Source organism: Tannerella serpentiformis (assembly GCF_003033925.1).
GTDB lineage: Bacteria > Bacteroidota > Bacteroidia > Bacteroidales > Tannerellaceae > Tannerella > Tannerella serpentiformis.
This window is the reverse complement of record NZ_CP028365.1, coordinates 1,211,101-1,441,786: the sequence shown is the minus strand read 5'-3', so window position 1 is coordinate 1,441,786 and position 230,686 is coordinate 1,211,101. Positions and strand designations below refer to the sequence as shown.

182 protein-coding genes, 2 tRNA genes and 2 pseudogenes (2 of these 186 running past the window's edge) are annotated in these 230,686 nt (G+C 56.1%); 85 read left to right on the top strand and 101 right to left on the bottom strand.

The window, feature by feature from the left end:
- A protein-coding gene (locus C7123_RS05870) for a YncE family protein (protein WP_069176443.1) crosses the window boundary here: on the top strand, nucleotides 1-1,210 show its 3' portion. It extends 89 nt beyond the left edge of the window; the window shows 1,210 of its 1,299 coding nt (coding positions 90-1,299); its start codon lies beyond the left edge, outside the window; the stop codon is at nucleotides 1,208-1,210.
- 143 nt (nucleotides 1,211-1,353) lie between these two features.
- On the opposite strand, the gene C7123_RS05865 is transcribed toward C7123_RS05870, so the two are convergent.
- From C7123_RS05865 to mutS, 5 genes are all read right to left on the bottom strand, one after another.
- Nucleotides 1,354-1,626, bottom strand: a complete 273-nt coding sequence (locus tag C7123_RS05865; RefSeq protein WP_069176118.1) for a Txe/YoeB family addiction module toxin — start codon at nucleotides 1,624-1,626, stop codon at nucleotides 1,354-1,356.
- Entirely contained in the window at nucleotides 1,626-1,898 is a 273-nt protein-coding gene (locus C7123_RS05860; protein WP_069176117.1) for a hypothetical protein, read from the bottom strand. Before C7123_RS05860 ends, C7123_RS05865 begins: the two co-directional genes overlap by 1 nt.
- A gap of 342 nt (nucleotides 1,899-2,240) precedes the next feature.
- A complete protein-coding gene (rnr, locus tag C7123_RS05855) occupies nucleotides 2,241-4,502 on the bottom strand; it encodes a ribonuclease R (protein ID WP_069176116.1) in 2,262 nt (753 codons plus the stop codon).
- A gap of 5 nt (nucleotides 4,503-4,507) precedes the next feature.
- Nucleotides 4,508-5,389, bottom strand: a complete 882-nt coding sequence (locus tag C7123_RS05850; protein ID WP_069176442.1) for an SMP-30/gluconolactonase/LRE family protein — start codon at nucleotides 5,387-5,389, stop codon at nucleotides 4,508-4,510.
- 188 nt (nucleotides 5,390-5,577) lie between these two features.
- Complete coding sequence (mutS, locus tag C7123_RS05845) at nucleotides 5,578-8,160, bottom strand: DNA mismatch repair protein MutS (protein ID WP_173897002.1); 2,583 nt, start codon at nucleotides 8,158-8,160, stop codon at nucleotides 5,578-5,580.
- A gap of 1,188 nt (nucleotides 8,161-9,348) precedes the next feature.
- Here mutS and C7123_RS05835 point away from each other — a divergent pair.
- From C7123_RS05835 to C7123_RS05830, 3 genes are all read left to right on the top strand, one after another.
- Nucleotides 9,349-9,486: a DUF4160 domain-containing protein gene (locus C7123_RS05835; protein ID WP_083206987.1), complete on the top strand. Its 138-nt coding sequence runs from the start codon at nucleotides 9,349-9,351 to the stop codon at nucleotides 9,484-9,486.
- A 132-nt stretch (nucleotides 9,487-9,618) separates the two neighbouring features.
- Nucleotides 9,619-9,795: a hypothetical protein gene (locus tag C7123_RS12890; RefSeq protein WP_159049851.1), complete on the top strand. Its 177-nt coding sequence runs from the start codon at nucleotides 9,619-9,621 to the stop codon at nucleotides 9,793-9,795.
- 15 nt (nucleotides 9,796-9,810) lie between these two features.
- Entirely contained in the window at nucleotides 9,811-10,218 is a 408-nt protein-coding gene (locus tag C7123_RS05830; RefSeq protein ID WP_038011264.1) for a DUF2442 domain-containing protein, read from the top strand.
- Between the two features lie 100 nt (nucleotides 10,219-10,318).
- Here the strand turns inward: C7123_RS05830 and C7123_RS05825 are convergent, their stop codons facing one another.
- From C7123_RS05825 to mce, 7 genes are all read right to left on the bottom strand, one after another.
- Nucleotides 10,319-10,861: a CDP-alcohol phosphatidyltransferase family protein gene (locus tag C7123_RS05825; protein WP_037982317.1), complete on the bottom strand. Its 543-nt coding sequence runs from the start codon at nucleotides 10,859-10,861 to the stop codon at nucleotides 10,319-10,321.
- 33 nt (nucleotides 10,862-10,894) lie between these two features.
- The gene (gene pfkA, locus C7123_RS05820; RefSeq protein WP_037998360.1) at nucleotides 10,895-11,878 is read right to left on the bottom strand and encodes a 6-phosphofructokinase; all 984 of its coding nucleotides are present in this window, start codon (nucleotides 11,876-11,878) and stop codon (nucleotides 10,895-10,897) included.
- A 157-nt stretch (nucleotides 11,879-12,035) separates the two neighbouring features.
- Nucleotides 12,036-13,202: a sodium ion-translocating decarboxylase subunit beta gene (locus C7123_RS05815; RefSeq protein WP_037982314.1), complete on the bottom strand. Its 1,167-nt coding sequence runs from the start codon at nucleotides 13,200-13,202 to the stop codon at nucleotides 12,036-12,038.
- Between the two features lie 12 nt (nucleotides 13,203-13,214).
- Nucleotides 13,215-13,646: an acetyl-CoA carboxylase biotin carboxyl carrier protein gene (locus C7123_RS05810; protein WP_038011259.1), complete on the bottom strand. Its 432-nt coding sequence runs from the start codon at nucleotides 13,644-13,646 to the stop codon at nucleotides 13,215-13,217.
- A gap of 58 nt (nucleotides 13,647-13,704) precedes the next feature.
- The gene (locus tag C7123_RS05805) at nucleotides 13,705-14,592 is read right to left on the bottom strand and encodes an OadG family transporter subunit (RefSeq protein ID WP_037982310.1); all 888 of its coding nucleotides are present in this window, start codon (nucleotides 14,590-14,592) and stop codon (nucleotides 13,705-13,707) included.
- A 33-nt stretch (nucleotides 14,593-14,625) separates the two neighbouring features.
- Nucleotides 14,626-16,179, bottom strand: a complete 1,554-nt coding sequence (locus tag C7123_RS05800; RefSeq protein WP_038001575.1) for an acyl-CoA carboxylase subunit beta — start codon at nucleotides 16,177-16,179, stop codon at nucleotides 14,626-14,628.
- Nucleotides 16,180-16,205: 26 nt separating this feature from the next.
- A complete protein-coding gene (gene mce, locus C7123_RS05795) occupies nucleotides 16,206-16,607 on the bottom strand; it encodes a methylmalonyl-CoA epimerase (protein ID WP_037982305.1) in 402 nt (133 codons plus the stop codon).
- A 1,001-nt stretch (nucleotides 16,608-17,608) separates the two neighbouring features.
- Between mce and C7123_RS05790 the strand changes: the two genes are divergently transcribed.
- From C7123_RS05790 to C7123_RS05745, 10 genes are all read left to right on the top strand, one after another.
- Complete coding sequence (locus C7123_RS05790; RefSeq protein WP_069176113.1) at nucleotides 17,609-18,619, top strand: AI-2E family transporter; 1,011 nt, start codon at nucleotides 17,609-17,611, stop codon at nucleotides 18,617-18,619.
- A gap of 20 nt (nucleotides 18,620-18,639) precedes the next feature.
- The gene (locus C7123_RS05785) at nucleotides 18,640-19,656 is read left to right on the top strand and encodes a DNA-binding protein (RefSeq protein WP_069176112.1); all 1,017 of its coding nucleotides are present in this window, start codon (nucleotides 18,640-18,642) and stop codon (nucleotides 19,654-19,656) included.
- Nucleotides 19,649-20,140 carry a Fic family protein gene (locus tag C7123_RS05780; RefSeq protein WP_069176111.1) on the top strand — a complete coding sequence of 164 codons (492 nt, stop codon included), beginning with the start codon at nucleotides 19,649-19,651 and terminating at the stop codon, nucleotides 20,138-20,140. Before C7123_RS05785 ends, C7123_RS05780 begins: the two co-directional genes overlap by 8 nt.
- A gap of 1,182 nt (nucleotides 20,141-21,322) precedes the next feature.
- A complete protein-coding gene (gene mnmG / locus C7123_RS05775; protein WP_069176110.1) occupies nucleotides 21,323-23,203 on the top strand; it encodes a tRNA uridine-5-carboxymethylaminomethyl(34) synthesis enzyme MnmG in 1,881 nt (626 codons plus the stop codon).
- A gap of 39 nt (nucleotides 23,204-23,242) precedes the next feature.
- Complete coding sequence (uvrC, locus tag C7123_RS05770) at nucleotides 23,243-25,054, top strand: excinuclease ABC subunit UvrC (protein ID WP_069176109.1); 1,812 nt, start codon at nucleotides 23,243-23,245, stop codon at nucleotides 25,052-25,054.
- A gap of 287 nt (nucleotides 25,055-25,341) precedes the next feature.
- Nucleotides 25,342-25,794: a D-aminoacyl-tRNA deacylase gene (dtd, locus tag C7123_RS05765; protein WP_069176108.1), complete on the top strand. Its 453-nt coding sequence runs from the start codon at nucleotides 25,342-25,344 to the stop codon at nucleotides 25,792-25,794.
- A gap of 5 nt (nucleotides 25,795-25,799) precedes the next feature.
- A complete protein-coding gene (locus C7123_RS05760; protein WP_173897019.1) occupies nucleotides 25,800-26,135 on the top strand; it encodes a nucleotide pyrophosphohydrolase in 336 nt (111 codons plus the stop codon).
- 1 nt (nucleotide 26,136) lies between these two features.
- On the top strand, nucleotides 26,137-27,066 hold the full coding sequence (deoC, locus tag C7123_RS05755) for a deoxyribose-phosphate aldolase (RefSeq protein WP_237269288.1): 930 nt from the start codon (nucleotides 26,137-26,139) through the stop codon (nucleotides 27,064-27,066).
- Nucleotides 27,067-27,108: 42 nt separating this feature from the next.
- The gene (locus C7123_RS05750) at nucleotides 27,109-28,260 is read left to right on the top strand and encodes a leucine-rich repeat domain-containing protein (protein WP_069176107.1); all 1,152 of its coding nucleotides are present in this window, start codon (nucleotides 27,109-27,111) and stop codon (nucleotides 28,258-28,260) included.
- A gap of 219 nt (nucleotides 28,261-28,479) precedes the next feature.
- Complete coding sequence (locus C7123_RS05745; RefSeq protein WP_069176106.1) at nucleotides 28,480-28,980, top strand: RNA polymerase sigma factor; 501 nt, start codon at nucleotides 28,480-28,482, stop codon at nucleotides 28,978-28,980.
- Between the two features lie 275 nt (nucleotides 28,981-29,255).
- Here C7123_RS05745 and C7123_RS05740 read toward each other — a convergent pair whose 3' ends face one another.
- Entirely contained in the window at nucleotides 29,256-31,019 is a 1,764-nt protein-coding gene (locus C7123_RS05740; protein WP_069176105.1) for a DNA topoisomerase 3, read from the bottom strand.
- Nucleotides 31,020-31,468: 449 nt separating this feature from the next.
- Complete coding sequence (locus C7123_RS05735; RefSeq protein ID WP_069176104.1) at nucleotides 31,469-31,942, bottom strand: cytidine deaminase; 474 nt, start codon at nucleotides 31,940-31,942, stop codon at nucleotides 31,469-31,471.
- Between the two features lie 110 nt (nucleotides 31,943-32,052).
- On the opposite strand from C7123_RS05735, the gene C7123_RS05730 reads away from it, so the two are divergent.
- The 8 genes from C7123_RS05730 to C7123_RS05690 all read left to right on the top strand — a co-directional run bounded on the left by C7123_RS05730 (nucleotide 32,053) and on the right by C7123_RS05690 (nucleotide 40,214).
- Nucleotides 32,053-33,117, top strand: coding sequence for a glucosaminidase domain-containing protein (locus C7123_RS05730; RefSeq protein WP_069176103.1), 1,065 nt, complete (start codon nucleotides 32,053-32,055; stop codon nucleotides 33,115-33,117).
- Nucleotides 33,118-33,131: 14 nt separating this feature from the next.
- The gene (locus C7123_RS13325) at nucleotides 33,132-33,461 is read left to right on the top strand and encodes a glucosaminidase domain-containing protein (RefSeq protein ID WP_244905566.1); all 330 of its coding nucleotides are present in this window, start codon (nucleotides 33,132-33,134) and stop codon (nucleotides 33,459-33,461) included.
- Nucleotides 33,454-34,911, top strand: a complete 1,458-nt coding sequence (locus C7123_RS13465; RefSeq protein ID WP_262509627.1) for a glucosaminidase domain-containing protein — start codon at nucleotides 33,454-33,456, stop codon at nucleotides 34,909-34,911. Before C7123_RS13325 ends, C7123_RS13465 begins: the two co-directional genes overlap by 8 nt.
- A complete protein-coding gene (locus tag C7123_RS05715) occupies nucleotides 34,853-36,022 on the top strand; it encodes an AIR synthase related protein (protein WP_107490610.1) in 1,170 nt (389 codons plus the stop codon). The genes C7123_RS13465 and C7123_RS05715 overlap by 59 nt, the downstream gene beginning before the upstream one ends.
- 363 nt (nucleotides 36,023-36,385) lie before the next feature.
- A complete protein-coding gene (locus tag C7123_RS05710) occupies nucleotides 36,386-37,462 on the top strand; it encodes a GIY-YIG nuclease family protein (protein ID WP_069176100.1) in 1,077 nt (358 codons plus the stop codon).
- Nucleotides 37,463-38,572, top strand: a complete 1,110-nt coding sequence (gene prfA / locus C7123_RS05705; protein WP_069176099.1) for a peptide chain release factor 1 — start codon at nucleotides 37,463-37,465, stop codon at nucleotides 38,570-38,572.
- A 256-nt stretch (nucleotides 38,573-38,828) separates the two neighbouring features.
- Complete coding sequence (gene pyrF, locus C7123_RS05700) at nucleotides 38,829-39,641, top strand: orotidine-5'-phosphate decarboxylase (protein ID WP_069176098.1); 813 nt, start codon at nucleotides 38,829-38,831, stop codon at nucleotides 39,639-39,641.
- Between the two features lie 246 nt (nucleotides 39,642-39,887).
- A complete protein-coding gene (locus C7123_RS05690) occupies nucleotides 39,888-40,214 on the top strand; it encodes a hypothetical protein (protein ID WP_069176440.1) in 327 nt (108 codons plus the stop codon).
- A 194-nt stretch (nucleotides 40,215-40,408) separates the two neighbouring features.
- Here the strand turns inward: C7123_RS05690 and polA are convergent, their stop codons facing one another.
- A complete protein-coding gene (gene polA, locus C7123_RS05685; RefSeq protein WP_069176096.1) occupies nucleotides 40,409-43,171 on the bottom strand; it encodes a DNA polymerase I in 2,763 nt (920 codons plus the stop codon).
- Between the two features lie 218 nt (nucleotides 43,172-43,389).
- On the opposite strand from polA, the gene C7123_RS05680 reads away from it, so the two are divergent.
- Nucleotides 43,390-44,364 carry a polyprenyl synthetase family protein gene (locus tag C7123_RS05680; protein WP_069176095.1) on the top strand — a complete coding sequence of 325 codons (975 nt, stop codon included), beginning with the start codon at nucleotides 43,390-43,392 and terminating at the stop codon, nucleotides 44,362-44,364.
- A gap of 827 nt (nucleotides 44,365-45,191) precedes the next feature.
- Here the strand turns inward: C7123_RS05680 and C7123_RS05670 are convergent.
- The 20 genes from C7123_RS05670 to C7123_RS13315 all read right to left on the bottom strand — a co-directional run bounded on the left by C7123_RS05670 (nucleotide 45,192) and on the right by C7123_RS13315 (nucleotide 68,511).
- A complete protein-coding gene (locus tag C7123_RS05670; RefSeq protein ID WP_069176093.1) occupies nucleotides 45,192-46,598 on the bottom strand; it encodes a hypothetical protein in 1,407 nt (468 codons plus the stop codon).
- Nucleotides 46,599-46,618: 20 nt separating this feature from the next.
- The gene (locus tag C7123_RS05665; protein ID WP_069176092.1) at nucleotides 46,619-47,599 is read right to left on the bottom strand and encodes a hypothetical protein; all 981 of its coding nucleotides are present in this window, start codon (nucleotides 47,597-47,599) and stop codon (nucleotides 46,619-46,621) included.
- Between the two features lie 52 nt (nucleotides 47,600-47,651).
- On the bottom strand, nucleotides 47,652-48,872 hold the full coding sequence (locus C7123_RS05660) for a hypothetical protein (RefSeq protein WP_069176091.1): 1,221 nt from the start codon (nucleotides 48,870-48,872) through the stop codon (nucleotides 47,652-47,654).
- Nucleotides 48,873-48,937: 65 nt separating this feature from the next.
- A complete protein-coding gene (locus C7123_RS05655) occupies nucleotides 48,938-50,074 on the bottom strand; it encodes a hypothetical protein (RefSeq protein ID WP_069176090.1) in 1,137 nt (378 codons plus the stop codon).
- Between the two features lie 28 nt (nucleotides 50,075-50,102).
- A complete protein-coding gene (locus C7123_RS05650; RefSeq protein ID WP_069176089.1) occupies nucleotides 50,103-51,284 on the bottom strand; it encodes a hypothetical protein in 1,182 nt (393 codons plus the stop codon).
- A 60-nt stretch (nucleotides 51,285-51,344) separates the two neighbouring features.
- Nucleotides 51,345-52,490 carry a hypothetical protein gene (locus C7123_RS05645; RefSeq protein ID WP_107490608.1) on the bottom strand — a complete coding sequence of 382 codons (1,146 nt, stop codon included), beginning with the start codon at nucleotides 52,488-52,490 and terminating at the stop codon, nucleotides 51,345-51,347.
- A gap of 127 nt (nucleotides 52,491-52,617) precedes the next feature.
- On the bottom strand, nucleotides 52,618-53,646 hold the full coding sequence (locus tag C7123_RS05640; RefSeq protein ID WP_069176087.1) for a YARHG domain-containing protein: 1,029 nt from the start codon (nucleotides 53,644-53,646) through the stop codon (nucleotides 52,618-52,620).
- A gap of 69 nt (nucleotides 53,647-53,715) precedes the next feature.
- Complete coding sequence (locus C7123_RS05635; RefSeq protein WP_069176086.1) at nucleotides 53,716-54,336, bottom strand: hypothetical protein; 621 nt, start codon at nucleotides 54,334-54,336, stop codon at nucleotides 53,716-53,718.
- Between the two features lie 92 nt (nucleotides 54,337-54,428).
- On the bottom strand, nucleotides 54,429-55,076 hold the full coding sequence (locus tag C7123_RS05630) for a DUF2059 domain-containing protein (RefSeq protein ID WP_069176085.1): 648 nt from the start codon (nucleotides 55,074-55,076) through the stop codon (nucleotides 54,429-54,431).
- 99 nt (nucleotides 55,077-55,175) lie between these two features.
- Nucleotides 55,176-55,589, bottom strand: coding sequence for a 5-fold beta-flower protein (locus C7123_RS05625; RefSeq protein ID WP_037983389.1), 414 nt, complete (start codon nucleotides 55,587-55,589; stop codon nucleotides 55,176-55,178).
- Between the two features lie 607 nt (nucleotides 55,590-56,196).
- A complete protein-coding gene (locus tag C7123_RS05620) occupies nucleotides 56,197-59,532 on the bottom strand; it encodes a BACON domain-containing protein (protein ID WP_083206984.1) in 3,336 nt (1,111 codons plus the stop codon).
- A 400-nt stretch (nucleotides 59,533-59,932) separates the two neighbouring features.
- The gene (locus C7123_RS05615) at nucleotides 59,933-60,895 is read right to left on the bottom strand and encodes a DUF6261 family protein (protein WP_069176083.1); all 963 of its coding nucleotides are present in this window, start codon (nucleotides 60,893-60,895) and stop codon (nucleotides 59,933-59,935) included.
- Nucleotides 60,896-61,336: 441 nt separating this feature from the next.
- A complete protein-coding gene (locus C7123_RS05610; protein ID WP_038000509.1) occupies nucleotides 61,337-61,795 on the bottom strand; it encodes a transposase in 459 nt (152 codons plus the stop codon).
- A 280-nt stretch (nucleotides 61,796-62,075) separates the two neighbouring features.
- Nucleotides 62,076-62,537 carry an HU family DNA-binding protein gene (locus C7123_RS05605; RefSeq protein WP_069176082.1) on the bottom strand — a complete coding sequence of 154 codons (462 nt, stop codon included), beginning with the start codon at nucleotides 62,535-62,537 and terminating at the stop codon, nucleotides 62,076-62,078.
- A gap of 395 nt (nucleotides 62,538-62,932) precedes the next feature.
- Nucleotides 62,933-64,018 carry a nucleoside hydrolase gene (locus tag C7123_RS05600; protein ID WP_069176081.1) on the bottom strand — a complete coding sequence of 362 codons (1,086 nt, stop codon included), beginning with the start codon at nucleotides 64,016-64,018 and terminating at the stop codon, nucleotides 62,933-62,935.
- 171 nt (nucleotides 64,019-64,189) lie between these two features.
- Nucleotides 64,190-64,696, bottom strand: coding sequence for a hypothetical protein (locus C7123_RS05595; protein WP_069176080.1), 507 nt, complete (start codon nucleotides 64,694-64,696; stop codon nucleotides 64,190-64,192).
- 24 nt (nucleotides 64,697-64,720) lie between these two features.
- The gene (locus C7123_RS05590; protein WP_159049850.1) at nucleotides 64,721-65,257 is read right to left on the bottom strand and encodes a hypothetical protein; all 537 of its coding nucleotides are present in this window, start codon (nucleotides 65,255-65,257) and stop codon (nucleotides 64,721-64,723) included.
- A gap of 138 nt (nucleotides 65,258-65,395) precedes the next feature.
- The gene (locus C7123_RS05585) at nucleotides 65,396-66,460 is read right to left on the bottom strand and encodes an Ig-like domain-containing protein (protein ID WP_159049849.1); all 1,065 of its coding nucleotides are present in this window, start codon (nucleotides 66,458-66,460) and stop codon (nucleotides 65,396-65,398) included.
- A gap of 153 nt (nucleotides 66,461-66,613) precedes the next feature.
- A complete protein-coding gene (locus C7123_RS12885; RefSeq protein ID WP_159049848.1) occupies nucleotides 66,614-66,793 on the bottom strand; it encodes a hypothetical protein in 180 nt (59 codons plus the stop codon).
- 92 nt (nucleotides 66,794-66,885) lie between these two features.
- Entirely contained in the window at nucleotides 66,886-68,511 is a 1,626-nt protein-coding gene (locus C7123_RS13315) for a BACON domain-containing protein (RefSeq protein ID WP_069176077.1), read from the bottom strand.
- 541 nt (nucleotides 68,512-69,052) lie between these two features.
- On the opposite strand from C7123_RS13315, the gene C7123_RS05575 reads away from it, so the two are divergent.
- The 10 genes and pseudogenes from C7123_RS05575 to C7123_RS05530 all read left to right on the top strand — a co-directional run bounded on the left by C7123_RS05575 (nucleotide 69,053) and on the right by C7123_RS05530 (nucleotide 81,587).
- Nucleotides 69,053-71,026, top strand: coding sequence for a tetratricopeptide repeat protein (locus tag C7123_RS05575; RefSeq protein WP_069176076.1), 1,974 nt, complete (start codon nucleotides 69,053-69,055; stop codon nucleotides 71,024-71,026).
- A gap of 60 nt (nucleotides 71,027-71,086) precedes the next feature.
- Nucleotides 71,087-73,156, top strand: coding sequence for a methionine--tRNA ligase (gene metG, locus C7123_RS05570; RefSeq protein WP_069176075.1), 2,070 nt, complete (start codon nucleotides 71,087-71,089; stop codon nucleotides 73,154-73,156).
- 48 nt (nucleotides 73,157-73,204) lie between these two features.
- Nucleotides 73,205-74,335 carry a DegT/DnrJ/EryC1/StrS family aminotransferase gene (locus C7123_RS05565; protein ID WP_237269287.1) on the top strand — a complete coding sequence of 377 codons (1,131 nt, stop codon included), beginning with the start codon at nucleotides 73,205-73,207 and terminating at the stop codon, nucleotides 74,333-74,335.
- Between the two features lie 874 nt (nucleotides 74,336-75,209).
- Nucleotides 75,210-76,187 (top strand): transcription antitermination factor NusB, encoded by a 978-nt coding sequence (gene nusB, locus C7123_RS05560; protein ID WP_069176073.1) that lies wholly within the window; start codon nucleotides 75,210-75,212, stop codon nucleotides 76,185-76,187.
- A gap of 106 nt (nucleotides 76,188-76,293) precedes the next feature.
- On the top strand, nucleotides 76,294-76,623 hold the full coding sequence (gene yajC, locus C7123_RS05555) for a preprotein translocase subunit YajC (RefSeq protein WP_037982110.1): 330 nt from the start codon (nucleotides 76,294-76,296) through the stop codon (nucleotides 76,621-76,623).
- Between the two features lie 29 nt (nucleotides 76,624-76,652).
- Complete coding sequence (locus C7123_RS05550; protein WP_069176072.1) at nucleotides 76,653-77,660, top strand: CdaR family protein; 1,008 nt, start codon at nucleotides 76,653-76,655, stop codon at nucleotides 77,658-77,660.
- A gap of 48 nt (nucleotides 77,661-77,708) precedes the next feature.
- Entirely contained in the window at nucleotides 77,709-78,287 is a 579-nt protein-coding gene (gene coaE, locus C7123_RS05545; protein ID WP_069176071.1) for a dephospho-CoA kinase, read from the top strand.
- Between the two features lie 218 nt (nucleotides 78,288-78,505).
- A pseudogene (locus tag C7123_RS05540) lies at nucleotides 78,506-78,940 on the top strand (DUF5606 family protein); the annotation flags it as partial.
- 137 nt (nucleotides 78,941-79,077) lie between these two features.
- Entirely contained in the window at nucleotides 79,078-79,635 is a 558-nt protein-coding gene (locus tag C7123_RS05535) for a helix-turn-helix domain-containing protein (RefSeq protein ID WP_069176069.1), read from the top strand.
- A 290-nt stretch (nucleotides 79,636-79,925) separates the two neighbouring features.
- Nucleotides 79,926-81,587 carry an AMP-binding protein gene (locus tag C7123_RS05530; protein WP_069176068.1) on the top strand — a complete coding sequence of 554 codons (1,662 nt, stop codon included), beginning with the start codon at nucleotides 79,926-79,928 and terminating at the stop codon, nucleotides 81,585-81,587.
- A 631-nt stretch (nucleotides 81,588-82,218) separates the two neighbouring features.
- Here the strand turns inward: C7123_RS05530 and gcvT are convergent.
- Both gcvT and pepT read right to left on the bottom strand, forming a co-directional pair.
- A complete protein-coding gene (gene gcvT / locus C7123_RS05525) occupies nucleotides 82,219-83,307 on the bottom strand; it encodes a glycine cleavage system aminomethyltransferase GcvT (RefSeq protein ID WP_069176067.1) in 1,089 nt (362 codons plus the stop codon).
- Nucleotides 83,308-83,318: 11 nt separating this feature from the next.
- A complete protein-coding gene (gene pepT, locus C7123_RS05520; protein WP_069176066.1) occupies nucleotides 83,319-84,536 on the bottom strand; it encodes a peptidase T in 1,218 nt (405 codons plus the stop codon).
- Between the two features lie 215 nt (nucleotides 84,537-84,751).
- Between pepT and C7123_RS05515 the strand changes: the two genes are divergently transcribed.
- Together C7123_RS05515 and C7123_RS05510 are read left to right on the top strand one after the other, a co-directional pair.
- Nucleotides 84,752-84,825 (top strand) — tRNA-Thr (locus tag C7123_RS05515).
- 79 nt (nucleotides 84,826-84,904) lie between these two features.
- The gene (locus tag C7123_RS05510) at nucleotides 84,905-85,264 is read left to right on the top strand and encodes a DUF1304 domain-containing protein (RefSeq protein ID WP_069176065.1); all 360 of its coding nucleotides are present in this window, start codon (nucleotides 84,905-84,907) and stop codon (nucleotides 85,262-85,264) included.
- A gap of 855 nt (nucleotides 85,265-86,119) precedes the next feature.
- Here C7123_RS05510 and C7123_RS05500 read toward each other — a convergent pair.
- The gene (locus C7123_RS05500; protein ID WP_069176063.1) at nucleotides 86,120-88,645 is read right to left on the bottom strand and encodes a M1 family metallopeptidase; all 2,526 of its coding nucleotides are present in this window, start codon (nucleotides 88,643-88,645) and stop codon (nucleotides 86,120-86,122) included.
- Nucleotides 88,646-88,886: 241 nt separating this feature from the next.
- Between C7123_RS05500 and C7123_RS05495 the strand changes: the two genes are divergently transcribed.
- The 24 genes and pseudogenes from C7123_RS05495 (at nucleotide 88,887) to C7123_RS05380 (ending at nucleotide 113,786) form a co-directional block, all read left to right on the top strand.
- Nucleotides 88,887-89,897 carry a Gfo/Idh/MocA family protein gene (locus tag C7123_RS05495; RefSeq protein ID WP_069176439.1) on the top strand — a complete coding sequence of 337 codons (1,011 nt, stop codon included), beginning with the start codon at nucleotides 88,887-88,889 and terminating at the stop codon, nucleotides 89,895-89,897.
- A 132-nt stretch (nucleotides 89,898-90,029) separates the two neighbouring features.
- Nucleotides 90,030-90,842: a DUF268 domain-containing protein gene (locus C7123_RS05490; protein ID WP_237269286.1), complete on the top strand. Its 813-nt coding sequence runs from the start codon at nucleotides 90,030-90,032 to the stop codon at nucleotides 90,840-90,842.
- A 33-nt stretch (nucleotides 90,843-90,875) separates the two neighbouring features.
- Entirely contained in the window at nucleotides 90,876-92,321 is a 1,446-nt protein-coding gene (locus C7123_RS05485) for a lipopolysaccharide biosynthesis protein (protein ID WP_069176062.1), read from the top strand.
- Complete coding sequence (locus tag C7123_RS05480) at nucleotides 92,318-93,274, top strand: FkbM family methyltransferase (RefSeq protein ID WP_083206982.1); 957 nt, start codon at nucleotides 92,318-92,320, stop codon at nucleotides 93,272-93,274. Before C7123_RS05485 ends, C7123_RS05480 begins: the two co-directional genes overlap by 4 nt.
- 27 nt (nucleotides 93,275-93,301) lie before the next feature.
- Entirely contained in the window at nucleotides 93,302-94,153 is an 852-nt protein-coding gene (locus tag C7123_RS05475; protein ID WP_107490606.1) for an alpha-1,2-fucosyltransferase, read from the top strand.
- A 12-nt stretch (nucleotides 94,154-94,165) separates the two neighbouring features.
- A complete protein-coding gene (locus C7123_RS05470; RefSeq protein WP_069176060.1) occupies nucleotides 94,166-94,447 on the top strand; it encodes an FkbM family methyltransferase in 282 nt (93 codons plus the stop codon).
- Nucleotides 94,448-94,544: 97 nt separating this feature from the next.
- The gene (locus tag C7123_RS05465; RefSeq protein ID WP_083206980.1) at nucleotides 94,545-94,853 is read left to right on the top strand and encodes an FkbM family methyltransferase; all 309 of its coding nucleotides are present in this window, start codon (nucleotides 94,545-94,547) and stop codon (nucleotides 94,851-94,853) included.
- A 173-nt stretch (nucleotides 94,854-95,026) separates the two neighbouring features.
- Nucleotides 95,027-95,593 (top strand): FkbM family methyltransferase, encoded by a 567-nt coding sequence (locus C7123_RS05460; RefSeq protein WP_083206979.1) that lies wholly within the window; start codon nucleotides 95,027-95,029, stop codon nucleotides 95,591-95,593.
- 27 nt (nucleotides 95,594-95,620) lie between these two features.
- Complete coding sequence (locus C7123_RS05455) at nucleotides 95,621-96,556, top strand: glycosyltransferase family 10 domain-containing protein (protein WP_159049845.1); 936 nt, start codon at nucleotides 95,621-95,623, stop codon at nucleotides 96,554-96,556.
- On the top strand, nucleotides 96,553-97,719 hold the full coding sequence (locus C7123_RS05450; RefSeq protein ID WP_083206978.1) for a glycosyltransferase: 1,167 nt from the start codon (nucleotides 96,553-96,555) through the stop codon (nucleotides 97,717-97,719). The genes C7123_RS05455 and C7123_RS05450 overlap by 4 nt, the downstream gene beginning before the upstream one ends.
- A 188-nt stretch (nucleotides 97,720-97,907) precedes the next feature.
- Complete coding sequence (locus C7123_RS05445) at nucleotides 97,908-98,735, top strand: DUF6261 family protein (protein ID WP_107490605.1); 828 nt, start codon at nucleotides 97,908-97,910, stop codon at nucleotides 98,733-98,735.
- A gap of 27 nt (nucleotides 98,736-98,762) precedes the next feature.
- A complete protein-coding gene (locus C7123_RS05440) occupies nucleotides 98,763-100,034 on the top strand; it encodes a nucleotide sugar dehydrogenase (protein WP_037987139.1) in 1,272 nt (423 codons plus the stop codon).
- Between the two features lie 18 nt (nucleotides 100,035-100,052).
- Nucleotides 100,053-100,958 carry a glycosyltransferase gene (locus C7123_RS05435; protein WP_317046608.1) on the top strand — a complete coding sequence of 302 codons (906 nt, stop codon included), beginning with the start codon at nucleotides 100,053-100,055 and terminating at the stop codon, nucleotides 100,956-100,958.
- A gap of 5 nt (nucleotides 100,959-100,963) precedes the next feature.
- A pseudogene (gene wecB / locus C7123_RS05430) lies at nucleotides 100,964-102,129 on the top strand (non-hydrolyzing UDP-N-acetylglucosamine 2-epimerase).
- Nucleotides 102,130-102,261: 132 nt separating this feature from the next.
- The gene (locus C7123_RS05425) at nucleotides 102,262-103,149 is read left to right on the top strand and encodes a class I SAM-dependent methyltransferase (protein WP_159049844.1); all 888 of its coding nucleotides are present in this window, start codon (nucleotides 102,262-102,264) and stop codon (nucleotides 103,147-103,149) included.
- Nucleotides 103,150-103,297: 148 nt separating this feature from the next.
- Entirely contained in the window at nucleotides 103,298-104,113 is an 816-nt protein-coding gene (locus C7123_RS05420; protein ID WP_237269282.1) for a glycosyl transferase, read from the top strand.
- A gap of 1 nt (nucleotide 104,114) precedes the next feature.
- Nucleotides 104,115-104,480 (top strand): sugar 3,4-ketoisomerase, encoded by a 366-nt coding sequence (locus C7123_RS05415; RefSeq protein ID WP_037987150.1) that lies wholly within the window; start codon nucleotides 104,115-104,117, stop codon nucleotides 104,478-104,480.
- Nucleotides 104,477-105,229 carry a class I SAM-dependent methyltransferase gene (locus tag C7123_RS05410; protein WP_083206977.1) on the top strand — a complete coding sequence of 251 codons (753 nt, stop codon included), beginning with the start codon at nucleotides 104,477-104,479 and terminating at the stop codon, nucleotides 105,227-105,229. The genes C7123_RS05415 and C7123_RS05410 overlap by 4 nt, the downstream gene beginning before the upstream one ends.
- Complete coding sequence (locus C7123_RS05405; protein WP_069176052.1) at nucleotides 105,230-106,021, top strand: glycosyltransferase family 2 protein; 792 nt, start codon at nucleotides 105,230-105,232, stop codon at nucleotides 106,019-106,021.
- Nucleotides 106,022-106,116: 95 nt separating this feature from the next.
- Nucleotides 106,117-107,406: a ComEC/Rec2 family competence protein gene (locus C7123_RS05400; protein WP_069176051.1), complete on the top strand. Its 1,290-nt coding sequence runs from the start codon at nucleotides 106,117-106,119 to the stop codon at nucleotides 107,404-107,406.
- 652 nt (nucleotides 107,407-108,058) lie between these two features.
- The gene (locus C7123_RS05395) at nucleotides 108,059-109,660 is read left to right on the top strand and encodes a CTP synthase (RefSeq protein WP_069176436.1); all 1,602 of its coding nucleotides are present in this window, start codon (nucleotides 108,059-108,061) and stop codon (nucleotides 109,658-109,660) included.
- 120 nt (nucleotides 109,661-109,780) lie between these two features.
- Complete coding sequence (yidC, locus tag C7123_RS05390) at nucleotides 109,781-111,739, top strand: membrane protein insertase YidC (protein ID WP_069176050.1); 1,959 nt, start codon at nucleotides 109,781-109,783, stop codon at nucleotides 111,737-111,739.
- Nucleotides 111,740-111,985: 246 nt separating this feature from the next.
- Nucleotides 111,986-112,732: a 3-deoxy-manno-octulosonate cytidylyltransferase gene (kdsB, locus tag C7123_RS05385; protein WP_069176049.1), complete on the top strand. Its 747-nt coding sequence runs from the start codon at nucleotides 111,986-111,988 to the stop codon at nucleotides 112,730-112,732.
- Between the two features lie 412 nt (nucleotides 112,733-113,144).
- Complete coding sequence (locus C7123_RS05380; protein ID WP_237269281.1) at nucleotides 113,145-113,786, top strand: AlbA family DNA-binding domain-containing protein; 642 nt, start codon at nucleotides 113,145-113,147, stop codon at nucleotides 113,784-113,786.
- A gap of 2 nt (nucleotides 113,787-113,788) precedes the next feature.
- On the opposite strand, the gene C7123_RS05375 is transcribed toward C7123_RS05380, so the two are convergent.
- From C7123_RS05375 to C7123_RS05300, 15 genes are all read right to left on the bottom strand, one after another.
- Nucleotides 113,789-114,472, bottom strand: a complete 684-nt coding sequence (locus C7123_RS05375; RefSeq protein ID WP_069176047.1) for a 2-C-methyl-D-erythritol 4-phosphate cytidylyltransferase — start codon at nucleotides 114,470-114,472, stop codon at nucleotides 113,789-113,791.
- Complete coding sequence (gene xseB / locus C7123_RS05370; RefSeq protein ID WP_037981668.1) at nucleotides 114,456-114,656, bottom strand: exodeoxyribonuclease VII small subunit; 201 nt, start codon at nucleotides 114,654-114,656, stop codon at nucleotides 114,456-114,458. Before xseB ends, C7123_RS05375 begins: the two co-directional genes overlap by 17 nt.
- 30 nt (nucleotides 114,657-114,686) lie before the next feature.
- Complete coding sequence (gene xseA / locus C7123_RS05365; protein WP_069176046.1) at nucleotides 114,687-116,075, bottom strand: exodeoxyribonuclease VII large subunit; 1,389 nt, start codon at nucleotides 116,073-116,075, stop codon at nucleotides 114,687-114,689.
- A complete protein-coding gene (locus C7123_RS05360; protein WP_069176045.1) occupies nucleotides 116,072-116,800 on the bottom strand; it encodes a DNA alkylation repair protein in 729 nt (242 codons plus the stop codon). Before C7123_RS05360 ends, xseA begins: the two co-directional genes overlap by 4 nt.
- Nucleotides 116,797-117,375 carry a nitroreductase family protein gene (locus C7123_RS05355; RefSeq protein WP_069176044.1) on the bottom strand — a complete coding sequence of 193 codons (579 nt, stop codon included), beginning with the start codon at nucleotides 117,373-117,375 and terminating at the stop codon, nucleotides 116,797-116,799. Before C7123_RS05355 ends, C7123_RS05360 begins: the two co-directional genes overlap by 4 nt.
- A gap of 685 nt (nucleotides 117,376-118,060) precedes the next feature.
- On the bottom strand, nucleotides 118,061-118,711 hold the full coding sequence (locus tag C7123_RS05345) for a hypothetical protein (RefSeq protein WP_159049843.1): 651 nt from the start codon (nucleotides 118,709-118,711) through the stop codon (nucleotides 118,061-118,063).
- 61 nt (nucleotides 118,712-118,772) lie between these two features.
- Nucleotides 118,773-119,396 (bottom strand): invasion associated locus B family protein, encoded by a 624-nt coding sequence (locus tag C7123_RS05340; RefSeq protein WP_159049842.1) that lies wholly within the window; start codon nucleotides 119,394-119,396, stop codon nucleotides 118,773-118,775.
- A 120-nt stretch (nucleotides 119,397-119,516) separates the two neighbouring features.
- On the bottom strand, nucleotides 119,517-120,788 hold the full coding sequence (serS, locus tag C7123_RS05335; protein ID WP_069176041.1) for a serine--tRNA ligase: 1,272 nt from the start codon (nucleotides 120,786-120,788) through the stop codon (nucleotides 119,517-119,519).
- Nucleotides 120,789-120,931: 143 nt separating this feature from the next.
- Complete coding sequence (locus tag C7123_RS05330) at nucleotides 120,932-121,477, bottom strand: C40 family peptidase (RefSeq protein WP_069176040.1); 546 nt, start codon at nucleotides 121,475-121,477, stop codon at nucleotides 120,932-120,934.
- Between the two features lie 99 nt (nucleotides 121,478-121,576).
- Nucleotides 121,577-121,873, bottom strand: a complete 297-nt coding sequence (rpmA, locus tag C7123_RS05325) for a 50S ribosomal protein L27 (RefSeq protein ID WP_069176039.1) — start codon at nucleotides 121,871-121,873, stop codon at nucleotides 121,577-121,579.
- Between the two features lie 26 nt (nucleotides 121,874-121,899).
- Nucleotides 121,900-122,217, bottom strand: a complete 318-nt coding sequence (gene rplU, locus C7123_RS05320) for a 50S ribosomal protein L21 (RefSeq protein WP_037981687.1) — start codon at nucleotides 122,215-122,217, stop codon at nucleotides 121,900-121,902.
- Nucleotides 122,218-122,398: 181 nt separating this feature from the next.
- A complete protein-coding gene (locus C7123_RS05315) occupies nucleotides 122,399-123,169 on the bottom strand; it encodes a TIGR03915 family putative DNA repair protein (RefSeq protein ID WP_069176038.1) in 771 nt (256 codons plus the stop codon).
- A gap of 346 nt (nucleotides 123,170-123,515) precedes the next feature.
- The gene (locus C7123_RS05310; RefSeq protein ID WP_069176037.1) at nucleotides 123,516-124,787 is read right to left on the bottom strand and encodes a putative DNA modification/repair radical SAM protein; all 1,272 of its coding nucleotides are present in this window, start codon (nucleotides 124,785-124,787) and stop codon (nucleotides 123,516-123,518) included.
- Nucleotides 124,788-125,037: 250 nt separating this feature from the next.
- Nucleotides 125,038-126,525 carry an IMP dehydrogenase gene (locus C7123_RS05305; RefSeq protein ID WP_037981695.1) on the bottom strand — a complete coding sequence of 496 codons (1,488 nt, stop codon included), beginning with the start codon at nucleotides 126,523-126,525 and terminating at the stop codon, nucleotides 125,038-125,040.
- A 167-nt stretch (nucleotides 126,526-126,692) separates the two neighbouring features.
- Nucleotides 126,693-127,622, bottom strand: a complete 930-nt coding sequence (locus C7123_RS05300; protein ID WP_069176036.1) for a ketopantoate reductase family protein — start codon at nucleotides 127,620-127,622, stop codon at nucleotides 126,693-126,695.
- Nucleotides 127,623-128,309: 687 nt separating this feature from the next.
- Between C7123_RS05300 and C7123_RS05295 the strand changes: the two genes are divergently transcribed.
- Complete coding sequence (locus C7123_RS05295; RefSeq protein WP_069176034.1) at nucleotides 128,310-129,128, top strand: DUF6261 family protein; 819 nt, start codon at nucleotides 128,310-128,312, stop codon at nucleotides 129,126-129,128.
- Nucleotides 129,129-129,307: 179 nt separating this feature from the next.
- Here C7123_RS05295 and C7123_RS05290 read toward each other — a convergent pair whose 3' ends face one another.
- The 4 genes from C7123_RS05290 to C7123_RS05275 form a co-directional block, all read right to left on the bottom strand.
- Nucleotides 129,308-131,611, bottom strand: coding sequence for a TonB-dependent receptor (locus C7123_RS05290; RefSeq protein WP_083206976.1), 2,304 nt, complete (start codon nucleotides 131,609-131,611; stop codon nucleotides 129,308-129,310).
- A gap of 97 nt (nucleotides 131,612-131,708) precedes the next feature.
- Complete coding sequence (locus C7123_RS05285; RefSeq protein ID WP_069176032.1) at nucleotides 131,709-132,356, bottom strand: response regulator; 648 nt, start codon at nucleotides 132,354-132,356, stop codon at nucleotides 131,709-131,711.
- Between the two features lie 217 nt (nucleotides 132,357-132,573).
- A complete protein-coding gene (gene ahcY, locus C7123_RS05280) occupies nucleotides 132,574-133,992 on the bottom strand; it encodes an adenosylhomocysteinase (protein ID WP_037982076.1) in 1,419 nt (472 codons plus the stop codon).
- Between the two features lie 82 nt (nucleotides 133,993-134,074).
- Entirely contained in the window at nucleotides 134,075-134,686 is a 612-nt protein-coding gene (locus tag C7123_RS05275) for a uracil-DNA glycosylase family protein (RefSeq protein WP_069176031.1), read from the bottom strand.
- A 404-nt stretch (nucleotides 134,687-135,090) separates the two neighbouring features.
- On the opposite strand from C7123_RS05275, the gene C7123_RS05270 reads away from it, so the two are divergent.
- From C7123_RS05270 to C7123_RS05260, 3 genes are all read left to right on the top strand, one after another.
- Nucleotides 135,091-135,885, top strand: a complete 795-nt coding sequence (locus C7123_RS05270) for a thymidylate synthase (protein WP_069176030.1) — start codon at nucleotides 135,091-135,093, stop codon at nucleotides 135,883-135,885.
- Nucleotides 135,886-135,957: 72 nt separating this feature from the next.
- Nucleotides 135,958-136,446: a dihydrofolate reductase gene (locus tag C7123_RS05265; protein ID WP_069176029.1), complete on the top strand. Its 489-nt coding sequence runs from the start codon at nucleotides 135,958-135,960 to the stop codon at nucleotides 136,444-136,446.
- Nucleotides 136,447-136,791: 345 nt separating this feature from the next.
- The gene (locus tag C7123_RS05260) at nucleotides 136,792-140,037 is read left to right on the top strand and encodes a S41 family peptidase (RefSeq protein WP_069176028.1); all 3,246 of its coding nucleotides are present in this window, start codon (nucleotides 136,792-136,794) and stop codon (nucleotides 140,035-140,037) included.
- Nucleotides 140,038-140,302: 265 nt separating this feature from the next.
- On the opposite strand, the gene C7123_RS13460 is transcribed toward C7123_RS05260, so the two are convergent.
- Both C7123_RS13460 and C7123_RS05255 read right to left on the bottom strand, forming a co-directional pair.
- Complete coding sequence (locus C7123_RS13460) at nucleotides 140,303-140,425, bottom strand: hypothetical protein (RefSeq protein WP_257791031.1); 123 nt, start codon at nucleotides 140,423-140,425, stop codon at nucleotides 140,303-140,305.
- Nucleotides 140,418-141,449, bottom strand: a complete 1,032-nt coding sequence (locus C7123_RS05255) for a glycosyltransferase family 2 protein (protein WP_069176027.1) — start codon at nucleotides 141,447-141,449, stop codon at nucleotides 140,418-140,420. Before C7123_RS05255 ends, C7123_RS13460 begins: the two co-directional genes overlap by 8 nt.
- Before the next feature lie 549 nt (nucleotides 141,450-141,998).
- Between C7123_RS05255 and ychF the strand changes: the two genes are divergently transcribed.
- The 6 genes from ychF (at nucleotide 141,999) to C7123_RS05225 (ending at nucleotide 147,334) form a co-directional block, all read left to right on the top strand.
- Nucleotides 141,999-143,102, top strand: coding sequence for a redox-regulated ATPase YchF (gene ychF, locus C7123_RS05250; protein WP_069176026.1), 1,104 nt, complete (start codon nucleotides 141,999-142,001; stop codon nucleotides 143,100-143,102).
- Between the two features lie 171 nt (nucleotides 143,103-143,273).
- Nucleotides 143,274-144,149: a KPN_02809 family neutral zinc metallopeptidase gene (gene ypfJ / locus C7123_RS05245; protein WP_069176025.1), complete on the top strand. Its 876-nt coding sequence runs from the start codon at nucleotides 143,274-143,276 to the stop codon at nucleotides 144,147-144,149.
- Between the two features lie 17 nt (nucleotides 144,150-144,166).
- Nucleotides 144,167-144,805 (top strand): hypothetical protein, encoded by a 639-nt coding sequence (locus C7123_RS05240; RefSeq protein WP_069176024.1) that lies wholly within the window; start codon nucleotides 144,167-144,169, stop codon nucleotides 144,803-144,805.
- Nucleotides 144,806-144,964: 159 nt separating this feature from the next.
- Nucleotides 144,965-145,690: a nitroreductase family protein gene (locus C7123_RS05235; protein WP_069176023.1), complete on the top strand. Its 726-nt coding sequence runs from the start codon at nucleotides 144,965-144,967 to the stop codon at nucleotides 145,688-145,690.
- A gap of 97 nt (nucleotides 145,691-145,787) precedes the next feature.
- On the top strand, nucleotides 145,788-146,534 hold the full coding sequence (locus C7123_RS05230) for an MlaE family ABC transporter permease (RefSeq protein WP_037997866.1): 747 nt from the start codon (nucleotides 145,788-145,790) through the stop codon (nucleotides 146,532-146,534).
- Nucleotides 146,531-147,334: an ABC transporter ATP-binding protein gene (locus tag C7123_RS05225; protein ID WP_037997869.1), complete on the top strand. Its 804-nt coding sequence runs from the start codon at nucleotides 146,531-146,533 to the stop codon at nucleotides 147,332-147,334. Before C7123_RS05230 ends, C7123_RS05225 begins: the two co-directional genes overlap by 4 nt.
- Before the next feature lie 448 nt (nucleotides 147,335-147,782).
- On the opposite strand, the gene trmD is transcribed toward C7123_RS05225, so the two are convergent.
- From trmD to pta, 3 genes are all read right to left on the bottom strand, one after another.
- Nucleotides 147,783-148,463: a tRNA (guanosine(37)-N1)-methyltransferase TrmD gene (trmD, locus tag C7123_RS05220; RefSeq protein ID WP_037980973.1), complete on the bottom strand. Its 681-nt coding sequence runs from the start codon at nucleotides 148,461-148,463 to the stop codon at nucleotides 147,783-147,785.
- 300 nt (nucleotides 148,464-148,763) lie between these two features.
- On the bottom strand, nucleotides 148,764-149,966 hold the full coding sequence (locus tag C7123_RS05215) for an acetate kinase (protein WP_069176022.1): 1,203 nt from the start codon (nucleotides 149,964-149,966) through the stop codon (nucleotides 148,764-148,766).
- A 19-nt stretch (nucleotides 149,967-149,985) separates the two neighbouring features.
- Entirely contained in the window at nucleotides 149,986-150,999 is a 1,014-nt protein-coding gene (pta, locus tag C7123_RS05210; RefSeq protein ID WP_069176021.1) for a phosphate acetyltransferase, read from the bottom strand.
- A 259-nt stretch (nucleotides 151,000-151,258) separates the two neighbouring features.
- Between pta and C7123_RS05205 the strand changes: the two genes are divergently transcribed.
- Complete coding sequence (locus C7123_RS05205) at nucleotides 151,259-153,502, top strand: nitric-oxide reductase large subunit (RefSeq protein ID WP_069176020.1); 2,244 nt, start codon at nucleotides 151,259-151,261, stop codon at nucleotides 153,500-153,502.
- A gap of 102 nt (nucleotides 153,503-153,604) precedes the next feature.
- On the opposite strand, the gene C7123_RS05200 is transcribed toward C7123_RS05205, so the two are convergent.
- The 5 genes from C7123_RS05200 to C7123_RS05180 form a co-directional block, all read right to left on the bottom strand.
- Nucleotides 153,605-154,177: a hypothetical protein gene (locus tag C7123_RS05200; protein ID WP_069176019.1), complete on the bottom strand. Its 573-nt coding sequence runs from the start codon at nucleotides 154,175-154,177 to the stop codon at nucleotides 153,605-153,607.
- A gap of 483 nt (nucleotides 154,178-154,660) precedes the next feature.
- Nucleotides 154,661-154,734, bottom strand: a tRNA-His gene (locus C7123_RS05195).
- A gap of 76 nt (nucleotides 154,735-154,810) precedes the next feature.
- Complete coding sequence (gene folD, locus C7123_RS05190) at nucleotides 154,811-155,716, bottom strand: bifunctional methylenetetrahydrofolate dehydrogenase/methenyltetrahydrofolate cyclohydrolase FolD (protein ID WP_037998846.1); 906 nt, start codon at nucleotides 155,714-155,716, stop codon at nucleotides 154,811-154,813.
- A gap of 29 nt (nucleotides 155,717-155,745) precedes the next feature.
- On the bottom strand, nucleotides 155,746-157,074 hold the full coding sequence (ffh, locus tag C7123_RS05185; RefSeq protein WP_037980962.1) for a signal recognition particle protein: 1,329 nt from the start codon (nucleotides 157,072-157,074) through the stop codon (nucleotides 155,746-155,748).
- Nucleotides 157,067-157,330 carry a hypothetical protein gene (locus C7123_RS05180; protein WP_159049841.1) on the bottom strand — a complete coding sequence of 88 codons (264 nt, stop codon included), beginning with the start codon at nucleotides 157,328-157,330 and terminating at the stop codon, nucleotides 157,067-157,069. The genes ffh and C7123_RS05180 overlap by 8 nt, the downstream gene beginning before the upstream one ends.
- Nucleotides 157,331-157,932: 602 nt before the next feature.
- On the opposite strand from C7123_RS05180, the gene C7123_RS05175 reads away from it, so the two are divergent.
- From C7123_RS05175 to C7123_RS12880, 9 genes are all read left to right on the top strand, one after another.
- Nucleotides 157,933-158,199: a hypothetical protein gene (locus tag C7123_RS05175; protein WP_038010704.1), complete on the top strand. Its 267-nt coding sequence runs from the start codon at nucleotides 157,933-157,935 to the stop codon at nucleotides 158,197-158,199.
- Nucleotides 158,200-158,336: 137 nt separating this feature from the next.
- Nucleotides 158,337-159,323, top strand: coding sequence for an ROK family protein (locus C7123_RS05170; RefSeq protein WP_107490602.1), 987 nt, complete (start codon nucleotides 158,337-158,339; stop codon nucleotides 159,321-159,323).
- A 150-nt stretch (nucleotides 159,324-159,473) separates the two neighbouring features.
- Nucleotides 159,474-161,528: a dipeptidyl-peptidase 3 family protein gene (locus C7123_RS05165; RefSeq protein WP_037980956.1), complete on the top strand. Its 2,055-nt coding sequence runs from the start codon at nucleotides 159,474-159,476 to the stop codon at nucleotides 161,526-161,528.
- A 35-nt stretch (nucleotides 161,529-161,563) separates the two neighbouring features.
- Nucleotides 161,564-162,067, top strand: a complete 504-nt coding sequence (locus C7123_RS05160) for a Fur family transcriptional regulator (RefSeq protein WP_037980954.1) — start codon at nucleotides 161,564-161,566, stop codon at nucleotides 162,065-162,067.
- Between the two features lie 332 nt (nucleotides 162,068-162,399).
- Nucleotides 162,400-163,665: an adenylosuccinate synthase gene (locus C7123_RS05155; protein ID WP_038000949.1), complete on the top strand. Its 1,266-nt coding sequence runs from the start codon at nucleotides 162,400-162,402 to the stop codon at nucleotides 163,663-163,665.
- A 165-nt stretch (nucleotides 163,666-163,830) separates the two neighbouring features.
- Nucleotides 163,831-164,532 (top strand): zinc metallopeptidase, encoded by a 702-nt coding sequence (locus tag C7123_RS05150; protein WP_069176017.1) that lies wholly within the window; start codon nucleotides 163,831-163,833, stop codon nucleotides 164,530-164,532.
- 1 nt (nucleotide 164,533) lies between these two features.
- Entirely contained in the window at nucleotides 164,534-165,907 is a 1,374-nt protein-coding gene (gene hisS, locus C7123_RS05145; protein ID WP_069176016.1) for a histidine--tRNA ligase, read from the top strand.
- A 413-nt stretch (nucleotides 165,908-166,320) separates the two neighbouring features.
- The gene (locus C7123_RS13455) at nucleotides 166,321-166,443 is read left to right on the top strand and encodes a hypothetical protein (RefSeq protein WP_257791030.1); all 123 of its coding nucleotides are present in this window, start codon (nucleotides 166,321-166,323) and stop codon (nucleotides 166,441-166,443) included.
- A 49-nt stretch (nucleotides 166,444-166,492) separates the two neighbouring features.
- A complete protein-coding gene (locus C7123_RS12880) occupies nucleotides 166,493-166,843 on the top strand; it encodes a hypothetical protein (protein WP_159049840.1) in 351 nt (116 codons plus the stop codon).
- 905 nt (nucleotides 166,844-167,748) lie between these two features.
- On the opposite strand, the gene carB is transcribed toward C7123_RS12880, so the two are convergent.
- The 4 genes from carB to C7123_RS12875 form a co-directional block, all read right to left on the bottom strand.
- A complete protein-coding gene (gene carB, locus C7123_RS05135) occupies nucleotides 167,749-170,994 on the bottom strand; it encodes a carbamoyl-phosphate synthase (glutamine-hydrolyzing) large subunit (protein ID WP_069176014.1) in 3,246 nt (1,081 codons plus the stop codon).
- Between the two features lie 21 nt (nucleotides 170,995-171,015).
- On the bottom strand, nucleotides 171,016-172,074 hold the full coding sequence (locus C7123_RS05130) for a coiled-coil domain-containing protein (RefSeq protein WP_069176013.1): 1,059 nt from the start codon (nucleotides 172,072-172,074) through the stop codon (nucleotides 171,016-171,018).
- Nucleotides 172,075-175,677 (bottom strand): DEAD/DEAH box helicase family protein, encoded by a 3,603-nt coding sequence (locus C7123_RS05125; protein WP_159049839.1) that lies wholly within the window; start codon nucleotides 175,675-175,677, stop codon nucleotides 172,075-172,077. It abuts the gene before it with no gap.
- Nucleotides 175,678-177,622: 1,945 nt separating this feature from the next.
- Nucleotides 177,623-178,174: a hypothetical protein gene (locus tag C7123_RS12875; RefSeq protein ID WP_159049838.1), complete on the bottom strand. Its 552-nt coding sequence runs from the start codon at nucleotides 178,172-178,174 to the stop codon at nucleotides 177,623-177,625.
- 1,614 nt (nucleotides 178,175-179,788) lie between these two features.
- On the opposite strand from C7123_RS12875, the gene C7123_RS13450 reads away from it, so the two are divergent.
- On the top strand, nucleotides 179,789-180,817 hold the full coding sequence (locus C7123_RS13450; protein ID WP_069176010.1) for a DUF6261 family protein: 1,029 nt from the start codon (nucleotides 179,789-179,791) through the stop codon (nucleotides 180,815-180,817).
- A gap of 507 nt (nucleotides 180,818-181,324) precedes the next feature.
- Here the strand turns inward: C7123_RS13450 and C7123_RS05105 are convergent.
- The 7 genes from C7123_RS05105 to C7123_RS05070 all read right to left on the bottom strand — a co-directional run bounded on the left by C7123_RS05105 (nucleotide 181,325) and on the right by C7123_RS05070 (nucleotide 194,520).
- The gene (locus tag C7123_RS05105; RefSeq protein WP_069176008.1) at nucleotides 181,325-181,909 is read right to left on the bottom strand and encodes a DUF3109 family protein; all 585 of its coding nucleotides are present in this window, start codon (nucleotides 181,907-181,909) and stop codon (nucleotides 181,325-181,327) included.
- Nucleotides 181,910-182,492: 583 nt separating this feature from the next.
- Entirely contained in the window at nucleotides 182,493-184,934 is a 2,442-nt protein-coding gene (gene thrA, locus C7123_RS05095) for a bifunctional aspartate kinase/homoserine dehydrogenase I (protein ID WP_069176006.1), read from the bottom strand.
- A gap of 1,195 nt (nucleotides 184,935-186,129) precedes the next feature.
- On the bottom strand, nucleotides 186,130-187,299 hold the full coding sequence (locus C7123_RS05090; RefSeq protein ID WP_069176005.1) for an acyltransferase family protein: 1,170 nt from the start codon (nucleotides 187,297-187,299) through the stop codon (nucleotides 186,130-186,132).
- 15 nt (nucleotides 187,300-187,314) lie between these two features.
- Nucleotides 187,315-188,553 (bottom strand): exo-beta-N-acetylmuramidase NamZ family protein, encoded by a 1,239-nt coding sequence (locus C7123_RS05085; RefSeq protein WP_069176004.1) that lies wholly within the window; start codon nucleotides 188,551-188,553, stop codon nucleotides 187,315-187,317.
- Nucleotides 188,550-189,848 (bottom strand): MFS transporter, encoded by a 1,299-nt coding sequence (locus tag C7123_RS05080; RefSeq protein WP_069176003.1) that lies wholly within the window; start codon nucleotides 189,846-189,848, stop codon nucleotides 188,550-188,552. Before C7123_RS05080 ends, C7123_RS05085 begins: the two co-directional genes overlap by 4 nt.
- Nucleotides 189,842-191,320: a glycosyltransferase family 2 protein gene (locus C7123_RS05075; RefSeq protein ID WP_069176002.1), complete on the bottom strand. Its 1,479-nt coding sequence runs from the start codon at nucleotides 191,318-191,320 to the stop codon at nucleotides 189,842-189,844. Before C7123_RS05075 ends, C7123_RS05080 begins: the two co-directional genes overlap by 7 nt.
- Nucleotides 191,321-191,457: 137 nt before the next feature.
- Nucleotides 191,458-194,520, bottom strand: a complete 3,063-nt coding sequence (locus tag C7123_RS05070) for a golvesin C-terminal-like domain-containing protein (RefSeq protein ID WP_159049837.1) — start codon at nucleotides 194,518-194,520, stop codon at nucleotides 191,458-191,460.
- Between the two features lie 1,019 nt (nucleotides 194,521-195,539).
- Here C7123_RS05070 and C7123_RS05065 point away from each other — a divergent pair.
- Nucleotides 195,540-196,511, top strand: a complete 972-nt coding sequence (locus C7123_RS05065; RefSeq protein WP_069176001.1) for a DUF6261 family protein — start codon at nucleotides 195,540-195,542, stop codon at nucleotides 196,509-196,511.
- A gap of 1,278 nt (nucleotides 196,512-197,789) precedes the next feature.
- Here the strand turns inward: C7123_RS05065 and C7123_RS05060 are convergent.
- The 13 genes from C7123_RS05060 to C7123_RS05000 all read right to left on the bottom strand — a co-directional run bounded on the left by C7123_RS05060 (nucleotide 197,790) and on the right by C7123_RS05000 (nucleotide 215,000).
- Nucleotides 197,790-199,313 (bottom strand): DUF4301 family protein, encoded by a 1,524-nt coding sequence (locus C7123_RS05060; RefSeq protein WP_069176000.1) that lies wholly within the window; start codon nucleotides 199,311-199,313, stop codon nucleotides 197,790-197,792.
- A gap of 287 nt (nucleotides 199,314-199,600) precedes the next feature.
- Nucleotides 199,601-200,551 (bottom strand): DNA-processing protein DprA, encoded by a 951-nt coding sequence (gene dprA / locus C7123_RS05055; RefSeq protein WP_069175999.1) that lies wholly within the window; start codon nucleotides 200,549-200,551, stop codon nucleotides 199,601-199,603.
- Between the two features lie 143 nt (nucleotides 200,552-200,694).
- On the bottom strand, nucleotides 200,695-201,450 hold the full coding sequence (locus tag C7123_RS05050; protein ID WP_037977774.1) for a succinate dehydrogenase/fumarate reductase iron-sulfur subunit: 756 nt from the start codon (nucleotides 201,448-201,450) through the stop codon (nucleotides 200,695-200,697).
- Between the two features lie 26 nt (nucleotides 201,451-201,476).
- Entirely contained in the window at nucleotides 201,477-203,420 is a 1,944-nt protein-coding gene (locus C7123_RS05045; RefSeq protein WP_069175998.1) for a fumarate reductase/succinate dehydrogenase flavoprotein subunit, read from the bottom strand.
- A 78-nt stretch (nucleotides 203,421-203,498) separates the two neighbouring features.
- Nucleotides 203,499-204,188, bottom strand: coding sequence for a succinate dehydrogenase cytochrome b subunit (locus tag C7123_RS05040; protein WP_069175997.1), 690 nt, complete (start codon nucleotides 204,186-204,188; stop codon nucleotides 203,499-203,501).
- Between the two features lie 680 nt (nucleotides 204,189-204,868).
- Complete coding sequence (locus C7123_RS05035; RefSeq protein WP_069175996.1) at nucleotides 204,869-205,519, bottom strand: polysaccharide deacetylase family protein; 651 nt, start codon at nucleotides 205,517-205,519, stop codon at nucleotides 204,869-204,871.
- Nucleotides 205,520-205,574: 55 nt separating this feature from the next.
- On the bottom strand, nucleotides 205,575-208,832 hold the full coding sequence (locus tag C7123_RS05030) for a glycosyltransferase family 117 protein (protein WP_069175995.1): 3,258 nt from the start codon (nucleotides 208,830-208,832) through the stop codon (nucleotides 205,575-205,577).
- 111 nt (nucleotides 208,833-208,943) lie between these two features.
- Nucleotides 208,944-209,252 carry a HigA family addiction module antitoxin gene (locus C7123_RS05025; protein WP_107490694.1) on the bottom strand — a complete coding sequence of 103 codons (309 nt, stop codon included), beginning with the start codon at nucleotides 209,250-209,252 and terminating at the stop codon, nucleotides 208,944-208,946.
- A gap of 114 nt (nucleotides 209,253-209,366) precedes the next feature.
- Nucleotides 209,367-210,470, bottom strand: coding sequence for a peptide-methionine (R)-S-oxide reductase MsrB (gene msrB / locus C7123_RS05020; protein WP_069175993.1), 1,104 nt, complete (start codon nucleotides 210,468-210,470; stop codon nucleotides 209,367-209,369).
- 521 nt (nucleotides 210,471-210,991) lie between these two features.
- Nucleotides 210,992-211,765, bottom strand: coding sequence for a prephenate dehydrogenase (locus C7123_RS05015; RefSeq protein WP_069175992.1), 774 nt, complete (start codon nucleotides 211,763-211,765; stop codon nucleotides 210,992-210,994).
- Complete coding sequence (locus tag C7123_RS05010; protein WP_069175991.1) at nucleotides 211,762-212,865, bottom strand: bifunctional 3-deoxy-7-phosphoheptulonate synthase/chorismate mutase type II; 1,104 nt, start codon at nucleotides 212,863-212,865, stop codon at nucleotides 211,762-211,764. Before C7123_RS05010 ends, C7123_RS05015 begins: the two co-directional genes overlap by 4 nt.
- 112 nt (nucleotides 212,866-212,977) lie before the next feature.
- On the bottom strand, nucleotides 212,978-214,186 hold the full coding sequence (locus C7123_RS05005) for a pyridoxal phosphate-dependent aminotransferase (RefSeq protein WP_069175990.1): 1,209 nt from the start codon (nucleotides 214,184-214,186) through the stop codon (nucleotides 212,978-212,980).
- Nucleotides 214,161-215,000 carry a prephenate dehydratase gene (locus tag C7123_RS05000; protein WP_069175989.1) on the bottom strand — a complete coding sequence of 280 codons (840 nt, stop codon included), beginning with the start codon at nucleotides 214,998-215,000 and terminating at the stop codon, nucleotides 214,161-214,163. The genes C7123_RS05005 and C7123_RS05000 overlap by 26 nt, the downstream gene beginning before the upstream one ends.
- Nucleotides 215,001-215,359: 359 nt before the next feature.
- On the opposite strand from C7123_RS05000, the gene C7123_RS04995 reads away from it, so the two are divergent.
- Together C7123_RS04995 and C7123_RS04990 are read left to right on the top strand one after the other, a co-directional pair.
- On the top strand, nucleotides 215,360-216,979 hold the full coding sequence (locus C7123_RS04995; protein ID WP_069175988.1) for an ABC-F family ATP-binding cassette domain-containing protein: 1,620 nt from the start codon (nucleotides 215,360-215,362) through the stop codon (nucleotides 216,977-216,979).
- Between the two features lie 372 nt (nucleotides 216,980-217,351).
- Nucleotides 217,352-218,245 carry an alpha/beta fold hydrolase gene (locus C7123_RS04990; RefSeq protein ID WP_037983887.1) on the top strand — a complete coding sequence of 298 codons (894 nt, stop codon included), beginning with the start codon at nucleotides 217,352-217,354 and terminating at the stop codon, nucleotides 218,243-218,245.
- Nucleotides 218,246-218,379: 134 nt separating this feature from the next.
- On the opposite strand, the gene rpsA is transcribed toward C7123_RS04990, so the two are convergent.
- Entirely contained in the window at nucleotides 218,380-220,203 is a 1,824-nt protein-coding gene (gene rpsA, locus C7123_RS04985; protein WP_069175987.1) for a 30S ribosomal protein S1, read from the bottom strand.
- Between the two features lie 832 nt (nucleotides 220,204-221,035).
- Between rpsA and C7123_RS04980 the strand changes: the two genes are divergently transcribed.
- The gene (locus C7123_RS04980; protein WP_069175986.1) at nucleotides 221,036-222,523 is read left to right on the top strand and encodes a cobyric acid synthase; all 1,488 of its coding nucleotides are present in this window, start codon (nucleotides 221,036-221,038) and stop codon (nucleotides 222,521-222,523) included.
- Here the strand turns inward: C7123_RS04980 and cbiB are convergent.
- The 6 genes from cbiB to C7123_RS04950 all read right to left on the bottom strand — a co-directional run bounded on the left by cbiB (nucleotide 222,499) and on the right by C7123_RS04950 (nucleotide 227,622).
- A complete protein-coding gene (gene cbiB / locus C7123_RS04975) occupies nucleotides 222,499-223,449 on the bottom strand; it encodes an adenosylcobinamide-phosphate synthase CbiB (RefSeq protein ID WP_069175985.1) in 951 nt (316 codons plus the stop codon). The genes C7123_RS04980 and cbiB overlap by 25 nt on opposite strands.
- Nucleotides 223,425-224,447: an aminotransferase class I/II-fold pyridoxal phosphate-dependent enzyme gene (locus C7123_RS04970; RefSeq protein WP_069175984.1), complete on the bottom strand. Its 1,023-nt coding sequence runs from the start codon at nucleotides 224,445-224,447 to the stop codon at nucleotides 223,425-223,427. Before C7123_RS04970 ends, cbiB begins: the two co-directional genes overlap by 25 nt.
- Before the next feature lie 20 nt (nucleotides 224,448-224,467).
- Nucleotides 224,468-224,755, bottom strand: a complete 288-nt coding sequence (locus C7123_RS04965) for a helix-turn-helix domain-containing protein (RefSeq protein WP_037983901.1) — start codon at nucleotides 224,753-224,755, stop codon at nucleotides 224,468-224,470.
- Complete coding sequence (locus C7123_RS04960) at nucleotides 224,752-225,096, bottom strand: type II toxin-antitoxin system RelE/ParE family toxin (protein WP_069175983.1); 345 nt, start codon at nucleotides 225,094-225,096, stop codon at nucleotides 224,752-224,754. Before C7123_RS04960 ends, C7123_RS04965 begins: the two co-directional genes overlap by 4 nt.
- A gap of 295 nt (nucleotides 225,097-225,391) precedes the next feature.
- Nucleotides 225,392-226,513: an ABC transporter permease gene (locus C7123_RS04955; RefSeq protein ID WP_069175982.1), complete on the bottom strand. Its 1,122-nt coding sequence runs from the start codon at nucleotides 226,511-226,513 to the stop codon at nucleotides 225,392-225,394.
- Nucleotides 226,510-227,622 carry an ABC transporter permease gene (locus C7123_RS04950; RefSeq protein WP_069175981.1) on the bottom strand — a complete coding sequence of 371 codons (1,113 nt, stop codon included), beginning with the start codon at nucleotides 227,620-227,622 and terminating at the stop codon, nucleotides 226,510-226,512. Before C7123_RS04950 ends, C7123_RS04955 begins: the two co-directional genes overlap by 4 nt.
- A gap of 6 nt (nucleotides 227,623-227,628) precedes the next feature.
- On the opposite strand from C7123_RS04950, the gene C7123_RS04945 reads away from it, so the two are divergent.
- Nucleotides 227,629-227,823, top strand: coding sequence for a hypothetical protein (locus tag C7123_RS04945; RefSeq protein WP_069175980.1), 195 nt, complete (start codon nucleotides 227,629-227,631; stop codon nucleotides 227,821-227,823).
- A 787-nt stretch (nucleotides 227,824-228,610) separates the two neighbouring features.
- Here C7123_RS04945 and C7123_RS04940 read toward each other — a convergent pair.
- The 3 genes from C7123_RS04940 to C7123_RS04930 all read right to left on the bottom strand — a co-directional run.
- On the bottom strand, nucleotides 228,611-229,357 hold the full coding sequence (locus C7123_RS04940; protein ID WP_083206975.1) for an ABC transporter ATP-binding protein: 747 nt from the start codon (nucleotides 229,355-229,357) through the stop codon (nucleotides 228,611-228,613).
- A gap of 346 nt (nucleotides 229,358-229,703) precedes the next feature.
- The gene (locus C7123_RS04935) at nucleotides 229,704-230,612 is read right to left on the bottom strand and encodes an ABC transporter ATP-binding protein (RefSeq protein WP_069175979.1); all 909 of its coding nucleotides are present in this window, start codon (nucleotides 230,610-230,612) and stop codon (nucleotides 229,704-229,706) included.
- Nucleotides 230,613-230,621: 9 nt separating this feature from the next.
- On the bottom strand, nucleotides 230,622-230,686 hold the 3' end of the coding sequence (locus tag C7123_RS04930; protein WP_069175978.1) for an HlyD family secretion protein. Its footprint extends 844 nt past the window's final position; only the last 65 of its 909 coding nucleotides appear in the window; its start codon lies off the right edge, out of view; its stop codon occupies nucleotides 230,622-230,624.

Here is a 230,686-nt window from a genome sequence, read left to right as displayed (position 1 = left end):
CCAACCCGGACCAGACACGACAAAGACCGTGACACCTGATCCGGAGCCTGCTCCTCAGATTGGAGAGAAGATTGTGCTGAACAGCGGGCAAATGTGTCTCATAGAGACGACCGTGAAGAATCCCGACGGTATGAGCGGCTCGTCTTATTTGCAGCTGACGAACAACCCGAACGGCTCCATCGACAATTCGAAGGGCATTCAGATTGCTTTTGCTGGCATGATCTCCGTGATTGACAACTACATCTTTGTCCTGCCCACCGGTATGGGAAAAGATGCAGAGTTTAAGGTCCGCCGCTACACGTATGACCCGAAAACACAGACGATGGGAAACCTCAAGACCATCGATGTGCCCGCTGGAGCTACGCCGTACAATGTCCAGAAGGTCTCTGCCGACAAAATGTATATGCCGAACTATTCCTTGGGTAACGTTTGGGTGATGAATCCGACCACGCTACAGAAAACAGGCGAGATCGACCTGAAGCAGTATGCGTACAAAGATGCAAGCCCCGAGCCCAGTCTGGGCATCCTTCGTGGCGATCGGTATTTCCTCACTCTGGACCAAATCGGCAGTAATTACATGCCGTATGAAGAGCGTAGGCAGGTGGAAGTGGCTGTGATCGACCCGAAGACCGACAAAGTGCTGAAAGTGATCACCGAGAACAGCAAAAAGATCGCCTTTCCGACCAGACCGTTGTATAAAGACATGATCTTTACCGACGAACAGGGCGATATTTATATCGCGTGCGCTGGATACTTCGGTTATAACCCGAAATATCGGGAGAATGGGTTTGTCTGCATCCCTGCTGGCAAGGATGAATTTGACGCGTCGCGTACGTGGGAGATTTCTGGCGTAACGATTGAAGGCTCGCAATACAAATCATCCGCGATCCTGAACTGTAAATACCTGGGCAATGGTAAAGTGGTGGCTTTCGTGGCCATTCTGGAGCTGAACGGAACGAATCCATACACGTCTAAGAGCGCAATGGCCGTAATCATGGATCTCAAGGCCAAAACAATCAAAAGAATTGAGGGAGTCCCCATGACGGATGGCCATAGTACAGCGATTGAGACCCAAGGCAATTTGGTACTCCTCGGTGCCTTCGGCGAAAAACAGGCGGGCCTCTTTACCTATAACCCGGCTACGGGCAAGGCAGGCCTCTCACTGAGCACAGTAGGCAATCTCTCCTTCATACACATCTTCGGCAAATAAGCATCAGCCGTTTTTTGATCATAGAAAAGCCCCGGTCCCTTCGCAAGCAAGGAATCGGGGCTTGGTTTTTTCCGAAAAGAGTCAGCGGGGAACGTTTTTGACCGTTTGTTTTTATGGGGAAGGCTGGATCTATAGGATACCTTTCATTTATCATCATAGTGCCCATATGCTTGAAGGACAAGAACAAGCACTATTTCTTCTCGTATCTCGTAAACAAGCCTATGCTTCTTGTTTATTCTACGAGACCATTGTCCGGGTCTATCTCTTTTTAAGAGTTCTGGATGCCCCGTTCCTGTTTGGGGATGTTCTACAAGCTCATCCAACAGTTGCAAAGCCTTTTTGAACGCTTGTGGCTCACTCTTTTTCAGCCGTGATAAGTCATGATCGGCTTCTTCTGAAATTTGAAGTCTGTACATCACAAACTGTCTAAGTATTGATGAAGTTCTTCTTTGTTGCGAACTTCCACAAACCGTCCCTCCTCAATACTTTTCTTCGCGGCATCTATCCGATCGAAATATTCTTTTTCGGTCATCAAGCTGTCATCCTCTGCATCATCAAATTCATACAGGAGAGCCTCAACAAGATTGCTAAACGTGCGATTGCCAGCCTTAGCCTTGGCTCTCATTCTCTCCAATAAGGATTTATTGATACGGATAGAGGTCGTCTCTTTTAATTCTATGGTGTCCATGATTTTTTCGCATTCATTTCATCTGCAAATATATGCCCCTTCATTCTAGATCAGCAGCTTCACTTTGTAAGTGAATAAAATAAACCCTGTGCTCAGGCTCTGCCAATGTGCACAGGGCTTATCTGTTACAAATAAGGATCTATGCAGATCCGCAGGACACGTTTTTACCTCAATAAAAAGCCCCGGTCCCTTCGCAAGCAAGGAATCGGGGCTTGGTTTTTTGTTATGCAGAAGTGCATATCCCCCGTATGTATCTCAGAATGATTCGGGGAATCACGTATTTATTCGGTACGTATCGAAAAATGTTCCGCGTAGGTTGGCGGAACCTGTTTTTTCTGGCGGTTACGCCAGCCGGAAATCGAGCTGCTTACGTTCCAGGTTGGCATGCTCTACTGTGATTGTGATCGGGTCTCCTAAACGATAAGTACGGTGTCGACGACGACCGACCAAGGCATAATTGGCTTCATCAAAGTCGTAAAAATCATCGTCCAAGTCTCGCATGGGCACGAGACCTTCGCATTTATTGTCGTTCAACTCCACATACAGTCCCCATTCGGTGACGCCAGATATCACGCCATCAAAAACTTGCCCGATTTTGTCGCTCATAAACTCCACCTGCTTGTATTTGATCGAAGCACGTTCCGCGTTAGCCGCCAACTGTTCCATTTGCGAGCAATGATCGCACTCTTCTTCGCACGCGTCCTTAGGAACGCTCCGACCGCCGTTCGCGTAACGCACCAAGAGCCTGTGCGCCATCATATCGGGATAGCGGCGGATGGGCGAGGTGAAATGCGAATAGTAGGCAAAGGCCAAGCCATAGTGCCCGATGTTTTCCGTCGAGTAGCGGGCCTTCTGCATGGATCGTACGGCCAATGTTTCGATCAGATTTTCCTCCGGCCGACCCTTCGCATCGTCTAACAGGCGATTGATACTGCGGGTGATTTCGTTTTTACTGCCGTCCGTCTTCAGTTTATATCCAAACCGTCGGACAAACGTGGCGAACGTCTCCATTTTTTCTGCGTCGGGTTGCTCATGAATGCGGTAGACGAACGTTTTTTTCGCCCCTCGACTGTCCGAACGTTTCCCGACAGATTCCGCCACCGTGCGATTGGCGATGAGCATAAACTCCTCGATCAATTTGTTGGCGTCCTTCGACTCCTTGAAATACACGCTCAAGGGACGACCCTTGTCGTCGATCTCGAACTTCACCTCGTAACGATCAAAGTCGATGGCACCCTGCGCAAACCGTCGCTCGCGGAGTTTTTTAGCCAAACGGTTCAGCGTGTTGATCTCTTCGCAAAAATCTCCGTGGCCGGTCTCTATCGCCTCCTGTGCCTCGTCGTAAGTGAAACGGCGGTCACTACGGATCACCGTCCGCACGATGCGTGAGGCGAGGATGTCGGCATCCTCGTTCATCTCAAAGACGACGGAAAAGGTCAGCTTCTCCTCATCCGGCCTTAACGAGCAGAGGTCGTTTGACAAACATTCCGGCAGCATAGGAATCGTTCGGTCGACAAGATAGACGGAGGTTGCGCGCTCGTAGGCTTCCTTGTCGATGATGCTGCCCGGCTTCACATAGTGCGTTACGTCGGCAATATGGACGCCCACCTCCCAGCGGCCGTCCGTCAGGCGACGGATCGAGAGTGCATCGTCAAAGTCTTTGGCGTCTTTGGGGTCGATCGTGAAGGTTGTCACCTCGCGGAAGTCCTCACGCTCGACCAAATCCTCCGCCGTAATCTCACGTGGGATGCGCCGCGCAGCTTTCTCGACATTTTCCGGATAACGCGTCGGTAAACCGTACTCGGCCAAGATGGCGTGCATTTCCGTGTCGTTATCCCCCGCACGACCGAGCACCTCGACGACTTCGCCCGTCGGATTCGACGCGTGTTCGGGCCACTCGACGATACGCACGATGGCTTTATCGCCCGTGCGACCGCCCTGAAGCGCTGCTTTGGGGATAAAGATGTCGTTGGAGAGCGTGCGATCTTCGGTAACAAGGAAGGCGTAATTCTTGGAAACCTCCAGCCGACCCACATAGGTGTGTGGCGCACGCTCCAAGACCTCCATCACCTCCGCCTCAGGCTCGCCCCGACGACGTTTGAAGAGCTGCACACGCACACGATCGCCATCCAGCGCGTGGGCCGTGTTGCGATCGTCCACATTGATGGGTTCTGGCGTCGGTGCGTCACCGTCCGCATTGTTCGTAGCGGGAGTGTCCGGAATAAAGGCATGTCGGCCGTTGCTACGGCGCCGAAAGATTCCGGTAACGGACTCGCCGATGCGATTCAAGCGATAACGCCCAGGTTCGGTCTCCGTGAGCACATCGTCGTCCGCCAAACTGCGCAGTATTTCGGCCGTTTGGAGCTTCTGCACCTGTGCCTCGACGCCGATAGCCTTAGCGATCTGCTTGTAGTTATAAATCGTGCGAGGATTGAGCTGGAACGTATCCAAGATGGCCCGTGTGAGAGCGTCTTTTTTGAGGATGCGCTTGCCGTGATGGGCGGACTGGGTGGCTTTTTTCTTCTTGTTGCCTCGCGTGTCCCTGTCGTTTCGTCGACTTTGCTTGCCCGCCGACGTGGGCTTCTTTTTACGTGTAATCTTCATTCTGCTTACTTATTCTCTTGCCCGAAATAGTTCGGGGATACGCCTATGGCTCCCGGTTTACACGAGAAAATGCAGCCACTCAAGGGGTAGGCTGCCAGCTCGTCCGGTGTGAGGCCCTCGCGGGCCGTGGTGATGTAGAGGATGTCCATGTTTTTGCCACCAAAAGCACACGAGGTGACGTTCGGGGCAGGCACTTCCACCTTGGCGATCAGCTCGCCGGTGTAGGCATTGTAGCAATAGACGCCAAAGCCGCCCCACTGGGCCACCCAGAGGTTGTCGTTGCGGTCGATGGTCATACCGTCGGGCAGTCCGGTACCCTCGGATATATCGACAGCGATACCGTTCTTGATGATGTCACCCGAATGCTGGTGGTAGCGATAGCGGCGGATCTTACCCGTAGGCGTATCGTTATAATAGATGTACTTGTTGTTGCGCGACCAGACGATGCCGTTGGAGATCGTCACGCCGCGGATCATGGCGTCGATGCGCCCACTGGGACGGACGCAATAGAGCGTTGCGTCGTTCGACTTTTCGTCGATGCTCATCGTGCCCACCCACAGCCAACCGTTAGGCGAGCATTTGCCGTCGTTGCAGCGCAGCCGACCGCCTTTGGTGTCGACGGGGGTGATCTCTTGCTTCTGCTGAGTGTTTAGATCGAAGCGGACGATGCTGTTCTCAAGCGCCACGATGACGGTGTGATCCGTCTCGGGAACGACGGTCGTCACCTTCCGATCGAACTGCCACGAGCGGCATTTCTTCTTCTCCGGCATAAACTCATAGAGCGTGCGCTTCTCGATGTCTACCCAAAAGAGGGAGCCACGATCGGGGTGCCAGATGGCGCCTTCGCCCAGCTGGGCTTCTGTCCGGTAAGCCACCTCGGCGCTCATGTGCCTCACCTCCGAACAGGAGTTGGCGAGGGTGAGCAGCACCGCACTGGCCGCCACAAGGAGCAGCAGCCCGCGGGTGGACTTGATGATCGACTTCATGCCACGTATCATACTTAGAAGCTGTTTTGATTCAGTAGGGAGTAGCAGTAAGAACCGCATCGGTAGCATCATTCTTTCCTCTCCGCCCTCTATTTGACTTGAATAATTCGTTTGATCTCACTCAGCTTATTCAACGCTTCGAGCGGCGTGAGATTGTTTAGGTCGAGGTTGCAGATCTCGTCGCGCACCTGACTGAGCACCGGATCGTCTAACTGGAAAAAGCTCAGCTGATAGGCCTGGCCCTTCGCTGATTTGGGCACATCGACCACTACGGGCTTGGCTTGCGCCCCGCCTCGCTCCAGACGAGCGAGGATCTCGCCCGACCGCTCGATGATGCTCCGCGGCATGCCCGCCATACGCGCCACGTGGATACCGAAGCTGTGCTCACTGCCCCCGGATACGAGCTTGCGGAGGAAGATGACCCGATTGCCCGACTCGCGCACCGAGACGTTGAAGTTGCGGATACGCGGAAAGCTGCGGGCCATCTCGTTCAGCTCGTGGTAATGGGTGGCAAAGAGCGTGCGGGCCGACGCCGTCGGGTGCTCATGGATATACTCGACGATGGCCCAGGCAATGGAGATGCCGTCATAGGTGCTCGTGCCGCGTCCTAACTCATCGAAGAGCACAAGACTGCGCGCAGAGAGGTTGTTGAGGATGTTCGCCGCCTCGTTCATCTCGACCATGAAGGTGGATTCGCCTGCGGAGATGTTGTCCGACGCTCCGACACGCGTGAAGATCTTGTCCACCCAACCGATACGCGCGCTCTCGGCGGGCACGAAGCTGCCCACCTGGGCCAGCAGGGCGATGAGGGCTGTCTGGCGAAGCAGCGCCGACTTACCGGCCATGTTTGGCCCAGTGATAATGAGGATCTGCTGTTCACGACGATCGAGATAGACGTCGTTGGCTACATAAGGCTCGTCCGAGGGCAGTTGTCGCTCGATGACGGGGTGGCGCCCACCTCGAATGTCGATCACATCGGAGTCGTCTACCACCGGCCGCACATAACGCTGGCTGGAGGCCGTGCGGGCGAAGGAGACGACGCAGTCCAGCTGGGCCACGATTTGCGCGTCACGCTGGATGGGGCGGACGAGGTGCGTCAGATCGGCCGTCAGTCGGTTGAACAGCTCCGCCTCCAAGGCCACGATACGCTCTTCGGCGCCGAGGATCTTCTCCTCGTATTCCTTCAGCTCCTCCGTGATGTATCGCTCGGCATTGACCAGGGTCTGCTTGCGGATCCACTCCGTGGGCACCTTGTCTTTGTGCGCATTGCGGACCTCGATATAGTATCCGAACACGTTGTTGAAGGCGATCTTGAGGCTCGGAATGCCCGTCCGCTCACTTTCGCGCTGCTGCACCTTCGTCAGGTAGTCCTTGCCCGAATAGGCCAGCTGGCGCAGCTCGTCAAGCTCCTGGTTTACCCCCTCGGCGATAAGCCCTCCTTTGGCTATCGTGACGGGTGGCTCACTGACCAACTCGCGTCCGATGCGTTCGCTCATCTCCGAACAGGGATCGAGTGCCTCACCCCAAGCCCGGAGCACCGCGTTATCCGACGCCATCGAGCGCGTGCGTATCCGTCCGATGGCTTCCAGGGCACGCTTGAGCTGCACCACCTCGCGCGGCGATACCCGCCCCACGGCCACCTTAGAAATGATCCGCTCCACGTCGCCCACTTCGGCCAGCTGCCCGATCAGTGCCTCACGCAGTAAGGCGTCGTCCGCAAGCAAGGCCACGGCGTCCTGTCGGCGACTGATCTCGGCCTCGTCGCGGAGTGGGAAGAGCAGCCAGCGCTTCAGCAGTCGTGCGCCCATGGGCGAGGTGGTCTCGTCGATCGTTTCCAGAAGGGAGCGGCCGCCTTCGCTCATCGATCGCACAAGCTCAAGGCTGTGGACGGTGAATTTGTCGAGCCTGACGTAACCCTCCTCCTCGATGCGCAGGAGCGACGTGATGTGTCCCACCTGCGTATGCTTCGTGCGATCCAAATAAACGAGGATGGCGCCTGCGGCCACGATGCCGTCCTCCAGATCCTCGACGCCGAAGCCTTTCAGCCCAACCGTCTCAAAGTGGCGCTGGAGCCGATCGCGAGCCGTGTCGGGCATGAAGACCCAATCCTCCATCTCGAACACACTGCCCACAGGCCCGAAGGTGCATCCGAAGCGGTCGCGCAGACCGTGGCAGACCAGCACCTCCTTAGGCGCAAAGTCCGCCAGCCACTTGTCCACCGTCTCCACCGTGCCCTCAGCCGTGAGGAACTCGCCCGTCGAAATATCCAGAAAAGCCACCCCGCATTTGGACCGCCCAAAATGCACCGCAGCCAGAAAGTTATTCTCCCTCCGTTCCAGCACATTGTCATCCATCGAAACGCCGGGGGTGACCAGCTCCGTGATCCCTCGCTTGACCAGTTTCTTGGCCATTTTCGGATCCTCCAGCTGGTCGCATACCGCCACCCGCCAGCCCGATTTCACCAGCTTCGGCAGGTAGGCATCGAGCGCGTGATAAGGGAAGCCCGCCATTGGCACATCCTGCGCCGCACCGTTAGAGCGCTTCGTCAGCACAATGCCGAGCGTCTCAGCCCCATCGACAGCGTCCTGCCCATACATTTCATAGAAGTCGCCCACGCGAAAGAGCAGAATGGCCTCTGGATGCTTGGCCTTAATGCCAAAATACTGCTTCATCAAGGGGGTTTCGACGGATTTTGCCACAGTGGTTTCTTCCTTTCTTTTAAGTGAGACAAAAGTATGGCTAATCAGAAAGCCCCGCAAAATCAGCGCTTCCCGCCCCCTGCCACGCCTCTCGTTCCCCGCCCCTCGGCCCATCCGAAACGCCCCCCGTCCATCCTTCCTCCACCCTCGATCACTTCCAAACGCTCCCCGTCCGCCATTCCCCCACCCTCGATCACCTCCAAACACATCCCGTCAGGCATTCCCTCACCCCGTCCGACTCCCAAACAGTCCGCCTCTGCCATTCCTCCGGCCCGTCTGACTCCCAAACGGGGCTCGTCAGGCATTCCCCCGGGCCGTCGGGCAGTCATTCCGCGTGCAAATCGGCTTCTCTTAGACTGAAAGCCTTCCTTATGCACTGCATAACGCTATCTCTTACTATAGAAGCCATTCCTATGCGATGCGGATAGTATGTTCCTCATGTAGAAGCCTACCTCATGCGTCGCATAAGGCATATTCCTACATTAAAAGCCTACCTCATGCACTGCATAAGGTATGCTTTCGACTCAGGAAGATTCTATCTGCGCCACATAAGCGATTCTTTTAACTCGGAAAGATCCTATCTGCGCTGCACTTCTTAGGTTTTTATACTGGGAATATATCTCATGCGACGCATGAAATAGGCTTTTAGAGTAGAAGAATCCTATCTGCAACGCATACAGTAGGTTTCTAATGCGTGAGAATCACATATGCACTGCACATCATAGGCTTTCAGTACGAAAGAATCCGATTTGCACGCGAAATAACTACCCGACGGCCCGGGGGAATGGGATACGTGGCCTGTTTGGGAGTCCGACGGGCTGGGGGAATGAGATACGTGGCCTGTTTGGGGGCGGAGCGGGGTGGGGGAATGGTGGAGGCGGGCTGTTTGGGAGTCGGACGGGGTGGGGGAATGGTGGAGGCGGGCTGTTTGGGAGTCGGACGGGCTGGGGGAATGGCAGAGGCGGGGCGTTTGAGGCTGGGACGGGGTGGAGGAATGGAAAAGGCGGGGCGTTTGAGGGTGAGACGGGGTAGAGGAATGGCAGACGTGGCCTGTTTGGGAGTCGGACGGGCTAGGGGAATGGCAGAGGCGGGGCGTTTGAGGGTGATCCTGTCGATAGGAAGGGAATCCTACCTTTGTGAAGCCATAACAATGAGAATGATATGCCTACGATATTCGAGATTTTCGGGCTGCGATTCTTCTTCTTCGCCGATGATCATAAGCCTATCCATGTACATGTGACAAAGGGTGGCGATGACATCAAAATCGCCATAGAGCCGAAAATTGAGAAGCTATTTTGAATTTATTTCGGAGGCTATCGGGAGTATGTTTCTGATGATTTTGTTTCATCATTAGACGAGCATAGCAAGCTATGTGAGGATTAATGATGGAACAAAAGGGCAGAAACAGGCCTCGATAGACCCGAAATAGAAATGAGAAAGATCCGCCCAAACAACTCCATAAAACAAGCATCCAATAAATTCAAAACAGCTTCTCAGTTGGTTTACAATCATGGGATGAAGGTGAAGGACGTGAAGCGCGCCCTGAAACTGGCCGAGATGTATAAGAAGGAGATCGTAGAGGTCTGGTATAAGTATCACGATGAATGAAGGGAGAGATAAATCATGGAGAAAATCAAGGAAGTTTGGTTTGCAGATGGGCGCATCTTCGTGCGCACGGATCAGGGAAGGGTGCACAGTAGGCCGTTAGAGGCGTTCCCGAGGCTGAAAAGGGCTACGGAAGAGCAACGCAAGGCCTACACCATCGAAATGCGGGGCCAGGCGCTCAGATGGAAGGAGATGGATGAGGATATTCACATCTCGAGCTTCTATGAGGTGGCGGAACCGGAGCCTAACAATGAGGTGGCGATGCTGTTTATGCGATTCCCCGGGCTGAAGGTGCAAGACGTGGCCCAGCATATGGGCGTAGATGAGAGTCTACTGGAGAAGTATCTCTACGGGATCAGGAAGCCGAGCCCGAAGCGCATGGAGCAACTGAGATCGGCGCTGCGTGTGCCGGAAAAGGCGATGTGAAGCACAAAAGCAGAAGGCGAAAAAGGCGAAGTCCTGCTGGTGGGAGGGGTGCACGATGCATCTCCTGCCGGCGGGGCTTCGCCTTTTTTGCGTCTTGTCTTTAGCGTCTCCCGAAGAGGCTGCGCTGATTGGGGTCGGGGGTGCGACTGCGGACGATGATGAGTAGCTCTTCGAGGGCGGTCAGGGCGGCGAAGAGGAGTGCAATGCGCAGGGCTGTCGCCGATACGGGGCCGCACCAGACGATGCGCACGAGTAGGACGAAGGCGATCACGGCGCTGATCTTATTGCCCAGGGTGTGGACGGAGAGCAGTCGGCGGAAGCGCAGCCACCCGACGACGATCGCAGCCAGTCGCAGGGCAAGAACCACGACGAGCTCCGTCAGGCAGGAGCGCACCACGGACTCGTAGCGCGTGCAGAAGACCCACCCCAGGGCGAGGAAGAACGTCCAGTCGGCCACCGAGTCGAGGCGGGCGCCAAGCCGCGTCTGACAGTCGAAGCGACGCGCAATGATCCCGTCGACGGCGTCGGTAGCTCCGGCCAGCAGCATCAGGGCGGCCAGTAGCGGGGGCCGATCGGCTGTGGCTATGAGGACGGGCGAGAGAAGAATGCGCAGGGCGGAAAGGAGGTTCGGGACGTGCTTCATTGTTCGGTCGTCGATGGGGTGGGGCGGGACGCGCTATCGGGAGACGATGCGGAGGACGTCGAGCAGGTGGCGGTCGATGGGCTTATCCTTCTTGATGGCCTTGGCGAAGGGCACGAGGACAAGCTCGTCGTTCTGAAGGCCGACCATGACGTTGCGCTGCCCCTCGAGTAGGGCCTCGATGGCGGCTTCGCCCATGCGGGTGGCCAGGATACGGTCTTGCGCCGAAGGGGAGCCACCGCGTTGCAGGTGGCCAAGGATGGAGACGCGGACGTCGAACTGCGGATACTCCTTCTTGACGCGTTCGGCCACGCCCATGGCGCCACCCGTTACCTCGCTTTCGGCCACGAGCACGATGCTGCTGTTCTTCGACTTGCGGAAACCCTGCTCAATCATCTCGGCCAGCTGGTCTTTCTCGAGCGAGATCTCGGGGATGATGGCGGCTTCGGAGCCGGTGGCCAGGGCACCGTTGAGGGCGAGGAAGCCGGCGTCGCGTCCCATGACCTCGACGAAGAAGAGTCGCTCGTGCGAGGAGGCCGTGTCACGGATCTTGTCGACGCACTCCATGATGGTGTTCAGAGCCGTATCGTAACCGATGGTGACGTCGGTGCCGGAGAGGTCGTTGTCGATCGTACCGGGCAGGCCGATGATGGGGAAGTTGTGCTCCTGAGCGAAATCGCGAGCGCCATGCAGGCTGCCGTCGCCACCGATGACGACGAGGGCTTCGATGCCGTGTTCGACGATCACGTCGTGGGCCTGACGTCGGCCCTCGGGGGTACGGAACTCGTCGCAGCGGGCGGTCTTGAGGATGGTGCCACCACGCTGGATGATGTTGCTGACGCTTTGGGTTTCGAGCGAGGTGATCTCGTTCGTGATCAGTCCGCGATAGCCGCGGTAGATGCCTTTTACGATGATGCCGTTGGCGATAGCCGTACGGGTGACGGCCCGGATGGCGGCGTTCATGCCCGGAGCGTCACCGCCAGAGGTCAAGACGCCGATGCATTGGATGTTTGTTGCCATTTGTGTGAAATGATTAGGGGTAAGATGATAAATGGGCTATGAAAAGAGCCGGGCGTTTGTCAACGTCCGGCTCCCAAGGAGTTTAATTCAAAACAGCTTCTTAGCCCAAGATGCTATGAACAAAGACTGGTTATGATCGCGTAGAAACGGCCTCCTTTCAACTCGCACCGAGGAAGCCTAACAGTACGCCTGCGGCCACGGCCGATCCGATCACTCCGGCTACGTTCGGACCCATGGCGTGCATGAGCAGATAGTTGCCCGGATCGTATTCCAGACCGAGGTTTTGCGAGATGCGTGCAGAGTCAGGCACGGCCGACACGCCAGCGTTACCGATCAGGGGGTTGATCTTGTTGCCTTCCTTGAGGAAGAGGTTGAAGAACTTCACGAAGAGTACACCGGCGCTGGTGGCTACCATAAACGAGAAGGCGCCCAGGATGAAGATCTGCACCGACTGGAAGCGGAGGAACTCCGTAGCCTGCGTGGAGGCTCCGACGGTGACACCGAGCAGGATGGTGACGATGTCGATGATCGGTCCACGAGCCGCCTCAGCCAAGCGGCGGGTGACGCCACTTTCCTTCAGCAGGTTGCCGAAGAAGAGCATACCGAGCAGGGGTAGCCCCGAGGGTACAAGGAATGCCGTCAGCAAGAGGCCGATGATGGGGAAGACGATCTTTTCCGTTTGCGACACCACGCGGGGCGGCTTCATACGGATCACGCGCTCCTTCTTCGTGGTGAAGAGGCGCATGAAGGGAGGCTGGATAATGGGCACGAGGGCCATATAGGAGTAAGCCGAAACGGCGATGGCGCCCATGAGGTTAGGGGCGAGCTTAGAGGAGAGGAAGATGGCCGTGGGGCCGTCTGCTCCGCCGATGATACCGATGGCACCGGCCTGGCTGGGATCAAAACCGAACTGTAGGGCGACAATATAGGCGCCGAAGATGCCGAACTGTGCGGCGGCCCCGATGAGGATCAGCTTGGGGTTGGAGATCAGCGCCGAGAAGTCGGTCATGGCCCCGATACCGAGGAAGATGAGCGGCGGATACCAGCCCTGCTTGACACCCTGGTAGAGGATGTTGAGCACGGAGCCTTCCTCATAGATACCGATCTGCAATCCGGCGTCTTTGAAGGGGATATTGCCGATCAAAATGCCGAATCCGATGGGGATAAGTAGCATCGGCTCGAACTCGTACTTGATGGCCAGAAAGATGAAGACCAAGCCAACGAGGAGCATGATGATATGGCCCCAGGTGGCGTTGGCGAATCCGGTGAAGGAGAGGAACGTCTGCATGTTCTCTCCCAAGAATGTCAAGAAATTCTCATGCATTGTGCCGCTGTATTATTTGATGATTACCAGATCGGCGCCCTCCAGGACGGAGTCGCCCTTGCCAACCTTGATCTCTACGATTTGGCCGTCACGATCGGAGGGGATGATGTTTTCCATCTTCATAGCTTCGAGCACGAAGAGCTTTTGCCCACGCTTGACGGTGTCGCCCACCTTACAGTCGACGGTCAGGATAACGCCCGGTAGTGGCGACTTGAGGGCGGCGGCCGAGGTTTCGGCAGCGTGTCGGTTGACTACGGGTGCGCCTGTGGTTGTGGTGGGTGCTTGTGCAGGACGCTTGATGGTGACAAATTCTTTCTTGGCTGGCTTATCCATCTTCACCTTGTAGGGAGTGCCGTTCACTTCGACCTCGGCCGTGGTGTCCTCCACTTGGTTGACGGAGACGTTGTAGATGTTGCCATTGATGATATACTTGAATTGTTTCATTTGAGAGGATGATAAAAGTGGTGTATGTGTACCGCAGATGCGATGACTAACCTGTGAGTTATCGCCTCGCGGGGAGGTTCCTTAATCCATAGATTTTAGAGTTCCACGGAGAGTATCGACGCGCCACCTTACTCATGGTAAGCACCGTGCTCTCAATATCGTGGGTATCCTCAGACACTTCGTAGAGTGCCAATGCAATAGCGGCAAAAATTTCGCCCGACTCCTGTCCGCTGCTCTTGACGGCGACACCGGTCATACCGGCCTTCTCGGAGCGTCGACGACTGGCATGGATAGCGATGCGTCCGACTTGTTTGAAGAGGAAGTAGAGTACGATCAGCCCCGCAAAGACGACGGCCATTGCCGTTAAGGTCATGCCTATGCCCCAGGGGTCGTTCGTCTGAAAGTTCTCGATCTTTTCATTTGAGTCCAACACTTTGTTGTTCGTGTCCGGGGTTACTTTTTCGAGTGTTGCCCAGGTGTCACCCCCGTCGAGTGTCAGGCCATAACTCACGTCGGGCTTTTGTCCAACGGGGACGGTGACTTTATCGATCAGCGTTTTCCCGTCAGAATCGAAGATGAAAATCGTGTTTTCACGCTCGGGATCCAACGTAAAGTTCAAATGAAATGTTCCGCGTGAGGCCTTGTTGTCGGCCCAGAATAGTGCATGCTGGCGAGGTGGGATCTTGGTCTTGACGTCGCCTTTGGGGATCATGTATTTACGGGGGTTGTTGACGTCGTTTGTCAGGTAACACCCTTTCAGGTCGATCGTTCCGGGCGAGTTGTTGAAGAGTTCGATCCATCCGCTCCTTGATCCATAATCATCGACGAAGTTGTCGACGTTGATGACCAGCACCTCGTTCAGGCGGATAGAAGAAGCGGACTGCCCGCTTGCAGCGAGGCTGCAAACGAGCAGTACCATGGCCAAAAACATTCCCTTTGTTTTCATAAGACCAAACGGTTGCTTTGGTTCTACAAGAGGTTACAAGGGGATATTTCCGTGCTTCTTAGCCGGGTTAGTCAGCTTCTTGGTCTGAAGCTGTTGCAGGGCGCGGATGATGCGGAAGCGCGTGTTACGCGGCTCGATCACATCGTCGATGTAGCCATAACGTGCGGCGTTGTAGGGGTTAGCGAAGAGCTTGTTGTACTCGTTCACCTTCTCAGCCATCAGCGCAGCAGGATCGGCAGCCTCCTTCAGTTCCTTGGCGTAGAGCACCTCGGCTGCGCCCGATCCGCCCATTACGGCGATCTCGGCCGTCGGCCAAGCGTAGTTCAAGTCGCCACGGAGCTGCTTACAGCTCATGACGATGTGCGATCCACCGTACGACTTACGCAGCGTAACCGTGATCTTGGGCACTGTAGCCTCGCCGTAAGCGTAGAGCAGCTTGGCTCCGTGCAGGATAACGGCGTTGTACTCCTGACCCGTTCCGGGGAGGAAGCCCGGCACGTCAACGAGCGTGATGATGGGGATGTTGAAGGCGTCGCAGAAGCGAACGAAGCGGGCACCCTTACGCGAAGCATTGCAGTCGAGCACTCCGGCCATGAACTTCGGCTGGTTGGCCACTACACCGACGGACTGGCCGTTGAAGCGGGCGAAACCGATGATGATGTTCTTGGCGTAGTTGGGCTGAATCTCGAAGAACTCGTGATCGTCGACGATGGTATTGATCACCTCGTACATGTTGTAGGCCCGGTTGGGGTTGTCGGGAACAATCTCGTTCAGGTTGTCGTCCAGACGGTCGATCGGGTCGTTGCATTCCTTCAGCGGAGCCTCCTCGAGGTTGTTCTGCGGAATGTAGCTGAGCAGCTGGCGGATGGTGGCCAGACCTTCTTCTTCGGTCTTAGCTGTGAAGTGAGTCACGCCAGACTTGGTGGAGTGTACGCTGGCACCGCCGAGGTCTTCCTGCGTCACGTCTTCGCCCGTCACGGTCTTAACCACCTTGGGGCCGGTGAGGAACATGTAGGATGTGCCCTCGGTCATAAGCGTGAAGTCGGTCAGGGCCGGAGAGTACACAGCGCCACCTGCGCAGGGGCCGAAGATGCCCGAGATCTGCGGGATGACACCCGACGCCAGGATGTTACGCTGGAAGATTTCCGAGTATCCGGCCAGGGCGTTGACGCCTTCCTGAATACGTGCGCCACCCGAGTCGTTAATGCCGATGCAGGGTGCACCCATCATCATGGCCTTGTCCATGACCTTGCAGATCTTCTGCGCCATGGTCTCGGAGAGCGAACCGCCGAAGACGGTGAAGTCTTGCGCAAAGACGTACACCAAGCGTCCGTCGATCGTACCGCTACCGGTCACTACGCCGTCGCCAAGGATCTTCTTCTTGTCCTGTCCGAAGTTCGTGCAGCGGTGCTCTACGAACATGTCCATCTCTTCGAAGCTGCCTTCGTCGAGCAACATGTTGATGCGCTCACGGGCGGTGTATTTACCGCGCTCGTGCTGCTTAGCGATGGCCTTTTCGCCGCCACCCAGGCGGGCTTTCTCACGCTGGGCGATGAGTTCTTTTACCTTTTCAAGTTGATTGCTCATTTCCTTCTTATCTGTTTAAAGGGTTCTCATTTCATACAGAGTTCGGTGAGGACTCCGTGTGTGGATTTGGGATGCAGGAAGGCGATGTGGAGGCCTTCAGCGCCTGGGCGCGGCTTCTTGTCGATCAGCTGCACACCTTTCGATGCGGCTTCGTCAAGGGCGGCCTGTACGTCGGGCGTAGCAAAGGCGATGTGATGGATGCCTTCGCCGCGCTTCTCGATGAACTTGGCGATGGTGCTCTCAGGGCTGGTAGGCTCCAGAAGCTCGATCTTCGTCTGGCCAAACTTGAAGAAGGCGGTCTTAACCTTCTGGTCTTCCACAACCTCGATGTTGTAACACTTAGCGCCCAATACTTCCTCGTAGTAAGGCAGCTGTTCCTCGATGCTCTTCACGGCGATGCCGAGATGTTCGATGTGGGTAATTTCCATTGTGACTTTGCTTTATTAGTGAATAATGTTAATGTGCGGGCAAAGGTAAGCGGCGGATTCAATTTCCTATTCGGTTTATCTCAAGAACAAAGACCAGCGGGGTAATTCCGTCCTTTTATCCTGCTTCTATCCGGCAAAATCTTATCGAAACGGCATACTTATCCTAACTTTTGTAGCACCAAAGCCCTGAAACCGCCTCGTGACAGTACCTCTGGAGAAAAAGAAGACCAGCCAACACCTCGTGGCAGCACCTCTGGGAAAAAAGGAGATCCGTCAATGCCTCATGACAGTACCTCTGGAGAAAAAGGAGGCCCGCCAGCACCTCGCGACAATAGGTCTATAAAAAAAGGAACCTCGAAACCTTGTTCATATTGTTCTATATCTGGAAATATGGTGCAAAATGAAGCATAGATTGATTATTCATTTTGAGATACGTATCTATCCTATATTCCGCCAATAGCTCATCTCAAAATAAGATCTAATCCGATCATACGCTACTATCTCATTCCAAAATACGTATCAAATACGTGATTCATATTCTATCTCATAAAAAAATGCAGTTCAATTCGAACACCCATCTTATAGCGTATTTCAAAATGAAGTATCTACATACCCTCATACGGACATATATTTTGAGATACACTTCAAACCTGATTTCATACACCTATATATCCTAAGATGAAGTATAAAACAAGGTCTCAATCTCTACCATATCTCGAAATATGATAGGATCAGAACCAGAAGATCGGCTTCTTTTTTTCCAAGAACTCCTGTCTCAAGGCATCGACAGGCCTCCTTTTTTTCCAGAAGTATTGCCACGAGGCACGGGCAGACGTCCTTTTCGCCCAAAAGTCTTGTCGTCAAGCACAGATGGGGCTTTTGGACAAAAAGAAATGCAGCGGAGCCTCGGTTTGGGCTACTTTTGGGCTGCAAACAGGCGATTTTTATACGTTATATAATGTGCGGGCCATGTAGAATGGGCCTATCAAAAGGAAGAATCAATGTCAACGAAAGAGAAGTATTGGAAGTATTCGCTCGTCACGCTCATTTTGGGGCTGGGGGCGCTGATTGTGGGTGAACTGTGGGCGTTTGTCAGCGGACTGCTGGGAGCGTTCACGATTTTTGTGCTCGTACGTGGGCAGATGATCACGCTGACAGAGCGGTGGCACTGGCCGCGGGTCTTGGCCACGGTGGTGGTGCTTATTGAGGTAGCCGTGATGATCCTGGGGCCGCTGACGCTGATTGGCTGGATGACGGTCGAACGGGTGCAGCATATCAACATGGACATTTCGGGTCTGCAGCAGATGGTGGACGACATTGACCGGCAGATCAAGCGGCGCTTCGGCTACGACCTCTTCACGTTCGACAATCTGACGATGGCCACGGGATACATGAGTCGCGGCGTGCAGTACGTGATCGGGCAGGTGAGCAGCATGGCGGTGACACTCGTCGTGCTCGTCTTCTTCCTCTATTTCATTCTGGTGGACTTCCGTCGCATCGAGCGCTATGTCTACGAGCTGCTGCCGTTCAAGGAGGAGCACCGGCTGCGGGTGGTTAACGAGATCTACCGGATGGTGCGGTCGAATGCCGTGGGAATCCCATTGCTGGCCATCGTGCAGGGACTGGTGGCCTACGCGGCATACCTTTTCTTCGACCTGCCGAGTGCACTGCTCTTTGCCGTCCTGACGTGCTTTGCGACGATTATTCCGATCATCGGGACGAGCATCGTGTGGGTACCGCTCGTTGTCTACCTGCTGATCCTTGGCCGATGGGTCGATGCGGCGGGTCTGGCGGCCTACTGCTCCATCATACTGATCAACATCGACAACGTGGTGCGCTTCATCCTCCAGAAACGTCTGGCCGACACTCACCCACTGATCACCGTCTTCGGTGTCATCCTCGGCCTGTCCCTATTCGGCTTCTGGGGCATCATCTTCGGCCCACTGCTGATCTCGATGTTCTTCCTGCTGGTCAACATCTTCAAGGAGGAGTATTTGGATGAAGAGGAATAACTCAAATAAGAAAGTGAAATATGAAAGATCTGACTACATCAGACATTGAGCGCCAAAACGTGCTCAACAACCGTTTCGCTGTCGATGAAATGCAACGACAGCTTGGGATAGAGGGTATGCTCTTTGAAGGAGAATACCGATTCACGAAAAAGATGATCGCAGATTTCTACGGCGTGGACGTCTCGACAATAGACCGATACTTGACCGCGTACGGCGATGAGCTGAAGCGCAATGGATATGTTTTATGTCAAGGTAAATCGCTTGAAGCGTTCAAGTTACAATTTGATCACCTCACAAATGAGGCGATCAAAACCAGACGACTCGGACTCTTTAATTTCCGTGCCTTCCTGAACATGGGCATGCTGCTGGCCGAGAGCGAGAAGGCCAAAGCAGTTCGGAGCCTGATCTTGGATGTGGTCATCGCCACCATCAACGAAAGGACGGGAGGCGGGACGAAATACATCAACCGAAGGGATGTGAATTACCTGACCGCGGCCATTACGGAAGAGAATTATCGCAAGAACCTGACCTCGGCCATCAACCAATATGTGTTCGGGCATCCGACCTACAAGTATGCTCAGGTGACGGATCTCATCTATGAAGCCGTATTCAGAGAGAAGGCCAAGGAGTATCGTAAGATTCTTCGCTTAGCACCGAAAGACAATGTCCGGCAGACGTTGTATGCAGAGGTGCTGCTCGTCATTTCATCGTTTGAAAACGGACTGGCTGCATACATAGAAGCACGTTTTAAGAAGAATGGCAGCGTCCCACTTACCATCGAAGACGTGGCGGAGCTTATTGACGAACTGTCCGAGCACCCCATGCAAAAGCCCTATATCCATGACGCCAGAACGAAGATGGCCTCTCGCGATTATAGTTTCCGCGATGCCTATCACGGGAATATAGCAGACTATCTGCGGGCCGTCACACCGGAGGAGTTCGAGCGATTCATCGGCGATCAGTCGGTTGATTTCGATCGGATCCTGGCCGAGAATAAAGACGTACTCAAACGTTTGAAGCAGGCGGAGGATGAATGAGGCGATCCGGTATATCGATTATGACGAGACGTTGGTAGTCTATCGTAAGATGATCTCAGCCAGCGACGGCGGATTCTCCGGTGTGCGCGACGAGGGTGGAATTCGAGCCACGTTGGAGTTCGTACGGAATGATGACTATTACCCCACGTTCACGGATAAGCTGTCCTACCTTGTCTTCACCTTCTGTTCAAGGCATTACTTCACGGATGGCAACAAGCGTATCGCACTGACCTTGGGGGCCTACTTCCTGCATAAGAACGAACGTTATTGGAACGCATGTGTCTTCATGAAGCAGTTTGAATCGATCATTTATCACATCGCGGCCTCGCATATCAGTTCTGACTTGTTGCTTCGCATGATGTATGCTTTCATGGCCGGCGAAGACTATGACGAGGCGCTGAAGTTGGATATAGCCCGTGCGACGAGCTTAGGAGAGTTAGGCGTACAAGGCGAAGACTACGACCGAGAGGAATCCAAGGAATAGGCACAGGGGGGCACACACCTTTATACGTACAGTCACGGCGGCGATGGGGAGCAGTTCCTTGTCGCCGCCGTTGCTTTATACCCAGCCCATCGCTGAATAAGAGTCCAATTCTCCGGCCGACACCTTTTTCCACCGACGATCATTACCCATCGAACCTCACTCCATCTTATTCATCTCTTCTCTTTTGAAATCTCCTATGAAGGGAAATATAGGCGGTGGAAACCGTTGATTGTTTTTGGGTGCTTTTGTTTGGCGGTATGGCTTATGAGCGTCGGCCGAGAGCTTTTCAAATGGATATAAACGCCATAGAAATGCGATTGCAAGCGGGCTTATCGGGGTTATGAACAAGCGGCGGAAAACGCTCTTAGGGAATTAAAAATGGGGGTGGGAGAGGGGAGAGAGCGGTGGAACGACAGGTGGAGAATGTGCGGAAGATTCTTCCAAAGTTTGTTTGGCGTTATGAGAAGTCTGTGAGCTTATGCAAGGCACTGAATCTTCCAAATCTATTTATGAGCAGTTCTTAACGAGGCTATCCCAGGAGAATCCACGGGGTTATACACACCTGCGGAAGGGGTTCGGTTAGGAGCAAAGATGTTTCACTTCAACCGAGGCGGTTCATCTACGAAAGCGGAGCTCAACTCGATGTCTTTGGTGAGCACTCCTCCGCTCCCCTGGTAAAGACTTTTTCCACCGGCAATCATCATGCACAACTTCATTTTGTCATTTCTGTTTTTTTGATTCTCTATAGTGGGGATGATAACCAGTGGAAAGCGTTGATTCTTTTTTCATCGATTATTTGGGTATCCGGGTTATGAGCGCTTGAGCGTACATTTTCAAACAGATATGAACGGCCTAAATGTGCTCCGGAAGCGACTTCATCTAAGTTATAAACACCCTGCGAATAACTTTTTGAGGGGATTAAATCGGACTGTGGAAAACCTCTTTCTCGGTGGATTTTCACGTGGAGAGTATGGGTACGATTTGTTGGAAATTTCTTTGGCAAAACGGGAAACAGCTCCTCTTATAGCGCATCTTGATTTCTCCAAATATCCTTTTCAGTAGTTGTAAACGAAGTTATAAGCAGGTTTTCAACCGGATAGAGAGGCCGTTGAGGCGCTATTTTGCAGGGATTTGGCCGCGGGCGTACCTTTGTAATCGTTATAAGTAGGAGTTACAAGCAAGATGAAGTTTGATTACGACGTGATCGTGGTGGGTGCGGGTCATGCCGGCTGCGAAGCGGCAGCAGCGGCAGCTGGACTGGGTTCGAAGACACTGCTCATCACCCGCGACATGAATAACATGGCTCAGATGAGTTGCAACCCCGCTGTGGGGGGCATTGCCAAGGGGCAGATCGTTCGTGAGATCGATGCCTTGGGGGGATGGATGGGCCGTGTGACAGATCGCACGACGATTCAGTTCCGTATGCTGAATCGGAGCAAGGGACCAGCTATGTGGAGTCCGCGTGCGCAGTGTGATCGCGCTCAGTTCGTGCGTGTTTGGCGTGAAACAATCGAGGGAATCCCGAACCTCTATCTCTGGCAAGACACCGTGAACCAGCTTCTGCTCGATGGGCAAGAGGTTTGCGGTGTTCGGACGCAATTGGGCGTTGAATTTCACGCTCGTTGTGTCGTGCTGACTAACGGTACGTTCCTGAATGGTCTGATGCACGTAGGGAGTGTTCGGTTTTCGGGCGGTCGTATGGCTGAGCCAGCCGTTACAGATCTCACGGAGCAGCTTGTCTCGCTCGGCTTCACTGCCGACCGTATGAAGACGGGTACGCCGGTCCGAATTGATGGTCGAAGCGTTCATTTCGAGGAACTTACAGAGCAAGCAGGAGATCTTGATCCATCTCGATTCTCCTATTTGGACAATGTACGAAGCGATCTGAAGCAGTTGAGTTGCTGGACGCTCTACACCAATCCGGCCTGCCACGAAGTGTTGCGTAGCGGACTTTCCGAGTCACCACTTTACAACGGTAGTATCAAGAGTATTGGTCCCCGTTACTGTCCCAGCATCGAAACGAAAATCATGCTCTTTGCCGATAAAACGCAACACCAGCTCTTTCTCGAGCCCGAGGGCGAGCGGACGAACGAATACTACTTGAATGGCTTCTCCTCGTCGCTTCCGTTCGATGTGCAGCTTCGGGCGCTACAACAGCTCCCCGCCTTTCGCGATATTCATCTCTATCGCCCTGGTTACGCCATTGAATACGACTTCTTCGACCCGACGGAATTACTCCACACGCTTGAGACGAAACGTATCTCGCGTCTATTCTTTGCCGGACAGATCAACGGGACAACCGGCTATGAGGAGGCAGCAGGACAAGGGTTAATAGCGGGTATCAATGCGCACTTACGTTGCCATTCGGAGGAGGAGACGTTTGTCTTACGGCGTGACGAGGCTTATATCGGTGTACTGATCGACGACTTAGTAACGAAGGGTGTCGACGAGCCGTATCGCATGTTCACCTCCCGCGCGGAGTATCGCATCCTATTGCGTCAGGATAATGCAGATATGCGTCTGACCGAGCGTGCCTATCGTTTGGGTTTGGCAGACGACTATCGCTATCGATTATTCTTGAGTAAGAAGCAAGCGTGCGAGGATGTGACAAACTTCATTCGATCTTTTTCTGTCACGCCCGAACGGGTGAATGATTTACTGCTGCGTTTGGGCACATCGCCGCTGGAGCATGCATGCAAGTTGGTCGATGTATTGTCTCGTCCACAGGTCAAATTCACAGATGCAATGAATGGCATATTTGAGTTCAGAGAAATCATTGACGCCATTTCCGCGAATTATAGAAATGAAGTTTTGGAGGCTGTGGAGATCGATGTAAAGTATGGGGGCTACATCAAACGCGAGCGATTAGTGGCCGATAAAATCTCTCGACTGGAAAATATACGGATCAAGGGGCGTTTCGATTATGCGTCCATACAATCGCTCACCATTGAGGCACGACAGAAGCTCGCCCGGATCAATCCAGAAACACTCGCTCAGGCGGGGCGAATTCCAGGTGTTTCACCGAATGACATCAATGTGTTGCTTGTATTGCTCGGTCGGTGAAACCTTGATTTGTTTCACGTGAAACAGGAAACATGGACTATGAACGATCGATTGAATTACATCACATCCCTACTCTCCACCATACCCGAGAAGCCCGGATGCTATCAGTATTACGACGCGAAGGGTACGGTGATCTATGTGGGTAAGGCTAAGAATCTACGCAAGCGTATCTCCTCGTACTTCCAAAAGGAGCACGAGAACAGGAAGACGCGCGTGTTGGTGAAGCAGATCTACGACCTTCGATACATCGTTGTCGATTCGGAGGCGGATGCGTTACTGTTAGAGAATAACCTAATCAAGCAGTATCGTCCGCGATACAATGTATTATTGAAGGACGATAAGACGTATCCTTCGATCGTCATCAAGAACGAGCCCTTCCCGCGAATCTTCCAAACGCGCAATATTATTCGCGACGGCTCGCTGTATTACGGTCCCTATTCATCTGTGCATTTTATCCGCACGCTATTACACCTGATCAAAGAGCTTTACCCTATTCGTAATTGTAAACATGCACTGACGCCCGAGGCAATCCACGCAGGTAAGTATAAAGTCTGCTTGCAGTACCATATCAAGCGTTGTAAGGCGCCATGTGTGGGGATGCAGTTGGCGGAGGAATACAACAGGAACATCGCCGACATCAAGGAGATCCTGAAGGGAAACAGCTCCAAGGTGAGCGAACTGTTGCTCGAACGAATGAAGGTGCTTGCTGAAGAGATGCGTTTTGAAGAGGCGCAAGAGGTAAAGCGACAGTATGATTTGGTGGAAAGTTTCAGGCTGAAATCTACCGTTGTGCCGATGCTTCACAACGTGGACGTGTTCTCGTTGGACGAAAACGAGACGTCCTTTTTCATCAATTACATGCATGTTGGGAGCGGTGCAATCGTTCAGGTCTACACGATCGAGTATCAAAAGAAACTCGACGATGAACAGAAAGAATACGTCCTGGGGCTGGGTATTGTAGAGATGCGTGAGCGCTTTCGGAGCCATGCAAACGAGATTATTGTGCCGTTTATTCCTGAAGGCGTCTTCCCGGAAGGGATCAGCTTTACCGTTCCGCAAAGGGGGGATAAGCGGAAGTTGCTCGAGCTTTCACTTCAAAATGCGAAGCAGTATAAGGTGGATAAACTGAAGCGATCGGAGAAATTCAACCCGGAGCAACGTGCGACACGTCTGTTGACTACGATCCAAAAGGATTTGCATTTGCCCGTTTTACCGATGCAAATAGAGTGTTTCGACAACTCGAATATCCAGGGGACGAACCCCGTGGCTGCTTGTGTAGTGTTCAAGAAGGCGAAGCCGTCGAAGAAGGATTACCGCCATTTCCATATCAAAACCGTCGTGGGGCCTGACGACTTTGCTTCGATGCGAGAGATCGTCACACGGCGCTATACACGACTTCTGGAGGAGAAGGCACCGCTACCGCAGTTGATCATTATCGACGGGGGCAAGGGGCAGTTGAATGCGGCTACGGAGGTGCTTCGTGAGCTGAATCTGTTAGGCAAGATCACCATTGTTGGGTTGGCTAAGCGGCTTGAGGAAATCTTTTACCCCGGCGATCCGTTTCCGCTCGTGCTCGACAAGACGTCTGAAACGCTGAAAGTGATCCAGCATTTGCGCGACGAGGCGCACCGCTTTGGCATCACTTTTCACCGGCATATGCGCAGCAAGGGGCAGATCGTCTCCGAACTGGATACGATAAAAGGCATCGGGGAGAAGACGAAAGAGGCGCTGCTGAAGAAATACAAAAGCGTGAAGCGTATTCGAGAGGCACCGTCCGCGGAGCTCGAAGAGCTGATCGGAAAGAAAAAGGCCGCGTTGGTAGCCGAGGGATTAGGTATGGAAGTGCGTTGACGGTTGTCAATGGGTTGCTCCCCCGAGTTTTCTGCCCATTGACAGCAGTCAGAGGCATCTAAAATGCGTTTTTTATCCCATTGACAGCAGTCAGAGGCACCTAAAACGCATTTTTCACCCCATTGACAGCAGTCAGAGGCATCTAAAACGCGTTTTTTATCCCATTGACATTAGTCAGAGGCATCTAAAACGCGTTTTGCATGCCATTGACAACAGTCAATGAGTGATCTGTTAAGGATTTTAACGGGAAGAATGTATTAGACGATCATAATAATAGAAGAGAGAAGATGAGAACCATAGTGCAACGCGTACGAGAGGCCTCCGTGGTCGTAGACGCAAAGTGTGTGGCTGAGATAGGGCAGGGGATGCTGCTTTTGGTGGGTTTCGAGGATGCGGACACGCCGGACGACTTGGAGTGGACGGCCCAAAAGGTGGCCAACCTGCGCATTTTCGACGACGCAGAGGGCGTGATGAATCGCTCCGTGAAGGATGTGGAGGGCGAGCTGCTCGTCGTTAGTCAGTTCACGCTTTACGCCTCTGTAAAGAAGGGCAATCGGCCCTCGTATATCCGCGCCTCGAAGCCGGATATTGCCATTCCGCTCTATGAATCGTTTTGCGAAACGATGAGCCAATACTTGGGAAAACGGGTAAAGACGGGCATCTTCGGCGCCGATATGAAGGTGTCGCTTGTGAACGACGGCCCCGTGACGATTGTTATAGACACGAAGCATAAGGAATGAACGAGATGGAAAATCTGACGATAAGAGACGTGCAACGCCGCGTCGACGACTGGATCAAGACCTACGGCGTACGCTACTTCAGTGAGCTGACGAACATGGCCATCCTTACCGAAGAAGTGGGAGAGGTGGCGCGTATCATGGCCCGTCGATATGGCGAACAATCGTTTAAAGCCAGCGATGCGAAGCATGATTTGGCCGACGAGATGGCCGATGTGCTGTGGGTTTTGGTCTGTCTGGCTAACCAGACGGGCGTCGACCTGACCGAGGCTTTCGAGAGGAACCTGAAGAAGAAAACCGAACGTGACAACGAGAGGCATTTACACAATCAAAAACTACAATAGGATGAACAGAAACGAACACGAACATCACCACGACTGCGACTGCCATCATCACCACGATGAGGAGGAGATGGCGGATAAGTATCACGAATGCTTCAACCGCTTTCAGCCCGCTCTGACAGACGCGGAGGTGGCCGAAAAGACAGCCCAATTGCTGGCTGAAAAGGCGCCTAAGTACTTCACGGACGACACGCTGAAGCAGCTCCATGGCCTGATCGACCTCACCACGCTGACCACCTTGGATACGAAGGATTCCGTCTGGCAGATGGTCGATAGGGAGGTCAATCAGTGGGAGGGCACCCGCCCGGATGTACCCCATGTGGCGGCCGTGTGTACGTACCCCAATTTCACCGAAACCGTTCGGCAGGCCTTACAAGTCAAGGACGTTTCGATAGCTGCCGTAGCGGCCGGATTCCCCGCCTCGCAGACCTTCCCGGAGGTCAAGATTGCGGAGGTCGGTATGGCCGTCCTGGCCGGTGCAGACGAGATTGATGTGGTCATGAACCTGGGGCTTTTCAAGGAAGAAGCCTACGAGGAGCTGACCGACGAATTGCAGGAGATCAAAGAGAGCTGTCGCGGTGCACGGCTGAAGGTGATCCTTGAGACGGGCGCTTTGGCGTCGGCCGAGGAGATCCACCGAGCTACCATCTTGGCCCTCTATTCGGGCGCTGACTTCGTCAAGACGTCTACGGGCAAGGGCTATCCTGGTGCCACGCCTGAAGCCGTCTACACCATCTGCCGTGTGCTGAAGCAATACCAAAAGATCAGTGGGCGACGCGCTGGCCTGAAGGTCTCCGGAGGCGTACGCACGGCCGAGGACGCGGTGAAGTATTACACCCTCGTCCGGGAGTTGCTTGGAGCCGAATGGGTGCATAAAGACACCTTCCGCATCGGCGCCAGCAGCCTCGTACAAGACATTCGCAAGAGATTATAGATCACACAATAGATATATAACCATTAGACAAAAGAGAAGAAGATGAAAAAGTTGATTACATGCTTATGCATGGCCCTTGCGGCGACACTGGGAAGTGCCACCCTGAAGGCACAATATGGCCCCCTACCCGGCGGTGGTTATGGGAATAGCTCGATAAATTGGAAGTATGAGACCGCCACGCGCACCTTGACCCTCACGGGTTATGGCCGCATCCCGGACTATTCCAACCTTCAGCCCGCACCGTGGGCCAAGCACCGGGCCGAGATCAAATCGATCGTTATCGGGAGCGGTATCACAAGCATCGGCGAGTACGCTTTTGCAGGGAGTAGCACCCTGACCTCGGTGCAGATCCCCGCTGGCGTGACGCAAATCGAGGATTACGCCTTTGCGAATTGCTCTGCCCTGCCTGCCATTACGCTGCCGATTGGCGTGACTAAAATCGAAGAAGGAGTCTTCCTCAATTGCTCCTCGCTGCGTTCCGTTACGCTGCCGCAGGGTATGCAGAAGGTGGGCGACGGCGCCTTTGCGAACTGTACCTCCCTGCCCTCCATCACGCTGCCCCTCGGCCTGCGTGAGATTGAAAAGGGTGCTTTCTCGGGCTGTACCTCCTTGGCCTCCGTCTCTTTCCCCGCGGCTGGCCTCACGGACATTGACGAGGGCGCCTTCTACGGCTGTACGGCCCTGAAGGCCGCCACGCTCCCGCTCGGCCTGCGTGAGATCGATAAGAACGCCTTCTGGGGTTGCACATCCTTGACGAATGTCTCTATCCCCGCCAGTGTGACGGAGATTAAGAGTGGTGCCTTCGGTGGGTGTACAGGCCTGCGCAGCGTGACCGTAGGGTGGACCGTTCCGCCTATGCCGCGTTATCCGATCTTCCCGTCCGTACCCGTAGCCAACGTGCAGCTGAATGTTCCTCGGGGAACAGAGTCGACGTATCGCTCGATGCCCGTCTGGAACGAGTTCCTGAAGATCGGCACCGTGGCCAACGCCGAGGTGGACGGTCGCCAGATCTACACCACCGACAGAGTGCTTTACCTCACGCTTCCGCAGCCGGAGCTTGTCCGCATCTTCGACGTTAGCGGTCGACTGTTGCAGACGTTCAGCGCTCCCGCTGGCTCCTCCACCCTCCGCCTGAAGGCTGGCTACCACATCGTCCAAGTGGGCGACACGGCCGAGAAGGTGTACGCGGACTAAGAAGCAAAAAAGCAAAGAATGAAGCCGGGTACTGGTTCGGAGCGCTCCGTCCGGTACCCGGCTTTTCGTTTGGTAGGAATCTTCGATGGTTTTGGCTTCTAAACGGTTTTTGGAGTCCCAGACAGGCCACATGCGTCAAAAGATCTGGCCCCTAGGATGCTGCTTTGATCTTCGATTTTCTATGTTTGCGCCCGCAACGAGTAATACAACGATTTCAAGATGGATACCTCTTATTTCCGGAATAAGTTATTGGGTCTGCAGGACTACATGATGAACTTTGCGCTCACCCTCACGGCCGATCGCGAAGATGCGATGGATCTGACGCAGGAGACGTCGCTCCGTGTCTTGGACAACCTGGAGAAGTACACGGACAACCGCAACTTCAAGGGCTGGGTGTTGACCGTGATGCGGAACATCTTCATCAATAACTACCGCCGTGTGCTGCGCTCGCAGACGGTTGTGGAGCAGGACATCGACCTCTATCACCTCGAGGCCACTACCGAATCGAGCATCGAGACGCCCGAGAGTGCTTGTCGACTGCAGGAGATCACGAAGGCTATCGGCGAGCTGAACGACGAGCTGCGTGTGCCCTTCACCATGTACGTCAGTGGCTATCGCTATAACGAGATTGCCGATGCGCTGGGCATCCCCTTGGGGACGGTCAAGAGTCGCATCTTCTTTGCCCGTCAGGCGCTCAAGACGAAGATCGAAGAGAACTGAACCTTGTAATAACGAAAAGTGAGAACAGTCCTGCCGGACAGTGGGAGAGGGGGAATCAGATCCTTTTTTCTCGCGTCCGGCAGGACCTTTTTGTGTGGTGTCTCATTGTCTCACTGTCTCATTACCTTCTTTTCTTCCCTTGATAGAAGAAAAGAAGCAAAAGAAGATCAAGGCGTCAGGGACGCCAGCCAAGTTTTCTTGGTACTTCAAGACCTTAGGGACGCCAGCCAAGTTGGCCTGGTACTTCAGGACCTCAGGGATGCTGGCCAAGTTGACTACCGCACAATTCTTGCTACCATCTCCTTGAGCTCCGTGAGGAAGGCCGAGGCTTCGTAGCTGCCTTGCTCGATGCCGCGGAGCTTACGCTCCCATTGGCCCGTCAGCTCGGGGCTCTTCAGCAGCTCCTCGTGGATGGTGTCGATCAGGCTGACACCCGTCGGGGTGGCCACCAAATGCTTCCGCTCACGGCGGATATAATCGCGCTTGAGCAGTGTCTTGATGATGTTCGCACGCGTGGAGGGTCGGCCGATGCCATTCTCCTTCATTGCTTCACGGAGTGCCTCGTCGTCCACGAAACGGCCGGCCGTCTCCATGGCCCGGAGCAGCGTGGCCTCGGTGTAGGGCTTTGGCGGGGTGGTCTGTTTCTCTACGAGCGATGGCCGATGTGGCCCGCTCTCGCCTTTTCGGAAGGCTGGCAGCACGGATTCTTCCGCCTCTTCCTCCTCCGCCTTCTCTTCCTTCTTGCTGCCCTCCCGCTCGAAGACGGTGCGCCATCCTGGCTTCAGAATCTGCCGACCGGTGGCTCGGAAATCGACCTCGGCAGAGGCGCCCGTGACGGTCGTTGTTGCGACCTCACAGTCGGGATAAAAAGCGGCAATGAAACGTCGTGCCACAATGTCGTACACCCGTCGCTCATCGGCCGAAAGCCCTGCTGGTGCGGCCGTACCGGTGGGGATGATGGCGTGGTGATCCGTCACCTTCTTGTTGTCGAACACCCGCTTATTCTTCGCGATCGGTGCAGCGGTGAGTGGTGCGGTCAGGGCGGCGTAATCGGTCATCCCTTTCAATATTCCGGACACCTTCGGGTGAAGATCTTCGCTGAGGTACGTCGTGTCCACGCGCGGGTAGGTGGTCACCTTCTTCTCATAGAGAGATTGGATCAGGCGCAGTGTCTCCTCGGCTGAGAGCGAGAAACGGCGGTTGCACTCCACCTGCAGCGAGGTCAGGTCGAAGAGCTTCGGGGGCGCCTCACGGCCCTTCTTTTTCGTGACATCGGTCACGGTGAACGGCTGCCCCTCGATGGCACGCAGCAGCGCCTCGCCCTCCTCCTTCTTTGCGAACCGTCCGCGGGAGGCCGTGAAGGTGACATCGCGATAGACGGTCTTCAGCTCCCAAAACGGCTCCGGCCGGAATGCCTCGATCTCGCGCTGCCGACGGACGATCAGGGCCAGCGTGGGCGTCTGCACCCGTCCGATGGAGAGCACGCGTCCGGGCCCACCGAAGCGTAGGCTGTAGAGTCGTGTGGCATTCATGCCCAGGAGCCAGTCGCCGATGGCGCGCGCCAGACCCGCCTCGTAGAGTCGTTGGTAGGCCGAGGCGTCCTTGAGTCGGTGGAAGCCCTCGCGGATGGCCTCCTCCGTGAGCGATGAGATCCAGAGCCGTTTCACGGGGCACTGGCAACGCGCCTTCTGCATTACCCAACGCTGAATCAGTTCCCCCTCCTGACCCGCGTCGCCGCAGTTGATCACCTCGTCAGCCTTCGCGATGAGAGCCTCCAGCACGCGAAACTGCCGCATGCAATGCTCCTCCTCGATCAGCTTGATGCCGAATCGTGGCGGGATCATCGGTAGGCAGCGCATATCCCAGCGTTTCCACGCCGGCGTGTAGTCGCCCGGATCCTTCAGCGTGCAGAGGTGGCCGTAGGTCCATGAGACCACGTAGCCGTTGCCCTCATAAAACCCATCTCGCCGCGTGTTTGCCCCCAGCACACGCGCAATCTCCAGAGCCACGCTCGGCTTCTCCGCAATGCAAAGTCTCATTCTCTGTGTTATGATACGTGTTAGGCGTGCAAAGGTGCATCGATCGGGCGGCCTCACCGAGGCAGTCTCACCGAGCCAAGGAAATTGGTCAGGTATCCGGCCAACTTCCCCGACCTCGGTGAGGCCTTGATCTTCTTTTGCTGCTTTTCTTTCATCAAGGGAAGAAAAGCAGGTAGAGAAACGCCCCGTAATTCCCGATTTAGGCCCATTGCTAAGAAGAAACACGCCGTAATTCAGGATTACGGGCCTGTTTCTAGGAAGAAATACGCTGGAATTCCGGATTACAGGCCTATCTCATCCAAGCGACAAGCCCTTTTTGCACCGGGCAGCATACATTCCCAAGCGAGAGACACAGAAAAAAGGCTCCCCATCAGCCATACACGACCGACAAGAAGCCTCTGTTCTATCCTCCACCCTCTACCCTCTACCCTCTACCCTCTATCCTCTACTCACAGATCCTTACTCCCGAACGACAGCGGAAGCAGCGCCTCGGCCGACTCCACGCAGCAATACTCCGTCCGTCCGCAGAGGTAGATACGGATGGATTGCCCGTAGCGATGCTCCACCTCCGAGATCACCTGCCGACAGCCGCCACACGGACTGATCTTGTCCTGCACCACGCCATCCTTCATGGCCACCACATACAGCGCCCGCACCGCTACGTCCGGATACTGCGCCCCGGCCGTGAACAGGGCCGTCCGTTCGGCACACAATCCCGAGGGATAGGCTGCATTCTCTTGATTACTGCCCGGCACCAGTCGTCCGTCAGCCAGCTCCACGGCCGCCCCGACGTGAAATCCCGAGTACGGAGCGTACGCCCGCTCGGCCGCCGCAAGTGCCACATCCATGCCTCGACGTTCGTCCGCCGTGAGCTCCTTGATACGCCCCCTTTGGAGACGTATTTCAATCCTTTCTTCTCGCATATTTTAGGGTCTTTGGTTGGGCCAACGAAGGTAGCCCGATTTTCCTAACAGGTTAAGGGCGTTCTGGTTATTTTCTATCTTTGCGCCGATTCCTAAAAGAGACGGCCCCGATGATCCCTCGATGTATCCGATACTTTATTCTCATTTTCTATACAGGCTTCACGATCGTAGCGGCAGGCCATGCCGAGCGAAAGCGACACCCTGCTTATGAGAAATACATTACCCAATACGGCTATATTGCCGTACAACAGGGTGATCGATACAACATACCCCCCAGCATAACCCTCGCACAAGCGCTGCATGAATCTGGCGCAGGGCTTTCACGCCTCTCTTTAGAGTCCAACAACCATTTCGGAATCAAGTGCCACAAAGACTGGAAAGGCGCACGTACCTATTGGGACGACGATCTCAAGGACGAATGCTTTCGCAAATACAACAACGTGGCCGAATCCTATGAAGATCACTCCCGTTTCTTAGTCGACAAAAAGCGCTACAGCAAACTCTTCCTCCTCCGCAAGACAGACTATCGCGGATGGGCCAAAGGCTTGCAAGAATGCGGCTACGCCACCGATCGCGCCTATGCCAACAAGCTGATCAAAATGATCGAAGACTATGAACTCTATCTCTTTGACACCGGCAAAAGGATAGCGCGTGAAGTCCAGGAGAAAACGAGAAACGAACAGCCTCGAACAACGCCTACCACGCCCAGTCAGAAGCCCTCTACCCGACCCCTTACCGAGCCGGGGAAGAAAGAAGGCACCTTCTTCGAACGTCTATTCGGCAAAAAGAAGGCCGAGCAGCCTCAACCCTCATCACCAGACGAGAAGGGTCTGAAACCCCGTGACGTCTACAAGACGGGTGGCCTACTCTATACCATCGCACGCTACAACGACACCTTCGATCGGATCGCTCAGGATCTCGGCTTCACAGCACGCGAACTGGCACGATTCAACGAATCACCCGAGAACTTCTCCCTGCGACGGGGGGATATCGTTTACCTGGAGAAAAAGAAGAAACGGGCCGATATGCCCCATCTTTATCATCAGGTGCAGATCGGAGAATCTATGCACAGCATTTCTCAGTACTACGGCATACAGGTTAGTACGCTCTATGCCCTGAACGAGAAAAACCAAAGTTATGTGCCCCGAGAGGGAGAGACACTTAAACTCAGATAATAGAACTTTCATACATGATGCGCCCACGTACATTATCACTATATCGTCTTGCCGTTATTATAGGCTGTATTACGCTTGCCAGTAGCCCCGTGCTCGTCGAACGCATGGAGGCTGGCAAAACAGAAGTTCGAAATTTGGATGCTTGTGAAGAGTATATCCAGGCTTATCATCAGGCTGCTATCCATCAGCAGACCAGACATCGTATACCTGCCAGTATTACCTTGGCACAGGGTATCCTTGAATCGAGCGCAGGGAAAAGTTACCTGGCGATTCAGGGTAACAACCACTTCGGTATCAAATGCGGAAACTGGACGGGTGACTATCTCTATAAACAAGATGGATGATGGTCGCTTGGAACGCTTTCGTAAGTACACCTCCGTAGAACAATCCTACGAAGATCACTCGCACTTCATCGCTGACAGAGCGCACTACAAGTCGCTCTTTGAGCTCAAGCCAACAGACTATGTGGGTTGGGCGCATGGATTGAAACGATGTGGTTACGCCTCCGATCCCAAGTATGCCAGTAAGCTGATCGAGCTGATTGAGCGTTACGAGCTGCACGCCTATGACCTGGCCAGTGCCTCGTCCTCCGAACCCATCGCCTCGAGACCCGCAAGGAGCGTCTCCACACCATCGGCACCGGCCAAGCGTCCCGCCACCTCACCCGAGGTAAAGCCGGAGCGCAAGAAACCTGCGGAAACTAAACCCGCTGCCGCCACGCAACGTGAGCCGGGAACGAAGCCCACAGCCCACGGTATCAAGGTGCCCAAGAAATCGAAACCGGAAGCGGCCGCACCCAAAGCTCAAAAAGAGCCAGCTGCCCAACCTGCTCCGGCGAAACCTGCACCGAAAAAGGAAGCTGCTCCAGCTGCTAAACCAGCCCCTGCTCCCAAAGCAGATGCTCCTAAGCCTGCCGCGAAACCCGCAGCCGATCCGAAAGCTGCGGCCGCCAAGAAGCCAGCTCCGGCTGACGCTAAGAAACCGGCTCCTACCCCCAAAGCAGATGCTCCCAAGCCTGCTGCGAAACCCGTCGCCGATCCGAAAGCTGCGGCTGCCAAGAAGCCAGCTCCGGCTGACACTAAGAAACCGGCTTCTGCCCCGAAAGCGTGGACTCCCAAGCCTACTGCGAAACCAGCTGCCGATCCGAAAGCCGCTGCTGCGAAAAAGCCAGCTCCGGCTGACACTAAGAAACCGGCCTCTGCCCCGAAAGCGTGGACTCCCAAGCCTACTGCGAAACCCGCAGCCGATCCGAAGGCCGCTGCTGCTGTAAAAAAGCCTGCGACTGCCGTCAAGAAGTCAGCCATAGCCAGCGCCAAGAAACCGGTGGCGACGAAGAAAGCCGTCTCCCCACCCGCCGCGAAGAAGCCTGCCCCGACACCGAAGAAACAGTCAGGTAAGCTCGTGGCATCGTCGGAGAAGTCTAAAGCGACTCCAACGAAAAAGGTCACTCCTAAAGATCAGCGCGCGCCGCAGGCAAAGAAGCCTGCGGCTTCTGTCGTTAATAAGGCGAAGACTCCCGCTGCTAAGCCGGCCGCCAAACCGACTGCCGCTAAGCCCGCCGCTAAACCGGCCACAAAGTCTGCTGCCAAACCAGCAGCCAAAGCCACTGCCGCAAAGCCGACGGCTAAGCCTGCAGCCAAGACGGCTCTCGTCAAGAAGACTACCCCTCAGGCTTCTCAGAAAAAAGAACCCAAAACACCGCAGAAAACGTCTACCCTCAGAAGACAAAACAATAATGAGCGACCAACGGTACACACGGCGCGGCGTCAGCGCTTCGAAAGAAGACGTGCATAACGCCATCCGACGCATCGACAAGGGCCTTTTCCCGAAGGCCTTTTGCAAAATCATCCCTGACATACTGGGTGCTGATCCTGCTTACTGCAACATCATGCACGCTGATGGCGCCGGCACTAAGTCGGCGCTTTCTTATCTATACTGGCGCGAAACGGGCGACCTCAGCGTCTGGAAGGGCATTGCACAGGACGCGCTGATCATGAACATCGACGACCTGCTTTGCGTCGGCGCCACGGACAACATCCTTGTCTCAAGCACCATCGGGCGTAACAAACTGTTGATCCCCGGCGAGGTGATCTCAGCCATCATCAACGGCACAGACGAGCTGCTGTCCGAGCTGCGTGAGATGGGCATCGGCGTTTACGCCACGGGCGGTGAGACGGCCGACGTGGGCGATTTGGTACGCACGATCATTGTCGATAGCACCGTCACCTGCCGCATGCGCCGCGCCGATGTGATCGACAATGCGCGTATCCGCCCTGGCGACGTCATCGTCGGATTGGCCTCTTTCGGTCAAGCCTCCTATGAGCATGCCTACAACGGCGGCATGGGCAGCAACGGACTCACCAGCGCGCGCCATGATGTCTTCGCCCACTACTTGGCCGAGAAATACCCCGAGAGTTTTGACGCCGCCGTTCCTGACGATCTCGTTTACGCCGGTGGTCTCCGCCTCACGGACGCCATCGAAGGCCTCAACGTAGATGCCGGCCGCCTCGTCCTCTCTCCCACGCGCACCTACGCTCCCGTCGTCAAGGCCCTGCTCGACGCCATGCGCCCCGAGATCCACGGCATGGTGCACTGCTCTGGCGGTGCGCAGACGAAGATCCTCCACTTCATCGGCGACGACATGCGCGTCGTCAAAGACAACCTCTTCCCCCTACCGCCCCTCTTCCGCATCATCCGCGAGCAGAGCGGCACAGACTGGGCTGAGATGTACAAAGTCTTCAACATGGGCCACCGCATGGAGGTCTACTTAGACGCCCAGCGAGCAGAAGAAGTCATCGCCCTCAGTCGATCGTTCGGCATCGACGCCCGCATTGTGGGTCGCGTAGAGTCTGCTGAGCGAAAGGAATTGATCATCCGCAGTGAGTTTGGGGAGTTCCGGTATTGAAAGTGTTTGCAACACCGTTGCAAGTCCCGCGAAAAACTTTTTGACGTTTGCAACACCGTTGCAAGTCTCACGAAAAACTTTCTGGCGTTTGCAACACTGTTGCAAGTCCCGCGAAAAACTTTCTGGCGTTTGCAACACCGTTGCAAGTCCCGCGAAAAACTTTCTGGCGTTTGCAACACCGTTGCAAGTCTCACGAAAAACTTTCTGGCGTTTGCAACACTGTTGCAAGTCTCACGAAAAACTTTCTGGCGTTTGCAACACTGTTGCAACCACTTCCGGAAGATGGAAGAGGTAGAAATCAGAAGAAAGATGGACCTTTGGACCAGTTTATCAACATAGATATCAAACAATAGAAATAAGAATATGAGTAAACTGAACGTGATTATCCATACAGATAATCCACATGATCATCAAAAGGTAAGGAAGGGCAAGTTGGATTGTGTGATGACCGTGCTTTCGCGTCGCTTTTGCGAAATAGCCGACCTCTCCAAAATCGAAGAAATGAATCGCCCCTGTCTCTATTTGCTCGTGGATGAGGGAAGAAAAGCCTATATCGGGCAGACAGGTCATTTTAGAGACCGTGGAAAAACTCATGTAAGGAATAAGGAATGGTGGACGCGGGCATACGTCTTTGTTTCGGGTTCCAACCAATACGACCAAGCCAGCATTACATATTTAGAGTATCTGGCTATTCGCGAAGGATTGGCAACCGGGGCGTATGACTTGTCGGAAAACGGGCAAAGGCCGACGAAACCGATTTTGCAAGAGGGGGATAGCTCTGAGTACGACAAAATATTTGAGGAGATCAAGTTTTTTCTCGAATACGAGCGATGCTTTGTCTTTACAAAGATGAGCGCGCAAGCAGATGCTTCTTTGCAGGAAGAGATAACGTTTTCAATAGAGTCTACTGCTTCGAAATCAGTTACCGAAGCGGTTTCATCAGAGCCTATCGAACCGAAGCCGGCTGCTAAAACATTTTCAATAGAGGCTGTTGTACCGCGGTCAACCGATAAAACCGTTTTGCCTGCTCCCGTTACGCCGCAACCGGTCGTCAAAACGTTTTCACTAGACACCAGCGTGTCGCGGCCGGTTGCCAATCAGCCCCCATTGTTCTTCTTAAAACATACCAAGCAAACTTGTGTGGCACGAGGCTATCCGCTGAATGACGGGACGAAGTCTTTCGTCGTACTGAAAGGATCAGAGATCTCAGTAAAAGAGAGCAACACTAAAGGCGGCAGTGCACGAGTCGAGATGTTGAAGCATTGCACGCTGTGCGGTGATGAGAAATATGTACTCAATGAGGATCTTGTATTCAAAACTCCGAGCGGAGCCTCCGGCGCCTGCTTGGGGCAAAGCAGCAACGGCTATGATGTATGGAAAACTGAAGCAGGTGTGACGCTCAAATCGTATTTGGAAAACCTTCAACAAACAGACGCTTAAATGAACGCTAACCCCATCCTTCAAAAGCTCGACGGCCTTACGGCTCGTTTCGAGGAAGTGTCTACGCTGATCACTGACCCCGAGGTCATCGCTGATCGCAACCGCTTCGTGCGGCTGACCAAAGAATACAAAGGCCTCGAGGAATTGCTGTCCGCAAAACGCGACTACGAACAACTGTTGGCCAACCTCGACGAGGCGCGAAGCATCGTCATGAACGACGACGATCCAGACCTCAAGGAGATGGCCCGCGAAGAGATCGCGGCCGGTGAGGAGCGTCTGCCCGCTCTGGAAGAGCAGATCAAGCTCATGCTCGTTCCCGCCGATCCGGAGGACGCTAAGAACGCCATCGTCGAGATTCGCGGCGGCACGGGCGGCGACGAGGCCGCACTCTTTGCCGGCGACCTCTATCGGATGTACGCCAAATACTGCGAGGTAAAGGGCTGGGGGGTGGCCGTGTCGAGCGTCAGCGAGGGTACCTCGGGCGGATTTAAGGAGATCATCTTCACCGTCACGGGCGACAACGTGTACGGCACGCTCAAATACGAGTCGGGCGTGCACCGCGTGCAGCGTGTGCCGCAGACCGAGACGCAGGGACGCGTCCACACGTCGGCGGCTACCGTGGCCGTTTTGCCCGAGGCCGACGAGTTCGACGTAGAGATCAACGAGGGCGAGATCCGTTGGGACACCTTCCGCAGCAGTGGCGCGGGCGGACAGAACGTGAACAAGGTGGAGTCGGGCGTCAGGCTGAACTATACGTGGCGCAACCCCGTCACGGGCGAGTCGGAAGAGATCCGCATCGAGTGTACCGAGACGCGCGACCAGCCGAAGAACAAGGAGCGCGCTCTCTCGCGCCTCCGCTCCTTCATCTACGACCGCGAGCACAGCAAATACATGGACGACATTGCGTCGCGCCGCAAGACCATGGTCTCCACCGGCGACCGTTCGGCCAAGATCCGCACCTATAACTTTCCCCAAGGTCGCATCACTGACCACCGCATCAATTACACCATCTATAACCTCCCCGCCTTCATGAACGGCGACATTCAGGACTGTATCGACCGCCTCACGATCGCCGAAAATGCTGAACGCATCAAGGAGAGCGAGCTGTGATAGCTAAAAACGAAAAGGGAAAAACGAAAAACGACGAGTACCCGGCCGAGCTTCCCCGGCCTCGGCAAAGGCCTTGACTTTCTTTTCGTCTCCTTTTCTTGTGTCAAGACAAGAAAAGGAGAAATGAAGGGATCTTCTTTTCTTCTCTTAATGGAAGAAAAGAAGCAAAAGAAGATCAAGGCAGCAGGGCTGCCGGCCAATTATGCCGGAGCCCCGAAAGACTATCTCCCGAGAAAATTCAAAATGACATAGCCACATGAATAAGAACGAACTCATCCAGAATATCCGCCGCAAGAAATCCTTCCTCTGCGTCGGGCTTGACACGGATCTGAAGAAGATCCCGCCGCATTTGTTGAATGACGACGACCCGATCTTCGCTTTCAACCGCGCCATCATCGACGCCACGGCCGAATACACCATCGCGTATAAACCCAACCTCGCCTTCTACGAGTGCGCCGGCGCACGCGGCTGGTTGGCCTTCGAGAAGACCGTTCGCTACCTCCGCGAGCATCATCCGGACACGTTCCTCATCGCCGACGCCAAACGCGGCGACATCGGCAACACATCTGCCCTCTACGCCCGCACCTTCTTCGAGGAGACCGACGTGGACGCCCTCACCGTCGCGCCCTACATGGGCGAAGACAGCGTCACGCCTTTCCTCGGTTACGACGGTAAGTGGGTCGTGCTGCTCGCCCTGACGTCGAATAAAGGCTCGGCGGACTTCCAGCTCACAGCTTCGGCCGACGGCGAACGCCTCTTTGAGCGCGTCCTCAGGCAGTCGCAAGAGTGGGCCGACGACGAGCGGATGATGTACGTCGTCGGAGCCACGCAGGGACGCATGTTTGAGGACATCCGTCGCATCGTCCCGCGGCACTTCCTGCTTGTGCCCGGCGTTGGCGCACAAGGGGGATCGCTCGACGAGGTCTGTCGCTATGGTATGAATGCGGACTGCGGACTGATCGTCAACTCCTCGCGCGCCATCCTCTATGCCGACCGCACCGAGGCCTTCGCCGCGGCTGCCGCTCGCGAAGCTCGCGCCGTACAGCAGCAAATGGCAGCCTACCTGTGAGATACAGGTCAATGGTAATCATGACCCAACGGCAACAGGTATCCGGCTAAGTTGGCCGGCGTACTTGGCCGAACTTCCTAGCCCCGGCTGGGGCCTTTTCTTTCATCAAGGGAAGAGAAGAAGATTTCATCAAGGAGAACGAAAACGAAAAGTCCTGCCGAAAGGGGAGCAAAAGGCTCTCTGCGGGCAGGACTTTTTTCTGGGTGTGATACGCCATTTTCTCAGCCAATGGAGCCATTCGATGATATGAAAGTGATCTACAATCGCCTCGTGCCCTTTCGCGGCTTCACGGCCATCAATCTGATGGGCGTCGTGTTCGCGAGGGTGGAATATCGGCCACTCTCGACGGCCATCCTTAGGCACGAGGCCATCCACACGGCGCAGATGAAGGAGACAGCCTTCCTTGGCTTCTACCTGATCTATATCTCGGAATGGCTGTGGGGACTGTTGCGCAGGCAGAGCTCCCTCGCGGCCTATCGGGCTATCCGCTTCGAACGCGAGGCCTACCGCTACATGGCTGATCCGAGCTACCTCACCCGGCGGCACCCCTATGCGTGGGCTTCAATGAGCTAATGATGATGATCAGGGGATAGCCTCTCGGTCATCGTGCAAGCCACCTTGCACAACGGCTGCAAGCCTGCTTAAGAGCGTCTCTTAAGTCTGCGTTGTGAGAGACGCAACAAAAAGGGTCCGCACATGCATACGCTCCCATCCTGTAGCCATCCGTTTTTAGCTTTTCGTTTTTAGATGATCTGTTGATCCGTTGATCAATGCGCCTCGAGCCAGTTGCGGCCCGTGCCACAGTCGACGGTCAGTGGGACACTGAGCTTGGCGGCGCCTTCCATCTCTTCGCGGACAATCTGACGGACAACATCCAGCTCCTCCTTCCGGACGTTGAAGTTGAGTTCGTCGTGCACTTGTAGGATCATGCGGCTGCGGAGGTGCTCTTGGCGGAAACGGTGCCGGATGCCGATCATGGCGATCTTAATGATGTCTGCGGCTGTGCCCTGTATCGGGGCATTGATGGCGCCCCGCTCGGCGTAACCGCGGACGACGGCGTTGCGTGACCGGATGTCGGGCAGGAACATCCGGCGGCCGAAGAGCGTCTCCACGTAACCTTGCTCCGTGGCCGTTTGGATCGATGCGTCCATGTAGGCTTTGATGCGGGGGTAGGAGGCGAAGTAGCCGTCGATCAGCTCGCGGGCTTCGGCGCGGGGGATGGCGAGGCGCTCGGCCAGGCCAAAGGCGGAGATGCCGTAGATGATGCCAAAGTTGGCCGTCTTGGCGCGGCGGCGCATGTCGGAGGTGACCTCCTCGGGGGCGACGCCGAAGATCTTGGCGGCCGTGGCGGCGTGGATGTCGGTGCCGTGGCGGAAGGCGTCGGTCATGTGTTCGTCGCCGCTGAAGTGGGCCATGATGCGCAGCTCGATCTGCGAATAGTCGGCCGAAAAGAAGACGGATTCGGCGTCGTCGGCGGTGAAGGCTTTGCGGATCTCGCGGCCCAGTTCCTCGCGCACGGGGATGTTTTGCAGGTTAGGGTTTGACGAGCTCAATCGGCCGGTCGAGGTCACCGTCTGGTTGAACGAGGTGTGGATCTTACCCGTTGCCGGGTCTACGCGCTCGGGCAGGGCGTCGATGTAGGTGCTGAGCAGCTTCTTCACCCGCCGGTAGTCGAGCAACTTGTCCACGATTGGGTGTTTGCTGCGCAACTTCTCGAGCACCTCTTCGCCCGTGCTGTAGAGGCCTGTCTTTGTCTTTTTCACCTTCTCCTCCAGCCGTAAATGCTCAAAGAGCACCGTGCCGACCTGCCGCGACGAGTTGATGTTGAACTCCATGCCGGCCAACGTGTGGATCTCGTCCTCCAAGTTGCGGAGGGTCGTGTTTAGCTCGTCGGACGACTGCCGGAGCGCCTCCGTGTCAAGCGTGACGCCGGCCTCTTCCATCTCTGCAAGGACGGGCACGAGGGGCATCTCAATGTCGTGAAAGAGTTGCTCCACGCCGTGTTCCGCGAGCAGTGGGCGGAAATGCTCCATCAATTGCCACGTCACGTCGGCGTCCTCCGCGGCGTATTCGCAGACATCCTTGACGGGCACCTCGCGCATCGAGCGTTGCCCCTTGCCACGCGGCCCGATGAGCGACTCGATGGCGATGGGGCGATAGCGGAGGTAAGTCTCGGAGAGGTAATCCATGTTGTGACGCAGTTCGGGGTGGAGCAGGTAGTGGGCGATCATCGTGTCGAAGAGTGGGCCGTCGACTCGGATGCCGTATTTGATCAGCACCATGAGGTCGAACTTGATGTTCTGCCCCACCTTCCGGATCGCGGCGTTCTGAAGTGGCACGGCGAAGGGAGCGACCGTGGTGCGCGCCTCCTCCTCGTCGGCTGGCACGGGCACATACCACGCTTCGTGGGCACGGACAGCAAACGACATGCCGACTAACCGCGTGTGGAGTGCGTCGACGCCCTCCGTTTCCGTGTCGAAGGCGAAGGCTTCAGCGTGGTTCAACCGTTCGGCGAGGGCGCAACGCTCTTCGTCGGTATCGACCAGATGATACGTGTGCGGCGTCGTGGTGGCGTCGGTCGTATCGGCATCGTCGGGCGATGGCGGTGGGGCCGTCGGTTCGTTGGCGAAGAGCGAAAGCTGTTGACCCGGTGCGGGAGTATCGGTCGGCTCCGCGTCGAGCTTCGTGAGGAAGCTGCGGAACTCGAGTTCTGTGTAGAGCTCACGAAGGGCGTCGCGGTCGGGTTCGCTGATGGCACACGCGGCGGCGTCGAACCGAATAGGTGCGTCAGTGACGATCGTAGCGAGGAACTTAGAGAAGCGGATCTGCTCGGCGTGCGTCTCGATCTTCGTGCGGAGTGCGCCCTTGAGTTGGTCGGTAGACTCGAGCAGCCGTTCGATGCTGCCAAACTCGGTGAGCAGTTTCTGCGCCGTCTTCTCGCCGACACCTGGGCAGCCGGGGATATTGTCCGACGCGTCGCCCATCAGCCCGAGCAGGTCGATCACCTGGCTGACGGATGTTAGGCCATACTTAGCCAACACCTCGGCCGTCCCCATCGTCTCGTAATCGCCGCCGTGTCGCGGTCGAAACTGGAAGATGCGGTCGGTGACGAGTTGCCCGTAATCCTTGTCGGGCGTCATCATATAGACATCGAACTGCTCTTGCGCAGCCTGCGTGGCAATGGTGCCGATCACGTCGTCGGCCTCGTAGCGCGCGACCTCGAGTAGGGGGATGTGCCTGGCCGCGATGAATCGGCGGATGTAGGGTTCGGATGCGTGGATGTCCTCAGGCGTCTTCTCGCGTTGCGCCTTGTATTCAGGAAAGGCCTCGTGGCGGAAGGTGGGCCCGGCGGGGTCGAAAGCGATGGCGGCGTGGGTGGGCGTGAGTCGTCGGAGGGCATCGTCAAGCGAGTTGATGAAGCCGAAGATGGCCGAGGTGTTCATGCCCTTCGAGTTGACGCGAGGATTGCGTATGAAGGCGTAGTAGGAACGGTAGATCAGTGCGTAAGCATCGATGAGGAGGAGCTTCATTTGGGATGTATGAGTTTGGATTTGCGGGCGTAAAAGTAAGAGTAGATCCGGCGGGGGCCCCTGCCGGGGCAGGGAAGTTTGGCCGGGTACATGTGAGCATGCCCCCAACGAATCCCCTTTCGGCAGAAGGGGGCGATTGTAACGGCGGATGGGGCCAGGATGAAAGGATAATTCCCACCTCTATCTACTTTTGCCCGGCATTAAAATACACCCAGAACATGATCAATAAACGAGATATAGAGCGGCCGGTGGAAGAGGCGCTTGAGCAGTTTCTGAGCGAATACACCGAGGCGCTACACAGCGACGTGCGCACGATCCGTGCAGCCATTGAGGCCGTATACCACTCCGGCGGCAAGCATGTCCGCCCACTGCTGCTGCTGCTCACGGCCGCGGCTGCGGGCGGCGTCCGACCTGATTCGGTGCACTCGGCCGTCTTCATCGAACTGCTACACATGGCCTCGCTGATCCACGACGACGTGGTGGACGATACGCGTCAACGACGTGGACAACCCTCCATAAACGCTGTCTTCGACAATCGCATCGCCGTCTTGGTGGGCGACTTTGTGTTGTCCGAGGCACTGATCCGTGCCGCCCGAACGGGGAGTGCGCTGATCGTCTCCATCATCTCCACCCTCAGCCGACAGATGGCCGCGGGCGAGATCAAGCAGCTGGAGAACGCGCGCGAACAGCTCCTTACGGAAGAGGATTACTTCTCCGCGGTGGAGAAGAAGACGGCCATGCTGCTGGCGGTCTGTGCCGAGATCGGGGCGGTCACGGCAGGTGCGGACGCAGAGGTGCAGGCGCACTGCCGCGAGTACGGCCGGCTACTTGGCTACAGTTTCCAGATCCGCGACGACCTTTTCGACTACTTCGACATGCCTTCTACGGGTAAGCCAGGCGGGAACGACATCCGTGAGGGCAAGGTGACGCTGCCGCTGCTCTACGCGCTCTCTACGACGGCCGAGGCCGTGAAGGCGCCCTTCTTGCGTATGATCCGTGAGCAGTGCTTTACGCCGGAGAACGTGGCGGCGCTGATCCGTTTCGCCAAGGAGCACGGCGGTATAGCCTATGCCGAGCAGCGCATGAATGAGTATCGCGACCGTGCCAAGGACGAGATCCGCTATCTACCCGACGGCCCGGCGCGAGAGAGTCTGCTGGCGTTGGCCGACTATATCGTGGGGCGTAACGTATAAGAGACGCAAGGGTTACAAACGAAACGTCCTGCCGGCGGAGGGGAAATCCCCTGTCGGCAGGACGTCTTGTTTTCATCTCGCACACATTTCCACCCGGAAACGTGCCTCAATCCGGAATTCCGCCCCGTTTCTTCTGGAGGAATATGCCGTAATCGGGAATTCCGCTGTGTTTCTTCTTAGCAACACGCCCAAATCGGGAATTCCGGCCTGTTTCTTCCGAGCAACACGCTGTAATCCGACGTGAGTTCGACAAAAGAATGTGATTCCCTTATTCATAGATAATGTCTCTGATAGCATGTTGTAACGGCCAAAGTGCCTTTGGAAATGCTTGCAACAGTCTTGTGAGCGCCAAAATGGAGAAAAGCGCTCTTGCGGGACTCCCGCAAACGTCCTGGCATTTGCCGCGAGACTTGCGGGAGTACCCGCAAACGCCAAAGCAAACGCCGCGAGACTTGCGGGAGTACCCGCAAACGCCAAAGCAAACGCCGCGAGACTTGCGGGAGTACCCGCAAACGCCAAAGCAAACGCCGCGAGACTTGCGGGAGCACCCGCAAACGCCAAAGCAAACGCCGCGAGACTTGCGGGAGTACCCGCAAACGCCAAAGCAAACGCCACGAGACTTGCGGGAGTACCGCAAACGCCAAAAAGTTCTCCGAAGCATTTGTCGCAGTGTTGTAGGCATTTCCAAAAACGTTTTGGCCAGGCTTCCGTAGAAACTCTCTGCTGGTTTTATTCTTACACCGAACTCACGTTAATCCGGAATTACGGGGCTGTTTCCAGGCGGAAACGGGGCTCAATCGGGAATGGCGGGGCTGTTCTCTGTCCGCTTATTCCTCGCTCCAGCGCGGTTGGCCTTCGTAGCTGCTGACGATGCTGAAGCGGGCAGGGCTGCCGGGCTTGAAACGGAAGAGGGCGGGGCCGCTGAGGAGGACGAGATCGTAGGTCTGGCCGCCGTCGTGGGTGGTGAGGCGGAAGGTGCCGCTTGCGGTCGAGGGAGTGGTCTTTTCGACAATGTCTGGATTGTCGTCGCCACTTCCAAAGGCGGTGTGCGAGCGCATGAGGTAGCGGAACTCGTACTGTCCGGACTTGGCGTCGGCCTTCGTCTGGAAGACTTGCCCAGCGTAGTACGCGATCGTGCCGCCCTCGCGCGATCCGTCGATGAACATCAACCTCCAATCGGGGTAAATGCGCAGTTCATACTCCTCGCCGTCGACATCGTGGAAGAGTGAGCGGTAAGGCTTGGGCAGGAGGTTGGGGCGGAGCGCGTGTTTGCCGCCCGACTTGTCGATGGCTTGGATCGCGTCGCCCTCTTGGCGGAAGCCGGTGATGTCCTTCAGGTCGGGCAGGCGGCCGCTGGAGATGAAGTCCGCGCCGCTGTTCGGATTGAAGCCGCTGATGCTGGCCGGACAGAAGGCTTCCACGCCGCCGTCGTCCATGAGCAGGCAGAGGAAGAACAACTTGTCACGGCCGATCTCGCCCGCGAAGAGTCCGACGCAGCGACCCGTGATGCCCTCCAGCACATAGGTGCGATTCTCCACGGCGCCGAAGGGCTTCTGCACGTCGAGGAAGACGCGCCCCTGAGCGATGCGGGCCGTGATGGGATCTTCGGAGCACTCGACGGACTGCGGCAGGCGGCTCGTGGGCAGCGGCTGCGTGATGTCGAGCACGGAGCCTTCGCCCTGGTTGACGATGCCGGGCGTGACGAGTGAGCCGTCGTCGGTGGAGAGCTGCGGGCGATAGATGATCTGTCGGCCGTTGTTGTCCACGATGATAATTTCAAGGTTCATCATGCCGCCACTGCTTTGACAGCGGACGAAGAAGGGCGTGCCCGACTCGCTCTTGTAGAGGATCAGGCCGTAGACGTCGGCGTCGGGGTCGATGAGGCGTTCGACGGGCAGGTCGTTGACGGCTACGGAGGCGTTTGGATCGCGGGGGATGACGAGGTAGAGCTCATTGTCGGTGGCGCTCTCTTCGCCTTCTTCGTCCTTGCGGCTGATGCAGCTGATGTCGTCGGGCAGGCCGTAGCGTTGCTTCAGATCGGCGAAGGTGGGTGTCTGTTTGAAGTCTTCAAACGAGGTGCCGTAGCCGACGAAGGCGACGGCCACGATGTCGGTTTCTCCCCAAGGGAGTTCAGAGGCGTCCGCCGCTGCGGCACCTTGGGCGTTGCTGCGGTTGCAGCCGGTGGCGGTGAGGGCGAGTAGCCCGAGTAGGAGCGTAAAGAGGGAGGTTTTCATATCAGTGATGTGTGAGGGGGTTAGTCGGTTACGAGACTGGGGGCAGGGATATCGTTGCTGCGGACGGGGCTGTAGCGTGCGGGGGAGCCCTTCTCGGTGGCGAAGGGAAGAGGGCCGCTGAGGACGACGAGGTCGTAGCTGCGGCTTCCGTCTTTGTAGGTGAGGCGGAAGGATCCGCGCTCAGTGGCGGGCTGGGGACGGGCGTTTTCGTACGCTTCCTCGTCGCCTACGGGCGGGTAGTCGAAGCGGGTGAGCATGGTGTAGCTGTACTCGTAGACGTCGTTTTCGTAATCCATTTTGATCGGGCGGAGGCGGCCGGTGTAGGTGTGGACGAGTTCGCTTTCGGCGATGCCGAGGGTGAACAGGAAGGTCCAATCGGGATAGATGACGAGTTGTTGTTCCAGGACGACGCCGGTGCCGCCGGAGGAGTAGCTGTAAAGCGCGGAGAAGGGTCGGATGCAGGGCTCGATCTCGTGCTCGTGGCCTTCACGATCGATGGCGAAGATGGTACCGTAATCGGCAAAGCCATACTCGTTCATGACGGGGCCTTCGCGGAAGCGCGTGATGTCCTTCAGGCCGGGCAAGCGGCCGGAGGAGGTGAAGCAGAGTGTACGCCCGTAGGCCTCGTGGCCGAGGCTGTGGTAGGAGAGGAGCTCCACGCCGCCGTCGTCCATGAGCATGCAGAGGAATGGGTTGGTGTCTTGGCCGATGTCGCCGGCGAAGAGCCCGACGCAGCGGCCCGTGAGGCCTTCGACGAATTGGGTGCGCTCGGGCCAACCTAGCTCGTCTGTTTTGGCGATGAGGCGGACGCGTCCGTCTACGATCTCGGCGCGGACAGGGTCTTCCGGCCGGTCGACGGATTGAGCGATTTTCGGCGAGGCGCTGGCCGTTTCCTGCGCGTTGGCCGACTTCCGCGTACAAGCAGGGGCGACAGTGAGTAGCCCGATCAATAAGGCAATACAGGGGCGAAGCGCATTCGCCCCAAAGAGATTCGTTTTCATATCGGTTTCAATTATCTATGATGAAGCGGGATCAGTATCCGCAATCGCTGTCCTAATCGGCCAAGAGGTAGCGCGATTCTATCCAGCCGATGTAGTTGGTGGTGGCCATTTGTACCTTGACCCAGCCGTGGCGGGCTTCCAGGAGGTGAAATGCGAGCGCCACCTCGACGCTGTTTCGCATGTCCTCCACCGCATAGAGGCGGCGCGAGGCGAGTGTGGGCTCGGCGTAGAGGTGGAGCATCAGGTCGAAGGGCCCGTCTTTGTCGGCGATGTCGACGAAGAGCGCCCTGCGGGGCACCCAAGCGCGGCGGAAGCCGGTGGCGTAGTCGCGGCCTTGCCGGAGGCTACGGGTCAGATCTACCGGGTATCGATCGCCCGGCTGTATGTAGGCGATCTCGGCCCAGTCGCCGCGGACGCAGGTGAGCATGATGAAGTACTCCTGCTGCTCCGCGGGGGTCAGGCGACGGGTGATGATGCCGTTCGGGGCGTCGTAGAGCGGGGCGTCCTTCATGGCCGAGAGGTCGGGCATGTTGGGCGTCTGATAGAAATATGCTCGGGCAAAGAGAGCCACCTCGTTGCTTTTCGTGGGCTTCCGATATCGCTCGGCGGCGCCGTCGAAGATGAAGGCATCGCTTCCGTTCCAGCGGAGGGTAAGGGTGTCGGAGGGGTTATCCCAGATGGGCTTTATGTGGATGTCTTTGCCTTGGCGGGGCAGGTGGGCGTTCAGCATGGCGGTGTTGTCGTAGAAGTCCTTGATGGGGGGCTCGGGGAGGGGCGTCATGAGGCGGGTCTGGGGGTTGTAATCGTAGAAGAGGAGACAGCCGATGCCCCGGTCGCCCCAAGTGAGTCCTACGAGCCGATGGCCGTTGGCGGTGTGCCAATAGCATATCTCTAACGAGATGGTGCAGTCCGCACCGCAGTTGAAGGGGGTATCGACGGAGAGGTAGCCGTGGGGCACGTCGATGAGATAGCGGAACATGCCGTCGTCGGGCTCCGGATGGAGACCGTCGAGCCGGGCGAGGATGGCGCGGCTGAAGGAGCTGCTGTATCGCTTCTGCTTCAGGAAGGCGCGGGCGAAGTCGGCAATCGTCGGCCCTTTGCTTGTGGAAGCGTGCACGGGGAGCGCCGGTGCGTGAGCCCAGCCTTCGATGCTTAAGGAGCGCATGATCTCCATCTCGTCGGCGTATTCGTCGTATTTGGCGTCGTCGTCTTGCGCGTGGGGGGCGGGGACGAGGAGAGTGAGTCCTAACAGGAGGAGAAAGAGAGGTTTCATAATGATCCATTGTGAATTGTCGATGATTATCCGGGTATCCGCGAAAAGAAGGGTATGCGGCCGAGTCAGCAGTCTACGCCCTCGGAGCCGCAGAGGATACGGGCCTCGATCCAGCCGGTGATGCCTAAATGGGTGGTGCGGATTTTGACCCAGCCTTTGCGGATTTCGAGGACTTTCCACCAGATATCGGAACTATTGTCCTGAGCTTCGTTGAAGGTGGCGACGCGGTGTGAGGCGCGGGTGGGCTCGGCGTAGATGTAGTTGGTGTAGACGGGGCCGGCGGGGAGGACGTAGAGGGAGGTGCAGCGTACCCAAGCGCTACCCTCGGATGAGCCTGCTCCCAGCAAGTTATTACCGTAGTCGACGTAAGCCCAGCCATTTTCTGCGCGCTTGACCCGCAAGTCGTAATCGAGTTCTTTGTCGGTAAGATGACGGATGACTTTGCCGTCGGGGGCGTCGTAGAGGTCGACGGGTTCGCCGCCGGTAGTTACCTCGGGTTTGAAGAGTGCGAGGAAGTCGCAGGTGGTGGGTTGGTTGGGCGCGGGCTGTCGGTAGCGCTCAGCGGCGTCGACAAGGGTAAATCCATCACGGCCATTCCAGCGGAGGGTGAGGGAGGCGGGGCCGCCTGCCCACCAGCTTTTCGTGTGGATGTCTTTGCCTTCGCTGGGGAGTTGGACGATGAGTTCCCCGAGGAGCTCGTGGAAATCTTCGAAGGGCGGCTGGGTGAGGGGCGTCATGAGTCCGGTGGCGGGATTGTAGTCGTAGAAGATGAGGATGTAGGTGCCGATGTCGCTGTAGCTGCAGACGGCGACGAGGCGGTGGTCGGTGTCGGTGCGCCAGTAGCATACTTCCAGGATTTGGTTCGGATCTATGCCGCCTTCGCCGAAGGTGTAGCAGGCGCGGAGGTAGCCGTGTGGACGGTCGATGAGGCAGGTGAACCGGTCGCCTTGGGGGAGCTTGGGTTGGCGGCCGTCGATCCGGGCGAGGGTGGCGCTGAAGAGCGGATCCTTCTCTTGGTCGGCGCTGGCAAAGGCGCGTGCGAAGTCGGCGATCGTGGGCTGCTTGCCCGCAGCAGTTTGCACGCGTAAGGGGCGGCGGAAGTAATCGGGAGAGTCGTCGTCTTGCGCGGGTGCGGCGGAGGAGAAGGCGAGTAGGGCGAGGAGTAGGGCTAGTGAGCGCGTCCAAAAGAGATTCGTTTTCATATCTGTTGAGGAGTCGTTAGGGAGAGATTTATTGCACGAAGTCGGAAGAGGCAAAGCGTGATTCGACCCATCCGGTGACGTGTGTGCGGAGGTGGCGCACTTTCAGCCATCCTTCGCGGGCATCCAAGAGCTGCCAAGGGAATGGACGGATTTGGGAGTCGTCGACGTATTCGTTTTTGATGGTTTGGAGGGGGCGCGAGGTGCGGGTGGGCTCGGCGAAGAGGGTCATGGCGACGCTTTCGTGTCTGGAGCGTAATAAGACGTAGAGCGAGGAACAGTCGACCCAAGCGTAAGCGTATGAGGGCTCGTCAGTGGGATTCTCAGACATTTGAGCGTAATGGATGTACGCCCTCCCCGTCTGCACCTTTTTCACGGTGATGTCGTAACAGAAGCCGCCGGGTGTGATGGGATGGGTGGCGGAGCTGCTGGGCCCGTTATATCGCGGAATGGATTCGTCGGCTTTCCCGAAGTGAATATTGAAAGGGGTCGGGTATTCGTCGGAGTCTCCGAAGCGAGTCTTGAATGTGGCCGGGAACTGGCCGTTTTGATAAAGACCGGCCCCGGGCTGCCGATAGCGTTCGGCGGCGCCGACCAGGGTGAATCCGCCCAGTCCGTCCCAGCGGAGGGTGAGGGGGGCGGGGGCGCTTCGGTCTGACCAGCCTTCCAGGCGGATGTCTTTGCCCTTGCGGGGGAGTTGGACGATGAACTCTCGGACGTCGTCATGGAGGTCTTTGAAGGGTGGCTTGGAGAGAGGCGTCATGAGTCCGGTGGTGGGGTTGTAGTCGTAAAAAACGAGGAGGAGGTTGCCCCTGTAGGTGTTGCCATTGACGGCCACTAAGCAGTGGCCCGCCTCGGTGCGCCAGTAGCACATCTCCATCGTCGGGTAGTCGGTCCGGTTGCAGGTATTCTCATGGAAGCTGTATTTCAGATAGCCGCTGGGGGCGTCGAGGAGGTATTCCAATGTGCAGTTCTTCGGCTGTGGTGCCTTGCCGTCGAGCTTGGCCAAGGCGGCGGTGTTGAGCGGGGTGGGATATTGCTGGAGGAAGGCGCGGGCGAAGTCGGCGATCGTGGGCCGCTTGCCGGGCTGGATGTGTACGCGTAAGACGTGGGTACCCCATTGCTTATTGCCGTCGCTCTGTGCGTGGGCAGCGGAGAAGGCGAGGAGGGCGAGGAGTAGCGTGAGAATGAGGGGAGAGTTTTTTGTTTTCATATCTGTGAGAATTATCGATGGTCAATTATCAACCTAAATGGGTCAATGGCCGATTGGGGATTATCGAAGTTCTTGGATGTCCGACTCCCTCCATCCGCCGTTGCCCTCGGACGACTCCCAGGGGTAGGGGCGCTTTGAGCCATGCTCCTGATCCCAGCGGAGGAGGTCGTAGTTGATACGTTCCAAGGGGGAGAGATCGTCTTGCTTCACGTCGCGCTTCTTCATGCGCTGATACCAGCGCTGGCGCTCTATCTCCCTCACCGGGTAAGAGAAGCGAGCGCCGTAGCGGGCGGTCAGCTCGAAAGAGAGGAGTCTGGCTTCCTCGAAGCTGAATTGCTGCATGATGCCGTAGGTCAGGATGCGCATGCTGGGGAAGGGGTATTCGCCGGGCACGCTCTCGGTCTCGAAGTAGCGGCGGATGGTGCAGAGACAGGCCACGGTGTCGCCGTCCACCCAGCGGTCGCCCCGGCGCGTAGCACGGCGGATGATGAGGGCGTCGCACTTATTCAGCCCTCTCGAAACGCTGCCTTTGAAGACATGGTAAGCCGATCCGTCGGGCAGCAGGATGACGTTCACCGGGTTGCCCCCTTCGCGGGCGAAGGTGTACGCCACTTCGCCACCGCCGGCGGTGAGTCCGCTGACGGCCTGGCGGTCGGGCGAGAAGCGGATCGTGCGACCCTCATCGGTGCGGTATTCGCCCGAGAGGTAGTAGTAAGCCATGTGTCGCTCCACGGTGCGGATCAGCTCCTCGTAGGGCCGATAGCCGTCGCCTGCGCTTGCGGGCCGTGGGGCGATGATCTCGAGGGCGGCGCAGGCGCGTCCCCGCTCGTCACGGGCGACGAGGTAGGCCGTGCCGTCGAATCCCTCAAAGCGGACGGCGTCGCCCGAGCGGGCGTTCTTGAAGGCGCGTCCGTGGCCCTCGATGTGGTAGTCAGCGCCGTCCCGACCGTCGGGGACGAGCTGGAAGCTGACGTCGGCCTCGCGTTTACGACAGGAGACACCGCGGAAGCGGAACGCTCCGCCGTTAGTCCGACTGACCACGAAGGCGTAGTAGCCGTCGCTCCAGATGTGGGCCGTGGGGTCGATGCGGACGGCCGTAGGCTCGGGCGTGGGGTGACGGCCGGGCATCTCGTTCCCGTCGTCGCATCGGGCGAGGACTACCAGTAGCACGGCCAAGGGGCTGAGTAGGAAATGTATTGCGTTCATCGGCGTTTTTGGGGGATGGGTGGTTAATAAGTAGTGGTCAGTGATCGATTCTCAATGGGCGGCACCATGCTCCCCGGTGTATCTCCGGGGAGAATCATGGATCATTCATCCTTGTTTCTTATCCATCTCAATGCTGGCAGGTCTCGTTAGTCATCATCTCCTCCGCACGTCGGATCATGGAGATGTTGAGCGCATCCAGCTCGGTGAGTCGGTCGGAGACGTCGTCGGCCTCGGGGTGATACCAGTCTTTCGACTCGAAATGTCGCTGCATCTCTCCGCCGCCGGCGAAACGCAGTCCGCGGCGGGCATAGATCTCGTTGCGCATGATTCGGAGATCCACGTCGGCAAGGCGGCTCAGCTGCCCTATCGTCAGGGCCCGCATGGCGGTGCAGGGGAAGTCGCCCGGCAGATCGTCCAGCTCCGAGAGGAAACGTGTGCGCCGCGCATTGCGGATGATCTCCTCGCCGTCGCCCGTCCAGAGACCCTCCTCGTCTTGGGTGACACGGTGGATGGTGAGCCCCAGGTCGGTCTTCTCCACCCGATAGGCCGAGCCGTCAGGCAGGATGACAACTTTCATGGGCGTGTTGTACTCCTCGCCGAAGGTGTAGGGTACGGCCTCGTCACCCTCGTCGGAGAGTCCCTGCACGCGCCGCTTAGAGGTGATGGAGGCAGGGTAGAAGGTGATCGTGCGACCGTTCGCGGTGCGGTATTCGCCAGCTAAGTAGTAGTTCGAAAGGTCGTCCTCGATCCGTTGGCGGAGGTCACGGATGGGCGCCAGCACGCTGAACGGGAGGTTCTTCTCGTCGTAGACCACGAGATACATCTCCGGGCCGTAGGGCCTGAGGCGGACAATGTTGCCCGGCTCGCCCAGGATAGGGATGTCGCTCCGGCCCGGAGCCGGTTGCAGGCGGTAGAAGTCGCCGCCCTCGGGCTTGAGGGCGAAGGCATACCCACCCTCATAGAGGGATCCGCCCTCGAAGAGGAGCAGGCCGCCCGTGCCTCGTCGCACGGTGTAAGCCGTGAAGCCGTCGCTCCACGTGCGGCGCGTCAGGTCGTGCTTGCCCGTCTGTGCCTCGATGGGCGCTGCGCCGAGGATCATCAGCCCAAGGAGGAGGGCCATGAGCCCTGCGTAAAAAAGATGCTTGGTCGTTTTCATTGTGTGTGTAAATGAGGGGTGATTACTGGTCGTAAAGGTCCGCATAGTTGCGGATAATTGCCAGCCGCGTTAGGTATCCGAGCCGTAGAGATCCATATACTCGAAGATGATGCGTTTGGCCTCGTCGTTCATGTCGTCCTTGAGCGTGGTGTTGCGGCGTACGGCGTCGGTCAGCCGGTAGACTTCGCCCCAGTCGCTGTCGAAGGCTATTTGTGCCTCGATGAGGGCGCAGATGATGTTCACCGTGTAGCTGTCCGGGTGCATTTGCCGTGCCCGACGCGCCATGCGGGCTGCCTCTTCGACGTTGAAATAGTTATCCATCGCCTTGAGGTAAGCGGCCGAGAGTAGCAGGTCGCCCGGGCGCTTCTGGTAGAGATCTTTCTCCCGTTTGCAGATGCCTTGGCGCTTGAGGTAGCTGAGGAAGAGTTGGTAGCTGTTCTTGCCCTCGAAAGCCCATCCGATCTTGTTGATGATGGCCATCTTGACGGCCACGGGATTGTCGGGTGCGGCGAGGTAGGCCCACGTCTCGTCGGAGGGCGTACGTCCCTTTTCCACCTGCGCCACGATAGGTTCGTCGGCATAAGCCTGATGGAAATCGGTCGAGGTGAGCGGCGAGTCGGCCGCGGCGCGCTGTGCGCAGAAACAGATCAGTGCGATCAAGCATACGATGATGCGGTGCGTAGTTTTCATTGTGTGGGTGGGTTTGAAGTGTGATATGAATAAGAAGTCATGACCCCTTCAGAGCGTCGCACGGTGAGGACGCTCCGAGGGGGCAAGGTTGGCTATCGGTCTGACTCGAAGAATTGGGTGCCTTTGACCCACTTCAGCACTTCGGGCTTGGCTCGACGGTCAGACGGTTCGTAGAGACGGATGTCGTAGCCTACGCGGGGCAGCTCCACGATGCGTCCGTCGATGCCACGCTCGAGTCCGCGGCGTACGGGCATCGGTGTGATGGGGCTCATCCGGTGCGTCGTGGGGTCGTAGTCGTAGAAGGCCAGCAGACCTTCCTTGTCACTGTTGTAGAGGTCGACCATGCTCACGGCCACCATCCGATGGCCCTTCGGGAGGGTCCAGTAGCAGAGCTCGAGCCATGCGCCGCCGTCCATCGCGTAGCGATACTTGAGGTAGCCGTGCGGAGGGTCGAAGACGAAGGTGTTCGGGTCCTTGCGCGTGTTGTTCGGGTCGTTCAGTCGGGCCACGATGGCGTCGGTGAGGTCTGAGGGATAGGCGCGGGCGAAGGTGCGGGCAAAGTCGGCCAGGCCAGCCGCACGGTTGCCTGAGATCTTGACGGTGAGGGGTTGGCCTTCCCACATTTCGCGGATAGCCGTCAGGTCGGATTCGCTCTCTTGCGCCTGAGCGGCGGGAGCGAGGCAGAAGAGCCCTACAGCGAGGGCCAAGAGGATTCCTAAGAGGTTGCGTTTCGAGTTCATGAGTTTGTGTGGTGTTGTAGAGAGAGGGCGGGGGGGAGGAACGGGTTGCTGCCCTCCCCGCGTCCGCCTGCTCTCTGGGGTTACGGTGTGCGTAAACGATTAGTTGAGCAGCTTAAAGAAGACGAGCGCTGCCACCCGGGTCGGGTCGACATTGCTATAGCTGCCGATGCTGGAATGTGAGGCGTTGTAGATCGTGCCGTTCTTGATCTCGCCGATGCTCTGGCCGCTGCGGTTGTAGACGGTGCCGCTGCGCACTTCGCCGACGCTGGAGCCGCCGCGGTAGATGCTGTTGCCGCGGATCTCGCCGACGCTCGCGCCGCCGCGATTGTGGAGCGTGTTGCCGCGGAACTGGCCGATCTGGCTGTTCGAGCCGTTGTAGACGTTGCCGTCGGACTTGACGACGTAGGCCACGGAGCCGCTGAGGCGGATGTCCTGCGCTGCGGCGGGGTTAATAACTGCCATCAGCCCCAGCATGGCCAGGGCGAGGATGAGGGTGAATGCTTTTGTTTTCATCTTGTTTTTGGGGTTTATGATGTTAATATGATGGGCCCGGGGGCCCGTTTGATGTTGGTTTGTTTGGGCCTTGCGGCCCGTTGGTTTGTTGGTGCGGGTACCCGTGTAGGGGCGTATTGCATACGCCCCACCAAACGGGCCCCACGGGCCCGAATGGATGGACGCCGGGTATGATCATTCATCCCTTGCGGGATGTTTGGGGGGGTATTCTGTTTCGCCCCGGGGTTTCGCCCCGGGCTATGATCCGGCGGCCCTACAGGCCGCTCCGGCGTCCATCCATTCGGGCCCGGGGGCCCGTTTGATGTTGGTTTGTTGGGGCCTGCGGCCCGTTGGTTTGTTGGGGCGGGTACCCGTGTAGGGGCGTATTGCATACGCCCCACCAAACGGGCCCCACGGGCCCGAATGGATGGACGCCGGGTATGTTCATTTGGGCCTTGCGGCCCGGTTGAGGTGTTGGGGCCTGCGGCCCTGTTGAGATGTTGAGGCGGGTCCCTTCGGGTACCCGGCCAAATTCGCCGGCGTCCGCAGACGCCCACCTCAACAACTAAACACCCTACCTATAAACGCCTAAACATCTCAACGGGGCGCAGCCCCAACAACTAAACACCTACCTAACCACCACCTTCTCCGTCAGCGGGCCGACCTTGATGATGTACGTGCCGGCGGGGAGGGTGACGGACGTGTCGCCGGCGGGGGCTTGCCAGGTGCGGTAGAGCGTGCCGGCGAGGGTGTAGACTTGCACCGTCTCGGGCGTCGGGAGGGAGAGGTAGAGCGTCGGGCCGACGGTGTAGACCTTCGCCTGCGGGGCGTAGGGTACGGTGTTGGCGACGGTCGAGAGGACGTTCACCTCGCAGCGGGCGACGATGCCACTGCCGTCACTGGCGGCGGCCGTGATCACGGCCTTACCCTTGCCGACGATGGTCACGAGGGCGTAGTCGTCGGCGTCGGGGGCGAAACGCAGCTGGGGCAGTGCGGCCGACTGCTTCGGGGTGAAGACTTGCACGGTGGCCACGGAGGCGTTGGAGCTCATCCACAAGAGGCCCTTGTTGCGCGCGTTGTCCGGCGAGACGATGGCGGAGATGAGCGCCGTGGAGAGGTCGCCGTTGACGGTGAGCGTGGCCGGGTCGAGCGTGACGTTAGAGACTTTCACCTCGGCGGGTGGCACGACGCTGCCGTCGTTGCCCTGCTGGTGGATGGCCACTTTCAGCTCGTCCATGCCTTGCTGCGTGCGGACGGTGATCGTGCCGTGGCGCATCTCCTTGGACGGGTTGGGGGCGACGGTGAACGTGAACGAGCCATTGCCGCGGCCTACGGCGCTCTCGAGGCGGATCCAGTCCTCAGTCGTGGAGCCGGCCCAGAGGCGACTCGTCGCGACGCTGATCGAGCTACCGGCGCCGTCCGACGGGCCGACGGTGATCTCTTCGGGGTTCAGCGCCAGGTCGTAGTCGTATTCCTCGGATGGGGTGCTGCCGGGGCTGGGCGTGGGCTTGCGTTGGCCGGCGCGCTGGGTGAGGGTGAAGGTGCGTTCGGCTTTGCCGTCGTCGCTCTTGACGGTGAGCTTGCCCGTGCGTTCGGCGCCCGACTCATTGCGGTCGAAGCGGACGATGACGAGGCGCGTGCCCGAGCCACGTGTGGCGTCGGGGTGCATCCAGTCGGGGCTGCCGCTGATCGTCCATCCCTTGCCGGCATAGACGTTGAAGCCGACCGTTCCGCCGCCGCTGCCCATGGTCATGGCTGCGGGGTTGAGCGAGATTCCGGTGGCGGCCACGGGTGGCTCCACGGCCTTCGCGGCTTCCTGCGTGACGAGGATGTGGCGGGTGATGGGGGTGCGGTGGCCTATCCGTCTTCTGGACGAGATCACCGCAATCGTTGCGCCGCGCTTCTTGGTGCTGGTGTTGGGGGTGACTTCCACGACGATCTTGCCCGTCTTGACGTCGGTCGTGAGCTTCATCCAGCTTGCGGAGGCGGCGCTGGCCTTGGTGTCCCAACCGTAGTCGCTCTTGACGTTGACCGTTTGCTTGCCGCCGCCGGTGGGGAAGGTGAGCATATCGGGGCTGAGCGTCAGCGTCGGCTCGGGCTTCGCGCCGGCCGCCTGCGTCACCTTGAGCGTGACGTCGCCTTTATCGGTATGGAAGATGATTTCCCCTTTACGTTCGGCACCCGTGTTGGGTTTGATGTTGAAGGCGCAGACGCGGCTCTTTTCGTCAGAGGTAGCGGAGGAAGGTACTCGCTCCATCCAGCTGGGTACCGTCACCTTGTTTAACTCAAACGCCTGGTTACAGCTGAGCTTTACCTCCTTCTTGCCTCCGTCCGTTTCCACCTTCAGCTCCTTCGGCTCGAGAGTAAACCTGGCTTCGGGCTTGGTGCCTGCGGCTGCCTGCGTCACCTTGAGCTTGACGTCGCCTGCGCTGGTTTTGAAGACGACGTCGGCCTTGCGTTCGGCGCCCGTGTTGGGCTGGAACTCGAGCGAATATTTGCGGCTTTTGTGGTCCTCCGAAATCCATAAACCCAGAATACTTATCCAATCCGGCAGATCAACCTGATCGACACTAAACGCTTTATTGCATCTGAGCGTGACCTCCCTCTCTCCTCCGTCGGCTGACGTCTTCAGCTCTTTCGGCTCGAGGGTGAAGCCAGCCTTCTCCGGCTTTGTGCTGCCGGCCGCCTGCGTCACTTTGAGTGTGACGTTGCCTTTAGTGGTTTTCAAGATGATCGCATCCTCGCGCTCGGGGCCGAGGTTTGCTTGGACAAGGATCGTCAACTCTTGGACGGCTTCTTCTGTGAGCTTCTGTCCGGTAAGAGACAGCCAATGCGGTTGAATGATCTCGGAGATTCTATAGGGTTGGGTGCAGCTGAGGGTGAACGATACATCGTTTCGATTCGCATCCACATTCAGCTCCTTCGGCTCGCGGGTGAACTTGATTGTGCCTGCGGCCTCCTGTGTGACCTTGAGATTGACGTCGCCTGCGTTGGTTTTGAAGGTGATCACGCCCTCCCGCTCGGGGCCGGAGTTTGCTTGGACATGGATCGTCAACTCATGGAGGCCCTCATAGTCGCTGCTGTTTCCGCTAACCGATAGCCAATCCGGCTTAACGATACCAGTGATTTTATAGGGATCGGTGCATGCGAGCGAGAATGATACAACGTTTGGAAGCTCGTCTACCTTTAGCTCCCTATTCTTAATCAGCTCCTCGGGGATGAAGGTGAACCGCGCCGTCGGCTTGCTGCCCGGCGTGATGGTGACTTGCTTGCAGGGCCTGCCGTTCAGCATGACGGTCTCATAGGATTCGCCTTTATCGTTCTTAAAACTCTCAATGACGGCTCCCGAAGGTTCTTTTATGATGCTACCAAACACAACCATATGGACGGGGGCAATGAATGCGCTGTGGTCATAGGAAAGATCCACTTTCACCGTGGCTTCTTTGATCCATATGCTGTTCTTTACACAGATCGGTCCATTGGCGATGATGGTGCAGCCCTCTATATACAGCGAGCCCCTGCTATTTAGGAAAATGGCATTTGCCGACGTCTTCGACATCAGCGTCAGCGTACCGCTGCCGGAGATGAATAATTCCCCGGCTGTCTCCGATGTTTCAATTGAGTGGCGGCGCGATATGATGGTGTTGTTTCCGACGAGTACGATATGCAAGTCCCGATAGCTCTTGGACTTGTTGTAGATGCCGAGATCGTTTGCTTCGATCGTGGCATTATTCAGTGTCAGCGTGAAGGAAGCGGGGTCATACGTCACCGTGCCGCTCTGGACGGCTTTGAAACCACCCGAGGCGGAGATGTTGGTGTAATTACCGGAGGTAATCATCTTGCCGCCGATATGGATACCGTAGTCCTCCGCCACCGCTGTCTGCGGCGCGATGGCTCCTGCCAGCCCCGCGAGGATGAGCAGCAGGGCGAGGAGCATGTTCTTGTAATTTGTTCTTGAGTCCATAATTCTGATTGTGTTGGGGGCCTTGCGGCCCGTTGAGGTGTTGAGATGTTGGGGCCTTGCGGCCCGTTGGTTTGTTGTGGTGGGCCCGTCGGGCCGCCCCGGGTACCCGTGCGCCCTGTAGGGGCGCACGGATCATAGCCCAGGGCGAAACCCTGGGCGGGCCGGGTACGTCCCATTCGGGCCCGGAGGCCCGTTGGTTTGTTGGTGCGGGTACCCGTGCGCCCCGGGGTTTCGCCGCCCGGGGTTTCGCCGCCCGGGGTTTCGCCGCCCGGGGTTTCGCCGCCCAGGGTTTCGCCCTGGGCTATGGTCCACCGGGCCTACAGCCCGGCCGGGTACGTGCATTCGGGTCCCTTCGGGTACCCGGCCAAATTCGCCGGCGTCCGCAGACGCCTGCAGACGCCTATTCTTCCGGCAGATGGATGTCGGGATCGCCGTCGCCGCCACCGGGCTTTTCGGGTTTCTTACCGCCCTCGTCCGGCTTCTTGGGATCCTTCGGCTTCTCGCCATCGGGTTTCTTCGGCTCCTTCGGTTCCTTGGGCTGCTTGGGATCTTTGGGATCCTTCGGCTGCTTAGGTTCCTTGGGTTGCTTGGGATCGGTGGGATCCTTGGGCTTTTTGGCGGCCTTCTTCTTGGCGAGGCTCTGGTTGTATTTGTCGAAGATCTCCTGGGTGCGTTGGTTGATCTGCTTGACGATGGAGGCGATGAGTGTGCGCTCGATGGGCGAGGCGCCGGAGTAGTAGGCGGCTTGCAGGATGAAGACGATGCGGTCAAAGACGGCGTCGGTCTTGGCGCGGGCTGCCTTGGCCGAGGGCAGCTCTTTGTCGTCGGCCCGGGCGGAGGTGCGCGTCTTGTAGATCTTGCGAAAGTCGGCGTTGGCCGCCTCCAGCTTGGGCAGGATGGCGGTGAGGCGTAGCGTGGTGAGGAAGGGCGTGTTTTTCGCCTCTCGGAGGTCGATCAAAAGGCCGTCGATGGCGGCTGACTCTTGATCTACGTCGATCTTTTGAATACCGTAATAGGGCCTGATGACGATCTCCAGCTCGTCGGCTGCCGCTGCCGCTGCCTCGGCCGCTTCGGGCGAGAAGCGGTTGGTGCGGATCATGCCGAAGAGGTACGAGAGGAGGCGGCCGCGCGCCTCGTCAGCCTTCTGCATCCGCTGGGTGTCGAGGCTGGCTTGGCTCTCGCGGTTGATCTGACCTTCGACGTCAATGCCGCCCTTGTACTGGGTGATTTTCTCTACGGGGACACCAATTTTCGTGGCGTCAACCTCGTGTAGCAGGTCGTACACATTGTTGTGATACTCGTAATGCCTGCCGTTGTCGAGCTTGGTTAGCCCGGCTCTGTTGATCTCAATGTAATCTTCCATAAAATCTGGGATTAAGAGTGATAGTTCTTGATTCTGTTCGTGAAAAACGGCTCGGGGGGTGTCTGCGGACAGCCTCTGCCGAGGCAGGGAAGTTAGCCCGGGTACGTGCAGGGGACGGGTACCCGACCGGCTTCCCTGCCTTTCCGAGGCGTCGGAAACGTTGAAACAACTTGTTTGAGCCTTTCCGAGGCGTCGGGGGCGTCTGCGGACGCCGGGGTTTCGCCGCCCAGGGGTTTCGCCCCTGGCTATGATCCGGCGCCCCTACAGGGCGCTCCCCTGTACCCGGCCGGGCTGTAGGCCCGGTGGACCATAGCCCAGGGCGAAACCCTGGGTGGCGAACCCCCTGGTGTGTGGACGATCGGGGCGAACCCCCTGGCGTGTGGACGATCGGGGCGAAACCCCTGGGCGGGCCGGGTACGGGGGAGCGCCCCCGCGTGGCATCTAATCTGTCCATAAGTAGTCCTCATCAAATGGTACGTCGTGATCCTTGAGGATGGCCACGTACTCATCGCGAAAGGTTGTCGTACGGTGATGCTCCTCTTGATTGTCGATGTATTTCTTTACGCGTTCAACAAGCGACGGGCTGACGGAAAAAGCACCATATCCGTTCTGCCAGGCGAAATAGCGGTAGTAACGAGGGTCTATGGTTTTGATCCAACAGCTGCTCCGCTGCTTCACCTCTTCCATCATTTTCGCCGTTGAGACGGTTCTTGACAAGAGGCAAAGCAGGTGCACGTGGTCGTCCACACCATTAATCCGTATCGGCAGGCACCCGATATGATTCAATATGCCACCCATGTATTCGTATAGGGCGCCGCGATCTTCATTGCGGATGGTGACGCTTGTGGATTTGATATGAAACACCGTGTGGATATACAGTTTCGATAATGACTGTGGCATGATCTCTATTCATTATTTATTCGTTCAATCAATCCGGCCGGGAGCCGCCCAGGGTTTCGCCCTGGGCTATGGTCCGGCGCCCAGGGGTTTCGCCCCTGGCTATGATCCGGCGCCCCTACAGGGCGCTCCCCTGTACCCGGCCGGGCTGTAGGCCCGGTGTACCATAGCCCAGGGCGAAACCCTGGGGGGGCGAAATCCCTGGTGTGTGGACGATCGGGGCGAAACCCCTCGCGTGTGGACGATCGGGGCGAACCCCTGGGGGGCCTGACCACCCGGCGGATCATAACCAGGGCTGGGACGCCCGGGGGTATGCTCTGGGCATCATCTCGACGACCGACTCGTGGGGAGAGGAGGCTGCGGCGGCGGGGTCTTCGTGCAGCTCGAAGTGCAGGTTGCTGAGCTGCTCCTTCAAGAGCTTGTCGGGGGTGATGACGATCTTCATGTCGCGGATCATGTCCGGGGTGACGCGCTCGGGCTCCTCCATGCCGTCGCTGGTGAAGGAGATGCGGAGCGTGCCCAAGGGGCGCAGGCAGACGCTGCGCCCGGCGAGGAGGTGGCGCACGACGGCCTCGAGAAAGACTTGGATGATCTTACGGACGATGCCGTAACGGATGCCGAGGCTCTCGGTCAGCTGGCCGGTGAGCTCGGCCTGACGCACGCGGCGCTCTAAGAGGGGCGTGGCGTACCATTTGGCCTTGCGGCGATCTTGCGGGTTGGCCCGCTGTAGGATGATGTATTTCATATTGTTTATGCGTTGGGGGCCTGAGGCCCTGTTGGATTGTTTATGCGTTTGGGGGCTGAGGCCCTGTTGAGGTGTTTATGCGTTTGGGGGCCTAAAGGCCCGTTGAATTGTTGGTTTGTTGAGGCGTTGGGGCGGGTACCCGTGTAGGGGCGTATTGAATACGCCCCACCGGGCGCCACCGTCGGTGGCGAATACACGTCCCCCGGCGTTCATCCATTCGGGCCCGTGGGGGGCGTCAGGGACGCCAGCCAAGTTTGGCCGGGTACGTGCGTCGTTACGGTCATTCGCCCCGATGGGGCGGGTACCCGGCCAGATTCGCCGGCGTCCGCAGACGCCCCGGCCAAATTCGCTGGCGTCCGCAGACGCCCGCCCCTACACCGGTACGTGCATTCGGGTCAGAACTCGGAGCAATATTTCTCGATCATCGACCAGAGGCGAGGCTCGTCGACGGTGAGGATGATGCGGGCCTGCTGGCTGCCGACGGGCTGGTTGGAGTCGAAGGCCAGGGCCTGACCGTAGGAGAAGCCAAACTGCGAGTTGACGTCCACGTAGCGCTTGACCTCTTCGCGGATCAGGGTGGGGTCGATGAGGATGGAGGCGGCGATGACGTCCCAGACGTAGTGCGTATAGGTGGGCTCCTCGAGGAATTTTACGTTCAGGTAGTTGCGCTTCATCATGCCCTTGATGCCCTCGTTGCGGACGAGGTTCGTGATCCGCTCGTAGCGATCCTTGCGGAAGGCCATCTTCTCGCAGACGTCCAGCCCGACGATCACCTGCTCCTTGAAGGGCGTGCGGACGCAGATCTTGGCGGCCTCCGGGTCGAGCCACCAGTTGAACTCGGCCGTGGGCGTGGTGTTACCCGGGCGGAAGAAGGATCCGCCCATGTAGATGACGCGCTTGATGAGGGGCACGATCTCGGGGGCGATGCGCACGGCGGTGGCCAGGTTGACGCAGGTGCCGATGGCCAGGATGGTCACCTCGCCGGGGTTGGCCTTGACGCGGTCGATGATGAAGTTGACGGCCTTCATGTCGAGCGGCTGTACGGACGGCTCGCGGCCGTACTTCTGGAGGTAGACGGCGCGCCAAGAGGCGGGCTCGGGGTATCCGGCTGCGCCCACGTAGGCGTCGCCGATGCCGAAGAGGATGCGCTCGTTCTTGATCGTCTCGAAGCGGTTCGGATAGATCGGCTGGCGGATGCCGGGCACGATGGGGATGTCTGTCCGATTGACGCACTCCAGCTGGCGGATGCCGTAGGCGGTGCCCTCGGGCACCCAGGTGTTGCCGATGACGATGGTGACGCCCAGGAGGTCGATGTTCGGCGCCTTGGCCAGCATCATCATGGCCACGCCGTCGTCAAAGACTTCGACCATGTCGGTGTCCAGGATCACCTTTTCTTTCTTCTGCGCCGTGGCGCGTTCGGTGGTCATGCCCATAAGGCCGACGAGGGCCATGAGGCAGAGGGTTCTTAATGTTGTTTTCATTGTTTGGGGTGTTTAGGTGTTTGGGGATGGGGGTTTATCTGTTTATGCGTTTGGGAGCGGGTGATCGTGTTGCGTGGAGATAGGGGCGGGCGTGTACACCGGACGGTTTCACGGGCGTCGGGCGGACGCCCGCCCCGAGAGTTGAGTTGAGCGTGAGTGAGCGTTGAGATTTTAGTCAGTGAATTGTTTGAGGGAGGCCTTGAATTGGAGGTACTGCTTCTTGTACTTGTTGTACGCCTGCTGCGTGGTGTAGTGGATGCCGAGGACGTGCATCGTTTCGTCTTCGCGCACCTCCTGATAGCTGCGGGTGTAGCTGCCGTCCTTGGCGCCGATGGTCCAGTAGGTGACGGTCTGGCGCTTGCCGCGGGTCACTTTGCGCTGGCCCTCGCGTTCGTTCTCCGAAAGTTCGATGTCGGTCGGGTCGCCTGACCACTGGGGCGAATAGACGTAGAAGGTGACGGAGCCGTCGGGCGAGGTGAAGGTGGCGCTGTCAAACGCTTCGTCTTCGCCCGAGGTGGCCGAGGGCAGGGAGCCTTCGGCGGTAAAGTTCGCCGGGTATTCCACGGTGAACCATGCGCCGCGGAACGTCTTGGTTTGGGCCGTCAGCGTCGTGGTGGCGGCCAGCGTCATCGCGCAGAGGGCGATGAGGATGAGGAGGGGAAATCGGGTTGCTTTCATTTTGAATCGTGTGTTAGGGGGGAGTTACTTGGGGGCTTGGATGGAGTTGATGACCGGGTCGACATACTTGCTGAGGATAACCTTGTTGCTCTCGGTGTAGTTGAAGACCAGCGTGAAGAGCTTGTTTCCGCTGACCATAAGTCGCATGGTCATATAGATATTCTCTTTGCCGAGCTGGGGGTTGACGCCGGACTTACGCAGCAGGACGCCGTCCGGGTAGGCTTGGCCCGTGGCGTCAGGGAACTCTCTGAGGAGCTCCGCAAGGGCCTCTTCGGCGTCCTCGAGGGTGAAGTCGTCGTCGCCTTCCAACTCCTTCACGGAGCAGGCGATGGAGTTGGTGACGTCGTCGCCGTAGAGCGTGAAGAGCTGAGCTTTCTGCTCTCTGTCCGCCAGCTGGACGGGCTTGAGGATCGTGGGGCAGATGTAGGAGAAGCCCTTGAGGGTCACTTGGCGGAACGCGCCTTCCGGCTTGGGCTCCGGGGTGTCCTTCTTACAACCGGAGGCGGTGAGGGCTATAATAAGCAGTGCCACTAAGGTGGTCCAAATCATATTCGTTCTCATAATGGTTCGGTGTGTATAGGGTTTGTGGGGTTTGAGGGAATCCCCCTCCCCACCTTTCACCCCGACAAAAGGATCGAGGGGCGTCAGGGGAGGGGGAAGGATGAAGAAGAACTGTTGTCTCTCTCTCTGGGGGCAGACTCAATCGAGGCCCAAGAACTTATGCTCGTACGAGATCGGCGCCACCTGCACGTACAGGCCCGGGCAGTTGTTTACAATGAAATACGTGCCGTTGCTCGGTTCGTCCGGCTTAAAGGTCTTGACCACGGAGATGATCTCGAAGCCCTGCGAACGGCCTTGGGTCTTGATGCGTAAGTACACGATCGGGGCCTGGAACGTGTAGTCCTTCGTGCTGTCGTACTTGTGCCCCGGGTCTGCCGTGATCTCTATCGTGTAAGGCTTCGTGGGATTGTAGCCGTTGTCGGGACGGGCACCCTTCAGGAAGGCTGCCATCAGGTACGGACGGGCGTAGGAGTCGCCGGCGCGGTAAAGTTCCTTGAGCCGCTCCATAGCTTTTCGCCCTTCCGTCCCGGTGCTGTTCAGCTCGATACACGCGCGGCCTATCTCTCGGTCGCGGCGGAACATCTCATGGGCCATGACTTGCAGGGCGATGGCGCCTTGCGGTTCACGTCCGATCTGCTCACGCACCTGCTTGAACTCCTCGACCGAAGCGGGGAAGCGGTTGAAGGTGATCGTGGCCGACTGGCCAGCGGTGTACTGCGTGTGGTTGATCGAGCCGGTCATCTGCACCTGGATCGGTGCGAGCGCTTGCTGCTCCTTCTTGACCGTCACCTGACAGGTTGCTCTTGCACTGCCGCAGCTGGCCGTGAGCGTCGCCTTACCGGCGCTCTTGCCCACCACCTCGCCACCGTCCGTCACCGTGGCTACACTTTCGTCGCTGCTCTTCCAGCTCACGAGCTTGACCGCAGCGTTGGCAGGCTCTACCTCGGCCTTGATCGAGGCCCGCTCGCCGACCTTGAGCGTAAGCTCCGTCCGGTCCAGCTTGATCGACTTCGCCTCGCCGCCCGGGTTGGGGTTCGGATTCGGGTTGGGCGTCGGCTGCGGATTGGGGTTCGGTTGCGGCTGTGGCTGGGGTTGCGGCTGCGGAATGGGTTCCGGAACGGGATCGTCTTTGCAACTCGCGAGGCAGGTTACGCATGTGACGGCCACGATGGCCATCATCATCATTGAAATAAATCGTCTCATTTCTGTAGGGGTTTTTGTTGTGTGATACATGTTTGTTGGGTGGGAAGCATTCCCTTGTTCTGTTTACTGGAGGCCGGTCTGGCCTTGTTGTTCGCGTCAGCCTCTCTGCACGGATGGCAGGTGGGCGGGGGCACTCATCGTGGCGACAGCGGGCTATCGTTCGCCGTTGCGCTTGTTCGGGGGCGTGTGACTGTTGGGGTTGTCGAGGGGGTGACAGGCATTCAGGTAATGCGTATACACGTCGATCAACCGCTTCAGTGAAGCCTTCGCTTGCTCCCGATTGTAGGGAGGTGGGGGAGGCTTGTTGCTGGTTCTGTGGCTGTCGTGGTTCATCGCTGTCTCAGAAACTGTTTAGAGAAGCTGTTTTGAATTTATTGGATGATTGTTCTGTGGAGCTGTCTCCGAAACAAAGTCCCAACAGCTGCTTAATTGATGCTGATCTTCCGTACGGATTCACCAGCGCGGACGATATAGAGTCCGGCGGGGAGCGTGAGGGAGGTCTCGCCGGCGGGAGCGGTGAAGCTGTGGAAGCATTGGCCGAGCAGGGTGTAGATCTCTACGCGGGAGGCTGTCGGCAGACTGATGCGGAGTGTGCCGTTAGCGGCATAGATACGTGCGGGGGTGGCTACGGTGGCGTTGCTGATGGTGGAGAGGACGTCCACCTCGCACGAGGCCGACTTGCCACTGCCGTCCAGGGCCTGGGCGGTGATCACGGCCTTACCCTTCTTATGGATGCGTACCTCTACGGCAGTCCCTATCGTGACGCCCGACTTGAGGCGTGAGGCGGAGGCTGAAGAGGCGTGCACCGTAGCCACGCTCTCGTCGCTGCTCGACCATTGCAGGCGCTTGTCGGTAGCGTCGGCGGGATAGACGGTGGCGTTGAGGTTGAAGCGGCTGCGATCGCCATTGACCGTTACGCGGGGCAGGTTCATCAGCAGCGAGCTGACCTTGACCTCGGTGGGCTTAGTGCCCTTCTGCGTGATGGTGAGTGTGGTGGTGATGGAGGGGTCTCTGGTGGACGATAAGGTGACGGTGAGCTTGCGATCGTCCGAGCTTATGTTCGGCTCGACAGTGAAGGAGTAGTCATCATCCGACGCTATGCCGTTGCCACCGATGGCTGATACGCCGGTATTGGTGAACCAGCCTCCGTTTCGTTTGAGCGCCTCGTTGGGGGAGACGTCGCTGTTCCAGCCGTAGTTGCTGGTCACGGTGAGCGTATGCTTGCCGCCGCTGGCGTCCATAACGATCTTCTGCTCGGAGAGCTTGACGAAGGGGGTGGCGGGGGTGGCGGTCTTCACCTGCCCCATGGTGTACTCGGTGACGTTCTCATCCTCGTCGTACACGGCCACGATGACGTAATACGTCGTGCCCGGTTCGAGCGTCTCGATGAGCTGCTGGCCGTCGGTGTACTTCTCTATGGTGGTTGTGAAAGTGCCCGCTTGGGAGGGATTCGACCCATTTTGGTCGTGCGCCGCGGGGAGATCGCTGTCAAAGGAAAGGTCGGTCAGCAGCGAGGGTTTGTCGGCCACGTAGACACGATACGTCAGGTAGTTTGCCTGGGTCTTGTTGTCCTTCGCGGCGTGCCAGGTGACGGTGATCGCGTCTTCGGTGGCCGATAGGGTGAGCGCCTTGTTGGCCACGGTGGGTGCGACGAATTCCCCGGAGAGCTGCGTGATGACGTACTTGGAGGTGTCTACGTCGCCGGGGCCGCCGGCATACGCGTATTCGGTCTTGAAGTAGAGCGTGTGACTACGTGTAGGGCCGATATTGGGCATGAAGGTGATGGTGATGTCGTGCTCGCCCAGATAGTCCTTATCATTGCTTCGCGGCTCCAGATACGTCACCCAAGAGGGTGGGGCGGAGCAATTCCAGAAATAACCTAAGGCCTTCATCTGAATCTTGAAGGTGCCGCCTTCGGCCGGGACAATGAGCTTCTCGGGCGTGAACGTCACCTCGTGTGCGTGTGATTTTTGTGCCCAGCTGTCGCTTGTGGCGCTCATCAGCCCCAAGAGGGTGATGAGGAGGATTGAAATGCGGAATTTTGTTTTCATATCGTTTGGGGGGATGTGTAGGAAGTGAGGAGGCTGTCCGCACCGCTTACGAGTTGATAAATGGAAATTTCTGATCTACCGTGTACTTATTCATCTTGTTTATCTGCGATCGAAATCTTGTCCGATTGCGAGTGCAAAGTTCCGGCGGTAAAAGAGGCGTGTCAATACGTAATATTACGTATTTCATTTTCTCCGTGTCAACGACCGGAATGTTCATTTTTCAAGTGTGCTATCCGCTGTTTATCAGACGTCTATCGAATCCTATGGATCTTCTGAAACTGCATACAATTTACACTTTGTTACAATCGACTTTTTGAAAAACACGTCAGATTTTCCGGAAGAGAGTACGTAAGCGTGCGTAGTTGCGCAGTTTTCCGGGTACGAGAGAGGGGGCGTAAGTATTACGTCCCCCTATACGTATTATATATGGCCATACTCGTCCCCGGCGATAGGTCTCCATCTGGGTCATTGACCATTAACAATTGAAAATTGCCCCGGCGGCCGTTACTTTTGCGCGACATTCAGATATACAGACAGAGAGATGAAGAAGATCTTACACCGTGCCGGTATCGGCCTATTCCTAACCCTGACACCACTCTTGGCCGTGGCGCAGAGCGACGCGGATGTGGAGCTCCTCACCGGTGAGTTTGAGGCGGCCCGCCCCGGAGCCAAACGCGCCGAGGCTGCCAATCGCCTGGCAGCCGTCTTGACCCGCGAAAAGGCGCTGTCGAACACGTATCATTTCACCCGCAACACGACGGAGGACAGCCTTCGATGGGTTCTCTATAGTGGCCTCGCACAGTACTATTACGACCAAGCGCTCTTCCGTAAGTGCATCCGCAGCGCGCAGCTGGCCATCCCGCCCACATGCGCCTTGAAGGACACTGCCGGCTGGTTTGCCCTTTTGACCATGCAGACGGAGGCCTACGTCCGCACGGGCGACTTTGACGGCGCCCGGCAGAGCATCCGCACCTGCCTCGAGGTGGCCGAGAAGCAAGGCAGTCCGGAACGTTTGGCCGCGGCCTACAATAACATGGGCGCGCTCTATCACCACATGCGCGACGACTCCTTTTCCATCGTCATGTACCGCAAGGGGCTCGAGACACTCCGCCGAATACCGGCGTCGGAGTCTCTGCCCATGCGTGCCGAACTGCTCCGTAACCTTGGCGGCGCCTACGGCGAGATGAACCGCCCGAAGGAGGCCATGCAAATCCTCCGCGAGGCGCTCGCTATCAGCGAACAGCTCGGCGACACGATGGGCATCGCCACCGCCCAGTCGTCTATGGGTCTGGCCGCTATGGCTGCCGGCGACTGGACGCAGGCCGAGCAGTATTTCTCTCAGGCGCTCGACGGTGTTCGGCGCCTCCAGCACCCCGTGGGCATGATCTATTGCCTCGGCTACCTGGGGCAGGTCAAGCAAAAACAAGGACTCATCGCTGAGGCGGCAGCCTATTACCGTCAGGCAGACGAGATGGCTCGCGAGATGAACTTTACGGAAATGGAGATGAAGGCTTGCGAGCAGCTCTATGCGCTTTATCGCACCTCGAACCCGGCTCTCGCGTTGGAATATCTGGAGCGCAATAAGGCACTGGGCGATTCACTCTATCGGATGGACGCCGAGACGCAGATGAAGGCCTTCCAGGTGGAGTATGAGACGGCCGAAAAGGAGCATCGCATCGCTATCCAAAACGAGGAGCTGAAACAGCGCTACCTGCAACTGTGGCTCCTGGTCGTCGGCATCGTGGCCTGCCTTGTGGTGCTCTACTTCGTCAACCGCTACCGCCGACTCGTTCGTCGGCGCAACCGTGAGCTGCGCGCCATCAATGCGACGAAAGACAAGCTCTTCTCTGTCATCTCGCACGACCTCAAGTCGCCCGCTGTGGCGCAGAAGATGGCTATGGAGGAGATCCTGGCTAACCTTGAGGATTACGATTCGGAGACCCTCTCGCGCTACCTTGGTCTCTTCTATCGCGCCTCTGAAGCGCAGGTTGATCTGCTGCATAACCTGCTCAACTGGGCCCACACGCAGACCGATCGCATCACTTACGAGCCCTCTCGCTTTGACCTCCGCGACGTCATGCGTGACGCGATGGGCCTCTACATCATGTCGGCCGAAAACAAGGAGATTACGCTCCGGACCGACTTCTCCGACGAGCCGTGCACCGTCCGGGCCGATCGCCAAATGGTCCACACCGTCCTGCGTAACCTGGTGAACAATGCGCTCAAGTTCTCCGAATCCGGCAGCGAGATACGCCTCGTCGTTAGGCGCAGCGGCTCGACCGTCTCCGCCTTCGTCTGCGACAGCGGCCAAGGCATGACCGACGCGCAGATCCAATCTATCCTCCACACGGACAACCTCGTCACGACACGTGGCACACGCGGCGAGAAGGGTAGCGGGCTTGGCCTGAACATCTGTCGCGAGCTCCTCGTCCGTAACCACAGCAAGCTCATCCTCCGCAGTCGCCCTGGCCAAGGCACCGAGGCCGGATTCGAGATGGGCTATGTCAATGAATGAAGATCATCCACCCCAGAGAGAAAACGAACACAGATAAACAGTACAACATCGATCACCCCTATGGAAGAAACAAAACAAGATTTCAAACGCACCCTCATCACCTCCGCACTGCCCTACGCTAACGGGCCGGTGCATATCGGACACTTTGCCGGTGTCTACCTGCCTGCCGACATCTACGCGCGCTATCTGCGACTCTGCGGACGCGACGTCCTCTTCGTCGGTGGGTCGGATGAGCACGGCGTGCCCATCACCCTCCGCGCCAAGAAGGAGGGCGTCACCCCGCAAGACATCGTAGACCGCTACCACGCACTTATCAAGGACACCTTCGAGCGCTTCGGCGTCTCTTTCGACATCTACTCCCGCACCTCCTCTGAGGTGCACCATCGCATGGCCTCCGACTTCTTCCGTACGCTCTACGACAAGGGGGTCTTCTTAGAGAAGGAGAGTGATCAGTACTACGACGAGGAGGCTGGACAGTTCCTCGCCGACCGCTATATCACCGGCACTTGTCCCCATTGCGCCAACGAACACGCTTACGGCGACCAGTGCGAGCGTTGCGGCACGTCGCTCAGCCCCACGGAGCTGATTAATCCACGCTCAGCCATCAGCGGAAGTGCACCCGTGATGCGTCGCACGAAGCACTGGTACCTGCCGCTCGACCAGTACGAGCCTTTCCTCCGTCAGTGGATCCTCGAGGAGCACAAGGAGTGGAAGCCAAACGTCTACGGACAGTGCAAGAGCTGGCTCGATATGGGCTTGCAACCGCGCGCCGTCAGTCGTGATCTGGATTGGGGCATCCCTGTGCCTGTTGAGGGTGCCGAGGGCAAGGTGCTCTACGTCTGGTTTGATGCGCCGATCGGCTACATCAGTAACACGAAGGAACTGTGTGACGCGCAGCCTGAGCGCTACGGCAGCTGGGAGACATGGTGGAAGGATCCAGAGACGCGTATGGTGCACTTCATCGGTAAGGACAACATCGTCTTCCACTGCATCGTCTTCCCGACCATGCTCCGCGCCGAAGGGTCGTTCATCTTGCCGGACAATGTGCCGGCTAACGAGTTCCTGAACCTCGAGGGCGACAAGATCTCTACGTCGCAGAACCGTGCCGTATGGCTCAACGAGTATCTCGACGATCTGCCTGGCAAGCAAGATGTGCTCCGCTATGTGCTTACCGCCAACGCCCCCGAGACGAAGGACAACGACTTTACGTGGAAAGACTTCCAAGCCCGCAACAACAATGAATTGGTGGCCATCTTCGGCAACTTCGTCAACCGTGCACTCGTGCTGACGGGTAAATACTTCGACGGTGTCGTGCCCGAATGTGGCGAGATGGATGACTACGATCGTGCTACGCTCCATGAGTTCGAGTCCGTAAAGGCTGAGTTAGTGCGTCTGCTCGACACGTTCCATTTCCGCGATGCCCAGCGTGAGGCCATGAACTTGGCTCGCATCGGCAACAAGTACCTCGCGGACACTGAGCCGTGGAAGCGCTTCGCCACTGATCCCGCGCGGGTGCAGACGATCCTCCACGTCGCCCTGCAGATCACGGCCAACCTCTCCATCGCCTTCGATCCCTTCCTGCCCTTTACGACCGAGAAGCTCCGCCACATGCTGGCCATCGATGCGCCTTTTGCTTGGGATCGCCTGGGCGACTTCCATCTGCTCACCGCCGGCCACAAGCTCGGCAAGGCGGAGCTGCTCTTCGAGAAGATTGACGACGAGGTGATCGAGCGACAGGTGCAGAAGCTGCTCGACGCGAAGCATGCCAACGAGGTGGCCGAACATCGCGCTGCACCCATCCGCGAGGCCGTCGCCTTTGACGACTTTACGCGCCTCGACATCCGCGTCGGCCGCGTCACGGAGTGCACCAAGGTGCCCAAGGCCGACAAGCTGCTACAGTTTAAGATCGACGACGGGCTGGGTGGGCGCACCATCGTCTCCGGCATCGCCAAGCATTACGCTCCCGAGGAGCTTGTCGGGCGACAGGTCTGCTTTGTGGCCAACTTAGAGCCGCGGCGCATCAAAGGCATCACGTCCGAGGGCATGATCCTTTCGGCCGAGGGCGCCGACGGACGCCTCGCGGTCATTTCACCCGAAAAAGAGGTCGAACCCGGTAGCGCAGTCAAGTGAAGAACTGCCTCGTGACGACCAATCAATAACTCCAAACAGCTTCTTCTTATGGAAACGATTCAAATGGTAGACCTCAAGCGGCGTTACGCCCGCCTGAAGTCTGAAATCGATAAGGCCACGACCGACGTCATGGCTGCGGGCAGCTTCATCGGTGGCCCGGAGGTGGATACTTTCACCCGCGAATTGGGGCAGTATCTCAACGCCCCGCACATCATCCCCTGCGCCAATGGCACCGACGCCCTCGAGCTGGCTCTCCGTGCCCTCGGCGTGCAGCCGGGCGACGAGGTCATCATGCCCGCCTTTACTTACATCGCCGCTGCTGAGATGGTGGCCCTGCTGGGCGCCACGCCCGTGCTCATCGATGTGCGTCCGGACACGTACAACATCGACCCGGCACTCGTCGAGCAGGCCGTGTCACGGCAGACGAAGGCCATCGTCGTCGTTCACCTCTTTGGCCAGACGTGCGACATGGACCCGATCCTGCGCGTGGCCAAGAAGTATAAGCTCGGAGTCATCGAGGACAACGCCCAGTCGCTCGGTGCCGACTATATCTCGTCCGACGGCCGCACGCGCAAGGCAGGCACTATCGCCCACATCGGCACGACGTCCTTCTTCCCCACCAAGCCGCTGGCCTGCTATGGCGACGGGGGCGCTGTCTTCACCGCCGACAGCCAGCTGGCTGAGCGTATCCGCTGTCTGGCCAACCACGGTCAGGCGGCCAAGTACGACCACCGCGCCATCGGTCGCAACTCCCGCCTCGACGCCCTGCAAGCCGCCATCCTGCGCGTCAATCTGCGCCACATGGACGACGACATCAGCCGCCGCCGCGCCGTGGCCGACCGTTACGACGAGGGTCTCCGCGCGTTGCCTTGGCTGCGCCTCCCCGCCCGGTCGAAGTTCTCCACGCACGTCTTTCACCAGTACACCTTCCGCGTCTCCGACGGCCGCCGCGACGCCCTCCGCGAAGCCTTGCGTTCGCAGGGCATCCCCTCGATGGTCTACTACCCCAAAGCCATCCACGAGCAAGAAGCCTACAAGTGGGTCGCCCGGACCTGCGGCAGCATGGCCGAATCCGTCCGCCTCGCCCACGACGTTCTCTCGCTGCCCATCCATGCCGAGATGAAAGACGAAGAAGTGACCCATATCGCCGATCGCGTCAAGGCCTTCTTCCAGAAATAGGGCCTCGGCCGAGGTCGGGGAAGCTGGCCGTACACTTTACAAAGCAGTCCGAAAGGGCGCTGTCGAAAGAGATTTCGGCAGCGCCCTTTTTTGTTTCCCTCAGAAAGCAAAGAGGAAAAGACCTGCGGATTGTCGTCGGGGGAAAAAGTTAACTGCAAACAGTGTAGCGCGTTGTGCGAGCCCCCGATATGGGGCATTATCTCGCGGCCTCAGCCATATAAAGCCCCACGTAAAAATCGAAGTTACTAGGATACCCTGATTAGAAATTATCAGGTCACTTTTTTATGATAATCAACTATGAAAAGTAATTATCGGGTCACTTTTTTGTGCAGGAAAAATATTTCACCAAATAGGAAGTGACAATTTGTATGTGCGAAAAATTATTAGGATATAAATGCCCGCTTATTATCACTGAGATAAGTTTGTCAGAAATGAAAAAGTGACTTTTTAATAGCTGAGAAAAACTCTCACGAATAAAAAGTGACCTTTTAATAGCCGAGAAAGATTCTCACGAATAGAAAGTGGCTTTTTAATAGGCGAGAAATATTTACACGAATAAAAAGTGACTCGATAATTCCTAAAAATGGTGGATCCTGCCGATGATACATGGGATCGGGCCATTCATTTCGGGGGTAGGGCCAAATACTTTGCCGATAGAGGAATCACACCGAAGAGCACGCGTTTACCGTTGTGCAACGGCTATATACACCGATCCGTAGAGGCATTCTCATGGAAAATCTCCGTAACGCCCAGCCTGCTCCTGGCTTTGTCGGCGCGGTTTGCCTCAGCTTTTCTAATCCATACGGCATGTTACCTTTGCCGCTCGGAAAAAAAGAGAACAAATAAGTATCGCACTCGATAGATCTTACATACAATGATTAACAGGGTCCTAATCCGCATCAAAGTGCTCCAGATCTTGTTCGCTTATCAGCAGAACGGGAGCAACGACCTGAAGCTGGCAGAAAACGAACTGCTGCTGAGTCTGCGCCGGTCGTACGACTTATACTACTACTTCCTACTCCTCATCGTTGAGGTCACGCACCTCCAAGAGCGACGGCTCGATATGCGTCGCAATCGCTATCGCCCCGCCGAGGAAGATCTGCGCCCCAACACGCGTCTGGTCGACAATCGCTTCGCCCGTCAGATCGAGGCCAACCTGGCGCTGCAGGCTTACGTCAAGGAGCATGGCATCTCGTGGGCCAATGAGACGGACTTCGTCAAGAGTGTCCTCGACCTCATCCTCGGCTCCGAGATCTACGCCCAGTATCTGGGGGCCAAGACGGACTCTTACGAGGTGGATCGTGACTTCTGGCGTGCCGTCTTCCGCCGCCTCATCTGCGGCAACGAGTCGCTCGAGGACGCCCTGGAGGACATCAGTATCTACTGGAACGACGACATCGAGATCATCGAGACGTTCGTCATCAAAACCATCAAATACTCCACCGCCGCCGATGGCCCCGACCGACCCCTGCTGCCGATGTTCAAGGACGCCGAGGACCGCGACTATGCCATCCGTCTGCTTCACCTCACCATGCTGCGCGGTCAGGAATATCTCGCCCGCATCGACCGCCATCTCAAGAATTGGGAGTCGGATCGTGTGGCCAGTATGGACCGCCTCATCATGCAGATGGCCGTGGCTGAGTTGATCAACTTCCCCACCATCCCCGTCAATGTGACCCTCAACGAATACATCGACGCGGCCAAGTATTACAGCACGCCCAAGAGCAGCACCTTCATCAATGGCATCCTCGACGCCGTCGTTCAGGATCTGAAGGAGGAGAACAAGCTCGTCAAGGTGCCCCTGGCCAAGGGTGCGCGTAAGGACACTGACGACGACGATGACGACGAATAGCGTGTCCCCCCGCCTCGCCCTGACTACGCGATAACTACCGCCCCACAAGGCGCACATAACTATCCGGCCACAAGGCCGTAACTACTTTATCAAACTCCCTATCCCAATGAACCTACTCAGCGTATTTCTCCAGACGTCCGGAGCACCCGCAAGCGGCGGTGCCGGTTACATGAACATCCTTTTCATGGTCGCCCTCGTGGCTATCTTCTACTTTATGATGTTGCGCCCCCAGCAGCAGCGACAGAAAGCCATCCGCAAGGCTCGCGAGGCCATGAAGGTGGGCGATAAGGTCGTCACCTCGGGCGGCATACACGGCAAGATCAAGGAGCTCGGTGAGCAAACGATGCTTATCGAAGTGGCCGACGGTGTCCGTATTCGCATAGACAAGAACGCCATCTTCGCCAACTCCGAAGACGTGCCACAACAGCAGAAATAGTCTACCCCCGCCCCCTTCCTCCTTCCCTTATGTCAGAACACGGGAACGCCTCTCCGCTACCGACCAAAGCCTCGCGGGTCAAAGCCTTCTTCCGGCGCATAGGATGGCGCGATGTGCTTGTCTTTATGTGCTTCGTCCTGGCTTCGCTCTGCCTCTGGTTTCTGCAAGCCTTGCAGGATGATTATGAGATCAACATCGCTCTGCCGGTGAGATACAAGAACATCCCGGCCAACATGGTGCCCGCTGCTGACAGTCCGACGGAGGTTGTGGCTAAGGTGAGGGACAAAGGGACGGTGCTGCTCAACTACCTCTGGACGGGCTCCTTCTCGCCGCTTGAGATAGACGTCCGTACGTTGCCCCGCGAAGCGAGCAGCGAAGAGCTGACCGTTACGCGGCGCATCCTTGAGGCGGGCATTCTGAAGCATCTGGCCTCGTCCACCCGCCTGCTCAGCTTCGAGCCGAGCACCATCCGCGTCACTTACACCGAGCTTGGCAACCGGGAGATCGCTGTCGAGGCCGACCTCACGGTCGAGACCGAAGTCGGTTTCCAGCTCTCAGATCGGGTTACGATCACGCCAGCCAAAGTGCGCGTCTATGCCGACCGCGCGAAGCTGGATAGCCTTCGGGCTGTACGTACCGTCCCCATCCGCCTGACAGGCTTGAGCCGCACCAAGACGCTGACGGCACGCCTGGCCGAGATCGCTGGCGTACGCTTCGAACCACAGTCGGTCAAGGTGACCATCCCCGTGGAGGAGTTTACGGAGAAGCGCCTTACGCTTCATATCCGTTGCGACAGTGTTCCCGCGGGCTATGCCCTGCGCATGTTCCCCAACACCGCCGAGGCCGTCTGCAACGTACCCCTCTCGCACTTCAAGGAGCTATGCGAGGACCGTCTGGACATCCTCATCCCCTTCCGCGAGTTTGAGGCCCACCGTGAGGAGGGAAAGATCACGCTCCGCCTGACCAAAAAGCCCGATTGGCTCACGGATTACGATCTGAATCCGGACGCGATCGAGTTCATCCTCGAGGAGCAGTAACCATCGGCCTGATCACGATGGGCGTTATCATTGATAGATGGATTGTACATGACGACGATTGGTATCACTGGCGGCATCGGTAGTGGCAAGTCGATGGTCTCCGCCCTGCTCAGGGTCTATGGCGTGCCTGTCTATGACGCCGATCACGAGAGCAAACGCCTCCTTGTCACCTCGCCCACCATCCGTCGTGGGCTGATCTCTCTCCTTGGCCCCGACATTTATCGCCCGGACGGCACGCTCGACCGTGCCCGTATGGCTGCGCTCATCTTCGCTGACGCCGACCTCTTGGCACGCGTCAATGCCATCATCCACCCCGCCGTGGGCGACGACTTCGATGCTTGGCGCGAACGACTCACTGTCCCACTTTGCGCCATGGAGTCCGCCATCCTCTTCGAATCAGGTTTCGACCGGAGAACCAATGTTCGGCTGACGGTCTATGCGCCCGAGGCCATCCGTCTGCAGCGTGTCATGGCCCGCGACGGTGCTGCGGAAGCCGATGTGCGTCGGCGCATGCAAAGCCAGTGGACAGATGAGCGTAAGGCAGCCCTCAGTGATGCGGTGATCACTAACGACGGTCTATCGGCGCTCATCCCACAGGTGGAGGCCTTCCTGAATCGATGGTTATAGAAGGGACTTTCCCTCACGCATCTCGCCCCGAGTACATCAGTGGGAGGCATGCTTTTGCGATCCAACAGCCGTGACATGCTCTCTATCGGTATGCTCGTAGTCAATCCTGCGCACCGCCTTGCATGCGTTGTGTCCGCCCTGAAGCAGATTCAATGGTTGGGTTACTTTTGCCCCCCGAATTTTATTCCCCATCATATTCACTAAGTAGATAAAGAGTTATGCTGAAAAAAATTCTGTCCGTGTCGGGTAAGCCCGGCTTATACAAACTGGTATCTCAGGGTAAAAGCATGTTGATCGTTGAAACGCTGACCGACGGGCGGCGGCTTCCGGTCTATGCTCGCGAGAAGATTATATCGCTGGGCGACATTGCGATCTATACCGACGGTGACGAGGTACCCCTTTACGAGGTGCTCAACAGTGTAAAGGCGAAAGAAGAAGGCAAGGCTGTTAGCTCCATCGACGCGTCACGTGCTACGCCCGACGAGCTACGAGCCTACATGGCCGAGGTGCTCCCCAACTTCGATCGCGAGCGCGTCTACCCGACCGACATCAAGCGTCTGCTGAGCTGGTATAACCTGCTGATCGGCGCCGGCATCACAGACTTCGATCCGCAAGAGTCGGCCGAGGAGGCAGACGTTGAGTCGCCCGAGGCCACTGCGAAAGAAATCCACGCTACGCCGCCCCCGGTAGTGAAGAATACGACCCCTAAGACGTCGTCCGCCGCAGCCAAGACGCCCGTCGGAAAGTCCACCCAACGCATGCGCCAGAAGTAATCACCCAGCCACGAGAGATGAGCGAAGCAATCCAACAAATAGCCGAACGGCTGCGCGGCCTGCGCGACGTGCTGGGGATCTCTGTCGAGGAGATGGCCGAGGTTTGCCGTCTTACGCCCGAGGAATACTTGCGTTTGGAGAGTGGGACGGCAGATATCTCGATCGACATGCTCCATACCATTGCGCGGAAGTATGGCGTGGAGCCGATCACGCTCATGTTTGGCGACGAGCCGAAGATGAGCACCTACTTCGTCACCCGTAGCGGCCGCGGTGCCTCCGTGGAGCGTACGAAGGCCTACAAATACCAGTCGCTCGCGGCTGGCTTCCTCAGCCGTCGGGCCGATCCGTTCATGGTCACCGTGCACCCTAAGCCAGAGGGTACGCCGATCTTCCTCAACCGGCATACCGGGCAGGAGTACAACTACGTGGTCAGCGGTCGGATGCTGCTTCAGATCAATGGCAAGGACCTGATCCTCGAAGCGGGAGACAGCATCTACTTCAACTCCGATCTGCCTCACGGTATGAAGGCACTCGACGGCGAAGAGGTGCGTTTCCTGGCCATCATCATTCCATGATCATTCCCCGATTGATATCGCATTTTCTCATACAGACCTTGCGGCGCTCTCCGAAAAAGGGGCGCCGCAAGGCGTTTTATCCCAAATCGCTCGTTAGGAAAGATCACATCTCCTGCCGGCAGGCGTAGGGGCGTATCGAATACGCCCTCCAAACGCCCCGCAGGGGCGAACGATTCGACAACCGGGTACGTGCTGGGGCGTATTCGATACGCCCCTACACCTGCCGGCTGAGAAATAGATCCTACAAGGCTGCATTTGGGTTTTTCACTTTAGCTTTTCACTTACAAGAGATGGTAGAACGTTTTTTGACGCAGACCATGTTCGCGTCGCAAGAAGATTTCAAACACAATTTCCATATCCGCGTACCCGAGAACTTTAACTACGGATACGACATCGTCGATGCTTGGGCCGAAGAGGAGCCTACGCGGCGCGCCCTCTGCTGGACAAACGATCAGGGCGAGCACATCGACTTCACCTTTGCACAAATCAAGGAGCGAACGGATCGCACCGCCTCCTATTTCCAATCGCTCGGCATTGGTCGCGGCGACAAAGTGATGCTCATCCTCAAGCGACGCTACGAGTTCTGGTTCTCCATCATTGCGCTGCATAAGCTCGGCGCGGTGGCTATCCCGGCCACTCACCTGCTGACGAAGAAAGACATCGTCTATCGCGCCAATGCGGCCGACATTAAGGCCGTCGTCTGCGCCGGTGAGCTGGAGATCCTCCGCCACATCACGGATGCGCTGCCCGACGCCCCCACGCTCCAGACGCTGGTCAGCGTAGGGCCAGAGATGGCGCCCGGGTTCGACGACTTCCAGCAGGGCATTGAGCACGCCGCGCCCTTTGTCCGCCCCGCATGCGTGAACACGAACGACGACACATCGCTCATGTACTTCACCTCCGGCACGTCGGGTGAACCGAAGATGGTGATCCACGATTTCCTCTACCCTCTCGGCCACATCACCACGGCCTCCTTCTGGCACAACCTGCACCCGGACAGCCTGCACCTCACGATCGCCGACACGGGCTGGGGGAAAGCCGTCTGGGGCAAGCTCTACGGGCAGTGGATCGCCGGCGCTACCGTCTTCGTCTACGACCACGAGAAGTTCGCGCCCGCAGACATCCTGCGCATGATCCACGATTATCGCATCACCTCACTCTGCGCCCCGCCCACCATCTTCCGATTCCTGATCCGCGAAGACCTCACGCGCTACGACCTCTCCTCGCTCCAGTATTGCACCATCGCTGGCGAGGCGCTGAACCCGGCGGTCTACGACACCTTCCTCCGCCTCACCGGCATCCGCCTCATGGAGGGCTACGGGCAGACGGAGACGACGCTCACCATCTGCACCTTCCCCTGGACGACGCCCAAGCCGGGATCGATGGGCCTGGCCAACCCGCAGTACGACATCGATCTGCTGCTCCCCGACGGCACGCCGGCCGAGGACGGTGAGCAGGGGCAGATCGTCGTCCGTACCGACAAGCGTCGCCCGATCGGACTCTTTCAGGAGTATTACCGCGACCCGGAGCGCACGCGTGAGGCGTGGCACGACGGCGTCTATTACACGGGCGACATTGCTTGGCGCGACGAGGACGGCTACTACTGGTACGTGGGCCGCGCCGACGACGTGATCAAGAGCTCCGGTTATCGCATCGGCCCCTTCGAGGTGGAGAGCGCGCTGATGACGCACCCCGCGGTCGTGGAATGCGCCATCACGGGCGTCCCGGACGAGATCCGCGGGCAGGTGGTGAAGGCCACCATCGTCCTCGCCCGCGAGTATCGCGACCGCGCCGGCGACGACCTCGTCCACGAGATTCAGGATCACGTCAAGCGCGTCACGGCGCCCTACAAATACCCCCGCATCGTGGAGTTCGTCGACGCCTTGCCCAAGACCATCAGCGGCAAAATCCGCCGCGTCGAGATCCGCGAAAAGGATGGCGGGAGGGGCTAAGACGTGAAGGTGAAGCGGCGAATGCACGTAACGGGGTGGGGGAAGGCGCTGTTTCTATTCGTCTAACGACCTCGCTCCACGAAAAACGGCCTGTTGCGGTGACGCGGCAGGCCTTTTTTTCCCGATTTGAGTCTGTTTCCCCCAAAGAAATGCCCCGTTTTTTCGGATTACAGCGTGTTGCTCAGAAGAAACTTGGGTGGAATTCTCGATTTAGGCCCGTTGCTAAAAAGAAACGCGGCAGAATTCTCGATTTAGGCGTGTTGCTTGGAAGAAACACGCTGGATTTCTCGATTTAGGCGTGTTGCTCAGAAGAAACAGGCCGGAATTCTCGATTTAGGCGTGTTTCTCGGAAGAAACTCGGCAGAATTCCCGATTTGGGCGTGTTGCTCGGAAGAAACTCGGCAGAATTCTCGATTTGGGCGTGTTCCTCGGAAGAAATTCGCCGTAATTCTGGATTTAGGGCCGTTTCTTCAGAAGAGATACCCCAGATTTCGGAGTTGAGGCCTGTTTCTTCAGAAGAAACGCGGCGTTTTTCGGGATTGAGGGCCCGTTTCCGCCAAAAAGAATCCCCGCCAGAGAGATCGCGAACGATCTTCCGACGGGGATTCACTGACAAAATCAAGCAACTATATCATTTGCGGAACGGCGGCTTGACGATCGTCGCCTTCAGGTCGCGGTTGCGGACGCGGATGCCGATCTCGGTGCCGATCTTGGAGTGATCCGTGCGGATGTAGCCCAAGCCGACGCCGATCTTGCGCGTGGGCGACATGGTGCCGGAGGTCACGTGGCCGATCACCTCGCCCTTCGAGCAAACAATGTCGTAGCCGTGGCGGGGGATTCCCTTATCCTGCAACTCGAAGGCGCAGAGTTTGCGCTCCACACCCTCTTTCTTCTGCTTCTCCAGGGCGGCGCGGTTGATGAAGTTCTTGCCGTCGACAAACTTTGTGATCCAGCCCAGGCCGGCTTCGATGGGCGACGTCGTCTCGTCGATGTCGTTGCCGTAGAGGCAGAATCCCATCTCCAGACGCAGCGTGTCGCGTGCGCCGAGGCCGATCGGCTTGATGCCCTCGGGCTTGCCAGCCTCGAAGAGCGCCTCCCAGATCTTGAGTCCATACTGCGGGTAGAAATACAGCTCGAAGCCGCCGGCTCCGGTGTAGCCCGTGTTGGAAATGATGACGTCGGGGCAGCCTGCGAACTCGCCCGTCTCGAAGCAGTAGTAGGGGATGGCGTCGAGGTTGACCTTCGTCAGGCGTTGCAGCACCTCCTTCGCCTTCGGGCCCTGCACAGCCAGCTGGGCCATGTTGTCCGATGCGTTCTCCAGTTCGGCGCCGATGCCCTCGTTGTGCTTCTGGCACCAGGCCCAGTCCTTGTCCAAATTGGCGGCGTTGACCACTAAGAGGTACTTGTCGTCCTCGTAGTGATAGACGATGATGTCGTCCACGATGCCGCCTGTCTCGTTCGGGAAGCAGCTGTATTGGGCCTTACCCACGCCGATGGCGGAGGCGTCGTTGGAGGTGATTTTCTGCACCAGTTCGAGCGCCTTCGGACCCTTGATCCAGATCTCGCCCATGTGCGACACGTCGAAAACACCCACGCCGTTGCATACGGTCAGGTGCTCCTCAATAATTCCTTCATACTCGATCGGCATATTGTAGCCGGCAAACTCGTGCATCTTGGCGCCCAGGGCGATGTGCACGTCGGTAAACGGTGTTGTTTTCATCTCTTGTTCTATTATTTGGTGATGATGTGACATAAATGGATGATCGTCTCCATGCTCTTCTGGAGCGACGGGACGGGCAGGTATTCGTAGCGGCCGTGGAAGTTCATGCCGCCGGCGAAGAGGTTCGGGCAGGGCAGCCCCATGAACGACAGTCGGGCGCCGTCCGTACCCCCGCGGATAGGTCGTTCGATAGGCGTCACGCCGGCCGCCTTCATTGCCTGTCTTGCCCACTGGATCAGTTCGGGGCGTCGGTCGATGACCTCGCGCATGTTGTAGTATTGGTCACGCATGTCCAGCGTGCAGCATTCGGGATACGTCTCATTGATGCGTCGCACGGCCTCGCGCAGCGTCTCTTTTTTCTTCTCAAACAAGGCGCGGTCATGGTCGCGAATGATGTACGTCAGTTGCGCCTCTTCTACCGATCCCGTCATCTCCGTCAGATGGAAGAACCCCTCACGCCCCTCGGTCGTTTCCGGTCGTTCAGCGGGCGGCAGCATCTCATTGAGCTGCATAGCCACGAGCGACGCGTTGATCATGCGCCCTTTCGCACTGCCGGGGTGGATATTGCGCCCCCGCAGGGTGACGATGGCTTGTGCGGCATTGAAATTCTCATACTCCAGCTCGCCGATCTCGCCCCCGTCCACGGTGTACGCTCCGAAGCAACCGAAGCGCGCCACATCGAAACGGTCGGCACCACGCCCGATCTCCTCGTCCGGCGTGAAGGCGATGCGCACCGTGCCATGCTCCACCTCGGGGTGTGCCAGAAGATACTCCATCGCCGAGACAATCGCCGCCACGCCCGCCTTATCGTCGGCGCCGAGCAGTGTCGTCCCATCGGTGACGATCAGCTCCTGCCCCACGTAATGGTTCAGCTCAGGGAACACGTCCGGCGAGAGCACAACGCCCAACGACTCATTGAGCACAATATCGCCCCCAGCGTAGGCGACGATACGCGGCTTCACGTCCCGTCCAGACATATCCGGACTGGTGTCCATATGCGCGATAAAGCCGATGACGGGCACATCCGTGCGGCTTGTGTTGGCCGGCAGTGTAGCCATGACGTAGCCGTTCTCGTCGAGCGAGACGTCGTGCAGCCCGAGGGCTTTCAACTCTTCTTTAAGGGATTCTGCGAAGCGCATCTGTCCGGGGGTAGAGGGCATGGACCGTGCGTGTTCGTCCGACTGCGTGTCGGACGCGGCGTAACGGAGAAATCGGTCGGTGATCGTCATGTATCTGTGCTTCGTTTTTTACTATCTATAACGCAAAAGTACGCGAAAAACCATCTCTATGGAAATAAACCCCGGCAGTTTGGGAATTTCGGGATTGGCGTATATTTGCGGCGGGAAAGTCCTGCACGACCAGCTCCCTCGGAATTCCCCCAGGGCCTGACCGCAGCAAGGGTACTTGGTTGTAGCGGTGCGATGCAGTTCAGCTTTCCCACTTTGCCTCTTTAGCTCAGTTGGCCAGAGCACGTGATTTGTAATCTCGGGGTCGTTGGTTCGAATCCGACAAGAGGCTCAAGCAAAGAACTCCGCAATCGGTCTTTCAGTTGATGAAGATCGGTTGCGGTTCTTTTTTTATCCCCATTTCACACACGATGATTGCAACGATTCTTACCCTCATTGTCGCCCTGGAGCACCTCTACATGATGTACATGGAGATGTTCGCTTGGGAGACCCGCGGCAAACGCTTCTTCCGCTCGCTGCCTGAAGACTTGTTTGCGCCCACCCGCTCGATGGCTGCCAATCAGGGGCTGTACAACGGCTTCCTTGCGGCGGGACTGGCGTGGAGCTTTTTCATCGGAGACCCGACGTGGAGCGCGAACGTCCGCCTGTTTTTCCTCGGTTGCGTGGCTGTGGCCGGGACGTACGGCGCGCTGACGGTGTCGAAGAAGATCTTCTTCGCGCAGGCCTTGCCCGCCATCGTGGCGATGGTTGGCGTGCTGGCGAAGGTCTGAACCGGCACACGGCGGTATCAAAATCATAGAGAGAATCTTTCGCGGCGCATGGCGTAGGCCTGTTTCGCGGTCGCAAAGGGGCGACGGAGCTTTCGGAGACGCTTGTGGCGGCCCTCGAAGGCTCCGTTTCGTTTGTGGAGACGCTACTTTTTCCTGCGAATCGTTCACGGGGGTGTTGTTCTGGCTTTTGTGTGTGCACGAAGAGTGGTGTAGATGTGTTTATGTATTTATATGATAGCAGGAAGATTGGTTTGATCTATTTTCCTGTGTATATGTATGCGGTATAAGATGGAGGAATCTGTTTTATATAAATCCGCTTGGAGGGAATAATATACATACTCGTTTTTATATATACCTGCTTGCGTTTAGATTAGAATATATGATTTTCGCGAAAATATGCGTGCTGGTGATTGTGTATAATAATCCCTCTATATTCTAGTGCATACATGAATTATATATGCTCATTATCCACGAATAAATGTATGGATGAAAAAATCTATGATAGATATGGAAGCTATTAGCCTGCATGCATGAAGAGGGTAAATCGATGCTGTTTATATGCATGTGCGTGCACGAAGACATGAAAAAAATCCCCGCGAGGCCATTGCTGATTGATTATGGTCTCGCGGGGATGGGTTTGATGCTATCGCGGATTGATTCGGGCGTCTCCGGATCTTCTTTTCTTGTCTTGAGACCTCCTTTTCTTCCCTTGATGGAAGAAAAGGAGCAAAAGAAGATCAAGGCGTCAGGGACGCCAGCCAAGTTGGCTGGGTACCAGGCTAAGTTCCCTGCCCCGGAAGGGGCCGTCAGGGACGCCGGCCAAGTACATGATTGAAATGATCGTGCACCCGGCTTTCAATTTTCGTTTTCAACTTCCCCGTTGGCTCGATAGAGGGGGTAGGCGGCCTGCCAGACTTTGTTGAGGAGCAGGGGCGGATAGCCGGGATTGGCGTCGATGAAGTCGAGCAGGGTGCGGTAGGCCTCGGGGCTGCGGTGGTTGCGGAGGAGGGCGCCGACCCAGTCGCGGGGGAAGAAGATGTCGCCGGTGCGCTGGACGTCGCGAAGGGCGTCGAGGGCGGGACGGATGTAACGGACGGCGTGGCGCTCGCGGGTGGGGTGGTTGAGCCAGCCGAACAGCGCGGAGGTCCAAGGCTCGATGCGGCGGTTCTCGGGGATGAGCAGGGAGCGGAAGAGGGTGTCGAGGGCGGCCGTGTCGGGCGTCATGGCGCGGGAGATGAAGTCGAAGCGGCGGATGCGATCGGGGTCCGTCAGGCGGGTGCGCTGGGTGCGGACGATCGAGTCGCTGCGGTCGGGCAGGCGCACGGCGAGCGAGTAGGCGAGGTCGGTGTAATCCGTCTCGTTGAGGAGCGGCTCGGAGCGGTCGTGCCAGATGGCGTAGAGGTGGGCCAGGGTGGCGGGCGCGGCGGCGCTGTGGATCAGCATGCGGAGGAGGCGCTGCCGGGAGGATCGCTGTGGATGGCTGGCGCTGAGGCGCAGCAAACCCTCCTCAGGGCCTTCGCGGAGGGCGCTCGGGAGGGCGCGGAGTGGCGTGGAGATGTACGACGTGATGGTGGAGAAGAGGAGGGGGTTCGTCTCCGCGCGGAGGCCGTTCATGAGGGCGTCGAGCCAAAGGGCGTCGGGGATGAGGCAGGCCTGATAATTCTCGTGCAGAAGCATGAGGCGGGCCAGGCGCGTGGTCTCGTCGGTCGTTTCGTGCCAATGGGCGAGGAGCCAGTCGCGGCTGGCGGTGTCGGGGATGAGCAGGCCGTAGGCGCGGCCGTCGGTGTTGGGCAGGACGCGCTCGGGGGCGAAGGGCAGGGTGAGGCGTACGAGGCTGTCGCGCAGGTTGACCTCGAGGGTGGTGTCCGTTTGCCCCTTGGCGGCAAGGGTGACGGCGAAGCGTTGCGGGCGGACGATGCCGGGTGCGTAGCGATCTTTTTGACGGATCTCGAGCGTGTTTCCGCGCGGCGTGAAGCGGATGATGGGCATGCCTTTACGGTTCACCCAGGCGTCGTTGAAGGCGATGAGATCCTCGGGCGTGTGGCGGTCAAGGATGTGGATGAGGTCGTCCCACGTGGCGTTGCTGTAGGCATACGTGCAGAGGTATTCGCGGATGCCCTCGCGGAAGGCGTCTTCGCCCATGAGCTCGATGATTTTGCCCATCACCACGGGGGCTTTGTTGTAGATGATTTGCCCGTAGATGAGTCCGGCGTTGCGGAGGTTGTCCAGCTCTTGGTGGATGGCGTTCGTGCCCGGGGTGCGGTCCTCAGAAAGGGCGGAGGCGAAGAAGGTGCGCATGCGTTGCAGCTTATGGTTGACACTGGGGAAGAGTGGCTCGGTGATCCAGGCAGAGAAGTGGTTGGCGAAGACCTCCTTCGTCCACACGTCGTCGAACCAATCCATCGTGACGAGGTTGCCGAACCACGCGTGGGCCGTCTCGTGCGCGATCAGTTGGATGCGTCGCAGCTCCTCGTCGGGCGTGGGGTTGGGGCCGAGGAAGAGTTGCGTGTCATTATATAAGGTAGCGCCGACGTGCTCCATGCCGCCGAATTGGAATCCGGGCAGGATGATGAAGTCTTGCTTGTCGAAGGGGCAGGGCATGCCGGTGTAGGCCTCGAGCCAGTCGAGTGCGGCGGCGCTCTGTCGGAAGATGGTGTCCAGCTGGGCGACCTTCTGCGGGTCTGTTTCGCGGTAATAGGCCGTCAGTGTGCGCCCCTCGTTGCGGTAAGTTCGTTGCTCGAAACGTCCTGCAGCGAAGGCGAAGAGGTACGTGCTCAGGGGCCGTGTCGGTGCGAAGTGGAGCGTCTTTCTGTCGGCGTGTTTTTCCTCTTTCGTGACACGCGTGTTCGACACACCGACCCATTCGGCGGGCAGTTCGAGCGTAAGCGCAAAGACGGCCTTCAGGTTAGGTTGGTCGAAGCACGGGAAGATCGTCCGCGCACGGTCGGGCACGGAGAGGGAGTAGAGGTAGTCGTCGCTGCGGTTGAGCGACTGGTCGCCCGCGGTGAATCGTACGCTGATCGCGTTTTCGCCCGCCTGAGTCAGCTTGGCAGGCAGGAAGATGTGCTCGTTGCGGAAGGTGTATGCGGCCGTCTTTCCGTTCACTCTCACCTCGGCGATCTTGTCCGCCGCTTCGCGGAAGTCGATGACGATCTCGGTGGGTGCATCGAGTCGGAAGCGGATCCGCCCCTCACCCGTGACGGGTGTGTGTTTGTCTCGAGGAATCGAGAAGTGTAGGTCGTAACGTAAGTCTTTGACCTTCTGCTTGCGCAGTTGGGCTAGTTCGCGTGAGACGCCAGCGTCGTGCACGGCGTCAATCGTTTGGCCGTACCCGGTGAGGCAGTTCACGGCCATAATCAGTAGGAATGCGTATCGTATCATAGGGTAATAAAGTAGATATTCAGGCGTTAGATGCCGAGGAAGTTCCGATCCCAGATCGGCGGGCAAAACTACGTAAAGCCTCGAGAGGTGCGACCTCGTTAAAAGGTGGCTTTTGACGCGGTGCGAATAGCTTTTCATGCAAAAAACGCCGGTACGGAACTTTCGTATATTTGCCGCGCTTTTGAGGTTGCTCCGCTTGGGAGTGACGAGCCTTTGGCGTATCATGGAGCAAGCAAAAACAATGAAGCCAATTCGTTTTGCCGTCGTCGGTTGCGGCCACATCGGAAAGCGTCACGCAGAGATGATCTGCCGTGAAGACGGTGCAGAATTGGTGGCTTTATGCGACACTCGTCCGAAGTCGGAATTAGCCATTGAGGCCTATGCCAATGTGCCCTTCTTCAGCAATCTGGACGATCTGCTTGGCAGTGATCTCTCCTTCGATGTGGTAAACATTTGTACGCCGAATGGGCTGCATGCCCGCATGGCGATTCAGGCAATCGAGACCGGCCATCACGTCGTAATAGAGAAGCCGATGGCGCTCACAACAGCTGACGCAGAAAAGGTGGTCTATGCTGGTCTGAAGTATCGGAAGCAGATCTTCTGCGTGATGCAAAATCGCTACTCGCCACCGTCTGTGTGGATCAAGGATTTGATTGAGTCAGGTCGGCTGGGGCGTGTGTATATGGTGCAGCTCAATTGCTATTGGAATCGTGACGCGCGCTATTACCGTCCCGGTGGTTGGCATGGCACAGCTGATTTAGACGGTGGAACGCTCTTCACCCAGTTCTCCCACTTCATCGACATCCTTTATTGGCTTTTTGGCGACATCACCGATATACAAGCGCGTTTTGCTGACTTCAATCACGAGCACCTTACGGACTTTGAGGATTCTGGAGTCGTCAGTTTTCGGTTTACAAATGGAGGTCTCGGTTCGCTCAACTATTCGACGTCGGTATGGGATAAGAACCAAGAAAGCAGCCTGACTATCATTGCTGAAAACGGCAGCGTCAAGATCGGCGGACAGTACATGGATAAGGTTGAATATTGTCACATTAAAGACTACACGATGCCAGATCTTCCTCCTACTAATCCCGGCAATGATTATGGGGCATACAAGGGTTCTGCACAGAATCATCACTACGTAATCCGCAACGTTGTCAATGTCCTCTCTGAAAATAGTTCGGACACAATCACAACGAACGTCCTTGAAGGTATGAAAGTCGTGGACATTATTGGGCGGATGTATGCGTAAGATATTGGAGATTACTATATATCAATTCGTATGCATTCTTCTTTATCACAAGTAGGGGCTTCAAGGCTCCATGTTTTTATGAAGTGAAAACTCGGAAATAGAATATCTTCTAAAACAAAACAACCCGCACAAGTGAATTTCTCATTACTCAAAAAAAAGATTCGTTGGACGATTGAACGATATACGTATCTGTATACAGGTGTTATACCTTTTTGGGGCCATTTTTCATTGATGAATTATTGGCGCCTTCGAAAAGACAAGAATGCATTGTTGCGCCAGGCAAAACAGTCACAATATCGCTTCCCAATCACGAGTCTACGTCCGTGCTATTCTGATAGAACTGATGATGCAGGTTCTCTTCCCTTGCATTACTTCTTTCAGGACTTATTTGTAGCCCAACGAGTATTCAAGAATGCACCATTGCATCATGTAGATATAGGGAGTCGTATAGACGGATTTGTGGCTCATTTGGCATCTTTTAGGTCTGTTGAGGTTTTTGATATACGTCCGTTGGAGGTGAACATACCTAATGTGACTTTTAAACAGTTGGACATTATGGATCGTACATGTATCAAGGAAAACAGCATTCCTTCTGTTTCATGTTTACATGCGTTGGAACATTTTGGTTTGGGTAGATATGGCGATCCGATCAATTTTGATGGATTTAATATTGGGTTCAAAAACATTACAGCTCTATTGGAATCAAGTGGAAAGTTCTATTTTTCAGTACCAATAGGGCCACAAAGGATAGAGTTTCATGCACACCGGGTGTTTTCTCTTTCATTCCTTATGGAGATGATAAGTCCGTTTTATACGATAGATATGTTCTCTTACGTGGATGACCAAAACAATTTTTATCCAGACGTACAATTAACTAATGAGCTAATTAACAACAACTGTCATTGTCGATACGGATGTGGTATATTTGAATTGATAAAAAAGTGATAGCGCTATTCTAGGATTTATTCTTTCTAAAAAATGTCATCTACAGCTTCGCTAAAAGAGAAAGCAGCTAAAGGCCTTTTTTGGGGAGGGTTAAGTAATAGCGTACAGCAATTGCTCGGGGCCGTATTTGGGTTAATTACTGCACGAATTCTCAACGCTGAAGATTATGGATTGATCGGCATGTTAGCCATTTTCAATGGCATTGTAACTATTCTCCAAGAAAGTGGTTTTACTTCTGCATTGGCTAATAGGCAAGAAATAAAGCATGAGGATTACAATGCGGTATTTTGGTTTAGCACTTTAACCAGTGTCGTAGCCTATGTAATCTTATTTTTTTGTGCGCCGTTGATCGCTTCTTTTTACAGAAAACCCGATTTGATTCCTCTATCCCGGATCCTTTTTCTTGGGTTTGTTTTTGGAGGAATGGGAGTTTCATTGAACGCTTATCTGTATAAAAAGCTGAAGGCGAAAGAACGAGGGGTCGGCGATATGATTGCAATTAGTGTGTCAGGAACGCTCGGCGTAATTCTTGCTCTAAACGGGTATGCAGCTATCGGGCTTGCTATACAGACGGTGACTTATGTTGGAGTCAGTGTCTTTTTTCGTTTCTATTATTCATCGTGGCGACCGGCATTTCATTTCAATTTTTCTCCCTTACGTGAAATGTTCGGATTCAGTTCAAAACTGATCCTAACGAACTTTATTTTTCAGTTGAACAGCAACATACTTTCTGTGATAATGGGGCGATTCTACAATGCTAATCAATTGGGATTCTATACACAAGGGCAGAAATGGACGGGAATGGCCAATCAAGTCGTAAATGGCATGATAAGCTATATTGCACAGCCGGTATTTGTTGAAGCTAGTGATAACAAAGAAAGGCAACGGTATATTTTCCGTAAGATGGTGAGGTTTGGGGCCTTTGTTTCCTTGCCTGCTATGGTCGGACTAGCATTAGTCGCGAAAGAATTTATTTGGATTTTTCTTGGTGAAAAATGGATGCCCAGCATTCCGTATTTACAGTTACTCTGTATATGGGGAGGAGGTTCTTATTTGTGGATACTATACACGAGTTTATTGATGGCTCATGGAAAATCTGCTGCGTATTTATGGGGGACCGTATTAACCGGTGTCGTACAACTCCTTTTCATCTGGAGCGTTTACCCATTGGGCACCTACTGTATGGTTATTGGTTTTGTGACTGTTTCGTGTTTAAGCTTGCTTTATTGGCACAAAGTTGCTGGTCAATTGATCTCGTTATCAATTTGGCATGTCCTAAAAGACATTGCGCCCTATTTGGCTATTACCGGAACGTCAGTATTAATTGCATGGTTTGTAACTCTCTTTACAACTGACAGATATATTTCCTTCTTTGTTAAGTCCTTCTTGTATGTCGGAAGCTATTTGCTTATTGCTAAATTCTTGGATTCAACTATGCTAAAAGAGAGTTTGAGCTTTATAAAGAACAGACGAATATGAAAATGATTACTCAGGCGATCTATTCGCATCGTTATAAAGGTTGGAGTATCCCTGAAACTTGTTGGTATATATTGATGCGGGCTTCTTCTCGACTGAATGTAGCAGCATCGTTTTTTTATAGGAAATACAGATGGCGATCTAACAACGATTTCGCACGAAAATGGCTTCGTCGTCATGGAGATGATTTTGTATTTGATTTCAACGGAGTTTTGCTTCCGAATGTTTCAGGGGACTTCGATTTATTGTCTGGTCTGAAATACGTCTTTGATGATGTGTATGTGGTTCCAATCTCTTTTCACAATGATTACTCGCAAGCGAATGTTACATTAGTTGATCAGTTTACGGCTGAAGGTCCTTACGGATTGGTTAGCGAGCAGGTTGATGTAAAAATCGAACAAGGGGATGTTGTGTTCGATGTTGGCGCATGGATAGGCGACTTTAGTGCATTGGCTGCGGCACAGGGAGCTATCGTTTATGCTTTTGAACCTACGCCTAATACTTATGAGTGGCTATGTAGCACGGCTTCTCTGAGTAAAGGGGAAATTATACCGGTACAAAAGGCTTTAGGAGATAAGTGTGAAGAGATCGAACTGTTTCTCGATAATAGTGGAGGTGGGTCGAATAGACTCCATTCTACACACAAATCAACAAACGAAAGAAGGGCTATAGAAAGTCATGCTTTGCCATTAGTTAAAGTGAGCACGATAGATCAGTTTGTTTCTGAAAACCAAATCCGCAAAGTTGATTTTATCAAGGCAGATATTGAAGGTGCTGAACGATATATGCTAACTGGTGCGACCGATACGCTTCGCCGATTCGCTCCGAAATTGGCCATTTGCACATATCACTTGAAAGATGATCCTCAAGTGCTTGAGGGTATTATTAAAGAAGCTAATCCTGCTTATACGGTTGTACACACACGTCATAAACTATTTGCTTCCGTTAAGCGGTAAAAGAAGAGCCTCTTTCAAATTCTTTGAATGGTAGAAAATATCTACATAAGGGTTTGGGGTGGAATCGGAAATCAGCTATTTATTTATGCTTTTGCCCGATGTATATCACTCAATTGGGATGGTAAGGTTGGGCTGGAAACACACAGTGGTTTCCGTGGTGATGGCTACCATCGTACTTATAAACTGGATCGTTTTAGCATAACACTGCCAAAGTCGAATTTTCTTTCCTCGTTATTCTTTTCTTTCAACCGAAAATATCCACTCTTAAAACGCCTATTCTTCCCTTCGTCTCGATTGATTATAGAGAATGAGGATCAACTAAATTCCAATGTGAGTGAATTTATTCCTCCTCCCTATCTGAAAGAAAGAACTTTGTTTTATCAAGGCTATTGGCAGCACATCAATTTTTTATCCATTCGTGAAGTGTTACTTTCTGAATTGCGATTTAATCTTCCCCCGAATTCTGTATTTGAGGAAATTAAAGCAACGATTCAGGCGTCGGAGGCTGTCTGCTTGCATGTGCGTCGCATGCAATACAGTCGATTACTTACACTCGATTATTACCGAGCTGCGGTTTCGATCTTAGAGAAAAGCTGTACAGCGCCTTGCTTTTTCATCTTTTCAGACGATTTGGCTTGGTGTCGCGAACGGTTGTCCATATCATACTCATGTGTCTATATCGATAATTTCGACGATGAACTCTACGAACTGCAACTGATGAGTTTTTGCCACCATTTCATTATAGCCAATAGCTCTTTTAGTTGGTGGGGGGCGTGGTTGTCGCAACATCCGGATAAAATGGTAATCCTTCCGGAGGATTATTTGGTCAGCAATATGGATGGACGAGTGATCCCAATACCCTCAAAAGAATTGTACTAAATTAGCAGTCATATGAAAATACTTAATGCGATTTATCGCTTTCTTCAAGCAAGACAGATATTTGTCAACGATGTACTGAGATTTCTATCTAAAATAGATAGTCCTATTATATTGGAAGCGGGAGCTGCTGACGGGGTGGATACGTTGCGATTCGCAAAGTTGCTCTCTTCTCAGGGAGTTATCTATGCATTTGAGCCGGTTCTGCAAAATTTTGAACGATTGAAAGATCTTGTGAAGGAGCAGCATAATGTCCATACTTTCAGAATGGCGTTAGGTGACCATGATGGAAAATGAAGATGAATGTTAGTCGAAATATTGAAGCGGACGATAATATCGCATCTTCTAGTTCGTTGTTGAAACCTAAGACTTTAACTTCGTCGCACATCCTCATATCGTTTTTGAAAAATCAGAAGAGGTTGATGTGAGAACTATTGATAGTTGGGCCGCAGAAAATAAAGTCACTCGAATTGATGCTATGTGGTTGGATATGCAAGGTTCGGAGTGTGCTACATTACAAGCCTCGCCAGTCATAATGAAGACGGTTCAGGTTCTATATACAGAAGTCAATTTTGAAGAGACATATGAAGGATGCATTCTTTATGATGAATACAAAGAGTGGCTATATTCTCTTGGTTTTAAATTGGTGAAAAGTGAATTCAGGTGGAAAGAACAGGGTAATGCACTGTTTGTCCGGCAATAGATAGGAGGGAATACATTATGAAATCTTTTTCACAGTATTATCAAGACAAAGCAATCGACTTTGCGCTGAATAGAAAGCGGGATGGGATATTTCTTGATATTGGAGCTCATGATGGTGTTTCGTTGTCCAATACATTCTTTTTTGAGCGTAGCAGAAATTAGACAGGGCTATGTATCGAACCGATACCTGAGGTGTTCGCACGGTTACGGTCTAATCGTCATTGCTCTGTTAGGAATTGTTGCATCTTGGATGAAGAAAAAGAAGTGACATTCCGAAGTGTTTTCCCTCCATTGGAAATGTTGAGTGGCATTCTCGAGTTTTTCGATCAGAGGCATATTGACCGGATCAATGCTGAAGTGTCTATAATTGCTGATGGGCTAGGCTATCAGGATATTATGATTCCCGGACACAATATCAATCGCCTCTTAGAAACGCAGGGACTTTATGAAATCGATTATTGTAGTATAGATACTGAGGGGGCAGAAGTCAATATCGTGAAAAGTATTGATTTTAACAAAATTAGAATAGGTACCTTTTCAATTGAGAATAATGATACAGCAGGTGAATTGAGGAACTATTTATCCTCTTTCGGATATGCCCGATACACTTTAGGATCAGATGATCTTTATATCAAAGGAAAGTATAGCTGGACTTTGGCTAAATATGTGCAATATCTCAATTTTAAAATTTGTACAAGGGCAAAGAAGGCGGCATTGTATCGAAAATATATTAGGAAATAAAGTGCATATCGGATGTTGGTTCGTATTGTGAAAGACTGGCAATGGCCTGATATTTTCCAGCAAACACCACGAAATAAAGGTGTTTGGGAGGGAATCTGTTTTACGGAAGAAGAGGTTAAGACCTGTGATCTCTTAGTAGTATTAAACGCTTCCCCCGTCAGAATAAATACTATCTGTCCTATAGGCGCACGGTGGCTTTTTCTGCAAGAATCGCCGATCGACCTTTACCGATATTATTTAAAGATAGCACCTTACTTTGATAAGTACTTTGGTTTTTGGGATCCAGCAGAAGTATCGAATATTGTCAATACACAAACAGCGTTATCGTGGCACATAAAGAAGACGTATGACGAGCTTGTAAAACTTTCTCTAAAAGATGCGTTGGAGGCGAAAAAGAAGGCTGTATCATGGGTGACGAGTAATGCTAAGCAGAAAGAAGGTCATCGGTTAAGAATGGCATTCAAGGATTTTCTACAACAGCAGAAATTTCCATTTGATCTGTGGGGGCACGGTTTCTGTCCAATCGATGATAAATTTGATGGGATATTTCCTTATAAATACAGCATTGCTATTGAAAATTATTCTTGTGATGATTATTGGACGGAAAAAATTACCGACTGTTTTCTATCATGGACACTGCCTATCTACTACGGAGCCAAGAATATTACTCGCTATTTTCCAGAAGAATCAATGTTATTGATTGATCCGAACAGGCCGGAGTATTCGTTGCAGCAAATAAAAGAAGCAATGGCGACAGATTATTACGAAGCTCATTTAGATTATATAAAAGAAGCTCGCGAATTGATCTTGAATAAATATCAGTTCTTTCCATGGATAAAGCACTTACTAAATCAATCGCAAATTGATTTCTCTAAAAAAGAGCCCGTTGATATACCAGCTAATCGACCACCGAAGCGCCCACTTTGGTGTCGATTAAAACGGGTTCTATTTGAACGACAATGAAGCAATTGACAATCATTATTAGCTATCGAAATCGTAATATTGGGCGAGTAAAGCGATGTTTAGATTCGCTTTCTCACCAATCCTTTGAAGATTTTGATGTCTTTTTTGTTGACTATGGAAGTGATATATCCTATACAGAGCAATTAAGACCTATACTTGAGTCGTATTGTTTTGTTAATTATTATCGTCTTGCTACAGACGGATATCCATGGAATAAATCGCATGCGTTAAATTTTGGAATCCGTTTGTCGTCATCTAATTATATACTTATCGGAGATATTGACTTGATTTATTCCCCAGATGCTATTTCCGGATTGATGGAAAAAGCGGCTCCCAAACGAATCGTTTTTGGGAGTATGTTCTATTTAGGGAGATCCTTTTCGGCTTGGGATCGACTGTACTCTTTTCCATTATCGAAATTCAAAGATTCTGGGGACGAACCAATCGGAGCAATTTATTTAGTCCATCGTTCAGATTTGGAATCAATCAATGGCTTTGATGAGTATTATTGCTTTTGGGGGGTAGAAGATCGAGACGTCGATCGTCGAATGCGATTGATTGGTGCCATACCTATACAATTAGATAAATACAGATACCCTATTTTTCATCAATGGCATCCGTTCGTTTCCGATCGGAAACGCGGCTTTTTCCCTGAAAAATGGTGGGATACGATCAATATCTATTTTTCCTTGAATCGCGATCGCCCGATTCGCAACGAAAATGGATGGGGGAAATATATTCGGCCGGAAGATCGACCAATCTTTACTGCTGAGGTTGCTGAAACATTGATATATTCTTCTTATGGTCGTTCTTATCAAAAGGCTCAAGAGATCGATCGTATTGTAAAGAAACTGAATGCATTAAATGGGAATGAATGTCTTCAGATTGTTCTAAGGAAGAGGACAATGGGAGTCCTTTCATTTAGTTTGGTGCGATACGTCAATCTATTGATTCGGATATGTCGGCTACGTCTTGGTATAGATTATATTGAGAATGTTGAAAAAGAAAAGTATTTTTATTCAGCAGACATATTCTATGTGGTGTGGCAACTTATACGCACTCAGGGCGTAATACGTGATTATTCGTTGGTAGAAGAGAATGACAGTATAACAATACGTCTGATGAGAGGAATATCTTTATCGCAACAACTCATCTCGCAGTGATACTGTTTGTGTTGTTATTATAATGGAATCTCATTCATAGATTTAGCTGTAATCGTTACCGTAACGGACCGTCCCGCAGAAAAATTGCAGGTGTCGTTACTGTAACGATTCTTTCTACAGAAAAGGAGCAACAAACGTTTCCATAACGAATTGACAAATAGCATGTTTTGATGGGAGGAATAAGAAAAATGAAGTATTTACACACGGCAAGTCGAACCACTGAGGTGGACGCCGTTTCTGATCAGATTGTTGCAATGTATGAAGCCCGAACGGCGCTGAAGACGGAACCATATCTTGCGGCTACGATGGCGACGTTGAAAAGCCAATCAGAACAGATTACGGAGGCAATTAAACGGCTTAAAATTCTGAGTGAGTTAGAGGATCTCGATGCTGTTCGAGACCGAGCGATCAGTGCGCTGGGACATGTGCTTAATGGATATGCGAATATGCCGACAGACGATGCACGTCAACATACGCCGCCTCTGAAAAAAGTGTTTGATAATTATACGCTCTCTATTACTCGAGAGAATTATGAGAGTGAATCGTCTTTGATCGAATCGCTGCTTGCTGATTTGAGCGCAACGGCATTGCAAGTGCATATTACAGCACTTCCAGGTGTGAGTGAGGCAATTGCCGCTGTACGCGCGGCGCAGACAGCGTTTACTACCAAGCAGGTAGCCTATTTGGAGGCGTTAGCCAAAGACAAGACTTTGCAGAGTGCCAGTGTGCTTAAACTCGCATTGTTGACAACGATTAACACTAAACTTATTCGCTATCTTGATGTGATGAAGGATGTCGATGCGGCAAAATATGCTGACTTTTCCACGGCCGTTGCACAGGCTGTCGATGAGCAGAACACTGTCGTCGCAATGCGTCACACCCTCGATGAGAAAAAGAAGAAAGAGGGAGACGGTGATGGCACCAAGAAGAAAAAGGGTAAGGAAAAAGACAAAGAGAAGGATAAGAAAAAGGAGAAAGATGACGAAGGCGATGATATTACGTTGCCTACGGAGTAGTGGCTTTTTTATCGGAAGAGGAATAAGATGAAAATAGCAATTATAGGATTGGGATATGTGGGATTACCGTTGTCGGTAGCGTTTGCTGAGCATTATCCGACTGTCGGCTTTGACATTAATCGTAAACGGATCGGTGAATTGCAGAAAGGGCTTGATCACACCCAAGAAATGGATCGTGACAGGCTGCAGGGTGCCCTATCCAGTACAGAAGAAAAAGGCTTGACACTGACTGACGACAATGAGCAGTTAAGTGATTGTACGGTATTTATTGTGACTGTCCCAACGCCGATCACGAAATTTAAGACCCCTGATTTAGCTCCGCTATTGGCTGCGTCGGCTACGGTAGGTCGGGCGTTAAAGTCTGGGGATATTGTTATTTACGAATCGACGGTTTACCCCGGATGTACGGAGGAGGACTGTGTGCCTGTCTTGGAAAAATCCTCAGGGTTAAAGTATAATGTTGATTTCTTCTGTGGTTATTCTCCTGAACGAATCAATCCCGGCGACCGAAAAAATACATTAGAAACGATCCAGAAGGTTGTTTCTGGTTCGACTGAGGAGGTCGCCGAGAAAGTGGAAATGCTTTATCGATCAATTGTCCCTGTAGGAACGTTTCGTGCGTCGTCGATTAAGGTTGCCGAAGCGTGCAAGGCGATCGAAAATGCACAACGTGATGTAAATATCTCATTTGTCAATGAATTGTCGCTAATTTTTGATCGTATGGGAATAGATACGCAGGAGGTGCTTGAAGCAGCTGCCACAAAATGGAACTTCCTGAAGTTCACTCCCGGCTTGGTCGGCGGACATTGCATCGGCGTTGACCCTTATTATTTGATGCATAAGTCGCAGTGTTTAGGCTATAATCCTCAGGTTATCCTTTCCGGCCGCTCTGTCAACGATGGGATGGGGCGTTTTGTGGCTTCAAAGACGGTTAAATTGATGATTCGTCACGGCATTCGGATAGTCGGGAGTCGTGTATTGGTACTTGGATTTACATTTAAGGAGAATTGTCCGGACACACGGAATACGAAAGTGGTTGATGTGATCGATGAGTTGAAGGATTTCGGCATTCATGTGGATGTGTATGATCCTCATGCATTGCGTGATGAAGTAAAAGCAGAATATGCCATCGATTTACTCGCTCAGCAGCCTGATCCCAAACAATATGACGGTATCATTTTGACGGTTGCTCACGACGAATTTCGTTCGATCGACTTCAGCTTTGTTCGCAACCAACTTACTGTCTTATTTGACGTAAAAGGGATCCTCGATAAATCGCTTATCCACGGGCGACTTTAATCGATTTATTTGTCCTTTATGATGCGGTTAGCACCTATAGTACTCTTCACATATAATCGTCCGGTGCATACTCGCCAAACAATCGATGCATTGTTGAAAAACGAATATGCTTCGGAAAGCGATTTGATTATTTTCTCGGATGCTCCGAAAAACGATGCAGCCGAAGATGGGGTACGCCAAACAAGAGCCTACTTAAGAGGAATTACTGGTTTTCGTTCGATTAATTTAATCGAGCGTGCAGAAAATATGGGGCTGGCGGCAAACATCATTGATGGAGTAACTCAAGTTGTGAATGAGTACGGTCAAATTATTGTCTTGGAAGATGATTTGTTGACATCTCCTTTTTTTTTAAAATACATGAATGAGGCGCTCTCGATGTATGAAGATGCCAATGAGGTTATTAGTGTGCATGGGTATATATTCCCGATAAAAAGGAAGTTACCGGAGTCGTTTTTTATTCGTGGTACTGATTGCTTGGGCTGGGGGACATGGAAAAGAGGCTGGGATCTATTTACTCCCAATGGTGCTGAATTGTTGGATCAAATAAGAGCTCATAAACTGGAATGGACATTTGACTTTTCAGGTAGTTACCCTTTTATGAAGATGCTAGAAAAACAGGCGGATGGATCCGTTAGCTCATGGGCTGTACGATGGTATGCCTCCGCATTATTAAAAGATAAATTAACACTCTATCCAGGGCGGTCCCTTATTTTTCATAATGGGAGTGATGGGAGCGGCACTAACTACAGTGGGGACAATGCGCTTGATGTGAAACTATCTGATCGCCCGATCGTGCTTGAACGTCTTCTACTTGAAGAAGATAAGAATGCGAGAAAAGCGTTTATTGGTTATTTCCGTTATGCGATGCTATGGCATAAGATCCAATACCGGATAAAATCTGTATTTCAGGGTAGAAAGGGATAAGAATAATGCGGAAGAACATTATGTTGGTTTTTGGGACACGGCCAGAGGCAATCAAGATGGCTCCTTTAGTTAAGGAGTTCCAGAAATATCCGGATAAGTTCAGGACGACTGTTTGCGTGACAGGGCGACATAGAGAAATGCTCGATCAAGTGTTGAATATCTTTGATATTATACCGGATTATGATCTAACATCATGAAGTCAGGCCAGGATTTATACGACATTACATCGCGAATCTTATTGGGAATGCGAGATGTTTTTTCTCAGGCTAAACCGGATATAGTGATGGTGCACGGTGATACGACTACGTCAATGGCTGTTGCTTTAGCTGCATTCTATCAACAGATGTGGGTCGGACATGTCGAAGCTGGTTTACGTACGAATAATATATATAGTCCATGGCCAGAAGAGATGAATCGTCAGATAACCGGGCGTATTGCTACATACCACTTTTCGCCAACCTCTTTAGGGCGAGATAATTTATTGCAAGAGGGCGTACACAGCAATCGTATTTGGGTGACGGGCAACACGGTAATTGATGCGCTCTATGCTGTTCTTGGTAGGATAAAACATAATGAAGCCTTGCAATTATCACTCAGAAAAGCGTTGAATAGAGCTGGCTATGACGTGGATAGAGTATCGAATGAAAATAGATTTCGACATCTTGTTCTGATTACTGGACACCGGCGTGAAAATTTTGGTAAGGGGTTTCTCCAGATTTGTCATGCAATAGAGATGTTGAGTACGACATATCCTGATGTGGATTTTGTCTATCCGATGCATCTGAATCCAAATGTGCGAAAACCCATCGAAAAGGTTTTTAATGAGACATCTCGAGAAAATCTGTTTTTTATCGAACCATTGGACTATCTCCCATTTGTGTACTTGATGAAAAAAAGCAGTCTCGTCTTAACTGATAGTGGTGGTATTCAGGAAGAAGCTCCGAGCTTGGGTAACCCCGTCCTTGTTATGCGTGATACAACGGAACGCCCAGAGGCATTAGATGCGGGGACGGTGAAGTTGGTTGGCACAGATTGTGATAAAATTATCTCGGAAGTCTCTTCCTTATTGGAAGATAAGGAATATTATAGGAGAATGAGTCGGGCTATAAATCCATATGGTGACGGGAGGGCGTGTGAGCGAATTGTTTCAATTTTTAGTTTGGATGGATGATGATCTCTTTGGGAATAGTCTAAAAACAAAGATTATTTTCAAGTGAGCGATAGGGCTAAATTAGGGTTTATGAGGGAATCGAATTGCAGATGTCCACTTTGTGGCAATATAATAAAGAGTAGAATAGAGAGTGTGAGAACTATAGATATATCTAATTTGTATCGGAGAGTTTACAAAAAGGATATAGGCTATATCTGGAAAAGTGTGGAGAGATTGGAATATGTTCTTTGCCAAAAATGTGGTCTGCGTTTTTTTGATCCAATCATATCGGGGGATGATGACTTTTATAATATCTTGTTGAAAGACGAATGGTACTATCTGCATGAGGGGAAAACGGAATATGATTATTCGCGTAAGTTCATCGAAGAGGATGATCGAGTTTTAGATATAGGTGCTGGAAGAGGTGCTTTTAGACATTATTTGTCAGAGAAGAATTATTATCAGGGCTTGGATCTTAGTAGTAAAGCTATAGAACTTGCTAAAAAGGATGGAGCAAATGTTTTGCCAATTCCAATAGAAGAATTTAGTGAGGAGAATAAAGAGAGGTTTGACGTAGTCTCTATCTTCCAAGTAATAGAACATATTTCTTCGTTGGATAAATTCATGTGTTCTGCAATTGATTGCATTGTGAAGGGAGGACTTTTGATTGTTGCAACGCCAGATAATGATGGATTTATTAAGTATGTATCTAATTTTTGCCTGAATTTACCACCCCATCATACTCTTCATTGGAATGAGAGATCACTAAGGTCTATGGCTGAGAAATATAATTTGGAGGTTCTGGATATCTATAGAGAACCGGTGTCCAGTGTCCATAGACAATGGTGGTATAATACAATGTCAACGACTTACCTTAATCGTCTTCTAAGAAGAGATTTTCGGATGATTGATTATAGGTTTACATATAAGATCGTGCGTTTGGCAGCTAAAATATTAGCTCAATTTTACAAACTGTCTGGAGAGCATAAGAAGTCTTTTGGGCAGAGTATCATTATGGTATGCAGAAAGCCCGATGTTTAACTTCTGCACTCTCTTTGACTCCGCCTATCTATCGCGAGGCTTAGCGATGTATGAATCGCTTTGTCGCCATTGCCAAGAATTTCATTTGTATGTTTTTGCATTTAACGACGCCTGCTACACAACATTGAGGTCGTTATCTCTGGATAAGATGACGGTGATCTCATTGAGTGAGTTTGAGGATGATGAATTACTGCGTGTTAAGCCAGTTCGTACACGAGGCGAATATTGTTGGACATGTACTTCGTCTACTATACTGTATGTATTAGATCGGTTTAATGTAGAGAGCTGTACATATTTAGATTCTGATCTCTATTTTTTCTCATCCCCACAGTCCTTATTTGATGAGATGGGAGATGATGCAGTGATGATTACCCCTCATAATTATACACCTCAATACGATCAAAGTACAAGAACCGGAATTTATTGTGTACAGTTCGTTGCTTTCAAAAATAACGAGCAAGGACGGCATGTTTTGAATTGGTGGCGGAAAGCGTGTATAGATTGGTGCTATAATCGATTCGAGAACAATCGCTTCGGTGATCAGAAATATTTAGACGATTGGCCAAACCAGTTTGGCGGAGTGCACGTTTGCAAAAACCTAGGTGCGGGTGTTGCTCCGTGGAATATGCAGCAATACACTTTCCGAAAAAAGAAGGATCGAATTGTTGGGGTTGAGAATCTTACTGGAAATACATTTGATGTGGTCTTTTTTCATTTTCACTCTCTTACGTTTGTCACCCCCTCTTATTTTTCCCCTCGACCTTACTATCGGAGAAATAAAAGTGCAATTCAACTAATGTTTAACCCATACATAAAAAAAATCGAGGAGATCAGAAACAAATATCCAGAAGTTGCTGCTTCGGAAAGATATCTCTCAGGATTCGATAGAGCAAAGTATTTTCTCGAACTTTTTGCGCGTCGAGGGTGGAGTGAAATTTCTTCGATAAGAGCGTTGCACCAATAGAATGGCAGAATTAATAGATCTCAAAACATATACTGATCGACGCGGAAATTTGACCGTGATTGAGAAGGTTATACCGTTTGATATTAAGCGAATCTTCTACATTTATGGTGTAGATGACTCCGTGAGAGGTGGGCACCGTCATCATAAAACTGTACAGGCCGCCATTTGTCTTCAAGGCCACTGCATCATATCCAATCATACAAAGAATGGACATAAGGATTTTATCTTAGACTCTCCTCATAAGTGTCTTATCATTAATCCTGAAGATTGGCATACAATGCATCATTTCAGCAAGGATGCAATCTTAATGGTGTTGGCTTCGGAATATTTCGACCCTCATGATTACATCTATGAACCCTATAAATGACAGACAGCATATTGAAAGAGATGCTTGACCTATTTCATACATACTACCTAAGGCAGCGATTTTTTCCCAATTGGTTTAGCGTTTTCATCAACCCATTTTATTTTATCCGCAAGCGGTTGATAGAGAAAGTGCGGCGACTTGCACCACAATTAGAAGGTGAATTGCTTGATTTTGGGTGTGGAGCTAAACCATATCAGGAGTTGTTTCCGCATTTAAGGTCCTATCTTGGAGTAGATATAGAGAACGAAGGTCATAATCATAAAACGGAAGCAATAGATGTCTACTATGATGGAGTACGCCTTCCATTCGACGATGATTCGTTTGACGCGATATTGACAAGTGAGGTCTTGGAGCATGTGCCTAATGTAGACGGATGTCTTACAGATCTTGTTCGTGTATTGAGACCGGGCGGTAAGATGCTGGTTACCGTACCTTTTATTTGGGCAGAGCATGAGTTGCCGTATGATTTTAGACGATTCTCCCTTATAGGGATTCGAAAACACATAACAGATCAGGGATTGACAATCCTTGCCGAAGAACGTAGCGGACATTTTGCGGAAGTCGTTTTGCAATTGTGGATGGCATATTTACGAAGCCTGTTTTACGTCAAGAATAAATATGTCAACCTTCTTATGAATGCCATATTCATTGCACCGGTTTGTATTTTGGGCGGTGCGATTGTTTGGTTGTTGCCCCGAAAACCTGAACTGTATTTTAATACGATAATACTGGCTCAAAAGAAGATCTAGATGCCTCTCCTTTTCTCCATCATCACGGTCACATATAATGCTCGGAAGGCGCTCGACCGGACGTTGCAGAGCGTCGGGGTGCAGACGTATGGCGAGATGGAGTACCTCGTGATTGACGGGGGATCGACTGACGGGACGATGGAGCGAGTCGCACGTTGGGAGGCGGAGATGGCGGACGAACGCACGCGGCGTGGCATCGAGCCGATGCGGTGCGTAACCGTTTCGGAGCCGGATCGTGGACTGTACGACGCGATGAACAAGGGCCTGCAACGGGCGACGGGCGACTACGTCTGGTTTCTCAACGCAGGTGACACATTTCGGTCGCCGGAGACGGTGGCGCAATTGGCCGATGTGGCCGAACGAAACGGTTGGCCAGATATTCTTTACGGTGAGACGGACGTGACCGACAGCGAGGGGCGATTTATCGCCGCGCGTCGACTGAAAGCGCCCGAGGTGCTGACTTGGCGCGGCTTTCGGACGGGGATGTGTGTCAGTCATCAGGCGTTTGTCGTCAAGCGGAGCGTGGCGCTGACGTACGATTTGCAATACCGATTCTCGGCCGACTTCGATTGGTGCATCCGGTGCATGAAACAATCGCAGCGGATCGTCAACTCACGAATGCGGTTAGTGAATTATGAAGCCGAAGGAATGACGACGCGCAACCGTAAGGCGTCCCTCGCGGAGCGCTACCGCATCATGTGTCGCTACTACGGGGCGTTGCCCACGCAGATGCGTCACCTTTGGTTTGCCACCCGATTCCTCTGGGCGAAGGTGAGCGGAAATAAGGCGTAGCGCGAGAGATCGTCCGAGAAGGGCCTCGGACACTTATCCCGCAAAACAATAACACAACGCGGCGGGCCGACGCCCCGCGGAAAAGAGAATCGAGCATGATCGAACGCGATCATAACGAATGGAATAAGCGACCTCTATCGAGGCCGCTTTTTTTGTGGATTGTCGGAACCCTTTGCGAGGTCTGCTACCCGCTCCAGTACTTGTCTTTCGCCTTGCTGGTTCCTGCCATTGCGGCGCTTGTGTGTAACCGAGGGAGACGGTCGGCACCGCGCGAGCTGCGGCTCGAGACACCCTACATTTGGGGTGCGATCTTGACTTTCGTGGTCCTCTTTCTGGCCATACAGCGGACCGCGCTGGCTGAGCGGCACCTTGACGATCCGAGGCCTGCGCCGACGGCATGGCGACGGGCGGCGCACGCTGTGCAAGGACACATCGTGGAACGCCTCGGGCAGCTGCGCCTTTCGCCCGACGAGCACGCTGTACTGGCCTCGATCACCGTCAACGACCGTAGCGGCATGACGCGTGATTTGCGCCGCCGGTTCTCGACCGCTGGCGTGGCACACCTCTTAGCCGTCAGCGGCTTTCACGTCGGACTGGTCAGCGGCGCGCTTGCCCTGCTACTCGGTTTTCTGCCGCCGACCATGCCCTGCCGACTCTTCCGTTGCGGACTGATGATCCTCGTCGCCTGGGCCTACGCCGCCGTGTCGGGCCTTTCTGCACCGGCCGTCCGAGCGGCCACGATGCTCACCATCTACCTCATTGGCGTGGCCCTTCGCCGCACCCCCGAGCCATACAACACGCTGTTCGCCTCTGCTTTGCTGATGCTTTTCGTCGATCCCTTCAGCCTCTTCGACGTCGGGTTCCAGCTCACCTTCGCCGCCGTCTCATTCATCCTTCTGCTCACGCCCCGCATAGCCTGCCTCATCGATGTGCGCCGCCGGTGGATCGCCCTCCCTTGGCGACTCGTGGCCGTCAGTCTGGCTGCTCAGGTCGGCACCTTCCCGCTCTGTTGCTACTATTTCGGCCGCATCTCCCTCGTTTTTCTCTTCGCAAATCTCTTCCTCGTGCTGTCCGCCACGCTGCTCATCCCCATGGCCCTCGTGTGGGTCGCGCTGCCCGTTGGCACGCCCGGGAGCTTCGGATTGCAGAGCGCGGTGGAGCGCCTGACGCACACGCTCGTCGCCGTCGTCGATCGGTTCAGCCTCCTCCCTGCGGCCGGTGCCCCGATGCGCTTCGACCTCGTCCTGCTCATCGGTTCCTACGCCGTCCTTCTCTTGGGCATCCACGCTGCGACCCGCGGCAGTCGACGGACGCTTTTCGCCTCTCTTGGCGGGACGCTTTCCCTCATCATTTACACCCTTGCGCAGCATCAGTTTGGAGGGTGACAGACACTCGTTTCCCGGATAAAAACAGGGCGGAGGCGCTGTCGGATTGGGTTCCGGCAGTGCCTTTTTTGTTTTTAGGTTCAATCAAATGCGTTTCGGCCTACTCGCTCCGTTCTTTGCCCCTTTGATCGTTCCAGCCCCCCTCTTCATCGTTAACGCGAGTTCGGCGTGGGCAATCCTATCGCTTACGATTTCCTGAGGAAATGAGTGAGTAAGTGAGCTGCCGATTTCCTGAGGAAATGAGCTGAAAAAGTTTGTGGCGGCCGATTTCCTCAAGGAAATGAGCTGAAAAAGTTTTGTGGCGGCCGATTTCCTGAGGAAATGAGCCGAAAAAGTTTGTGGCGAGCGATTTCCTGAGGAAATGAGCTGAAAAAGTTTGTGGCGGCCGATTTCCTGAGGAAATGAGCCGAAAAAGTTTGTGGCGGCCGATTTCCTGAGGAAATGAGCTGAAAAAGTTTGTGGCGAGCGATTTCCCGAGGAAATGAGCTGAAAAAGTTTGTGGCGAGTGATTTCCTGAGGGGAAATGGGCTGAAAAAGTTTTTGGCGGGCGCAAGCGGGGAGGGCAGGCCGCGCGTATGGGGACTTTTTGCGTTACTGGCTTAGTTTTTAGATCCCTCTATCTTTGCCCGCCGTTAAAATGAAAGGAATAATTGTGGCAAATACGAAGTACATTTTTGTGACAGGCGGTGTCGTTTCGTCCCTTGGTAAGGGCATCGTCTCGGCGTCGCTGGGCAAGCTGCTGCAGGCGCGTGGCTACCGGGTGACGATCCAAAAGTTCGACCCTTATATCAACGTAGATCCGGGGACGCTCAACCCCTATGAACACGGCGAGTGCTTCGTCACCGTCGATGGGCACGAGACGGACCTCGACCTCGGGCACTATGAGCGCTTCCTCAACCTCCCCACCACCCGCGCCAACAGCATCACCACGGGCCGCATCTACCAGAGCGTCATCGACAAGGAGCGCCGCGGGGACTACCTGGGCAAGACGGTGCAGGTGATCCCCCACATCACGGACGAGATCAAGCGCAACGTCAAGCTGCTCGGAGCCAAGAACCAGTTTGACTTCGTCATCACCGAGATCGGTGGCACGGTGGGCGACATCGAGTCGCTGCCCTTCATCGAGAGCGTCCGCCAGCTGCGTTGGGAGCTGGGACGCGACTGCCTCTGCGTGCACCTGACCTACGTGCCTTTCATCGCCGCCGCGAAGGAGTACAAGACGAAGCCCACGCAACACTCCGTCAAGCAGCTCCAAGAGCTGGGCGTGCAGCCCGATATGCTCGTCTTGCGTACGGAGCACGAGCTCAACCCCGAGATCCTGCGTAAGGTGGCCCTCTTCTGCAACGTCTCGAAGGAGGCCGTCATCCAGTCCGTCGACGTGCCCACCATCTATGAGGTGCCCCTCATGCTGCAACGCCAACGGATGGACTCCATTGCGCTGGAGAAGCTCGGCCTCGAAGTCGGCCCCACGCCGGAGCTGAACCCGTGGAAGGACTTCCTCGACCGGAAGAAGCGCGCCACCGACGTGGTCCGTATCGGGCTCGTGGGCAAGTACGTCGAGCTGCAAGACGCCTATAAGTCGATCGACGAATCGCTGCTCATCGCCTCCATTTATAACGAGCGCAAGCTCGACCTGCGGCTCATCCATTCGGAGAAGATCAACGACGCGAATGCGGCCGAACTGTTGGCCGATATGGACGGCGTCGTCATCGCTCCGGGCTTCGGGCAACGGGGTGTGGAGGGCAAATTTGCCGCCATCCGTTACCTCCGCGAGCACGACATCCCCACGCTCGGTATCTGCTTGGGTATGCAGTGTATGGTCATCGAATTTGCCCGCGATGTGCTTGGCCTTGAGGGAGCCAACTCCACGGAGATGGATCCACAGACGCTTCATCCGGTCATCGACCTTATGGAGGATCAGAAAAACGTGGTCAACATGGGCGGCACCATGCGCCTCGGCACGTACGACTGCACCCTGCGCCCCGGCTCACACATCTGTGCGGCCTATGGCAAGGAGCACATCCAGGAGCGCCATCGCCACCGCTTCGAGTTCAACAACGAATACAAGGACCGCTTCGAGGCTGCCGGTATGCAGTGCGTGGGCGAGAACCCCGACACGGGGCTCGTCGAGGCCGTCGAAGTGAGTGGCCTGCGCTGGTTCGTCGGCGTGCAGTATCACCCGGAATATACCAGCACCGTGCTCAGTCCTAACCCGCTGTTCATGGGATTCATCAAAGCCGCAATCAACAAATAGAGGGTAGAGATGAGAGGGTAGAGGGTAGCCTCTTCTTCTAACTACTACTAACTACCGCGGCGCAGCCGCATAACTATCGGAGGCATAGCCTCCATAACTACTCGAATAAAGAATATGTCAATGGATAAGAATACAGTGATCGGTTTCATACTGATCGGGGTGGTGCTGGTGCTTTTCGTCTGGTTCAACCGCCCGAGTGAGGAGCAGATCAAGGCGCAACAACGTTACAACGACTCGGTGGCCCGAGTGGAACAGGCGGCCTTGGCTCAGATAGACCAAGCGAAGGCCACGGCCGATCTCGCTCCGACAACGGCCGCGGACACCGTCGGCCTGCCCGACTCCGTGCGTGAGGAGCGCTTGCGCGGCACATACGGTGCCTTTGCACGCGCCGCTGTCGGTACGGAGGAGTTTGTCACCCTCGAGAACGACAAAGTGGAGGTGCGCATCAGCACCAAGGGGGGCCGTCTCTGCTACGCCCGATTGAAGGAATACACCACTTACGACAAGCAGCCGCTCGTGCTCTTCGACGGCTCGGACGAGTCGGCTCTCAACCTGACGATGATCACCGCCAATCAGCGCGTCATCAACACGGCCGACCTCTACTTTACGCCGATCAAGGGTGCCGACGGTCGCTCAGTCACCATGCGTCTCGACGCAGGCGACGGTGCGCACATGGACTTCACCTACTCGCTCGCTCCGGACGATTACATGCTGCGCTACACGATCCTCGCAGCCGGCATGAATGGCATCCTCGCTCCCTCTACCCGCTCGCTCGACCTAACTTGGACGCAGCACGCGCGCCAGCTGGAGCACGGTCGGAAGTACGAGAACCAGTACACGGCCCTTTACTATAAATACGTGGCCGACGATGTGGATAAGCTGAGCGAGACGAAGGATGCCGACAAACAGATCTCCAACCGCCTGAAGTGGATCGGCTACAAGAACAAGTACTTCGCCACGGTGCTCATTGCCGACGATGCCTTCACGGCTTCCAAACTCGAGTCGCGCTTGACGCCCGACGCAGACACGGCGCATCTGAAGACCTTCACGGCCATGACGAGCGTCGACTTCGACCCGTCTCGCCCCGACACCATCGGCTTCAACTATTTCATCGGCCCGAACAAGTACAAACTCCTCGGCGCCTACGATAAGGGTCGCGACAAGGCCGACCGCCTCTCGCTTGACGAGCTCGTGCCGCTGGGCTACAAATGGGTGCGCCCCATCAACCGCTACTTCATCGTGCCCATCTTCGACTACCTCGGCCGCTTCCTCACCAACTACGGTGTGATTATCCTCATCCTTACGCTCATCGTCAAGCTGGTGCTCTTCCCGCTGACGTACAAGTCGTACATGTCCACCGCCAAGATGCGTGTGCTGCGCCCGCAGGTGGAGGCGATCAACGCCCGCTACCCGAAGCAGGAGCAGGCGATGGATCGGCAGAAGGCCACGATGGAGCTATACAGTCGCGCCGGGGCCAGCCCTATGAGTGGTTGCTTGCCGATGCTGCTCCAGATGCCTATCCTCATCGCGCTCTATTGGCTCTTCCCGACGGCCATCGAACTGCGTCAGCAGCCGTTTCTCTGGGCCAAGGACCTCTCGACGTTCGACGCCGTCATCTCGTGGGATGCCAACATTCCGCTCATCAGCGCCTTCATGGGTAACCACATCAGCCTCTTCTGTCTGCTGATGACGATCGTCAACGTGGTCTACTCCAAGATCAACATGAACATGAGCAACACCGGTCAGCAACAGATGCCCGGCATGGCCATGATGACGTACATGATGCCCGTGATGTTCTTCTTCATCTTCAACCAGAACGCCGCGGGGCTGAGCTACTACTTCCTCATCTCTACGCTGATCACCATCCTGCAGACGGCCTCGTTCCGCTACTTCATCAACGAAGACAAGCTGCTGGCCAAGCTCGAGGCGAACAAGAAGAAGCCCCGCAAGCGCGGCAGCTTCATGGAGCGCATGGCCGAGATGCAGAAGAAGCAGCAAGCCGAGTTGGAGCGTCAGCAAAAGCAACGCAGCAACCAGCGGCAAGCGCAGAACACGAAGCGGCAAGAGCGCAAGCGATAATTCTTTATGTAGGGGCGTATCGAATACGCCCCCCAAACATTCCGCAAGGAATGAATGCACAACATGCGTTCGCCCTCTTTCGGGGCGTTGGGGGGCGTCGCGCGATACGCCCCTACTTGTAACTCCCCCTGACTACCGCGGCGAAAGCCGCATAACTCCCCGGCCGAAGGCCGATAACTCCTTCTGACTACCGCGGCGAAAGCCGCGTAACTACCCGGTCGAAGGCCGATAACTACTTATATCCCCATGCACTTCCTTGGCATCATCCCCGCGCGTTACGCCTCGACGCGCTTCCCCGGCAAACCGCTGGCCGACCTGGGCGGTAAACCCATGATTCAGCGCGTCTACGAACGCGTACGCCCCACCGTGGACGAGCTCTGGGTGGCCACCGACGACGAACGTATCCGTCAGGCTGTCGAGGCTTTCGGCGGCGACGTCGTCATGACCTCCGACACGCACCGCAGCGGTACCGACCGCTGCCGCGAAGCCTGCGACAAGGTGGGCGCCACGGCCGACGTGGTGATCAACATCCAGGGCGACGAGCCCTTCATCCGCCCCGAGCAGATCGAACAGCTCAAGCGTTGCTTCGACGCCCCCGACGTGCGCATTGCCACGCTGGCCAAAGCCTTCGACCCCGACGGCGACTTCGAGCAGACGCTCTTCAACCCGAACACGCCCAAGGTGGCCTTCGACATCCACGGCGACGCGCTCTACTTCAGCCGCTCCATCATCCCCTACATCCGCGGCACCGTGCACACCGAGTGGCTCCGACGTCATACCTTCTACAAGCACATCGGCCTCTACGCCTACCGCGCCGAGACACTCCGCGCCATCACCCTGCTACCGCAATCGTCGTTAGAGAAGGCCGAGAGCCTCGAGCAGCTGCGCTGGCTCGAAAACGGCTACCGCATCCGCGTGGCCGTCACCCCCTACGACACCGTCGGCATCGACACCCCGGACGACCTCGCCCGCGCCGTCGCCCTGCTCGGCTGAAGACGGGTTGTTGACCGCTCACCCCATGGTTTGAAGCGGAACCGGCCCCCGATTTGAGCCAAACCAATGGTTTGAAGCCAGACCGGCCTCCGATTTGGGCCAAACCAATGGTTTGGAGTGAAACCGGCCCCCGATTTGGGTCAAACCAATGGTTTGAAGCGAAACCGGCCCCTGATTTGGGCCAAACCAATGGTTTGAAGCCAGACCGGCCCCCGATTTGGGCCAAACCAATGGTTTGGAGCGAAACCGACCCCCGATTTGGGCCAAACCAATGGTTTGGAGCGAAACCGACCCCTGATTTGGGTCAAACCAATGGTTTGGAGTGAAACCGGCCTCCGATTTGAGCCGAGACACGCCGCTGAACCCATGCGCACCCGCAGCCGCCCGTTTTCCACTTTTAGTTGAAATGAACATGCACCCCCTCGAAGCCCTGATCGCAGAAGGCGAACACCAGAGGCAAGACTTCAAGTTCGAAATCAGCGACAGTAAGAAGATCGCCCGCACCCTCAGCGCCTTCGCCAACACCGACGGCGGACGGCTGCTCATCGGCGTAAAGGACAACGGACGCATCGCCGGCGTACGCAGCGAGGAGGAGTATTACATGATCGAGGCTGCCTCCGAGCGCTACACCCGCCCCGCGGTGCCCTTCACCGCCCGACGGTGGGAGGTCGGCGGACGCACGGTGCTGGAGATCGATATCGAGCGCGGCCCTGACCGCCCCTATCTGGCGCCCGATAAGGACGACCAATACGTGGCTTACCTGCGCGTGGCCGACGAGAACCGTCCGGCTGACCCGACCCTGGTGCTGGCCTGGAAGAAGCTGCGCCGCCCCGACGGCCGACTCTTCCGCCTGACTCGTCCCGTCGAGGCGCTGTTTCGCCACCTCGAGACGCACCCCAGCGTCTCGCTCTCCGAGTTCTGTCGCCTGGCGCACATCCGCCGCCCGGTTGCCCGCCACATCCTCAGCGACCTCCTGGCCATCGGCACCCTCCGCTACACCTTCCTCCCGGACGATGGCCGCCTCGTCTACAGCCGCGCCGAGGCGGAGGAGTAGGATCACTCCCGGCGCATCAGTTGCTCCGCGAGGAGGAGATCCATCGGCGTGGTGAGCTTGATGTTCTCGCGGTTGCCGGGGACGAGGCGGACAGCCATGCCGGAGGCTTCCACCACGGAGGCGTCGTCGGTGAAACGCGGATCGTAGGGCAGGCGATAGGCAGCGCGCAGCACGTCGGCGCGGAAGACTTGCGGTGTCTGTACCACGCGCAACCGTGCGCGGTCGAGGGGCCGACTGCCGCCGTCGGCGTCCACCTCGCGCACCGATTCGACCACGGGCACCACGGGCACGGCCGCGCCACCGTCAGCCGCCGCAGCAAAGCAAGCAGCGATGACCGACGGCGCCACGAGCGGACGGACGCCGTCGTGCACCGCGATCAGTCCGTCCGACGCAACGGCGTCGAGTCCGTTCCGCACGGAATGGAAACGTGTCTCACCACCGGCCACCACGTGGTGAATCCGGCCGAAGGCATCCGCCTCACATAGCCGCTTCCACGTATCGATTTGGTCTTCGGGCAGCACCACGATGAGGTGCGCCGACGCGTCCCAGCGGTCGAACGCCTCGAGGGTGTGCATCAGCACGGGCCGGCCGGCCAGCTCGAGGAACTGCTTCGGCTGCGGGCCGCCCATACGTGTGCCGCGTCCACCGGCCACGATGAGGATGGTGTGCTTACTGGTCAAGCTCATCGAGGATCTTCTTTACCTCCTCGTCAGCCTTGAGGAGCTTGTCTTTGCATAGTTGGATGAGCCGCCCGGCCTCCCGGACTTTGGCGGAGAGGACGTCGACGTCCAGCTCTCCGCGCTCGATCTCTTCAATGATCTGCCGCAGACGGGCCACGGCGCTGTTGTAGGTTGCTTTTTCTTCTGACATGGGTTGTGAAACTAAATGTGAAATCATTGCTTAGACAATCCGCCCTTCCCGCTCGCCGTCGGCAAAGCGGATGGTGACGGTGTCGCCGGGGGAGAGCATAGCGGCGCGTTTGACGATGACGCCGTCGCGTAGGGTCATCGTATAGCCGCGCTTGAGGAGCACGTCGGGCGAGGCCAGTCGGATGTGCTGCTCGCTCAGCTCGAGGTCGTGCCGGCGACGCATTAGCAGACTGTCCGCAGCGCTGCGGAGGCGCTCCGGCAGGGCGTCGATGCGTTCGCGATGACGTGCTATGCGTTGCGGGACGGCGGCAAGGCGCGCCGAGAGCCGATGCCACTCCGTGCGCCGTCGCTCGATGAGCTGGGGGACGGTCGCGAGGCGTGCCGAGAGTCGGAGCCACTCCGCGCGCCGTCGCTCCACGTGTCCCGAGACCAAGAGTGGAAAGCGTGCGACGACGCTGCGGAACGTCTGCTGTTCCCGCTCGATGCGAGCCGTGGCCACCCGATAGAGGCGGTCGCGCAGATCGTTAATATCAGCCAGCTGAGTCGCCATGCAGTCGATGAGAAACGCGGCCACGGCCGTCGGTGTCTTGAGTCGCGTATGGGCCACGAGGTCGACCACCGTGTCGTCGCGTTCGTGGCCGATGCCGGTGATGATGGGCAGGGGGAACTGTGCGCAGTTGGCGGCCAAGGCGTAGGAGTCGAAGCTGCTGAGGTCGGCCGTGGAGCCACCGCCGCGGATGATGACGACGACGTCGAAGGCCTCGCGGACGGCATAGATGCGATCCAGCGCGGCGATGATGCTCGCCTCCGTTCGCTCGCCCTGCATGAGGGCGGGGTAGAGCCGGACGTAGAACGGGAAGCCATACTCGTTGCCGAGCAGCTGGTCGGTGAAGTCCTCGTAGCCCGCGGCCGTGGCGGACGAGATGACGGCGATGCGTTGCGGCCGTGCTGGGAGTGACAGGGCGCGGTTGAGGTCGAAGACGCCGTCGGCTTGCAGCTGCCGGATGATCTCTTTGCGCCGCCGCACCAGGTCGCCCACCGTGAACGAGGGGTCGATGTCGTGGACGGTCAGGGAGAGGCCGTACAGCTCGTGGAAGTCCACGGCCACGCGCACGAGCACCTTCAGCCCCGACGTGAAGGGGCGGCCCGTCTCCTCCTCGAAATAGGGGCGGATGACGGCGTACTGCTGGGCCCAGATCGTGCCGCGTGCTCGGGCGGCCACCTGCCCGGTGCGTTCGTCCTTTTCGATAAACTCCAGATAGCAGTGGCCCGAATAGCTATTTACGCGCACTTCGCTCGTCTCGGCCCGCACCCAATACGTCTCGGGTAGGGCGTCGCGCAGGGCCTGCTTGATGTTGCGGTTCAGCTCCGTGAGTGAGAGGATGCTCGCTGGATCAATGGTATCAAAGAGATCAGTCATGCGTGCTCTAACGTCTTACCGAGGTTGAGGAATGCCTGCCGATCCTCGGCCGGGAAACGCTCGATGGCATAGCGGAGGGTGGTGCGGGGAAGGCTGTGGATGTGTGTGCGGAGGAAGTCACAGAGGGCGACGATGTCGCGTTTGCCGGCCTCACGGAGCAGCCAGCCATTGGCTTTGTGCATGAGGTCGTGCGGGTGGGTGAGGTTGCGGAGGGCCAGCTCGAAGGTCAGATCCGTGTGCCCCTGCCGCAGCCAGTACATGGTGGCGACGATGGCGATGCGCTTGTCCCACATCCGCTCGGAGTCAGAGAGGCTGCGGAGGAGGTCGGCGTCGTTCGTGTCGAACGTCTCTCGGCCGAGGATCTTATACGCCGTCAAGTCCACCAAATCCCAGTTGTCGATGTGCGTGCGATGCCGCAGATAGAAATCGGCCGTGGCCGCACGTACCGCCCGCGTCCGGGTTCGCTCATATCGCTCCACAAGCATTAGCAGACAGCAGAGGCGCACCTCGTGGAAGTCGCTCTCAAGCAGCCGACACAGATCCTCGTCGCCCGCCTTGGCATAATACCTACGCGCCACGCTGCGCACCCCTGGCACGGGCACCCCGAGGAAGCGATCGCCCTCGCCATACTCTCCCGGGCCGGTCTTGAAGAAGCGCGCCAAGTCGGCCGCCTTTCCGATGGATCCGAGGGCTTGCAGTTCGCGCTGTATCTCGTCCGTGATCATGGCTCCTCCTTCCAGATCAGCTCCTCGACGGCGCGCTTCGGCACATGGTGCACGCCCGCGGCATCGCGCCAATAGCGGTAATCGCCGTCGGGCGACATCGGCTCGATGACGGCGGTCTCTCGCGGCCGTCCGATGGCCAGCACGGTGCGCACTTCGAGATAATCAGGCAGTCGGAAGTCGGCCTGAATCTGTTTGGCATTAAAGGCCTTGATGATGCACCCGCCTAGGCCGCGCTCGGCGAGCGAGAGCAGGATGGCGAGAGCCTGGATGCCGTCGTCGCAGTAGGGATCGCGGACGATGCGTGTGTCGAGGAGTTGGATGAGGTATGCTGCGGGTCGTTCGCCCTCGGCCGGTCCACCCCAGTCTTTGAGGTAGGCCGCCCAGCGGAGCGTGGGGAAGAGCCGATCGCACTCGTCGCGCTCGGTGACGAGGCGGTACTTCAGCGGTTGAGCGTTGCGCGCCGAGGGACAGAGTCGTGCGGCATCAATGGCCGCGGTGAGCACGTCGGCGTCGAGGCGTTCGTCCTCGTAAAAGCGCCGGAAGCTCCGGGTTTGTAGCAGTAAATCTTTCAGCATGATGGGTGTGACAAAAAATGAGGTGGCAAAGCTAAGCGCCGGATCTGGATCCATCTCGTTCGGAGTCGAGCGATCGATTCGAGGCACTTGCTTGGTGCGTTTTACTACCCGCACAGCGTGCAAGCCCCGAAAGGCGCCAGGGGCGCCGGCCAAGTTTGCAGGCGACATAGGATAACTCACTCGGGTTTTGCTACCCGCACAGCGTGCAAAGTCCGAAACCCGCCGAGTTTTGCTACTCGCACGGCGTGCAAGCCCCGAAACCCGTCGGGTTTTGCTATTCGCACGGCGTGCAAGCCCTGAAACCCGCCGGGTTTTACTACTCGCACGGCGTGCAAAGTCCGAAACCCGCCGAGTTTTGCTACTCGCATTGCGTGCAAGCCCGAAACCCGCCGGGTTTTGCTATTCGCACGGCGTGCAAGCCCCGAAACCCGCCGGGTTTTGCTATTCGCACGGCGTGCAAGCCCCGAAACCCACCGGGTTTTGCTATTCGCACGGCGTGCAAGCCCCGAAAGGTGCCGGGGGCACCGGCCAAGTTTGCAGGCGACATAGAATAACTCACCCGAGTTTGCTACTTGCACAGCGTACAAAGACAAAAGAATCCCCGCCGGAAGGGATCCGACGGGGATTCGTGTCCTCTTTTCCGAGGGGAGAAGGGCTGTCTCTTCCCGTTGTGCTGCGCTCTTGTTTACAGCTTGTCGTAATTCATGCTGAACTCACCGGGCACAACGGTACCGAGAGTCTTCAGGCGGCCGTAGTCAAAGTGCTTCTGGCGCGTTTCGGACTTCTTCGTGCGGTCTTCGTAGATGATTGTCTGGGTGGAGAAGTTTACGCTCGTGACCTCGCGCGGCCATTTACTCCCCTTGTTACACACCTCTCGATCCCAACCGATGAGCTCGAAGTGGCCGTTTTGGAAGCGGAATTTGAAGTGCTCGTAATACTCGAAACCTTGTTTGCCGGGCAGGAGGAAGTCGATGCGGAGCACATTGTTGCGACTCTTATCTTCAGACTTATCGATGCTTAGCTCTTTAAAGGCTGTTTTATTGCCTTTGGGCCAGATGAAGCGGCCGTCGTCTTGCCTGTGCAGGACGTATTTGCGGCTCTTCTTCTGGCCGAAGGCGATGACGAGAACACGCTTTTTAGACTTTTTGTTTCGCAAGACGAAGACTAAGTCTTTGATCTTGTCACCATTCAGGTCTTCCTTCGTGGCGTTGAAGTACACACGCCACCCGTCAGGGGCAAAGTCGCTTGCGGAGTTGGCCTCTTTGGGCAGCTTCAGGTCCTGTGCGGCCATTGTTCCAGCGAACAATAGCATAGCCAATGCAATTAGTCGATTCATAGATGTGTAGTTTGTTAAGAGTGAGTGTGTGGATGATTAGAAGAGAGGAGGGCGGGGCGAATTACAGCTTGTCGTAACTGAGGCTGAATTTGCCGGGCACAACGTTTCCGAGGGTCTTCAGGCGGCCGTAGTCAAAGTGCTTCTGGCGTGTTTCGGACTTCTTCGTGCGGTCTTCGTAGATGACTGTCTGGGTGGAGAAGTTTACGCTGGTGACCTCGTTTACTCGGTCGTTTTTCTTGTTGCGCAGCTTACGCTCCCAGCCGATCAGCTCGAAGCGTTTGTTCTGGAAGCGGAAAATGAAGCTGTCGTCGTTGTCGTAGGCATGTGAGCCGGGCAGGAGGAAGTTGAAGCGGAGTGCGCCATTCTGGATACTCATGTCGACAAAGGCGTCCGTGTTGCCTTTGGGAGCGATGAAGCGGCCGCCATCTTGCTCTTGAAGCACGTATCCGCGCTTCTTCTTGCCGAAGGCGATGGCCAGAATGCGGCTGCCTGAATCATCGTTTTGCAAGATGAAAGCGATGTCGTCGACATGGTCCTTGTTGAGGTCGCCATTCTCGATGAAGTACACATGCCACCCCTCGGGGGCAAAGTCCTCTGCCGAAGCCCCGCTTTGGGGCAACTTCGGGGTCTGTGCGGCTATTGTTCCAGCGAACAACAGCATAGCGAAAGCAATCAGTCGATTCATAGATGTGTAGTTTGTTAAGGGTGAATGTGTGGGTGATTTGAAGAGAAGGTCAGGGAAAATAGGGGGAGTCTAAAAGTCGGCCGGGGACCGGTTGAGGTGCGCCCGGCCGTTTGTAGCTGTTCACGAGATGCGCTCGAAGCCGGTGTAAGGCACAAGCACTTTGGGGATGATGATGCCCTCGGGCGTCTGGTTGTTCTCCAGCAACGCGGCCACGATGCGGGGCAGGGCCAGGGCGCTACCGTTGAGCGTATGGCAGAGCTGCACCTTCTTATCGGCGTCACGGTAACGACACTTCAGGCGGTTGGCCTGGTAGCTCTCGAAGTTCGACACGGAGCTGACCTCTAACCAACGCTTTTGCACGGCGGAGAAGACTTCGAAGTCGAACGTCAGGGCGGAGGTGAAGCTCAGATCGCCGCCGCAGAGTCGCAGGATGCGCCACGGCAGCTCAAGTGCCTCAACGAGTGAGCGGACGTACGTGACCATCTCCTCGAGCGATGTGTAGGAGTGCTCCGGCCGATCGATGCGGACGATCTCCACCTTGTCGAACTGATGCAGACGGTTGAGCCCGCGTACATCCTTGCCGTACGAACCGGCTTCGCGGCGGAAGCAGGCGGAGTAGGCCGTGTTGCGGATGGGTAGGTCTGCCTCGTTGAGGATCACGTCGCGGTAGATGTTTGTGACGGGCACCTCGGCGGTGGGGATGAGGTAGAGGTCGTCGAGGTTGGCGTGATACATCTGCCCCTCTTTGTCGGGCAACTGTCCGGTGCCGTAGCCCGATTCGGCGTTGACGACGTAGGGCGGTTCGATCTCGACATAGCCGGCGTCGCGGGCGCAGTCGAGGAAGAAGTTCACGAGCGCGCGTTGCAGCCGTGCCCCCTTGCCCTTGTAGACGGGGAAGCCGGCGCCGGTGATCTTGACGCCCAGCTCGAAGTCGATGATGTCGTATTTGCGAGCCAGCTCCCAGTGCGGCAGTGCGTCGGCAGGCAGTTCGGGGATGGTGCCGCCCGTCTCCTCGCAACGGTTGTCGTCGGCGCCCGTACCTTCGGGCACGGAGGCGTGGGGGAGGTTGGGGATGAGCACGAGCAGCTCGTGCATGTCTTTTTCGGCCTGTGTCTTGTCGGCCTCCAGCGTGCGGTTGGTCTCTTTCAGGCGGGATACTTCGGCCTTGGCTTCGTCGGCTTCGGCGCGTTTGCCCTCCTTCATCAGTCCACCGATCTGCTTGGAGAGACGGTTCACCTCGGTGAGGTTGGCGTCGAGGGCGGTCTGGGAGGCGCGTCGGGTCTTATCGAGTGCAATGATTCGGTCGATGATCTCGGTTGCGTCAAAGTGTTTGATGGCCAGTCGGCGGATCACTTCGTCGCGTTGTTCGGTGATGACTTTGATGGTAAGCATAGTTCTGTATGGAGTAAGAGGTAGTTCTACGTATTACGGGTGACAAAAATATACGCTTTGAGACTTTGCAGAGCAGCACATCAGCTATGTTGCCTTTGACAGACTCTGGGTCGGTCATGTGCTTGCGGACATTTCTTTCGCCTTTACTGTACGGTGCCGCCGGCCACCCAGTGTCGGCTGTAATACTCCTCGTCGAGGCTGCTAATGACGACGCCGCGCGAGGTGCTGGTGTGGGCGAAGAGTCCGTCCTTGAGGTAGATGCCCACGTGCGAGACACGTCGGCGTTTGCCTCGCCGTGCTCCGTTGTGGAAGAAGACGAGGTCACCCTCACGTAGCCGATGGCGGCTGATGCGTCGGCAGTTCTTTGCCAGCATGTCGGCCGAGGAGCGTTCGAGCGTTTTGCCGTATACCTCACGATAGACGGTGGTGACGAAGCCCGAGCAGTCTGTGCCCACGCCGCAGACACTGCTTCCTATGCGGTGAGGTGTACCAAGCCATTGGGCTACGATGCGATAGAGTGCGGCGTTGTCTGCGCCTGTCACTTCGATGCCGAGTGTAGGGGCGGGGTGCTCCACACGCATCGGTGCAGGGGTATGTCGGTGTGCGGCGCAGGAGAAGAACATGAGGCACGCGAGAAAGCACAGTGCGACCAGGCGAAGGGTTGGTGGAGGTATGTTGGGATTGTTCATTCGCTATAGATGGATACAAACAAGAGGGGCTGCCCTCATGTGATGATAGGACAGCCCCTCTCTCTGATTCGTGTTACTCTCCGGGGGAGCGGGCGGCGGTTATGCTTCTGCCGGTTGCTCCACCTGCGGCGCCGGGGCAGCTTCGAAGCCCTCGACGGAGATGTATGAACGATTCTCGCGGCCGCGCTTGAAGACTACGACGCCGTCGATGAGTGCATACAGCGTGTGATCGCGACCCATGCCCACGTTCTTGCCCGGATGGAACTCCGTGCCGCGCTGACGGGCGATGATGTTACCGGCCTTGGCCTTCTGGCCACCGAACAATTTAATGCCTAAGCGTTTGCTTTCTGATTCGCGGCCGTTCTTGGAACTGCCGACTCCTTTTTTGTGTGCCATTTCTCTGTCTTGTTGTGGTTAAATGGTTAAGCGATGATTTGTTTGATGCTCACTTCGGTAAACTGCTGGCGGTGTCCGTTCAGCTTGCGATAACCCTTTCTTCTCTTCTTGTGGAAGACGAGCACCTTATCGCCCTTAACCAGCGGCGAAAGCACTTCGCAAATCACCTTGGCACCTTCCACCGTGGGCGCGCCCACCTGTACACTGCCGTCGGCATCGACCAACAACACCTTGTCGAACTCCACCGTTGCGCCGCTCTCGACGTCACGGAGGTGATGGACAAACAACTTCTTCCCTTGCTCGGCCTTAAACTGCTGGCCGTTGATTTCTACAATTACGTACATTGATTATTCGTATTAATCGTGACTCCCGGGGGCGGACACGTCGGGGGTCCGACGGATCTCTTTTTCATGCCCTCTGCGGATTATTGAGGCGCAAAAGTAGACCAATTAACACGTTGCGCAAATGGCGAGGCATGTCGGAAGTGGTGAATGGCAGGGTGTTCTGTGTGCGACGGGGGGCGCCTCAGAGGTCTTCCGGCTGCATTTCGGTGAGGTGGGGCCAGAAGCGGACGGGCATGTCTTGACGCTGCTTGCGGGGGTTGAGGCGCTCGCGGATGGTGAGGGAACGGAAGTAGGCGCGCCAGAGGACTTGGAAACGCTGCTCGTCGGTGGCCAGGAGGTCGGGGTCAAGGCGGGAGCGGAGGGCGGCGTCGTCGGCCAGGGTGACTTCACGCGTGGTGTGGAGGTCGTAATGGTAGCCGTAGCGACGGCAGAGGTCGTAGATCACCCAGGGCTGGTCGGAGAAGCGGTCGGTGAAGTGGGGGACGGTCAGCGGGAGGGCGTTGTAGACGGGGCGGATGGGGGCGACGTATAGCCCGTCGGCCGTCTTGCTGAAGCGGACGAACTGCTTGAGCTTGTGGGCTTCGCGACTGACCTTGAGGGCGAGGTTGCGCACCTCGAGGACGTCCGGGTCGGCGAAGTTTGTGGCAATCGATTCGGGCGCGTCGAGGGCTTTGCGGATGTAGCGGAAGAGGAGTTCGTCGACGGCGGGCTGCTCCGAGAGCCAAGCGCGGAGGATCAGGGTGGTGGCTTCGGCGGGGAGCTTGCGCATGAGTCCGAGGCGGACGCGTTCGGCCCGGGGCGTGTCGGTGACGACGGTGTATGTCGTGTCGGCAAAGAGCGGCGCGGGTTCGCCCACACGCAGCAGACGGTCGGGGAAGGTGCGGCGACTGTAGGCGTCGAAAACGGCCGTGAGGAGGCCCTCGAAGGTTTTATCGTAGAAGAAAATGTGCACGGGGAGGAACTAAAGACAGAAAACGAAAAGCGGCTCCGGGTAGGGGGGGCGTTTGGGTTGCCGGTTGATAGGGTGAAACGACTCGGGAACGCTCCAGAAACTGCGTTTCTCGGCTGAAACCGCTCGGGAATGGCCCAGAAACCGTGTTTCTCGGCTAAAACCGCTCGGAAATGTTCCAGAATCAGTGTTTCTGCGCTGAAACAGCTCGGGAATGCTCCAGAAACCGTGTTTCTGCGCTGAAACCGCTCGGGAATGCCGCGGAAACCGTGTTTCTCGGCTGAAACCGCTCGGGAACGCTCCAGAATCAGTGTTTCTGCGCTGAAACCGTTCGGGAACACGCGAGAAATCATTCCCACACGATGCTCAGCTGCCGGGGATCGAGCTTCTTGCTGCGCGATGGGGTGGGGACGAGGGCGCGGCGCACTTGTTCGGGGGTAACTTCTTGGATGGTTCCCCCGAGGGAGAGCTCGCGGCAGGTGATGAAATACTGCGCCTTCTTCATCACCACGCCGATGCGCCGGAGGCTGTCGGAGGTGAGGCTGCCGTAGCGGCGGGAGGCGACGATCATGCGGGCAGACTTGACGCCGATGCCGGGCACGCGGACGATGAGGGCGTAGTCGGCGCGGTTGATGTCGACGGGGAAACACTCCGGGTGACGCAGCGCCCAGGCGAGCTTCGGGTCGATCTCGAGGTCGAGGTTGGGGGTGGTGCTGTCCACGATCTCGTCGGCGCTGAAGCCGTAGAAGCGCATCAGCCAGTCGGCCTGATAGAGGCGGTTCTCGCGGATGAGGGGCACGCGGCCGACGGCGGCGGGCAGGCGTGTGTCGTAGGTGTTGACGGGGACGTAGCCCGAATAATAGACGCGTCGCATGCTTGGCCGACGGTAGAGGGCGGAGGAGACGCGGAGGATGTCGTGGTCGGTCTCGGGCGTGGCGCCGACGATGATCTGTGTGCTCTGTCCGGCCGGCACGAAGCGTGGTGCGTGGCGAAACTTGCGGCGGTCTTCCTGGCTTTGCAGCATGCCCTGGCGGATGTAACGCATCGGGGCGAAGACGCTCTCGAAGTTCTTGTCCGGGGCCACGCGTCGGAGGCTCTCTTCGGTGGGCAGCTCGAGGTTGACACTCATGCGATCGGCGTAGAGCCCGCCCTCCTCGACCAGCTCGCGGCTACAGCCGGGGATGCTCTTGAGGTGGATGTAACCGTTGAAGCGGTGCGTGGTGCGGAGGTCTTTGACCACGCGCACCATGCGCTCCATCGTGTAGTCCGGGTTACGGATGATGCCGGAGCTGAGGAAGAGGCCCTCGATGTAGTTGCGGCGGTAGAACTCGATGGTGAGGTCTACGAGCTCGCGAACGGAGAGTGTGGCGCGTGGGCGGTCGTTGCTGCGGCGGTTGATGCAGTAGGCGCAGTCGAAGATGCAGTGGTTGGTGAGCATGATCTTCAGCAGCGAGACGCAGCGGCCGTCGGCGGTGAAGCTGTGGCAGATGCCGACGCCGCCGACGGTGTTGCCGATCCCTCCCGCCGTGTTGTGCCGCACCGTGCCACTCGAGGAGCACGAGACGTCGTACTTGGCGGATTCGGCCAGGATCTTGAGCTTATCTAATACGGTGTCGGTCATTGCCTCGTTGAGGTGTTGGGTGTTTAATTGTTTGGGGATACAAACGTGTACCCGGCAAAGTTGGCAGGGGTCCCTGACCCCCTTTTCTTGCCTTGACACAAGAAAAGGAGGCGAAAGAAAGTCAAGCCCTCACCGAGGGCGGGGAAGTTTGGCTAGGTACACGCAGGTAACAGGCAAAGTTGGCTGGGGTCCCTGACCCCTAACAGGCAAAATTGGCAGGGGTCCCTGACCCCGCCGGGGGGGCTGACGCCTAGTTCTGGTCTTTGAGGATCACGTCGTGCGCACCACCCTCCACGATGCTGGTGGAGGAGACGAGCGTGATCTTGGCGCGCTGTTGCAGCTCCTCGAGCGTGATGGCGCCGCAGCTGCACATCGTGGCGCGGATCTTACCGAGGGTGATGTCGAGGTTGTCCTTCATCTTACCGGCATAGGGCACGTAGCTGTCGACACCCTCCTCAAACTTCAACGCCTCGGAGCCGCCCATGTCGTACCGCTGCCAGTTCTTGGCGCGGTTGGAGCCTTCGCCCCAGTACTCCTTCACGTAGTTATTGCCGATGCGGAGCGTCTGCGTGGGCGATTCGTCGAAGCGGGCGAAGTAGCGACCCATCATCAGGAAGTCGGCTCCCATCGCCAAGGCCAGCGTCATGTGATAGTCGTGCACGATGCCGCCGTCGCTACAGATGGGCACGTAGAGCCCCGTCTCCTCACGATAGGCGTCGCGGGCACGCGCCACGTCGATCAGCGCCGTAGCCTGTCCACGTCCGATGCCCTTCTGCTCGCGGGTGATGCAGATCGATCCGCCGCCGATGCCCACCTTGATGAAGTCCGCGCCGGCGTCGACGAGGTAGCGGAAGCCTTCGCTGTCTACGATGTTGCCTGCGCCCACGGGGATGTTGTAGTTCGCCTTGACCCATTCGAGGGTCTCCCGCTGCCATTCGGAATAGCCGTCGGAGGAGTCGATGCAGAGCGCATCTACGCCGGCCTCGATGAGCGCCGGGACACGCTCCTTGTAGTCGCGCGTGTTGATGCCTGCACCGACGAGCAGCTTCTTCGTAGCATCGGATAGCTCGTCCGGGTTCTTGCGGTGGCTGTCGTAGTCTTTGCGGAAGACGAAGTAGGCCAGGCGGTCGTCGGCGTCGATGATAGGCAGCGAGTTCAGCTTGTGCTCCCAAAGGATGCGGTTGGCCTCGCTCAGCGAGATGCCCGATCGGCCGTAGATGAGCTTGGAGAAGGGCGTCATGAAGGTGCCGATCTTCATGGCCGGATCGTCCTTCTCAGCGCGATAGTCGCGGCTGGTGACGATGCCGAGCAGTCGGCCGTTAGGCGTGCCGTCGTCGGTGATGCCGATGGTGGAGTGGCCCGTCTGGCGTACCAGCTTAACGACGTCGGCCAGGGTTTGCTCGGGCGTGAGGTTGGAGTCGCTGACTACGAAGCCGGCCTTGAACTTCTTCACCTTACGCACCATCTCGGCCTGACTCTCGATGGGCTGTGAACCGAAGATGAACGAGAGGCCACCGTTACGCGCCAGCTCGATGGCCAGCTCGGGGCCGGACACGGCCTGCATGATGGCCGAAACGAAGGGGATATTCAGCCGGATAGGCGAGGGCTCGCCCACGGCGTGCTTTACGAGCGGCGTTTTGAGCGACACATTGGTCGGGATACACGCCTTGGTCGTCAGACCAGGGATCAACAGGTATTCTCCGAAGGTTCTGGAGACGTCTTCTAAGTAAACAGCCATATCTAATTTCTTGAGTAGTTAAAGTAGTCAGGGGTAGTTATTGGGTAGGGGAGGGGGACAGGCCCCCGGCCGAAAAAAGTGGGGCAAAAGTAGCACGCCCCCCCTCTCATCCAAATGCCGAACGGGAGGCTGGCCGCGCTGGTCAACCTCCCGTTCAAAACCGCTTCTCACTTACATATCCCCACCTTCAGCCCCCGATAAATCTCCTCGTACGCCGGCACGGGAATATTGAGTCGCTCGGCCTCACGCACGATGTATCCGCAGAGGCTGTCGACCTCCGTGGGCCGACCAGCGCGGAAGTCGCGGTGCATCGACGTGGTGGACTTCTCGTCGCTGCCCCACGTCCGCAGCAGCTCCTGCCAACAATACTCCTCCGTCAGGTCGAAGCCCCGAGCCTGGGCCACGCTGGTGGCCTCTTGGAGCAGTCGGTGACACATGTCCGGATGGCGCTCCAAGGCCAGCAGCACGGGCAGGTCGAAGTAAGACGTGACCGAGGCTGAGACGGAGATGATGATGAACTTCTTCCACACCTGCAGCTGGATGTCGTCGTGCCACTCGGCCTGTATGCCCGCCTCGCGCAGCAGGGCCTCCAGCTCGTCGCCCCGCTCGCAGCGCCCCGCACCCGAGCCGAAGAGCAACTTGCCGCGCCCGTGCACATTGCGGACCGTGCCCGGGGTCGTCTTCATGGCCACGATGTACGTCAGGCCATACCACACCTGCCCGCGGTCTTTGAGCTGCTCGACGATGCGGTCGCGGATGTCGGCGCCGTTCAGCAGCGGCACGATGACGGTCTCCGGCCCGATGATAGGCCGCAGCTTCTGCACGGCCGCCTCCAGGTCGTAACTCTTCGTGCAACACAAAATATAGTCGGCCGTCACGCCCAACCTTTCCGGCTGCTCGACGACACCCTCCGGCCGCACACGAAACGAACCCTTCGGTGTCTCCACCTCCAGTCCGCTCCGCGCGATCTCCAGCCCGTGCTTCCCTCTGGCGACGAAATAAACCTCAACCTCTCTGTTGGTTGCATAGGTGCGCGCCAGCATGCCGCCAAAATATCCGCCGACGCCTCCTAAACCCATGATTACAATGCGCTTCATATCAAATAAGATTTAACGATCGCTCGTTCTTTCTGCAAAGATGGTTCAAAAATCGGGGGTAGATCGAATGGAATGCCCCGATCGATGCCTCGAAAGGCACTATCCCGAGGTCGCAACCCCCGTTGAACATGAAAAATGCACGCATACAATCGGGGATCCTTGAGACGGAGGTTACGAGGCCGCTATGCAGGTGACGAAAGACGGATTTCGTACTGTTTTTACGCATGAGGAGACTTGTTCGGAAATAAAAAAGTGACTTTTTATAGCTGTGCAGGTAGTGTCAGGTATAAAAAGTCGACAGTTTGTTTTTGTGTACTATATGTGAGGATATAGCAGGTCACTTTTTGTTTGTGTCAATTTTTGTCGGGTTATATCGTGTCACATTTTGTTTCTGGGAGAAGGTTTTCAGTTAGAAAAACTGGCTGTTTGTTTCTGTATAAGTAATGATACCTATAAAAAGTCACTTTTTGATGCTGTAAGTAGATTCTCATCTACAAAAAGTGACCTGATATAACCTGGGATTTATTTTCAGATCGAGTGGGTAAACGGTTATATGATGGAAGAATTTATCAGAGTCATCAGGCTACAGTTTATAACCTGAGTGAATTTTTCAGGAAGGGAAAGTAGCTGTTTATAATCTGACGAAGTCGTATTTTTGCGAGAACTAATAGGAAAGGGATAAACAAGATGAGCGAAACGACATTGAAGATACCGCATGCGGTAAAGATCGAAGAGAGCAACTGTGTGAGCTTCAAAGTGGGGCTGCATGCCAGTTTACACCGCAGTCAATACGACCTTTTGCAGAATGTCAGTCCGGAGCTGGTGCAATTTCCGAAGGGGATGATGGAGCGCTGGGAGGAACTGATAATGATGGAGTGCCAGTCGCCATCGAAGGGGCGGACGTACTCGCGTTTTACGCCTTTGATGAACGAAAAAGATGCGGAGCGACGCCGATTGCTGGCCTCTTTTTTCGGCATTATCCGCGGGAATATCTACCTGCCGGACGGGCCAAAGCGCGAGGCGGCGCTGAAGCTCGAGGCCAAGCTGCACCGCTTTCGGGGCATGCAGCATGGGGGCTCGAAGATGGCGCGTAGCGCGCGCATTGCGGCCTTGGAGAAGGATCTGGAGGAGCTCAAGAGCGAGGTGGAGACGCTGGGCCTGACCGCAACGGTGCAGCAGCTGCATGAGGTGACGACGGCGTACGAGTCGCTCAGCATGGAGCGCGTGAAACAGCGCGTGGATGAGAAGCGGCCGACGATGCGAGAGACGCGTCGGGAGGCGGATGTGTATTACGAGCGGGCCTGTCGGCTGGTCGAGGCGGCACACCTCATGGCCACGACCGACGAGGCGCGCAAGGCCATCGAGCGGTTGGTGGATCTGATGAATCGGGCGGTGCGGGAGTCCAAACGGACGTATCACGAGATGCTCGGTCAGCGTCGCCGGTACAAAAAGAAGGAGGCGCCGATCGACGGGAGTGTCGACGACGCCTCTGGGGGTGTATCGTAAATGGTCGGGTATCTTCCGGGGCGATACTTCCTTTTCTTGCCTTGATGCGGGGAAAAGGAAGGCATCAGGGATGCCGGCCAAATTCCCCTGCCCCGGAAGGGGCCCTCACCGAGGCCGGGGAAGTTTGGCTGCCCCGGAAGGGCCGTTAGGGGCGCCGGCCATTGATCAATGTGAGCCGATTACATGTGGAAGATGGCCGAAACGGTGATGTTGCGGCCTGGCTCGGGAAGCCATTGGATGGTGTTCTCGGCGGCTTTGGCGTAACGCTTATCGAAGAGGTTGTCGGCGTTTAGCTGTAGCGTCCAAAACTTGTTGTAGCGGTAGCTCACCATGGCGTTGGCTACGAAGGCGGGGTCGAAACGCATCTCGTTGGCCAGGTCGGCGTACGACTCGCTGGCGTAGTCGAAACCGAGGCCGAGGCGGAAGAGGTGACGCTCCGAGTTGTTGTTCAGAAAGAGCCAACCGAAGGCCGTGTGGACGGGCGAGTAGGGCAGATAGTGGCCCTTGAAGGCCGCCTTGGCAAACTCGGTGCTGGAGTATTCGCCCACCTTGGCCAGCGTCAGGGTGTAGCCTGCGCGCAGGTCGATGTAGGGCGAGGGGGTGAGGGTGGCGTCGATCTCGAAGCCGTCGGAATGGACGGTGCCCACCTGCCCGATGACGCTCTTGCCATCGGCATTCTTACCAAACTTCTGCACGATGTTGCTCTTCTCGATGTGGAATCCGGCCAGCTCCAGGGCCAAGAGGCTACCGAAGCGGGAGTGGATACCGGCCTCGTACTGCATGCCGCGTTCGGGGGCGTAGACCTTGCCGGTGGAGTTGGGCGTGATGGTGCGGCCCTTATTGTCGAGGTAGACGTAGTTGTTGTCGCCTACGGTGCGGACGGGGCGGAAGGAGTTGGAGACGGAGGCGTAGATGCGACTTCCGGGGGTGAGTTCGTAGACGAGGCCCACCTTGAAGGTCGGGGCGTTGTCGATAAGAATAGCGGGCTCACCCTTTTCGGTCACGACGCGGTTGTCCGATTTGCTGGTTGTAATGTTGCGACGGAACATGTTGTAGCGCAAGGCGAGCATGGCCGCGAGGCGGTCGGTGACGTTGATCTGATCGAAGGCCGCCAGCGAGTGGTAGTACTCGATGAAGTCGACAATCTGCGAGAACTTTTCGTCTAAGTAGCCCGGGTTACTGATCGGATTACGGATAGACATGACGGTGCTGATGGCGGGTCCGGAGAACACCTGCCCCTGCCAGCGCTTGAGGCTCATGTAGGAGAAGTCGTAGCCGAAAGAGGCGAGGTGACGCATGCCGAGGGCCTCGAACTGGCCTTGCACGGAGAGCTGATTGCCGGCGTAATAGTTGTCGTAATCGAAGTGGAAGGGCTCGCGCAGGATGGAGTCGACGCTGATATAGACCTTCTCGTCGCCGTTCATGTAGTAGTGTTTGTAGCGGCCGGGCGTCTTGGACGTCAAGTGCGAGAATTCCTCCGACTGGAGGTAGCTGAGCGTGTTGTACGAGAAGCCCAGCACGTCGCGTAGCAGCCAATTCTCCGACAGGTTGTGCTCCCAGATGTTGGTCGAGGAGATGTGCTTGTCGTTGAGGTGGTCGTTGACGTACGTGAGGCTCGTCTTGGCCAGGTCGATGCCCGTGGGGATGTCGCCCTTGCTGTAGACCTTGTTGCCGTTCTCGTCGAAGATGTCGTTCTGGAAGCGGGGGATACCCGGATCGGTGTGCACGCGGTTGTCGTAAGCCAGGGCCGAGAAGGAGAACTTGTTGCGATCGTTGGGTCGGAAGTCAAGCGCCGCGTAGACGTTGTTCGATCGGCGGGTGTTGTCCCTCCAGCCGTCACTTTGAATGCCGGTGTAATCGAGGCGGAAGTTGACCGTGGGCGAGAGGGCTCCGGTAGCTCCCACTTGTGCCGTGTACGTGTTCCAGCTGCCCACAGCGATGCGTGCATCGACCGATGTGCGGGCCGAAGGCTGGCTGTAAAGCACGTTGATAATGCCGCCGATGGCCGAGTGTCCGATCAGTGCGGACGACGGACCCTTGATCACTTCCACGCGGTCTACACCGACGAACGATGAAGTCGGTGCGCAGGAATAGATCTCTGCGCGCTCGTCACGGATACCGTTCGAGAGCAGTACGAGGCCATCCATGCCACGTGCGCGGAACATGTGGAAGCCGCCGTAGTTGTTCATGATGCGGATACCGGCCGTTGTCTTGTTGATCTGCAAGAGGTCGGTGATGTTCAGATCGCGCAGCGCCTTAGAGTCGACGATGGCCATCGTCAGCGGCGTCTCGGAGAGGGTCACGGGCAGTCGGAAGAGGCTCAGCCGCTTCATGCGGTGCCCAACGACGACTTGCTCGTCGAGATAGAGGGTGGTGTCGACGTCAGAAGGGTCGACGGTCTCGTTCGGTACGGCCTGCTGCGCCTGTACGGCGCCCGCCATCCCCGAACACAAAAGCAAACTCAGGATGAAGTTCCTTTTCATTTCGGTTGATTTTTAGTGTGTGTAATGTTTATGTATGGAGAAAAATTCTTCTGATCTCCGTGTGTGGTGTGTGTAGTAATGAAGGCTCCACGAAGCCTCAGCCGTCGGGGCTGATGAGGCCGCATCGGATGGCGTACTGGAGCATTTCGTGGGTGTTGTTGATGCCGAGCTTTTGGAAGATGTGCGTTTTGTGCGTCTCGACGGTGCGACGGCTGATGTAGAGTCTTTCGCCGATCTCGCGTGCGGTCAGTCCTTCGTGCGATAGGCGGATAATCTCGGCTTCGCGGTCGGAGAAGAGCACGAGCCCCTCTTTGCCCATTTTCCGCTTCATGGCCACGATCTCGTACATCAGCGACGAGATGTCGCGTCCGTAGTAATTCTCGCCCTCCATGATCACCCTGACGGCCTTAGTCAGCTCTATGGAGTTGCAGCGCCGCTTGCTGATGAAGCCATCGATGCCGATGCGGAGTAGGTCGCTGACGGTCTCCATCGTATTCTCAGCCGAGAGGATGAGGATCTTGATTTCTGGAAAGGAGTCCCGTAGCCGTCGGGCGATGTCGATGCCGGTTGTGTCGGGCAGAATGATGTCGAGAAAGATGAGGTCGGGCTTTAACGTCTTGAGCAGGGTGAAGAGTTGCTTGCCGCTCTCGGCCTCGCCCAAGATGCAGACGTCTGCCCGCTTGAGCGATCCGCGTATGCCGAGCCGGAAGAGCTCGTGGTCGTCCACTAATATCACGTTGGTCATAATCGGCCGGTTCTCGTTGTCTTACATTACAATCGGGTCGCAAAAATATAGCTTTTCCTTGCTGAGAAAAGTGCCGATACACAGGACGTTTGCCCCGCTTCAATCGCGGGATGTAGGGATAAAAAACGGGTCGGGCACGGGACTCACGTCCAATGCCCGACCTCCAACAACTAACAATTAAACAATTAAACAAATTAACAGTACAGACAACACCGTGTCAATACCGGTAAATCTCGGATTTGAATGGCCCGTCGACGGGGACGCCGATATAGTCGGCTTGCTTCTGGGTCAGTTTCGAGAGCTTGACGCCGATGCGCGCCAAGTGCAGGCGGGCCACTTCCTCGTCGAGGTACTTGGGCAGGCAGTAGACGCCCGGCTTGTAATCCTTCTGCCAGAGATCAAGCTGGGCGAGCGTCTGGTTGGTGAAGGAGTTACTCATCACGAACGATGCGTGGCCGGTGGCGCAACCCAGGTTCACGAGGCGGCCTTCAGCCAAGAGGAAGATGGAGTGACCGTCGGGGAAGGTGTACTTGTCGACCTGCGGCTTGATGTTGAGGCGGACGATGCCGGGGAAGTTCTCCAGCTGGTCTACCTGGATCTCATTGTCAAAGTGGCCGATGTTGCAGACGATGGCCTGATCCTTCATCTGGCTCATGTGGTCGATGGTGATGACGTCGCAATTTCCGGTGGTGGTGACGAAGATGTTGCCCTCCTTCACGGCCTCCTCCATCGTGGTGACCTCGAAGCCTTCCATAGCGGCCTGCAGGGCGCAGATGGGGTCGATCTCGGTAACGAGTACGCGGGCGCCATAGGAGCGCATAGAGTGCGAGCAGCCTTTGCCGACGTCGCCGTAGCCAGCCACGACGACCACCTTACCGGCGATCATCACGTCCGTAGCGCGCTTGATACCGTCGGCCAAGGATTCGCGGCAGCCGTAGAGGTTGTCGAACTTCGACTTCGTCACGGAGTCGTTCACGTTGATGGCAGGCACGAGCAGTTCGCCGCGCTCCATCATCTGGTAGAGGCGATGAACGCCCGTGGTAGTCTCTTCGGATACGCCCTTCATCTCCTTGAGCATGTCGTGCCAGCGCGTCGGAGTGGCGGCGTGTACGGCCTTGAGGAGGTCGATGATCACCTGTTCCTCTTTGTTACTGCCCTTGCGATCGAGCAACGTGGGATCGTTTTCGGCTGCATAGCCACGGTGAACGAGCAGGGAGGCGTCGCCACCATCGTCAACGATCAGGTTCGGGCCCTTGCCGCCGGGGAAGCTGAGCGCTTCGTTCGTGCACCACCAGTATTCCTCGAGCGTCTCACCCTTCCACGCGAAGACAGGTACACCAGCGGCAGCGATGGCTGCGGCGGCATGGTCTTGTGTAGAGAAGATGTTACAGCTGGCCCAACGTACGTCGGCACCCAGATCGACGAGTGTCTCGATGAGGACGGCGGTCTGGATGGTCATATGGAGCGAGCCCGTGATGCGTGCGCCGGCCAGGGGTTTCTTCCCAGCGTATTTCTCGCGCAGGGCCATGAGGCCCGGCATTTCGTGTTCTGCGATCTCGATCTCTTTACGACCGAAGTCGGCCAGATTGATGTCTGCCACTTTGTAGGGCAGCTTTTCCGTTGATTCTTTTACCATGATATGGCCTTTCTCTGTTTTGTTTTTGAATGAATTGGCCGCGAAAGTAGAATAAAGCTGGGAGGGGCGACGGGGCCCCTGATTACTCTGTCAGTGCGGCGGAAAGCAGATCGTAGGTCGTTTGATAGGAGAAACTGGGGGCTGAGGGGTGCGTGATGGGGAGGATGCGTGTGGGCTGATCGTCGGCCGTGGCGCTGATCTGGAAGAGGCTGTCCGTGAGCGGTGTCTTGGGGAACGGCAGGCGCTCCCAGAGGCGATAGCCCCAGACGATGATGAGGTCCGGCCGGCAGTCGCGCACCACCTCCCAGAAGGCCGCCTCGCATTCTGTGAACAGCTTTTTTGACGGTGTTTGGCGGGTGTTGGCCATAGGTTCCTGTATGTAATTGTAGAAGGCGGTGTGGCTCCAGAAGTCGGCAATGCCCGCGAAGGAAAGGTTGCCGTTGTAGAAGGCACGGGCAAACTTGGTGTAGGTGCCCATCCAACCTCGGTAGTTCATTCGACTACTGAGATAGTTGAGGTAACGCTGGACGATGTCGCTCGTGAAGTGGCGCAGCTGAGGATAGTCGCGAAAATGGTCGCGGCCTTCGTCGTCATCGTTGATGTAATGGCTCTCGCCGAGGGCGAGGATCTTTTTGCCTTTGTAACCCTGCGGGTAATTGGGGCCGATGTAGGGGGTGAAAAATACGTTGTCCATATGGGTAATGTTGTTTGATGGGGCAAAGGTAAAATCCGCGTTAGATGTAGAAAGTCGCAGGGGTATGGACATAAAAAAAGGTCGGGCTTCACAGTCTGACCTTTCTTCAAATCAACTAAAACAAACAACTATTTATCTATAACCGGCCGGGGGGTTAACCGCCCGACCTTCGAACATAAAACGCTCCCGAATGGTGAAGGTTCATAGGGGAGCCTGTTTTTGGGGTCTTTTAAGGTTTGATCGGCTGAGAAAAAGAGGAATAGAAGGCTGGACAAACGACTTTGGCACGTGGCTGTGACGGGAGTGAATGCCGCCGAGAGGCGTCTCCCCAAGCGCCTTCTATCTGGGCTCACGGCCTTCCCCTTTCTTTGCGCCCTCCGATCATTTATAATAGACACTCCGACATGAAGCAATATTTGGATCTACTCGACGAGGTGCTCCGAGAAGGAACGGCGAAGGAAGACCGCACGGGCACGGGCACCCTCAGTGTGTTCGGCCGGCAGCTGCGGTTCGACCTCGACCAGGGATTCCCGCTGTTGACCACGAAGCAGCTGCATCTGAAATCCATCATCTACGAACTACTCTGGTTCCTCAGCGGCGACACGAACGTGCGTTACCTTCAGGAGCATGGCGTGCGTATCTGGAACGAGTGGGCCGACGATAGCGGCGACTTGGGCCACGTCTACGGCTATCAGTGGCGCTCCTGGCCCGACTACGACGGCGGGTCGATCGATCAGATCGCAACCATCGTGGACGATATCCGCCGCACGCCCGACTCACGCCGGCTCATCGTCAGTGCTTGGAACGTGGCCGACCTGCCGCGCATGAACCTGCCGCCCTGCCACCTACTCTTCCAGTTCTACGTCGCTGACGGGCGCCTCAGCCTACAGCTCTATCAGCGCAGCGCCGACCTCTTTCTCGGTGTGCCGTTCAACATCGCCTCTTACGCCCTGCTGCTACAGATGACGGCGCAGGTTACCGGCCTCCGTCCGGGCGACTTCATCCTCACCCTCGGCGACGCCCACATCTATCGCAACCACCTCGACCAGGTGCGCCTGCAACTCTCCCGCACGCCGCGCCCTCTGCCCCGCATGGAGCTGAACCCCGCGCGCAGCAGCCTCTTCGACTTTCGTTACGACGATTTTCGCCTCGTGGGCTACGATCCCCATCCCCATATCGCCGGAAGTGTCTCCGTCTGAGCGCTCCGACTTCTCCCCCTACGTCCTACTACTTATTCCTACTTGCCCACTACTTCAAACTACATCTCAAAAATGATCACTCTCATTGCCGCTCTTGACGAGCACAACGCCATCGGACTGGGCAACACCCTGCCGTGGCATTTGCCGGCCGATATGAAGCATTTCCGAAGCCTCACCGTGGGCCATACCGTCCTCATGGGCCGTCGCACGTTCGACTCCCTGCCCAAGGGTGCCCTGCCCGACCGCCGCAACGTTGTCCTCACCGCTCAGCCCGACCTTCGATGCCCCGGCTGCCTCATGGTGCACAGCATGGACGAGGCGCTTGAGGTTTGCCGCACCGCGGACGAGGCCTTCATCATCGGCGGCCGCAAGGTCTACCGCCAGTTCCTCCCCGTGGCCGATCGCCTCTGCCTCACACGCGTGCATCACGTCTTCCCCGAGGCCGACGTCTTCTTCCCCGACGTCGATTGGAGTGTCTGGCGCGAGGCGGAGCGCACCGACCACGCCCCCGACGAGCGTAACCCCTACGCGCTCACTTTCGCCACATATCTCCGGCGGTAAAGGCCTCGGCGGGGCTATCTTTTCGCCAGAAACGGCCGCAAACTACTTTTTGGTCGTTTCGGGTGGCCCGAAATGGCTGCAAACCTCTTTTTGGTCATTTCTGGTGACCCGAAACGGCTGCAAACCTCTTTTTAGTCGTTTCGGGTGGCCCGAAATAGCCGCAAACCTCTTTTTGGTCGTTTCGGGTGAAAAGATGCGTGTCCGAACCCCCTAACTACTTCGAACTCCCCCCTGACTCCCTCTAACTACCCTCTAACTACCCTTAGACTACCCTCTAACTACCCTTAGACTACCCTCCAACTACCTCGTCTATCTTTGTCCGCAATCAAATATCAAACACTCAAAATGAAAAAGAGACACCTATGTACTGTGATTTGCGCGGCGCTCGTGGCGGCTGCGCATGGAAAGGCCGACGAGGCGCGCCTCTTGCGCTTCCCGACCACGAATGGCAATGAGATCGTCTTCTCGTATGCCGGTGATTTATACAAAGTGCCCGCTACGGGCGGCGAGGCCCGACGCCTGACGGCGCACCCGGGCTATGAGATGTTTCCGCGCTTTTCGCCCGACGGCCGCACGATCGCCTTCACCGGCCAGTATGACGGCAACACGGAGGTCTACACCATCCCCGCCGACGGCGGCGAGCCGGTGCGCCTGACCTACACCTCGACTAACGCCCGCGACAACCTCGGCGACCGCATGGGGCCGAACAACATCGTCATGGCCTGGACCACGGACGGCGCGCGCATCGTCTATCGCAACCGCATCAGCGACGGCTTCAGCGGCCGACTCCTTACCGTCAGTCGTGACGGCGGACTCTCCGAGGCGATCCCCCTGCCCGAGGGCGGCTTTTGCAGCTACGCACCCGACGGCCGACGCTTGGCTTACAACCGCGTGATGCGTGAGTTCCGCACGTGGAAGTATTACAAAGGCGGCATGGCAGACGACGTCTGGATCTATGATCCGGACAAGAAAACCGTGGAGAACGTGACCCACAACGACGCCCAAGACATCTTCCCCATGTGGGTCGGCGACGAGATCTATTTCCTCTCCGACCGCGACCGCACGATGAACATCTTCGTCTACAACACGACGACGAAGGAGACGAAGAAGGTGACCGACTTCAAGGACTACGACGTCAAGTTCCCCTCCACCAACGGACGGCTGATCGTCTTCGAGAATGGCGGCTACATCTACCGCCTCGACCCGGCCACGAAGCGGGCTGAGAAGGTGCAGATCACGCTGGCGTCGGACAATGTATACGCCCGCAGCGCCATCAAGGACGGCGGCCAATACCTGCGCGGTGCCGGACTCTCGCCGGACGGCAAACGGATCGTGGCCACGGCCCGCGGCGAAATCTTCAACCTGCCCGTAGAGAAGGGCGTGACGAAAAACCTCACCCGTTCGCCCGGCGCACACGACCGCAGCGGCGCCTGGTCGCCCGACGGCAAATACATCGCTTACATCTCCGACGCCACGGGCGAGACGGAGCTGTGGATGCAGCCCGCCGAGGGTGGCGACCCGATTCAGCTGACGAAAAACAACGACACGTATATCCGCAACTTCTCTTGGAGTCCTGACAGCCGTTGGATCGTCTACACCGACCGCAAGAACCGCATCCGCCTCGTCGACGTGGCCACGAAGGCCGTGACCGAGGTGATGCAAGATCCGCGCAAGGAGCCGTCCGACGTCTCCTTCTCGCCCGACAGCCGTTGGCTGGCCTACACCCGCATGGCTGACAACCAGTACGACATCATCTACGTCTATCGCATTGCCGACAAACAGGAGTACGCCGTCACCGATCGCTGGTACGACTCGGGCGAACCGGTCTTTAGCTCCGACGGCCGCTACCTCATCTTCAGCTCCACGCGCGATTTCCAGCCGATCTATGGATCGAAGGAGTGGAACCACGTCTACGGCTACACAAATGGTGTCTATCTGGCGCTCCTGTCGAAGGACACGCCCTCGCCTTTCCTGCAAAAGGATGACGGCGCAAAGGCTGATCGTAAGGTAGAGATCAAGGTGGAAGAGGGCGGCAAGAAGAAAGATGCAGCCGCCGAAAAGAAGTCGGATGCCGTGACCGTAAAGGTGGACGGCGACGGACTGACGCGACGCATCGTGAAACTACCGCTCACCGCTGATGGCTACTACGGCAACTTCTACTCCGACGGCAAGAGGGTCTACTACGCTCGCAAAGGCAATACGTACGTCTTCGACCTAGAGAAACAGAAGGAGGAGACCGTGGCCGAGGGCGCCCAGATGTGGGTGGAGCCAGGCGGCAAGAAGGCCGGCTTCTTCAAGGGGCGTCAGGTGTACGTCACGGACATCCCCACGGGCAAGGCCGACCTGAAGGACGCCGTCAACACGGCGGACATGAAGATCACGACGGACTATCCGAAGGAATGGGCGCAGATCTTCGATGAGTCGTGGCGTGCCTTCCGCGACGGCTTCTATCTCGAGAACATGCACGGCGTGGACTGGAAGGCGATCAAGGCTAAGTATGCCGCCCTGCTGCCCTACGTGAAGAACCGTCAGGACTTGACGTATATCATCGGTGAGATGATCGGCGAGCTGGGTTGCGGTCATGCCTACGTGACGACGGGCGAGATTGACGCCCCGAAGCGCGTGAAGATGGGACTGCTCGGCGCCAAGATCTCGCGCGACAAGAGTGGCTTCTTCCGTATCGAGGAGATCCTGCCGGGCGAGACGTGGGATCCGACGCTCCGCTCGCCGCTTGCTGATCCGGGTATCATCGCCAAAGTGGGCCAGTATATCGTAGCCGTCGACGGTGTCGCGGCCAACACAGTCGGCGACCTTTATGCGTTGCTCGTGGGTAAGGCCAATGTGCCGACGGAGCTTTCGCTCAACGATCGCCCGCAGATGGCCGGTGCACGCCGCGTGGTGATCCGTCCGTTAGAGAACGAGTATCCGCTCTACCATTATCAATGGGTGCAGAACAATATCGCCAAGGTGGACAAGGCTTCGGGCGGTAAGATCGGCTACATCTATATCCCCGACATGGGTCCGGAGGGGCTGAACGAGTTCACGCGCTACTTCTATCCGCAGCTCGACAAAGAGGGGCTCATCATCGACGACCGTGCCAACGGTGGCGGCAACGTCTCGCCGATGATCCTCGAGCGCCTCTCCCGCGAACCGTATCGGATGACGATGCGCCGCGGATCTATCCACAACGGCACCGTGCCCGACGCCGTGCAGGTGGGCCCGAAGGTGTGCCTCATCAATAAGTATTCGGCTTCCGATGGCGACCTCTTCCCGTGGGGCTTCCGCGCCCTGAAGCTGGGCAAGCTGATCGGTACACGCTCGTGGGGTGGCATTGTCGGCATCAGCAGCTCGTTGCCATTCATCGACGGACAAGACCTGCGTGTGCCCTTCTTTACGAGCTACGATATGCAGGGTAATTGGATCATCGAGAACCACGGCGTAGACCCGGATATCCGTGTAGACAACGACCCGATCAAGGAGTGGAACGGCGAAGACGAACAGCTGAACCGCGCCATTGAGGAGGTGATGAACCAGCTCAAGGACCGCAAGCCGCTCCCCAAGACGCCTGCGCCGCGGGTATGGAACAAGTGATCGATCGATGATTAGTGATCCATCATGAAAAGGGCACCTCCGACGCGTCGGGGGTGCCCTTTGTATTTGAATGTAGGTGCAATCATAGAATGATTGTGCCTGTGGGTAGGGGCGTATTGCATACGCCCCACAGACGGCCCCGAAGGGGGCGGATTTGAATGACGATTGAATGGTAATGAAACGGTGTCTGCCCCTGTCGGGGCATTGGTGGGGCGTATGCAATACGCCCCTACCGCGTTACGCGCCTCCGTCCCCCTGCGGGATGTCACAACGACTTGACGTATTCATCGAAGTTGTCGAGGTCCAGTTCTTCTAATTCCACGCCACTCTCAGCCTCTCTCATCGCCGCGAGCGTGGTCTCGTTGGGGTGAAAATCTTGATCATCCATGAGCTTCCGGCATCAATTGATCAAACTGCTTTTGTCCCTTGAAATAAAACGCCGCAAGCAGCGACCTATTCATCTGTTCCGGGATGGGATCGAGGGTGGAGAGGCGGAGGTTCTCGATGCGGACGGGGGTGTACGCCGGGCGCAGGCGGCGGAACTCGCGGCGGGCACGGACGACGGCCAGGGCGTTCTTCGCGTGACCCGTCAGGAGGAAGTGAAGCGCCGCGAAATAGTCCAGCACGCGCCGCAGACGCATCACGCGGGGCAGCTCACGGTCGGGCAGGTTCTTGTAGATCATCAGCAGGTTGTTGCGGAAGTTGAGGAACGTCTTGTAGGGGCTCTCCGTGTGGAGTGTGCCGCCGCCGACGTGGAAGACGACCGACTGGGGCGTGCAGCGCAGCCGATAGCCCCGCGAGCGGAGTCGCCAACAGAGGTCGATCTCCTCTTGGTGAGCGAAGAAGCGCGCGTCTAGCCCGCCCACACGGCGGTAGAGGTCGGTGCGGATGAAGAGGCAGGCGCCCGAGGCCCAAAGGATGTCGGCCGGCGTGTCGTACTGCCCGCGATCCTCCTCCACGACGCTGAGCACACGCCCACGACAGAAGGGATATCCGTAGCGATCGATCCACCCACCGGCCGCCCCGGCATACTCGAAGAACGAGCGGTCGCGGCGGGAGAGTAGCTTGGGTTGCACGGCCGCTACCGAGGCGTCGGCGTCCAGCTCCTCGAGCGGTGCCGTGAGCCAGCCAGGCGTCACCTCCACATCGGTGTTGAGCAGCACCGTGTACTCCGCCGTGGTCTGCTCGATGGCCCGGTTGTAACCCTCGGCAAAGCCATAGTTGCGGTCGAGCAGGATGAGGCGGACACTGGGGAAGCGCTCGCGGAGCATGGCCACAGAGTCGTCCGTCGAACCGTTGTCGGCTACGACCACCTCGGCCACGTCTGGCGGCGTATGCGCCACGACCGACGGCAGAAACTTCTCGAGCAACTTTCGCCCGTTCCAATTCAAAAGGATGACAGATACTTTCATTGATGGGTTCGTAAATGGTGGCGGCAAAAGTAAACCGAGGGGCCAATCTGCGGGGCGGCTGCGGCCGCCTGCGAAGTTTTCTTGGTACCCGGCCAGACTTGGCTGGCGTCCCTGATGGCCTCTATCGAGGCAAGGAAATTTTTCTGGTACCCGGCCAGACTTCGCCGGCGGCCGCAGCCGCCCCGAGGCCTCGGAAACGTTCAGCGACGTGTTTTGAGCCTTCCGAGGCCTCGGAAATGTTCAGCGGCGTGTTTTGGAGCTTTCCGACGCGTCGGAAACGTTCAGCGGCGTGTTTTGGAGCTTTCCGAGGCCTCGGAAACGTTCAGCGGCGTGTTTTGATGCTTTCCGACGCGTCGGAAACGTTCAGCGGCGCGTTTTGACGTTTTCCGACCCCTCGGAAGGAGGGACAAACATTCACGACAAGGTGTTCCCCGCCCATCCCGCCTATCTTTGCCGCCGGTTATCTGGTATATGGATGCGTTGAGAGCGATCCGATACCATGTCTGACTACTACTTACTACTCCGAGATTACTCTAACTACTACTTATAATGGCATTACAGTGTGGAATCGTAGGGCTTCCCAACGTGGGGAAGTCGACCTTGTTTAATTGCTTGTCGAACGCGAAGGCGCAGGCGGCGAACTTTCCTTTTTGTACCATCGAACCCAACGTGGGCGTCATCACCGTGCCCGACGAGCGGCTCACACGGCTGGCCGAGCTGGTCTACCCCGCGCGCATCGTGCCCACGACGGTCGAGATTGTCGACATCGCGGGCCTCGTGAAGGGCGCCAGCCGGGGCGAAGGCTTGGGGAATAAGTTCCTGGCCAATATCCGCGAGACGGACGCCATCCTGCACGTGTTGCGCTGTTTCGACGACGCGAACGTGGTGCACGTGGACGGCAGTGTTGACCCCGTGCGCGACAAGGAGATCATCGACGCCGAGCTGCAGATCCGTGACCTGGAGACGATCGAGAGCCGTATCGCCAAGGTGCAGAAGCAGGCACAGACGGGTGGCGACAAGCAGGCAGCGTTGGCCTACGGCGTGCTGGCACGCTACAAGGAGGCGCTCGAACAGGGTCGGAACGCCCGCTCGGTGACGTTCGATACGAAGGACGAGCAACGCGTGGCTCGCGATCTCTTCCTGCTGACCAACAAACCCGTGCTCTACGTCTGCAATGTGGATGAGGCCAGCGCCGCATCGGGTAACGCCTATGTGGAGCAGGTGCGCGAGGCCATCAAGGACGAAGGCGCGGAGCTGCTCGTCGTGGCGGCTAAGATCGAGAGTGAGATCGCGGAGCTGGACACCTACGAGGAGCGGCAGATGTTCCTCGCCGAGGCCGGCCTCGAGGAGTCGGGTGTGAACCGGCTGATCAAGACCGCTTATCGCCTGCTGGACCTCGAGACCTTCCTCACCGCCGGGCCGGACGAGGTGCGCGCTTGGACCTATCGCCGTGGCAGCAAGGCACCCCAATGCGCGGGCGTGATCCATACTGACTTTGAGAAGGGATTCATCCGTGCGGAGGTGATCAAGTACGACGACTTTATTCAGTACGGCTCTGAGTCGGCCGTCAAGGAGGCCGGCCGTATGCACGTCGAGGGCAAAGAGTATGTCGTGCAAGACGGAGACATCATGCATTATCGATTCAATGTGTAATCAAGGCCGTGGGCCTCGGGGTCGTTTCGGAGCGTTCGCTTCGGGTAGGTTATAGGCGCTGTGCGTCTGGTAGTCATCGGGGCTTTCGTCCCACAGGTAGTAAAAGGCATACCCTACTACCTCTAACTACCCACTACTACTTCAAACTCTCCCCTAACTACTTATCCAATTATGCGTTTAGACGGAAGAAGAGAAAGCACGAATGTGGAAGACCGACGCAGTGGCGGCGGCATGTCGGGCGGCGGTAAGGCGTCGCTCGGCATTGGCGGCATGATCATCGTGGCGCTGCTGACGTGGGTCATGGGCGGCAATCCGCTCGAGGTGTTGCAAGGCGGTGTCGGCGGCAGTGAGGCCGACGATGCGTCGCCACAGAAGGAATATGTGCAGAGCGAAGAAGAGGCTGCACTTTTCAGCTTTACGAAGAAAGTCTTCGCCAGCACGGAGGACGTGTGGACGGAGCTTTTCAAGGCCGAAGGCTTGGAATATACCCAGCCGAAGATGGTGATCTACCGCAACTCTACGCGCTCGGGCTGCGGACAAGCCTCGTCGTCCACGGGACCCTTCTACTGCCCCGCTGATCAGACGGTGTATATCGATCTCTCGTTCTTCGACGAGATGGAGCGGAGCTTGGGCGCCGGCGGCGACTTTGCCTATGCCTACGTCATCGCTCACGAGGTCGGCCACCACGTCCAATACCTCCTCGGTAACATTGAGCGTGTCAATCGCGAGACGGCGCGTCTCGGCAAGAAGGAGGGCAACCGCCTCAGCGTCCGGTTAGAGCTTCAGGCCGACTATTTGGCGGGCGTCTGGGCCAATCACGAGAACGAACGCTGGAAGTCGCTCCAGGACGGCGACTTGGAGGAGGCCATCAACGCTGCCTCGCAGGTGGGTGACGACCGACTGCAAAAGGCGGCCGGAGGATCCGTCGTCCCCGACGCCTTCACGCACGGTACCTCCGCGCAGCGCATGCGTTGGCTCAAGCGCGGCTACCAGTCCGGCAAGCTCAGGGGCGGCGACACGTTCTCGGTCCCCTATGACGAACTCTAATCATACAACGATCAGCAATGAATAAGCTCTTACTGCTTACACTGGCTGCGCTCGCCCTACTGACAGGGTGCAGCGAACGCAAAGCCGAGCAGGCTCCAGCCGCGACGCCGAACGAACCCGTGATGGTTCCCAGTAACGAACCCGAACCCGGACCTGTCGTCATGGAGTTCGACAAGACGCAGCTGCGGCGAGAGATCACCATCGCCGTGTTGTCCATCCAGTCCATCCGTGACGCTTGGGAGCTTGTCGAGGCCATGACTCAAGGCGGCAAGCGCAAGTCAAAGCACTTGGTGGAGATGATGGACGCCCTGCCGGACTTTAGCAAAGGCGACCTCTCGGGCAGCGGCAGCGATTGCAGCCTCACGGAGATCCGTCGCCTGATCGAGAGCGGGCAGACGCGCGCGGCGTCGGTCAAGTGGCGCAGCCGACTCCTCTACATGGCCTCGCAGGTCAAGGACTACGCCATCCCCGACGCACTCAGTGGCTCGGTGAAGGTCGGAGAAGACACCTACGTCTATGAATGTGACTCTACCGGTCGTGTGTTCCATCTTACCGACGATGAGGGCTTCAACGATTTCGTTTCGAACGGTGAGCGAGAGGTGCCTCAATCGTTTTACAACTTAGCCAAGACAGTGATGAGCGAGAGTGCCGAATAAGGGCTCTTCGCTTGTCTTTACTCCTTCTTTTCTTGTCTTGACACAAGAAAAGAAGCAAAAGAAAGTCAAGGCGCCAAGGGGCGCCGGCCAACTCGGCCAGGTACGTGCCAAGCAATTGATCCTCTACCACTTTTAGTTTTTCGCTTTTCCATTTCCCCCATGACATTAGAAGAAATCCTCCGCACCCGTCGAGCGGTGCGTCGTTACACAGACGAGGCGATCGATGCCGATACGGTGCGCCACTGCATCGACCTGGCACGCCTGGCTCCCACCAGCTCCAACATGCAACTCTGGGAGTGTTATCACGTCACCGACCCGGACACGATCCGCCGTTTGGTGCCCGCATGTTTAGATCAGACGGCCGTGTCGACGGCGCAGCAGCTTGTCGTCTTCGTCACCCGACGCGATTTGTTCCGCCGCCGTGCCGCCGCGGCACTGGCCTTTGAACGGGGCAACGTAGCGCGTAACAGTCCTGCCGACAGACAGGCTCATCGCACGAAGCGTTGGGAGTTGTATTACCAGCGCGTGATGCCTTTCCTCTACGGCAACGCGTTCGGGCTGCTCGGCCTGCTGCGTAAGACGATCCTCATGGCCGTCGGCCTCTTCCGCCCGATCACGCGGCAAGTCTCGGAAGCCGATATGCGCGTGGTGGTGCATAAGAGTTGTGCGCTGGTCGTGCAAACGTTCATGCTGGCCATGACCGACGCGGGCTATGACACGTGTCCGCTCGAGGGCTTCGACAGCCTACGGGTGAAGCGCATCCTCCGCCTGCCACGCCGTGCTGAGGTCAATATGATCATCAGCTGCGGCATCCGCGACGAAGGGCGTGGCGTCTGGGGCGAACGGTTCCGTGTGCCAATGGAAGAGATTTATCATCGGATATAATAGTTGTAGGGGCGTATTGCATACGCCCCCTGCACGTACCATTACACAATCCGGGGCGTATGCTTTTGTGCCCCTACAAACATTCCCCTCTCAAAATATGATCAAGGCATTACAACAGGTAGGCGAATACGTCCTACTGATGCGCAAAGCGCTCACTCCGCCCACGCGTTGGAGCATGTTCTTCAAGCAGCTTGTGCGCGAGATCTACAAGCTCGGCGTCGACTCGATTTGGATCGTGGTCATTATCTCGATCTTCATCGGCACGGTGATCGCGATACAGATCTCGCTCAACATCAGCTCACCGCTCATCCCCAAATTTACGATCGGCTACACCACGCGCGAGATCATCCTGCTGGAGTTCTCCTCGTCCATCATGTGTCTTATTCTGGCCGGTAAGGTGGGCAGCAATATCACGTCCGAGATTGGCACGATGCGCGTCACGGAGCAGATCGACGCGATGGAGATCATGGGCGTCAATTCGGCCAACTTCCTGATCATGCCTAAGATCACGGGCATGATGCTGTTCATCCCCGTGCTCGTCTTCTTTAGCATGACGACGGGCATTCTGGGCGGTGTCTTCGCCAGCCACGTCGTCTCGGGCATGACGCCGGCGTCGTTCGAGTTCGGGCTTCAGTACTACTTCAACCCGTTCTACATCTGGTACTCCGTCATCAAGTCCGTCGTCTACGCCTTCCTCATCTCGTCGATCTCCTCCTACTTCGGCTACAACGTCAAGGGCGGCTCTTTAGAGGTGGGTAAGGCCAGTACGAACGCCATTGTGATCAGCAGCGTCATGATCCTGTTGGCCGACGTGATCCTCACTCAAATCATGCTTACGAAATGATCGAAATAGAACATCTGGTCAAGTCGTTCGACGGGCGCGTGATCCTGAACGACATCAGCGCCGTCTTCGAGACGGGCAAGACGAACCTCATCATCGGCCGAAGCGGCTCGGGCAAGACGGTGACGGTGAAGAGTATCATCGGGCTGGTGAAGCCGGAACGCGGGCGCGTGCTCTACGACGGGCGCGACCTGCTGTCGATGAACAAGTCGGAGCTGAAGCACCTGCGCCGCGAGACGGGCGTGCTGTTTCAAGGCTCGGCGCTGTTTGACAGCATGACGGTGCTCGAGAATGTGCTCTTCCCGCTCGACATGTTCTCGCGCGAGACGGCTCGCGAGCGTGAGCGCCGCGCCCTCAGTTGCCTCGAGCGTGTGGAGATCAGTCATGCCCGCGACCTCTACCCCTCGGAGATCAGTGGCGGTATGATGAAGCGTGCCGCCATCGCGCGGGCCATCGCCTTGCAACCGAAATACCTGCTTTGCGACGAGCCCAACTCGGGCCTCGACCCGAAGACGTCGCTCGTGATCGATCGCCTCATCCACAGCATCACTCAGGAGTACAACATGACGACGATCATCAACACGCACGACATGAATTCGGTGATGAACATCGGCGAAAACATCATCTTCATCAGCGAGGGCCGGAAGGAGTGGCAGGGCACGAAGGAGCAAGTGATCTCGTCCGGCAACAAGGCACTGAACGATTTCATCTTTGCCTCCGACCTGCTCCGCAAGGCCAGCGAGCTACAGGAACTGGAGGAGGAGACGGGCGTCATGCCCACGCGTAAGTTCCCGCCGGAGTGATCGCGGGGAACGAAAAACGAAAAGGGCACCTCCGACATGCGTTGTCAGGGGTGCCCTTTTTATGGGGTATCTATCGAAACACATTCAGCCGAGAGGGTGTGGCTTGTCTGTAAATCCAAGAACAGGTGTTGTTTTCCTATCAAAAAGCGTTTTCAAGGCCAATACAGCTTCTGCATACCTATCAAAAAGCGTTTTCAGGGCCGATACAGCTGCTGCATACCTATCAAAAAGCGCTTTTAAGGCCGATTCAACTATTGTATCGGGGTTGAAAAGTGCTTTTAAGTGCCTCGACAACTATTGTATTGGGGTTGAAAAGTGCTTTTAAGTGCCTCGACAACTATTGAATTGGGGTTGAAAAGCGCTTTTAAGTGCCTCGACAACTATTGTATTGGGGTTGAAAAGCGCTTTTAGGTGCCGCGACAACTATTGTATTGGGGGGGCTATCGACTTACTCCTCTCTGAGCAAGTCTGGCCGCAGTCGCTCGGTGCGTTCCTGGGCCTGCTGGAGGCGCCACTCGGCGATGCGTCGCTCGTGACCCGAGAGGAGGACGTCCGGCACTCGCCAACCCTTGTATTCGGCCGGTCGGGTGTAGACGGGCGGGGCCAAGAGGCCGTCCTGAAACGAGTCGGAGAGGGCGCTCTGCTCGTCGCCGATCACGCCCGGGATGAGGCGCACGGTGGCGTCGGCGATGATGGCTGCGGCCAGCTCGCCGCCCGTCAGCACATAGTCGCCGACGGAGATCTCGAGCGTGATGAGGTGTTCGCGGATGCGGTAATCGACGCCCTTGTAGTGTCCGCAGAGGATGATGAGGTTCTGGAGCAGCGAGAGGCGGTTAGCCATTGGCTGGTCGAAGCGCTGGCCGTCGGGCGAGGTGTAGATCACCTCGTCGTATGTGCGCTCGGCTTGCAGGGCCGAGATGGCACGGTCGACCGGCTCGATCTGCATCACCATGCCAGCCTCGCCGCCGAAGGGATAATCGTCCGTGCGTCGCCACTTGTTCGTCGTGTAGTCGCGCAGGTTGTGGAGGTAGATCTCGGCCAGTCCGCGGTCTTGCGCTCGGCGGAGGATGGAGCAGTTCAGGCAGCCATCGATCATCTCCGGCAGCACAGTGAGAATGTCTATTCGCATGAAGGCTATGATTCGTTGTTAATGACTAATTGTTATGAGAAGCGGAACCTTTTCCAGCGCATCTTTTCGCCCGAAACGGCTGAAAAGAGGTTTTCGGCCATTTCGGGTCACCAGAAATGACCAAAAAGTAGTTTTCGACCATTTCGGGTCACCGGAAACGACCCCAAAGAGGTTTTCGGCCATTTCGGGTCACCAGAAACGACTGTATAGAAACGAGGCTGCCGACGGAAGGTGAGTTTTGGGGGATCCTCACTCCCGTCGGCAGCACGAATAAATCAATCGAATGTCACCCCTCAGAGGCTACTTCCCCTTCAAGATTTCACACGTATCCGAGGCGATCATATACTCCTCGTCCGTAGGCACGACGAGCACCTTCACGCGGCTGCTGGGTTTGCTGAGCACCATCTCACGACCGCGTACGCCACGGTTCTTCTCTGCGTCAAACTCGAGGCCGAGGAACTCCATGTCGCGGCAGACCACCTCGCGCGTCGAGTCTTGATTCTCGCCCACGCCACCGGTGAAGACCAGAATGTCGAGCCCGCCCAAGGCCGCAGCGTAAGCGCCGATGTACTTCTTGATCCGGTAGTCGTAGATGGCCAGAGCCAGCGCTGCGCGCTTGTTACCGGATTCGATGGCGCCTTCGATGTCACGCATGTCTGACGAGATTTCCGAGAAGCCCGCCATGCCGCTTTTTTTGTTCAGCAGCTCGGCCAGTCCGTCGGCGTCGAGGTTCTCCTTGTGCATGATGAAAGGCAGTGCACCCGGATCGACGTCACCGCTGCGGGTGCCCATCATCAGTCCCTCGGTCGGGGTCATACCCATCGAGGTGTCGATCGACTTGCCGCCCTTGATGGCCGTGATGGAGGCGCCGTTACCGATGTGTGCGGTGATGATGCGCTGCGATTCGTAAGGCACGCCGAGGATCTCGCATGCGCGGCGCGACACGTAGCGATGGCTTGTGCCGTGGAAGCCGTAGCGGCGCACACCGTAGTCCTTATATATGCGGTAGGGCAGGGCGTAGAGGTAGGCGTAGTCGGGCATGGTCTGGTGGAACGCCGTGTCGAAGACGGCCACCTGGGGTGTGCCCGGCATGATCTTCTCGATCGCCTCGATACCCTTCAGGTTGGCTGGGTTATGGAGCGGTGCCAACGGGGTGCACTCCTTGACCTTCTCCAACAGCTCTTTGGTGATGAGCACGCTGGAGGCGAATTTCTCCGCACCGTGCACTACGCGATGGCCGACGGCGTCGATGTCCTTGAAGTTCTTCAGGCAGCCATACTTGGCGTCGGTCAGGGTGTCGAGGATGAAGGCGATGCCCACCGTATGGTCGGGGATGGCCTTTTCGAGGATCACCTTCTCGCCGTTCTTGTCGGTAAACTTGAGGAACGAATCCGGGAGGCCTACTTTCTCGATGCCGCCCTGTGCCATCACCTCGCCCGAGGTCATGTCGAAGAGTTTGTACTTGATGGAGCTGCTGCCGCAGTTCAATACCAATGTTTTCATAATCCTGAGGTCTCCTTGTCTATTTCTGGTTCTTTAATGCGATGGCTTGGTTGCAGGCGATGGCCACCATGCGATAGATGTCGTCCACGGAGCAGCCGCGCGAGAGGTCGTTGACCGGCGCTGCCATGCCCTGCAAGATCGGGCCGACGGCCTCGGCGCCACCCAGACGCTGCACGAGCTTATAGCCGATGTTGCCAGCCTCGAGCGACGGGAAGACGAGCACGTCAGCATGTCCGGCCACCGTGCTGCCCGGCGCCTTGAGCGCCGCCACACGCTCCACGAGCGCGGCGTCGAGCTGCATTTCTCCGTCCACTTGCAGCGTCGGATCCAGCTCACGTGCCAGGCGTGTAGCCTCGGCCACCTTGTCCACGCGCTCGTGTGAGGCGCTTCCCTTGGTCGAGAAGCTCAGCATAGCCACGCGCGGCTCGGTGCCTAACATGGCACGCGCTGTAGCGGCCGACGAGACGGCGATCTGTGCCAGCTCCGCAGCGGTCGGGTCGGGCAATACGGCACAGTCGGCGAAGATCAGTATGCCCTCGCGGCCGTACGATGGATCCTTGACGAACATCAGGAAGGCGCCCGATACGCACGAGATGCCCTTCGTCGTCTTGATAATCTGCAACGCCGGACGGAGCACATTGCCCGTCGTGTTGCGTGCCCCAGCGATCTCACCGTCGGCATCGCCCGCCTTGATCATCAGGCAGGCCAGGTAGAGCGGATCCTCCACCAGTTCGGCGGCCTTCTCTGGGGTCATGCCCTTGGCCCGACGCAGGTCGAGCAACAGGTCGGCGTAGGCCTGCTTCTTCTCGTGGTTCTTGGGGTCGAGCAGACGTGCCCCGTTGATGTGCTTCAGTCCGAGTCGGTCGGCCTCTTTACGGATGTCGTTAGGCTCACCGATCAGGATAATGTCGGCCACTCCGTCGGCTACGAGCCTATCGGCGGCCACCAATGTGCGCTCTTCCGTGCCTTCGGGCAGGACGATGCGCTGCTTGTTCGCTTTTGCGCGATCTACGATACTTTGAATCAAATTCATGGTTCCGTGAATTATATGAATGATGAATATGTGGATATATCTGGAATCTTGCCACGTGATGCTGTTTCCTTCGCAACAAAAGTACAAAGATCTGTCAATGGCAAAGGCTCCGAAAGGATCCTTGTCAGTACGGGGCACCCCTCTCCTTCGGGCTTCCCTCCTGGCTATTCATCGGAGAGGGGGGTGTTGCAAAGGTTACTTTTTACAGCATCCGCTTTACAGACCTTTGCGGCCGAACTACTTGTAATCAATAGAAATTATGACAGCGAAAAGATTGTGGATGTGGCTTGGGGCTACAGTGGCAGCCTCATTCCTGGTGCTGATCATATTCGGTGTGGAAATCTACCGAACAGCACCTCCGTTCCCCACTAAGATCGTGGTGAGCGACGGCGAAGTCCTCTACGAAGGACAAGACATTAAGGACGGCCAGAACGTTTGGCAGTCCATGGGCGGGCAAACCGTCGGCAGCATCTGGGGGCATGGTGCTTACATCGCCCCCGACTGGAACGCCGACTACCTGCATCGAGAGACCGAAATGCTTCTGGACCTTTTTGCCCAGAAGGACGGCAAGACCTACAAAGACCTCCCCGAGGACGAGCAGGCTAAATACCTCGTACAGCTACGCAAAGAGCTCCGTACGAACACCTACGATGCTGCTTCGGGCGTGATCACCTTCTCACCCGAACGCGCTCAGGTGGCTCGGGCCTTGGCGGATTATTACACGAAGCTCTTTATGGAGGACCCCTCGATGGATCATGTCCGTAAGAGCTACGCCATCCCGAAGGGCGCCATCAAGGACCCTGCGCGCATGGCACAGATGAACGCCTTCTTTACCTGGACCACGTGGGTGTGCAGCACCAACCGTCCGGGGAGTGATGTGACCTACACCAACAACTGGCCCTATGAGCCGGTGATAGGCAATAAGCCGTCGACCTCGCTACAGATGTGGTCCGGGTTTAGCGTGCTGATGCTGCTCTTTGGCGTCGGACTTTTGGTCTACTATCACGCCAGCAATAAGGAAAAGGAAGAGAACGATCGCCTGCCCGCCTCCGACCCCATGCGAGGCCTGAAGCCGACGCCGTCGATGCGGGCTACACTGAAATACATCTGGATCGTGTCGCTCCTTATCCTCGTGCAAATGGTAGCCGGAGTCATCACGGCGCATTATGGCGTAGAGGGAGGCGGATTCTTCGGCCTGCCGCTCGACCTGATTCTGCCTCAGGCCATCTCGCGCAGTTGGCACGTGCAGCTGGCCATCTTCTGGATTGCCACCTCATGGCTCGCTACGGGACTCTATATCGCCCCCGCTGTGTCGGGCCAAGAACCCAAATACCAACGCTTGGGAGTGAATGTGCTCTTCATCGCCTTGCTCATCGTCGTCCTTGGTTCGCTGGCCGGACAGTGGTTTGGCGTCATGCAAAAGCTGGGGCTGGTCGAGAACTTCTACTTCGGTCATCAGGGTTATGAATACCTGGAGCTGGGCCGCTTCTGGCAGGCACTCCTGCTCGTGGGCCTCTTCCTCTGGCTCTTCCTCATGGTTCGCGCCCTGCTGCCTGCGCTCCGTCGGCGCGATGAGAGTCGCCACCTGCTTGTGCTCTTCGTCCTGGCCTCGATCGCCATCGCAGGCTTCTATGGCGCAGGACTGATGTACGGCCGTCAGACACACATGGCCATCGCTGAATACTGGCGCTGGTGGGTTGTGCACCTCTGGGTGGAAGGCTTCTTTGAAGTCTTTGCCACCGTCGTGGCCGCCTTCCTCTTCTCCCGGATGGGACTGTTACGCCTGAAGGTCGCCAGCGTCTCGGTGCTTTTCTCGACCATCATCTTCTTGGCCGGTGGCATCCTTGGCACCTTCCATCACCTCTATTTCAGCGCCACGCCCACAGCCGTTCTGGCCTTAGGCGCCACCTTCAGTGCGCTGGAGATCGTCCCCCTGGTGCTCATCGGCTATGAGGCCTATCACAACTATAGCCTCTCTCGCTCCACACCCTGGATCAAGGCCTACAAGTGGCCCATCTATTACTTCATCGCCATGTGCTTTTGGAACTTCTTGGGCGCTGGCATCTTTGGTTTCGCCATCAATCCGCCCATTGCGTTGTATTACATCCAAGGCCTGAACACGACGGCTGTACACGGACACGCTGCGCTCTTTGGCGTATATGGCATTCTCGGCATCGGCTTGATCCTCTTCGTCCTCCGCGGGCTTTATCCTGACCGGGAGTGGAACGACAAGCTGCTCGGATGGTCCTTCTGGCTCATCAACATCGGCCTCTTGGTGATGCTCGTCGGGAGCTTGCTGCCCATCGGCATTTTGCAGGCCGTGGAATCTATCCAGAACGGCTACTGGTCAGCGCGCTCCATGGAGTTCATGCAGACAGACACGATGCAGGCCATTCGTTGGCTGCGTGTGCCGGGCGACTCCCTGCTGGCCATAGGCGAGCTGTTGCTGGTCTACTTTATTATCGGTTTACACACGGGCTGGTCGCTTAAAGGAAAGCGATAAGCAAAAACGATCTGCCCATCCGCCCTCCGGAGGGGTTACGGGTCAGATCGCGATCAACAAACATTCAACTATCTAGAAAGGTCTTGGCGGAAGTCCATCCCGTCAGGGCCTTTCGCCTTTTCTCGTGGTGCCCTTGCAGAACTTCTGCAAGGACGCTTTTCCCCATTTTGGTGTTTGCAGAACTTCTGCAAAAGCGCTTTTCTCCATTTTGGCCTTTGCAGAACTTCTGCAAGAGCGCTTTTCCCCATTTTGGCGTTTGCAGAACTCCTGCAAGCGCCCTTTTCTCCATTTTGGTGTTTGCAGAACTCCTGCAAGGATGCTTTTCTCCATTTTGGTGTTTGCAGAACTTCTGCAAGGACGCTTTTCCCCATTTTGACGTTTGCAGAACTTCTGCAAGGGCGCTTTTCTCCATTTTGGTGTTTGCAGAACTTCTGCAAGAGCGCTTTTCTCCATTTTGGCGTTTGCAGCATTCCTGCAAAGACCAAAAAGTTTTTCGCGGCGTTTGCAGCATTCCTGCAGAGGCCAAAAAGTTTTTCGTGGCATTTGCAGCGTTCCTGCAGAGTCCAAAAAGTTTTTCGCGGCGTTTGCAGCGTTCCTGCAGAGACCAAAAAGTTTTTCGTGGCGTTTGCAGCATTCCTGCAGAGGCCAAAAAGTTTTTCGTGGCATTTGCAGCATTCCTGCAGAGGCTAAAAAGTTTTTCGAGGCATTTGCAGCATTCCTGCAGAGGCCAAAAAGTTTTTCGTGGCGTTTGCAGCATTCCTGCAGAGGCCAAAAAGTTTTCCGAGAGACTTGCGGGACTCCCGCAAACGCCAAAAAGTTTTTCGAGACACTTGCGGGACTCCCGCAAACACCAAAAAGTTCTTCGAGACACTTGCGGGGCTTCCGCAAACGCCAAAAAGTTTCTCGAGAGACTTGCGGGGCTTCCGCAAACGCCAAAGCATTTCCCGTGGGACTTGCGGGACTCCCGCAAACGCCAAAGCATTTCCCGTGGGACTTGCGGGACTCCCGCAAAGACCTCTTGCTTGACAGTGGATAAAAAGAAAGCCTGCCGAAGGAAGACTTCGACAGGCTTAAACTGTAGATAACCTCTTCATCGCCCTATAGGTGGCGATGGGGGGAAGAGGTCTAAATCAAAATGAGAAATTAAAAAACGAGGAGGGTGAAAGATGGGACTCGAACCCACGACCCTCGGAACCACAATCCGATGCTCTAACCAACTGAGCCACTCTCACCATAAAGACGCATTCCCTTTCGGAATGCGCCGCAAAGATATACCAGTTTTCACACTGGCAAAGCCTGCCCGGGGAATTATTCCTCTTTGCCGAACACGGCTTTCGTGCCAGCCAAAAGCGTGTTGCGCATCAGCGAGATGATAGTCATCGGCCCTACGCCGCCAGGCACGGGCGTGATGTAGCTGCACTTCGGAGCCACCTCATGGAAGGCTACGTCGCCCATCAGTCGGTAACCGCTCTTGGTCACACTGCTCGGTACGCGGGTCGTACCGACGTCGATCACTACGGCGCCTTCTTTCACCATGTCGCCTTTGAGGAACTCCGGCACACCCAGCGCTGCGATGATGATGTCCGCACTGAGGCACATCTCGCGCAGGTTTTCCGACCGACTGTGGCAGACCGTCACGGTGCAGTCACCCGGATTCTCCTTCTGCATCATCAGCATCGCCATCGGTTTGCCGACAATGTTGCTGCGGCCCAGGATGACGCAATGCTTGCCCTTCGTCGGGATCTCGTAGTGGCGTAGCAACTCGATAATGCCCGCGGGTGTGGCCGGTTTGAAGCATGGCAGGCCGATGGACATGCGCCCGACGTTGATCGGGTGGAAGCCGTCCACGTCCTTGCGGTAGTCGATGGCCTCGATCACGCGCTGCGAAGAGATGTGCTTCGGCAGCGGCATTTGTACGATCAGCCCGTCCACATCGTCGTCAGCGTTCAGTTCGTTCACCTTGTCGAGCAGGGCCTGCTCCGTCACGTCGTCCTCGAAGCGAATGAGCGACGAGCGCAGCCCGATCTCTTCGCAATTCCTCACCTTATTGGCCACATAGGCTTCGCTACCTCCGTCGTGACCCACCAGTATGGCCACGAGGTGCGGCGCCTTCCGTCCGTCCTGCTTGATCTTTTCTACTTCAGCAGCCAATTCCTTTTTGATCTGCTCTGCCACGGCTTTGCCGTCGATCAGTTGATAGCTGTGCTCTTCCATCCTTCTATACCTATTATATATGTGTCTGTTTATTTCCTGCGGAACGGTGCAGCCATGCGGCTGCTCGGCTTTGCGGTGGTGATCATGCGCATCATCTTGCGCGTCTCGTCGAATTGCTTGATGAGCTTGTTTACGTCTTGCACCGACGTGCCACTGCCCGAGGCGATCCGTTGGCGCCGCGAACCGTTCAGGATCGAGGGGTTTGTGCGCTCCTCGGGCGTCATAGAGTAGATGATCGCTTCGATGCCCTTGAACGCGTTCTCGTCGATGTCGATATTCTTCAGCGCCTTGCCTACGCCGGGGATCATCGCGGCCAAGTCTTTGAGGTTACCCATGCGCTTGATCTGCTGGATCTGCCCGAGGAAGTCGTTGAAGTCGAACTGGTTCTTGGCCAGCTTCTTCTGCAAGCGCCGCGCCTCGGCTTCGTCATACTGTTCCTGTGCGCGCTCCACGAGTGAGACCACGTCGCCCATGCCGAGGATACGGTCGGCCATACGTTCGGGATGGAACACATCGAGCGCCTCCATCTTTTCGCCCGTGCCGATGAACTTGATGGGCTTGTCGACCACCGTGCGGATCGAGAGCGCCGCACCACCACGCGTATCGCCATCGAGCTTCGTGAGCACCACGCCTGAAAAGTCGAGCCGATCGTTGAACTCCTTGGCCGTATTCACCGCGTCCTGGCCCGTCATGGAGTCGACCACGAAGAGCGTTTCGTCCGGGTTGATAGCCTGCTTAATGGCGGCGATCTCTTGCATCATCTGCTCGTCGACGGCCAGACGGCCGGCCGTATCGATGATCACCAAGTCACGCCCCGTGCGCCGTGCCTCTGCAATGGCATGCTCGGCGATCTCCACCGGGTTCTTGTTCTCCCGCTCGGAATACACGGGCACGCCAAGCTGCTCGCCTAAGACATGCAGCTGATCGATGGCCGCCGGACGGTACACGTCGCACGCAGCCAGCAGCGGCTTCTTGCCCTTCTTGCTGCGCAGCATGCCGGCCAGCTTACCCGAGAAGGTCGTCTTACCCGAGCCCTGCAAGCCCGCCATAAGGATGACGGCCGGTTGCCCCTTCAGCTCCAGCTCTGAGGCCGAGGCGCCCATGAGCGTAGCCAGTTCGTCGTGCACGATCTTCACCATCACCTGGTTCGGCTTGAGCGCCGTGAGCACATTCTGGCCCATGGCCTTGGTCTTCACCGTGTCGGTGAACTGTTTGGCCACCTTATAGTTTACGTCGGCGTCAAGCAGCGCGCGTCGCACATCCTTGAGTGTCTCCGCCACGTTCAGTTCCGTGATCTTCCCTTCGCCCTTCAGCAGCTTGAATGAGCGTTCTAATCTGTCGCTTAAGTTTTCAAACATAATTCCGTGTTGTCTTTATGCGCGCAAAAGTAGGACGCCCGAAAACCTCGCGCAAACGGCCTCCCCAACTTCCCCCATCCCCCGAAAACACGTTCGTCGGCCATTGCGCCCCCTCCGAAAGTCCTAAAAAACGAGTCGCCAGCCTTACCATGCCCCAAGGCTCTTCTGTTTTGATCATAAACGGCAAGTAAAAATGGATTTGCATGCTGTTTTCTCTATAGATAGGCATACTAAATACATAGATTATGTCGTCCATCATATATACAGTATGTCAAAAAACCTATAATCTATATTTGGATCATATACATGGACTATAAATCTATATAGATGCTGTATATGATCTAATCTGTATATAGAAAAGATGAATGATCCTGTTCTTTTTATGGATGATATATATATATGCTTTATAATATGATTAGGATGCAAACAGTGACGTCAATCTGTTTGTAGATGCTGTCTATGATCAGAACAGCATATAAAAGTTTTTGGATACTATGTTTAGGATCAAAACAGGAGAGGTATAGGCCATGAGAAAGCCTCCAGAAGGTCTTTCGAGAGATGGAGGAGGGAAGACAAGGCCGTCGAGTGGGCTTAAAGGGGATGAGAGGCAGAAGTAAAGCCCGTCGGACGGGAAAATGGGGTCGAAAGCAGGCGGAAGAAGCGAAACGACGGAGGCGCACCGGAAAGGATGTTAAGGCGAAAGGCCGATGGATCATGGACGGGGCTCCAAAAAAGGCAAAATGGAGGGCGTTTCGGACAAATAAGATTAATCGGGCAGTGTGCGTGACGAAAATGAGGAGCAAAATGGCATTCCTTTGCCCCACGATTTCAAGTCTTATTAATCAACACATCAAAGAAATGAAGAGAGTGATTTTGAGCGCAGCCATCGCAGCTGCCATGACGTTCGGCGTAGCCCTTTCGGCCAGCGCACAGGACGTGAAGAAAGAAGGTCAGCAGACGGAGCAGAAGAGCTGCTGCAGCAAGGATAAGGACAAGAAGCATTGCGACAAGGCCGGCAAGAAGGACTGCAAGGCAGCCGACAAAAAGAGCTGCTGCAAGGACAAGAAAGACGGCAAGCAGTGCAACAAGGCTAAGAAGGAAGAGGCTAAGAAGGAAGTGCAGTAATCACTGCCCCCCTCCACCCGGAAGGCTTTCATAGGTAAACTTGGAAGATCCCGGCGCGAAAGCGTCGGGATCTTTTTTCGTCTGTATCTTTGGCCCACACAATCAAATAAGTATCACACATAAAAACAGATAGATCTATGGATAAGCCGTATGTGATTGGGATAGATATCGGCGGAACGAACTCCGTCTTTGGGGTCGTCGATACGCGAGGCAATGTGCTGTATAACGGTTCGATTAAGACCGGGAAATACGAAGACGTGAACGACTATGTCCGTGCGCTGGGCGAAGGGCTACAGGCCGTGATTCGATCGGCTGGCGGACGGGACAAGATCAAGGGTATCGGCGTGGGCGCGCCGAATGGGAACTACTTCAATGGCTGCATCGAGTTTGCGGCCAACCTGCCGTGGAAGGGCAAGGTGCCGCTGGCACAGCTCATCAGCGACCGTACGGGGGGCATCCCCGTGACGCTCACGAACGACGCCAATGCAGCGGCCATCGGCGAGATGACCTACGGCGCAGCGCGTGGTCTGAAAGACTTTATCGTCATTACGCTCGGCACGGGCGTGGGGAGTGGCATCGTCTGCGGCGGCAATCTGGTGTATGGCCACGATGGCTTCGCGGGTGAGCTGGGCCATACCACGGTGCGACGTGAGAACGGTCGGCTCTGCGGCTGCGGTCGCCACGGCTGCCTCGAGACCTACGCCTCGGCCACGGATGTGGCCCGTACAGCGCGCGAGCTGTTGACGATGCGCACGGACGCCAGTCTGCTGCGGGCGCTGGAGCCGGACAAGATCACGTCGAAGGACGTCTTCGACGCGGCCGTTCAGGGCGACAAGCTGTCGATCGAGATCTTCGACATCACGGGTGAGATCCTGGGTGAAGCATTTGCCAACTTTGTAGCCTTCTCCAGTCCGGAGGCTATCATCCTGTTCGGCGGGTTGTCCAAAGCGGGCGACCTGATCATGGAGCCGGTGAAGCGATCGATGGAGGCACATATGCTGAAGGTATTCCAAGGCAAGACGCGCCTCTTGTTCTCGCAGCTCAAGGAGAGCGACGCAGCCGTGTTGGGCGCCAGTGCGCTGGGCTGGGAAGCGAAGGACGAGCCGATGGATGCCTTAGTCTGATTCTGGGCTACGGCATACCTATATATGATAGGCCCATCAGCAAGTAGGGGGCGGCCGTCAGCCAAAGGCGTTCGCTCCCTTTCTTTGGGCCTTGACAGAGACCCCTTACTGCCTTTTATCCGATTCGAAACGACATAGACATCAATCACAATGAGAAAGTCTGCTTTACTTCTTATGACTACATCACTACTTACGGTCGGCGCACACGTGGCGACGGCTGCAAACGACGAGCATCCGAAGATCGATTACACGGTGGATCGCTTCGCCGACATTGAAATCTTGCGCTACGAGGTGCCCGGCTTCGAAGAGCTATCGCTGCAGCAGAAGCAGTTGCTCTATCACCTCTCTGAAGCCGCCCTGATGGGGCGTGATATAATCTTCGATCAGAACTGCCGCTATAATCTGGCCATTCGGCGAGCGCTGGAGGCTATCTACCGGGAATATCGGGGCGATCGGGGCGATGCACAATTCAAAGCCCTGGAGACATACCTCAAGCGCGTATGGCTCGCTAACGGCATTCATCATCATTACGGCGAGGACAAGTTCGAGCCCGCCGGATTCACCGCAGATTACTTCGCGAAGTGCATTCGCAGCCTCGATCCGAAGCATGTACCCGTGCGCAAGGGCCAGACGGTGGACGCTTGGCTCAAGGAGATTACGCCCGTCATCTTCGATCCGAAGGTGATGCCAAAGCGCACGGTGCAAAGTGGCAGCGGCGACCTCTTGCTGGCGTCGGCCAATAACTATTATGAGGGCGGCGTGACGCAGCAGGAGGCCGAGGCATTCTATGCCGCGATGCGTACACCGAACGACTCCACCGCACCTTCCTACGGCCTGAACAGCCGGCTGAGTAAGTCGGCCGATGGCAAGCTCACAGAGAAGGTGTGGAAGGTCGGCGGGCTGTACACTGAGGCCATCGAACATATTGTGGACGAGCTCCAGAAGGCGGAGCAGTTTGCCGAGAATGCGGCGCAGCGAGCCGTGATCGAGAAGCTCGTCGAGTTTTATCGCACAGGTGATCTGAAGACATTCGACGCTTACGCCATCCTTTGGGTGAAGGATACCGCCTCGGAGGTGGACTTCGTGAACGGATTCACGGAGTCATACGGCGATCCGCTCGGAATGAAGGCCAGCTGGGAGGCGATAGCCAACTTCATCAATCGCAAGGCGACCAAACGCACGCGGATAATCAGCGACAACGCGCAATGGTTCGAAGACAATGCGCCGATGGATCCCCGCTTCCGCAAGAAGAAGGTGAAGGGTATCACGGCCAAAGTGATTACCGTCGCCATGCTGGGCGGAGACTGCTACCCGACTACTCCGATCGGTATCAACTTGCCGAACGCGGACTGGATCCGTAAGGATCATGGCTCGAAGTCGGTCACCATTGAGAATATCACCGAGGCTTACGACAAGGCGTCTCTCGGCAACGGTTTTCGCGAGGAATTCGTTTGGAACGACGCAGAGCACGCGCGAATCGATAAGTATGGCTTCATCACCGACAACTTGCACACCGATCTTCACGAGTGCTTGGGTCACGCCTCGGGGCAACTGCTCGAGGGTACCGATCCCAATGCGCTGGGTGCCTACAGTTCGACGTTGGAAGAGGCGCGGGCAGACATCTTCGCTCTCTACTACCTGGCCGATCCTAAGTTGATCGAGCTCGGACTGTTGAGTGATCCCGAAGCGTACAAGGCGGAGTATTACAAATACATCATGAATGGGCTGATGACACAGCTGGTGCGCATTCAACCGGGTAATGACATTGAGGAAGCGCACATGCGAAACCGTCAGCTGATTGCTCGGTGGGTGTACGAAAAGGGTCGTGCGGACCATGTCGTGGACTTTGCGAAGCGTGACGGAAAGACGTTTGTCGTTGTGAACGATTACGGCAAATTGCGTGGGCTGTTTGCGGAGCTTTTGGCTGAGCTGCAGCGAATCAAGAGCGAAGGTGATTTTGAGGCAGGTCGGAAGTTGGTGGAAGACTACGGCGTGAAGGTGGACCGTGCCCTGCACGAGGAGGTTCTCGCGCGCTATGCCCGACTCAATCTGGCGCCTTACAAGGGTTTCGTAAACCCGGTGATGAAGCCTATCCGTGACGCTCAGGGCAAGGTGACCGACGTTACGCTTGACTACTCCGAGGACTACGCGGATCAGATGATGCGTTACAGTCGGGAATACTCCTACCTCCCGACTTACAATTAACTCCTTCTTTTCCCTATCCCTTACGACGTCCGAATATGGATAACGCCGTCGATACCTATGCCTTCGAACCGGCCAAAGAGTCGTTCGCTCGCTTTCTCACTGAGCGCGGCATGAGGAAGACGACGGAACGCTTCACGATCCTGGAGCACATTTGCCGGATAAGAGGACATTTTGACGTGGAAATGCTACTCCGTCAGCTCGACGAAGCGCATTTTCATGTCAGTCGGGCATCCATCTACAACACGCTTGAGCTGCTGATGGATGCCCGTATCGTGGTCCGACACCAGTTCTCATCCCAACTTGTGCAATATGAGCTACAGGCGGCGGCCGCCACTCACCATCATGCCATCTGTAGCTATTGCGGTGCCGTCCAGGAGGTGAAGGACGATAGACTGACGCGCGAGCTGGCTCACCGGCGGATTCCCAAATTTACCTACGACTGCCATTCGCTTTACATCTACGGTATGTGCTCCAAATGCAAATTCCGAATGCGTATGAGTCAGCGAAAGGCGGCCGAGGCTGCGAAGGGGAAGCGGTGACTCCGGATGATTCCCCAAAGGGATCGATGAGTGGAATCAATGGCTCCGGGCGAATCTCCGCATGAACTGCGAAGGGGAAGCGGTGACTCCGGATGATCCCCCAAAGGGATCGATGAGTGGAATCAATGGCTCCGGATGAATCTCGGCATGAACTGCGGCGGGGAAGCGAAGACTCCGGATGATCCTCGAAAAGAATCAATGAGCGGAATCAATGGCCCCGGATGATCCCCGAAATGAATGACGAAGGTGAATCAATGACCTCTGGCGATCCCCGAAATGAACGACGAAGGGGTTGCAATGACTTAGGATAATCCCAAAAATGAATGAATCAGATGAAAGTAGACGTTTTATTAGGCCTCCAATGGGGCGACGAAGGCAAAGGCAAAGTGGTCGACGTATTGACGCCGAAGTACGATGCGGTAGCGCGGTTCCAAGGGGGACCCAACGCAGGACATACGCTTGAGTTTGGCGGAGAGCGATACATACTCCGCTCCATTCCCTCTGGCATATTCCAGGGTGGGAAGACAAACATAATTGGCAACGGGGTGGTAATCGATCCGCTTCTCTTTAAGGAGGAAGCCGAAGCGTTGGCCAATCACGGGCACAACTTGAAGCAGCAACTGATGATCTCGAAGAAAGCCCATTTGATCATGCCAACCCATCGGATACTCGATTTGGCTAACGAGGCCGCTAAGGGATCGGGAAAAATAGGTACGACGGGCAAAGGCATTGGCCCAACGTATACCGATAAGATTAGCCGGAACGGACTCCGGGTAGGCGACCTATTGGAAAACTTCGACGAGAAGTATTCCGCCGCCAAACGCCGACACGAAAACATGCTTCGGGCGATGAACTTCGAGTACAACTTGATTGACCTCGAGCGTCCGTGGCTCGAAGCCCTGGACTATTTGAAGGGCTTCCGACTTGTGGACAGCGAGCACGAGGTGAACGCGATGCTCCGCGAGGGTCGCTCGGTGCTTGCCGAGGGTGCGCAGGGTACGATGTTGGACATCGATTTCGGTTCCTATCCCTTCGTCACTTCCTCAAATACAATCTGCGCCGGATGCTGCACAGGCCTGGGAGTCTCGCCGCGAAATATTGGCGAAGTGTACGGCATCTTCAAAGCCTATTGCACACGCGTGGGCAGTGGGCCCTTCCCTACGGAGTTGCACGATGAAACGGGGGAGGCTATGTGCGAGCGCGGACACGAGTTCGGATCGGTTACGGGGCGCCGTCGCCGATGCGGGTGGATTGACCTCGTGGCTTTGCGTTACGCTGTGATGATCGACGGCGTAACCCAACTGATCATGATGAAGAGTGACGTCCTGGATACCTTTAACGTCATCAAGGCTTGTGTGGCCTATCGCGTGGACGGGGTGGAGACGGATCGCTTCCCCTTTGACCTTTCAAAGGCCGAACCCATATACGCGGAGCTGCCCGGATGGCGTACCGATATGTCAAGGATGAAGAGCGAAGACGAATTTCCCGAGGAGTTCAACGCCTATTTGACTTTCCTCGAGGATGAGCTGGGCGTACCCATTAAGATCGTCTCAGTCGGCCCCGATCGCGAGCAGACTATCATCCGCTACAACGAGTAGGCCGTCTGGCATTCTTTTTGCCTTCAACCGCACGGGCTGAAGGACAAAAAGCATAGTCCTCCGGAAGCTCGGAGACGTCACGAAGCGCCTCCATCCTCCGTGAGGACTATTATTTTGCCTCGACGATTCCCCAAACAAAGTATTATCACCTATCCCCTACAACCAATGATTACCTCTTCAACGGCCCTTTACTGGGGCATTTTTATCGGCATAGCCGCGCTGAGCTGGCTGGTGTCAAGTCGCTTAAAAAGCAAGTTCGAAAAGTATTCTCAGGTGCCCTTGCCCGGAGGCCTGACGGGACGCGAAGTGGCCGAGCGTATGCTTCGCCAGAATGGCATCGAAGACGTGCGGGTCACGTCCGTGGCTGGGCATCTGACGGATCACTACGATCCCGCAAAGAAGACGGTCAACCTCAGCGACTCCGTCTATGCCAGCAACAGCATCGCCGCCGCTGCGGTGGCTGCCCATGAATGCGGACACGCCGTCCAACACGCTTGCGCCTACGCTCCGCTTAAGCTCCGCTCAAGGCTGGTTCCCATAGTCAGCTTCTCATCGAATATCGTCCAGTGGGTCTTACTGGCTGGCATGTTGCTCATCAAAACCTTTCCGCAACTCATGTTGATAGGCATTGTGATGTTCGCATTGACCACACTATTTAGTTTTATCACCCTCCCGGTCGAGATAGATGCCAGTCGGCGCGCCTTAGCCTGGTTGAAGACCTCCGGACTAACCTCTCGGGAAACCGATAGCATGGCCCGCGACGCTCTGCAGTCGGCCGCATATACTTATGTCGTGGCAGCCCTTGGCTCATTGGCTACCCTCCTTTATTACATTCTCATATTCACCTCAGGCAGCAGAAGAGATTAGCATGGCACAGAAACCTTCCATCCCGAAAGGGACTCGCGATTTTACGCCCGTGGAGATGTCCCGGCGCAACTACATATTCGAAACCATACGTCAGGTTTACCACCTCTACGGCTACCGGCAGATCGAAACGCCCGCCATGGAGCAACTATCCACCCTCATGGGTAAGTATGGCGAAGAGGGCGACAAACTGCTGTTCAAAATTCTAAACTCGGGCGACTTTCTCTCGGCTATCACCGACGACGACTGGAAGGAAAAAAGCCTTCCGAAGGTCTCGGCCAGGATCTCCGAGAAAGGCCTTCGATACGATCTTACGGTACCCTTTGCTCGATTCGTAGTCCAACACCGATCCGAATTGACCTTCCCCTTCAAGCGTTACCAGATACAACCCGTTTGGCGTGCCGATCGCCCGCAGCGGGGCCGATACCGCGAGTTCTTCCAATGCGATGCGGACGTAGTCGGTAGTGACTCGCTGCTTTGCGAGGTGGAACTCATCCAGATCATGGACGAGGTCTTCCGACGTCTGGGCATCAATGTGGTGATCAAGATGAATAACCGCAAGATTCTTGCCGGCATAGCCGAAGTGATCGGGGAGGCCGAACGGATCGTCGATATCACTGTGGCGATCGACAAGTTAGACAAGATCGGACGCGAGGGAGTAATCGCCGAGCTTCGGACAAAGGGCATCAGCGATTCGGCCATCGATCGCCTGCAGCCGGTGATAGACCTTCGAGGTTCCAATCGGGAAAAGATGGCGGCCCTGCGTAGCGTATTGGAAGGCTCGGAGATAGGCATCCGCGGCGTGGAGGAGACGGAATACATTCTGGATCACATAGAGCCGCTGCCGCTGAAGGCCCACTTAGAGACCGAGCTCACACTGGCGCGCGGCCTCAATTACTACACCGGAGCCATTTTCGAAGTCAAGGCCCTCGATGCGGAGATCGGAAGCATCACGGGCGGCGGTCGGTACGACAACTTGACAGGCGTCTTCGGTATGGCCGGCCTTTCCGGCGTCGGGATCTCATTCGGCGCAGATCGCATTTACGATGTCCTGAACCAGCTCGATCTCTATCCCGAAGACACGTTGCGAACCACCCAGCTGCTCTTTGTGCACTTCGGCGAGCGTGAGGCCAACTACCTCCTGCCGCTGATAGCCCGCGTGCGCGCTGCCGGCATTCGTGCGGAGCTTTACCCCGACGCGGCGAAGATGAAAAAGCAACTCGGCTATGCCGACGCAAACGCAATTCCCTTCGTGGCCCTTGTCGGCGAAGACGAGATGTCCACCGGACGCATTCAGCTCAAGGACATGCGCAGCGGCGAGCAACGCGCCGTCACCCTCGACGAGCTTATCGCCGCCCTTAGCGAAAGCCATAACTAACCTCTATACCCCATCCCCCCAGCCGGATACCAGCCGAGCGTCGTCTCGAGCCGGTATCCGGCTTTTTTTGTGCCCGCCCCCACCAATCCCTGCGGACAATCACCAACATCCCATGAAACCACGCAGCAATCCATACACCCATCCAGACATACTCCGCGAAGGCCCAAAAAATTCTCTGTATCCATTCGGCCACTCCCTATGAAGGCCCAAACAACCCTCTACGCCCATTCAGACGAACTCTATGAAGGCCAAAACAATCCTCTGCGCCCATTCAGACGACTGGAGGGCAATCATCGCCTTGATCTTCTTTTGCTTCCTTTTCTTCTATCAAGAGAAGAAAAGGAAGTCGGGGCACGGGGGCGAAGCCCCCGCGAAAGCTCCAACGAACCTCCTACGCCAATCAAACGCATCCCATGAAGGCCAAAACAACTCCCTACGCCTATCCGGCCAACTTGAAGGCGATCATCGCCTTGATCTTCTTTTGCTTCCTTTTCTTCTATCAAGAGAAGAAAAGGAAGTCGGGGCGCGGGGGCTAAGCCCCTGTGAAAGCCCCAACGAACCACCTACGCCTACCAGGCGCACCCCATGAAGGTCGAAACAACTCCCTACGCCTATTCAGACGAACCCTATGAAGGTCCAAACAACTTTCCGCGCCCATTCGGCAAACTTGATGGCGATCATCGCCTTGATCTTCTTTTGCTTCCTTTTCTTCCATCAAGGGAAGAAAAGGAAGTCAGGACGCGGGGGCGAAGCCCCCGCGAAAGCCCTAATGAACCTCCTACACCTACCAGACGCACCCCGCGAAAGTCCCAACAACCCTCTGCGCCTATTCAGACGAACCCTATGAAGGTCCAAACAATTTTCCGCGCCCATCCGGACGACTTGATGGCGATCATCGCCTTGATCCTCTTGCCATTCATCTTCACTCATCGATAAGAGAAACAAAATGCGGTGTGTATATCCGGACTCTCCGCCTAAGGTTCAGCAAGTTATTATCGCCTATTCAGCGGACAAAATGAAGCTCAAAATGAATCTCGATTTTGCTTCACAGACACTCCGGGAAGCAAAATCGTAATTCATTTTGGCGACTTCGGACACTCAGTGAAGCAAAATCGGAATTCATTTTGGGCTTTCGGACACTCCGGGAAGCGAAATCGAGATTCATTTTGGCCTTCCGGAGTACCCAAAATGCGAAATCGCAATTCATTTTTGGCTTCCCGGATACTCCGAAAGCGAAATCGTAATTCATTTTTCGCTTCACTGAGTGTCCGGAGACGCAAATCGTAATTCATTTTTCGCTTCCCGGACACTCTGAAAGCAAAATCGGAATTCATTTTTTGCTTCCGGAGTACTCGGAAGTCAAAATCGAGATTCGTTTTTCGCTTTGCATAGTGCCTGGGGATCGAAATTGAGATTCGTTTTTGGTTTCGCGGAGTGTCCGGAGATTGAGACAGAAAGTTGTTTTTGGCTTCGTGGAATGTCCGAGGTAACGAAACGGAATCTGTTTTTTGATTCACGAAGTGTCCGGAGATTGAGATAGAGAGTTGTTTTTGGCTTCGTGGAATGTCCGAGGTAATGAAACGAAATCAGTTTTTTGATTCGTGGAGTGTCCGGAGATTGAGATAGAGAGTTGTTTTCGGTTTCGTGGAATGGGCGGGATAGCCCATTGGAATCTCTTTTTGCTTTCCTGCAGCCGCCATGATAGCCCAACCATTCTCCGACGGGCAATCGCCCGCATCTATCGATTACGCACACAGACACAAAAAAGCCGAGCACGCGGGGAGGTGATCCTCCGCATGCTCGGCCACGACCTACTCGGCCCTACCGGCGATAGGTCTTCGTTAACGGTATTCCTGCCAGCTCTTGATCGGTATATCCTTCTCGCCTAAGTTGCAGACAGCTCGGATGAATGCGCCTGCCAGTCGGGCATTTGTGATCAGCGGTATATTGTGGTCGATAGCTGCCCTCCGAATCTTATATCCGTTTGTCAACTCACGCCGGCTTTGATTCTTTGGAATGTTGATGACTAAGTCGAAGGCATGGCGACTAAACATATCAAGTATGTTCAGCCCTCCGTCACGCTCATCGGGCCAGCACACAGGTGTCACTTCCACTCCGTTGTCGCGTAGGAAAGCCGCAGTGCCTTGCGTGGCGTATATCGTGTAGCCTCGCTCACAGAGCATCCGACAGGGTTCTAGCAACTCCACCTTGCTCTTAGCTCCTCCCGAAGAAACCATAATGCTACGCGTGGGTATGGTGTTACCCACAGCGACCATCGCGGCGAGAAGCGCCTCGTCAAAGTCATCACCAATACAACCTACTTCGCCCGTAGAACTCATGTCTACACCCAGCACGGGGTCTGCATTTGACAAACGCCCGAATGAGAATTGTGAGGCTTTGACACCTATCCAGTCAATGTCGAACTCCGTCTTGTTGGGTGGCGTAAACGGTGCGTCGAGCATGATGCGCGTGGCGGTATCGATAAAGTTTTGCCGCAGCACTTTGCTGACAAACGGGAAACTGCGTGAGGCTCGCAGATTACATTCGATCACCTTCACGTCATTGTTCTTCGCCAAGTACTGTATGTTGAAAGGCCCGCTGATGTTAAGTTCTCGGGCGATCTTGCGGCTAATCTTCTTGATCCGGCGAACGGTCTCGAAGTATAGTTTCTGCGGTGGGAAGACCAGGGTGGCATCACCTGAATGAATGCCGGCGTATTCGATGTGCTCAGAGATAGCGTACTCGACGATCTCTCCGTGACGCGCTACGGCATCGAACTCGATCTCCTTCACGTCTTGCAGGAACTCTGACACGACGACGGGATACTCCTTTGATACGCGTGCGGCTACGCCGAGGAATTCGATTAGCTGATCCTTGTTGTAGCACACATTCATGGCTGCTCCACTCAACACATAGGAGGGCCGAATGAGAACCGGGAAGCCTACGCGATGGATGAAGTCATCGATTTCGTCCATGCTCGTGAGCTCTGCCCAACGTGGCTGGTCTATTCCGAGAGTATCGAGCATGGCGGAGAATTTATGGCGGTTCTCTGCGCGGTCGATCGATACGGGCGAGGTTCCGAGAATCGGAACTTGCCTCCGGTAGAGCTTCATGGCCAGGTTATTCGGAATCTGTCCGCCGACGGATACAATGACACCGCGCGGTTGCTCCAAATCAACAATGTCAAGGACTCGCTCCAGTGAGAGCTCATCGAAATAGAGTCGGTCGCAGATGTCGTAGTCGGTAGAGACTGTCTCCGGATTGTAGTTGATCATAATGGATTTGTAGCCCAGACTGCGTGCGGTGCGCACGGCATTAACCGAACACCAGTCGAACTCGACGGACGATCCAATGCGGTAGGCTCCCGAACCGAGGACAATCACACTCTTATCGTTCTTATAGAATGGAATGTCGTGCTCATCTCCTGTCGCAGAGTCGCCAGAGGGTGCTCCGTAGGTGAGGTAGAGGTAATTCGTGAGTTCTGCGCGATCGGAGGCGACAGTGTCTATGCGTCGCACGGCCGGCAATATACCATGTCGCTTACGCAAGGCACGCACGCGGAGATTTTCGCGCTCCATGTTACCCTCAGGGTGCTCCGTGTAACGCGCTATTTGGAAGTCAGAGAAACCGAGTCGCTTAGCCTCGCGGAGTACGTCGGCCGGAAGGTCCTCGATCTTCTTATACTGTCCGAGTACGTGGGTATAATCGACGATATTCTTCAGTCGCTCCAGGAACCAGGGGTTGATCTTCGTCAGCTCATAGATGTGCTCGATCGTGTATCCCTTCTCTAAGGCCTGAGCTACGGCAAAAATGCGCAGGTCAGTCGGATTCTCCAGTTCGCTATCCAGGTCTTCGAATTCCAGATTGTTATTACCCACAAATCCATGCATGCCCTGTCCGATCATTCGTAGACCCTTCTGCATGATCTCTTCGAAAGATCGGCCGATAGACATGATCTCTCCTACTGACTTCATGCTGGATCCGATTTGGCGGCTTACGCCAGCAAATTTCGTGAGGTCCCAACGGGGAATCTTGGCGATCAGATAGTCCACTTGTGGGGCTACGGCGGCTGATCCGGTCGTTCCCGGCTCACCGATCTCATCGAGCGCGTAGCCGATGGCCAATTTGGCAGCGACGAAAGCCAGCGGATAGCCGCTTGCCTTGGATGCAAGGGCCGAGGAGCGACTCAATCGGGCGTTGACCTCAATGATGCGATAGTCACCAGTGTCAGAATTGTATGCGTATTGGATATTGCATTCGCCGATGATGCCTAAATGGCGCACGGTACGGACGGATAATTCTTGAAGCTGAGTGAGTTCGTCCTCGCGCAGCGAACATGTCGGGGCGACCACAATACTTTCGCCCGTGTGTACACCAAGCGGATCGACATTTTCCATGCTCACCACGGTAAAACACCGATCTGTCCGGTCACGGATCACTTCAAATTCGATTTCTTTCCAACCTTTCAGCGATTCTTCCACAAGAATTTGCGGGGCGAAGGCAAACGCACTCTCAGCCAGTGCCCGCAGTTCGCTTTCTGTCTTACAAATACCGCTACCAAGTCCTCCCAGAGCGTAAGCCGAGCGTACCATGACGGGATAACCGATCTGCTCGGCCGCGGTGATGGCATCGCTCATCGTTTCGACGGCCTGACTGACGGGCGTCTTGAGATCCACCTCGCGCAGTTTGCGTACGAAGAGGTCGCGATCCTCTGTATTCATGATGGCTTCTACCGAGGTACCCAGCACTTGGACACCGTAACGTTCCAGCGTGCCCTCGTTGTAGAGTTTGATGCCACAATTGAGAGCTGTTTGTCCGCCGAAGGCCAGCAGGATACCATCTGGACGTTCCTTAGCAATGACTTGCTCGACAAAATAGGGCGTTACCGGAAGGAAATATACGCTGTCGGCCACGCCTTCAGAGGTCTGAATGGTGGCGATGTTAGGATTGATCAGCACGGATTTGATTCCATCCTGTCGGAGAGCCTTCAGTGCTTGCGAGCCGGAGTAGTCAAACTCGCCGGCTTGCCCAATCTTCAGCGCACCGGATCCAAGCACAAGGACTTTGTGGATATTGTTCTTTGACATATGCGTAAAAATGTTCTTTGACTATTTGAGGAAGAAGAAAAGTAGGAGAAGGATGACGATAGTGATGGCCGTAAACAGCTGAATCTTCTGATTCCGTTCGGCATCGAGGCGAATCTTTTCGAGTGCAGCCTGTTGCGCGGCCGATTGCTCGTCCACTTTACGCTCAAGTGAGGCAATCTGTGCAGAAAGATTCGAGGCCGTGAGCGCGTCGATAAGTTGCCGGATCCGTTCGTTATAGTCCGCCAGCGTGTCGAGCGTATCTGCGATCTCGGATTGCTGCATTTCTATCGCGTCAGTCGAAACGGTGGTCACTTCAGTCAGCGCATGTTTGGCCAGTGCGGACACTTCACCGACAGATTGCTTCGCCTGCTCGCTGACTTCGCCCATTGTGCGTGTAGTAGCCTCGAGCGACTGTTGCAGAGCCGCTTGCGTCTCCGTGCGGAGCTGTTCCGTAGCCTGGAGTGAGGCTTCCTTAGCCTGTCGGAGTGTCTCCTCGGTCTCCGTTTTTAGGTCTGCGACCGTCTGAGTCGACGTGGCTGCTGCTTGACGGAGTGTCTCCTCGGTGTTATCCTTCAGCGCCGCCACGGTTTGGGCTGCGGAGGCGGTGGCTTGGCGGAGCGTCTCTTGGGTTTCCGACTTCAAGTCGGCGACGACCTGTGTCGCGGCGGAGGTAGCCAGACGGAGCGTCTCCTGCGTCTCCAATTTCAGGTCGGCGACCGACTGTGTGGAGGTGGCGAGGGCCTGTTGCAGAGCCAGCTCGGCATCGGACTTCAATAGAGCCGTAGCCTGCCGGGTTTGCTCCACTTCTGTCGCGAAACGAGTCTTCCCGTCGTTGATGGCGTCGGTCCATTCGGCCCGTGACCCCTCCAACTGTTCGGCGAAACGGCTAATCACCGCCTGTGTTTCCTCGCTGATACGGTCGGCCAACCGTTTCACCTCGTCCGACAGCCGAGCTGTGGCCTCGACGAGCTCTTGACTGCTGCCTGTGACTTGTGCCACTTGCAGGCGCGCCGCATCCAAGTTCGCTAAGTTCTCCCGCAGCTGCAAGAGGGCGACATTAATATCTTCTATCGTTTCCATTTATCCTAAATAAGTACGTTGTAATTCTGTCGTATAAGTCAAATGCGTGCTCAAGATGTCTGCCGCACGGATCAGAAGGAGGCGCGAGGCCGCCTTTTCCATACGTGCCTCGGTGGCATCGTCCGTAGCGTCCGCCTCGTTGCGCACGAAGCGATTATAAGCCTCAAATTGTTCTTGGAAGCGGGCATAATCCGGCATTAAGTGATAAAGCCCTACGATGCCCTGCTCATAACTCGTAGAGAGATCCTGCTCAAGCGTCGCGCGATCCCCTGTACCGAGATAAAGCAGGCAAAAAGTATTCAAGAGTAGCAACACCGGATGCGTATGACCTGCCCGACGCAGCGTGCAGACCGACTCGTGTAGGGCATGGATACGCCCTTTGGGCGATCCCTCGGAGGAATCATTGACAAGATGTAGGTAACGGAAAAGTACTTCGTCCGTTGCCTGCGAGTCGTCAGCCAAATCCTGAGCGAGTCGCTCGGTCAGTGGCGTGTGGGAAGCGGTGTCGGGGGCAAGGCGCGCAATGTTATCGCAAACGTAGTGCGTCAATCCGGTGAGGCACTTATATATAACCCCCTCACGTTCGTCGCGGAGCATCACGGCGGGCATTCCTGCTCGTGCAGCAGTCTCTTCCCGTTCGGCGCGTTTCCTTGTATAGTAGCGATTAAAGTAATCGCAGTACCGTTTGTAGACCTGTTCCGCGGTGCAGTTGCGCACCACGAGCAGGAAGCGCTTTTGGGCCTCATCGCGAGCCATGCCATCGATCAGTCCGAGGCATCCCATGCGGTAGAGGATACGTATGTAGCGCGCTTCGGCGGCTTTGTCTCGTGTGCTTTCGCCTCCCTCGCCTGCGGATGTAGGATAAGACAAGCCCACAAGGCGTGCCTCTTCCGCCGAAGAGGATCCTAAGACCGGAGCGATGTATTCCATTCCCATTTCGCGGATCATCTGCTCGATGTCCTTCCCTTCTTCCGCCTCCGAACGCGATTCTAACGACATGGGAGCCACGGTAGCGCTGGCGGTGACGATTCGATCGCGGTCGGGAGTGTAGGAATCGACGGGGAGCAGCTCTCGTTCGACGTCGAAGAGCACATCGAACGATGCCTGACTCAAGGTAGCCCCGAGCGTGATCGTTCCCTCTCGCGGTCGGGCATATCGACGCAAAATTTTCCCCGCACAGAGATAATGAGGGTCAAAAAATGGACTCCATTCTGACCCTCTTTCTGCGCTATCGAGGATACCATAAGCAAAATATACCCCCGTCTCACGCATAGAGAGGAAGCGTTGTTGTAGGGTGGGCCTGGCCAACTGTTCCGCGGAGATCGCAACGAAATGGAGTGCGGCCGATTCCACGCGACGCTCTCTCCGCTCACGTTCACCGTCCGTCATGTTCGTGTGGAGGCTGGCTCCACAATCTATATCTTGCTGCCGCGCCTCGTCGATCAGCTTATCAGCCGTTTTAGCGTCTGGCGTTATGACGACCGTCACACCCGGCTGCAACAGAGCGGCCGGAAGCGCCACCGCTGCACCATGCGCATCCGTGGGAAGTAGCGCCGCCACGCTTTCGCCGCGAAGTAACCGGTCGAGAATGGCCTCCTGGCCCGGCCGGAAGTCCTCCCGACGGGATAGGATACCCATAATATAATGTATAGCCCCAGCTGTTTCTGGGATGAGTGTGCTTCGCCCGATGGCGTCGCGGATAATGAGCGGGCGATAAGTGATGCGCCCCGTGGTGAGCACCCTTCTCGGTTCGCGGGCATGGTGAGCCGAGCGGACGATGAAGCAACAATCGTTGTGGCAGTTCGTGTACGTGCCGATGAGCGGGCGTTCAATGCCTGCACGTCGCAGCACGGAGATGTCGATGATCAAATCGTACGTCTTAGCGCGGTGCTCCTCGGTCAGTTCAGCCGATGGCACCACGTCGGCATGGAGTGGCGAATCGATAAACTCCGGTGTACTGATCACATCAAGCGTCACTTCCGGAAAATGTACCCCATCCCACTCTGCACTAAGCGCTGTCAGGCGCTCAAACAGGGCTCGCAAGTCCGATAGAGCCGCCACGGCGCAGGGTACATCGCGCTCCACCACGAGTACCTCCCAATGCGGCGCCGCGAGATCTAATCGTCCGGCCATAAGAGCCTCCAAAATGACCTTCTCGATGCGTGCTACACCGATAGGAGTAAGCACATATTGCAGCGTGCGGACCCATTCGCTGTCGAATGGGCGACTGAAAACGCGGAAGGCCGTCCGCACATAGTCGCTATCCAAATAGCCGAAGTGCATGTCGCTCAAATGGCCGTCGGAGAAGGTCTCGCAAGTCCAGTTCATGGCTGCCAGATCGTCAGTACGTTGTTTCTCGATGCGCCGCTGATCCATAGTGGTCTGCACAGTGGGATCCTCGATCTCGATCACGAATCCGTTGTGCCTTACGTCCCTCAGATCTTTCGTCGGATAGGGAAACTCGAGCGAAAAATCGACATGCTGCGTGCAATATTCGCGTTGCCCGGTCAAGGTATAGACGTTCCGCTGCGGTTCGAAGAGCTGTCGGAAGGGTGGAGGGGCCACCCGCGTGATGTATTCCCGTTGCAGGTCACTTTCGAGTGCGTCCATGTTGTAAGTGGTCTCATCTGGCTTAAATCGAGGGTCAATCAGGTGCAAAGCCTCGAACAAATCAGACGGATAAAGGTCTCGCGCGGCGTAAGTGATCCTTCCCTCCTCGTTCCATCTCTTGCGATTGCCCAGCGGTGCGAATGCCTCTTCGAGTAGAGGCGAAGCGGCGGTAGGCAGACCGCGTGTAATGAGGTTACTCAGCACCGCCAGCAGCGGCGGCAGGTCATTATGGGCGCAGGCAGCCACGTCGTAGCCCGCGGAGACCTCAAATCGCGAAAGGGAACGGTAGAGCGCGGCCACTTTTTCGCGTTCCGTCTGCTGTAATAGCTCTCGGACGATGTCGAGTCGGAAAGCCGCCTGCCATTGAACGGGCGAAAGGGCCGTGTTAAGCCCAAACGTCTCGGCGCGAAGCCGAAAAGCTTTGCAGGTCATGGCATACGGCTGACGTGCAGTGGGGTAATACGTCTCGTCCGTGAAAAGCTCCGGACTATTGAAGCAGCGATAGAACGTCTCTAACCGATCGTTGCCATGTTTAAGTGCGTCCACGCAGAAAAAATAGTGTTCCCCGCGGATAGTACGCCCAATCAGTTGCGCCAATCGGCGTAAATCGATCTCAGGATGCCCCAAAACGTCGGTAAAGAAGTGAAATGTGACCGGTTGATGGGTCTCGATGTCGAATCGATCCACTTCATTGATCGGTTTATGGATGGTCACGATGCGATCCGTGTCTCCCATGTAGGGTTCAAGGTGCCAGAGGGCGCGCTCCATGGCTTCCGCATCGGTATCGATCAGAAAAACCTGCTGGACACGATTCTCCATGCCGTTACGACGGATAAAATCGAAGAAGCAGACCGTATTCACGCCCTGCCCACACTGCCAATCGACGACGTCGAAGGTTGTGCCTTGAAAGAGCTTCCTGGGCATCGTGCCGAGCACCCTATCCACCTTGGCTTTTTGCCGCACACCGTCGTCGCAGAGGGCTCTGAGGAGCATTTGTCCGCGATCCGCCGCCATGTCGGGGGATGGAAGATCGATGGGAGGGGCCGTCCGGCCATCCGTAGGAGAGGGAAGGAAAGAGTGAGCGATGGCCGTGATTTTTTCAAAAGACGGATTGCGTAGCCGACGCATGTTTTCTCTGTAAGATAGCGTCATGGCAGGAGGGGATGAAGGGTTACTTCGATAAACATATCCGTAATCGTTTTTTCTGGGCTGCAAAGCTAAGAAGCAGTCAGGACTTTTCGGACGTAACGAGGCAGGAAATTTTTCCACCCCTCCCCATCCCACGTCGGCGCATGCCCCATCCGCAGCGCGTTGAGATCATGCCATGCCGCAGAATGCGTGAAACGTAGTGCGCCCCAGTCGTTCCACGATTACAATATATCCCAACGTGATATGTATCGGGCACATCATTCGGTGAAATGCGTAAAACGCAGCGCGTTGGATTGTTTCACGGTTGTAGCATGTGAAAAACGCGCCGCGTTCGGGGTATGTTTTGCCGTGTTACCTGAAAAATAGGCTGCCTTTAGGGGATGCTATGGGGTGGGAGGTGGAAAATGTGGTGCGTTTACGTATCCCTGTGTAGGGGCGTATTGAATACGCCCTACAAACGACCCTCCGAAGGAGGGCGAGAGTCCTGCCATTGGTCGTGGACAGGCATTCGCCATCCATGGGATGGCGCTTTGTGGGGCGTATGCCATACGCCCCTATCCTGACGGCCGAAAAATGATCGCGGTCGGGGTATGTTCTGCCGCGTTACCTGAAAAACGGGCTGCGTTTAGGGGATGCTATGAGGTGGGAGGTGGAAAATGTGGCGCGTTTGATTGTTTCACGGTTGTGGTATGCATAAACCGCACCGCATTTTCGTGTCCTCATGTAGGGGCGTATTGCATACGCCCTACAAACGTCCCATTTATGGGGCGAATGATCCGAATGATCGATTGTCGATACGCATTCTTGTCCCCTGCGGGGCCATTTTGTGGGGCGTATGCCATACGCCCCTACCGTGTTACCCGAAAAATGATCGTGTTCGGGGCATGTTTTGCGGTGGGATACGAAAAATAGGCTGCCTTTGGGGCATGCTATGGGGTGGGAGGTGGAAAATGTGGTGCGTTTACATGTCCCTGTGTAGGGGCGTATTGCATACGCCCCACCGGCGACCCATTTATGGGGCGAATGATCCAAATGATCGATCGCTGATACGCATTCTTGTCCCCTGCGGGGCCATTTGGTGGGGCGTATGCCATATGCCCCTACCCTGACAGTCGAAAAATGATCGCGTTCGGGGCATGTTCTGCCGCGTTACCTGAAAAACGGACCGCCTTTTGGGGATGCTATGGGGTGGGAGGTGGAAAATGTGGTGCGTTAGATTGTCTCACGGTTGTGGTATGCCCTAACCGCACCGCGTTTTCATGTCCCTGTGTAGGGGCGTATTGAATACGCCCTACAAACGTCCCATTTATGGGGCGAAGGATCCGAATGATCGATTGTCGATGCGCATTCTTGTCCCCTGCGGGGCCATTTTGTGGGGCGTATGCCATACGCCCCTACCACGTTACCCGAAAAATGATCACGGCCGGGGCATGTTTTGAGGTGGAATACGAAAAACAGGCTGCCTTTAGGGGATGCTATGGGGTGGGAGGTGGAAAATGTGGTACGTTTTCATGTCCCTGTGTAGGGGCGTATTGCATACGCCCCACAAACGACCCATTTATGGGGCGAATGATCCGAATGATCGATCGTCGATACGCATTCTTGTCCCCTGCGGGGCCATTCGGTGGGGCGTATGCCATACGCCCCTACCCTGACGGCCGAAAAATGATCGCGGCCGGGGTATGTTTTGAGGTGGAATATGAAAAACGCGGCGCCATGCTGGCATCTTACTGCCTGACATGGCGCCGCTCATATGCGCGCGACCTATTCTATTTAGGTCGTGTGGGGGTTAGCGCCTGATTGTAAAGATCAAATCTTTGGGGCCGTATCGCTTAGGAATATCCAAGATCAGGCTATCATTCAACCAAACCTTTTGCCGGATGATTACGCCAGGTTGGCGGAAAAAATAGGTCTTGAAAACATCTCGATGACCATCTCCCCAATCCAAAAGAGTCGTTGTGATCGAGTCTTCTGGGGAAATATCCAAAAAGACTTTGATCTCATAATACGATGAACCATTTCCTTCGGGTGTGATAACGTATCCTCCTCTCGGGCGTCCTTCAAATCCACAAGGTAATTCCTTTCCACCTCTTACATAATAGAATTTGATTTTTGAACCATCGATAGCTTTGGGCGAAGAGGAGGATGGATCTAACAAGTCATTCCCATATTCGTCCAATATCCGCACTCGAATATGGCAGGATGTAATATGCCCACCTTCTTCTTCCTCTGTCGTGTCTCTTGTAGCAACAGACAAGTTGGGGGCGAGTCTGCTCTTTCCTTTTTGAAGGCAAGATGAGAGCAACAAGGGGAACAAAATGGCTATAAAAATGAACTTCATGATGCTTGCTTAATTCATTTCTTGGGTTTTGATTCTATACTTCGATAAACATATCCGTAATCGCTCTTTTCTGGGTTGCAAAGCTAAGAAGCAGTCAGAACTTTTCGGACGTGACGAGGCAAAGAGTTTTTCCGCTCTCCCCATCCCACATCGGTGCATGCCTCAACCGCGTTGCGGTCGGGGCATTCCGTGCGATGGAATGCGTGAACCGTGGTGCGTTTGATTGTTTCACGGTTGTGGTATGCCCTAACCGCACCGCGTTTACGTATCCCTGTGTAGGGGCGTATTGCATACGCCTCACAAACGACCCTTCGAAGGAGGGCGAGGGCCCTGCCTTTGGTCGTGTACAGGCATTCGCCATCCATGGGATGGCGCTTTGTGGGACGTATGCCATACGCCCCTACCCTGACGGTCGAAAAATGATCGCGGTCGGGGTATGTTTTGCGGTGGGATACGAAAAATAGGCTGCCTTTAGGGGATGCTATGGGGTGGGAGGTAGAAAATGTGGTGCGTTTGATTATTTCACGGTTGTGGTATGCATAAACCGCGGCGCGTTTTTATGTCCCTGTGTAGGGGCGTATTGAATACGCCCCACAAACGTCCCTCCGAAGGAGGGCGAGGGCCCTGCCTTTGGTCGTGGACAGGCATTCGCCATCTATGGGATGGCGCTTTGTGGGGCGTATGCCATACGCCCCTACCCTGACGGCCGAAAAATGATCGCGGTCGGGGCATGTTCTGCGGTGTTACTCGAAAAACAGGCTGCCTTTGGGGGATGCTATGGGGTGGGATATGAAAAACGCACCGCGTTTTCGTGTCCCCGTGTAGGGCGCAAAAGCATACGCCCCACAAACGTCCCATTTATGGGGCGAATGATCCAAATGATCGATCGCCGATGCGCATTCTTGTCCCTTGCGGGGCCATTGGGTGGGGCGTATGCCATACGCCCCTACCCTGACGGCCGAAAAATGATCGCGGTCAGGGTATGTTTTGCCGCGTTACCTGAAAAATAGGCTGCCTTTAGGGGATGCTATGGGATGGGAGGTGGAAAATATGGTGCGTTTTCGTGTCTCCGGGTAGGAATTATCCTGCGCAAAAGGTGTGGGGTGTTTGCTGTTTCAAAAAAGACGCTACATTCGCCGCCGTTACGACAGCGGTCGTAGACATCTTTTTGAAATGATGGGCGTCGGAGCGATCGCTACCGGTGGGAGGACCTGAACTTGGGTCAGGTGGCAGGCTCTTTCCGAGTTCGATCGATCTAACGCGACGAGTACAAAAGCTCCATCTAAGATGGAACAGTAAAACGCGCCGCGTTTTGGACTTCCACCTAAGATGGAACAATGAAACGCGCCGCGTTTTGGACTTCCACCTAAGATGGAACAGTAAAACGCGCCGCGTTTTGGACTTCCATCTAAGATGGAACAGTGAAACGCGCCGCGTTTTGGACTTCCATCTAAGATGGAACAGTGAAACGCGCCGCGTTTTGGACTTCCATCTAAGATGGAACTTTGAAATGTATTGCGCTTCGGGATTTCCTCTTCGTGAGGGCCTTCTGAGGCATCATTGATCACCATAACACAAACAGTAAATGTATCATTATCAATCAAGAAAGACGAGATGAAAAAGGGATTAGTTATTGAACGCGTCGGGATGAATAAGCTCGACAATGCACAACATGTGCAACTGCACAGCGCTTTGTATGCCATCATGGCAGAGTTTGATCTGACTAAGATCGGCATACCGGAAGAAGCGAAGACGGAGTGGGACGGCAGCCTGCATCTGGAGAAGGATCTGAACATAGAGACTACGGCCAGCGCTACGTCGAAACTGCTAAAGAAGAAGGACGAGGCGCGCACCCGGTTGGCGCTGTTCATTTTTAGTCAGGTGCGCAGCTTTTTGCTGTCGCCGGAGACGGATGAGGTTGAGGCTGCCGAGCGTCTCTATGTCGTGACCAAGGGTTATGCTGGTATCCAGCAAGAATCGCAAGATCGGGAGACGGCACATATTGACGGCTTGGTGGAGGATCTGAAGAAGACGGAGCATGCGGCTGATATGACCAAACTGCGCCTAACCTCGGCACTTACTAAGCTGGAGACACTCAATAAGGAGTTTGCGGAGCTGCATCTTCAGCGCACGAAAGAGCGTGCGGCGAAAAAGTTGCCAGCTACAGCGAAGGTGCGTGCCGAAGTGGACGAACATTTTGAACGTATCTTGGACTTACTCAAGTCAAACTACCTCTTTGGCAAGACTCCTATCGAGCCGGCATTGATCGAGACGCTCGTCGGACGCTTCAATCAGCGCATGCATGAGAGCGACGCGGCCTATCGGCAGGGTCAGGCGATAAAGAAGGCGTCGGCGGACAAAAAGAAGAAGCCTGATGCGCCTAAGAATCCGAAGGATCCGAAAGATCCGAAGCCTAAAAAGCCAGGGAAGGACGACGGCAAGCCCGACATCCACCTCCCAGAGGGTTCAGATCCGAAAAAGCCAGACGCACCGAAGAAGCCAGAAGGTGAAGGTGGCGGAACGGGCGGCGGTGGCGCCAAACCAGGCGGTGGCAGTGGCACGGGCGGCGGCGAGCAGCCCAAGAAACCGAAAGAAGGTGGCGGCGACAGTGGCAATCCCGACATCCATCTGCCCGAAGAGTAACCGTACGGGACAAAAAACGAAGGTCTAACAACGAAAGGGTCGGGGACGCATAGGAAGAATCCAACTGCGCACCCGGCTTTTTTTCTGCCGGTAGGGTAGGGGCGTATTGCATACGCCCCACATGTATCCCGCAGGGATAAACACACCTACCCATAGATAGATAAGATCGCCCCTTCCGGGGCGTTTGTGGGGCGTATTCAATACGCCCCTACCCGAGACAACAGAAAACGAAAAATGAACAACGAAAAAATCAGGTACCCGGCCAAATTGGCCGGCATCCCTGATGCCTTGATTTTCTTTTCGCATCCTTTGCCCCGTATCAAGACAAGAAAAGGATGTAGGGGCGAGGGGGCAATGCCCCCTCCTTTCATGTTGAATGCGCCGGCCTCTAAAAATTTGACCCTTCCCATCGTCTTGAATCCGCCCCTGTCGGGTCGTTTTGTGGGGCGTATTCAATACGCCCCTACAGGGGACATCGAAAAAGGGGCATTCTTTCCCCTTTCGAGGCTATTTCTGTTCGGATTGACGGGCTACCATCTCGGCCGCAGCCTCGAGCGCGGCGTACCATTCGGTTCCGAACTTGCTGATAAGAGGTTCGCGCAGGAAACGGTAGGCTGGAATGCCCAACCGTTCGCCCAAAATTTCTGCGGGACGACATACTTCCCACCGGTGAAGGTTGACGGCGCGGAATCGACGGTACTGCGTGACGCGAACAGGGTACAGTCGGCACGAGATAGGCTTCATAAACGTCGTGCGACCCTCTCGGAAGGCTTGTTCCAGGGCACAATGGCAGGTGCCATCCGGTGCATAACGCGTAAAAACACAATCCCGACCGTTGACAATCGACGTCACCTCGTCGCCATCGGCATCCAAGTACGAGACACCCTGTTGGCGGATCACTTCCCGGGCATCCTCCTTCAACTCATCCCATACCACGGGCAAGGCCAGCCGTAGCTGCTCCGCTTCACCCTCCTCCAGCGGCGCGCCCGACTCACCCTCAATGCAACAAGCCCCGCGGCACTGGCTCAAGTCACACATAAACCGTCGCTCGATCACATCGAGACTCACAATCGTATCTTCTATCTGAATCATATGGGGAAGGTAGATCAAAAAATGGAAAACTAAAAACGAGAGGGTCGGGTACGTGGCCAAATTCCCCGGTATCCCTGACGACCCCTTCCGGTACCCGGCCAAATTGGCCGGCATCCCTGATGCCTTGATTTTCTTTTCGCATCCTTTTCTTGCATCAAGGCAAGAAAAGGATGGATTCCGGAAAAAAATTGATGGCAAGCATGATAGAAATATCTCCTGCCGGTAGGGTAGGGGCGTATTGCATACGCCCTACATGTATCCCGCAGGGATAAAAACACCTACCCATAGATAGATAAGATCGCCCCTGTCGGGTCGTTTGTGGGGCGTATGCAATACGCCCCTACCCAGTGCATCGAAAAACGAAAGATGAACAACGAAAAAATCAGGTACCTGGCCAATTTGTCCGGCATCCCTGATGCCTTGATTTTCTTTTCGCATCCTTTTCTTGTATCAAGACAAGAAAAGGATGGATTCCCGAGAAAAAAACGGAGAACAAACAACAAAAAAGCCGGGTACGCGCAGGAAGAATCCAGCTACGCACCCGGCATTTTTCACGTTCCGTCTGGGGCGATACGCTCTCTCGTTATCGGATGTTGGCGATCGAAATAATATCGGCAAACACACCCGCTGCGGTCACGTCGGCACCGGCGCCGTAGCCCTTGATAATCATCGGATACTCGTGATAACGCTCGGTGGAGATCATAATAATGTTGTTGCTTCCCTCCAATTCGTAGAAAGGATGGGTGCTACAAACCTCCTCTAAGCCAACCTCGCAGGCGCCGTCGGCCATACGAGCCACGAAGCGCAGACGCTTGTTTTCGGCAGCGAGTCGTTTGCGCTCGGATTCGAAATGCGCGTCGAGTTCGGGGATACGTGCCCAGAAATTTTCCGCCGACCCGTCGAAGAAGTCGGCTGGGATGAAGAGGCGCTGCTTCACGTCGGCTTGCTCGACCCTATAACCGGCCTCGCGAGCCAAAATGACGAGCTTGCGAACGACATCTTTCCCGCTCAGGTCCACGCGCGGATCGGGTTCGGCGTATCCTGAATCGACAGCCAAGCGGATGGCGCGGCTCATGGGGACTTCAGCGTCGATGGTGTTGAAAATGTAGTTCAATGTGCCAGACAGTACGGCCTCGATACGAATCACATGGTCGCCGCTGTTGATCAAATCGTTGATTGTATGGATGATCGGCAGCCCGGCACCCACATTGGTCTCGAAAAGGAACTTCACATCGCGTCGGCGAGCCGTATCTTTGAGCAAACGATAATGATCATAGGCCGACGAAGGGGCTATTTTGTTGGCCGCAACGACGGAAATGTTCTTATCCAGGAGTGATTCGTAGATAGCAGCCACGTCCTCGTTCGAGGTACAGTCTACGAAGACGGAATTGAAGATGTTCATCTGCAAAATTTCCTCTCTGAGCAAGGCTGGAGACGACGGGACGCCCTCGTTTTTCAATGCTTCTACGAGTCCTTCGGCCTTCAGCCCCTCGCGGCGGAACAACATTTTCCGGGAGTTGGCTACGCCGACAATGTTGAGCTTTAATCGGTTCTGCTTCTTCAGATTTTCCTGCTGGCCACGGATTTGTTCGAGCAAATTGCTTCCCACCGTGCCCACGCCAGCGATAAAGAGGTTGAGGACTTTGTATTCCGAGAGGAAGAAGGAGTCGTGAATCGAGTTGAGGGCCTTACGCAAGACTTCGGAGCGGATCACGAACGAGATGTTTGTCTCTGACGCGCCTTGTGCACAGGCTATGACGCTGATGCCAGCCCGTCCGAGGGTGCCGAAGAGGCGTCCTGCGATGCCGGGGGTGCGCTTCATGTCTTCGCCGACGATAGCCACCGTGGCAAGGCCCTTTTCGGCGGTCACGTCGTTGATCTCACCTTGCGAGCGCTCGAGCGAAAACTCTTTGTTGAGGGCTTCTACGGCGCGGTCAGCGTCTTCGTTACGCACGGCGAAGGTGGTGTTGTTCTCCGAACTGGCTTGCGAGACCATGAAGACGCTTACACCGTTCTCAGCCAGGGTCTTGAAGATGCGGTGATTGACTCCAATCACGCCGACCATGCCGAGGCCTTGCACGGTGACGAGGCAAGTGTTGTCGATAGACGAGATGCCGGTGATGAGGGCCCTTTTGCCGTCCTTGCGACGGTATTCCTGCGTGATGAGCGTACCTGGCGCTTGGAGGTTAAAGGTGTTGCAGACGCGGATGGGGATATTTTTGTGATAGACGGGGTAAATCGTTGGCGGATAGATGACTTTCGCACCGAAATTACAAAGCTCCATGGCCTCGATGAAGGAGAGTTGGTCGATGACGTAGGCCGAATTGATCACGCGCGGGTCTGCCGTCATGAATCCATCTACGTCCGTCCAAATTTCGAGCTGTGATGCACCGAGTCGAGCCGCTAAAATAGACGCGGTATAGTCTGATCCGCCGCGACCAAGGTTCGTAATCTCGCCCGTGACGGCATCTGTGGAGATAAAACCCGGCACAAGGGCCACGCGCGGCAACTTTTTGAATCGTTCACTGATCAGGCGGTCCGTGACCTCGAAGTCTACGATGTGTTTATCGAAACGGTCGACCGTCTTGATGAACTCGCACGAGTCGTAAAGCACCGCGTCGTCGATGATATGGGAGATAATGAAGGAGGAGAGTCGCTCGCCGTAGCTGACGATCGTATCGGAGGTCTTGCGAGAGAGGTCACGGATCAGGTAAACCCCTCGATAGATGTTTTCAAGCTCTCCGAGCGTCTCGCGAACGTGCCTTTTTACGCTTTCACGCGACACTTCGGGCACGATACCGTCTATCACCTCGTCATGACGGCGCACAATCTCCGCGTATTCGGCTAAATAGGCCTCATTACCCTCAGAGGCTAATTTTGAGGCCAATAAAAGTCGGTCGGTAAGCCCGCCCAAGGCCGAAACAACCACTATAACCTCCTCGTCTATGGCTTCTACGATGCGTTTTACGTTCGCCAGTCCCTTGACAGACCCTACCGAGGTCCCTCCAAACTTCAATACTTTCATTTTATTCTATTCTTTGATCCGATGATGTGATACAATTCTTTGATTTGGCCGTTTTCCTATGCATTATGGGCACCGTTTGGGCTTGAATGTGGAAAAATAAACGGCAAAAGCGGCCGCAAAGGTAAACTCCTGCGCCGATTGCTAATTGATGGCCCTCAAATGTGGATCGGATCGGTCGCCCGCGCTCCGTTTTCCGCCTCCATCTGCGGAGGATCCTCCGCCCCCTCCACCTCTCGCCCCTCATTCTTTCATGTATGCCCCATCGACGCCACTCCATCCCCTTCCAACCGAGATGCATTCCCTGTTCTGGATTTTTGAGGAGGGTATTTTTCCATAGCATGTCTCATCACCGCCGCTCCATCCCCTTCCGATCGAGAGGCATTCCCTGTTCTGGATTTTTGAGGAGGAACGTTTTTCGTGAGATGGGTGACTTTTGGCGTGTAAGTGGCTTATATTTGAGATGGATCCTTTGCCTTACATTTTTTGAGGGGAACGTTTTTCGTGAGATGGGAGACTTTTGGCGTGTAAGTGGCTTGTAATTGAGATAGACCCTTTGCCTCGCATTTTTTGAGGAGAATGTTTTTCGTGAGATGGGTGACTTTTGGCGCGTAGGTGGCTTATAATTGAGACGGATCCTTTGCCTTACATTTTTTGAGGGGAATGTTTTTCGTGAGATGGGTGACTCTTAGCGCGTAGGTGGCTTATAATTGAGACGGATCCTTTGCCTTACATTTTTTGAGGGGAACGTTTTTCGTGAGATGGGTGACTTTTGGCGTGTAAGTGGCTTGTATTTGAGATGGATCCTTCGCCTTGCATTTTTTGAGGGGAACGTTTTTCGTGAGATGGGTGGCTTTTGGCGTGTAGGTGGCTTGTAATTGAGACGGATCCTTCGCCTCGCTTTTTTTGAGGGGAATGCTTTTCGTGAGATGGGTGACTTTTGGCGTGTAAGTGGCTTGTATTTGAGATGAATCCTTCGCCTTGCATTTTTTGAGGAGAACGTTTTTCGTGAGATGGGTGACTCTTGGCGTGTAGGTGGCTTATAATTGAGACGGATCCTTTGCCTTACATTTTTTGAGGAGAATGTTTTTCGTGAGATGGGTGACTCTTGGCGCAAAAAAAGCCCCCGAGCAAAAGGCATGCGCTGTCTTCAGCCCGGGGGTGAATAGTTTGCTTGTAGCGGCTTGCTATTCCATCGTCAAATCTTGATGTAAATATTCCGCTTATAGAGCACGTAGCCAATGCACCAACATGAACAGACAAGGAGTAGTGCGTAGGCCAGCGATCCGGGGTATTCACCGAGCAGAGGACGCAATACATCGCCGTAGATGTAGCCTCCCAGTGAGACAGATTCACCGTCACCGTGTGGAATTCGGATATTCCCCAGCAGAATAGCGAAAACGGCAGCCAATACGTACATAAATAGCGGGTTGACACCGAATGACTCGAAGAATCTGCACCATCTGCGGTGTCCACGTACGTCAATAATCCACACGAGCAGGGCCAACAGTGAGGCAGCCATACCGCATGTGGTAAGTACGAACGTTGGCGACCAGATCTTCTTGTTTATCGGGCAGCCGTAACTTATTAACCAGCCACTGAGAGCTATTGCCGTACCGACGAGGAAGAGTCGGAGCATCTTGTCTCTCACGTCCGTGACGCCGATGAGCAATGCGCCGCAGCAGAATCCGACAAGCACGTGCGCTATGGCGGGTAATGTGCTGAGGAGTCCCTCCGGCTCGATACCGTTGTCCTTATACATGTGGTCGGGGCCGAGTACGGCGCGATCGACGACAGATAAGACGTTTGTCTCATCGTACGCGAAACCATTTCCGAGGAAGAGTAGCACGGTGTATCCCGCAAGGATGACACCGATAAGGAAAGGTATGTGTCGGTGAGGGATAGTGAGAGCAATGAGGGCGGTTGCGCCGTAGCAAAGTGCCAGTCGCGGCATGACGCCGAGGATACGTAGATGATCGAAGTTCGTCACTGCGCGCCAGAGGCGGCTCGCAAAGGACAGATCAGCCTCTTCGGCCAAGGCGTGCCATGTTCTGCAGGAAAGCCCAAACCAAGCGATGGCCAGTCCGATAGCAAAAATGACTGCGGTACGGCGTACGATCTTTCGCGCGGCACTTGCACTATAAGTGAATTGGTACTTGCGCAGGGAAATGTAGGTCGAAATGCCCATGATGAACATAAAGAAGGGGAAGACGAGGTCTGTCGGTGTGAGACCATTCCATTCAGCATGGCCGAGCGGAGCATAGACGTACGACCAAGAGCCGGGATTGTTCACGGTGATCATTCCGGCGATGGTGATGCCGCGCAAGATGTCGAGCGCAAGCAGTCGTTGAGTAGGTTGATGGGACATGGGTGTTCGGTAGGCTTATTTGTAGAGATAGTATTTGCGAGAGAGGCGTCGGAAGGCCGCAACATCCTTCATCCAATAGTCACGCATGTCGTTCCAACGGAATCGTTGGGTAAAGCGCCGACGAATCTCGGGGCTGCCGCATACTTTATCGAACATACGGAGGCGGGATGAGTCAGCTTCTTGAAGCGGACTATGGTTTGGGTAGAGTGCGGCGGCCTCCTGCATAACGAGGAATTGCAATTCACTGAGCGGTGCGTGCCGTGTGTCAATCAAATGCAACTGAATACCTTGGATGAATTCACCCTTGAATAATGCGTAGAATGGCTTGAGGTAAATCGGACGGAAGATCACGCCGGGCACACGGAGGGTGTTCATACGCCGCGCGAGTTGTGGACCGTTGATCCAGGGGGCTGCAAAAAGTTGGAAGGGGAGGGTGTAGCCTACACCAATGGAGGTCGTGCCGAGTTCGCCGAGTATACCTGTAGCGGGATAGTAGTGTGCTGTTTCGGGATGAGGGATGTGCGGTGAGGGTAGTACCCACGGCAAACCTGTCTCGGCATAGGACATCCGACGACGCCAACCTTTCATCTTCACGACTTGTAGTCGGCAACGCTGTCCGATCATCCTTTCCTCATTGAGTAACCGGGCCAATTCACCGCAGGTGAGGCCGTAGACGTAGGGAATGGGATATGGGCTGACGAAAGACTGGTATCCGTCTTCCACGATACAGCCCTCTACGCGTTCGCCACCTAATGGATTGGGCCGGTCGAGTACCATGAACTCTATGCCGGCTTCAGCGGCGGCCTCCATCGCCAGACCCATCGTGCTGATATAGGTGAACGACCGACAGCCAATATCTTGTATGTCGTAAACGAGGATGTCAATCCCGCGCAGCATGTCGGGCGTTGGCTTGCGGGTATTGCCATACAGCGAATGGATGGGTAACCCTGTGGCCGGATCGACAGTTCCGCCGACCGTGTCGCCTGCATGGACATTGCCGCGGACTCCATGTTCGGGGCCGTAAAGAGCAACCAAGCGGACGTTGGGGGCCTCGTGCAGGATGTCGATTGTCGACCGTAGGCGGTGATCAACTCCCGTGGGATTTGTGATGAGCCCTACGCGCTTACCCTCGAGCCGCCGAAAATGTTCGTCTTGCAAGACCTCTATGCCGGTCTTGACGCGTACTTTCTGCGCCGAGGCAACTATTCCGACTGCGAAGTAGAGAATCAGGGAAAGGAATAGGTACCGTTTCATGATTTCTTCCCGAAGGCGGGGTCTATTTTGCTCCTAACTAAGACGGAGGCCAGGATGCCGGGCAGTGTACAGATACACACCCAGATGAAGAAGGGCGTGTAGCCGATCGTATCTTGTATGCATCCGGCAGCCATCCCGGGGAGCATCATCCCGAGAGCCATAAATCCCGTGCCGATGGCATAGTGTGCGGTCCTATGTTCGCCCTCGGCGATATAGATCAGGTAGAGCATGTAAGCCGTAAAGCCAAACCCGTAGCCGAGTTGCTCGATGGCCACGGCCACGATGACCTGCCATGCGCCCGGATGGACTGCCGATAGATAGATGTAGAGGGCATCGGGCAGGTTGATGGCCAGCGCCATCGGAAGAATCCAGCGACGGAAGCCGTGGCGAGAGACGACAATCCCACCCAGTACACCCCCAAGTAACAGGGCAATAACACCTATGGTGCCGTAGATCATCCCCACCGTCGCAGTGGACAGTTCCAAACCGCCCGCCGCATGCTTGTCCAGCAGAAAGGGCGATGCGATTTTCACGAGCTGCGACTCACCCAAGCGGTACGTGAGGAGGAAGAAAAACATCAGTCCGAGGTGCTTCTTCTGGAAAAAGGTAACGAAGGTGTGGAAGAAATCGCTGGTCAGCTGTCCGACCGATAGCTCGGTGCGCGGCGCATCACTGGCGGGCCGCGGGAGGACTATCTTATGGTAAAGCGTTAGGCCGATGAACAGTGCGGCCAGTAGGTAAAACGTCAAGCTCCAGGCCATCGGGATGCGAAGCGGGGTGTCAGGGAGCAACGTGCCGGTCTCTAATGCACCCGCCAGCATGACCAAAATGCCTTGTCCGAAGATGGTGGCCAGGCGGTAGAACGTGTTACGTATCCCCACAAAGAAGGACTGCTCGCCGCTGTCTAAGGCTAACATATAATATCCATCGGCGGCGATGTCGTGGGTTGCCGATGCGAAAGCCAATAGCCAGAAGAACGCTAAGGACAGTTGCAAATAGTACGCCGTTGGGATGGAGAACGCTATGCCGGCAAAGCCTGCGCCGATCAGCAGCTGCATCGTGACGATCCACCAACGCTTCGTCTTAAGCAGATCGACAAATGGGCTCCAGAAAGGCTTGATCACCCAAGGCAAGTAGAGCCAGCTGGTATAGAGCGCGATGTCCGTGTTCGATAGTCCGAGGCGCTTGTACATGATGACCGCTATGGTCATCACGGCCACATAGGGTAGCCCTTCGGCAAAATAGAGGCTGGGAATCCACCGCCAGGCGGATCGTTTCGGTGAAGGGGTCATGATATTTCTTCGTGCATGCGGATCCGCGCTTGGAGCTCCCAGGTGCGGATTTTGTCTTTGTAGAAGTTATTGCGGTTCGATCGGGTAACGTCGAGCGCAGCGTCTGAGTTGTCCTCCCACCGACGGCAGATATAAATCGGATCGTAGATCCTGCCAATGCGATAGTTCCGCGACACGGTCAGTCCGATGGCATAATCCTCGCCGTAGCTTGTGTTGGGCAAAGGCAACGCACGGAGCAGCGGCGTGTAGAAGGCCCTCGGCGCCCCCAGACCATTCACCCGGAGGGCATTATTATGGCCATTCTCGGGCGTCCACTCCTTATGATCAATCAGACCGGGTGGGATGGGCTGTAGGTGAAAGTCAGTCATTTGGTAAGATCCTATGACCATCGCGCACTGTTCTCTGTGGAATGTTTCGACAACGGTTCGTAAGGTGTGTTCGTCTTTATAGATGTCGTCACTGTCTAATTGCACAGCGAAACGCCCGCAGGCGTCATGCTGCACGCCGAGGTTCCAACAGCCGCCGATCCCGAGATCGTTCCGCTCGGGGATGAGGTGAATCACGCGCGGATCATCAGCTGCGTAGCGGCGGAGGATGTCGGTCGTGCCGTCCGTCGAATGGTTATCGATGACAATGAGATTGAAATCAAACGACGCTTGCTGACTCAGCACAGAGCGGACTGCATCTTCGATCGTCCGCACCCTATTGCGCACGGGGATGATGACCGAAGTCTCGCGTGTAAACCCTGTGGCGTCGAGTGCGAGGAGCTTAATCTCATCCGGCGAGATATATGCGCCGACAGAACGGAGGTAATCCGTGCATGCGCGCTCCATCTCAATTTGCGACTCCCTATTGCGGGGATCTACGTAATCGAAGATCTTCTCCCCGCTCTTCCGCCGATCGCTGAGCACCTCGGTATATAAATACTCGTCGATATGCACAATCGGAGCCCGTTCGGACAGTCGGAGGCGCAGATCATAGAGCCCGGCGAAATGGTAGGAACTACTCATCGTCACGGCCGTGGCACGAAAGACATTTGCACGGAACATCATCACGGAGCCGAACTCAAAATCGTCGCGCAAACTGCCCCTCTGATAGTCGATGACTGGTGCCGGGCGTTGCTCATCACCATCCTGCTGATAGCGGTCCGCATAAACCATGCTCGCATGCGTATTCTCCATCACTTGGACCATACGTTCCAAAGCCAGATAGCCCAGCCTGAGGGGTGTGTACTTCGTATAATAAATAAGATAGGGTGTCCCGCGGCTCATTCGAGCTATTGTAAAAATGGCTTCGGTGCTCTGGAGCGACGGCACATAAAGGATATCTTCTCGGCCAGTGCTTCGTGCCAGCTGCTCGTCTGTAGTGAGCATAACGACGCGACTGACCATCGGGCTGGCGGATAGTTCTTCAATGATGGGGGCTACTTGCTCTTTGTCAGCTAAGGGGACAAAACAGGTAATCTGATCTTTCATTTGATGTAAATGGTTGGGGTGCGCCCTCAGGCACACCAGTTAAGCGGTTTGAATGATGGGGCAAACGTAGCTGTTTGCCTGTTGGTTATGAAGCATGGTTGATAATCATTCCTCGTCAGGCCTACTCCGCAGTGCGATCAGTTCTCATCCAAGAAGCCGAGCACGGACTGCATGATGCGATCGCGATCTGACGCTTTCTTGATCGATTCGAAAGGAAAGCCGAAGATGCAGGTGCGATATTTCCCCGTATAGACTACGCCGGCGCTGATCCGTGTCTCCGCATAACGCATGACCGTATGTCCCGACTCATCGGCTGGTTCGATGCCATCGGGCGACTCAACCACGTAGCTGTCAGGGTTGGGTTCCGCATAATATTCGAAGGTCCCGTCGAAAGCGGGGTAGGGCGATACGATGCCGCGCACCTGGCCCGTGGACGACGCCTGCCCAACGCGCCATTTGAAATGTAGGGTGTTCGTAGCGAAGAACTGGTCTGCGGGCGTCGATTGAGGACTGTTGAAAAGGTCCGATCCCACGTAGGCGCCAGAAACGAAGATGCGCCCGCCGCGCTTGCAGTGATCCGTCAGCGCGCGCTGCATTCCGCGGCTAAATGCCTCGAATTGCAAAGGCGTGACGCCCCCCCGTCCCATCTTCGTGCGTCGCTGTTTGCCTAAGATCAAGTCAATGATCCGGTAATTCTTGAGGTCTACCATTTGATCTTCCACAGCCTCATTGCTGCATGATACGAAAGAATAACCCGCACGCAAGATGGACTGGCCGTGCAGGGCGGGATAGTCGAACGTATTACCAGCTATGACGACGGTATCATAGTTCGAACGACTGTCGCCGAACCCAGCCGCGTCATCGTCCGTCCACTGTGCCGAACGCCGAAATTCCTTCATGCTGCCGATATAACTGATATCATTAATGTAGGGTACGCCATGATCTGTCCAATCGGTGAACCCAGCTAAACTGTCTGTGGAGAAATCATCCGGCGCGCTAACCCTGTCGAAACCGTTGATCACCATGACCACGCCGCGCTCCTGCTTAGCGCGTCCTGCGGAGAGGGTCTCCGACGGGAAGCTCTCGCCGCCGTCATTCACCGCAGTCACCTGATAGCTGTAGACCACGCCTGGCCGTTGCGCATGGTGGAAGGTCGGCTTGCTGACTAAGGTACCATTATCGAATGCACCATCCCCCTCGCGGATGTACACGATATATTGTTTGGCTTCCGCAGTCGGCTCCAAGGGGTCTTGCACAGCGCGCCACGAAAGCTCGGCCTCTCCTTCGCGGACGAAGCGCAACTGCATATGATCGACAGGCAATGGCTGCACGGCATACTTTCGCCCGTAACGATTGGCTAAGAAGCGCAGCATACCCTTGTAAATCGCTCGGCTGACGGTGAATCGGAAACGCGGATCAAGTCCCAATCGCATATCGGCAAAGTTCTGGTGCGAAAGGAGCTCCAGCAACATTGCCGGCACGCGAGGTGTCCGCGCCTCGGAATAAGGCCTATTCCACATCGCCCGACGCCTCCAGCGCGGCTCATAGAGGGTGCGCACATCATGTACGATAGAGCTTTGCACCATATCGGTAAGGTCTCGCGAGGCGTAACGTGTACTGCCGTCTGCAAAGACCCCGTCATAGACATCCGTACAGAAGATGCCCAAGGTGCCGACCATGGTCGAGTCGTTCGTTGTTGTACCCGCATCGGAGTGGAAGGCAAAAGAGAGATCGATCGGGATACCCAATCCCGGCTCTTGGGGGGTCGCCGAGGTGCCACCGGCTAAGTAATTCACCCATTTGCCTCGTCCGCGATAATCGTCCGTATAGTCATTCTTTCCGCCCGATGGTGAATAGATCGAATCCGGCACACCCGCCCACTGCATCCAGTAGCGTGCCGCTTCGGTGAATCGGGGGTATCCACTCGTCTCGCTGGGATAGGGCGTTGTTGGCGCCTCATCCTCCTCGGTGGACGAGGCACTATGCACATTTGTCGTGGCTCGCTTATCGAGCGTTACCCCACGCGCAATGTTTCCTTTTCCTCCACCAATCTTCACGCCATCTGCCGTAACGATCTCGCCGCCACGACCCGTCAGGTTGCTGAGTACCACACGCCCCAAAGGATTACGACCCCGGTCGAAATCGAAGTGCCCCAAATAAATCCATGTGCCGCCCCCCATGCGCTGATTGACGGCAAATCGTGTGCTGCCGCCCTTATGGTGCACCGTATAGAGGGCCTCTTCGGTGCTATTTGGCAGGGTCTTATAAGAAACGTATACCGCATAGCGTCCCGCGTGTGGGATGTCCGGCGTCCACTCCGCCGTGCTCTCTTTCCCCTTGGCAATGCTTTCCACTGCGCGATAGGTGCCCTCACGAAACGGATTCTCCTGTCCCGTATAACGATCTCTGAGGTGGGCAAAGCCTTTACCCTCCCCCGCGCGCCAGGCCATCTTCGCGTTTTTCTCTGTGTATGTCGATCGGTTGCGACACCCGTCATTATCGATAATGATTTCCACCCCTTGCGTATCGCGCTCACGCGGTAGGAGCACGTTGGCACCGGCCCGCTCAAGCATGGGTACAAGATAGGGTAACACATAGCTCTGCGTGTAGAGATCTTCTACGGTGCCAAATGTCCGTGCGCGCTGCCATTCCCAGCGCCCAAGTTTGCGTTCGTAATAGAGTCCATGACTCTGCCAAAGGGCGATATGCCGGCCGTTCAGCCCGTGCTTAGCCGTCGCAGGGGAGGATAGCCGAGTGATAAGCGGATGATCAGATCCCGACTGCGGAGGGTCGATCTTTTTACTTTCTCCGGTGCGGTATGCCGCCGGCACAAGGTCGCTAATGGATTGCCCGTCTGTCCTGATCTCTACGCTGTAGTCTCGATAAGATTTCGGGAGCATGGCGCTCAGATTGAGGAGGGCATCTTTCACATCCGGTTCACGCATCGGGATATAAGAAAGGGTAACGTCCGCATAAAAGATGACTTTTCGCCCGGCCGTCCGGATAGAGTCCACGGTGACGTTGCCCACATGGGCACGCCGTTTGGCCCATGTAGAGAGATACGTTGCCGCCTTCTGCGAGAGATCCTTGGGAAGTGTTTGCGCCGCACTGTTGGCGGTCGATAGGCCGCTGAGCATAAACAAGCCCAGCAGATACTGCCCCGCATGGCGCGCGAGACAGTAGATCGTGTGATTATTCATGTGGTGTATGCTTTTGTTCATCTTAAAATGTAAAACAAAAGTACCCATTCATTCGACAATGACCAAGTGCGAACAAAGTTTATTACCCATTTTGTGCGCTGGGTCATGTATAGGGCATTGTTTTGCAAGATCTTTTCCTGGCAGGATGGATCAGAGGATAAGGTAGAATCTATTGCGCGCTGTACGTAATTTATGCATTGAGCAATTTTTGCTTATTTCGCAGGCTGTATGGTGGTCAATCAAATATAGTGAGACCTGCTCCGCGCATCCAATGACTCACAAAAAGGATCTGTATATGGCTTCCTATATAAAGAGAGACTGATAAACGGCTGATGTTTGACCCATCTAACGCTGAGCAGGATGGTAAAATCGTCTAAGTAGCTATGATTCATTGCGCTGTAGGATGCAAAAACAAACTCCGATTTTGCATTCCGCAGTGTGCAGAGTACAGAAAACAAGTTTTGAATGACCACTCCGCAGCGTGCAGAGTCCAAAAACAGACTTTGTTTTTGCGCTCTGCAGTGTGCAGAGTCCGAAAACAAGTTCTGTTTTTGCATTTCGCAGCGTGCGAAATCCGAAAACAAACTCCGATTTTGGACTCTGCACGCTGTGAAGTCCTGAAAACAAGTTTTGTTTTTGAGCTCTGCACACTGCGGAATCCAGAAAACAAGTCTTGATTTTACACTCTGCAGCGTGCAGAATACAAAAAACGACGCTTGAAAGGCTGTCAAATAATGAAAGCTATCGACCGTATTTTCCGTGAATAGTATGCAAATATATAGAATAGGAGTCAATGTAAGGATGGCTTAGGCATTCAATGATCGGCACAATAGGTAATCTTTACGCCGCATATCGGTGGGATGATCTACATGATTGTATCGCCGCTTGACGTGGACTAATCCCGCAACAAGAGGGGTTAAAAAAAATAATGCAGATGGTTTTGCAATGGATACGAATAAGTGACTTACATTTGCGGCCATAATCATCATGATTCATTCACACATCAAAAACATAATACGATGAGAGAGATAAAAAAGATCGCGAACGATACAACGCGCTATCCTATGGCTATGCATATCGATATGCAGGAACAAATCTATGGATTGATTCAGCCCTTCGCACCGGAAAAGATTCTGCTGGGCACAACGGATATTCCCTCTTGGAAGAAGGACATTGATCAGGAGAAAGATGCGGTGCGAGACACGCCGCCGTCGGAGTCCATTCCATTCTTAACCGCCAAAGGGAAAAAGCGGCGGGAGATCGTTTCATCCCTCTTTTTAGAGATCCGCGCTGCGTCGACTTCACCTGTCGAAACCCGCGCGAAAGCTGCTCACCGCCTCCGCCTCGTCATCGATTCCTATAAAGGTCTTCAGCGTGAGAACTTGATTGAGGAAACAGGTCACGTTTCTGGATTGCTCAACGATCTGGATAAGCCTACGGCCACCGCAGATCTAGCCACCCTTGGGCTGACTGAGGTCGTCCAAATGCTCCACACAGTCCATAACGAATATCTTACGCTCCGAGGATCGCGCGTGAAGGACCTCGCATCCGACACCCTACCCTCTGGCGCATCGTTACGCGTGAAGAACGATGCGACGGCTGACCAAATCTTTCGCCATATCGAAGCCGCCTATCTGTCCACTACCACCGACGATGACCGCAAAGCTATTGGCGAGCTGATAGACCGCATCAACGCCGTGCTCGGCATGATCAAGACGACGTATCGCCAGCGAATCGCGCAGAAGAAAGCCTCCTCGAAGAAGAAAAAGGGTGGTAAGGATAAGGAACCGAAGCAGCCCGAGTCGCCGAAGAACCCTAAGAAAAGAAAGGAAGAGCCAGACATTCGCCTCCCGGAAGATGAAAAACCGAAGACGCCCGACACCCCCGGAGGCGACACGCCCAAGAAACCCGAAGGCGGCGGTGAGACCCCCGAGCCACCGAAGAAGCCCGAGAGCGGCGGCGGCCCTGAGATCCATCTCCCAGAGGAGTAACCGCTCACTGCATCTCTGAACCGTTCGCCCGGCAGAGTCTCTCTGCGGGCTCGACTCTTCCGACCCTTCCAACCGAGGTGTCTAATCGCAGGTTCAGTGTATAGGCTCCCTCCGACCGCAGTATAGACCATGCGCTTGCCGCATGGCAATCGGGCATCCTGCAAAGTCGAGATGTCCGTTTTTGTATGCTGATACTTTCGATCGGAGAGTCCAATCACAGATTTAGTGTTCAGACCTTCTCAGACCGTAGTATAGGCCATGCGCTTGTCGCATGGCAATCGGGTATCCTGCAAAGTCAGGGTGCCCGTTTTTGTATCCAGATCCTTTTGACCGAGGAGTCTAATCGCAGGCTCAGCGTTCAACTCCCCTTCCGACCGTAGTATAGGCTATACGCTTGCCGCATGACAATCGGGTACCCTGCAAAGTCCGGGTGCCCGTTTTTGTATGCTATCCTTTTGACCGAGGAATCTAATCGCAGGCTCAGCGTTCAGCCTCCTCAGACCGCAGCATAGGCCATGCGCTTGTCGCATAGCAATCGGGCATCCTGCAAAGCCGGGATACCCGTTTTTGTATGCTATCCTTCCGATCGGAGAATCTAGTCATGGATTTAGTGTTCAGACCCCCTCAGACTACAGCATAGGCCATACGCTTATCGTATGGCAATCGGGCATCCTGCAAAGTCAGGGTGCCCGTTTTTATATGGTATTCTTCCAGCCAGGGAATCTAATCGCAGACTCAGCTTTCAGATCCCCTCTGACCGCAGTATAGGTCATGCGCTCGTCGCAAGGCAATCGGGCACCCTGCAAGGTTAGGGTGCCCATTTTTGTATGCTACCCTTCCGATCGGGGAATCTAATCGCATGTTCAGCGTATAGGCCCCCTCCGACCGCAGTATAGGTCATGCGTTTGTCGCATAGCAATCGGGTATCCTGCAAAGTCAGGGTGCCCGTTTTTGTATTCAGTCGTTCTCTCAGAAGGGCTTTCATTCTCTTTCAGTGAGGGTTATCATTCTGCTGAAAGCTCCTGCTCCTCCTACTCGGTAGGATAGGCGTGTACCGCATATGCCTCTCAAACGTTCCCACAAAGGGCAACCCATCTCATCGTTGGGTAGAATCGTGGCATCCATCTTTCCACCCCATCCTGCGGCAGGGTAGGCAAAGAGGATCGAGAAAGGATAATCCGGCGGCGGAACAGGTGACAAAAAAATCCCGCCGATGCATCTCTGCGTCGGCGGGAAGACACAATGTATGACAAGGGAGAAAACTCCCAAAACAGTCGATTAGTTCCTATGTTCCGGTCGAAGCAGGTCGTTGACCGTCTTGACAGGGTTGAAAGTTTCGATCGGCACCTCTACGAAGACCGTATTCCAGTCGCTCATCGCGCCGTTCCACAGTCCGGGCAGCTCAAGTGCCTTGAGCTCACGCCCATCCTTACTCTTCTGCGTGATGAATCCCGTGTTACGATCAACAAAATCAGGCAAGTGGTACTTATGACCGTACGGATCGCGCAGCGCACAGACTATGTCGCAGGGATTGAAGTGCGTACCTTGCTCGAATAGGTGGCGCGCATGGGGATCGCTCATATTGATCTGCGAACTTTCGAGGATCTGCAGCGAGATGGTGCCATCCGGATCGACCGCAAAGAAGGGTCCGCCGCCCGGTTCACCCGTATTCTTCACCATGCCGCACACCCGGAGCGGCCGCATGAGCTTGCGTCGCAAATAGGCGATGCGATCCTTCAGCTCGGTGGGCATAGACGGATTACGCACGCAGAGCGTCTCGCAGACGAAACGGTCGATCTCGTCCACCTGTTCGGGCGAGCATGCACCGCTATCGATCAGTCGTACGTAGTTAGAAATGCGATCGTGCAGGTCGACCAGTATACCCGCCAGAAGTTGTTTGTAGGTTACGGTCACGGGTTTCATGCGGTCGGGGACTACGTTGTCGATATTCTTAATGAAAACAACATCCGCGTCCATCGCGTCGAGGTTACCAATCAGCGCGCCGTGTCCACCGGGGCGGAAAAGGATCGTACCGTCCGCCTCGCGGAAGGGCTGATTCTGCAAATCCACGGCAACCGTGTCGGTAGAAGGCTGCTGCGTACTGAACGAGATGTCATACCGTACACCGTAACGACTCTCGTATGCAGGTACAACACGCCGCACCAGCTGCTCGAAGAGTGCCTGATGCTCAGGCGAAACGGTCAGGTGGATGTTCACACGCCCCGCTTGATTGCGAGCGTAGAGTGCACCCTCCACGAGATGTTCCTCGAGTGCCGTCCGCGGACCATCAGCCGATCCGTGAAAAAGGAGCAGTCCCTTCGGCAGTTCGCCATAGTCCATCCCGCGCGCCTCGAGCAAGTTAGCAACGACAGCCTTATACCGCCCCGCGGCGATCAGCTCATGCACGCCCATTCCCTCATTGGTGCGGCATGCAGCGTCAAGCGTACCGAAGAAGGCGAACGAGTCAATCTGGTCGAAGAAGGTGCGTTCGAAGTCCGTCGACGGACTATCCGACGAGGAGGACAGGAATGCGAAGAGGTTCTTGAACATCCGGCTGGCTGCACCAGAGGCCGGAACGAATTTGAGAATGTGGGCATCGCGCGTCAGATAAGTGTTCCAACGTTCAATGTACTGGGCAAGCTCTTCGTCGGACACTACGCGGATACCGTTTCCAGCAGTTGCGGAGGCCACGAGGGAGAGAAATGGAAAGCCGTTCGCGAAGCATGCCAGCTGTTCATTCAGTTGGGCTTCGGTAATTTTCTTATCGGCCAGATGCCGAATGTCGTCTGAGCTAAGTGTCATAAGGCGTATCATTTATGTTGGTTGATGCCCCAAAGATCCGCAAGGTTCCCCGATGCTGCAAACGGTCCATCGACCGTCTGCGTAGCATCTATCCCGCACCACGCAGCCCCCTACCGACAGCGTCGTCTGACCTGTTATTCCTTGCGCAGACTCCTATCGCGTGAAACGGTAAACGTACCGTCCCGAGCGCAGACTTGCGCTTGCGATTTCCGCGACCCATATAAACAGACTGAGGGCGCCGGAAAACGTATCCGATGCCCTCAGTCCGTATGGCGGTGAATGAGTGATCACGCTTCGAAAGGGATCCTCATCTGTATGTGGGGGTGTGATTCAGCGGTACAGACGTCCCAGAGCATACTGCGGAATAGGTCGTTCGCAGACAAAATCAATCCCGCCTTATTGTCCCGGATCAGTTGATTGCATCCGAGAGAGTGGTCATCTCCCACATTACCCGGGAAGGCAAAGACGTCGCGGCTATTGGCGAAGGCGTGGGTGGCCGTGGAGAGTGCCCCACCCCGCTCAAACGATTCGACGACAACGATTGCATCGGAGAGACCGGCAATCAAACGGTTGCGCTTTAAGAAGTTCTCACCTGCGATGGGTGTCTCGGACGGGTAATCGGTAAATAATCCGCCCCGCTCGATCATCCTCCGCGCGATCTCGCAGTGGCTCTTCGGATAGCAATTGTCGAGTCCGTGAGCAAATACCCCGACCGTCGGAAGCCCGAGTTGCAATGCTGTGCGGTGAGCACATACGTCGATACCATACGCTAACCCACTGATCACAAGCATCTCTGGAAAAACTTTAGCCACATCTCGAAGTAATTTCTCTGCAAGCCGTAGTCCGTAAGGGGTAGCACGCCGAGTCCCCACCACGCCGATCACCTTCGGCGCATTAAGATCGGCAGTTCCTCGGTAGTAACATACGATGGGCGGATTGTCATATTCAGCCAAACGGCGCGGATAGTCCGGATCCGTGATGGTGTAGAGACGTATGCGATGCTGCTCGATAAACCGCGCTTCTTGCTCAGCACGCCTCAGCGCTTCCTCCATCCGACTAACAATCCGCGATGCAGGATATCCGCTGCCCAATCCACGCGCAATCTCCCACGGATGACTGCGGGCCGCAAAGACTTCAGTTGCCGTTCCAAAATGATCTAATAGTATGTGCGCCTTGGCGTTGTTGATGCCTTCTGTCATCGCCAGAGCCATCATGCAGATTCGTTCATTGTCAATCATGTCTTTTGGTTTTTGTGTGATGTGGACAAAGGTAAAGATTACGTCTGATCCCAGATGGATATGAGAAGAGGGCGTCGAAAACAAGTTCCGACGCCCTCAGTGCGTATAGTCGTGCGACTCGGAATCCGAGTGCAACGTAGGGATCAGTCTTTGAGCTTTGCTGAGATGAACTCGCGGTTGAGGCGTGCGATGTTCAGGACAGAGATACTCTTCGGACATTCGGCCTCACAGGCACGCGTATTCGTACAGTTACCGAAGCCGAGCTCGTCCATCTTGGCCACCATCGCCTTAGCGCGGCGTGTAGCCTCAACTCTTCCCTGTGGGAGGAGTGCCAACTGACTGACTTTGGCCGATACGAAGAGCATCGCCGAGCCGTTCTTACAAGCGGCAGCGCAGGCGCCACAGCCGATACAAGCGGCGGCATCCATTGCGAGGTCGGCATCCTTCTTCGGGATCGGTATGGCGTTGGCGTCAGGGACGCCGCCAGTGTTGACTGATACGAAACCGCCAGCCTGCATAATCTTGTCGTACGCTTGACGATCCACCGTGAGGTCGCGAATGATGGGGAAGCCGGCCGAGCGCCATGGCTCGATGGTGATCGTTTCGCCGTCGTGGAATTTGCGCATGTGGAGCTGGCAGGTGGTGATGGCGCTGTCGGGGCCGTGCGGGTGGCCGTTGATGTAGAGCGAGCACATGCCGCAGATACCCTCACGGCAATCGTGATCGAAGAAGACAGGCTCGCGGCCTTCGTTGACAAGTTGCTCGTTAAGTACGTCGAGCATCTCGAGGAACGAGCTGCCCTGCGAGATGTCCTTCAGTTGGTAGGTTTCAAAGGCGCCCTTCTCTTTCGGTCCTTTCTGGCGCCAGACTTTCAATGTTATATTGATATTCTTATCCATGATTCGGTCGTATTTGAGTAGGGGGGTTACTTCTTGTAGTTACGTGTCTGCGGTACCACAAACTGATAGTTCAGCATCTCTTTCTGCATGACGGGATCCTTGTCCTCGCCGCGGTATTCCCAGCAGGAGACGTACATGAATTTGTCGTCGTGACGCAGAGCCTCACCTTCCTCTGTCTGGTGTTCGCTGCGGAAGTGTCCGCCGCAAGACTCCTCGCGGTCGAGCGCATCGTGCGCCATAAGGGCACCCGTCTCGATGAAGTCGGCCAGACGGAGAGCTTTCTCGAGCTCTACGTTCAGGTCGTAAGGCTTACCCGGGATACGGACGTTCGACCAAAATTCTTTCTTCAGCTCTTTCAGCATCTCGATAGCTTCCTTCAAGCCGGCAGCATCGCGCGCCATACCGACATGTTCCCACATGATGTGGCCCAGCTCCTTGTGGATGCTGTCCACGGAGCGCTTGCCCTTGATGTTCATCAGTGTCTCGATGCGGTGGCGCACCTGTTTCTCTGCTTCTTCAAACTCGGGCAGATCAGTGTGGAAGTGGGGCACTTGAATTTGGTCGGCCAGATAGTTCTGGATCGTGTAGGGGAGCACGAAGTATCCGTCGGCCAAGCCTTGCATCAGCGCCGAGGCGCCGAGGCGATTGGCTCCGTGGTCGGAGAAGTTGGCCTCGCCGATGGCGAAGAGTCCCGGAATGCTGGTCATCAGTTCGTAGTCAACCCAAATGCCGCCCATGGTGTAATGGAGCGCGGGGAAGATCATCATCGGCGTCTCGTAGGGATTCTCGTCGACGATCTTCTCATACATCTGGAAGAGGTTGCCGTATTTCTGCTCTACTACGTCACGACCGAGGCGCTTGATGGCGTCCGCGAAGTCGAGGTAGACGGCGAGGCCCGTGTTGTTCACGCCGAAGCCTGCATCGCAACGTTCCTTGGCGGCACGTGAAGCTACGTCACGCGGTACGAGGTTACCGAAGGCCGGATAGCGGCGCTCGAGGTAGTAGTCGCGGTCTTCCTCTTTGATCTGCGTCGGTTTCAGCTTGCCTGCGCGGATGGCTTGTGCATCCTCGAGCTTTTTAGGCACCCAGATACGACCATCGTTACGGAGCGACTCGGACATCAGCGTCAGTTTCGACTGGAACTCGCCGTGAACGGGGATACAGGTCGGGTGGATCTGCGCCATACAGGGGTTGGCGAAGTAGGCGCCCTTCTTGTAGCACTGCCATGCGGCCGAACCGTTCGAGGCCATGGCGTTCGTAGAAAGGAAGAAGACGTTGGCGTAACCGCCCGTGGCGATCACTACGGCGTGGGCAGCGTAACGCTCGATGGCGCCGGTGACGAGGTTGCGGACGATGATGCCGCGTGCACGGCCGTCAACGATAACGAGGTCGAGCATTTCGTGGCGCGTAAACATCTTCACTTTGCCTTTGCCCACCTGACGGCTGAGGGCCGAATAGGCGCCCAGAAGGAGCTGCTGACCCGTTTGGCCGCGGGCATAAAAGGTTCGCGATACCTGTGCGCCACCGAAGGAGCGGTTGTCGAGCAAGCCGCCGTATTCGCGGGCGAAGGGTACGCCTTGCGCTACGCATTGGTCGATGATGGCGTTCGAGACTTCAGCCAGACGATAGACGTTGGCTTCGCGGGCACGATAGTCACCGCCTTTGATAGTGTCGTAGAAGAGGCGATAGACGGAGTCGCCGTCGTTCTGATAGTTCTTGGCCGCGTTGATACCGCCTTGGGCGGCGATGGAGTGTGCGCGGCGCGGTGAGTCCTGAATACAGAAGTTGAGGACGTTGAAGCCCATCTCTGCCAGTGATGAGGCGGCTGAAGCACCGGCCAGTCCGGTGCCGACGATGATGACGTCGAGGCGGCGCTTGTTGGCGGGGTTGACTAACTTCTGATGGTCTTTATAATTGGTCCATTTGTCGGCTAATGGACCTTCCGGTATTTTGGAATTGATTTCTGCCATGATGATTTCCGAATAATAAATGAGGTGTTTCTATGCGTCACACCTACACATAAGTAATGCTTGTCTTTCTCTCTCTTGTTAGTTGCTGAGGCTTTGCGCGTAGAAGAAAAGGGTTACGAAGGCGAAGCCTACGCAGATGAGCGTAGCCACGATGGTGGAGATACATTTCCAGCGGTTGAACCATTGTTGGTTGTTCCAGCCGATGGTGTGGATGGCGCTCCAGAAGCCGTGCGTGAGGTGGAACCACAGGGCTACGTACCAGATCAGATAGCCCAGAACCACGAGGGGCTGGCTGAAGTAGTAGCGGATGAAGGCGGCTCCGTCTTGCGGAGAGACCATCTGGCCGCCCAACGCCACTTCATGGTGTCCGGTGAGTTCAGCGAACATCATCTTGTGCCAGAACTGACACAGGTGAAGGCACATGAAGCCGATCACAACCACGCCGATGGCGAACATGTTTTGCGATGCCCAGCTTACGCCCGCCGGACGGGTGTTGACCGCATAGCGATCGTTGCCACGTGCCTTGCGATTTTGCAGCGTCAGCATCGTTGCATAAACGAAATGGAGCACCACGAAGCCGCCCAATACAACGGTTGCGGCCACAGCGTACCAATTCGCGCCCAACAGTCCACAGATCATGTTATAGGCGTCCGTTGAGAAGACGGCCGCCACGTTCATCGATAAGTGGAACAACAGAAAGAAGATCAAGAAAAGCCCGGAGATACTCATCACCAACTTTTTCCCGACGGAAGATTTGACTAACCACATAAGTAAATAATTTAATTGTTTTCTCTGTTCATTCTTTGTGGTGCAAAAGTACGATAAGGCCGGGCATTCACAACTGTTTAGGGAAATATTTCCGTAATGGGTGGAGGCTTGGCGGAACAGACCTGTCGGGGCTGTGTTTAGCGTCGAATCATTTGGGCAGCTCGCTTGTCGGTGCTCTCAAAGCATGGCTACGGGGTGTCGGGGTCAAAAACGTGCCGCCTTTTGTATGGCTACGGGGTGTTGGGGCCCAAAACGGGCCGCCTTTTGTATGGCTACGGGGTGTCGGGGCCCAAAACGGGCCGCCTTTTTCATGGCTACGGGGTGTCGGGGTCCATAACGTGCCGCCTTTTGCATGGCTACGGGGTGTTGGGGTCCAAAACGGGCTGCCTTTTTCATGGCTACGGGGTGTCGGGGCCCAAAACGGACCGCCTTTTGCATGGCTACGGGGTGCGCGGTCCAAAACGGGCCGCCTTTTGCATGGCTACGGGGTGCGCGGTCCAAAACGGGCCGCCTTTTACACCGCGACGGGGTGCGCGGTCTAAAACGGGCCGCCTTTTTCATGCCGACAGCCTGCGCGGTGAAAACGGCGGCCCGTTTTTTACAGTTCTTGGGTGCGCGGTGAAAACGGCGGGCTGTTTTTCACAGTTCTTGGGTGCGCGGTGAAAACGGCGCCCCGTTTTTCACAGTTCTTGGGTGCGCGGTGAAAACGGCGGGGGAGCTTCGAGGCGCCGAAAGGTGTATCCAGCGGTGCGGAGCCACGTGACGACGCGGGGCAGGGCGTCGAACATCCGCGGGGCGGCCTTGGGGGAGTCGTGGAAGACGATGAGGGAGCCGTTGCGGGCGTAATGGGTGGCGTTATGGAAGACGTCGTCGGGGGTGAGGCGGGGGCTGTAGTCGCGGGTGACGACGTCGAACATGATGAGTCGGTAGCCAGCCGCGCGGAGGGCTGCCTGTTGAGCGGGGGTGAGTCGACCGTGCGGGGGGCGGAAGAGGGGGCTGTCGATCAGCTTGGCGGCCAGGCGGACGTCGGCCATGTAGTCTGAGGCGGGCAGACGGAAGCCGCGGATGTGGTGATGGGTGTGATTGCCGACGGTGTGTCCGGAGGCGAGGATGGCGCGGTAGGCTTCGGGGTAACGGCGGACGTTGTCGCCGACGCAGAAGAAGGTGGCGGGGACGGCGAGCTGGTCCAGCACGCGGAGCAGGCGGGGGGTGGTGGCAGCGTTGGGGCCGTCGTCGAAGGTGATATAAACACAGGGCTCTTCCGCGGGCAGTCGCCAGACTGACCCGGGGAAGAGCTTCCTGTAAAACCAAGGGGGGCGCTCGATGAACATACCCTACGACTCCGCAGAGCAGCGCATCTGCACTACGCTGCGAAGTCTACTTGGTTCATTGCTTATTGCCCAGCTGCGGGGCGAGGGTGTTGTAGAACTTGGTGAACTCGTCGACGTACTTGGCGCCATAGTTCGGGTCGTAGTGCTTGCCGACACCGATGACGTTCTGCACGATGGCCATGTCGCGCTGGAGATCTTCGCGTATGCTGGCGAACTGAGCCGGTTTGAGGCGGACGTACCAGCGGATGTTGCGCAGGGAGTTCTCAACGATGGCGTCGAGGATGGGTTCGCCCTTGTCCTTCTTGCCGAGCGCCATGTAGGTCTCGCCGATGGCGATGGCGCTGTAGTCAAGCGGGACGTTGACGGCCGGGAGCACCTTCATGGCCTTGTCCGCTACGGCCAGTGCCTTGTCGCGTTTGCCTTCGCGGATGAGGGCTTGGGCCAGCTCGCCGAAGACGTACATACGGTAGCTCTTGCACATGCGCATCGTGTTCTCCTCGAGGTAAACACCGGGCTTGTCGGCACCGCCCCACTTGAAGCGGTTCATGACGTTGTCGTACATCTTTTCCGTGTTGATCGGGCGGGCACCCTCGGCACGTGTCGAGAAGGGCACGAGGCGGTAGGCCAGGCCGGTCTTTTGGAAGTAGGGGTCGAGGCGGACGAACTGGTTCGGGTCGACGGTGATGGCGAAGTAGATGGGGCGCTTCCAGTTGTTGGTCACCACCATGTCGAGGATGGTGATGGCTTCCTTACCGATGGCTTGCTTGCCGGAGAGGTCGATGAGGAGCTCTCGGGCCATCATCGGGGCGTCTTGCGGATCGATGGCGTTGTTCTGGCGCACAGCATTGGAGTCGATCGGGTAGACGAACTTCTCGGCCGGCAGATAGTCGATCGGCTCATTGACGCCGGGGACGGTCTTCGTGCGTGGGTCGTCGCTGCGGAGCCACTCGAGGGCCTGGTTGAGGTCCATCTGCTCCACGCGCTTGATGAGGTAGGCGTGGTCGCGGGTACCCTGGATGTATTGGGCGCGCGTCCAGGTGATGGGCAGCGGATCGGAGTTGTAAGCCTGACGCTTCATCTGATCCGTGTACCAGTCTGTTTGCAGGTAGCTGGTGTTGCAGACGCGCACATCGGTGCGAATGCCTTCCACCTCTTGGGCATACCAAAGCGGGAAGGTGTCGTTGTCGCCGTTGGTGAAGATCACGGCGTTCGGCTCGCACGACTCGAGGTAGTTGGCGCCAAAGTCGCGGCACATGTAGCGGCCCGAGCGGTCGTGGTCGTCCCAGTTCTGTCCGGCCATTTGCAACGGTACGAGCACGCAAAGCACCGTGGCGATCGCTCCGGCTGCAATGCCCGGCAGCTTGCCATATTTCTCTATCGCCCGTGCGATGGCTCCGACGCCCAGTCCGATCCAAATGCAGAAGGCATAGAACGATCCGGCGTAGGCGTAGTCGCGCTCACGCGGCTGGTAGGGCGTCTGGTTCAGATAAAGCACGATGGCGATGCCGGTCATGAAGAAGAGTAGGAAGGTGATCCAGAACGACTGCATGCCGCGGCGTCCGCTGCCCAGCTGATAGAAGATACCGAGGATACCGAGCAGCAGCGGGAGCATGTAGTAGACGTTGTGGCCCTTGTTGTTGATGATGTCGTTCGGCATATTATCCTGCGGGCCAACCATGAGGGCGTCGATGGGTTTGATGCCTGTGATCCAGTTGCCGTTCAGGATCTCGCCGGCGCCTTGGATGTCATTCTGTCGGCCGGAGAAGTTCCACATGAAGTAGCGCCAGTACATGAAGTTCAGCTGGTAGCGCACGAAGAAGACGAGGTTCTCCGCGAAGGTGGGCTTCATGGCCGTCTTCGTCTCGCCCATCAGCTGATATTTGATCGGCGTACCCTTCACGTTGCCCCAAGACTTATACGCCTCCACGTGGCGCGGCTCGGAGCTGTACATGCGGGGGAAAAGCATTTCGGTCTCGCTGACGTATTCGTAATCCGGGGTGACGTAGGAGACGTAATAGCGATCCTTCTCCGTGGGGCTTTTCTTGATCACGCGGCTCCAGGTCTTGGGGCCGTCCTTCGATGCAGCCGTGCCATCACTGTTGCGAGCCACCTCGGAGACGTACGTCGGGCCGTAGAACAATGGCTTGTCGCCGTATTGTTCGCGGGCCAAGTAACTGCGCAGGGTGAAGATGTCGCTCGGGGCATTCTGGTTCATCGGCGTGTCAGCCGTCGAGCGGATGAGGATCAACGCGTAGGAGGAATAACCCACCACGATGACGAGCAGCGAGACGAGCGTCGTGTTCAGTGCAGCCACATGGAGTCGTTTCATGCGGAAGAGGGCCACACCCAGCGCTGCGATCAGCAGCACGCCGAGCACGTAGCCCTCGCCAATGAAGGGGATACCCAGCAGTACGATCGAGAGCAGGAACGATACACGCACCCGCATCGGATTCGGATCCTGTCGCATGGTCTCCCAGATGGCCCAAGCCAATACGGCAGCCACGATGATGACATAGGCATAGACACCCGTATTGTAGGGCATGCCCAGCACGTTGACGAACAGCAGCTCGAAGAGTCCGCAGACTTCCACCAGACCCTGCACCACGCCGTACATCATCACGGCCACGAGGGCGAATGAGATAAGCAGTGCCACCAGTGTACCCTTCAGCGTGGGGTTGGGGTACTTCCTATAATAATATACGAGTACGATGGCGGGGATACAGAGCAAGTTCAGGAGGTGCACCCCAACGCTGACCCCCATGAAGTAGGCGATGAGCACGATCCAGCGATCGGCATGCGGACGGTCGGCCACCTCTTCCCATTTCAGGATCAGCCAAAAGACAAGGGCCGTGAAGAGCGACGAAGAGGCGTAAACCTCACCCTCGACGGCGCTAAACCAGAACGTATCGCTGAACGTGTAAGCCAGCGCGCCCACAATGCCACAGCCCATCACCATCACGGTGCGCGCCAGCGTCAGCTCGCGCTTCCCTTCCTTGAGGATTATGCGCCGCGCCATGTGCGTGATGCTCCAAAAGAGGAAGAGGATGGTCAGGGCGCTGAAGAGGGCCGACATCGAGTTGACCATCTTGGCCACCTGAGCCGTGTCCGAGGTTAGCTGCGTGAAGAGGTTAGCCATGAGCATAAAAAATGGGGCTCCGGGCGGGTGTCCCACTTCTAACTTGAAGGCCGACGAGACGAACTCGCCGCAATCCCAGAAACTACCCGTCGGCTCGATGGTCGACAGATACGTGAACGCCGCGACGAGGAAAACGAGCCATCCCGTGACGTTGTCGATTAGCTTGAAATGCTTCATAAAACGATGATATTGTATGCTTTTAGATGTGTCTAAAAAAACGCGCGCAAAGGTACATGCGTGATCTGAAAACGAAAACCGCGGACCCCGAGTGCAGAACTGGGTGAGAGATCAGAGCAGTGCGGCCGACTCACGTATCCGTGCCAAGCGTGTGGCCAGGCTTCGGTCTTCTTTGATTAAGCGCATCGCGTAATCTGTCTGCATACCCATCAAAAGGTCGGATGATACGCCAAGAGCTGCCTCAAAGAGCAGGGCTGTGGTCGGGGTTAGTGCACGACGCTCGTTGAGGATGTCGTTCAGTAGTGTCGGTGATACGCCCATCTGCTTGGCCAGCTGGGCCTGACGGATCCCACGATATTCGATCTCCTCCTTCAGCAGTTCGCCAGGGTGGATCGGGCGGGCACATACGGGGTGTTTCATCGTCGTCGTCATTTGTAGTGGTTTGCCGTTTTATTGGACGAAAGCGGGGGCTACTTGCTGTTTAGTGATGGGGGACGAGCCCAACGCCCATCCCCCATTTTGACTCTGCTTGGCTTACTCCGTCTTTTCGGTCTCGGCTTCGGGCACGAGCTTCAGGTATTCACCATAGCCCTCGGCTTCCATGCGGTCGCGGGGGATGAACCGCAGCGAGGCGCTGTTGATGCAGTAGCGCAGGCCGCCGCGATCCTTCGGGCCGTCGGTGAAGACGTGCCCCAGGTGCGCGTTGCCCGTCTTGCTACGCACCTCGGTGCGCTCCATGCCGTGCGAATGGTCGGCATGCTCCGTGATGAGGCTCTTGTCGATGGGCTTCGAGAAGGCTGGCCAGCCGCAGCCCGATTCGAACTTGTCGGTCGAGACGAAGAGCGGTTCGCCCGTGGTGACGTCCACATAGATGCCGGGGCGGAACTCGCCGCAGTAGGCGTTCGTGAAGGGGCGTTCGGTGGCGCTGTTTTGCGTCACGTCGTACTGCTCTTCGGTGAGCGTGCGGCGGAGCGTAGCGTCGTCCTTACGGGTGTAACGCGGTGCGGGGTTGGCCTTGCGTGCCATCTCGAAGAGGGCCGGCGAGATGTGGCAGTATCCGGTCGGGTGCTTGACGAGGTAGTCCTGATGATACTCCTCGGCGGGGTAGAAGTTCCGGAGCCTCCCCTCCTCCACGGCCACGGGCTTGCCCAGCTTCACGGCCAGAGCGGCGATGGCGCGGTGGATGGTCTCGGCGTCCGCTTCGTCGGTGTAGTAGATGCCCGTGCGATAGCGTGTGCCCTGGTCGTTGCCCTGCCGATTGAGGCTCGTCGGGTCGATGGTTTGGAAGTAGAGTTGGATGAGCTGGTCGAGGGTGATCACCGCCGGATCGTAGGTCACGCGGACCGTCTCGGCGAAGCCCGTCGTCTCGGTCGACACCTCCTCGTAGGTCGGCGCCGTGTCCGTCTTGCCGTTCGCATAGCCGACCTCGGTGCTCATCACGCCACGGATCTGCTTGAAGAAGTGTTCCGTGCCCCAGAAGCATCCGCCGGCAAAGCAAATGGTCTTCGTTCCCGTCTCGTTGTTCGTTAGGGTGGCGGCATTGGCGCGCCCACGTGTCACGGCGCTCCTTCCGGCGAAGAAGAGCGCAACGACACCGGCCGCAGCCGATGCCCACAGTAGGATCTGTTTCTTTCTCATTGTCGTATTCATTTAATATGGTAGGGCAAAGATAGGGGCGTGGGGGTTACCGGGGTGCACGATTTCCTGACGAAAAAGGCCGCGTCTCGCCCCGCGACATTGGGCAAAATGTCGAGCGACAAGGGCCAACTAAGGATCAAGGGAGGCGTTTCTTTGAGTAATTTTCACCGACGACATGCCAACGGTGAAAATTACTCAAGGAAATTCCTCCAAAAGAGATCGGTTGGAGGAAATTACTCGGAGAAATTCCTTCAAAAGAGATCGGTTGGAGGAATTTACTCGGAGAAATTCCTTCAAAAGAGATCGGTTGGAGGAAATTACTCGGAGAAACGCCTTCAAAAGAGATCGGTTGGAGGAAATTACTCGGCGAAACGCCTCCAAAAGGGATCTGGCGGGGGGAATGTGGCGATAGGACACTCCTTTTCTTGCTTTGATGTGGGGAAAAGGAGCAAAAGAAAATCAAGGCGTCAGGGATGCTGGCCTAATTGGACGGGTACCAGGTCCGTATCCGGGGCCGCTTCTCATTCGATGCGTTTGCGGAGGCGGGCGAGGTAGGCGCGCATGGCTTCGGAGTCGTGGCGGGCGATGATGCGCTGGAGCTCGGCCAACTCCTCGCGGATGCGCTCAATCTGACCGGGCGTGCGGGGGTTGAAGAGGATCTCGGAGAGCAGGTAGTCGTCTTCGGAGAGTACGCCGCGGGCGATCTTCATGTGGCGCCGGAAGGTGGTTCCGGGCGCGTCCTGATGTTCCATCGTGGCCACGAAGACGAACGTCGAGGCGAAGGGGATGCCGAGCGACTGGGCCACGACGCGGTCGTGCTCGTCGAAGGTGTATTCGAAGATGTTCAGCTTCAGCCGGCCGTAGAGGTCCTTGAAGAAGACCCGCCCGAGGTGGTCGCCCTCGGAGATGAGGATGGCGTTCTCGTTCATCAGGTTGCCGAGGTTGGCGAAGGTGGGGCCGAACATGGGGTGGGTGGAGACGTAGGGAAAGCCGCAGCGGGCGTAGTATTCGGCCAGGCCGGTCTTGACCGAGGCGATGTCCGAGATGATGCAGCCAGGCCGGAGGTGTGGCAGCACGGCGTCGAAGGCCTCGAGGGTGCGGCTGAGCGTGACGCAGTTGATGACCAGCTCGGGGGCGAAGGCCTCCACCTCGTCGGGCGAGGCGAGGCGGAGGGCGTTATAGATGAAACGCATGCGGCGCGGGTCGGACTCGAGGACGGCCACCTCGTGATCGAAGCTGAGCAGGTCGGTGAAGAACGACCCCATCCGACCCGCTCCGAGGATAAGGATCTTCATGACTCGGCTGCGTTTTCGCCTTGGTTCATCACGATCATCTGCTGGCGCACGGACTCCTCGTGGATGTTCTTGAGGATGGCCTGCACGAAGTCCGGATTCAGCTCCATCGCGGCGCCGGCCTTGGCGCGGTTCTCGAGGATCTCGCCGTAGCGTGGCGACTGGAGGATGGGCATGTTGTGCTCCTTTTTGTAGACACCGATCTCGCGCGAGATGCGCATGCGCTTGGCCAGAAGCTCGAGCAGTTGCTCGTCCACACCGTCGATCTGTCGGCGCAGGGCGGAGAGGTTCTCCGTCGTTTGCGTGGCGTCACGGATGACGAGCAGGCTGAGCACATAGTCGAGCACATCGGGCGTGATCTGCTGTGCGGCGTCGCTCCAAGCCTCGTCGGGCGAGCAGTGCGACTCGATGATCAGGCCGTCGAAGTTCAGGTCCATCGCCTGCTGGCTGAGCGGTGCGATCAGCTCACGCTTTCCGCCGATGTGGCTCGGGTCGCAGATGATGGGCAGGTTCGGGATGCGTCGGCGAAGCTCGATGGGGATGTGCCAGAGGGGCAAGTTGCGGTAGAGCTTCTTGTCGTACGAGCTGAAGCCGCGGTGGATGACGGCGATGCGTCGGATGCCGGCGCCGTAGACGCGTTGGATGGCGCCGATCCAGAGCTCTAAGTCGGGGTTCACGGGGTTCTTGATCAGTACGGGGATGTCCACGCCCGAGAGCGCGTCGGCCACGTCCTGCATGGCGAAGGGGTTGACGGCCGTCCGGGCGCCGATCCAAAGCACGTCCACGCCGGCCTTGAGCGCCTCAAAGACGTGGTCGCGTGTGGCTACTTCGGTGGCTACGTACATGCCCGTCTCCTCCTTCACGCGCTTGAGCCACTTCAGGCCCGGTGCGCCGACGCCCTCGAAGCCCCCCGGCCGCGTGCGTGGCTTCCAGATCCCCGCGCGAAAGATCTTCACCCCCACGGCTGCTAATGCGTTGGCGGTAGTCATCACTTGCTCTTCGGTCTCCGCGCTGCACGGGCCGGCAATCACCAGCGGACGCTTCTCGTCGACCCCCGGTAATACGATGGATTTCAAATCCAAATTCTCGATTTTCTTGCTCATTGTAATATATGTGTAGATGTATGATTCATTGTTAGTCGGGCGCCCGTCTTTCATTTTTCGATTCTCGCTGGCCTTTGCCGAGGCCGGGGAAGTATGGCCGGGTGCCCGTCTTTCATTTTCCGATTTTCGTTTTCACCCTTTCCAGCGCCTCCTCGAGCGCGTCCTCCGGACAACAAAGCGAGATGCGCACGTACTGATCGCCGGCCGATCCGAAGATGAAGCCGGGCGTGATGAATACGTGGGCCTGCTGGAGTACGCGGTCGGCCAACGCCTCGCCGCACTTGGCCGATGTCGGCACCCGTCCCCAGAGGAACAGGCCCACCTGTCTCGGGTCGTATTGACATCCGAGCGCGTCCATGATGCGCTCCGCCAAGACGCGCCGACGGCGATAGACGGCATTCATCCCGTCGTACCATTCGCGCGGCGCTTTGAGCGCTTCCACCACGGCCGACTGCATGGGGCGGAACTGCCCCGAGTCTACATTGCTCTTCACGCGTAAGATCCACTCCACGAACTGCGCATTCGAGGCCAGCATGGCCATGCGCCAGCCCGGCATGTTGTGCGCTTTGCTCATCGAATTCAGCTCGATGCACACCTCCTTGGCGCCCTTCACGGAGAGGATGCTGCGCGGGTGGTCGTTCAGAATGAAGCTGTATGGGTTGTCGTGACAGATGACGATGCCGTGCCGACGCCCAAAGTCGACCAAGCGCTCCAGCAGCTCGTCCGACGCGTCCGCACCTGTCGGCATGTTCGGGTAATTGGCCCACATCAGCTTGATCGGTGGGCGCAACGCCGCCTCACGTTCGGCCACGAGGCGCTCCAACGCCTCAAAGTCGGGCTGCCATCCGCGCGACGCCTCAAGCGTGTACGGAATCAGCTCCGCACCCACCAGACGGCTCACCGAGCTATAAGTCGGGTATCCCGGGTTGGGCACCAAGACGCCTTCGCCGGGGTTGAGGAAAGCCATAGAGACGTGCAGGATGCCCTCTTTCGATCCGATGAGTGGCAGCACCTCGCGGTCCGCATCCAGCGTGACGCCATACCATTGTTCGTACCACGCGGCGTAGCCCCGGCGTAGTTCGGGCATGCCCGTGTAGGGTTGATAGCCGTGCACATCGGGGCGTGCCACCTCGCGCTGGAACGTCTCAATGGCCACCTCCGACGGTGGCAGGTCGGGGCTGCCGATGCCGAGGCTGATCACGCGTTTACCGGCGGCATTCATGGCCGCCACTTCCTTCAGTTTCTTGGAGAAGTAATACTCCTGCACCGTGCCGACGCGGTGGGCCGGCCGTACGCTAAATGCTTTGTTTTCCTTGTTCATATTCGCCCAGTATTTTCAAGTCGTTAGTCAGTGGGATGATGGCCTCCAAGGCCTGCCGATAGCGCGTGTAATCCTCGAAGGTGAGATTGACGTAAAACATGTACTCCCACTCGCGTCCGATGATGGGTAGCGACTGGATCTTGGAGAGGTTCATGTCGTAAAACGAGAGGATGGTGAGCACTTTCGAGAGGCTTCCGGAGGTGTGTGGTAGGGCGAAGACGAGCGAGGCCTTGTTTCTCACCGCGTCTTGCTGCATGTGTTCGGCCAGGTCGGGGCGGGCGATGACGAGGAAGCGCGTGTAGTTGCGTTTGTTCGTTTCCACACCCTCGGCCAACACCTCCAGGCCGTACATCTCGGCCGCACGTCGGGCACAGATCACGCCGTGACCGTGCATTTGTTTCTCGGCCACCCAACGGGCGCTGCCGGCCGTATCGTCACACTCTACGAGCTTGGCGCCCGGCAGTGTGTCCAGGAAGTCGCGACATTGCATCAGTGCGATGGGGTGCGAATTGACCTCCGTCACGTCCTCCGCCCGCGTGCCCGGCAGTGCGGCGAAGGAGTGCATGATGCGCAGTTTATACTCTCCCACAATGCGGCAATTGCCCTCGCGGATCAGCTCATGGTTTTGCAGCAGACTGCCGGCGATGGTGTTCTCGATGGCCATCATGCCGACGGTGCCGGCGGATACGTGTTCGATCACTTCGCGAAACGTGTCGCAGGGCACTGGCTCCACGGCCTCGCCTTCAAAATAGCGTTGCGCTGCCACGTCGTGATACGACCCCGCTATGCCTTGTATGGCTACTTTCTTCTTCATTCCTTTTTGTTCGTCGTTTATATCCGGTCGATCCTCCTTTTTGCGAATGGGGAACCCATAGAAAAAGAAAAGATCCCACCATTTACAATGGCAGGATCTTTCTCTATTTCCTTCATAAAAGTCTCTTCTACTTACGTGCACCGGATCCTGCCTTTACTTCGCTGTCGAGGTAAAAGAAAAAATAACCGTATGCGTAAAATCGACCCATGATCTCTTCGTTAAATCGTCGGCAAAGATAGAACCGCATTCTTTCTAAACAAGGAATAGGTAGAGAGACGCTGGGTGCCGCCTCCCGCCCCCCACCTTCTTGCAGTACCTTTGCCCGCGTATTATTAAAGCATATATCACACGAAGAAATCATGATTATAGTTAGCGGTTTGGACATCCGATTCGGAAAGCGGATCCTCTTTCAAGACGTCAATCTCAAGTTTTTGCCCGGCAACTGTTATGGCATCATCGGTGCCAACGGTGCCGGTAAATCCACCTTCCTGCGCGCCATCAGTGGCGACCTCGACCCGACGCGTGGCACGATCAGCATGGGCCCCGGCGAGCGACTTTCGGTCTTGGCGCAGGATCACTTTGCCTTCGACGATTACACGGTGCTCGACACGGTCCTCATGGGCCACACGCAGCTCTGGGCTGTGATGAGCGAAAAGAATGCGCTCTACGCCAAGGAGGACTTTACCGACGCCGACGGCATTCGTGCCTCGGAGCTGGAGGAGAAGTTTGCCGAGATGGAGGGGTGGAACGCTGAGAGCGATGCGGCGGCGCTGCTCAGTGGGCTGGGCATTGAGGAGGCACTGCATGCGAAGATGATGCGCGACCTGAGCGGTAAGCAGAAAGTGCGTGTGCTGTTGGCCAGGGCGCTCTTCGGTAAGCCGGACAACTTGCTACTCGATGAGCCTACGAACGACCTCGACCTGGAGACCGTATCCTGGCTCGAGAACTACCTGGCCAACTTCGAGCACACGGTGCTTGTCGTCAGTCACGACCGCCACTTCCTCGACGCTGTCTGCACCCACACCGTGGACATCGACTTTGGCAAGCTCAAACTCTTCGCCGGCAACTACAGCTTCTGGTACGAGTCGAGCCAATTGGCCCTCCGCCAGCAACAACAGCAGAACAAGAAGGCCGAGGAGAAGAAGAAGGAGCTGGAGGAGTTTATCCGCCGATTTAGCGCTAACGTGGCCAAGTCGAAGCAGACCACAAGCCGCAAGAAGATGCTCGAGAAGCTCAACATCGAGGAGATCCAACCCTCGTCGCGTCGTTATCCGGGCATCCTTTTCAATCCCGCTCGCGAGCCGGGCAACCAAATCCTGGAAGTCAGCGGTCTGACGAAAACAATCGACGGGCACACGCTCTTCCATGACCTGAATTTCAACGTGGAGAAAGACGACAAGATCGTCTTCATCAGTCGTGACCCGCGCGCCATGACGGCCCTTTTCCAGATCATCAACGGCGAAGAGGAGCCTGACGCAGGCACCTTCCGCTGGGGGCAGACGATCACCACGGCCTACCTGCCGCTCGACAATGCGCGCTATTTCAACTCCGACTACAACCTCTTGGAGTGGCTCGGGCAGTTCGCCAAGGACACGAACGAGGTCTTCCTCAAAGGCTTCCTCGGCCGCATGCTCTTCACCGGCGAGGAGCTCCAGAAGAAGGTGAGCGTCCTCTCCGGCGGCGAGAAGATGCGCTGCATGATCTCGCGCATGATGCTCCGCGACGCCAACACGCTCATCCTCGACACGCCCACGAACCACCTCGATCTCGAGTCGATCCAGGCCTTTAACAATACGTTGGTGAACTACAAAGGCAATGTGCTCTTCTCCAGCCACGACCACGAGTTCATCCAGACCGTCGCCAACCGCGTCATCGAGCTCACCCCGAACGGCAACATCGACAAGATGATCGAGTACGACGATTACATCTCCGACCCCAAGATCTCCGAGCTGCGCGAGCGCCTCTACGCGGGGAAGTGAGGCGTAAAACCACTGTTTTTCAGGCCCAGAACCGCCTGAGACGCTCTGAACCTCTTGCGACACGTCTAGAACCTCTCGCGAGAGGTTTTTTATGTGTCGTGAGAGGTAAAAAGCGTCTCCCGAGAGGTTGCGGACCTCTCCCGAGAGGTTCTAGACGTGTCGTGAGAGGTAAAAAATGTCTCGCGAGAGGTTCCGGACCTCTCCCGAGAGGTTCTAGACGTCTCCGGACAGGTATTTTACCTCTCAGGCCCCCAATGCAGCCGGAGGCGAAAAACTTCACCCCACCGGAGCTCCCCACTGCGTCTATATTTGCGCCGCTGACTCCCCACGCGGGGTGACAGCCCGTTTTTAGTTTCTCATTTTTCACTGATTATGGATGACATCTATCGGTCGGCGGGCGGACGCCGACTTATACACGATTTATACCGCCGACACCTGGCCGAGCTCGACGTGCCTCTCTCCGAATGCATGGTGGCTACGGAGCTGGGCGATACGCACGTTGTGACTTATGGGCGACACGACGCTACGCCCATCCTTTGTTTTCATGGCGAATACCTCACCGGCCCGCTGGCTATGCGCCCTTTCATCGAGGGGCTGGATCTGGAGCGGGTGCGCCTTCTTGTGCCCGATGTGCCCGGGGCTGTCGGTTTCAGTCTGGGGCGCCGATTGAGCGCCTCGAAGGGGGAGTATGGGCGATGGGCGCTGCAAGTGATGGAGGCGCTGGGACTACGTGGGTGCACCGTTCTGGCTTGGTCGCAGGGGGCACGCATTGCGCTGCAACTCTGTGAGACGGCCGTGCTGAGCGTCAGCCGACTCATGTTGGTGCAGCCCGCTGGGTTCGCCTCCACGTCGCTGGCACGCACCGATCGTCTGCTCAGCGCCCGAACGCCCGATCTGGACCGTCTGCAGCTATCGGATCAGGCTGTGCAACGCGCCTTAGAGCCAGCCCTAAACTTTGAAGCTCCCGATTTGCTTGAGATGGCACGCCTCATTTATCTCTACCTCCGACCCGAGCCCGAGGAGTGGCGCGAGGTGAAGAAGAAAAGCCTGGATAAGTTTCGTGCACCGGTCGGCATCGTGGCCTGCAAGTCGGACTGCCTCTTCCCGGGCGATGAGGTGGTGAAGCATGCGCGGCGTGTGGTGCCGTTCATGGAGATGTCGCGTGTTGTCGACCTCGGCTGCCACTGCGGACTCTTCGCCGACACCGATGTCGCGCACGAGGCCATCGCTGTCGTGTCCGACTTCCTGCTCCGCGGTACGGATTGATCGCCTGTACTTACCGGGCCAACCTTCCCGCTCTCGGTGAGGGGAAAATGAAAGAGGGGCGCAGATCTGATTGATCCGCGTCCCTCTTTTTCGTGTGCTATGAGTGAAGGCCGAGGGGGCCTATCCGTGTCGGATTATGCCTCGCCGTTCTCCAGCTTCTCTTTCAGTGCAGCCAGCTCCTCGATGTCGCCCAGTGTGGTCTTTTCGATCACGGGTGCGTTTGCCATCTCGGGTGCCGGAGCATGGTGACCACCGCCACCGTTGTTGCCGCCGCCACTGTTGCTGTTGTTACGGGCACGACGCTCTGCTGCACGTGCGCTGCGCTGCTCGTCCTCGAAGGTGCGGCTGTGCGAGAGGATGATTCGCTTCGCATCCTTGTTGAACTCGATCACCTTGAAGGGCAGCTTCTCGTCGAGCTTAGCCGGCGATCCGTCCTGCTTGGTCAGATGGCGCGGGGTAGCGAAGCCTTCCACACCGTAGGGCAGCGATACCACGGCGCCCTTGTCCAGCATTTCGATGATCGTGCCGTCATGCACGGAGCCGACGGTGAAGATCGTCTCGAACACATCCCACGGGTTCTCCTCCAGCTGCTTGTGGCCGAGGCTGAGGCGACGGTTCTCCTTGTCGATCTCGAGCACCTGTACATCGATGTTGGCGCCGATCTGTGTGAACTCGCTCGGGTGCTTGATCTTCTTCGTCCAGGAGAGGTCGGAGATGTGGATCAATCCGTCTACGCCCTCTTCGATCTCCACAAAGACACCGAAGTTGGTGAAGTTGCGTACGCGAGCCGTGTGCTTCGATCCGACCGGATACTTGATCTCGATCTTCTCCCACGGATCTTCGCGGAGCTGCTTCACACCGAGTGACATCTTGCGGTCCTCGCGGTCGAGCGTCAGGACGACTGCTTCCACCTCGTCGCCTACCTTCATGAAGTCTTGAGCGCTGCGCAGGTGTTGCGTCCAGCTCATCTCCGAGACGTGGATCAGTCCCTCGACGCCCGGAGCGATCTCCAGGAATGCGCCATAGTCGGCCATCACCACCACTTTGCCCTTCACATGGTCGCCCACCTTGAGGTTCGGGTCGAGGGCATCCCACGGGTGCGGCGTAAGCTGCTTCAGGCCGAGGGCAATGCGCTTCTTCTCGTCGTCGAAGTCGAGGATCACGACGTTGAGCTTCTGATCGATGTGCACCACCTCGTCCGGGTGCGATACGCGTCCCCAAGACAGATCCGTGATGTGCACCAGACCGTCCACACCGCCCAGGTCGACGAAGACGCCGTACGAGGTGATGTTCTTGACCGTACCCTCGAGCACTTGGCCCTTCTCCAGTCGAGAGATGATCTCGCGCTTCTGCTGTTCCAGCTCGGCCTCGATGAGGGCCTTGTGCGAAACCACCACGTTGCGGTATTCCTTGTTGATCTTGACTACCTTGAACTCCATCGTTTTGCCGACGAACACATCGTAATCGCGGATCGGCTTCACATCGATCTGCGAGCCCGGAAGGAAGGTGTCGATGCCGTAGATGTCTACGATCATGCCGCCCTTTGTCCGTCCGCGCACATAGCCCTTGAGCACCTCGTCGCGCTCGAAAGCGTCCGTGATGCGTTCCCAAGAGCGGGCCGAGCGGGCCTTCTTGTGCGAGAGGATCAGCTGACCCTTCCTGTCTTCTTGATTCTCAACGTAGACTTCCACCTCATCGCCGACCTTGAGATCGGGGTTGTAGCGGAATTCCGACATGGGCACGATGCCGTCCGATTTGTAGCCGATGTTGACCACCACTTCGCGCTTGTTCATCGCTGTGACGGTGCCCATCACTACTTCCTTGTCCTTCATGGCTCCCAATGTCTCGTCGTACGTCTTGACGAGTTCGTCCCGATTGACGTTCGGTGTTGAATCGCCTTTTTCATACGAATCCCAGTTGAAGCTCTCATCGGGGACAATGTCTTTCAAATTTTCCATCTTAAAAAGTGAGTACTCTGTTTGCTTAAAAAGTTAGACCATTCTTGTTATTACTCTCTGAATCTCAAAAATTGAGGCTGCAAAGATAGAGGCCTTTTCGAACGATGGAAGTCGGGTGCAAGGTGACGGTCTGGGCGTTTGTAAGTTCGTCTGCAGTCCGTTTTCGCCTCATCGCCTCCGCGAGAGCCTCTCGCCACGTTTTCGGCTCGACGCCCAACTGAGTCAAGATTCGGAAACATTTTTCCGGAGAATTTCGTCTGCGGTCATTTATCACAAATCACTTGCATGGTAATGAATTACTCGAGTCATTTGCTGTAAATCGTTTGCATGGTAATAAATTACTTTAGTCATTTATCGCAAATCATTCGCATGATAATAAATTACTTGGATCATTTATTGCAAGGCAATTGCTTTGTAATAAATTACTCGGATCATTTATTGCAAATCACTTGTATGGCAATAAATTACTTGAGTTATTTGTTGCAAATCATCTGCATGGCAATAGATTACTTAGGTCATTTGTCGCAAATCACTTGCATGGTAATAAATTACTCTATTAAGTTGTCGCAGATCATTTGCATTGCAATAAAACATCGAAGTAATTTGTCTTTCGTCATATGAAATGGAGTAAATCATTGCCGTTGTTTTTCTTTCTGCAATGTAGAAAGGATAAATCAACCTGCTGGTTGATCGTAAATCATAGGATGTGGGATGATGTACCGAAGACTTTCTTTACCGGAGAATGGGGCGGAGATAATCGGAGCCCGATGGTGTGGGCACGGCGGTTCTCTACCTTTGCCCGCATCAAAACGCTTCACTACACATGATTCCAATGCATTCCCCCCTCCGTCCCATCATGCTCGCGGGTACGGGCAGCGACGTCGGCAAGAGCGTGATCGCCGCCGCACTCTGTCGCATCTTCCTCCAGGATGGCTACCATCCCGCACCCTTCAAGGCGCAAAACATGGCGCTGAACTCCTTCGTCACCGCCGACGGTCTCGAGCTGGGCCGCGCGCAGGCGGTGCAAGCCGAAGCCGCTGGCGTGCCCTGCCATACGGACATGAATCCGCTCCTGCTCAAGCCTTCGGGCGACAGCACCTCGCAGGTCGTCCTGCACGGTCGTCCGACGGGCAACCAACACGCCTCGGCCTACTTTCGACGCGAAGGCCGCGCCGAATTGGAGCGAGAGGTGCATGCCGCTTTCGACCGACTCGCTGCCCGTTACAACCCCATCGTCATGGAGGGTGCAGGCAGCATCTCTGAGCTGAATCTTCGCGATGTAGACCTCGTCAACCTCCCCATGGCGCGTTATGCTGACGCCTCCGTCTTGCTCGTGGCCGACATCGATCGGGGCGGCGTTTTTGCCTCCGTCTATGGCTCCATCATGCTCCAAACTCCGGAGGATCGACAGCGTATCCGCGGCGTACTCATCAACAAGTTCCGCGGCGATATGAGCCTCTTCGGCAGTGGTCGTCGGATGATCGAGGAGCTTTGTGGTGTGCCTGTCGTTGGCGTCGTGCCGCACTTCACCGATATATATATTGAGGAGGAGGACAGCGTCACGCTCCGCACCAAGCAGCGCGAGGCCGTCGAGGGGCGCATCAACGTAGCCGTTGTGCTGCTGCGCCACATGAGCAACTTCACGGACTTCGACGTCCTGGAGCGCGACGAGCGGGTGCACCTTTTTTACACCAACAACACCGAGGAGCTGTGCAAGGCGGACATCATCCTGCTGCCCGGCTCGAAGAACACGCTCGACGACCTCTCTGATCTGCGTCGCAACGGTGCGGCCGGAGCCATCCAGCGTGCCTACCGAGACGGCGCCGTGGTGATGGGCATCTGCGGCGGCTACCAAATGATGGGGCGCGAAGTCTGTGACCCGGATCACGTGGAGGGCGACATCGAGCGTCTGCCCGGCCTCGGGCTCCTGCCCGTCACCACCCGCCTAACAAAAGAAAAGACCACGCGGCAGGTCAGCTTCCGCATGGTCAATGATCCGCGTATGTGTCGCGGCTATGAGATTCATATGGGGGAAACGCGCCTCGAGGCTGGTGCATCGGATGTGCTTCCGCTGACTGAGGGTGATGGCGTCGATACGGGCTGGCGCGTGGGCGAGCGTTGCATGGGCTCATATATCCACGGCATACTCGACAACGCTCCGGCCATCGATTGCCTGCTGCGCCCCGTTATCGGCCGCATCGATACGCGTCGCACGTTCGATTACGCCGCCTTCAAAGAGGAGCAATACGACCGCCTGGCCGATCATGTGCGCCGTCACGTGGACATGGCGCAGATCTACGGGATGATGAAGAAGAGGTAGACGATGCCGGCAATCGCAGTCAGCATGACGGCCATCGCCTCGGTGCGTTGGGCTACGAAGGCCGAGTTGCGATAGTCGTCCATCGTCAGCGGTCGGGGGTTGGTGCCGATGTAAGGCTTTTCCACAGGTTGACCGAAGTAGGTGTGCGTGCCGCCGAATCGGCAATCGAGAATGCCCGCCAGTGCAGCCTCCGGATAGCCCGAGTTCGGACTCTTGTGGCAACGCCCATAGCGTCGCACAAAAGGAATGAGTGAGCGCCGACCGCTGACGGCCAGCATGAGGTAGGCAGTCAATCGGGCGGGGATGTAGTTGGCCACGTCGTCGATGCGTGCAGCGATACGTCCGAAGCGGAGATAGCGTGCGTTGCGATAGCCAATCATCGAGTCGAGCGTGTTGATCATCTTATAAGCCATCATGCCGGGCACACCGAGGAAGGCGTACCAAAAAAGGGGCGCAACCACACCGTCGCTGAGGTTCTCGGCCAATGTTTCGAGCGCAGCTGCACGCACTTCACGGGCCGAGAGCTGACTCGTGTCGCGTCCTACGATGCGGGCAACCTGCCTCCGACCTTCGTTCGTCGATCGGCTGCAAGCGTAAAACACTTCGCGCACCTCGTGCAGCAATGTCCGCCCCGCTAAACCGAGCCAAACAAGCAGCGTCGGCACCACAATGTCCCAGCGTCCGCCGTAGCGATAGCCGGCAACGATTAGCGCCCATGTGGCAGCGAACGTTCCGACGATTAACACGACTGCCAGTAGACCGCCTTTCAACGTGCGATGTCTTCCGCGGTTCAGCCATGTGTCGCCCCACGCAATCAGTCGCCCAAAGAGGACGATGGGATGCGGCATCCAGCGCGGATCGCCCAATAGTTTATCTAATAACCATCCGCCAATGAGGGGGATTAAGAAGAGTAAGTATGCTTCCATAGGGATAATGTTTGTATCAGTAGATCGTTATCGGCACGACTTTGTGTGGCGATGCGCACGAAGGCGGCATCGAGGCCTTCGAAGTTGGACGCATCACGGATGAGCAAGCCGTGCTCCTGTATGAGATAATGCTTCAGCGCCGCGGCTGTACCCATACGCAGTCGGACGAGGAAGAAGTGCGTTTCTGTCGGCCAGAGGTCGGCGATCTTGAGATCCGCCAGCGCGGCCATGAGTCGGTCTCGCTCGGCCAAAAGATCATCGATCGGCGGTTGCAGAGGGGGATTCTCACGGAGAAAGAACTCCCCCGCTTCTACGGCCAGCGCATTCACCGACCACGGCATGCGTTGCACGCGGATTCGATCGATCATCTCGGCCGCTGCAGTGAGGCAGCCAAGCCGTAGACCGGGGACTGCGTGACGTTTCGTGGCCGACCGGATGACGATCACGTTGCTCCGTTCGGCCATTTCTGCTGCGGTTGGCAACGGTTGGCGGGTGAAAGCACCATAGCTCTCGTCGATGACGAAGCAGACGGAGGGGTGAGCGTCGATGAGTCGGAGCAATGTGTGTCGGTCGCGGACCTCACCCGTCGGGTTGTTCGGATTGCAGAGCCAGACGAGGTCGGGCGTGTCATCGATGGCGTCGTCGGTGAAGAGGGAGCGGACGCTATGGCCGTGCATGCGGCAGGCGTCGGCGTATTCGCTGAAGGTCGGCTGTCGGATGTAGCTCGTTGCACCGCGGAAGGCCTGTGCGGTGAGATAGATGGCCTCGGTGGCGCCGTTGGTGACGCATATTTCTGCGGGGAGTAGCCCGAGGGAGTCGGCCCAGAGACTCTCTAACGCATAGGGTTCGGGTTCGGGGTAGTGGCCGATGACGGCAAGGTGTGCCGAGAGGTGTTGCTGCAACGCCGATAGGTCGGTTGTAGCAAAGATGTTCGAACTGAAGTTGGCGCGGATGGTCTGTCCGCAAGTGTGTAGGTCGTCGCCGTGGCCGTGGAGCATGATCGGAGGAGGTGAGGGGGTTACTGAATATCGAAAGAGAGCTTTTTGCCCAATCCTTTTTCTACAATATCCAGCAGAGTGGCAATGGTAAGGTTAGAACCATCGTTTTCCACACGGGAAATGAAGGCTCGCTTCTTACCAATGCGCTCAGCCAGCTCGGCTTGAGTCAATTTAGACTCCTTGCGGGCGTTCCGAATCAGGATTCCTATCCTCAAAACGTCCAATTCACGATCTAATTGATCACGTTTCTCGGAACCTTTCGGGCCGTAGAACCTATCTTTCAATTCGTCTAGTGTTTGCAACTTCATTCTTGTTTGTTCTCCTTTTCGTTATGATAGATCTTCATGAGTCGTAGTGCGCGCTCCAGCTCTTTTGCGGGGGTCTTTTGCGTTTTCTTTTGGAACCCACCCAAGAGGATGATCAGTCTGCCATTGTCAAAGAAGCAAAAGATCCGGAAAATGCTGCTTCCAAGTTGAATACGTATCTCAAACAGTCCGTTACGCAGGTGCTTTAGATAAGTTTCAGGGATACGATCTATGGTCTCGATAATCTCGAGCACCTTCAATATCTTCAATCTGACTTGTTCGTTCTGTTTTTCGAAGAAGTCAGTGAAATAATCGCCATAGATCTGTATCTGTCTCCTCTTCATAGCCCCATCATCAGCGCGTTGGGGGATGGTGGGTCGTGATGGAGGCGGAGAGGGGACGCGGCGAAAGGGGGCATCGAGGGGGGATGCGGGTGCGGCGAATCGGCTGGCGGTCGATTGGGGGTGCCGAGGGGCGTACGCGGGCGGGGCGGAGACTGTATCGTCGTTGTATCCATGATCGTGTCGTATTCTGTCCCTGCAAAGGTAGTGGCATTCGGTGGGGATGGAGACGGGAGGGCTTATCGGGCGATGGGAAGGGGCGAGACGAGCCTATCGGACTCTTCTCACTATCGAGGACTTACGTCGTCTTGCGATAATTGAGGAAGGCAGAGAGATGGAAGAGGATGGCAAAGCCGATGGTGATCATTAAATGTCTGCGGATGTCGCTCCAGCCGCTGCCTTTGAGGATAATCATTCGGCAGACCTCCATGAAATACGTCACGGGGTTAGCTCGTGCGATGGCGCGTGCCCAAGCGGGCATACTTTCGACAGGGGTAAAGAGTCCGCTCATCAAAATGAAGATCATCATGAAGAAAAATGTAACGAACATGACCTGTTGCTGGGTCTCGCAAGAGGTAGAAAGGAGTAGGCCCAGGCCGAGCATGGCGGTGAGGTAGACAAATAAATAAAGGTATAGGAGGGCGACGTTGCCGACGGGGATTATGCCGTAGAGAGGGCGGGCAATGGCGAAAAGTCCGACGGTAAAAATGAAGATACCAATGGCCAGAAAGGGGATGGTCTTGGAGAGTAAGAAGGTGAACTTGCCTACCGGGGTGACGTTCATCTGCTCTATCGTGCCGGATTCCTTCTCGCTGACCAGATTGAGGGCACACATGTAGACGGAGATCATCGTCACGAGCAGGGTGAGGATGGCTGGCACCATGAAGTGGCGATAATTGCCTGCGGAGTTGAATCGGCGGAGGGAGGAGGTGGCTATCACGGGCGTGGAGGCGATGCTTACTTCGGGGCGGTGCTCAAGCCGGAGATCGTCGGCGAAAGAGGCGACGACACGAGTTAGATAGGCGCTGCCGAGACTGGCTTTGACGCCGTTGATGGCGTTCACGGCGGCGAAGAGCTGGCATCCACGACCGGAGGAGAGGTCGCGCTCGAAATGGCGGGGGATCTCGAGGATCATGTCAGCCCGATCGTTTTCGATGAGGGGGAAGGCATCGTCGTAGGTGGCCGGAAAATCGGTGAGGCGGAAGTATCCTGACGCTGTGAGCTTCTCCGTGAGGCGCCGAGAGGTGCTCGAATGATCTGCATCTACGATCGCGATGTCGAGATGCTTGATCTCATAATCTGCGGCCCAGGGCAGGACGATGAGTTGGATGAAAGGCATCAAAAAGATGGGGAGGAGGAGCGCGCGATTGCGGAAGATCTGGATAAATTCCTTCTGAAGCAGGAAAAAGAGGGTTCTCATGAGAGTCGAAGATTGAATTTTTTGTAGCCGGCGAGGAGTAATACGAGTGTAGTAGTGGCCAAGATGAGCGTTTCACGCCATACGGCGGCGAAACCAGTGCCTTTGATCATCACGTTTTTGACTATGATATAGAACCAGCGCGAAGGCACGACGTTGGCAAAGAGCTGTAAGGGCAGAGGCATGTTTTCGATCGGAAAGACGAAGCCTGTAAAGATCATCGTAGGCACCATGAGGCCGATGAGCGAGGATAAAATGGCGTCTTGCTGGGTGCGCACGGAGCTGGAGATGAGTAATCCGAGGGAGAGAGCCGTCAAAATGAACAGCAGACTCTCTGCTATGAGCAGCGGAAGGCTTCCCGCGATGGGGACACGGAGCACGGTGGCGCTAAGGGTGAGAATCATGGCCAGGTTGACGAGCGATAGGACGAGGTAAGGCGTCAATTTGGACAGGATGAGGGTCATCGGGGCGATGGGAGAGACCAGCAAGACCTCCATGGTGCCAAATTCCTTCTCACGAACGATCGACACGGACGTCATCAGCACACTAATCATCATCAGAACGAACGCAATCACCCCGGGGACGAAGTTCACGGCCGAACGAAGCTCCGGATTGTACAGCGCGCGCACATTGAGGTCGATCAGAGGGGGCGCCGTGGGGGCGCGTTCGGACTGTAAGCTCGAGGCATAGCCGCGGACGACGCTCTCGACGTACCCTGTCAATAAATCAGCTGTGTTCGGGTCGGAGGCATCGGCCACAATTTGAAGTTCCGCCCGCCGCGTGTGCAGCAGTTGGTCACGAAATCCGGCTGGGAAGACCACGGCGAGCTTCACGCGCCCACTCCGAAAGGCTCGGTCTATCTCTTCGTGGCTCATGAGGGACTCCTGTACAATAAAGTTGGGGTTCGCCGCGAGCAGTTGGACGATCTGTCGGGAATAAGTGTCGTGAGCGTAGTCGCAGACAACGATCCGTGCGTCTTTGATCTCGTTCGTCAGTGCAAAACCGAGCAAGACAACGAGAGTGATGGGCAATCCGAAAAGAATCATCAAGGTGCGCACATCACGAAACATCTGAATGAACTCCTTCCGAACGAAAATAAAGAACTGAGACATAAGAAAATGAATAAGCTAAAAACAACAATCGAAAAAAGAGGAGGCAAACGCGCCGCTTTTGGGGATACCATTATGATGTACCTGGCCAACTTCCCCGGCCTCGGCAGAGGCCTTGATTTTCTTTTGCTTCTTTTCTTGCATCAAGGCAAGAAAAGAAGAATAGAAGAGGCAAAACGCATTACGTTTCAAACTCCCTACTAAGTAGGAAGTACAAAACGCGCCACGTTTCAGTGTTGCTACTAGGTAGGAAGTGCAAAACGCGCCGCGTTTCAGTGTTGCTACTAGGTAGGAAGTGCAAAACGCGCCGCGTTTCAGTGTTGCTACTAGGTAGGAAGTGCAAAACGCGCCGCGTTTCAGTGTTGCTACTAGGTAGGAAGTGCAAAACGCGCCACGTTTCGGTGTTGCTACTAGGTAGGAAGTGCAAAACGCGCCGCGTTTCGGTCTTGCTACTAGGTAGGAAGTGCAAAACGCGCCGCGTTTCAGTGTTGCTACTAGGTAGGAAGTGCAAAACGCGCCACGTTTCAGTGTTGCTACTAGGTAGGAAGTGCAAAACGCATCACGTTTCGAGGTTGCATGGTAGGGGCGTATTGCATACGCCCCACCGAATGGCCCCGTAGGGGACAAAAAGTCGTGCGTTTGGTCGCCTTTTGCAGATCTCGTCCCCTTGCGGGAACGTTTGGTGGGGCGTATGCAATACGCCCCTACCCGGGTACATAAAAACGCATCACGTTTCAAACGTCCATCTAAGGTGGAAGTATAAAACGCGCCGCGTTTCGGTGTTCCATCTAAGATGGAAGTGCCAAACGCGCCGCGTTTCGGTGTTCCATCTAAGGTGGAAGTGCAAAACGCGCCGCGTTTCGGTGTTCCATCTAAGGTGGAAGTGCAAAACGCGCCGCGTTTCGGTGTTCCATCTAAGGTGGAGGTGCAAAACGCGCCACGTTTCAGTGTTCCATCTAAGATGGACGTTAACAATCGCTTCACATTTCGACTAATCATCTCCGCGGGTGGCCTTCCGGGCCAGCTGAAGGAAGACTTCATCCATGGTGGAAGCCTCAAATTGGCGCTTGAGGGCAGCTGGACTGTCGAGGGCCTCGATGCGGCCGTCGACCATCATAGAAACACGGTCGCAATACTCGGCTTCGTCCATGTAGTGAGTCGTTACAAAGACGGTGATGCCGGCGTCGGCGGCCTGGATGATGAGGTCCCAGAAGCGGCGGCGGGTGATCGGGTCGACGCCACCGGTTGGTTCGTCGAGGAAGACGATGCGCGGGCGATGGATGACGGCTACGGAGAAGGCGAGCTTCTGTTTCCAGCCCAGGGGGAGGGATCCCACCCGGTGGTGAGCCTCTTCTTGCAGCTCGAGACGGCTTATGAGTTCCTCGCCACGCTCTCGGATGGCCCGTTTGGAGAGTCCATAGATGCCACCAAAGAGTCGGATGTTTTCGGCGACGGTTAAATCTTCATAGAGTGAGAAGCGCTGACTCATGTAGCCGATATGATGTTTGATGCGGTCGGCCTCGCGATAGACGTCGAAGCCTGCTACCTCGGCGCGGCCCGCGGTGGGGCTGAGCAGGCCGCATAGCATGCGCATGGCTGTCGTTTTTCCGGCGCCGTTGGCCCCTAAAAAGCCAAAGATCTCTCCGCGGCGCACGTGGAAGGTGATCTCATCTACGGCGGTGAAGTCGCCGAAGCGTTTCGTGAGCTTCTCTACTTCAATGACTCGTTCTTCTGTCATAATCTACTCTGGTTCTATGTGGTGAGGAGGGGGTACTTTTTTCGTCTTGACCCTCTTTTTTTTCCTTGAGAAGGGTGCCACTGCGTGGCTTGACCCTCTTTTCTTGCCTTGATGCAAGAAAAGAGGCAAAAGAAAATCAAGGCATCAGGGATGCCAGCCAAGTTTTTCGGGACTTTCAGAGGATCTTAATGTACCCGGCAGACTTCCCCGCCCTCGGCAGAGGGCCTTTTCTTTCCTTGATGAAAGAAAAGAGGCAAAAGAAAATCAAGCCATCACGGATGGCCTTTCTTTGCCGGGTACGTGAGGGGAAAGGGAGAAGGAAAGAGCTCCTACTTTTTTCATCAGACTATCTCATTTGTTGGATAAAGCAGTCTTCGATGCTGGGGGTGATGGACGCTATCTCGAGGTTAGTGCAGCCCGCGGCGGTGAGGGCGGCTCTCATCCGCTGGGGGGCCTCGACGTCGTCGCGGCTGAAGGATACATGGAGCGAGCGCCCGAAGGCGAAGCAACTTTGGGGACTGCATCTCTTGCGGATCTCGTCCGTCAGCTGACGCATGTTCTCGGCTCGTACTTCGAACAGGGCGTCGGGATAATTTTCGATGATCCCTTGCGGTGTGTCTATGCTCAGCAGCCGGCCGGACTGGATCAAAGCGATGCGATCACAGCGCACAGCCTCGTCCATGTAAGGCGTTGAAACAAGCATCGTGATCCCTTGCCGCTTGAGGCCGCTCAACATGTCCCAGAACTCGTGTCGCGAAACGACATCGACACCCGTCGTCGGTTCGTCTAAAAAAAGCACCCGCGGACGGTGGATCAATGCACAACAGAGGGCCAATTTTTGCTTCATGCCCCCAGATAAACGGCCTGCGCGTCGGCTGCGGAACGGCTCGATCTGGACATAAATGTCGCGGATGAGGTCGTAATTGTCTTCGAGACGTGTCCCAAACAGGGTGGCAAAGAATTCCAGATTCTCTTTGACGGTTAAATCTGGATAGAGTGAGAAGCGGCCGGGCATGTAGCCGACTGCCGCACGGATGCGACGGTAATCCGTGGCAATGTCGAGGCCATCCACCGTGGCGCGTCCGCCGTCCGGAGGCATGAGGGTCGTTAAAATCCGAAAGAAGGTCGTCTTGCCCGCGCCGTCGGGGCCAATCAGTCCGTACAACTCCCCGCGGCGGACGCGGAGGGAGATGTCTCGGAGTGCCGTCAGCTGCCCGAAGCGCTTTTCGATGCCTTCTGCTGCAATGAGGTCCATCGCCGGGAATTATTGGAAGGTGATTTCGCCATACATGCCCATCTTGTAGCGCCCCTCGGGGTTCTGTACACGTA

Bases quoted from the DNA above. Each gene is read 5' to 3' on its own strand.
- C7123_RS05865 (WP_069176118.1), bottom strand. From the start codon at position 1,626: ATGTACAGACTTCAAATTTCAGAAGAAGCCGATCATGACTTATCACGG.
- C7123_RS05860 (WP_069176117.1), bottom strand. From the start codon at position 1,898: ATGGACACCATAGAATTAAAAGAGACGACCTCTATCCGTATCAATAAA.
- rnr (WP_069176116.1), bottom strand. From the start codon at position 4,502: ATGAAGATTACACGTAAAAAGAAGCCCACGTCGGCGGGCAAGCAAAGT.
- C7123_RS05850 (WP_069176442.1), bottom strand. From the start codon at position 5,389: ATGAGCGCCGAGGTGGCTTACCGGACAGAAGCCCAGCTGGGCGAAGGC.
- mutS (WP_173897002.1), bottom strand. From the start codon at position 8,160: ATGAAGCAGTATTTTGGCATTAAGGCCAAGCATCCAGAGGCCATTCTG.
- C7123_RS05835 (WP_083206987.1), top strand. From the start codon at position 9,349: ATGCCTACGATATTCGAGATTTTCGGGCTGCGATTCTTCTTCTTCGCC.
- C7123_RS12890 (WP_159049851.1), top strand. From the start codon at position 9,619: ATGAGAAAGATCCGCCCAAACAACTCCATAAAACAAGCATCCAATAAA.
- C7123_RS05830 (WP_038011264.1), top strand. From the start codon at position 9,811: ATGGAGAAAATCAAGGAAGTTTGGTTTGCAGATGGGCGCATCTTCGTG.
- C7123_RS05825 (WP_037982317.1), bottom strand. From the start codon at position 10,861: ATGAAGCACGTCCCGAACCTCCTTTCCGCCCTGCGCATTCTTCTCTCG.
- pfkA (WP_037998360.1), bottom strand. From the start codon at position 11,878: ATGGCAACAAACATCCAATGCATCGGCGTCTTGACCTCTGGCGGTGAC.
- C7123_RS05815 (WP_037982314.1), bottom strand. From the start codon at position 13,202: ATGCATGAGAATTTCTTGACATTCTTGGGAGAGAACATGCAGACGTTC.
- C7123_RS05810 (WP_038011259.1), bottom strand. From the start codon at position 13,646: ATGAAACAATTCAAGTATATCATCAATGGCAACATCTACAACGTCTCC.
- C7123_RS05805 (WP_037982310.1), bottom strand. From the start codon at position 14,592: ATGAAAACAAAGGGAATGTTTTTGGCCATGGTACTGCTCGTTTGCAGC.
- C7123_RS05800 (WP_038001575.1), bottom strand. From the start codon at position 16,179: ATGAGCAATCAACTTGAAAAGGTAAAAGAACTCATCGCCCAGCGTGAG.
- mce (WP_037982305.1), bottom strand. From the start codon at position 16,607: ATGGAAATTACCCACATCGAACATCTCGGCATCGCCGTGAAGAGCATC.
- C7123_RS05790 (WP_069176113.1), top strand. From the start codon at position 17,609: ATGTCAACGAAAGAGAAGTATTGGAAGTATTCGCTCGTCACGCTCATT.
- C7123_RS05785 (WP_069176112.1), top strand. From the start codon at position 18,640: ATGAAAGATCTGACTACATCAGACATTGAGCGCCAAAACGTGCTCAAC.
- C7123_RS05780 (WP_069176111.1), top strand. From the start codon at position 19,649: ATGAATGAGGCGATCCGGTATATCGATTATGACGAGACGTTGGTAGTC.
- mnmG (WP_069176110.1), top strand. From the start codon at position 21,323: ATGAAGTTTGATTACGACGTGATCGTGGTGGGTGCGGGTCATGCCGGC.
- uvrC (WP_069176109.1), top strand. From the start codon at position 23,243: ATGAACGATCGATTGAATTACATCACATCCCTACTCTCCACCATACCC.
- dtd (WP_069176108.1), top strand. From the start codon at position 25,342: ATGAGAACCATAGTGCAACGCGTACGAGAGGCCTCCGTGGTCGTAGAC.
- C7123_RS05760 (WP_173897019.1), top strand. From the start codon at position 25,800: ATGGAAAATCTGACGATAAGAGACGTGCAACGCCGCGTCGACGACTGG.
- deoC (WP_237269288.1), top strand. From the start codon at position 26,137: ATGAACAGAAACGAACACGAACATCACCACGACTGCGACTGCCATCAT.
- C7123_RS05750 (WP_069176107.1), top strand. From the start codon at position 27,109: ATGAAAAAGTTGATTACATGCTTATGCATGGCCCTTGCGGCGACACTG.
- C7123_RS05745 (WP_069176106.1), top strand. From the start codon at position 28,480: ATGGATACCTCTTATTTCCGGAATAAGTTATTGGGTCTGCAGGACTAC.
- C7123_RS05740 (WP_069176105.1), bottom strand. From the start codon at position 31,019: ATGAGACTTTGCATTGCGGAGAAGCCGAGCGTGGCTCTGGAGATTGCG.
- C7123_RS05735 (WP_069176104.1), bottom strand. From the start codon at position 31,942: ATGCGAGAAGAAAGGATTGAAATACGTCTCCAAAGGGGGCGTATCAAG.
- C7123_RS05730 (WP_069176103.1), top strand. From the start codon at position 32,053: ATGATCCCTCGATGTATCCGATACTTTATTCTCATTTTCTATACAGGC.
- C7123_RS13325 (WP_244905566.1), top strand. From the start codon at position 33,132: ATGATGCGCCCACGTACATTATCACTATATCGTCTTGCCGTTATTATA.
- C7123_RS13465 (WP_262509627.1), top strand. From the start codon at position 33,454: ATGGATGATGGTCGCTTGGAACGCTTTCGTAAGTACACCTCCGTAGAA.
- C7123_RS05715 (WP_107490610.1), top strand. From the start codon at position 34,853: ATGAGCGACCAACGGTACACACGGCGCGGCGTCAGCGCTTCGAAAGAA.
- C7123_RS05710 (WP_069176100.1), top strand. From the start codon at position 36,386: ATGAGTAAACTGAACGTGATTATCCATACAGATAATCCACATGATCAT.
- prfA (WP_069176099.1), top strand. From the start codon at position 37,463: ATGAACGCTAACCCCATCCTTCAAAAGCTCGACGGCCTTACGGCTCGT.
- pyrF (WP_069176098.1), top strand. From the start codon at position 38,829: ATGAATAAGAACGAACTCATCCAGAATATCCGCCGCAAGAAATCCTTC.
- C7123_RS05690 (WP_069176440.1), top strand. From the start codon at position 39,888: ATGAAAGTGATCTACAATCGCCTCGTGCCCTTTCGCGGCTTCACGGCC.
- polA (WP_069176096.1), bottom strand. From the start codon at position 43,171: ATGAAGCTCCTCCTCATCGATGCTTACGCACTGATCTACCGTTCCTAC.
- C7123_RS05680 (WP_069176095.1), top strand. From the start codon at position 43,390: ATGATCAATAAACGAGATATAGAGCGGCCGGTGGAAGAGGCGCTTGAG.
- C7123_RS05670 (WP_069176093.1), bottom strand. From the start codon at position 46,598: ATGAAAACCTCCCTCTTTACGCTCCTACTCGGGCTACTCGCCCTCACC.
- C7123_RS05665 (WP_069176092.1), bottom strand. From the start codon at position 47,599: ATGAAAACGAATCTCTTTGGGGCGAATGCGCTTCGCCCCTGTATTGCC.
- C7123_RS05660 (WP_069176091.1), bottom strand. From the start codon at position 48,872: ATGAAACCTCTCTTTCTCCTCCTGTTAGGACTCACTCTCCTCGTCCCC.
- C7123_RS05655 (WP_069176090.1), bottom strand. From the start codon at position 50,074: ATGAAAACGAATCTCTTTTGGACGCGCTCACTAGCCCTACTCCTCGCC.
- C7123_RS05650 (WP_069176089.1), bottom strand. From the start codon at position 51,284: ATGAAAACAAAAAACTCTCCCCTCATTCTCACGCTACTCCTCGCCCTC.
- C7123_RS05645 (WP_107490608.1), bottom strand. From the start codon at position 52,490: ATGAACGCAATACATTTCCTACTCAGCCCCTTGGCCGTGCTACTGGTA.
- C7123_RS05640 (WP_069176087.1), bottom strand. From the start codon at position 53,646: ATGAAAACGACCAAGCATCTTTTTTACGCAGGGCTCATGGCCCTCCTC.
- C7123_RS05635 (WP_069176086.1), bottom strand. From the start codon at position 54,336: ATGAAAACTACGCACCGCATCATCGTATGCTTGATCGCACTGATCTGT.
- C7123_RS05630 (WP_069176085.1), bottom strand. From the start codon at position 55,076: ATGAACTCGAAACGCAACCTCTTAGGAATCCTCTTGGCCCTCGCTGTA.
- C7123_RS05625 (WP_037983389.1), bottom strand. From the start codon at position 55,589: ATGAAAACAAAAGCATTCACCCTCATCCTCGCCCTGGCCATGCTGGGG.
- C7123_RS05620 (WP_083206984.1), bottom strand. From the start codon at position 59,532: ATGGACTCAAGAACAAATTACAAGAACATGCTCCTCGCCCTGCTGCTC.
- C7123_RS05615 (WP_069176083.1), bottom strand. From the start codon at position 60,895: ATGGAAGATTACATTGAGATCAACAGAGCCGGGCTAACCAAGCTCGAC.
- C7123_RS05610 (WP_038000509.1), bottom strand. From the start codon at position 61,795: ATGCCACAGTCATTATCGAAACTGTATATCCACACGGTGTTTCATATC.
- C7123_RS05605 (WP_069176082.1), bottom strand. From the start codon at position 62,537: ATGAAATACATCATCCTACAGCGGGCCAACCCGCAAGATCGCCGCAAG.
- C7123_RS05600 (WP_069176081.1), bottom strand. From the start codon at position 64,018: ATGAAAACAACATTAAGAACCCTCTGCCTCATGGCCCTCGTCGGCCTT.
- C7123_RS05595 (WP_069176080.1), bottom strand. From the start codon at position 64,696: ATGAAAGCAACCCGATTTCCCCTCCTCATCCTCATCGCCCTCTGCGCG.
- C7123_RS05590 (WP_159049850.1), bottom strand. From the start codon at position 65,257: ATGAGAACGAATATGATTTGGACCACCTTAGTGGCACTGCTTATTATA.
- C7123_RS05585 (WP_159049849.1), bottom strand. From the start codon at position 66,460: ATGAGACGATTTATTTCAATGATGATGATGGCCATCGTGGCCGTCACA.
- C7123_RS12885 (WP_159049848.1), bottom strand. From the start codon at position 66,793: ATGAACCACGACAGCCACAGAACCAGCAACAAGCCTCCCCCACCTCCC.
- C7123_RS13315 (WP_069176077.1), bottom strand. From the start codon at position 68,511: ATGAAAACAAAATTCCGCATTTCAATCCTCCTCATCACCCTCTTGGGG.
- C7123_RS05575 (WP_069176076.1), top strand. From the start codon at position 69,053: ATGAAGAAGATCTTACACCGTGCCGGTATCGGCCTATTCCTAACCCTG.
- metG (WP_069176075.1), top strand. From the start codon at position 71,087: ATGGAAGAAACAAAACAAGATTTCAAACGCACCCTCATCACCTCCGCA.
- C7123_RS05565 (WP_237269287.1), top strand. From the start codon at position 73,205: ATGGAAACGATTCAAATGGTAGACCTCAAGCGGCGTTACGCCCGCCTG.
- nusB (WP_069176073.1), top strand. From the start codon at position 75,210: ATGATTAACAGGGTCCTAATCCGCATCAAAGTGCTCCAGATCTTGTTC.
- yajC (WP_037982110.1), top strand. From the start codon at position 76,294: ATGAACCTACTCAGCGTATTTCTCCAGACGTCCGGAGCACCCGCAAGC.
- C7123_RS05550 (WP_069176072.1), top strand. From the start codon at position 76,653: ATGTCAGAACACGGGAACGCCTCTCCGCTACCGACCAAAGCCTCGCGG.
- coaE (WP_069176071.1), top strand. From the start codon at position 77,709: ATGACGACGATTGGTATCACTGGCGGCATCGGTAGTGGCAAGTCGATG.
- C7123_RS05535 (WP_069176069.1), top strand. From the start codon at position 79,078: ATGAGCGAAGCAATCCAACAAATAGCCGAACGGCTGCGCGGCCTGCGC.
- C7123_RS05530 (WP_069176068.1), top strand. From the start codon at position 79,926: ATGGTAGAACGTTTTTTGACGCAGACCATGTTCGCGTCGCAAGAAGAT.
- gcvT (WP_069176067.1), bottom strand. From the start codon at position 83,307: ATGAAAACAACACCGTTTACCGACGTGCACATCGCCCTGGGCGCCAAG.
- pepT (WP_069176066.1), bottom strand. From the start codon at position 84,536: ATGACGATCACCGACCGATTTCTCCGTTACGCCGCGTCCGACACGCAG.
- C7123_RS05510 (WP_069176065.1), top strand. From the start codon at position 84,905: ATGATTGCAACGATTCTTACCCTCATTGTCGCCCTGGAGCACCTCTAC.
- C7123_RS05500 (WP_069176063.1), bottom strand. From the start codon at position 88,645: ATGATACGATACGCATTCCTACTGATTATGGCCGTGAACTGCCTCACC.
- C7123_RS05495 (WP_069176439.1), top strand. From the start codon at position 88,887: ATGAAGCCAATTCGTTTTGCCGTCGTCGGTTGCGGCCACATCGGAAAG.
- C7123_RS05485 (WP_069176062.1), top strand. From the start codon at position 90,876: ATGTCATCTACAGCTTCGCTAAAAGAGAAAGCAGCTAAAGGCCTTTTT.
- C7123_RS05480 (WP_083206982.1), top strand. From the start codon at position 92,318: ATGAAAATGATTACTCAGGCGATCTATTCGCATCGTTATAAAGGTTGG.
- C7123_RS05475 (WP_107490606.1), top strand. From the start codon at position 93,302: ATGGTAGAAAATATCTACATAAGGGTTTGGGGTGGAATCGGAAATCAG.
- C7123_RS05470 (WP_069176060.1), top strand. From the start codon at position 94,166: ATGAAAATACTTAATGCGATTTATCGCTTTCTTCAAGCAAGACAGATA.
- C7123_RS05450 (WP_083206978.1), top strand. From the start codon at position 96,553: ATGAAGCAATTGACAATCATTATTAGCTATCGAAATCGTAATATTGGG.
- C7123_RS05445 (WP_107490605.1), top strand. From the start codon at position 97,908: ATGAAGTATTTACACACGGCAAGTCGAACCACTGAGGTGGACGCCGTT.
- C7123_RS05440 (WP_037987139.1), top strand. From the start codon at position 98,763: ATGAAAATAGCAATTATAGGATTGGGATATGTGGGATTACCGTTGTCG.
- C7123_RS05435 (WP_317046608.1), top strand. From the start codon at position 100,053: ATGATGCGGTTAGCACCTATAGTACTCTTCACATATAATCGTCCGGTG.
- C7123_RS05420 (WP_237269282.1), top strand. From the start codon at position 103,298: ATGACGGTGATCTCATTGAGTGAGTTTGAGGATGATGAATTACTGCGT.
- C7123_RS05415 (WP_037987150.1), top strand. From the start codon at position 104,115: ATGGCAGAATTAATAGATCTCAAAACATATACTGATCGACGCGGAAAT.
- C7123_RS05410 (WP_083206977.1), top strand. From the start codon at position 104,477: ATGACAGACAGCATATTGAAAGAGATGCTTGACCTATTTCATACATAC.
- C7123_RS05405 (WP_069176052.1), top strand. From the start codon at position 105,230: ATGCCTCTCCTTTTCTCCATCATCACGGTCACATATAATGCTCGGAAG.
- C7123_RS05400 (WP_069176051.1), top strand. From the start codon at position 106,117: ATGATCGAACGCGATCATAACGAATGGAATAAGCGACCTCTATCGAGG.
- yidC (WP_069176050.1), top strand. From the start codon at position 109,781: ATGGATAAGAATACAGTGATCGGTTTCATACTGATCGGGGTGGTGCTG.
- kdsB (WP_069176049.1), top strand. From the start codon at position 111,986: ATGCACTTCCTTGGCATCATCCCCGCGCGTTACGCCTCGACGCGCTTC.
- C7123_RS05380 (WP_237269281.1), top strand. From the start codon at position 113,145: ATGCACCCCCTCGAAGCCCTGATCGCAGAAGGCGAACACCAGAGGCAA.
- C7123_RS05375 (WP_069176047.1), bottom strand. From the start codon at position 114,472: ATGAGCTTGACCAGTAAGCACACCATCCTCATCGTGGCCGGTGGACGC.
- xseB (WP_037981668.1), bottom strand. From the start codon at position 114,656: ATGTCAGAAGAAAAAGCAACCTACAACAGCGCCGTGGCCCGTCTGCGG.
- xseA (WP_069176046.1), bottom strand. From the start codon at position 116,075: ATGACTGATCTCTTTGATACCATTGATCCAGCGAGCATCCTCTCACTC.
- C7123_RS05360 (WP_069176045.1), bottom strand. From the start codon at position 116,800: ATGATCACGGACGAGATACAGCGCGAACTGCAAGCCCTCGGATCCATC.
- C7123_RS05355 (WP_069176044.1), bottom strand. From the start codon at position 117,375: ATGCTGAAAGATTTACTGCTACAAACCCGGAGCTTCCGGCGCTTTTAC.
- C7123_RS05345 (WP_159049843.1), bottom strand. From the start codon at position 118,711: ATGAATCGACTAATTGCATTGGCTATGCTATTGTTCGCTGGAACAATG.
- C7123_RS05340 (WP_159049842.1), bottom strand. From the start codon at position 119,396: ATGAATCGACTGATTGCTTTCGCTATGCTGTTGTTCGCTGGAACAATA.
- serS (WP_069176041.1), bottom strand. From the start codon at position 120,788: ATGCTTACCATCAAAGTCATCACCGAACAACGCGACGAAGTGATCCGC.
- C7123_RS05330 (WP_069176040.1), bottom strand. From the start codon at position 121,477: ATGAACAATCCCAACATACCTCCACCAACCCTTCGCCTGGTCGCACTG.
- rpmA (WP_069176039.1), bottom strand. From the start codon at position 121,873: ATGGCACACAAAAAAGGAGTCGGCAGTTCCAAGAACGGCCGCGAATCA.
- rplU (WP_037981687.1), bottom strand. From the start codon at position 122,217: ATGTACGTAATTGTAGAAATCAACGGCCAGCAGTTTAAGGCCGAGCAA.
- C7123_RS05310 (WP_069176037.1), bottom strand. From the start codon at position 124,787: ATGACCGACACCGTATTAGATAAGCTCAAGATCCTGGCCGAATCCGCC.
- C7123_RS05305 (WP_037981695.1), bottom strand. From the start codon at position 126,525: ATGGCTGTTTACTTAGAAGACGTCTCCAGAACCTTCGGAGAATACCTG.
- C7123_RS05300 (WP_069176036.1), bottom strand. From the start codon at position 127,622: ATGAAGCGCATTGTAATCATGGGTTTAGGAGGCGTCGGCGGATATTTT.
- C7123_RS05295 (WP_069176034.1), top strand. From the start codon at position 128,310: ATGAGCGAAACGACATTGAAGATACCGCATGCGGTAAAGATCGAAGAG.
- C7123_RS05290 (WP_083206976.1), bottom strand. From the start codon at position 131,611: ATGAAAAGGAACTTCATCCTGAGTTTGCTTTTGTGTTCGGGGATGGCG.
- C7123_RS05285 (WP_069176032.1), bottom strand. From the start codon at position 132,356: ATGACCAACGTGATATTAGTGGACGACCACGAGCTCTTCCGGCTCGGC.
- ahcY (WP_037982076.1), bottom strand. From the start codon at position 133,992: ATGGTAAAAGAATCAACGGAAAAGCTGCCCTACAAAGTGGCAGACATC.
- C7123_RS05275 (WP_069176031.1), bottom strand. From the start codon at position 134,686: ATGGACAACGTATTTTTCACCCCCTACATCGGCCCCAATTACCCGCAG.
- C7123_RS05270 (WP_069176030.1), top strand. From the start codon at position 135,091: ATGAAGCAATATTTGGATCTACTCGACGAGGTGCTCCGAGAAGGAACG.
- C7123_RS05265 (WP_069176029.1), top strand. From the start codon at position 135,958: ATGATCACTCTCATTGCCGCTCTTGACGAGCACAACGCCATCGGACTG.
- C7123_RS05260 (WP_069176028.1), top strand. From the start codon at position 136,792: ATGAAAAAGAGACACCTATGTACTGTGATTTGCGCGGCGCTCGTGGCG.
- C7123_RS13460 (WP_257791031.1), bottom strand. From the start codon at position 140,425: ATGGATGATCAAGATTTTCACCCCAACGAGACCACGCTCGCGGCGATG.
- C7123_RS05255 (WP_069176027.1), bottom strand. From the start codon at position 141,449: ATGAAAGTATCTGTCATCCTTTTGAATTGGAACGGGCGAAAGTTGCTC.
- ychF (WP_069176026.1), top strand. From the start codon at position 141,999: ATGGCATTACAGTGTGGAATCGTAGGGCTTCCCAACGTGGGGAAGTCG.
- ypfJ (WP_069176025.1), top strand. From the start codon at position 143,274: ATGCGTTTAGACGGAAGAAGAGAAAGCACGAATGTGGAAGACCGACGC.
- C7123_RS05240 (WP_069176024.1), top strand. From the start codon at position 144,167: ATGAATAAGCTCTTACTGCTTACACTGGCTGCGCTCGCCCTACTGACA.
- C7123_RS05235 (WP_069176023.1), top strand. From the start codon at position 144,965: ATGACATTAGAAGAAATCCTCCGCACCCGTCGAGCGGTGCGTCGTTAC.
- C7123_RS05230 (WP_037997866.1), top strand. From the start codon at position 145,788: ATGATCAAGGCATTACAACAGGTAGGCGAATACGTCCTACTGATGCGC.
- C7123_RS05225 (WP_037997869.1), top strand. From the start codon at position 146,531: ATGATCGAAATAGAACATCTGGTCAAGTCGTTCGACGGGCGCGTGATC.
- trmD (WP_037980973.1), bottom strand. From the start codon at position 148,463: ATGCGAATAGACATTCTCACTGTGCTGCCGGAGATGATCGATGGCTGC.
- C7123_RS05215 (WP_069176022.1), bottom strand. From the start codon at position 149,966: ATGAAAACATTGGTATTGAACTGCGGCAGCAGCTCCATCAAGTACAAA.
- pta (WP_069176021.1), bottom strand. From the start codon at position 150,999: ATGAATTTGATTCAAAGTATCGTAGATCGCGCAAAAGCGAACAAGCAG.
- C7123_RS05205 (WP_069176020.1), top strand. From the start codon at position 151,259: ATGACAGCGAAAAGATTGTGGATGTGGCTTGGGGCTACAGTGGCAGCC.
- C7123_RS05200 (WP_069176019.1), bottom strand. From the start codon at position 154,177: ATGCTGCAAATGCCACGAAAAACTTTTTGGCCTCTGCAGGAATGCTGC.
- folD (WP_037998846.1), bottom strand. From the start codon at position 155,716: ATGGAAGAGCACAGCTATCAACTGATCGACGGCAAAGCCGTGGCAGAG.
- ffh (WP_037980962.1), bottom strand. From the start codon at position 157,074: ATGTTTGAAAACTTAAGCGACAGATTAGAACGCTCATTCAAGCTGCTG.
- C7123_RS05180 (WP_159049841.1), bottom strand. From the start codon at position 157,330: ATGGACGACATAATCTATGTATTTAGTATGCCTATCTATAGAGAAAAC.
- C7123_RS05175 (WP_038010704.1), top strand. From the start codon at position 157,933: ATGAAGAGAGTGATTTTGAGCGCAGCCATCGCAGCTGCCATGACGTTC.
- C7123_RS05170 (WP_107490602.1), top strand. From the start codon at position 158,337: ATGGATAAGCCGTATGTGATTGGGATAGATATCGGCGGAACGAACTCC.
- C7123_RS05165 (WP_037980956.1), top strand. From the start codon at position 159,474: ATGAGAAAGTCTGCTTTACTTCTTATGACTACATCACTACTTACGGTC.
- C7123_RS05160 (WP_037980954.1), top strand. From the start codon at position 161,564: ATGGATAACGCCGTCGATACCTATGCCTTCGAACCGGCCAAAGAGTCG.
- C7123_RS05155 (WP_038000949.1), top strand. From the start codon at position 162,400: ATGAAAGTAGACGTTTTATTAGGCCTCCAATGGGGCGACGAAGGCAAA.
- C7123_RS05150 (WP_069176017.1), top strand. From the start codon at position 163,831: ATGATTACCTCTTCAACGGCCCTTTACTGGGGCATTTTTATCGGCATA.
- hisS (WP_069176016.1), top strand. From the start codon at position 164,534: ATGGCACAGAAACCTTCCATCCCGAAAGGGACTCGCGATTTTACGCCC.
- C7123_RS13455 (WP_257791030.1), top strand. From the start codon at position 166,321: ATGAAGGCCAAAACAACTCCCTACGCCTATCCGGCCAACTTGAAGGCG.
- C7123_RS12880 (WP_159049840.1), top strand. From the start codon at position 166,493: ATGAAGGTCGAAACAACTCCCTACGCCTATTCAGACGAACCCTATGAA.
- carB (WP_069176014.1), bottom strand. From the start codon at position 170,994: ATGTCAAAGAACAATATCCACAAAGTCCTTGTGCTTGGATCCGGTGCG.
- C7123_RS05130 (WP_069176013.1), bottom strand. From the start codon at position 172,074: ATGGAAACGATAGAAGATATTAATGTCGCCCTCTTGCAGCTGCGGGAG.
- C7123_RS05125 (WP_159049839.1), bottom strand. From the start codon at position 175,677: ATGCTCCTCAGAGCCCTCTGCGACGACGGTGTGCGGCAAAAAGCCAAG.
- C7123_RS12875 (WP_159049838.1), bottom strand. From the start codon at position 178,174: ATGAAGTTCATTTTTATAGCCATTTTGTTCCCCTTGTTGCTCTCATCT.
- C7123_RS13450 (WP_069176010.1), top strand. From the start codon at position 179,789: ATGAAAAAGGGATTAGTTATTGAACGCGTCGGGATGAATAAGCTCGAC.
- C7123_RS05105 (WP_069176008.1), bottom strand. From the start codon at position 181,909: ATGATTCAGATAGAAGATACGATTGTGAGTCTCGATGTGATCGAGCGA.
- thrA (WP_069176006.1), bottom strand. From the start codon at position 184,934: ATGAAAGTATTGAAGTTTGGAGGGACCTCGGTAGGGTCTGTCAAGGGA.
- C7123_RS05090 (WP_069176005.1), bottom strand. From the start codon at position 187,299: ATGTCCCATCAACCTACTCAACGACTGCTTGCGCTCGACATCTTGCGC.
- C7123_RS05085 (WP_069176004.1), bottom strand. From the start codon at position 188,553: ATGAAACGGTACCTATTCCTTTCCCTGATTCTCTACTTCGCAGTCGGA.
- C7123_RS05075 (WP_069176002.1), bottom strand. From the start codon at position 191,320: ATGAAAGATCAGATTACCTGTTTTGTCCCCTTAGCTGACAAAGAGCAA.
- C7123_RS05070 (WP_159049837.1), bottom strand. From the start codon at position 194,520: ATGAATAATCACACGATCTACTGTCTCGCGCGCCATGCGGGGCAGTAT.
- C7123_RS05065 (WP_069176001.1), top strand. From the start codon at position 195,540: ATGAGAGAGATAAAAAAGATCGCGAACGATACAACGCGCTATCCTATG.
- C7123_RS05060 (WP_069176000.1), bottom strand. From the start codon at position 199,313: ATGACACTTAGCTCAGACGACATTCGGCATCTGGCCGATAAGAAAATT.
- dprA (WP_069175999.1), bottom strand. From the start codon at position 200,551: ATGATTGACAATGAACGAATCTGCATGATGGCTCTGGCGATGACAGAA.
- C7123_RS05050 (WP_037977774.1), bottom strand. From the start codon at position 201,450: ATGGATAAGAATATCAATATAACATTGAAAGTCTGGCGCCAGAAAGGA.
- C7123_RS05045 (WP_069175998.1), bottom strand. From the start codon at position 203,420: ATGGCAGAAATCAATTCCAAAATACCGGAAGGTCCATTAGCCGACAAA.
- C7123_RS05040 (WP_069175997.1), bottom strand. From the start codon at position 204,188: ATGTGGTTAGTCAAATCTTCCGTCGGGAAAAAGTTGGTGATGAGTATC.
- C7123_RS05035 (WP_069175996.1), bottom strand. From the start codon at position 205,519: ATGTTCATCGAGCGCCCCCCTTGGTTTTACAGGAAGCTCTTCCCCGGG.
- C7123_RS05030 (WP_069175995.1), bottom strand. From the start codon at position 208,832: ATGAAGCATTTCAAGCTAATCGACAACGTCACGGGATGGCTCGTTTTC.
- C7123_RS05025 (WP_107490694.1), bottom strand. From the start codon at position 209,252: ATGAAACACCCCGTATGTGCCCGCCCGATCCACCCTGGCGAACTGCTG.
- msrB (WP_069175993.1), bottom strand. From the start codon at position 210,470: ATGAGAAAGAAACAGATCCTACTGTGGGCATCGGCTGCGGCCGGTGTC.
- C7123_RS05015 (WP_069175992.1), bottom strand. From the start codon at position 211,765: ATGAAGATCCTTATCCTCGGAGCGGGTCGGATGGGGTCGTTCTTCACC.
- C7123_RS05010 (WP_069175991.1), bottom strand. From the start codon at position 212,865: ATGAGCAAGAAAATCGAGAATTTGGATTTGAAATCCATCGTATTACCG.
- C7123_RS05005 (WP_069175990.1), bottom strand. From the start codon at position 214,186: ATGAACAAGGAAAACAAAGCATTTAGCGTACGGCCGGCCCACCGCGTC.
- C7123_RS05000 (WP_069175989.1), bottom strand. From the start codon at position 215,000: ATGAAGAAGAAAGTAGCCATACAAGGCATAGCGGGGTCGTATCACGAC.
- C7123_RS04995 (WP_069175988.1), top strand. From the start codon at position 215,360: ATGATTATAGTTAGCGGTTTGGACATCCGATTCGGAAAGCGGATCCTC.
- C7123_RS04990 (WP_037983887.1), top strand. From the start codon at position 217,352: ATGGATGACATCTATCGGTCGGCGGGCGGACGCCGACTTATACACGAT.
- rpsA (WP_069175987.1), bottom strand. From the start codon at position 220,203: ATGGAAAATTTGAAAGACATTGTCCCCGATGAGAGCTTCAACTGGGAT.
- C7123_RS04980 (WP_069175986.1), top strand. From the start codon at position 221,036: ATGCATTCCCCCCTCCGTCCCATCATGCTCGCGGGTACGGGCAGCGAC.
- cbiB (WP_069175985.1), bottom strand. From the start codon at position 223,449: ATGGAAGCATACTTACTCTTCTTAATCCCCCTCATTGGCGGATGGTTA.
- C7123_RS04970 (WP_069175984.1), bottom strand. From the start codon at position 224,447: ATGCTCCACGGCCACGGCGACGACCTACACACTTGCGGACAGACCATC.
- C7123_RS04965 (WP_037983901.1), bottom strand. From the start codon at position 224,755: ATGAAGTTGCAAACACTAGACGAATTGAAAGATAGGTTCTACGGCCCG.
- C7123_RS04960 (WP_069175983.1), bottom strand. From the start codon at position 225,096: ATGAAGAGGAGACAGATACAGATCTATGGCGATTATTTCACTGACTTC.
- C7123_RS04955 (WP_069175982.1), bottom strand. From the start codon at position 226,513: ATGAGAACCCTCTTTTTCCTGCTTCAGAAGGAATTTATCCAGATCTTC.
- C7123_RS04950 (WP_069175981.1), bottom strand. From the start codon at position 227,622: ATGTCTCAGTTCTTTATTTTCGTTCGGAAGGAGTTCATTCAGATGTTT.
- C7123_RS04945 (WP_069175980.1), top strand. From the start codon at position 227,629: ATGAATAAGCTAAAAACAACAATCGAAAAAAGAGGAGGCAAACGCGCC.
- C7123_RS04940 (WP_083206975.1), bottom strand. From the start codon at position 229,357: ATGACAGAAGAACGAGTCATTGAAGTAGAGAAGCTCACGAAACGCTTC.
- C7123_RS04935 (WP_069175979.1), bottom strand. From the start codon at position 230,612: ATGGACCTCATTGCAGCAGAAGGCATCGAAAAGCGCTTCGGGCAGCTG.